Genomic DNA, 230686 nt, shown 5'->3' on the forward strand with positions numbered 1-230686 from the left:
GAGATACAAATTGGTATAATTTAGAAAAACAATATGTTGAGCTTAAAAACGTTAGTGATCCATCGGATGTTGTTTTGTTTCCAAAAGAATTGGTATTATTTAAATCAAATTATGATTTGCATGAAAAAAATCAACTACATTGGTCTAGTTCTGAAGGATACTCTCATGATATCAATAAAATAACAGCTTTAAATAAAGGTAAATCTGAAATTATTGAACATCACACAAAAATGTTTTGGTGGTTTGGACGGTCTAAAATTATTGAAAAAATACGAGTGAAATCTAGTGTGTTTGATAAATTAAAAAAACAAAAAATTATAAAATCAGTTCGTGTTTTTGAAATACTGGAATCAAATCAATTTTCATATTCAACAATTATGGCGGTCTTGGAGACAACTACTTTTCCTTTTTTATCTGTCGGATTTGGCACCAATACTGATGAAAAAAATGCGATGAACCATGCTCTTTTAGAAGCTATTCACACTTTTCGCGGTGAAAATTGGTATAATTTATCGCAAGTAATGATACCTCATGGATTTAGTAAAGATTTTTGGAACCGAGTTGACAATAGTTTGCTGAATGTCCGAATTAATTCTGAGGAAATAAAGAGTAACAGTTTACAACCAACGTTTTACTATCTCACAGTTGGCAACAGTCCAAAAGGATTTACAACTCGAGTTTACTCTCCTGAGTTACAGCCTCTGATTTCAAATCAATTTGTTCCATTTTACTTTCCAGAGTTGTGTACAACCAAAAACGTTGCGTTGCGTGAAAAGTATAGGGGAACTCCTTTTATATGAATAAAAATTTTATTAAAATAATTTTAAATGACGGTGTTGTAACTGTCGCTACACAAACTTTTAATTTATTTTTAATTTGGTATTTTGCGGTAAAATTGCATCGACAAGATATGGTCGCCTTACTTGGCATGTTGCAAATTATCGAGATAGGTGGTGGACCTATTGGTGGAGCTGTTGCTGATATGGTGAACCCAGCTAAAATTTTGAAATGGGTATCTTTAATTCGTATATGTGTGACTGGCATTTTGCTTTTCTCACTGTTTCAAACGCGTATTAACGGTATAATATTGCTATTACTCATTTTTTCAACTTTAAATTCGCTAATTTCAGTTTTTTATTCATCAGCAGTAGAGGTATCAACATATAAATTTGCTAAAAATGAAAGTGAAAGAGTAAAAAACAACGCAGGATTTTCTGCTGTTTCGGGAATTTCTAGCATTCTGTCAGGATCGTTATTGGCAGTTATGATAACTTATTTAGATTTAAAATCATCAACTATATTAATTATATTTTTAATAATTTTATCTGCAATTGGAATTTTAAATATTTCAACTGCAAAAAATGTAATTCCTGATGTGATAAATGATAGTGATGTAAATTTTAAGTTTAACGAAGCAGTTAGCAGTACTTTCAAAGGACTAAGGAATATATTGCATGAGCCTATAATTCAAACGGTTATTCCATATGCATTGATAATGAATTTTTTGTATTGGACTTTTTGGTATATTCAGCCATTATACTTAAATTACAAAATACCAAATATCAAGTATGCTTTTTCCCTTCAACAAATTGTCATTTCCGTTGCTAGTGTTATAGCCACACTTGTTATTCAACGTAAGCATACTTTGGTCATGAATTACAAAGGTCACTATCGTTTGTTACTACTGATTCAGAGTGGAGCTTTATTTTTATTGTCATTGTTATATGCATTCATTAATAGTGAGAAAATATTGATTACTGGATTGATTTGTTTTTGGGCTTTGTACAGCTTGTTTAACAGTTTCACTGGCATTATTCTTATCACACTACTACAAGAAAAAATTGATAACAAAATTCTAGGAACTACTCTGGGGACAATATTTACCTTACTGATGGTGACTGCACCTCTAGCAGCAATTGTTTCAAAAACAGTGCCAATCAAATCGATTAGTTTAATTATATTAACGGGACTAATGGTTGTTAGTTTGTTGTACGCTCTAACTGACAAAAGATTCTTGGAGGTTTTACATGGTGATTGACGTAAAAAATATCTCATTTCAATTCGATCAAGGTAATATTGTATTTGACAATATAAACTTCAGGCTTTCAGAAGGTCATATCGGCATTGTTGGTGATAATGGAGTCGGTAAAACAACATTAATAAATTTAATTAGTGGTAGATTATTACCCCAAAAAGGAACGATATCATTAGAGGGCAAAGTAAAAATAGTTTCGCAATTTAATGATTGGGAAGATTACCATAGTCCTGGTGAGTTACAACTGCAACGATTAAAAGATGCTGTATTTTCTAATCCTGATATTTTATTGCTAGATGAACCAACTTCAAATTTAGATAAGAATGGCATTAAGGTGTTATCTGGATTGATTAGGCATTTTTCTGGTATAGTACTCTTGATTAGTCATGATTTCGACTTTCTAGACTCTACTACTGATAACATCTTATTGATTGAAAACCGTCGGGCTGAACTATATGAGCAAAAATTTGAGGATTTTCAGCTAGAGTACGAAAAGAAACGACATAAAGAATTTCAGATGTATGAAGTACAAAAAAAGCAAAAAAATCAACAACGGAAATCAGTTCAGCGACTCCAGGAAAAGTCTCAACGATCCAAAAAAGTAAGAGGCATATCAAATTCAGACAAAAAAGCTAAAGGTCTGGCTGGTAAATATGACAAAGTTCAGAATCGACTAGCGACTTCAGCAAAAAATATGAGACAAGCGCTCAATGATAATCATTATGATTCGAAGCCATTTACCAAAATAGGATTAAAGATACTAAATTATTATCAAAATTCCGGAAAAATATCGATGCAGTTGTCGTTTAGCAATGTCAAGGTTAATGAAAACTATTTAGTAAATTCACCATTTAAAATCAATATTAAATCTGGACATGTTTTATCTTTGCTTGGTGATAACGGCGTAGGAAAAACATCGCTACTTGATAAATTATTTCAAAAATTAGATGAAAAAAATGTACACGTGAACTATTTCCATCAAAATATAAATCAAGATTGGTGTTCGTCAATTCCTTTAATAACACAACTTATGAATAAATCAGGGATTCGCGAGGAAATTATTTTAGAAGTTGCTGGGGCTCTGGGAGTTAATCGAGAAATGTTAACTCGAAGTCCAAATAAATTAAGTGGAGGACAGTTGCTAAAAGTACAACTAATATTGTGCTTAATTTCAGCGTTTGACGTGCTAATATTAGATGAACCAACCAACTATCTTGACTATGATGGCGTAGTGGCCTTGACAACATATATTAATGACAGCAAAGCGGCGTTGGTAATTGTATCGCACGATAAACGATTTATTGAGAATGTGACAACAGATGTTGTTGTTATTGAAAACAAGAAAGTAGTGGATTATTTGACGTTACAAGATTACTTTAACTCATAGTAACTTTTATTAAAAAATTTGGATATAAAGGGATCAAGATATAGATCTGTATTTTTATCTATCTGATAATTGATGATGTGTGTCTCTTAGATAGTAAATGAAACGTTAATAGACTAATTTCTGTTGCATAAATTGGATTAAACAAACAATTTTTTAATGTATTGAACAGTCCTAGCAGAAATATTGAAAGCTTCTGATGTGGCTCTTACCGTGTGAGTTTGAGAATATTCGAAAATGGCTGTGTTATGGCTATCCTTTTTTCTTTGGGGTCGCCCTTCTTTATAGTAGCGATTATGTTGACTTTAAAAAAATTAAAACTTAATTTTACTAACAACTATTAGTAAATCATCTTTCGTAACGTTATCACTAAGTTGCATTTCAATTTGCTTTGATAAATAAGTCATCATAGTATAAGAGCAGTACCAGAAGCTCATTTACTAGTATATACATCATTATAGTCTGTGCCCCAAATTTCCATAGATTTTATGACGGGTTGAAGAGTTTTACCGAATTTAGATATTGAATACTCTGTTTTCACTGGTATTGTAGCGTATATTTTCTTGTTAATAATATTATCTTCTTCTAATTCAGCAAGTTGACGAGCCAACATTCTCTTAGTAACATAAGGTAATTTTGCTTGTAGTTCCGAAAATCTTAACACATCAAATTCAAATAAATGATATAAAATAACACTTTTCCACTTTCCGGAAATCACTTGCAATGTATTTTGAATCGGGCAACCCACATCACAATTATATAGTTCTTTCATATCTCTCCCCATGTATTACTAATTATTTTAATCTTACAATTAAATTTACCATTTTATGACATGTTTGTTAAGAGGGTGAATTTAATGTCACCTGGTGTTTTTTTTTTCACTGAGTGCCATTAAATTCACGTCTTAACATTTTTTTTTATAGTTTAACATAGAATTCATGAGTGACGAAAGGAAAAATAATGAATTCTATTAAAGCAGTTGGATTTGATCAGCATTTATCAATCGACAATCCTGACAGTTTTCAGGATATAAATATCAATGTACCAGAGGCTTATGGCCATGATTTATTGGTTCGTGTAGACGGCGTATCTGTTAATCCTGTTGATACTTTTGTCAGAAAAAGTGGCCGTAAAAACCGCTTAAATAAGCCGAAAGTTATTGGTTGGGACGCTGTAGGGATTGTCACTAGTATAGGTGATGAAGTTACTCTATTTAACAAAGGAGATAGAGTTTGGTATGCTGGTGATTTTACACGGTCAGGTAGCAATGCTCAACTACAACTAGTAGACGAACGAATTGTTGGTTTATCACCAAATAATTTAACTGATGATCAGGCAGCTGCTATTCCCCTAGTGGGGTTAACTGCTTATGAATCGCTATTCGAAAAGCTAGGGATTAATTGGACTGGAAACGAGAATAAAACAGTATTAATCATTAATGGTGCTGGGGGGGGTTGGTTCCATAGCCATTCAATTAGCAAAATTAGCTGGTTTAACAGTCATTGCAACAGCATCCCGTGATAAATCTATATCATGGGCTAAAAAAATGGGTGCTGATCAAGTGGTTAATCATCATCAAGATTTGGTCGCGCAGGTTCGACATCTCAACAAAAAATACGTGGACTATATCTTAAACTTAAATAATTTAGACGCTCATTGGAATGAAATTGCTGAATTAATTAAACCAGATGGTCAAATTGTTGCTACCACTGAAAATCATCGTTTAATTGATTTACAAAAATTAACGAAAAAGCGGGCAACATTTGCTTGGGAATGGATGTATAGTAAATCATATTTTAAGACAGTAACAATGACATCACAAAATCAAATTTTGAATCATCTTGCTAAATTGTATATGGAGAATGCCTTGTTACCAATTAATACTATCAACTATTCAATGATTAGTGCGTCTAATATGCGCAAAGCACATGCTGACGTTGAAACAGGATCAATGATTGGTAAAGTAGTTTTAACTGGTTGGGAAAAATAAAAAAATGTTCATTTAATTGAACAAAATAGAGGAATTTAATATTATGAAAAATGAAGATATTGTATTTAATAATTTAGCTAAAGTTCCATATTTAACGGTTTCAGTTAGTGGTTTAACAAATGATGGCTTTTTCCAAAAAAAGAATTATTCTGGAATGTTTGGTATCGAGGGTGGTCAAGATGTTTCACCAGAGGTTAGTTGGAATGACGTTCCTTCAGGTACAAAAAGCTTTGTAGTGACTATGTACGATCCTGACGCACCCACTGAATCAGGATTTTGGCATTGGTCAATTAAAGATATACCAGCAGATATTACAACATTATCTGAAAATGCAGGAGATATTAACAGTGGTAGTTTGCCAGAAAAGGCAGTTGCTATGCCAATGGACGCTAGAATGAATCGATATGTAGGTGCTGCACCTGCTAAAGGAGATCAACCACACCCTTATCACATAGTGGTTACTGCGTTAGACGTTGATGTTCTTGACGTTTCTCCTGATAGTACGCCTGCCTTTATGAATTTCAATATGATTGGTCATGAACTGGCACGGGGTTCAAAAATTGTTTACGCTCAATTATAGAAAAAGAAAAAGGGAGTTATCTTATGACCAATACATATTAGAAACTTCATTCACGCAACATGATTTTATCGGAAGTCTTGATATTAAAACAAATCTTGTAAAAAATTAATGAATTATATACGTATTTTAAAAAACAAAGTATTTAGACAACTGTTTACTTCAATTATATTAACCAATTTAGCAAATAGTATATCGAGTATTTCGTTAATATGGATTGCCTATAATAAATTTAACTCTCCAGTGGTTATTGCAATAGTATTAGGGGCATTGCAACTACCTAATATTATTTTAGGCCCATTTTTAGGAGGATTACTTGATAAATTCAATAAGATAAAGTTAATGACTTTTGCTAACATAGTTAATGCTTCTGTGTTCTTATTTTTAATATTCAATCCACTAGCAAGTCGTATCGACATTTCCGTGTTTATTTTATTGCTTGTATTGAGCGGATCAATGAAACCATTATTGGTCGGTGGAGACTCTATGGTTATTCAAGATATATTTGAATCTAATGGTGAAAGAATGATTGCTAATGCACTAGTGATTATGAGCTTTGATACGACGTATATATTTGGTTCACTATTATCCGGGTTAATCTTAGCATTGGGGTATGGCGTTAAAGTATATGCATTAGTGGCTATTTTATATATATTTATTGCAGTAATATTTTTTAGAATTAATATTATATTTACTCCCAAACATATTAGTTACGACAAAAATAAAGATGTTTCTTATGTAAATAATACAAAGTCAGCATTTAAAACTATTTTTAAAAATAAACAACTCATCGCCGTTTTATCAATGGATTTTTTCTGGAATATGCTACTATGGGCAGGATTAACTGTTCTTCTACCTGTTCTGGTGAAAACTGTTTTAAATTCAGGGTCAGAACAATACGGACTATTGGAATCCATGACCTCAATCGGTATTATAATTGGATCATTTTTTGTCGGTAAGATAAAATTAAAAGAGGATTGGTTAATAAAGAGTGTAGTCATCACTATTGGTATTCACGGATTATTATTCTCATTCATCGGTTTAATTAAAAATATATGGCTAATTTGTATACTATTAATACTAATTGGCTTTATTGTATCACCCGCTTTAATATATAAAACAACCTTTTATCAAAAAGCATTTGATGAAGAATCAAAGGGCGCCTTATTCACAATTGCAGGCAGTATGACTTCTTCAAGTTATCCACTTGGAATAATGGTAACAAGTATACTAGCGACATTTAGAAATGGCATTGCAATACCCTACGTATTTTTATTTTACGGATTAATAATTGTTATTCTTTCAATTATAGTATATCGAAATGTTTTATTAAAAAGTAAGTAAAAAGGATCAAAATTATAAAATTTTGGTCCTTTTTATATTTGGTAGATTGCAAAAATCATCCGAACACCACATGTTGCTGAAAGACTTTTAACTGTGTTGCGATCATTTAAATAATCTTCAAAAAAGTTTACATGTTTCATGCTAATCATTTACAAGCACTTGGTATAGTTGACGTGTTAACAAAATAAAGTGTCATCGATGCGGAACGAAAGAGGCTAGTAGGGTATGTCAATCGAATTGCAACATTTGAAAAAGACGTATGAAAATGGAGAAGAGGTACTAACAGATATTAATACGACAATTGCAGATGGGCAATTTTATATATTAGTGGGTGCATCTGGATCCGGTAAAAGCACGATTTTAAATGCAATTGCAGGGTTCATTCCGATAGATGAGGGAGTAATCACGATTAATGGGAAGGATGTTACTAGACTTCCCCCAAAAGATAGAAACTTATCGATGGTCTTTCAAAATTATGCATTAATGCCTAATCTAACAGTATCTGAAAATATAGTGTTTGGTTTAACAGCACGACATACAGCTAAAACATTGAGACAAAAAAAGTTACAGGAAGTGCTGAGCTTAGTGCATTTAGAGACATACAAGAATAAAAAACCAGGGAATCTATCCGGTGGTCAAAGACAGCGGGTATCCTTAGCCCGAGCGCTTGTATCTGATGCCAAAATTATACTGATGGATGAACCATTATCTAATTTAGATGCAAAATTACGTGCAGAAATGCGTAAAGAAATTCGATTGTTACAACAACAACTTGGTATCACGGTGATTTATGTGACACACGATCAAACCGAAGCGATGACAATGGGTGATCAAGTTATGCTACTTAATAAAGGCAAAATTGAACAGATAGGCTCACCACTTGAACTTTACAATGTGCCCGCCAATACGTTTGTAGCTGATTTCTTTGGTTCACCAGCAATTAATTTAATTGATGTCAACATTGAAAATGATATATTAAAAATGAAAAATGGTGTCACTATACCGTTCAATTGGGAGCATATTAATGGACCATTTAAACTAGGGGTACGCCCAGAAAATATTGTAATGACACAGTCTGGGGGAATGACAGGAACTATCGTTCATATTGAACCTTTAGGAGACGGAACAAACTTAGAAATTAACCTTGGTCTAGAAACTGCCTTTAGAGTTAAAGTGAGTGAACAAATTAATTTGGTTATTGGTGATACGATTAATTTTGATATTTTATTGGATAAAGTACTACTATTCACACAAGATGGGCAGTTAATCAAAGTAGGACAGTCTGAGCTAGTAGCTGTTGGCGGGTAATTGGATTGAAAAAAATGACAAAAACGAGATCGGTGCAAACATCTCATCAAAACTTATTAGCATTATTGTTACTATTGCCATCGCTTATTATTTTAGGTATCTTTATTTTCTATCCAATGATAAAAACATTTTATTTAAGCACACAATTGACAAATCTCGTAGGAAATCCGATTAAATTTATTGGTCTAAAAAATTTTGTTAATCTGATACAATCAGATAGTTTTAGTACATCATTTACAATTACTTTGATTTTTGTTTTGTTTTCTACGATACTCACATTATTTATTTCATATATCATGGCCATTGTGGCAAGCCAAAAAATGAGGGGCATTGCAATTTTTAGAACAATGTTTTCGTCAACAATGGGTGTATCGGTTACGGTGGCTTCCATTTTATGGTTGTTCATGTTTAATCCACAAATTGGTTTATTCAGTAAGATACTGACAACACTGCACTTGCCCCAAATCAATTGGTTATCTGATCCGACTTGGTCACTTGTAGCAATTATTGGCACAACAGTCTGGATGAACCTTGGTTTTGCATTTTTAGTACTTTTAGGTGCCATTCAAGCAATTCCACAAGATTTGTACCAAGTTGCAGATTTAGATGGTGCGTCATGGTGGTTGAGATTACGAAAAATAACGATGCCTGCTACGCGGTCAACTATTTTTTTCGTCACTGTTGTGACCTTGATTAATGCTTTTCAGACGTTTGGCCAAGTTGATATACTGACTTCAGGTGGCCCAGATTATCATACGAACCTACTCGTGTATGCTATTTATCAAGATGCGTTTGTTAATCACAGTGTTGGTCGTGCCAGTGCGCAATCAGTTATTTTGACGCTAATTATCATGTTGTTCACGATTATTCAATTTTATGTGAAAAACAAGAGAGAAGGTCGCAATGCAAAGTAGTCGTCTTCAAAAAAATGGCCGTTTTATAGTATTGTTGCTATTCGCAATACTATTGTTATTACCTTTATTTTTAGGTATATCATTGAGTTTGTCATCTAGCCAATCCATTGCGCAAGGCAATCTATTACCACGACACTTAGAATTTAGCAATTATATCAAGGTTTTTACCAACACGCCAATGGCTAGCTTTTTGCTGCATAGTCTGATTGTGTCAGGCATGGTGATGGTTGGTCAAATAGTACTATCTATCATGGCTGCTTATGCGTTTGTATTTTTGAATTTTAGATTTAAGAAGACGTTATTTATTTTATTTTTAAGCACGATGATGCTGCCGTTTGAAGCACAAATCATTCCTAATTTTGCAACCATGCGTGACTTAAATTTACTAAATACCTATGCTTCGATAGGCTTACCATTTTTGGCTTCAGCATTTGGTACTTTCATGATGAAAACAAGTTTTGAACAAGTACCTATTGAACTTAAACATTTAAGTGACATTGAAGGGTTGAATCACTGGCAATTTGCGACTCGCGTAGTCATTCCTTATACGAAGGTAAACATTATTACATTTGCTTTATACAGTTTTTTAACTAACTGGAATATGTATTTATGGCCACTCATTGCAACAACTAATAACAACGTCAGGACTGTACAAATTGGTTTGAGACAACTGCGATCACAAGATACTGCGAGTAACTGGGGATTAATTATGGCTGCTACGATAGTATCAGTTATACCAACCTTATTAATTATTTTCTTAGGCCAAAAATACTTTAAAAAAGGCTTAACAAACGGTGTTATTAAATAAATGATGACATATTATATAAATGGGAGAATATCACATGTTTAAAAATACAACAAAGTACATTGCACTTGCAACAATTGGTTTGGGTGCAGTGTTACCATTAACGCAAGTGCATGCTGCCGATAATCAACGTCAAAATATTGTGTTTTGGCATTCTATGACAGGTCAAAACGCACAAGCCATTGATCGTGTTGTCAACGATTATAATGCCTCACAAACGAAGTATAAAGTGATACCTGAGTTTCAGGGACAATATGTTGAAGCGCTACCAAAATTTCTTTCTGTAGGTGGTACGAGTAAAGCACCTGATTTATTTCAATCAAACGAGATTTCGACAAAACAATTATCAACATCGGGTATGATTCAACCGATGCAAACACTTATAAAGAAATATAAATTTAATACTAAGAATCTACGTAAGAACATTTTAAATTATTATACAATTAATGGCAAGTTGTATTCTATGCCATTTAACTCTAGTGCACCGGTTCTCTATTATAATAAAGATGCCTTTAAAGACGCGGGCATTGATGACTTACCCACAAGTCCAACATATGAACAAGTCACTGCGGCTGCCAAAAAATTAAAGGAAAAAAGTGGTCGTGCGAAACTGTCTATTTTGCCTTATGGATGGACCTTTGAAGAATTACTAGCCAATCAGAATCAGACTTTGGTCAATCATGGTAATGGTCGTAAAAAAACAGCGACTAAAGCCACTTTTGATAACAAAGCTGGTAAGAACATTTTAAATTGGCTTAAAACTAATGCTGACGCAGGGACATTGGTTGATTATGGAACAGGCGCTAATGCGGGAGACACAGAATTATCGGCCTTCACATCTAATCAAATTGACATGTTTATAAATTCATCGGCTTCATTAGGTAACATTAAAAAGGATGCTAAATTTAATGTTGGGGTGACTTACTTGCCTCGTCCCCAAGATGTAAAAGCTAACGGTGTTGTGATTGGTGGTGCAAGTATTTGGCTCTCTAAGGGAAAATCTACTAAAGCACAAAAGGGTTCGTTTGACTTTCTAAAATTTGCAACATCGGCCAAAGAACAAGCACAGTGGTCAATTGACACAGGTTACTTTGCTATTAATAATAAGTCTTATGATACTAAAATTTTGAAAGATGCTTTCAAAAATACGCCTATTCTTGCAGCGCCAGTAGAGCAACTTAAGGCTACGACAATTAATGCTGCTAGTGCTGGTGCATTAATTACATCAATGCCTAAAGAACGTATAAACACGCAAAATGCAATGGAAAATGTTATCAACGGCAAAAATGTTGATTCCGAACTCAGCAAAGCCGTTAAGCAAACAACTGCTGACATTAAAGATGCTAATGAGCAGTCCGGGGAATAATAAAAAATGACGACAACTATTTTTGGCCACCGTGGCATTCCTGTCAAATTCGTCGAAAATTCAAAGACCGGATTTGAGTATTTAGCGCAAAATGGTGAAGCTGTTGAGTTCGATGTTCATTTAACTAAAGATAATGTACCTGTTATCATGCATGATGAGAAGTTAGATCGCACGACTAGTAGCAATGGTTACATTAAAAATTTTAATATCAGAGACTTAAAAAACGTGCATCTCATTAATGATATTAACAGACAGCAGCAACCGGTCAGTCAATATGAGAGAATTCCGACCCTAGAAGAAGTTTTGGAAATATTTAATCATACCAATATTTTTCTAAATGTTGAATTGAAAACAGATTATTTATCATATCCTGGTATAGAAAAAATTGTATTAAAATTACTTGAAAAATATGACTTAAAGCCACAAGTTGTGTTATCGTCATTTAATATATTCACATTACAACGCTTATATCAATTAGATCACACACAAAATTTGGCATTTTTGAGTAGTAACAAAATTAGTAAACCACATCAATTTATGACGGATAATCATCTAAAAGCCCTACATTTGGATCGTAAGGCTGTATCAGAAGCACCTATTCTGCAACGTATTTGGACGGTTAATTCTGAAAATGATATGAATAAGGCATTCAAACAACAACTAGGTGGTCTATTTACAGATGATTTTGAGAAGGCTAAGCAGTTGAGAGATGGTGTAGAGTAACCATAATGAAAAAAATTAATTTGTTTTTTATTCGACATGGTGAAACATATTTTAATACTTGTCGCAAGATCCAAGGTTGGTCAGATTCATTACTAACAGAAAAAGGAGAGTTAGAAGCAACACATACTGGCCAGTGGATTGCTGACAATGTGCAGTTAGATCGTGTTTATTCGAGCGACCTAGGTCGTACAAAAGCAACAACGCGATTGATTTTATTAGAAAATAAGCAACAAAAATCGCTGCCCATAACCTATTCAGCGCAATTTCGTGAAGCGTTTTTCGGTTCTTTCGAAGGGGATAGATTAAATCAATTGGCAGGTTTGTTATGTATATCGGTATCTGCTGAAAATGATAGTGAGCTTGCGTTAGTCGTTAACGAAGATGACATGATGAACCAAGTCAAAAAATCTGATCCGACACATGATGCTGAAGATGCAACTGCTTTTTGGCGTCGCGTCAGGAAAGGATTAGCAGATATTTGGGATAATTCTAATGATGGGGATAACATTTTAGTTGTCACACATGGTGCATTGATTCGAAAACTAGCATCGCGAACCGAAAACCGTTATCATGAAAATCCTGATAACGGGTCGATATCATTATTTGAAATGACAGATGAGTTAGATTTGACCTTACAAAAGTATAACCAATGTGTATGACACCGGCTGATTATCGGTACGTTTGATATTTTGGCAGTATGATGTAATGATTATGGCGTGGATAAACTAAGGCAGCAGAAAACACAATAGTCAAGGGTGGAAAATAAACCTTTGAAGGACTATTGTGTTTTTTCTGACTGTTTTTATCAACGCCATTACAGGATACTTTGCCAGTAATTGTGTATTTTTGGCCTAATAGTAGGACAAAAATGACTCAGTTTTAGGATTGATTTAAAGTGTTTTGCGTGCGTCAAGTAGTTTAGTGGCTAGTTGTACGAGATTAGTAACGTCGTCATCGCTGTAGTCACTTAAAATACGCTCTTCCTGTATTCTAATTGTTTGATGTAATGTAAGGTGCAACATACCTAGTTCATAACCAATTTTAGTGAGACGCAAGAAAATTTCTTTTTTGTTATCAATTGGATGGTATTTTTCAATCAATGTTTGTGCCGTTAAACGGTTAACATAACGTGAAAGCATACCTTGCGATAGCGGTGACATACTTTGTAATTTTTTAAACGGTGTCGCTGTATCATTGTATGTTAATTCGCTTAAAATTTGTAGCTCTGAATGTGTGACATGTTTTTGGTTTTGAATAAATTGCCGTGTTGTTTGCGAAGGAGCATGTTTAATAAACCATTCGCGTTCGAAATCACCGTTTTCACGTGTTTTTCTAAGTTGTTGCTTTAGTTGTTCAATTTGCTTGTATTTTTCCATTTTTAATTACCTGTAATAAATATTGACTTTTTAACTTTAAGGACTTATACTGATTTTACATTACGAGTAAACAAAAAACAACTAAAGGAGTAATATAATGAAAGCAGCTGTTGTAAGAGATTTCGGTTTAGCACCACAATATGAAAATAACTATCCTAATCCACTGCCAAAAGTAGATGAGGCATTAATCCATGTGACAGCATCGGCGTTGTCCAATCGTGCACGAAGTGATGCTAATGGTTCACATTATGCATCAACAGGCAAATTACCTATGGTACCAGGTGTCGATGGTGTAGGTTTATTGCCTAATGGCAACAAAGTATTTTTTGTGAGCAATGGGAGTTTTGCGGAGCAAGTAGTGGTTGAAAAAGGCCACTGGGTAGCTATGCCAAATGACTTAAAAGATGAAAAAATTGCAGGTATGATGAATCCAGCGTTATCATCTTGGGTGGCATTGAAATATCGTGCAGATTTTAAAGAAGGTCAAAAAGTACTGATATTAGGTGCTACAGGTAGTGCTGGATCCATGGCAGTACAAATTGCTAAACGCTTAGGTGCTTCAAGTATCATTGCAGTTGGTCGTAATTCAAAGCAACTAACTGAATTGCGACATCTAGGTGCAACGCAAACAATTGTCTTGGGCGCTGATGTTAAGGCATACCAAAAAGAACTTGCACAGGCAGGGAAAGATGTTGATATTATTTTAGATTACTTATGGGGTGATGTGACAGCAAATGCGATGCAAGCAATTATCCCAAATCGTTTGCATGATGAACAAGATCTTAAATGGATTGAAATTGGTAGCTCTGCGGGCCAAACAGCACCTATTATTGGTGCCGCTTTTCGTGCTGTTAGGCTACAATTGATAGGTTCCGGACAAGGGTCGGTTGGTGTGCATGCAATTCTTCAGTCGTTTGAAGAAATTTTAAAAGCAGAAAAGAACAGGCCATTTGTATTTAATGTGCAAGTGGTTCCACTATCACAAGTTGAAAGTATATGGCACCAAAAAAGTGGGAATCGTTTGGTATTTTCACCAGATATGTGAGAAACAGACTTCAATGTGATAGTGTGTGTGATCTAGATTTGCCTTTTGTATCGTTCAATCAATTCCAAAAAAGTGCCATTCAGCAGAGAATTCTCATATAATATTTTTTAAAAAAGAAAATCTGATAAAATAACTCGAAATGTTAATTTATAATATAGTTGTTACAAAATCTCCCCCTGATTTTGTGCTCTGTACTTACAGTTAAAAGGCATAACCTTTCTCAAAGGATTATGCCTTTTTCATATGCTATAAAATGAATTAATGATATCCATTTTATAAATCACAATGGTGGTGGCTATTACTTGCTGTTATCACACTAGTCATTAGTATAGGCACTTAAGCTTTTTTAATTACCCTAACGTATGATGTGATATCACAAGAAAAGGGTAGGAAAAATGAAAAAAATAGTAACAGGATTACTAACATTAGGAATTGTTGGCGGATTGACAGTTAATACCGCTAGTGCAGCGGTATTAGGAGATGATTATCCGATAACCTTGAAAAAATCAGCTCCAGATTCCATGGTTGATAATTGGACAATGTACAATCGTGAATGTGTTTCTTTTGTGGCATGGCGGTTGCATGCACAAAACCATTTTGAATTACCAGTTGGGTTTGGCTCTGCTTGGCAGTGGGGTTCACAGGCAAAGTCAAGAGGTTACCGTGTTGATAATACACCAAGTGTCGGAAGTGTGGCATGGTTTGGTGCAGGTCATGTGGCTTGGGTTGCTGAAGTATCAGGTGATAACGTCGTAATTGAAGAATATAATTACAACTATAATCATAATTATTATCGACGTACTGTTAATACGCGTGATGTTTCCGGCTTTATTCATTTTAAGGATGTAGGTACCAAAGCAACTACTGCTAATACCACACCAAAGCAAGCATCACCAAACAAAAGGATTGCTATTGGGAGTAATGTTCGATTTTCTGGGGTTTACCAAGTAAACGTTGTGAATGTAGCTAAAAATAGTGTTGCGAGTGATAAACTATCAGGGGGTAAACCGACCACGTTGAATTTGATTGATGCCGTACCATTGGATGAAACAAATGCTAATGGCATCAAAGCAGGCAATCAAGTACTATCGGTGGGAGACTATTTTAAAGTAAATGGGACATATCGTGTACTAGCGATTGACAAGGCATCTAACGGTATGAAAGTGAAAATTGGTGCCTATGAAACTTGGTTAGATATCAATCAAGCAACAGTCGTTTAAAGTTTATGAACGACATAACAGTGCATATAAAAACGAGACCTATTGTCTCGTTTTTTGTTTTGTGCTTAAATATATTGGGTCAAATCTTGATCACTAGTTAAAGTTCGGACTTGCCCATTATATGTAATTTTTAGCGTATTTTCAGTGGGGTTCATTAGGGTTTGAAAACCGAGTTTGTGGGCTTGAACATAAGATTGTTGTAGTTGTTTTGGGATGTCTGGTAAATTTTGCGACCAAGTACTTTGACGACGCTGTGCTGAAATTTTAGCGCCCTGTTGTAATCCAAAAATCATTAGCGATTCGTTTTTAATGCTTTCACTTAGTTGTGCACCAATGGTTAGTTTTGGTTGCCGTACAGCAGAACGTGCAAAGGAGAGCGCTGATTGGAATTCATTTTTTTGTGAAATAGGTGCAGATTGTACAATTCTCTCTAATCGTAAAAATAAATCATTCGCGTATGCGATTGCAGTGTCTGATAGTTGCTCAGTTGGATGTTGTAATGCTACCACGTGATTACGTGTGCGTGCGTTGTCTAGTGTGCTTTTCCCCCATGTTGCTGGATTAATAATGGCATCTATAATGAGTAGATGTAAGAAGCTTAGCGCATTTTGAGAGATACCATTTTGTGTGAAGGGGTCAATGTCAAACATCCTAAATTCCATATATTCTGCACCATTGATCATAAGATCATTCATATTCCCAGGTGCTTTCAAACGCACGGCGCCATAAAATTCACTTTTGTCGTAAAAATCGCCATTAGCAATATGTTGCTGGATTTGATGAACATGTGTTTGAAAATCAGTGTAATCAACTGCTATTTCCGGGCGGTTAGCAAAACCAAAGTCACTTGCGCGCCAAGAACGTACAGGTTGAAGGGCATGACGACTAGTTGGTACATTATCGGCAGGGTTTTCACTAACTGGCGACGCACCAAATAAATAAGTCAGTATCCAGCGATAACCAACCACTTGTTGTGCTATTTGGAATAAAAGCTGATTTTTAGCAAATGAGTGAGAAGTGATATTATTGCGTTGACGATACCAAGCCATCACATCATCAGCAGGTGAGAAATTAACATGGACCCCGGCCATAATATGTTGGAAACTACCATAGCGATCTAGTAGCTGATCTCGATATTCTTGATACCAAGGACGATCAAAATGCGTGTTTAAAAAATGAATATCGTCGGTAGTTAAATGCGGAGGCATTGATAATGGCCATATTATTTCGTCATCAGCTAATTCCTCATTAAGCATGAGCTGTAACTCATGTAAGTGAGCAAGTGCTTTAGACGAAGACGATTTCGGCGCGGTGACAACTTCTTCTAAACTTTCAGAAAAATCGGTTTGAAAGTATGGTTGAATACGCCTATCGCCAAGAGTGCGGGGATGGGGATGACGAGATAATGTTTTGCTACTCGTCTGAACACGGTGTTCTTCAATTTCAATACCAAAACGCCCAGCATATAACGCATTGTTTAAGTTTTCTGTTGCTGTTTTTTTTTGTAGGTGTGACATGTACTTCCCTCACAGAGTTATATTTGTTATAGTTTACCTTATTTTTTAATATAATGGGTGGAATATGTTTCATAAAAGTTTATAAATAATCACGTAATTATATGGTTTAATAGTTGCTTTAATGCCTTCTTTACTTTAGTATTATTAAATATGTTAAACGTTACGCTAAAAAATTCGCCCTAGTCGATTGGATTAGAACGAATTTTTTCGTAAATAACAATGGGGGGTAATCGTGTTTCGATTTTTAAATATTTTTAACGTTATAACGTGGCCGATATTTGAAAGTATTGTGATGCTCATTTGGTTCAGTACCTTATTAGGCCATCATCATTTTTCAAAAAGAACTGTCGTGATAACTAGTATTATGTTGTACGTGATTAATATGATTGGCAATGGTTTTGAATCACCTTTATTGCGTGCCAGTTTGGCTTCAACAGTATCCATAATCTTGCTATTTTACATTGGTTGGCGACAAAATATCATTCGTAGTAAATGTATTTTGCTACTCTACGCATCTGTCAGTTCATTGTTAGCTTATTGGGTTGTAAATTTTGAAATGACGATGACATCTTTGGTAAGTGTACCAGTTTTTGTTCAAGCTAGTTTAGATTTTTTAGCTAATATTCTGGCGGTGATTTTTGCGTTGGTATTTAGGCAATTGAAATATGAATGGTTAACTGAAAATTTCTTAAAAAAACATGTTGTCCAACTACAAGTACTTTTGATGAGCAGTCTATTTTTGAGAATTATGAATGATTTTTTAGCCTATTTTTTTGCTGTAGAACAATTTACAGGTTCAATTTGGTGGGATTTTTTCTTATTAAGTATTATATTGGCGATAATTTTTGTGCCAGTAATTAGTAATCAACATGAATTATTATTAGATAAAATTAATCAACATGATGCCGAAATGGCGGCCAGTCAAAATTATACACAGCAACTTGAAACGAAATATTCGGAATTTCGATTTTTTAAACATGATTATAAAAATATATTAGCAAGTCTTGAGTATGGTATTCAGTCCGAAAATATGAGTGATATCAGAAGTACATATTATTCAGTCATTAAAAAAAGTAATGATACATTGCCCGATCCGAAAATATTAAATTTAAAGTACATAGCAGATCTGAATTTAAAAAGTCTTATCTTAGTTAAACATCAAATTGCTTTTGAGAAATCAGTTTCATTTAACGTTGAAATTAACGAATTTTTTGATGTCATAGCAATTGAAAATGATGTTAGTTTTTACCGTGTTATTGGCATTTTACTAGATAATGCCATTGAATCAGCAGAAAAAACAGTTAAAAAAACCGTAACGATGTTACTAATGAATTGTAAAGAAATAGTGATTGTCAATAGTTGCACGCAATGTACAGATCTAACAAAAACAGCGCAATTTGGTTATTCATCTAAAAAAAATCACAGTGGTTTTGGCTTATATTTTGTTCAGCAGTACATTAATCAACATGACAATATCGAGTTGACAACGATTGCTGAACAGCATCACTTTATTCAAAAAATGATGTTTACGGTGAGCTAATGAATTACTATTTATTAGAAGATAACTTGGTACAACAACGACGCATTCAACAGATCATCGAAAATTGCCAAGTATTTGATCAACCAACTTCATTGTTAGAGGCATTAAAAGCAGATAAATTAGCTAAAGTTATTTTGTTAGATCTAGAAATTCGTACGGTTGACAATGTTGGGCTAAATGTGGCAAAAATGATTAGACAATTTGATACAATGTCGCAGATAATTATTGTCACAACACACTCGGAAATGCTCGAGCAGGGGCTTAAATATCATATTAGTATGATAGACTTCATTGATAAAGCGCAATCTGAAACTTTATTCACTAAGCGATTACTATCTGCTGTGACAGAAGCAGAACAGCAAATACGACAGCAAAGTGGGACGCAATCAGAATTCATAACACTACCAAATGGTAAAAAATCTGAAAGTATTAATTTAAATGATATTATTTATATGACCTCTAGTCAGTCACAAAGTCATCGATTGACGGTTTGTTGTGAACAAAAAAATATACAGGTTCGAACGACGGTTAAATCACTACCAAAGCTGCATCAAAATTTCATGCAAATTCATGCGGCATATGTGGTCAATAAATCTAAAGTTGTAGCTTTTGATGCCCACACGAATACTGTTCAATTAAATAACGGCGTTTTATTACCTTGTGCTAGAAAATATTTAAAATCTATGCGGCAGTTGTTTTAAATATAATACATTAAGTTTTTGAAAATGTCGTTGAAAACCCTTATAATGAATACTAGTTTAAAGATAGAATAGAGGCGTTTTTTGGTGCGCGCTTTGGAGAAAAAATATATGCAAGTTGCAATTATTGGTGCTGGTCCGCGGGGACTTGCTGTTGCTGAACGTCTAATTAATTTAGCGGACGACGATACACAAATTGACGTTCAAATCTATGATCCATACGCTATCGGTGGCCGGGTGTGGGATCCAGCCATCTCGCAAAACGAACAATTTCTAATGAATACAGTCATTGATCAAATTACATTATTCAATGATGAGTCGATTGAAAATGGTGGCACACCTTATCCTGGACCAACGATGATCCAATGGTTAAAGCAAGAGGCGTCAGCGTTTTTAGCCAGTCATTCCGAGTTTACTGAACATTATTCAATTGAAGCATCACGATTAACCAAACCGGATGATTTTTCATCGCGTGGGATGATGGGTGTTTATGCAGCGTGGTTTTTTGAGTGGTTGACACGTCGTGTACGGCCAAATCAAACACTTAATTTCACTAAGCAAAGTGTGATTAATGTCGTTAAAATTGGCACAATGTTTCAATTAGAATTAGCTGATGGAGCTCAAATATTAGCTGATCATGTTGTCATGGCGCTTGGTCATTCTGATGATCATCTGACTGAAGAAGAAACGGCGTTTAAAGCATTTGCGGCACAACACCATTTGAAGTATGTTACACCTACTCATCCATCTGAAGCTGATTTGTCTGATTTTCATGAAAATGATACTGTAATTATGCGCGGTTTGGGATTGAGCTTTTTTGATTACGTTGCAGCATTATCTCTTGGAAAAGGCGGTAAGTTCACGCGAGATGGTACAGGAGAATTAGTTTATGAACCGTCAGGTCATGAACCACATGTGATAGCTGGTTCACGTGGTGGCTTTCCATTACATGCGCGAGGCGTGAACGAAAAACTATCAGGTGAACTTTATCAACCAGTATTCTTCACATTGTCGGCCTTAAACGCCTTGCGGTATGCAGGGAATGGGCACATTTCCTATAACAGTTTTGAAAACTTGATTGTCAAAGAATTAACATATAAATACTGGCTAAATCGGCTTGACTCAAAGGATACTCAGTTAACACACAAGCAAATTGAAGATTTTAAAAAAGCTTTATTAACAGGGAAGCATTTAAACGAGACAGCGAAACAATTTGGTTTGACGCATGTACCAGAATTTGATATTGAATTGATACGCAATCCGGCGCGTGATTTGCCTGAGAAGGTGGATTATGCAGCATGGTTCTTAGACTATTTATTAGCAGACATTAAGGATGCCAGATTAGGTAACAAGAACGCACCATATGCAGGTACATTTGATATTATGCGAGATATTCGTGATTTGGTACGTGATGTGATTGCACAGAATTATTTTTCAGCAGACGATTATGAAAAATTTATGACACGTTTTAAGCCGTTAGATATACTTGTGTCAGTTGGGCCGCCTTTAGAACGAGTAGAACAATTAAAAGCGCTCATTAAGGCCGGTATTTTTGAAGTGACTGCTGCAAATATTAAGGTGACAACAGTAGCCGGTAAATTTGAGGCACATGATATTCGGGGACAAAGGTTTCAGGGAAATGCACTGATTGAAGCGCGGTTAGGGTCAACAGATATGGCCATATCTAGAAACCCACTCGTTACGAATTTAAAGAATAGTGGCATGTTTGTGCAACCTTTGCGCACACGAGATGATGGATCAACTTACAAATTAGGGGCAATTAATGTCGATCCGAAAACTTTTGAAGTAATTGACGCATCCGGCGTGATTATTCCTCATTTATATGTCTACGGCATACCATTAGAGGGTTTGAAGTGGTTTGGAACAGTTATTCCAAGACCTGGAGTTAACACAGTTATTCTACGTGAAGGGGCTTGGATAGCAAAGCGCATTTTAGAACAAACATAGTTGTTAGTTCTCATGGTAAACTATAATGAGATTCAAGTTTACTGTATTAATTCAGAATAACAAATAAATGAAGGCATACTGAAAAATTAATGGCAAACATTCAGCTTATTGCAACGGACTTAGATGGCACGTTTTTATCAGATGATAAATCCTTTGATAAAGCGCTATTTCGTGTTGTGTTAGATAAACTTAAAAATAAAAATATCCAGTTGGCTATTGCAACGGGTGTTCATCAAGAACGAATTAATGTATTGTTAGCAGATTTTTTAGATGAAGGCATGGCCTATGTGACTAATAATGGCGCACGGGTTACTAATGCTGATGGGCAATTGATTTATGAACGCACAATGGCTTTGCCAATATTACTGCGTGTACAACAACTATTAATTGATTTTCCTGTTAAACCCAGTCGTGGATTAGTTTATTCAACAGATGACACAGCATATATACCGAGTGAGTATGCTCATATAACGTTACAAACACACCGTCGATATTTTAAAAAAGTGATCATATTTGATGATGTATCAGAAATTAAAGCGCCAATTTTAAAAGTCACGATGAACTGGCAAAATTTTGATGAAACACAATTTTATGATGTTGCGCGGCAAGCTCTTGGTGATTCTGTTCACATTACAGAAACTGGTACAGGGGCAATTGACATTGTAGCAGCAGGTGTTAATAAAGCAATTGGATTAAAAATGTTAGCTGATAATTTAGGAATTAGCATGGCTAATATTGCGGCTTTTGGTGATGGTGAAAATGATTTAGAAATGTTAATGGCTGTGGGTCAGCCATTTATTATGCCAGATGCTAGTATTACTGGGCCATTTAATCCTGTCAGTGCTGATAATAATCATGCGGGTGTTTTAAAAACAATATTAGATATGATCTAAAATTAAAAAATCGTAGAACGCAATGACTCATAAGTTTTGGGCAAGGTATCCTACGATTTTTTAATTTTGATTGATAAATGTTAATTTTTGAATGTGTATCGCATCGTTATTATAATCTTTTGGTCCATGAACACCATAAGGCAACCACTGTGTTTTAATATGATTGCCAACAATGGTTCGATAAGTTGCCGCCAGTTGTACACTTTGAAGATAAGGAACTACGGGATCTTTTTTTCCGGCAATAAGCATCAATGGTGGCATATTTTTTGTAAAATAAGTTGCTGGGTTAGACTGTGTGACTAAATTAGGAACGCATCTTGGTGCATGATCATGTAACATAATCCCTTCAAACGATTGTGCGGTACCTGTTTCAGAAAATTGCGGTTTGATACCTAGTGCTTCAAACTGGGTCTGGAATTGATCAACTTGATATGGACCATACATAGCGATGACACGATTTACTTTGGGAAATTTGTGGTTGATCGTTGCTTTGGAGGGCCTACCTAATGTATATTGTGCGGAAAAAGTTGCTGCTGCTAAGACTGCTAATTGCGCGCCACTGGATTCCCCGATGAGTGTGACATGAGACATATCGAGCTGGTATTTTGCTGAATTTATTGATAAATACTCTAAAGCTGATCGAATATCACTGACTTGATTTGGGAATTGGCTCTTGAATTGTGTGTTAAGGCAATAGTCAACACTTATAACAGCAAAACCATTTGCTAAAAAGCGTAGGCTTGAATTTAACTTAAAGGAGGATTTTTTACCGCGCAACAAACCACCACCGTATATATCTAAAATAATTGGGAAAGGCCCTTTCCCTGCTGGTAAGTATATATCTAGGCGTAATTGTGGTTGAGAAGTGTAGGCAACATCAAGAAATAGTTTATTTGCAAACGCTGGTATTGTGGCAGGCACAAAAGTGTCTACCTTATCCTTGAATAACATGATTAGTGCCTCCAAATAGCATATTGTTAAATCCATTATACAAAAAATGATGATAAATATAAATGTAAATTAATAATTATCATGATGTAGTTGAAACCGCTTACATTTTGTTGTATACTAAACTCATAAAGGATTGTTACCGTGCGAACGGGCAAAACCTGACAATAATTTGTTACAAGCTTTTGCGGCTTTGTACAATTTTTGTCGGGTTTTTGTTTTATAACGGTATCTAAAAATCGGGAGGTTCAGGAGGCGATGCATGTAAAAAAAACATTTAATAATAACGTTCTGCTGGCAGACAATAACGGTCATGAAGTTGTTTTAATTGGCAAAGGGATAGGTTTTCAGAAAAAAGTTGGGCAGGTTATAGATGAATCAGCGGTTGACAAAATGTATACGCCGACAGAGGATCGTTGGTTAACTTTATTCGATGAATTGATTAACGATATTTCGCCGAAATATTTTGAAATTGCATCTCAAATTATAAAAGTGGCTGAAAAAAAACTGAATACAAAATTTAATGCTTACTTATTAATTGCCATTACGGATCATATTCATTTTGCTGTTCAGAGAACCAGGGATAAAATCGTTATCCGTAATGAACTATTATGGGAAATTCAGCATTTTTATCCAACAGAATATGCAGTTGGTCAAGAGGCACTGCAGATGATTGATAAATTGTTTGGTGTACAATTAGCAGATGATGAAGCGGGATTTATTGCACTAAAATTTGTCGAAAATCGTACATCTTCGCAGTATCATACAGATAAAGGTGCGCAAATGACAAAATTGCTAAGTGACATTATCACGATTGTACAGTATCAGTTGCAAACGCACCTTGATGAAAATTCAATGAGTTATCAGCGATTTCTTGTACATTTACGATTCTTTGTTGAGCGTATTACGGGTAGTAAAAAAGTGAACATGTCAGAAGAGACGGATGATGTCTTATATGCACATGTGTTTAAAAAATATCCGCAAGCATTTAATTGTACGCAAAAAATAACCCAGTTTGTCAAAAGTACGCTAAATAAAAATATTTCTTTGAACGAACAAGTTTATGTCACTATTCATATTCAAAGAATTATAAATGAAATGAGTCAACAAAGTTGACGGGATTGTAACTATTTAATTAGGCAAAACCCAAGTTTATGATAACAAGCGCTTTTTAGCGTCTGCTATCATGAACTTGGGTTTTCTTATTCAGAGAAGGAGATAAGATGGATTATAAAGCATTGGCTGAAAATATCTTAAATGATGTTGGTGGCAAAGATAATATTGACACAGCCTGGCACTGTGCAACACGTTTACGGTTTAAGTTGAAGAACGAAAAATTAGCTGACACACAAAAAATTGAAAATTTAGATGGTGTCGTCACGGTTGTGAAGTCTGCAGGTCAATATCAAGTCGTCATTGGTAATGCTGTTGCCAAAGTATTCGATCCTTTGGCAGAAATGGCTGATTTAGAAAACACGGATAGTCAGAATGATGATAAAAAAATTGAAACGAAAGATAATCTGTTAAATCGTTTCATTAGCTTTATATCTAGCGTTTTTACACCTTTCTTGGGTGCCATGGCTGGAGCTGGTATTTTGAAAGGCCTTTTGGCATTATTTGTCGCACTAGGTTGGTTAACAACAAAAAGTGGTGCTTATCAAATTTGGTATGCGGCGGGCGACGGTTTCTTCTATTTCCTACCAATATTATTAGCCTTTACGGCAGCTAAAAAATTAAAAGTCAATCAATTCGTTGCAGTAGCATTGGCTACCACATTGGTTTATCCGACTTTGGTTGCCATTACTGCTAGCTCACAAACAATGAATTTCTTTAACATACCAGTAGTGCCTACAACGTACACATCAAGTGTTGTGCCAATATTATTGGCAGTGTGGGTTATGTCTGTTATTGAACCAATACTAGATAAAATATTTCCTGAGTCTATTCGAAATATTTTCACACCATTATTCTTATTGATCATAATGGCACCATTGACACTCATTGTTGTCGGACCGCTTGGCGCAAGTATTGGTGCAATTCTATCCTCTGGTGTATCAGCCATTTATAATTTTGCACCCGCCCTTGCTGGTGCATTACTAGGCGCATTCTGGCAAGTGTTTGTTATATTTGGTGTTCACTGGACGTTTGTACCAGTTATGATGAATAATATCAGTCGCTTAGGATACGATCCACTTTTGCCAATTTTAAGTGTCGCAGTTATTTCGCAAGCTGGCGCAGCATTAGGTGTATTTTTGAAGTCAAAAGATACGAAAATGAAATCATTAGCCGGATCTTCGGTCGCAACGGCCTTGTTAGGAATTACGGAACCCACCATTTACGGTGTGACTTTGAAACTCAAACGACCATTTATTCTTGCTTCAATTGCCGGTGCTATTGGTGGCGCTATCGCTGGTGGTGGTCAAGCACATGCCAGTTCATTTACTTTACCTAGCCTTTTGGCTTTGCCAACGTATTTGGGTAAAGGTTTCATAAGCGTTATTATTGGGTTAGTAGTTGCCTTTGTTCTTGGGACAGTACTGACATATCTTTTTGGCTTTAGCAAGTTGGAAAATAACAATACAACTACTGCTGAGCCAGTTCAAAAAGATGGCGTACAACAACTCATTACACCAGTAACTGGTACAATTATTCCATTGAAAAATGTTAAGGATGAGGTGTTTGCCTCTGAAGCTATGGGACAAGGTGTTGCCATTGTGCCCAATGACAACACGATTAAGTCACCAGTTGCAGGGACAGTGAGTGCAGTATATCCAACTGGGCATGCAATTGGGATTATTTCACAACTTGGTGCTGAGGTGTTGATCCATATTGGTATCGACACAGTTGAATTAAACGGTCAGTTTTTCAAAACATTGGTTCAACAAAATCAAAAAGTTTCAGTTGGTGATTCACTCGTAGAATTTGATCGTGAAGCAATTAGTGAGGCAGGATTTGATACAACGGTGATGTTAATTATTACGAACACGCCCAATTATAATGTCGTTGTAACCGAAAACACACTAGCAACGGCAGATGAACAGATTTTAACACTGACAAGTCGGCAGGAAGAAAATGTACCAGTATATAAAGGAGAAGTACAACATGTATAAAAAAACATATCCAAAGACGTTTCCCAAAGGATTTTTGTGGGGCGGTGCCACGGCAGCAAATCAAGTTGAAGGGGCTTGGAACATTGACGGTAAAGGGATGAGTACAGCTGAAGTTGTCCAAAAAGCTGATGATCGGCGACAAATGTCTATGAGCGATGTCACACAAGAAACCTTACAAGTTGCTTTGGCTGACACGACAGTTGAACGCTATCCTAAACGCCGAGGCATTGATTTTTATCACCATTATAAAGAAGATATTGCACTTTTTGCTGAAATGGGATTTAAGGTTTATCGATTTTCCATTGCTTGGGCAAGAATTTTTCCAAAGGGTGAAGATCAAGTGCCTAACGAAGCAGGGTTAGTATTTTATGATCATGTTTTGGCAGAATTAGCAAAATATGATATCAAACCATTAGTAACCCTGTCTCATTATGAAATGCCAATTGCACTGACGCAAAAATATAATGGTTGGGCTGGTCGTGAAACGATTACTGCATTCAATCGCTTCACGGAAACGGTGTTTAATCGCTACAAAAAGCAAGTGCCATATTGGCTAACTTTTAATGAAATTAACACGGGTACATGGGGATTTCATGAAACTGGTGCCATTGATAAAGGACTTTCTAAAAAGGAACAATTACAAATTCGTTATCAAGCGCTACATCATCAGTTTGTAGCCAGTGCAATTGCGACCAAACAATTGCATGAAATTGATTCAACAGCTAAGATAGGATCGATGTTAGCCCGTATGCAGACGTATCCGGCAACACCCAACCCGAAAGATGTTCGTGCGGCACAATTGGTAGATGAAAAGAATTTATTCTTTACCGATGTGCAAGCACGTGGCGAGTATCCTGAATATATGAACCGATTCTTTTATGAAAATGATATTGTTATTCAAATGGCAGAAAATGATCAAGCTATTTTACTTGCAAATCCAGTTGATTTTATCAGTTTTAGTTATTATATGACCAACGTGACTGCGCACGATCAAGTTGGAGATGGCGCCGGAAACATGGCTGTTGGCGGGCGTAATCCTTATTTAAAGGAATCGGATTGGGGATGGCAAATTGATCCTGTTGGTTTACGTATTAGTTTGAATACGATGTGGGATCGTTACCGTAAGCCACTATTTATTGTCGAAAATGGTTTAGGTGCTCTTGACAAGTTAGAAAATGGTCAAGTACACGATCAATATCGCATTGATTATTTACGGCAGCATATTGAACAAATGAAGGAATCAATTAAAGATGGTGTTGATCTTCTAGGATATACAATGTGGGGACCAATTGATTTGATTAGTTTTTCAACATCAGAAATGTCTAAGCGTTATGGGTTTATCTATGTGGATCAAGATGATAATGGTGAAGGCACTCTCAAAAGGATTAAAAAAGATTCATTTGAGTGGTATAAGCAAGTCATTAAAACAAATGGGGAACAATTATAAGTGATATCGCTTGGTGATGTAAGCGTTTGCAATGATAAAAGAAATAGGATACAATATAGGTGTAGATTAGGCGAAACGCTAAAAATATTTAAGCTTGTTTAAGCCATCTTCACTGGCGAGTGAATTAAGTTTTGCTCAATCCAAAATAGTTTACTCTTAATAGTATTAGAAAATGTTGTGTGCGGCCGAGAGCGTGTACAATATTTGATAACACTTAAAACAGTGTGTTGCAGGATTATTCCGGTAGCCATTGATACAGAGTAGGCTATTTTTTATGATGAGGAATAATAGTGAATTAATAGCAATTTTATCGTACAAAAAAAATCCCTGCAAAGGATTCTTTTTTTGTACTATACATTTGTTAAATGACCATTTTTATCTTTAGCAATCAAATAATAGACAGTAGCAGCAATTGCCCAAGCCCATACAATATGTCCAAAGAATTCTGAGAAATGTTCTGAAAAAGGTTGATTCCAAGGTGCAGGCACTGTACCAAACGCGGGCATCAAGATAACATGCCAAACAATCCAAAGGACAATACCATAAGCAGCACCTTGCCACAAACTAATTTTTGACCAATATTGTGAAATAAATACATATAATATTGAGAATGCAATGGCAAATGAAAAATGAAGAATCAATGTAAACCAGAATACTTTTTGATCCTGTGAATAGTATACAAACGAATGCACAAGCTTATCTGAAAAGCCAAGCTGTTCTGCCATATGTTGTGGTGGATTAGTCATATTACGAGCAATGGTACGAGGAGGTAACAGTGCCTCCCAACCAATCTTAACCATACCTGAAATCATACCAGCTATGAAGCCAAACCAAATACTCTTGACAATAATTTCTTTCAAACCAGCTTGTGGTTTTTGTAATGTAAACATAATCTCTCCCTTTCAAACTAAACAATAATACGTAATATGTTTTTTATTACAAATAGTAAGTTTAAACGTTTGTATGTGAATTGTCAAACAAATTTTTATTTTTTATAATAAATTAATACTATTTGCTAAGTTATGAAGTAATCACAATGTCGTATAAATTGTTTATAGTTGACATGTTGAAAAATATAACGTATATTAAAGCTAATTAATCAGCAGGAGTTTGTTATGGCACCCAAATATACGACATTTCATCTTAATTGCTGCAGTACAACACGTTTTCGATGTTGTACTGCTTGTTAAGCATGAACTTTTTGGGTGAGTTATGACCAAAATGGACAAATTGCTATCAAGGTAGTCCAATGATAGAAGGCGTGGAAATTCAGTCGAATTTTCACGCCTTTTTGTCTACATTTTTCAGAAAGATAAAAGGAAAATAGTATGTTAATTAAGAATATATCCGAATTAATTGGTCAAACGCCATTAATTGATTTACAACTCGATATTCCAAATCATAGCCGCATTTTCGCAAAGTTAGAGATGTTTAATCCAGGTGGCAGTATCAAGGATCGTTTAGGTCAATTTTTGATTAGCGATGGCATTGCACGTCAAGTCATTAACCAAGATACTGTGATTATTGAACCAACAGCGGGGAATACAGGAATTGGTTTGGCTTTGGCTGCACAACAACATCATTTGCGTACAATTTTGGTCGTCCCTGAAAAATTTAGCTACGAAAAGCAACAGTTGATGCAGGCATTGGGAGCTGAAATTGTGAATACACCTTCGAGTGCAGGTATTAAAGGTGCAATTGAAAAGGCCAAAACCTTAGCCACAGATATTGATAATAGTTATATACCAATGCAATTTGCCAATCCGGCTAACCCAAAAACATATTATCAAACATTAGCACCAGAATTAATTGTCGATTTAAATGGTGAAAAGATTACAGCATTTGTTGCCGGTGCTGGCAGTGGTGGCGCCTTTTCCGGTGTTGCGCAATACCTCAATGAATATGATAGCACCATACAAAATGTTGTTGTTGAACCAGAAGGATCGATTTTAAACGGTGGCCCTGCCCATGCACATCGCACAGAAGGTATTGGTGTTGAATTCATTCCGCCATTTTTCAAAAATGTCCGTATTGATCAGACACTAACAGTTAGTGATGCAGATGCTTTCCAACAAGTCCGTGATGTCGCGGCACATTTGGGATTATTTATTGGTAGTTCAAGTGGGGCTGCTTTAGCTGCTAGCTTGAAATTGGCTGAAACATTACCAGCTCAGAGTACGATTGTTACTATTTTTTCAGATAGTAGTGAACGCTATATGAGTGATAAAATTTATGAAAAATGAGGGAGATAAAATGAAATTTAATACACAATTGATCCATGGCGGGATTAGCTTTGATCAAACAACTGGTGACGTATCCGTGCCGATTCACATGGCATCTACGTTTAAACAAAATAAAATTGGTGAATCAAAATATGAGTATTCACGTTCGGGAAATCCCACACGAGAGGCAGTAGAGAAATTAATTGCTGATCTTGAAAGTGGTGTGGCCGGCTTTGCTTTTGCATCTGGGTCAGCAGCGATAAGCACAATTTTTACTCTGTTTTCCTCAGGTGATCATATTATTGTCGGTAACGACGTATATGGTGGTACATTTCGGTTGATTGATAGTGTACTTAAGCGACAAGGATTAACATTTACAATCATTGATACACGCGATTTGAACGCTGTAGAAAATGCCATTCAAAATAATACCAAAGCAATTTATTTTGAAACACCAACAAATCCGCTATTACGCATTACTGATGTACAAGCAATTTCTAATATTGCCCAAAAACATCAATTATTAAGCATTGTTGACAACACTTTTGCCTCACCATACATTCAAAAGCCAATCGTTTTGGGTGCTGATATTGTGGTGCACAGTGCTTCAAAATATTTGGGTGGACATAGTGATCTGATTGCAGGATTAGTGATTACTAAGGCCGTAGCATTGGGCGAAAAAATAGGCTATTTACAAAATGCTATTGGAGCCATTTTAGCACCACAAGAGAGTTGGTTATTACAACGAGGTATCAAGACATTAGCACTACGTATGCAACGACATCAGAGTAATGCACAAACTATTTTTGAATATCTTGATGCGCATCCGCAAGTGGCTCGTGTTTATTTTCCAGGTGATCCTAATAATTCTGATTACGCATTGGCTAAAAAGCAAATGAATGGTTTCGGTGCGATGATTTCGTTTGAGTTACAGGCTGGTTTAAATCCTGAGGTGTTTGTTGAAAATCTAGAAATTATCACGTTAGCAGAGAGTTTAGGTGCACTTGAAAGTTTGATCGAAGTACCAGCAAAAATGACACACGGTGCAATTCCAAGGAATATTCGTTTGGCTAACGGCATTCAAGATGAATTGATTCGCTTGTCAGTCGGTGTCGAAGACATTAATGATTTGATTGCTGATCTTGAACAAAGTTTTGATCAGTTAAAAGGTTAAATTGGCGGATATATGTTTGCAACTGCTAAGGCTATTCTTAAACAAGATCCGGCTGCTCATAGTTTAATGATGGTCATTTTAACTTATCCTGGATTGCATGCATTAGGGTACCATCGCTTGTCACATTGGCTTCATGTGCACAAGCACTATTTATTAGGCGCTATCATAGCGCGTTTTGCAGCTAAACGAACTGGTGTGGTAATTGCCCCTGGTGCACAAATTGGGCAACGTGTTTTCATTGATCATGGTATTGGTGTTGTTATTGGCGAAACCGCGATTATTGAAGATGACGTGACCATTTTACATGGTGTGACTGTTGGCGCACGCAACATCACTAATGGCCGGCGACACCCACATATTGAACATCACAGTTTTATCGGGGCACATGCACAAATATTGGGTCCAATAACGATTGCAAGCTATAGTAAAGTTGGTGCCAATGCAGTAGTCTTAAATGATGTGCCTGACCATGCGACAGTTGTGGGGAATCCCGCGCGAATTGTAAATTTTAAACTGAAAGCAAGTATATAATGATATTAGTTTAAAACAATTTGGCCTCATGTGTTTGCATGATATATTTTTATTTAACTTGTATTTAATATTGCCCCAGTATGATAGTTATATTGATAAGATTACTTAACTTATTAATATAACGAAACCGCGATGGATAATACAAATTTTTCATTTCATTCTCTCCCAATCTCTCTTCTCATTCTTAAAAATATTTTCTCCCCTCCGTGTTATCTAGTTAATATGGGGTTTCGTGTTGTCAATAATTAAAAACATGCTTACCAATGATATTGGTAAGCATGTTTTTAATTATTGACATTTAGTTTAATGCAGAGAATAGTTGATTGCGTAATCTTCCATTTAAAATTGGATAAATAATTAAAACAACTATCATCGTTGTCACACAATTAACGATTGTAGGTACAAGTGCCGACAAAGTTGCAACGATTGCCGGTTGCAGCGTCAAACCTCGGATTAAGCTCATTATAAAATTATGCAATGTCGTTGTGACAAATTTGGCTATAATAGCTGCCAGTATAATCAGTATTAACTTAAATGATTGTGGTTTGGCGCGATAGTTTAGTAGCTGAATAACAAGCGTTGCCAAGCCACCAACGACAAATACTTCAAAAAAGTAATATGGTGCGTCTAAGACATAATTATGAGTAACATCAAAAAGTGCCAAACCCATACCACCGGCAATTGCACCGCGTTTATAACCTAATAAAAGAACAGAAATTAGTGCAGCTGCGTTACCAAGATGCACAAATGGTTTCCCAATCAGAGCAGGCATAGGAACTTGTATACTTGTTGCTATGAAAGTGATAGCAGTAAAAAAAGCAACAAAAACAATGGTATTAATAGTTTGTTGGTTTCGCATATTTTTTCCAATCTTAGCAGGTGCAGTCAATTTGTGATCTTAATGACCATATCTTACCATATATTATAGCGAACATAACTATGCTTGTGATGATTCAAAAAATAATTAAATTAACTCATTAGAAATAGTCACCTTGACAAGATTAAGTGTACCGCGTAACATAGTACACGTGATACACGCAGTATAATCAACAAGTGTGTCTTGGGGAATAATGAAACACAGTTAATAATATAGGTTGGCTGACGAACCGAACTTATGTTAAAAAATAAAAAGGAAGTACATAAATGGCACAAATTCAGCGGAATCAGCCATTATATGAACAACTCATGTGGCGTATCAAAGCGCAAGTTGCTTCAGGCGTGCTGATAATTGGGGAAAAATTACCTTCGGTAAGAGAGATGGCTTTAATTGAGGGATTAAATCCAAATACTGTCGCTAAAGCCTATCGTGCTTTGGAAAATCAAAATGTTATCGAGACGGTAACTGGGAGAGGGACATTTATCCGTGCAAATGATGAATTTACCGCAGATGAACAAATGATCGCAAGCCTGCAAGAACAACTTGGGGAAGTTGTCATTGAAGCAAAACGCGCATCAATTTCGGTTCAAGAATTACACCAATGGCTTGATAGCTGTTATAGCGGTAAACTAGATTCACCAAGGAGGATGCATGACATTAGTCATTGAGAATATTTCTAAAAAAATTCAGGATAAGCAAGTATTAGAAAACGTTTGTTTTGAATTACATCAAGGCGAAATAGTTGGATTAGTAGGGCGAAATGGTGCTGGTAAAACGACACTATTTGGTACAATTGCTGGTGAGCTACTACCTGATTTTGGGCATATTGGGTTGGATGATCTAGATTATAATAAAACGACACGCTTGCATGACCAACTGTGTTATGTTGATATGCCTGAAAATTGGTTGCACTATTACTCGCCTAAAAAAATCAAAACTATCTTTAAATTAGCATACGAAAACTTCGATGAATCTTGGTATGATGCTGAAATTAAACGATTTGGTTTGAACAACAGTAAGCGTATTCGAACATACTCAAAGGGCATGCGTGCTTTGTTTGCTATTATTGTCAGTTTTGCTAGTCGTGCACAATATGTACTGCTTGACGAACCGCTTGATGGATTAGATGTTTTAATTCGTGATCAAGTGAAACAATTAATTGTCAACCAAGTAACACAACATAATACGACCATTTTAATTGCTTCGCATAATTTAATCGAGTTAGATACGTTAGTTGACCGTATTTTATTGTTGAAAAATCAAACGATTGATCGTACCTTTGCTATTGAAGACAATAAAAACATTAAAAAATATCAACTGGCCTTTACTGGGGAAGAATTGCCACGATTCTTACGTGAGAGTGGTACAATTATTGCGCAAACTGGTCACATTGTGACAATTGTGTTTAATGATTTTTCAGAAGAACTAGGTATTAAATTAGCTGGGCCAGAATTTAAGTTTGTGGAAGAATTACAGATTAGTAGTGAGGACGTGTTCCGGGCAAGTTTTGCCGAAGAAGCCTTTTCGTGGCAACAAGAATTAGAGGTAGACGCGTGAGACAAGCACTTAAGTTATATACGACGATTAGAAAAAACCAATTTATAATGGCAGCAGTCATTGGCATGATTTTAATTATCTTATCAGTGGGGTCGTTTATGTTGATTCCAGGCATGCCTAATCAAGATATTGTAGATGCTTTGGGCCCAGAATTGATAGTTATCTGGTTAATCATTGCTATAATCGTATTTTTAAATGATCAATCACGTCGATTGGATACTTGGCTATACACACAAAATATCTCACGTGGCCAATTATTTGTAACACGTGTGATCCTATTAGTTGTGTTACCAATTATGGTGGCAAATGTAGTTGATATAGGTTTAACTGCTGCCTTACAACCACATACCTTATTAGATGCTTTAAATGTCGACATCACAGTATCTGCTAACATTTTTTTTATGTCTAGTTTATTTGTGATTATTGCTACAATTATTGGTCCGAACTGGCTGAAAGCGGCGGGGACAATTTTCACACTGGGGTTGCTCGCTCTTGCTGGACCTACGATTAAATTGTTTTTCAAGAGCATAAGTAGTAGCATGACTTCTCATTTTGAAGGAGTCATTCAACCAATCATTACGATGGTAGTTGCATTGTTTATATTTGCTGTAGGTCATTATCTAGCGCAAAATATTAGTGATGATACAGTTGACGAGGCAGTACGAGTTCATTATCTTAAATGGCCAATTGTTATTTTTGTGTTTATTGCAACGCTAATGAAAACAATGTCTAGCCCTGGTCGAAGTAGCTTCGACGGTTTCCTATTAGGGCTTGTCTTACCTATTATTTTGGCAATTGTGACATTTATATTTGTATTTAAACCAACCTTTAAAGTGACGTGGGATAAATAATTTGTTTAACAAGTCACAACGCTATGATGCGGTGTGACGAATAGAAACTATATGGGGGAATAAAAATGGCTTTATTAGAAGTAAAAAATATTGATAAAAATTTTGGTAAAAAGAAGGCAATGACAAATGTCAGTTTCAATGTTGAGGCAGGACATATTGTTGGACTTATCGGTCCAAATGGTGCTGGTAAATCAACAACCATGCGTGCTATTACTGGTTTGATGAGTTATTCAAGTGGTACAATTTTGTTTGATGACAAGCCGATTACTTTCAGTGATCATCAAGCACTTGATAAAGTTGGCAATTTGATTGAATATCCTGCTATTTATCCTAATATGACTGCATTAGAACACTTAAATTTGTATGCAATGGATACACAAGATTCAGCTGATTTTAAAGATTTGATGCATAAAACACAAATTGATGGTGATAATTTTGGCAAAAGAAAAGCTAAAAATTTTTCACTAGGGATGAAGCAGCGTCTGGGAATTGCTATTGCTTTAATTCGTAATCCGAAGTTAGTTATCTTGGATGAACCAATGAACGGGTTAGATCCACAATCGGTCCATGATTTACGTGAATTAATTCGTGATTTAGCAGATCAAGGGGTTGCATTCTTGATTTCAAGTCATTTATTAGATGAATTACAAAAATTAGTTGATGATGTGGTTATTATTAACCATGGCAAAATCATTGAAACAGCGACCATGACAGAATTTTTCAGTCATGATAAGGTGCGTTGGGTAATGGATACGTCTGATAACGATGCAACAGTTCAATTAGCACAAGACAATAAATGGACAGTAACAGTTGACGAGGGTCATGTGCAAATTTCAGGGGCGGATAATTTGCAAAATGTTATTACGGCAATGAATCACGCTGACATACAAATTCAAACGTTGAATACAGTAACTGGTAATCTGGAAAAATCATTACTTGATATGTTAGCCAATGATGATAAGGGGGAATAATAGATGTTAACTTTAATGAAGCAAGAGTATTATAAAACTTTCAAGCAAAATCGTTTGTACATTTGGCTAGGGTTAAGTGTAATTTTCCCACTAGCGATTATGGGTATTTTTAAATCTCAGCGCGGTGCTGGATCGATAACTGATCTAGGACATGCAACATTTTATGTTTATCTAGTCGGTATTATTATTACGGCACTAAGCGTATCACAAGAATTTAGTTTTGGAACAATTCGGCCTTTGTTATCACGTCGGTTTAGTCGTGGCATGATATTTACGAGCAAGTTGCTCCTGAATCTTAGCATTTATATAACACTGTTTATTGGTGCATTCATTGGCACGATGATTGGACAATTGATTTTTGCACCTAAGTTTGATTTCTCAGAGCGCGTCAGTTACGCAGGGAATGGTTGGCAGACAATGGGAATCACAGTTATAGACACATTGTTCCAAATGATTTTCGTAGCTGCGCTTGTATTATTAATTACAAATCTAGTTAAAAGTTCTGGTGCGGCCATTGGTTTAGGTGTTGTTATGATTGTTGGTACACCAATTTTAAGTAGTATTTCAATGCTGTTAATTAATATGGCTCCGATATTAAAGTGGAATCCGTTTAACATATTTATTGGTATGGCTGCGTACGGACAAGCAAGTCCTAGTATGATTAAAAGTATGGTGCATATGTCACAAGGTACAGTGGTGATTGCTTATCTTGTTTACATCTTGGCTATGTATGTGATTGCTTATTTAATTTTCAAGAAACGTTCAGTTTAACTGTATTAAAAAAGCGATTGTTTCACGTGAAACAATCGCTTTTTTGTGCTCAGAATGATACTTGATCAGCATTGGTATGCAATTCACCAACAGCTTGTAACTTATCTAGAGATGCAATATCGTCGCCTGTTAATACGAAATCGAACACATCTGCGTTAGCTTTAATATATGATTCATGAGTTGATTTAGGCAAGGGCAAAAATCCTTTATCTAATGACCATCGAATTAAAATTTGAGGGATAGATTTGTTGTATTTTTCCGCTAAAGAACTGACCTGTGGCAGGTCGATTAGCTTTCCAGTACCTAATGGTGAGTAAGCCTCATTTAGAATGTTGTGTGCATTATTGTAAGCAACAAGTTCTACTTGTTGATCAGAAGGATTAAGGAAGTTTTGATTAACCATAGGGGCTATGGTTTGTGTCTTAGTTAATGCCTCTAGATGATGAATTTGGAAATTAGAAACACCAATGGCTTTAGTTTTACCAGCTGTATAGGCATCTTCGAAAGCATGCCAGGTTTCAGCATTGGCAGACTGCCAAGCGTTTTCACCCTTAATTTGCACACCTGCGGGATTAGGCCAATGAATTAAATATAAGTCCAAGTAATCAAGGCCTAATTTATCGAGTGATACGTCCAGTGCGTTTGTTACTGTTTCATAGGTTCGTGCATCATTCCAAAGTTTAGATGTCACAAACAAGGATTCTCGTGGTATACCTGAATCTTTGATCGCCCGGCCAACTGATGCTTCATTGCCATAAATTGCGGCTGTATCAATGTGTCGATAGCCAGCATCGAGCGCCCATTTGACTGATTGGTAAGCAATATCACCATCGGCGGATTGCCAAGTACCAAAACCAAGGACGGGTATTTTAGTACCGTTTGCTAGTGTGTAAGTGTCCGTAAGAGACATGAATATTACCTCCATCATAAATTACTAATCGATTGTCTTTTTAGGTATCAGAAAAGTCTGATACTTTTCAAGAGTAGTATAGCATATTTAAAATGATTAATGGTGTGGTAAGATTATTGTGTTATTTTTTGAATTTGTTTCAACTCTGCAACTTTCCAGCTGACATAATGTTCATTACGTGGAATGGTTTCAGTAACATTAATAACAGGTACGTTATTGTCCTTTGCAAGATTAACAATAGTTGAAACAGTTGAACTTGTCGTTTGCTTATTATTTACTAAAAAGGCAATTTTGTGGTTTGTAATCGCTGCACGGAGGTTTGTTAGTGTCGCAGGTGAAGGATCGTTGCCTTCTTCAATGGCTTCAGAAAAGTCAGTGTCCATTACTTTGTATCCTAAAGCTGTTAACATATATTCAAAGACAGGTTCAGTTTGGGCGACAGATTGGTTATTAGCATGTTTTTTCAGTTGACTAACTAAATCTGTCACGGGTTTCAAACTGGTGATATATTTTTGAGCATTAGCTTGATACTCTTTTTTATGTGAGGGATCTTGCTTTGATAATTTATCAGCTAAATATTGTGCTGTTTTTATCATTGTTTCTGGATTGTTCCAAAGATGGGGATTAACACCTGACTTTTCTTTTAAAACATTTTCACCAATGCGGATTAGCTGTGTATGTTTAGACGTTTGGGCCAACTTGTCAAGCCAGGAATCGTATCCCAAACCGTTAGCAAGCGCGATGTCAGCACCACTCACTTTTTTAGCTACTGCTGTGGTTGGTTCGTAATCTTCAGGTGATACATTAGGATTGTTAATAATTGCCGTGGCAGTGCCATGATTACCAACAACTGTTTGGGCAAGTTCAGCATAGAAATCAGTTGATGCAACAATATTAATTTTGGCTGTATTTTGTTTTGGTGAATTGCCTTTAAATGCGGCAAAACCTACGATGACAATGATGATAACTGCCATAATGGCGATTATTTTTTTCATGAGTGATTATCCTTTAAATGATTAATGTGTTTAAGAAATGTCATAATTGTTGCTTGTTGTTCGGATGTGAAATCTGAAACGGTCGCACTAATATCGTGATGCAAGTTCTGATGTAATTGCTCATGCTGCAAAGCAAGTTTAACACCTTCAGGGGTTAAAGAATAATGGATACTACGTTTATCGGTGGCATCTTTGCTTGATGTTACGTAGCCATGCGTGGTCAAATTCTTAATGGCCTTGGTAATTGCTGGTTTTGTGAGCTTCATTGTGTCAGCAAGCACGGTATTGGTGGCGCTTTGTGATTGTAATAGCATCAGTAAATGTGCTTGTGTGGCATTAATTTGCTGTGTTGTAGCTGTGCGAATAACCTCAGAATTTGCCGCGTACGTTTGGACAAATGTGTTGAGTTCTTGAATAATATTGTCGGATTCTGACATGGGTAACCTCGATAGTTTACTAGTTAATTAACCAGTAAACTATAACAAAAATAGGAATCGTTTGTCAAGTTGAATGTTAAAAAACAATCTGACAATTTTGTCAGATTATATCACGAGGTGTAAGTGAACACGGCATCAAATTGTTAGATAATGAGTATATGAATTGGAGGAAGTATGATGCTATTAGAAGTTAATCATCTTGAAAAAATATTTAAAACGCGGTTTTCAAAAGAAACAACGGCGGCATTGCGCGACATTGATTTTAGTGTTGAGAAAGGTGAGTATATTGCTATTATGGGTGAGTCAGGCAGTGGTAAAACAACACTCCTCAATATTTTAGCGACACTAGAACACCCAACAAATGGTACGGTAGCATTGAATGGTAACAACATTACAAATATTAAAGCCAATGATTTAGCCAAATTTCGTCGTGAACATCTGGGATTTGTATTTCAGGACTTTAATTTGTTAGATACATTAAATGTGCGAGATAACATTTACTTGCCACTCGTGTTAAACCGAAAGCCAGTACAAATGATGAAAGAACGTATTGGTACATTAGCACCGTTGCTTAACATTTCAGAATTATTAAATAAGCAACCTTTTGAATTATCTGGTGGACAAAAACAACGTGTGGCTATTGCGAGAGCTTTGATGACGCAACCTGACTTGATTTTAGGGGATGAACCAACCGCGGCATTAGACTCCAAAAATTCAGATCGCTTGTTAAATTTATTTGAACAGATCAACGATGAAGGCCAAACTATTTTAATGGTGACACATTCAAGTGTTGTTGCCAGTCACGCTAAACGTGTGTTGTTTATTAAAGATGGTATGATTTATCACCAATTATACCGTGCTGAGCGTAGTACATCAGATTTTAACAAGGAAATTAACTTAGCCATGGGCAGTGTTTTAGGAGGTAATTGATATGTTTTATCTGAAATTAGCGCAACGTAATATTCGAAAATCATTCAAAAATTTTGCACCATTTTTACTGGCAACAATGATGATGTTTGTTTTGAATTTTATTTTAGCATCAATTGCTCTTTCACCACAGTTAGATAAGTTAGGGATTAAGTCAGTATCTGTCGTTCTAATTATTGGTCAAATCATACTCATTCCTTTTTCAATTGGTATTGAAATTTATGCTTACCGTTTTTTGTTAAAGAAAAGATCACGAGAGTTTGGCTTGTATGATATTTTGGGGCTTGGTAAAGCTCAAATTATAGTTGTTGCATTACTTGAACTGTTATTCTTGTTGCTAGCAACAGTAACACTTGGTACAATTTCCGGCGTTATTTTATCAAAGTTTTTATTTTTAGTTTTTATCGCTTTAATTGGTGGTAATTATTTCAATTTAACGTTTTCGACATTAAGTTTTACTATACCAATCATAGTTGCTTTAGTTGCTTTTATCTTGTTAGCGGTTATTGGTACTTGGACGATTCATCATCATTCTAGTTTGTCGTTACTGCATTCGGAAAGTCAAGGTGAACGTGAACCAAAATCACGAGGATTCTTAGCATTTTTAGGCGTTTTATTATTAGTTGTTGGTTACTATATGGCAATAACAGTTAAGATAGGACCAATGATTGTGACTACATTTGCTGTCGCGGTTTTATTCGTTATTGTTGGGACTTATCTGTTTTATGTGGCGTTTACCATTTGGTATTTAAAACGCCAAAAGCGTGGTCGACGTTACTATCAACCAGAAAAATTTATAACAACAAATGCCTTACTGTATCGCATGAAACAAAATGCAATCGGATTGGGAAACATTACGATCTTAGTTACAATGGCAATTGTAACGTTAGTGACAACGGTTATGTTACAAACTGGATTAAAGCAAAACATGATGGTAAACATGCCATTTACGACTGAGCTTAGCGCTATGAATACAGGAGATACTCATGTTGGCAATGTGTCGGAGGAACAATTTAAAAGTATTTTGTCCCAGACTGAAAAAAGTCACAAGTTAGTTTGAAAAACGGTGTTCAATATGTTGATTATGGCACATCAATGATGATATTACCCAGCGGTAAACATGTCACTATTAATCATTTGACAGATAATTATAATAAGGCTGGAATAGCAGTGGTACAGGTTGTTTCTCGTGATACATTAATTAAGTTGGGCAACAAACTACCAAAATTAGCACCAAATGATGTATTAATTCATAATTATTCTGGTCATTTTAATGCAGAGACAATCAATTGGTTTGGTCAATTATTGCGCGTTAAAGGGCAAACAACAGACGTCAAAAACTACCCAACGCAAAGTAGTATCGGGAACAGTATGATGATTGTGGCCCAAAATGATGCACAAGCCGAGCGGTTATATCAGCGTATTAAGTTTGATGCGAATAGTTACACGATTCCACGACGTACCTTAATAATCAATTTGAGCAAAAGAGACAGCAAGCAGGTTGCTAAGGCATTTAAAGCAGAAGGTAAAAGTAACGTATCGCCAATATCAACATTTGCCGTTGATCGATTTGCGCGATTGCATGAGGCACAGGCGTATACAGGTGGTTTCTTATTTATCGGTTTCACACTGGGACTCACATTTATAATCGGTGCGGCGCTAATCATTTATTATAAACAAATTGCTGAAGGTGAACAGGATAAGGAAGCGTTCCGTATACTACAGGAAGTCGGTTTATCTAAAAAAGAAGTATCGCAAACAATTAATAGTCAAATCCGTTTGTTATTTTTCATGCCAATTGTGGTGGCTATCGTTCACTTTGCAGGTGCTTATATGATGGTTTCTAAAATTATTAATGCCTTTGGTATTACGAATAAAACATTGATGCTATCTGTTAGTGGTGGCGTTATTCTATTGATTGCAGTATTGTACTATATTATTTATAAAATGACTTCACGTAGTTATGTTAACATCGTGCAACGTCACGTATAATAAAGTTATGCAAAAAATATTTATTGTCGAAGATGATACAAGTATCGTAGACAGCTTAAAAAAAGTATTATCATCAGAATTCAGCGTTGTTTCAACGCTGAATTTTCGTGCTGTCGTTCAAGAAATTACTGAAGTGCATGCAGACCTTGTACTGATGGACATTACCTTACCTTACTTCAATGGTTTTTATTGGACAACAGAGCTACGTAAAATTAGCAAAGTACCAATTATTTTTATTTCAAGCGCTAATGATGAGATGAACCAAGTCATGGCACTGAGCATGGGGGCTGATGATTTTGTTGCTAAACCATTTAATTTGATGGTCTTGAGAGCAAAAGTGCAAGCATTGTTACGACGTAGCTATAATTTCAGTGCATCTGAATTAACGTTTGAGGAATACCAGTTGGTAGATAATCAATTAATAGGTAACGCAGGAAAAGTTGAGTTAACCAGTACAGAAACTAAAATATTACAAATACTATTTGAATATGGCACAACTGTCGTGCCAAAAGACCTTTTGTTGACTAAATTGTGGGAAAATAACGATTTTATTGACGCGAATACCCTACATGTTAACATGACGCGATTGAGAAAAAAAGTAGGCATAATTAATTTTGATAAAATTCACACAGTACGAGGTGTTGGTTATGTTTTGGGATAAGTATTTAAAGCGGCGAGCTGGTTTGTTTTTGACGATTATTATCGGTTTCACTTTATTTTTATTGACTTTTTCTCTGTGGCAGTTACCGATGATTCCATTGCTTAATGCGAGTTTATTATTTTTATTAATATTTAGTGTTTACACGATAATTGACTATCAAAAATTTTATAAATATCAGCAACAATTATCCAATTTAAAGATAGATAATGCGCAGTTAACAGCAAAACTATCAGCGCAATTACAGCGTGATAAAGATTTTATGGATATCATGCGTGTATGGACCCATCAAATGAAAGTGCCATTGGCTAGTATAGATTTGGTTGCGCAGACACAATTACCAGAACTTCAAAAACAAACATTTGCGCTCGAAAATTATTTGACTATTTTACTCGAGTATCTTCGTGTTCAAAATACTGCTACCGACTTTCGTTTTGATGTTGTGAATGTGCGCGAGTTAGTTAATACGATTATTAAGAAATATGCACCCCAATTTATTCATAAAGAATTGCAGGTAACAATTGTTGGTGAAGCGAGTATTAAAACAGATCCTAAATGGTTAACTGTAGCTATTGAACAAATTATTAATAACGCCGTGAAATATACAGAAATAGGTGGTGTGACGATTCACATAACAGACCAACAATTAATGATTGTGGATAGTGGTATAGGAATTTTGGCATCAGATTTACCGCGTTTATTTTCACATGGTTTTACTGGATACAATGGTCGTTTAGATAAGAAATCAAGTGGATTAGGGTTGTATTTAACAAAGTTAGTTTTGGACAAATTATCATTTGATATTTTAATAACATCCGAAATAGGGACTGGTACCACGGTAATAATTCATTTTTAAATCTTTAATAGGCAGGCTGTAATCATATGATTATTGTGTTATGATTATAAAAATGATGTTTTTATAATCGTTGATTTACAAATTGAATATATTGGGGAGAATGATATGAACGAGATAAAAGCATTATGCAAAGTCTATCTAGTCAACACGTTGAGTAATAAATTTGTTTTTTTATTTAATTTAGTATTACCAACTATCTATTTTTTATATAAAAACATCAAATATTTGTCTCAGCCAAAGGTAGCGTTTTCTCATCAAACCATGATGGTAATTAGTTATTTTTGGGCTTACATTATTATGGTCACATTATTAAATAATGTCATTGTTGCAATTATTTCACAACGGGAAAATGGCTTTTATAAACAGCTATTTTTTATAGTGGGTTCAAAGTGGAAAATATTAATAGCTAATTTTTTGGTACAATTAGTCATTTTAAATGGTGAACTGTTAATATTTAATTTGGTGGTCATTGGTGTTACTCATAATGTACATATCAGTTTGCTAATTGCAGGAATGATTGCGACCCTATCGGTTGCGGTACCGGTTACTTTTATTAGCAGTTTACTATTTCTTTTGAAAGTTAAAATTGAATCGATTAACGTTTTAGTATCGATTTTATTATTTGTTTTATTCATAACAATGAATTTACCTAAAAGTTATGCGATGGGGGATTTATTGACCTTGCTGAATCCAATAACTTATATTGTTGACACATCGTATCAATTATTATCGTTCTTTTTCAATCACGTGATTCAAGGTGCAGTGACAGCCAGATTGGGAATTGTGACCATAATTTACTTAGTAATTGGTTGGTTTGCTATTTCAAAATTAACTGTCCATTCAATTGTTGATCGTGTTTAATTGCGAGGGTTAGAGGATGCAAATAAAAAAATATTCTTTATGTTATGGTGACCGTGTTTTAGCACAAGATTTTGAGGTGGATTTTTTTAATCATGTGGTTAATGTACTCACGGGTGCCAATGGTGCGGGGAAAACGACTTTATTAGATTTCATTGCAGGCGTGGGTCCTAAACAGGCCAAAGGACAAAAAATAAACGTTCCAAAGCAGCAAAATATTGCCTATCAGTTACAGCATATTCACTTTTTTCCGACACTGAGCGTCGGCCAAACGATAAATATGTACCGCCAAATTGGCAATCGTAGCCTAGAAAAGAGTGGATCAACTTTCCAAACGATTAAACGACAAGCTTTAGACAAGATATGGTCCGTTAAAATGGGACAATTATCTGGTGGTGAAAGGCAGATGGTGCTGACTTACGGACAATGTCTGTTGGAAAAAGAACTGTATATTTTTGATGAACCAACCAGTGGGGTTGATGTTACAAATTCAAAAGTGATTCTAAAAATGATTGCATCTTTGGTTCAAGAGCGTGAAAAATTGGTCATCATGACGTCACATAATATAGAACAACTGGCTGATTTACCGGTTAAAATGATTAATATAGGCTAGACACAACATATCTTAGGGTGCGTTATTATGATTTATTAAAAAAGCATGTTTTAAAATTGTTTACGGGTAACAAAGAATTAGGTGGACTGTCTCTTAATTGTCATATATAATCAAATTTAGGAGAATGTTAATGCAGTATATTCGCTTAAAGATTAAAGATTCTGTTGAATTTCTATGGCATAGTAAAAGTTATCTAAAGAGCGTGTTTGCTATACACGCTTTGTTTATTTTTATATTGTTACCAATATTGGGGGAATCGAGTCAATTTATTTTAAAGATAAGTCAGATTAACTACTTATCGTTAAATAATTTAGGCACAATGATGCGGCAACAACCCCTCGTATTTCTGGCTTTGATTAGTATTGTTATTTTATCCATTTTATTATCATTTTTTGAATTTGCTTTTTTGTTGATCAGTGTTTACTTTATTCAAACTAGACAACCTGTTAGCGTGCGTCAACTATTAGTGATTACCTTGAGACAACTTCGAAAAGTTGGCATCAGTACTGGTTTGTTTTTCTTGTTTTATCTTGTACTCATATTACCGTTAGGTGGGGTGAGTTATAGTTCGAATCTGCTATCAAAAGTAAAAATCCCGGCATTCCTTATGGATTACATTTTTGATCATCGCTTCATTGTTGTTGGCGCGTTTATTTTAGTATACATTTTACTAACTTATATTGGTGTACGACTAATATTCGTATTACCAAACCTTATATTAAATGATTTGTCGATAGGCGAGGCAATTAAAAGTAGTTTGACGATCACACGTAGAAAATTTGTGACGATACTTCTGAAATTGGCAGCTATTGGGTTTGGGATGCTCCTATTTTCTTCAGTAAGTATTGCTGGCTTAATTGGTATTCAAAAACTAGTGGAACAATATAGTCATTCATATACGGTAGTTAGTGCTGCAGTTATTATGACGCTATTACAAATCATAATTTTGATTAACATAGCAATAACAACTGTGGGGATGTTTCTTGTTATTATTGATTTCATGTCAAAGAACAATGTTTTGTCCGCTATCAAAAAACCTGATAGTTTGTTCAGTAGTGCGTACCGCAAAAATTTTGCAAACCGTTTAAGTGCACCACTTTATATTGTTTTGGGTATCATGAGTGCAGTGATTGTCGGTGGCTATAACTTTGATTATTTGAAATCAGTTGATATTTCTAAGCCAATAAGTGTGTCACATCGAGGTGTTTCTGAGAAAAATGGCGTCCAAAACAGCATTTCTGCAATGAATAGGACGGCACAATATCATCCCGATTACGTGGAGATGGATGTTCAATTAACCAAGGACAATCAGTTTGTCGTTTTCCATGATTTTAATTTAAAACAATTAACTAGTGTGAATAATACACCAGAGAATATGAACTTAAACGCGTTAACCAAACTTAAGGTGCATGAAAATAATCAGGTACAACCCATTGAGTCATTCGATGATTACTTAAAAGCTGCAAAAGCAATCCATCAAAAGCTCTTAATTGAGTTGAAAACGCCAAATAAAGATAATACGCAACTAGTTGCAAGATTCATGCGGAAATATCAAAAAGATATTCAAGAAAATGATTATATGATTCAGTCATTAAATTTTGAGTTAATAGAAGATGTTAAAAAAATTGCACCAACTGTTAAGGCAGGGTATATTTTACCGTTCAACCTCATTGGTCCGCCAATTTCACATTCGGATTTTTATACGGTCGAATTTAGTACTGTGAACAAGCATTTTATTCAAACAGCGCACAATGAAAGAAAAAAAGTATTTGTTTGGACACCAAATGATAAAAAATCAATTTTACGTATGATGTATTTTGGTGCAGACGGCGTTATAACTGACAATATGCCGGCTGTGGGGCGAGCAATGACAGATGCTAACCATATCACATATTCTGATAAGTTACTTTATTATGTTGCAGGTTTAGGATGAAGCCGTATAGATAAGTTGGGCATGAATAGACGATTTTAGTTTCTGAAGCTGCGAGTTCTTTAGAATTTACATTATAATATAGTTGTCAAAGGGGTTGATTCCATATTTCAAAGGAATCAACCCCTTTTTCACATCGTATATATTATTTTTTTACAATATAATTTGAAATATTAAAAACAAATGATATAATTTTATAATATAAGAAAAGAAGGTTATAAAATGGATGGTAAATTATTAGAGGCTGAGAATGTATCTGTCGATTTTAGAATAGATGGACAATATCAGACAGCGATTCATAAAATAAACATTTCAATTAAACACGGTGAAGTTGTAGCTTTAGTTGGAGAATCTGGTTCTGGTAAATCAACGTTTGCAATGAGCGTGATGGGATTACATAATTCAGATCAAACGCGAGTAACCGGATCCATTAAGTTGAACGATAATGAGTTGATTGGTTTGAGTGAAAGGCAATTTGATGCATATCGTGGTGTCTCTGTGGGCATGATTTTTCAAGATCCATTATCTAGTTTAAATCCTTTGATGAAAATTGGGGATCAAATAGCTGAAGCCATTACTGTTCATGATAAACAGTCAAAAAAGGTGAAACAACGTGTACAAAAATTAATTTCAGATGTTGGTATTGTTGATGTCCAGCGTGTTTCCCAACAATATCCACATGAGCTTTCAGGCGGTATGCGACAACGTGTTATGATTGCAATTGCGTTAGCTAATGAACCAGATTTGATTATTGCTGATGAACCAACAACCGCCTTGGATGCGACAATTCAAGCGCAAATATTAGATCTAATCAAAGAGATTCAACAAAAAAAGAACGCAGGAATCTTATTAATTACACATGATTTAGGGGTTGTTGCTGAAATGGCTGATACGGTTACCGTCATGTATGCGGGGCAAATTGTTGAGCAGGCTCGCGTGGCAGATCTTTTCAATCATCCAAAACATCCGTACACGCGGTCCTTATTGCGTGCAGATCCATCAGAAGTGAATTCTGGGGACGAATTATATGCTATTCCTGGTACCGTTCCAGCTTTAAAAGATATGGATCATAGTAAAGACTTGTTTTTGAAGCGTATACCTTGGTTAGACAAAGCGGAAGTCGAGGCAACTGTTGATGAAAAATTACAAAAAGTCAGCGATGAACATTATGTACGTGGCAATGCGTGGCAAAATTTTGAATTTTTGGAAGATCTTTAAGAAGAGGGTGCGGCAATGAGTGAGTTAGTCCGAATAGAAAATTTAAAAGTGTATTATCCAATACGAACAGGTTTTTTTAACCGTGTAACAGACAATATCAAAGCAGTAGATAATATTTCATTCACAATTGAATCAGGTCAGACTTATGGTCTTGTTGGTGAATCTGGTTCTGGTAAAACAACTATTGGAAAATCGCTAGTTGGACTTGAAGACCCTACTAGTGGAAAAATTTTATTCGAAGGTCATGAAGTGACAACGAATAGACAAAAAAAGGCTATAAATTATAACAAAGACGTACAGATGGTTTTCCAAGATAGTCAGTCAAGTTTGAATCCAAGAAAAACAATTGGTGAAATCATTGCTGAACCACTTAAAAATTTTGGCGTGCCCAATGTTATTGGCGCAGGCTATGATGGGGAAAGGTCATTTGATCAAACAAAAATTAATGAACGTGTTTTAGCGCTATTAAAAATTGTTGGGTTACCTGCTCAGACAGTAGCACAATATCCATTTCAGTTTTCGGGTGGGCAGCGACAACGTATAGGCGTTGCTCGTGCATTGGCAACAAATCCGCGGTTAATTGTTGCTGATGAACCTGTATCAGCATTAGATTTATCAGTTCAAGCACAAGTATTGAATTTTATGAAAAAAATCCAACGAGAATATGGCATTAGTTTCTTATTTATTTCTCATGATTTAGGTGTGGTGAAGTACATGACTGATAACATTGCAATTATGCATAATGGTCGTTTTGTCGAAATGGGCACGACAAATGACATTTTTAATGATGCGCAGCATATTTATACCAAACGATTATTATCTGCGATACCAAGTTTAGATGTCAGTAAACGTGACGAAAAGCGAGCTTATCGTAAACGAATTGAGTCTGAATTTACACAAAATAAAGGTGCTTATTACCAACAAGATGGTCTGAGAGATCGTGCATATGATTTAGAACCGATTACAAAAACTCACTACGTGGCACTTAAGAAAGAGGGAGCATAATTATGTGGCGAACAATTTTAAGGCGTGTGTTAATTATGATTCCACAGTTAATTTTGGTTTCTATTTTAATTTTTATGTTAGCGCAATTAATGCCTGGGGATCCATTTTATGGGAGCTTAAATCCCAATTCTGATCCCGCAACAATTGCAAGAATGCGTCACGCTGCTGGTCTGGATTTGCCATGGTATCAGCAATATGTTAAATGGGTTGGTAATGTACTACATGGGGATTTAGGCACTTCATATGTTGTTAATAAAGGTTGGACGGTGACACGTATTATTGGTCAACGCATATGGCCAACTCTGTCAATGGGAATCATTGCAGCCGTGTTAACTTATGTTTTGTCAATTTCGCAAGCGTTATTAGCTGCACGTAATGAAAATAAAATCATCGATCGTATTCTAATTGTATGGAACACGATGACATCGGCTGTCCCATCGTTTGTTTTTTATTTTGTTATGATGGTTTTGTTTGTTTACATTATTCCAATATTTCCAAGTTCTGGGACAGGTATTGACGATACACAAAGTTTTACCACGAATTTTTTTAGTAATTTAAGATATGCCTTTTTGCCAGCTTTGACGATTGCGTTGTTTAGTACAAATAGCATTTTCCAATATTTACGTTCAAATTTATTGGATCAACAAGCGCAAGATTATGTGCGAACAGCGCGTGCTAAGGGTGTCCAAATAAAAGACGTCTTTAGAAAACACATCTTACGAAACGCTTTTTTGCCAATTGCTTCAGCCATTGGATACTCAATAACTGGTATTTTAGGTGGCGCAATTTTTGCTGAAACTGTTTTTGGTTATCCTGGATTAGGTGCATTGTTTGTTCAAGCGTTGAGTGGTCGTGATTATACTGTCATTACAGCGTTAATGTTACTTCAAGGTGTATTAGCATTATTAGGTGGCCTATTGTCGGATATTATCTCAGCGTGGGTTGATCCTCGCGTTCGAGTGAAGTAGGGGGACATGGACATGGAAATTAAGAAACAGCGATTTGGATCGAAATTTATTAAAAATTTTTGGCGTGAACTAGAGAAAGATAATTTAGCCTTATTAGCCACAATACTATTGATTGTGCTTTTTCTGTTTATTATTATTGGTCAAATTTTTGTACCAACTGATATTGGCACGATGAGTAATATTTTAAGTGCTAACTTACCACCATTAACTAATGGTCATATTCTTGGGACTACGAATTCGGGCGCTGACTTTGTTTTGACGTTGATTGCTTCAGCTAGCAATTCACTCATTATCGGCTTTGGCGTAGCAATCCTGATTACAATTATTTCAGTTACTTTTGGTATGATTATTGGATATTTTGGTGGTTGGATTGATTGGATTGCTATGCGGCTGATTGATTTTTGGTTGGTCATGCCGCTACTGATGATTTTGGCTATTATTTTTTCTACGGCAAAGGGCTTGTCAATTTGGAGTTTGATTTTAATTCTAGCGGTACTGAGTTGGCCACCAAATGTACGATTAATTCGTACGTTAACGTTATCTGAGGTCAATAGAGATTATGTTCAGGCAGCTAAAATTTCTGGCACACCTTGGTATAAAATTCTATTTACTGGTATTTTCCCAAATATCTCATCAACAGTTATTTCTGATTTTGCGTTAACCTTGGCAGGTTCAATTGGTATTGAGACTAGTTTGACGTATTTAGGATTTGGATTGAAGCACGGCACAAGTTCATTGGGTACAATGTTAACAGTTTTGAGTGGTAGTTCGGCATCATCAGTTTATACACAATGGTGGTTATGGATTCCGGTCACATTAGTATTAATTATTTTGACTTTTGGTATTGTAGTTCTTGGACAAGTTGCTCGTCGCGCAATAGATCAGAGACAATCTGTGTCTTGAATTTAAAACATTAGATTAAGATTAAAATTTAATGTTGACAAATAATTTTATAATGATATATTTATAATAGTTTATTTTTGAGAACTAGATTGATTGTATGTTTAATTTCATGATATATGAGGAGGCGTTTTTACATGGTTAGTACGGGAAAGAAAATAGGCTTTGGTGTTGGTGGCCTAGTCATAGTCGCTGGAGCTACTTGGGCATTAGTTGCGACAACATCAAATCACACATCAACAACTAAAGCAGTTGATGTTGGATCGTTTAAAGGAGACTATAAAAACTCAAAATCAGCTATCAAAAATGGTAGTTTAACGGTTAGTTATCCTGGTAATGCATCTGATCCCGTGTCTTTTGCTGGTTATTCGGAATTGGCACAGTGGTCAGCTGCACAAGAGCAACTTGATCCTGCAGGGAAAAACACGCTTTTCTATGTTGATAAAGATGGTAAGCTGACAAACGATGGTCCAGCTAAAGTTACAGTTGATAAAGATGCAAAAACGGTGACAATTAAACTTCGTGATGATTTAAAATGGTCAGATGGTAAAGACGTTACAGCACAAGACGTATTGTTTTCATTGCAGACACTGGCAACAAATAAAGTCGCTTCTGGTAATTTTACACAAGCTTATACAGCTATTAAAGGTTTAAGTGATTATCAAAATGGTAAGGCAAAAGACATTTCTGGTGTGAAGTTGGACGATGGTAAAGCGGGTAAGCAATTAACTGTCTCATATACAACGCTACCAGCCGCAGTCGATTGGGGTGATGGGGTACCTGCTTATGCCTTACCATATCATGATTTGAAAGATGTCAAGTCTAAGGACTTGGCTACTTCTGAAAAAGTGACAAAGAATCCACTATCCTTTGGACCATTCAAAGTGGCATCAGTCTCGTCAGATTCAACAGTTAAATATGTTAAAAATTCTGACTATTGGGGTAAGAAACCTAAACTAAATACGATAACGTATTATGTGAACCAAGATCAAACAAAGCTTGAGAACGACTTATCAAAGCAGAAATTCGATATTGTGACAAAAGCGCCGGCTTCCCTTTGGAAAGATGGGACTAATAATCCTGTATTATCGAAATACAATAATGATAAAGGTTACGCGTCAACAGGATATTATGATAGCGGTTATTGGGAACTTTACTTTAATTTGGGACATCTTAACTCAAAAACTAGTGAAAACGTACAGGATCGCCAAACACCTTTGCAAGATGTTAATGTTCGTAAAGCCGTTGGTTATGCAGAGAATGTTGGAGATGTGGTTAAAAAATATGGGAATGGTTTGAGTGTAACCGCTGATACTCTCGTTTCAAAGAATGAATCTAAAAAGATGTTCTATAATAACAATGTTCAAGGATATCAGCAAAAATCATCTGGTGATATCAAGAAAGCTGGTGGCTTACTTGAAAAATCAGGTTATAAAAAAGATTCAGCTGGGTATTATGCTAAAGATGGTAAGCGCCTAAGTCTAGTTTACTTAGCACGTTCAGGGAACACAACATCTGAAGCCTCAACTAAAGCTTACATCGAAGCATGGAAAAAAGCAGGTATTGAAGTTAAATTGTACCAAGATAAATTGGTAGATCCCTCTACTTGGCAATCAATTGTAGTAGATGGCAATAATAACAATTGGGATATTACTGATGGTGGTTGGTCAGAGGGAACTGTGCCAACATTTGATCAGTTATGGAGCAAGTCTGCACCTTATAACTTCGGTCATGTTGTTTCAAAGGAGTTAACTCAGAATTTATCTGATACACAAACAGCCACATCAGAGGCAAGTCTTGTTAAGAATATCAAGCAATTCCAGAAGTTAGTTGTTGACGAACAGGCTTACACGATTCCAACAACTACTAATATTAAGGTACAATTAGTGAATGGACGCGTTACTGGATGGACAACTAACTTTGCAGCGCAACAAAATGACTTATACGCGCAGTTGGGTGTATCACAAAGTAAGCCTGTTACATCAGGGAACCCACGTAAGTAAATAATATGCTCATCGTGCAATTGGCGTATTGATACAATAATAACTATCCTCCCAGATAAAGAAACTTGTATGAGACGGCCATTGCACAAAAAACGCTTAAAGAGTTGTTCAACTCTTTAAGCGTTTTTCTTATCTGATTAATGATGAAATTAACCCTTAAATACCCAAGTATCACCGTTATCGGCTAGCAACTTATCAGATGCTTCTGGTCCCATTGAACCTGACTTATACGTTTCAAGAGGTGCTTTGTCAGCAGTATAAACTGCTGAAATAGCATCAACGAATTTCCAGGCAATAGCTACGCCATTCCAGTCGGCAAAGTTTGATCCATCACCATTCATTGTGTCATGAATCATACGTTCATATGGTTCAGGTGTATTTTGCTTATCTTCATCTGAGATTGTCCAACCAAGATCAATTGTACGTGTGTTGAATGAATCTTCAACAGACTTTGAATTAATCTTAAATTCTATGCCACCCTTAGGATCAATTAGAATTGACAAAACAGATTCTTGCGCTTCTTGTGCTGTACCAAAGTCAAATGTTCCAGCTTTGAAGACGATATCAACACGTGTTTGTTTAGCAGCCAAACGCTTACCTGAACGAACATAGAAAGGTACACCTTCCCAACGAGGTAGGTCAAATTGTAATTCGCCGGCAATAAACGTGTTGTTCTTTGAATCAGCAGGGACATCAAGTTCTTCAAGATATGGTTTGAAATCAGATGAATCACCGGCACCGTATTGTGCGCGAACGAAGTATTTGTTAACTTCTTCTTCATCATAAATTTTCAAGGCATTGAAAGCAGCATTTTTAGCAGCGCGAATGTCCTTGTCATTAAATGAATCAGGCTTCTCCATAGCTAACCAACCAACAATTTGCATAGTATGGTTTTGAATCATGTCTAGCAATGCACCAGTAGTATCGTAGTAACCAGCGCGTTCTTCAACACCCAAAACTTCGGCTAGTGTCACTTGCACATTTTTAATATAGTCTTTGTTCCAAGCAGCATCAAAGATTGGGTTACCAAAACGTAACGCAGCAATGTTTTGTACCATTTCTTTACCGAGATAGTGGTCGATACGGAATAGCTGGTCGTCTGAAAAAGCATTTTCTAAATCATTTTGCAATTCTTCGGCTGTGGTATATGATGTACCAAAGGGCTTTTCAATCATCAAACGATTGTAACCTGTTGGTGCCAACAATGCTTCAGACTTCAAGTATTTGGCAATTGTGCCAAAGAAGCGAGGGGCAACTGACATGTAGAAAATACGGTTGCCATCAATATCAAATTTAGTAGCAGCTTCTTCAATGGCTTCTTTTAAGATAGCATATGAAGCAGCATCTGTGACATCATGTGCACGGTATGAGAAATGGGCAATAAATGCCTCGGCTTGATCTTGATCTTCTGTAAAGTCCGCAATAGACTCGCGAACTAGTTGTTTAAATTCTTCGTCTGTTAGGTCTTGACGTGCCGTGCCAACAATGGCAAAGTGTTCTTGTAGGTAACCTTTCTTATAAAGGTTGAAAACTGATGGGTAAAGTTTGCGCTTTGCCAAATCACCAGTACCGCCAAAAAATGTTACCAATGTCTTGATTTCTGAAACCATAATGTTCCCCTTAATATTAGAATTGAATTCAACTATTATTATAACGCAAAATTGGTTAGAAAGTACGCGTTTTCACAATCATATCAATCGCTTAGCGAGGAAAAAATGTTAATTAACGATTTTAACCCAAAACAACAACAAATTTTACGACAATTAGACATTGGTCAGTATGCTGGTCAAACGCTGATTGCTCACGCACCAACTAAAAAAGATAGTAAAAATTATTATGTGATTCATGTTGACTTAAAAACCAATCATTGGCGTTACCAACCTGATGAGCCAATTAAACCAGTTGAAGTAGCCGAATTGTTAAAAGCAGGTGGTTTAAGGACGACAACTGTCCGGCATCAATATGTTTTGAATTCTGCTGTCTTTAGCAAGCCAATAAGGCGCTTGTTTAAAAAACTTTTAGTAGATAAAAACATTTGAGAAAATAATTTTTGAATCGTATTATTTTTTAAAACCAGCTTAAAATGACGTATTTTAAGCTGGTTTTTGTGCTACAATAAACCTACTAATTGGAGGATTTATGCAAACTAATTTAGCTGATAAACCACGACAGCTCAATGAAAAATGGCTACTTTTGGGAACTTTGCTATCCAGCACGGGGAATTCTATGATTTGGCCTGTTATGACCCTATATATCACAGGTGTGTTAAATCAGAGTTTTACAACGGCTGGTGTTGTCTTGATGATTGGCGCAATGGTAAGTTTATTTGGCTCATTTGTTGGCGGTAAATTATTTGATCATTGGCGACCATATGTCGCCATGGTTATGACAAGTATTATTATTTTAGCAGCTGTAGCAAGCCTTATTTTCTTTAATAAATGGCCAGTATTTGCTATTTTAATCTGGATAGCGAACTTTGGCATGGGTGTTGAGCAGACATTAGTGAACTCATTTGCAACAACTGTACCTGGTCAAAAAACGCGTGTTATATTTAATAATATGTACATCGTTTTAAATATTGGTGTTGTGTTGGGAACATTGGCTGTTGGTTATTTGTTCGATTATGGGTTTAGCTTGTTGATGATGATTTCGACTGCCATTTATTTTGGATTAACGTTGATTATTATTACTAAATTTAATGTGTCGTTGGATACTGATAATTTAATCGATGTGAGAGCTAATGATAAAGAAGAACAGTTTAACAAGCCAGAAGTGACAAGAAAAAAATTCAAATTAACGCCGGTTCTAATTGCTATTGGGGCACTTTTATTTATTACTTATCTGTCTTATATGCTCTGGGAAACAGTGATGGCACCGCATATGAAAACATTGGGGATGCCAACGCGTAACTATGCCGACTTGTGGATGATTAATGGGATCACAATTATTGTATTGCAGAAATTTGTCTCTAATTGGGCCAATAAGCATCCGTATCATGTGTCCGTTATTTTAGGCAGTGTCATTTTCGCTTTAAGTTTCTTTTTTTTGATTTTTGTGAATACATTTTGGCAAATTGTACTAGTTTTTGAACTACTAACGCTTGGTGAAATGCTACAAAGTCCGCAAGTACCAGCATGGGTTGCTCAAATTACCCCTAAAGAAGTTGCTGGACAAGCGCAAGGATTTGTCTCAATGATGATTAGTTCAGGTCGTGTTGTTGGCCCAATATATTCAGGTGTTATGATGGATCATGGATGGACAAACATGTTATTTTTATCTGTATTTATTGTTATGATAATAATCACTGGTTTACTAGCGTTGACAATGTCACGACGTATTGACAAAAATCCAGTGGCATAGTAGACTAAAGCTACTTGAAATTAGCAATTATTGAGTAGAATAAACATTCGGCGTTAAGAGAAGCAGTGGTTGGTGAAAACTGCACAGGTGTTGATATTCGAAATACAGCTATCGATTTAAGCATGGCAGCACCATGTTATCAAATGTCAAAGTGATGTGCTTTTTAGCGCGTAAGCTGGGTGGTACCACGGATTTTTAAATGTCAATTCGTCCCTGTTGTCAATGTGACAGCAGGGACTTTTTTATTGTTGTTATAAAAAATTGGCAGGAGAACTAGGATGAACAATAAATTAAGCACAGGAACTTCAGTGTTACTAGTAGTGGCTACGATCACTATTTTGGCAATCGGTGTAATTGGTTTTGGTCTAGCACCAATTGCGCCCATTTTACTCGCGATTGGTATGATTATGATTGTTGCACGTTTTAGTGGTGTTTCTTGGCAAGATAGCCAAAAAGCACTAATTAAAGGTGTTGAATCAGGTTTGACACCTTTATTTTTATTTTTATTAATTGGGTCACTCATTGCATTGTGGTTAGCTACTGGTGTGATTCCAACGATGATTTGGGTTGGTTTTAAAGTATTAACGCCTGCTTTTTTCTTGCCAACAGCCTTCGTAACAACGTCAATTATTGGTACGCTAATCGGTAGTGCATTTACAACGATTTCGACAGTTGGCGTTGCGCTGATGGGCGTTGGAACGTTAATGGGTATCAACCCTGCTTTGGTTGCTGGTATTATTTTATCAGGTGCAATTTTTGGCGATAAAAATTCGCCATTATCAGATTCAACTAATCTAGCAAGTGCTATTTCTGAAACTGATTTATTTGCACATATTAAAAATCTGATGTGGACTACTGTACCAGCTTGGATTTTGACATTTATCGTGACAATTTTATTGGGCTTTGGTCATCATGTTGACGCAGCAGCCACACATCAAATTACGGCTTTGTTACCGCAGTTGGAACCAACATGGTGGACAATTGTACCACTTGGTCTATTAGTTGTGACAGCATGGTTTAAAATGCCTGCTATTCCGGCACTTATGATCAATGTATTAGTATCAAGTGTCATGTTCTTAACGCAACATGCTATTACAACTTGGGCGAAACTATTAGTTGATGGCTTTCAGACGACAAGTACGAATCCAACACTGATGGCATTACTTAATCGCGGAGGGATGTCTGCGATGATGACAACTATTATGATGGTTATGTTAGCGTTAGCTTTAGGTGGTTTACTCAGTGGCTTAGGTATTTTAAACCGCGTCATGGCACCAATTGTTAGCCATTTACGAACCCAGCGTTCGATTGTTTTGGCAACGTTAGTAACTGGAATTGGTGCTAATTTTTTGGTTGGTGAACAGTATTTGGCAACAATTTTACCAGGTCAGTTGTTTAAAGAAAGTTTTAAAAAAGCTAAATTGTCACCATTAGCACTTGGTCGAACGATTGAAGATTCAGGCACAGTGATCAATTATTTGGTGCCTTGGGGTGTGGCAGGTAGTTTTGCTGCGCAAACATTAGGCGTGCCAGTCCTTGAATTTGCACCATTTACGTTGTTTGCTTTATTGTCACCAATCATGTCATTTTTGTCAGCAATGACAGGTATTGGTTTGAAACAAGATAACCCTGACGTGTAAACTGAGTAGTGATATAATATTTTAGAAATAGATACTAGGTTTTACGTAGACATCTGATATGGAGCAAAAATGTTAATTAGAGATATGGTGCGGGCAAAACCGGTTAGTTGGTTATTGTTTATTATTGGATCAGATATTATGATGACTTATGGCTTACTACTTTATCACGGTGTGTCGCATTTTTCTCCCGCGCGTGATTATTTATCGATCGTGAAGTTTGTGTCGTTTGACTTGATTAGTTTTGTATTCATCATGTTATTTTTTGATTGGGTACATGTTAAATTCCTAAGTGACGGTCCAGAAAACGTGATTGATAAAATATTACGAATTGGGGGGAACACAATGGCGGCCTATTTCGGTTGGTTCACACTTGGTTTTATTATTTTACAGATGACAACTAATTTTCAGCGACAACAATTCTGGTTGTTAACTATTGTCACGGGCATTGTTGCCATCTTGAATTGGTTACTACGTCATAAGTCACCAATTAAATTCCAGCTCAATCCCTTAATAAAATAATCGTTACTATATCAAAAATCGATGGTCGAAACTGTACCATCGATTTTTGAACGTCATGACTCATGATATAATAGAAAGTATGCAGAATTTGACACCTCAAACAATTTTAAAAGAAAAATTTGGCTATGATAATTTTCGTACAGGACAATTAGATGTGATTGAAAAAGTGTTAGCGCATAAGCATGCGTTAGCTATTATGCCAACTGGTGGTGGTAAATCGATTACCTATCAACTACCAGCTATGTTATTTGATGGCATTACGCTAGTGATTTCGCCACTTATATCGTTGATGAAAGATCAAGTCGATGGGCTTGATGCGATGGGAATTGATGCAACGTTTCTTAATTCAACATTGAGTGGCCAAGTACAAGCACAGCGTATGTCGGATTTACGATCAGGCTATTATAAAATGCTATATGTATCGCCCGAACGTCTAGAGATTTCAAGTTTTTTTGATTTTATACAACAATTACCCATTGAATTGGTGGCTATTGATGAGGCGCATGTCATGTCACAGTGGGGACATGATTTTCGTCCAAGTTATCTTAATATTTTACCTTTGCTGGCTAAAATCCCTGGAAATCCTGCCGTTTTAGGATTAACAGCAACAGCTACTGATCGTGTACGTCAAAACTTACAGCAACTACTTGGTGTGTCAGATGAAGACACGATTTTAACTGGTTTTGCGCGTGATAATTTGGCGCTGAAAATTGCCCACAATGTTGATAAGCGACAGTATGTGCAAGAGTATTTACGTGAGAATAAGGACCAAAGTGGGATTATTTATGCAGCCACACGTAAACAAGTTGATGAATTATATGAATTTTTAAATAAAAAAGGTGTTAAAGCAGGCCATTATCATGCTGGTTTGCCTGAACGTGAACGACAAACGATGCAAGAAGCTTTTTTGTTTGATGAAGTACAAGTTATGGTAGCCACGAATGCTTTTGGAATGGGGATTAACAAACCTAATGTGCGGTTTGTTATTCACTACTCAGTACCGGGAAACATTGAGGCGTATTATCAAGAGATTGGTCGAGCTGGCCGTGACGGCTTGCCGGCAGAAGCAGTATTATTATATGCACCACAAGATATTCATTTACAAGAGTTTTTTGTACAAAAGTCAGAAGGTACAGAAGAACATAAGCAAAATGAATATAACAAAATTCGCGAGATGAACGCATTTGCAAATACGCAAAGTTGTTTGCCACGTTACTTACTAGGTTATTTTGGTGAAATTGTTGATCATGATTGTGGCCATTGTTCAAATTGTTTAGATGCTCGTGAAATGGTTGACGTTACTACTGATTCACAACGTGTTTTGGCCAATGTTGTGCGTATGAACCAAAGCTTTGGGAAGACAATGGTCGCTAAGGTTTTGAAAGGTTCACAAGATGCAACTGTGAAGAAGTATGACTATTTGATGAAGTTACCCACATACGGTTTGATGAAAGATCGGACACTTAAAGATTTAAGTAGTTTTATTGATTACTTAACGGCGGATGGCTACCTCAGAATTGAAGGGGGCGAGTTTCCAGTATTAAAAGTTACTGAGACTGGTGCACGGGTTCTAAAAGGAAAATTAGTTGTGGAAAAACGCGTCAACCGACGTGTGATTGCGCAACAAAAAGTCACATCAGCAGCTAAAGGGCTTAAATTGTCCGAGAGTGATAATAAATTATTTGCTGAATTAAAATCTAAGCGCTTAGATTTAGCGCGCGAAGCAGGTATTCCGCCATTCTTGATTTTCTCAGATAAAACATTAATGAATATGGCTATTCTACGCCCACAAACTGATGAAGAATTCTTAGCAATATCAGGTGTTGGTGAGAAAAAATTCGATATTTATCATAAAGATTTCGCTAGTGTCATTGTTAATCAACATTAATTAGTGAGATATGTTAAAAGATAGCGTAAGCTATCTTTTTTGTAGTCCATAAATATTATGATAGCCAATGATTAAAAAACGTAGCTAGCAAATTTGTATGTGAAAAATATGGTGATAGTAACGTTTTCATTTTAATAAATAAAAATAGTTAAAAAAATATACATGAGTTGGTTGCTCGAACAAACTAACTGTGATATAGTAGTCTTTGTAAAAAGAAATGTTACCGCTTTCAATGCGTTGGAAGACGTTCCAGTGACTTGCAAAGTGGCAACAAGTAAACCTAATGATCTGTTAAAACCAGAAGGAGAATAATTATGGACGTAAGAGTTCAGAAGAATGATGAGTTTGCTAAGCTCTCAACATGGGATCGTGTGAGTTATGGCCTCGGCGATTTTGCTCAAAACTTAGTATTTGGAACTGTTGGTGGATTTTTGCTATTCTATCTAACAAATATTAATGGTATTTCAGCTGGTGTTGGGGCAACAATATTTCTTGTTGTACGTTGGATTAATGTTATCTGGGACCCATGGGTTGGAACAGTTGTTGATAAAGCTAAAATCACAAAAAATGGCAAATATCGGCCATTCTTGATTAATTTTGGGATTCCATTGGTCATTTTAGCAGCATTGTTGTTTTTACCAGTAGCTAAAGTACTTGGCGCTGGTACACTTGCAACAACGATTTATGCGACTGTATCCTACATGGCAACAGCTTTAGTTTATTCATTTGTCAATATTCCTTATGGTTCATTAAATGCTTCATTGACCCGTGATGAAACAGAAATTGGCAAGTTAACGTCAACACGAATGATGCTTGCAAACATTGGTAACTTGTTGGTATATACACTATTCCCATTATTTGTACAATTAGCCTCTCCAAACGCTAAGTTAACTGACACAGGTTTGTTTGGTTTGAAACTGAAATTAGGTAATTATGCAGCCCCATCAGCTGCCGGTGCGTGGTTTAAAGTTTATGGCGTGTACATGATATTAGGCGCAGTATTGCTGTTTTTGACATATCGTAATACCAAAGAGCGCGTACTTGCTTCAGAAGAGGCAACAGACCAAGTAAAATATACGGATTTGTTTGCTGAATTAAAGCGGAATAAAGCCTTACAAATTCTCGGATTGTTCTTTTTAGTAGGTTTTACACTTATGTTCTTTGGTAATACAGTGTGGCCATACTTTATGCAATATAACTTTGGTGTTGAAGGTGGAAAATCAGCCTTGATGGCATCCATTGGTTTGATCGGTTCAATTCCTGGTATTTTCTTGGTCGTCATTTGGCCAAGATTACGTGCAACTTTAGGTAAAAAAGGTTTCTTCTACACATTCCTCGGCATTTTTGTTGTTGGTCAATTGTTGCTTTTGGCTTGGTCAAAGAATCCATCAGCTGATTGGCTTGGCTTTACTGGACGCTTCTTACAACAATGGGGATTAACTTCGGCTACAGGATTTATGTGGGCATTAGTACCTGAAGTTGTATCAAATGGTGAGTATATTTCAGGCAAGCGTGTGGCGGGTATTATCAATGCGATTATGGGTCTTTTCTTCAAAATTGGCTTGGCTTTAGGTGGTATCATTCCTGGTTATTTATTACAATTCATGAATTTTAAGTCTGGTGCATTGACACAATCTGCATCTGCACAAACAGGTATTGAGTGGTCAATGATTTGGTTGCCAATGATTATGGCATTCTTAGCAATGTTTGTTATTAGTCGCTATCCTTTGTCTGATGCATACGTTGATAAAATGAATCACACGTTAAAAGAAAAAAATAGTTAATTTTGCATAAATTTAAATTGATAGGAGAAAAATAATGCAAATTCAAAACCCTGTATTACCTGGTTTCAATTCAGATCCCTCAATCATCCGTGTTGAGGACACGTATTATATTGCGACATCAACATTTGAATGGTTTCCTGGTGTGCGTATCCATGCGTCAAAAGATTTGGTTCATTGGAATCTTGTTAAAAATGTGTTGGATACCACGGCAATGCTTGATATGAAAGGTAATCCATCATCTGGTGGTATTTGGGCGCCGGATCTATCATATGCTGATGGTAAATTCTGGCTAATTTTCACAGATGTTAAGATTACTGATGGTAACTTCAAAGATATGAAGAACTACTTGACGACTGCTGAAACAATCGAAGGCCCTTGGTCGGAGCCTGTATTTGTAAACGGTGTTGGTTTTGATGCGTCATTGTTCCACGATGAAGATGGGCGTAAGTATCTCGTGCAACAAACTTGGGATCACCGTGAATATCATCACCCATTTGATGGCATTACTTTGACAGAATTTGACACCAATACCATGAAGTTGAAGCCTGAAACTGCCCGCACAATTTTTTCAGGTACGGCTGTAAAGTTAGTTGAAGGGCCACACCTATACAAAATTAACGGCGAATATTTCTTGTTTGCGGCTGAAGGTGGTACAATATTTACTCACCAAGAGGTGGTGGCGCGCTCAAAGTCATTGAATAGCATGTCATTTGTCGTTGAACCTGACGGTCCATTTATCACAAATTTTGACACACCAAACTCATACCTGCAAAAGCAAGGACACGGTGCTTTGGTTTCAACACCGGGTGGCGAATGGTACTATGCTTCATTAACAGCTCGGCCATGGAACCACGATAATGAAAGTGCGACTGATCCACGTGGTTGGTCAACTTTGGGTCGTGAAACATCAATCCAAAAAGTTGAATGGGATGATGCTGGTTGGCCACGCGTTGTTGGCGGCCATGGCGGACAAACATTCGTCGAAGCACCTCAGGATGCCATTTTAACAGATGCGCCTGTTGACCACTCACAACACGATGAATTTAACGATACCATATTAGACATTAACTGGAATACATTACGTGTACCATTTACTGAAAAGATGGGTTCAACTGGTACTGGCAAACTGACTTTAGTTGGTCAAGGGTCATTATCAAACACATTTGATTTGTCATTGATCGCCCGTCGTTGGCAAGCATTCTACTTCGATGCTGAGACAAAGGTTAAGTTCAACCCTTATTCATACCAATCAATGGCTGGTCTAACAAATTATTACAACCACTCACACTGGTCATGGATTTTCATCACAAAGAATGATGATGGTCAAAACGTTATTGAAGTGGGTGAAAATAAGGGTGGTTTGCGGAATGGTTCTTATACATCATATTTGCGTGACAATGCGCCTGTGATTCCAGAAGGCATCGAATATGTTTACTTCAAATCAGAAAATCGTAAGGAATCATACACCTATTACTACTCATTTGACAGTGAAAACTGGCTTTCAACTGGTGTGACATTAGATGCTGCAATTTTGTCAGATGACTATGTTGTTCGCGAATATGGTGGCTTCTTCACTGGTGCCTATGTTGGTTTGGCAGCGGTTGACTATTCAGGTTATGATTCAACAGCTGAATTTGATTACTTCGATTATAAGGAATTGGGTGATCATAAAGACATTAATGGGACAATATCATGGCAGAAATCAGAATCACGTTTTTACTAAATCAATAGAAAATAATAAGCGAGTCTTTGATTAGGACTCGTTTATTATGTTAATAACGAGATAAAGAGACACATCTTGAAATCAATCGTTATAGCATTTTATCAATAGGCTAGATAAACCCGATTAATATCCTAAAAAATCAGCATAGAACGCGTTTAAACGTGTTCTATGCTGATTTTTGGCATTAACATGTGAAAAATTTAATCGCTAACTTGAAGGATACGGTTAGTTCGCGTACAATAGAAATAATGTCGAACAAAAATTGACTTGTTGTTCTGACAGTTAAGTCAATGACGCTAGACATGCCAAATAATAGGTGGCAGTGGTTTTAGAACTACAAAATTTACCAAACAGTGACATTATACCTGATTTTTTGGATGTGACACTAAAAGCCAACAAGACACGTCAGAAAGTTATTACCTATCAATATCATCAGTCATTCAAATTGGAGCGTCGATAAAAAGAAAAAATGAATAAATCAGATCAAATCACAATGAGAGACCATAATCAGCGGTTAGTGTTACAAGCGCTATTTAACGCGAAAGAAACATCGCGAGCGAAGTTAGCTGTTGATTTAAATCTACATAAATCTACTATTAGTTCAATTTACCGTGACTTAGATAAATTAGAATTTATTGAAGATTTGGGTGAAGGCGTGACCACAGAAACTGGCGGCCGTAAAGCTAAAATGATTCGTTTTAACCGTAATTATGGTTACGTCATGAGTTTTGATATGGGACGGCATCATTTGCGAGTGGCATTAGTACGCTTGAGCGGTGAGGTCATACTTGAAAGTTCGGAAGCTGTTGATGACATGTCTGTTGCAGATGTTATTGCATTAATGGGTCAACATATTAAAGACAATAAGCACAAAAAACATGGGACAAAAGAAGGTCTCATGGGTATTGCTGTTGGTATTCATGGCGTTGTGGATAACAATCACGTTGTCTACTCACCATTTTTTGATTATAGCCAAGTTGATGTGGCTGAAAAGCTTGAAGAATTGAGTGGCGTACATGTGATGTTGGAAAACGAAGCCAATTCGGCTGCTGTGTATATTCGAGACTATCACGATTACTTAAGCACTGATCAATATGATAGTTTAGTTGCCTTAAATATCCATTATGGTATAGGTGCTGGAATTATTATTCAGGGCCAACTTTATCGTGGCATGCAAGGGCGTGCTGGCGAAGTTGGCCGAAGTATTGTAGCCATGGCAGATCAAGAGCCTGTTCGTGTTGAAGATTTATATTCTGAGGATGCAATGCTTGAACGACTAGCGGCACTAACTGGTCAACCAGTTGCCAATCGTGACGCGTTTGTAACATTTGCGAATCAAAAAAGCGCAGTTGTCACGCAATTATTAGATGACTGGGTGATGGGAGTTGCGCAAGTGGCCTATAATATCATCCAAACAGCAGCACCACAAGTACTTTTTATTCATTCGCGCTTTATAGCTGAAATGCCAGAATTATTGGGCCGCGTTGTGGTAGCATATCAACAAATGAATCCAACAAATGAGAGCGAAATTTTATTTGCTAATCGTTCGGTTTATGAAGCAACATTACTTGGTGGCGCTGCCAGCGTTACACGTCGCATTCTTGATTTAGACAATTTAGATTTGAAATTCACACACTAAAAAGAATCCATTATGAAGTGAACCCAATAACTTGGACAGAATAAAAAATCTGTTCAGAAAGTTATTGGGTTCACTTCAATTAGGGTTCTTTTTTAGTGTCATGGTTTTATCACGATTTAAAATGATACATTTTTGTTCAAAAGGGGTTGCACTATTTAATGAAACCGTATACAATAATAAATGTAAGTTGGTTGTTCAAACCAACCAACACAAATAAAACGTAAGTAGGACGCAAAAGTCCAGAAGGAGTATCTAACATGTCTGAATTATTCTCATTTCCAAAAGTGGCATTCGTAGGGAATCAATCCTTGCAAGCTGGTGATGGGTATCATTACTATAATGCTGATGAAGTTGTTGCAGGCAAGAAAATGAGCGAATGGCTCAAGTTCTCAGTGGCTTATTGGCATACAATGGATCAACGTTTGACGGATCCATTTGGTGAAGGAACAGCTACGCGTCCATGGGATATAGAAGGCGATCCTAACACAATGGCAGCAGCTTTGGCCAAGGTAGATTACTTATTTGAATTTTTGGACAAAACAGGTGTTGAATACTTCGCTTTCCACGATCGTGATTTGGCACCAGAAGGCAAGACATTAGCCGAAACAAATGCTAACTTAGATCAAGTCATTGATAAAATTGAACAAAAGATGCAAGAAACTGGTAAGAAGTTGTTGTGGAATACTTCATCATTGTTCACCAACAGACGTTTCTTAGCTGGTGGCGCAACGACACCATTTGCGGAAGTTTTTGCTTATGTTGCAGGCCAAATCAAGCACTCACTTGACATTGCTAAGCGTTTGGGTTCAGAATCATATGTGTTCTGGGGTGGACGTGAAGGATATGACTTCTTGGTAAACACAGATACAAAACGTGAACTAGATCACATTGCGGCCTTCTTTAAATTAGCGAAAAATTATGCTGATGAAATTGGTTACACGGGTCAATTCTTGATTGAACCAAAGCCAAAGGAACCAACACAACATCAGTATGACTTTGATGCACAAACAACCATTGCTTTCTTGAAGACATATAGTTTGGAAGACACATTCAAGTTGAACTTGGAAGGTAACCATGCCTATTTGGGTGGTCACACATATGAACATGAGGTGCGTTTCGCTCGCGAAGCTGGTTTGTTGGGATCATTGGATGCTAACATGGGTGACAAGTTGACGGGTTGGGATATTGATGAATTCCCTAATGACGTCTACGAAGCAACTTTGGTCATGTACGAATTTTTGAAAAATGGTGGTTTACCAACTGGTGGCTTGAACTTTGATTCAAAGCCACGCCGTCAAAGTTTCGAATTTGAAGATTTGTTCTATGCTCACATTGCTGGAATGGACACTTATGCTGCTGGTTTGAAGGTAGCAAGTAAGTTGATTGAAGATCAAGTGATTGAAAATATCTTGAAGAATCGTTACGCATCATTTGATTCAGGTATCGGTGCTGATTTTGAAGCTGGCAAAGTGACTTTGAAAGACTTAGCTGCTTATGCAGAAAATAAGACAGATGATGAAATTAACGCCACCTTACAGTCAGGACGTCAAGAGCAAATTAAGTCAACTCTGAATAATTATATTTTCTCAGTGCTAGGCCGCTAATATTTCAATGCTAATAGTCATCAACCAATCCTCTGAAACTTAATATCATATATCATTTAATCTATGCCGTGTTTTACCCCTCCCTCTAAAAATGACACGGCAAAAAGGGCCGCTACAATTGATGTGCCGGCCCTTTGTACATAGCACACTCGCAACATCTGCCATGTGTGCAAATATTTTATCAAACCACATTGGAGAAAAAGCATGACACAAGTTGTATTGGGTGTCGATTTAGGCACATCATCTGTTAAAGTTTCTGCTGTTGATCGTCAGGGACAAATTGTTGCACAACAAAGTTTCGACTATCCATTGACGCAACCACATCCTGGTTGGTCAGAACAAAACCCTGAAGATTGGGTGAATGGGACAACTGTTGCAATTGTTAACTTAATTTTGAAAGATGGCTTAAATCCTGCAGACATCGCTGGCATATCGTATTCTGGTCAAATGCATGGTTTAGTGTTATTGGATGATAACAATCAAGTATTGCGCCCAGCAATTTTGTGGAATGATACGCGAACGACATCACAGACACAAGAAATCGCTGAAAAAATGTCAGAAGAGTTTGTGGCAATTACGCGAAATCTTGCATTGGAAGGCTTCACCTTACCTAAAATTCTGTGGGTGAAAGAAAATGAACCAGAAATTTTCAAGCAAGCCAAAATGTTCTTGTTGCCAAAGGATTATTTGCGCTACCGAATGACAGGCAATTTAGCCATGGATTATTCAGACGCGGCAGGCACTGTGGCATTGGATGTGGTACATAAAGTTTGGTCAAAAGCAGTGCAAAAAACTTTTGATTTACCTGCATCATTTTTCCCAGAATTAATCGAATCAACTGATTTTGCAGGGTATATTTCAGAGTCGTATGCAACATTTTCCGGGTTGCACACATCAACAAAAGTCTTTGGAGGTGCTGCAGATAACGCAGCGGGTGCTGTGGGTGCTGGTCTGCTCAACGCTAATATGGTGATGTCTTCAATTGGAACATCGGGTGTTGTAGCCAAATTTGAAGATCGTGCGGACGTTGACTACAAGGGTGATATTCATTTTTTTAATCATGCGATACCGAATAAATTTTATTCAATGGGCGTCACTTTAGCTGCTGGGGACGCCAATGCTTGGTTTAAGTCAGTCTTTGGAGAAGATATACCTTTTGGAGATTGGGTAAACGAAGCTGCGCAGTCGTTAGTCGGCGCCAATGGTTTGATTTTCACACCATATATTTCTGGTGAACGCACACCTTATCCAGATGCGGATATTCGCGCTAGTTTTACTGGAATTGATCGGACACATCAGCGCGCTGACTTTATTCGCGCCGTTTTGGAAGGTATTATTTTTAGTTTTAAGGATATTATGATGATTTATGATCGTGAAGGCGCTAATTTTGACACAGTCGTGGCCATCGGTGGTGGAGCTAAAAGTTCGCTTTGGTTGCAAATTCAAGCAGATATTTTTAATAAAAAAGTGACCACTTTGGTTAACGAACAAGGTCCAGGGCTTGGTGCGGCGATGTTAGCTGCCACTGGGTTGGGTTGGTATGACAGTGTTCAAGATGCAGCAAATAAAATTATTAAATTTGGTACAACCTATTATCCTAATCCTGAAGCAGTTGCTAATTATGATCAAGTTTATGCGATCTATCAAACTATTTATGCAGCAACTAAAGAAATTTCACATGAATTGTTGACCTATCGCCGGCAATTAAAACATTAATCGCATTAACGCGCCAATCTTTTGCTTTGTACGAACCAAACACACGAAAATGCTTGCTACTATTGTTTATAGCTGGTATAATAATATCTGTTATGGAGAAGTACTCAAGTGGCTGAAGAGGCGCCCTTGCTAAGGGTGTAGACGTGTTAAAGCGTGCGAGGGTTCGAATCCCTTCTTCTCCACTAAGCATTTCATGGCGTTGCATAAGGTTGCAAAAACCTTGATGTAGCGCTTTTTTTGTTCGAAAACGTTGCACTGTATTTCATAGCATTTCACAAAAAATGGGAAACTTTTAGGGAAACATTTTAAATACGTAAGTAAGCTGTTTTTGATTTGCACAAAAGGGAAACATTAAGCACGTCAACAAGAATGTGGTACATAATCAAGATATATACGAATTAAAATGGATGTGGCAGATTGTAAAATTCAACGGCACATCTTGCACAAAAAAACTGTAGAGACTTTAATGTTAATAGTCATAGTTAGTAGTTTAGTTGTTATTACAAAGTTTTCTGATTCATATATTGATGTCAGGCTTAGGTACCAATGTGGCAAATGCAGTTGGTACTGGTATGATTACCAGAAGTGAGATAGGTCTTGCTATTATTAAATAGGTATATATTCCCATATTCTTGAAAAAATGACCATGTGCTTGTTAATTAATTTGTAATCAGTTAATATTACGTCAAGCTAATAATTTTTAGATAAAATTTTGAAAGGAACGATTATGAAAATTTATTTTTTGTGTACAGGCAACTCGTGTCGCAGTCAGATTGCTGAAGGATTTGCCAAAGACATAATGCCTGATGATTGGATAATCAAAAGCGCGGGTACTGAACAGCATGGATTAAACCCGCTAGCTGTCGATACAATGGATGAAATTGGTATTGATATATCCAATCATACATCTGATTTAATTGATGAAAATTTTTTATTTAGTTGTGATTATGCTATCACACTTTGTGGTGACGCTAATGATAAATGTCCAGTTACTCCAGCCAGTATTACTAGATTGCATTGGCCATTGGTTGATCCAGCTGGCATTATTGGCACAAAAGAGGTTGTGAAAAATCAATTTAGAAAAACACGCGATCAGATTAAGTCTTTAGTATATGAATTAAAGAGTGACATCGTATGATAGTTAGTAAGCAATCCAATAATAAGCTATGGATTGCTTTTACTTTATCCACAATTAGAGGTGAACTATCACTTTTTTTAATTATAAAAATAAGAGCAATAATCCAATCAATACAAAAATAGATAAAAATAAAATATTCAGAAATGTAAATATTTTAAAAAATGTAAAATTTGTGTGATTTTGAGAATATGCAGAATACTGTCTTAGGGCTAACAAATTTGCGAGAGAAGCTATTAATGTCCCAAGCCCACCAACAGATACGCCTAAAAATAAGGGATAGACGTTATCAGTAAACTTAGATAGTAATACGGCAGTAGGAACGTTACTTATGAATTGACTCGTTATACATGCTGAAATAAAAGTTGCTATTGAATTTTGAGTGGTAATGGTAGCTAAGTGATGAACCAAAGCGATTTTGCTAACAGCCCCAACAATTATAAAAAAATTAACGAATGTTAGTATAATTGCATAATCAACGTGTAAAAATACTTTTTTACTTAAGAATAGCCCGCTTAAGATACTTATTATTAATGAAAATAATATAGGAATAACTGACAATACACCTAGTAAAACAACTAGACTTGAAACAATCAATAGGGTAGTTTTTTTTCGATCTATGACTTGATTATTGTCGAAATTTGTAGTCACTTCTTCATTATCTATAAATAAACAACTTATAAAAAGCGCCACGAGAGCTATTGAACCGATAATAAGTGACATGCCTAAAAATTGAGAAATACTGAGTTTATAAAATGAAACGATATAAATATTTTGAGGATTACCAAAAGGTGTGATAGAACTACCAAGATTTGCGTATATCGCTAATAAGCTGATAGTAGCTATACTAGGTAAATTGATATATTTTTTAATATTAAAAAATATAGGAACGAGAGTTAAAATAGCGACGTCATTTGTAAATAGCATTGATCCGACAAACGAACATAATAATAGTACTAAAAATACACTACGAGAAGAATGGCATTTTGAAACAATATAATTGGCGATATGTTTTAGAATGCCTAAATCTTGATAAATTGCCACTATAATTAGTAAGGAAGCTAACGAATAGATTGTTTTGAAATCAATATCTGTTATCCTGACATTACCAGCCACTAAGGAAATAATAGATAAAATGAAAGTTACTAAAAATGTTTTGTCGACCAGAATTTTTTTTATTAAGTTTGGCATATGATTTATATACTTTCTATAGCACTATATATTTGAAGCGCCTATTTATTTTTTAAGTCTAGCTTTTTGATCAATCTATTATAGCTCCAAAAATTAGTATAACAAAAACGATTAAGGACATATAGGTGTTTTGCATCATATCAAGAAATGATACAAAATAAATTTTACTTAAAGATGGGTACAATCTCATCTAGTAATGGTAAACTAAGAAATAATAGTCTAAAGGAGAGAAACCATGATGGATAAAGATACCTTTTCTGATTTTGAACGTGAGGCAATGAGAGAGCGAGCAGAGGAACTTAGAAAAACCAAAAACACAGAAGCTGACGTGCTAGACAAAATTTCAGAGATGACAGATAGTGAAGCACAAATTGCCATTGAGATTCATCATCTTGTTAAAAAAATAGCATCAGAATTAAAACCAAAAACTTGGTATTCAATGCCAGCTTATGCTAACAGAAATGGTAAAGTTGTTCTATTTTTCCAACCTGCGACCAAATTCAAAGCAAGATATTCAACTTTAGGGTTCAATGATGCTGCAACATTGGATGAAGGAGATTTTTGGCCAGTAACCTTTGCAATAAAGCAAATCACACCGACTATTCGTCAGCAGATTAGTCTTTTAATTGAGAAAAGTATTCAAAAATAAAAGTACCTTCTATTTGATATGGGATAATAAATAATGGTATGATTGTTACAGTTAAATAAATTACGGTTGGGCGAGAGCTTCAAGAAATTAATTGGTCGGGGAACCAATGTGTTTTTGAAGCTTTTTCTGTTGAGGAGATAAACTATGTCATATATAATTATTGCATTATTGATTGTTGTTACTATTATTTTTGGAAAAATAGCACCAAAACTTGGATTTTCAGAGGTTGTGGGACAACTTCTATCAGGTATAATACTCGGATCTAGTGTATTAAACATTGTGCATCCGACTAGTTTGATTCATTTATTATCAGAGATTGGTATTTTTATACTTATGTTAAATTCCGGTATGGAATCTGATATTAAAGAGATGAGAAAATATATAAAAGCATCTACGTTAATTGCAATTATGGGCGTTATTGTGCCTGCCGTATCATTTCCAATTGCTTTCATGTTACTAGGTTATACACTAAAAGTGTCATTATTTGCTGGTGTTGTCTTTTCAGCCACATCTATATCCATTACTTTGGCTGTATTAGCAGAACAAAAGAAATTAGCAACGCCTATGGGTGCTATCATTTTATCTGCGGCCGTGCTTGATGATATTATCGCATTAATTGCAGTGACACTATTTTCTGTATTTATTGGTGGTGGCGCGCTAGGTGTTGGTAGTCTGTTACCTTTAATTGCTTTTGCAATGGGCATTTTGTTAAGAAAAGTATCATTTTCTGAGCAACTAGCACAAGGACTTAACTGGATGGGCAGTTGGTTGTTTTATCCTATCTTTTTTGGATCCATTGGTTTAGGCATAGCACTTCAAGATCTGAATAATAAGTTATTGCCAATTATGCTATTTAGCATTTTAGCCATCATTACTAAGTTTTTCGGATCACTCATTGGTGCAAAGTTATCAGGCTTAAATAAAACTGTTGCTCAAGCAATTGGTGCTGGCATGATTTCAAGAGGTGAAATGGCGTTAGTGATCACACAAATCGGAATTTCCTCTCATCTTATAGGTGATGCGGCATCAGCGGAGTTTATTGTTGCTATCATTATTTCAACTATTGTTGCGCCGATATTGATGAAACCTCTATTTAGTAAAGTGAATTAAATAGATGATTTTCAGATTAAAAACCGGTTGTTTGGACAGCTTAATTTGTCCGAACAACCGGTTTTTTAATCATTAGCGTTTGGCGGATAGAAATAAGGAATTATCAATAGCCGTTAACATTGTTTGTAACTCTTGGGGATTAAAAACATTACGTATAACAATGCATTTCTTGTTTGGCACAATAATATCAAAAGTATCTGTCAAAATAATATCCGCTGTATTGATATTATCTACTGTCTTGACTGCGAGTGGCGTATAAATAGTTTTAAGTTTAGTTTTTAGAAATTCTCGGACACTATAATCAGCAAAATGCATGTAGATAGTGACTTGCTGTTGTTTGTATGTTTGAGTAGAGAAGAAAAACAAATTGGAAAAATAATCTATAGCAAAATCTTGAGGTAAGTCACGGCAAGGATTGTTATGACCTATTGTTGGTAAAGTAGTGGTCAAAAAAGATCTGATGTCATGCATGGCGGCGGTGTTTATTGTGCGCTTGTCATTTAAAAATGTGGCATCAGATTTTAAAATTTCAATAATATTAAGGTGAATGTGAAAAGCTAACACGTAAAAAATCAAACAAAAATATTTTACTTTGGCTAGGTCATCAGAGGCTAAATCTAAATTGAATCTTTCTTGCCACTTAGCCGTTAGTTTGTTGACAAAGATATCAGCGCTTAAGTGAGAATGCGAAATAATGGTACCTAAAGAAATTGCATGGTTTTCTTCAATGAGATTAGGTAATAGTAAATGAGCAAAAAAATTCAAGTAAAAAAATTCTACTTTGATAATATTATTATCTGTCATTTTTTTTTGAAAAAATAAGCTTTTAAAAGTATTGTAATCAGAGACAACGAATTTTTGTAGCAATGTTTGAACGTATTCGGACATTGGTTCTGCAAAATAACTTTTAGATAGCCTGATTTTCATGACGGCAAGTAATAAAGTGATTTCTTCTGCGAATGATGGCGCAAGTTTGTTATTAGGACTTAATAGATTAAAGTCGGAAATTGTTTCAGCACGAGAAATTGTTGGGAAAGGCCAGTTTGTGCGTGGAAAACAATATTTGACGAACGAGAATATAAAAACTCTAATGTTGATTTCATTGCCAGTAAATACTGGGACTGTATGTTGATCAATTGTAATAACAATATTGAATTGATCTAAAATACTATTGAGTTGTTTTAACACCCTATAGCAATGAGAAGTACTGATAGCAAGTTTATCGCACAGATTGTTGAATGGCAAATGTCGATGTGTAATGATTTCAGAACAGATTTGAAAAGTCAATGAATCGTTGAGGTAATGAAATTCAAGCTGTTGATATAGATGTATATCATCAATATTAACCGTGTAGTTATGTTTATTAGAAGTATCCACTAATTTTTGGTGTGCTATGGTCTGAACTGTTTTGTTAATATCTTCAATATCATGCGTGAGTTGAACTTCTGTTATATCAAATTCTTTTACTAAATAAGGAAACCCATTAGTCGTATTGGTGAAAAGTGACTGTAAAATAGCCAGCTGACGCTGTTTCTTTTTTGATAGAAAGTTAATTAACATGTAAACCTCCAAAATTTTTTTAAAATGAAAATAATCTTAATATTATCTGTGTTATGAAAAAAATCAAGAAACCATGAGACATATTTTTTCTATTAAGATAATTCAGGGGAATTAGTAATAAAAAATACACTTCAGGTGCAAAGTTGTAGTTCAAAGCATTTAATAAACATACACCCCTATGATAACTTGCACAGCGAATTATGTTATTGCTTTTTTAAGGCACGATGGCATTTTTTTGAGAAGTGCTAAAACATTAACCATTTAGAGGGTTATCATGTATTATCTATTTTTTAAAAAAATCCGATAATCTAACTGTTAGTTTTAACTTATAATACTATAAGTAGTTTAACTAATCAATCCTAGAATCAACCAAACTATGGGTTTGAGAGTAATTTAAATTGCTTACGAACTTAAAATCGTAACACATTAACTGAAGGAGTTAATCATCATGAAACCATCTACCATCATTAAGTTTGTCACTGCGGCGGCCGGTACATTTGCCATTGCCGGGGTCGCTTCTGTATCAGCTGATACGATTACAGTTAAAGCGGGAGACACACTTAATACGATTGCCGCAGCAAATAGCACAACAGTTGCTGAGTTAGCCAAAGCAAACAATATTCAAAATACGAATCTAATTTTTGTTGGGCAACAATTAGTGACCTCTGGTTCAACTAATCCGAACCAAACAGATACTACTGGTACGTACACGGTTGAAGCAGGTGATACTTTGTATCGTATTGCTGCAGCACATGATATATCAGTTACTGATTTAGCCAATGCTAATAACATAAAAAATGTGAATTATATTGCGGTTGGTCAAGTATTAACATTAGTAGCATCTGATAACAACAGTAATAATGATGACAACAACACTCCCAATCAAAATACTTCTAATTGGCATGATTTAGCCATGAGTTTAGTGGGAACACCCTACGTTTGGGGTGGTAAAACACCTGCTGGATTCGATTGTTCAGGATTTGTTGCCTATGTATTAAATAATTCTGGTCGCACATCAAATTTCCCCAGCTACACTGTTTACCAAGAGGCACTTGTACAACAGAAATCAGTATCAGCGGCGCAAGCTGGTGATTTGCTGTTTTGGGGTGGTCACGGAGAAACATATCATGTTGGTATTTATTTAGGGAATAATCAATTTATTGCCGCACCACAACCAGGAGATGTGGTGCGTGTGCAAACATTGTATTCTGGATGGATGCCTAGTTTTGCGGGATCTGTTGATTAATTGAATGGTTTATAAGTGTTACGAAATGGGATTGTTTTGTTAGCCACCAGTATTATACTGGTGTCAGTCATGTGACACAAGAGAATACGACCGATTCAGACCTTTTATCAGGACAACGCGTGTTGCAGCGATTATTATATAATTTAGCATATCGTAATTAATATGTATTTTAGAAAGTTCACTTCAAGTGGGCTTTTTATATTGCATTTTTAATAGAAATTGGGCTATATAACAAAAATATGGTAAACTAAAAGGAATGATTGATACCTTATTCACATGATAGGTATGGTAGTCCTTCACTGATCACTATCTAAAATTTGAATAAGGTTACAATTATGAGGGGCGTGCGGACAGCACGCCAGAATAACTGGGGGAAATTAAATATGAAGGTTAGTAGTAGGATAATAAGTATCAGGTACTTTTTTGGGAGAGTACAAACAAATGGGGCTTTTTTAAAAACAATGGGTGTCATATTTTTAGCAACATTTATGATTAATTTTAATCATATAACAGCGCATGCCGATACAATATCACAACCACCTTTAAACGTTAAAGATGGTGTGTTATATGGTTTTTCAGATGATCAAACACAACATATAGGTGCGACTGTTGTCGTTCCAAACAATGTGACAAGCATTGCAAATACAGCTTTTTATAATCAAGGTATTGGCCGAGTTGATTTTAGTGCGGCGACTAAATTAAAATCTATTGGTGATTTTGCTTTTGCTAAAAACCATTTAAGCACCGTTAATTATCCTAATCTTAACGATAATAATTTAGGGTGGTATATATTTTACGATAATGATATTAATGTGGTGACATTTGCTGACGGCGTGACCCATATTAATGATGGTGCTTTTGCTAAAAATCCTAATCTAACAGCAGTTAACCTACCATCAACCATCACGGCAATAGGCGATTGGTCTTTTGCTGGTGATCGTTTAAGTACAATTGACTTAACAACGATTAAGCATACTAATGATTTAAATGTTGGATCGGGTGCATTTTATGGTAATCAAGCATCACGTGTTGCCGTGTTACCAAATAACGAATTGAATAACAGTGGCAATCGTCCGATTCGTTGGTATGGCTATGAAACATTTGGTCAAAATACTGGTCAAGCCAACCGCATCGCCAGTCAATATGCCTTAAAGCACCAGAACTATAGTACTGGAACAACCGGTAACATCAATACAGCAGATAGTTTTACCTATGATTCTCAGAATTTATCAACGATTACAGGTGTCAAATCAGGGATTACAACACTTGGTAAAACTATTGTTATACCAGATAATGTCACGAAAATTGCCGACAATGCATTTAAATCATTAGGTATCGTAGCAGTTGATTTTTCAAAAGCAGTGGGGCTCAAGCAAATTGGGAATTTTGCGTTCTATGATAATCAAATTTCAAATACATTAACACTTCCTAATTGTTTAAACACTGATATATCAAGTATTGGCTGGTATGCTTTTGCTTCAAACAATATTTCAAAGATAAATTGGCCGAATAATGGTATAACAGCGTTAAACGATTTTGCTTTTTCTAGTAATCAGCTAACAGACATTAATTTACCAAATACTTTACAGTCAATTGGGGATGGCACCTTTTTAGATAATCATATTAAAGACGTGGAACTCCCATCCAGTTTGCAACGCGTAGGTTCTGGTTGTTTTGCCAGTAATTCATTTGATCAGCAAAGATCGATCGTATTAACTAATGCTGTTAATCAAATGGATTCAGAAAAGAATTTGTCTGCTGTTTTGTATCCTTTTGGTGTCACGATAGCTCAGTCAAATAGTCAAATCAAGAATCGATTTATGGAAATGCCAAACGGTGAATGGCAGTACTTGGACAGTAGTGGTCTACCTTTAACAGGTCAACAGATCATTGATGGTCATAAGTATTACTTTAATACAGATGGGACACAAGTTAAAGGTTATTCAGTCACTTTTAAGGATGGCAGTGTGCATCAGTTTGATATCAACAGTGGTGATGAATTAAACTAAAACACCGTAGCCATTGTGTTGAGGGAAAAAGGAGGCCAATAAGGTGAGATATTATCTCACCTTATTGGCCTCCTTTTCTTTGTTTAAAATAATTAATTAAATAGGAAATGAATTAAAATAACTGCTAGAATGACCTGCACAGCACCAGTCACTAATCCGTAAGTTAAGAATTTGCCACCAGATTTTTTAATTGTGGCAAATTTAAGATTTAAACCAATTCCTGCCAAGTTAACGACACCAGTAAAACTAGAAATTGTTTTTGCACTATTATTAATGAGGTGAGGTAACGAAATGAAGCTGTTCACGCAGAGTAAGATAACAAAGGCAATAATGAACCAAGGAATCTTAACGCCCTTACTAGGGGTTGTAATTTGATTATTCGTATCGTCTTTTTGAGCCATCTTTGCAAATATTAACACAACGACAGTAAGTAAAATGATGCGTAACATTTTAAATAAAGTAGCATAAGTGACAACGGTTGGATTAATTAAAGCAGCAGTACCAACAACTTGGCCAACTGACTGTACGACACCACCAACTAATGCACCGAGCAACAAATTATTGTTACCAACTAAGTAAGGGCCAATGACAGGTATAACAAGAAGTAGTACCACACCAGTTAGACTAACAGTTGCCACAGTAGTTCGGCGTTGATCATCAGTTGCGCCAATTGCAGGTGACACGGATGCAATAGCACTTGACCCACAAACAGCGTTACCAGCACCCATTAACATGGCAGACTGTTTTGATACCTTAAATATACGGCCACCCAACCAGAGAACAATAACAATTGTTAGGGTCATTTGAATTAAGATAAATAATAGACCATTAATACCCAATTTTTCTATGGTTCGTAATGTAACTGTTAGACCCATCAAGGCAATGCCAATTTCGATGGGAAACTTTTCGGCCCATTTTATTCCTGGTGCCCATGTTGCACCGGCTAGAACGGTGTTTCCAAGTAATATGCCGAGTAACATGGCAATGGCTTCAGCACCTAAAAACGGTAACCATATCGCTAAAACTTTAGCAATGATTGATAAAATGACGGTAGCAATGATACCGTTTAACATGTTAGCTTTTATTCTCACAACTATTCTCCTAAACTACCCAATATGTTTTTTGTTAATTCTCATGCTACGCGTTTATTTGCTATTTGTAAAATAAATGTTTATAATATATTCAATTAATAAACGTAATGGATAGGGCGATGATGCTTAAACTAATAAAAACATTTATTGCTGTCTATGAAACAAGATCTTTTTCAAAAGCAGCAGATCAACTTTTTATCTCGCAACCAACAGTTAGCGTGCATATTAAGCAACTAGAAGAACAATTAAATGTTAAATTATTTGACCGTAATGGGCGTATGTTTTTATCACCAACATTAAATGCGCGTCGGTTTTATCAACATGCGACGCAATTACTCGATGACTGGCAAGAGGCAACAGCGAGTTTAGATTTGACAACAGAAAATACGCGTACAAGCATTAGTATTGGTGCTTCACAAACGACGGCAACTGTTTTGTTGCCAAAAATCATAGCACAATTATCAAAATCAACGCTTAATAGTATGAATTTAAAAGTCGAAATGCATAATTCTGAAGAAATTTTGGCTGGGGTATTGAATAAGCAATTCGATTTAGGTTTCATTGAAAAGCCTATCACGAATGATTTTATTGTACGCCACACGTTGGCTAAAGATCAGTTGGTATTAGCAGGAAATCTTGCCTCCGATATGTGGCTGGTGAGAGAAAAAGGATCAGGTGTTTATCATTATATGCAACAATATTTCAAACAACAAAATATTGTACCAGAACATTTTTTAACTATTACGAATAATGATATTATTGTCAAAATGCTGTCAGAAAATATTGGTAAATCGATCGTTAGTAGTCAGACACTGCCAAAAAATATGTCCTTTATAAAATTGCCAGATAGTTTTAATCGTGATTTTTATTTAATTAATCATCAACATAACAATCGTCCTGAGATTCAGGATTTTATTGTGATGGTAGAAAAAATCGCTAAAACCTTATTGTGAGGGCTGTTCACTGATACCAAAATTAATGATGATGACAGCAATAAGCAATAGTGCAACAAACAGGCTAAAGATAAAGGCAATACCTGTTTTCATATCTAACAACCAACCAACCAGAAAAGGCCCGATGGTAGCACCAAATCTACCAATAGATTGAGCTGTTCCCATAGCTGTACCACGAATATTTGTTTGAAATAAACTGGGGGTAAGAGCAATCAAAATTCCCCATGCACCAAGATCAAAGAAAGATAGAAAGGCTCCAGAGAGCAAGACCATTGGTAAACTAGTTGACAGAATGAAAACTAAACTTGAGGCAATGGTACCCAGAAGATAGGTGATTAATAATTTTTTGGGATTAATCTTTGATAAAAGATGAGCTGCTAAATAGTAACCAGGTAATTGCGCGATACTCATGATCAAGGTATAGCCTATTGAGTTGACAATTGGAAAACCACGTAAAACTAACACGCTGGGAAGCCAAAGAAATATGCCATAATAGGTTAGCATGACAATCAACCAAACAATACTGATCATGATGAATGGTCGTTTGTTTTTAGGGAATAGTAGTTCTTGAAATGGCTGTGTTGTGGGCTTGTTTTTGACTGAGGGATCTGGTGGTAAATGTTTTCTTAACACGAGTGCATAGCTAGCAAAAATGACAGTTAGCATGACAGCGATACGCCAACCAAAATGGGGAATGACAAAAAACGCGATTAATGATGCTAGAATCCAACCATAAGCCCAAAAACTGTCACTCAACACTAACATTTGTGAACGCTTTTTACCGGTATAGCGGTCGGCAATAATGGTTGCTGCAACAGGTAATTCGCCGCCAAGACCAATGCCTGTGATAAAACGAATGATTATAAACCAAGTGACATTTGGGGCAAAAACAAGTGCTAAATTACTGAGCGAAAATAATATGAGCGTCCCTATTAATACTTTTTTACGGCCAAACACATCGGAAAGTCTACCACACAAGAGGGCACCGACCATCATACCAGCAGAAGTAATAGCCGCAACAACACCTAATTGGGTTGCATTGAGTGCCCACTCTGTTTTTAATAAGGGCATAATAAACGATAATAGTGCCACATCGAGGGCATCAATCATCCAAGCTGTACCAATAATTAATAAGAAACGTTTAGAGTTATCCATCATAAATTCTCCTAATGTTAATAAAAGTTTTTTTAACTTTTATTTATTAAAGAGAATTGTACATGAAATCTAATTAATAAGCAACCGATATTGTTTTGCAGGACGTCCAGGTTTATTCTGAATGCTTGCACCAAGAGGTTGTAACAGGTCTTGGTGGTTTCGTAAGAAATTTGAGTTGTCAGGTTCAGTTTTTCCAAAAACGCCAAATACATGACGGGCCATTTTTAAAGTGAAAGATGGTCCGAGAATTAAGAGAATAGTCGGTTGATAATTCAATTTGTTCATAATTCTTTTGGTGGCAACAGTTAAAATCCAATTGTGATCAAAAGCTAAATGTTTGTCAGCCATTTGATTTTTGTGATTAATGTAATCGTCATCGGCTAACGTCGTAAAAACAAAATCAAGGTTTTTGAAACGAAAAAGACCTGATTTTTGTTTTTGAAGTGTGAACCATTGTGCGTCTGTTGCACCAGGACCGGGGTTCAGCAACGGTTGCTGTGGCAAAAAGGTCATATAACTTAAAGATAGCGCACGTTCTTCTGGTGAACGTGATGGATCTGTAAAAGTTGCTAACTGTTCGGCATGAACATCTGGTAAGTCTAGACCGAGTTTTTCTTTAACTAGTCGCAAAGTCGCGTCATGAGCACTTTCATTGATGCGTAGCCAAGTTTCAGGCAAAGCCCAAAAATCTTTAAAAGGGCTGTCAGAACGTTTAATTAACAAAAGTTTAATATCATGTGTTTGAGCATCAAAACTCCAAATGACATTGGTAATTGTGATGAGAGGTTTTTCTAATAAATTGTGTGTCATGTTTATCCGCCTTGAAACGTCATTATTGATCGTCTTATATGTCATTATTTTAACATGTTTACTATTTTTGTATTGTTCGGATAGAAAGATGCTACAATGGGTGAGTCAATATGACAAATAAAAAAAGGGGTAGATATCTGCGCGTTAAGTGTGAGGGAGACGGAATGTGAGCCTTCAACGAAATAAAAAATATCATGTGGGAAAACCACGTTTTAGTTTTTTGTGCGATGCAGATATCACATTCACCAATATATGTTTTGCGGTGAGCGCTCCACTCGGAGGTTCAGAACTATGGCAGTTCAAAACACAACGCCTGTTAAAGGCACTTGGTCACTACCCAAATTAGACGTGAGTCAATTTGTGGTACTGGCTTTACTGGTAGGACTTGATATAGTCTTAGGCAAATTAACTGTTGGTACAAACGTTCTCAAAATTAGTTTTGTGTTTGTGGCAATGTCGTTAATTGCTAAATGGTATGGTCCAGTATGGACCATGATGATTGCAACTATCTTAGATGTTGTTGGTGCAACAATTATTAATCCAAGCGGTACATTTTTTCTGGGATTTACATTATCAGCGATTACTGCTGGGCTAATATATGCCTTGTTTTATTACAATCAAGTGCATGTCAGTTGGCTTAGAATTTTAGGGGCAGTTGGCTTAGTAACGTTTGTTGTTAATGCTGGTATGAATACATTATGGTTGTTCATCATGTACTCTCAAGTGCATACATGGGATTCGTTTGTCACGTTACTCATACCACGCTTGATTAAGTCGATTATGATGTATCCGATACAAGTTATTGTGACATATGCTTTTTTGAATAATGCTGCGGTCAAGCAGGCAACGAAAAAAATTTTTAATAAGTAATGCTTAAACAGCCTCGGCTGTTTTTTATTGCCATTAAAAGGAGATAATGGTAAACTTGAAAAAATAATAATAGGGGATGTTTTTATGACAGCTTGGGGCGCATTAACAGATTTTTTTAAACAATATAAGCGATTTATTGGCACAAGCTCAAGAAGTGCATTTAACTGGATGACTTGGTTTTGGAGTATTATCTACTGGATAATTGCCATATTGATAGTTTGTGTTGCTGGTCTAGGTGCTTTTTTTGGTAAGCATGGGGCGTCTATGACTGATGAAACACCATTGTTTGGGACAATAATGTTAGTTGCTGTTATTTCTGTCATATTATCAATCATTATTATTGTCCCTAATTTAGCTTTATATGCTCGACGGTTACATGACATGGGTCATTCAGGTTGGTGGCAGCTTATAGTAATTATTGTTAATACTATACTGATAGGTGGTGCTGTGTTTTTCGGCATAAATGAGAATATACTGTATGGCATTCAAACTGTCATTAGTTTAGGATTCAATCTCTGGTTATCATTTGGTCAAACAAAATTCAATAATAAATACAGTTAAAAAGTGCTGATAATTCTTAACATAGGATTATCAGCACTTTTTAATTACCTCTCACATCGCCATGGACAAGATGCTTGAAAATATGTTTATCTGACCAAGCAATATTTCGGCCTTGAAAGAAAAAGGACAAGACTGTACCAATACCTAATGCGACAAATTGATGGCTAAAAATAAAAGCAAATATCGACAGACCAATTGCAGCAGCAAAGTTACTCATTTGTGCTGTTGAGGCATTGCCATGAAAATAGTCGAAACGTAAAATATTTGTGAGATCATCTAAGGGGTGTAAAATCCAATTGACACGTTGGTAAATAGAAATTGCGACACCAATAGTCCAGATACCAAAGAAATCAATCGGTATACGTAACCACCAAGCAAGTGAGTGGATACCAATACTGACAAAATAATTAGCGAAAAAACTCACCAAGAAGCTAAAGGACAGACCAAAAATAATGTTGCCAATGAGACGGGGCCAGTTGAAGTTCATGGCAAGAAACATATTTAAAAAGGCTACTGTGATGGCGACTACTGCTAAAAAAATGCCAATTGGTAAACCGCTAGCATTGGATAAATTTGCAGCGCTAGCTGTCCATGGAGCTGAACCCATACTAGATGCCACACTTAAACCATTACCAAATGAATTAACAATGAGTGAAATAACGAAAAAACTAATTTTTTGTTTTAAACCAAGTTGATAAAATTGACCATCGATGTAGTACATGCAATTCTCCCAAGAACCATAATATTGTTATTATAACAAGACCAGCTCGTGATAACCATTTTTTATAAAATTGATTAAATTAATTAGTTTACTTATTCACAAACTAGGTGTATATTATGAACTATAAACTATGAAGGCAGATAACTAAGAAAGGAATTTAATCATGAGTAAAGTAGCATTAGTAACAGGCGCAGGTCAGGGAATTGGCGAGGCAATTGCACATCGTTTAGTGAAAGACGGATTCCAAGTGTCCCTAATTGGCCGACATTTGGAAAAAGTGCAAAGAGTAGCAAATGACATTAACGCCAATGGTGGAGAAGCCATTGCGATTCGTGCTGATGTTGCTAAACGTGATGAGGTTTTTGAAGCAGTCAAAGCCACAAAAGAAGCCTTTGGTGATCTGAATGTTATTGTTAACAATGCCGGAGTTGCACCAACGACACCAATAATGGCTGTTACAGAAGATGACATGAATTGGACATGGGGTATTAATGTTAATGGTGTTGTGTGGGGAACTCAGGCCGCAACAGAAGCGTTTAAGGAATTGGGGCATGGCGGTAAAATCATTAATGCTACGTCACAAGCTGGTGTTGAGGGTAATGAAAACTTAACCGTATACGGGTCGACAAAATTTGCTATTCGCGGTATCACACAAACAACAGCCAAGGAATTAGCACAATTTGGAATTACAGTTAATGCGTTTGCACCAGGGATTGTTAAAACGCCTATGATGTGGGATATAGCACACGAAGTCGGTCAAAATGCTGGAAAAGATGATGAATGGGGCATGGCGCAATTCTCAGATGGCATTGCTCTAGGCCGTTTGAGTGAACCTGAAGAAATTGCTAGTGTTGTTAGTTTCTTATCTAGTGATGATTCAAATTATGTGACAGGTCAAACAATTATTGTTGATGGTGGCATGGTTTTCCATTGATTACTTGACTAACATACTATATTTATGTTGTAATAAAGAGAATTATTTTCATTAGCGTCATAATCGGGATGAACATTAATGTTCGTTCCGTTTTTTTAATTAGAAAAGCATTTAAAGGGCATATGGCAGAACGTTATTTAAAATCCGAGAAAATAAAATACCTGTTTTGGGGCGTCATTACGACACTGGTTTATTTTTTGGTGCGATTTTTAACAATGGCGCTATTAAATCAGGCAATGTTGCCTGTATTGATTGCACAAGTTGTGACGGTTTTGTTTGCTTTCGTGGTGAATAAGTTTTTTGTGTTTGCGGATAATCAAAGTCGGCATGTTGTCGTGCAGTTGATAAGATTTAGCGTTGGTAGGTTATTTGTTGCCGGAATTGATTTTTTATTAACATATATTATGATTGAACGCTATAGTGACCTATTTATTCGTTTGTTACGACTGAAGACAATTAATTTTCAAACGTTTCCCTTTGAATTATCTTGGTCGTGGCTACACGGGTGGGTGTATGATAGTATATCATTCAATGCTGTCATTGCAGTTTTTGTAATCCAAGTGATTGCAATTGTGGTTAATTATTTCATTTCTAAATTTATGATTTTTGACTGATCTCTAGACTTGAATTAAAAACATAGCAAAGTAGTCTAAGCACTTCAAGTTATTATAACGTCAAAAAAACGCCCAATAGGTTTATCTAACCTATTGGGCGTTTTTTTGACGTTATTTTAATGTATGTTCATTCAAAATTCTATAAGCCATTGCTTCACTGAGAATGATGTCAGTAATTAATTGGCCACGGAGTGCACCAATGACAGCTTGGTATTTTGATTTACCACGAACTAAACAAATTCGTTTTGGAACTTGTAATATTTGTGAAACGGGCAGTCCAACAATTTTATCATCACCTTGATTTAAAAAGCGGCCATTAATATCATATGGCCGGCCAAAGATCATGCCTACCACGCTTTTAACGTTTATTGAAGGGAAAATACCATTTAAATTATTGTGCCAAATTGGAATCGAGTCTAGCGATCGAATTGTTCCTACGCCTGTAATAAGAAAATCCATATGACTTGCCAGCGCTAAGGTATTTTGTAGAGATGGTTCAGAGTATAAGCCACCACGCACAATATCATTAAGAATGTAAAGTGGAGCCGGTAACGTTAAAAATTCACCAGAAACTTTTTTTGCAGCGCGTTCTACCATCCGTATTGATCCAGCGGTAGAATTATATTTCATATTTTCACCTAAAAATTGTGTAAATTTAACACGTTCTAGTGGCGTACTTTTCAAGCTGTCTATCATACTATATATTGTTTCGCCCCATGTGAGACCAACAACTTTATTATTAGTTTGCAATAATTCACCAACGAATTCAGCAGCAAAATTGGATAAATGAGTTGATGTGGTGATGTTGTTAATGTCGTCTTGCACCACATAAAAATTAACATTAGAAAACTTATCTTGTAATATATGTTCTAGCTGTGAATTACGGTGAGAGTTTTCGGTAATTTCAATCTTGACAATACCATTTTTAACAGCTTCATTGAGATATTTATTGATTAAATAACGACTAATATTATATTTTTTTGAGATATCCCCGAACGGTAATTTGTTGAGGTAATAATCTTGAGAAATTTGAGAAAGTAATGCACGATCGGTCATGAGATCCTCCACATAAATATATTTTACTAGTATTTCATTAATTAAACAATCGTTTAATTAATTGAATGAATTTTAAAAATACGAATTTAAAAAAATCAACTTATTTTAAATATTTAAAAAATTAAACGTTTTATGGTTTTTATTTCAAAATTTAAGACAAAAAGTATTGACTTGGTTTTAAGCAATTACTAGAATGAGACTTGTTAACAACTGTACATGAGTACATGCAAACTTGACCTAAATTAGAAAAGAGGGACATTTTGGTAGATATGAAAGAAGTGCTGTCAATTCATGAGGCACATACTGGGGTTTTGGATATAGAGTCGCAATTTGACATTAAAACACCATCAGCACTGAGTGAGGCATACACGCCAGGAGTTGCAGGGTTAGCAAAATTAATTGCTAACGATGAATCGAAAAAAAACATTTATACCATGAGTGGCAAATTAATTCCAGTGATCACCGATGGTTCAGCTGTATTAGGATTAGGCAATATTGGTCCTGCGGCTGGTTTACCAATTGTTGAAGGGAAGGCGCTTATTTATAAAAACTTTGCTAATGTGAATGCTTTGCCAATGGCGTTAAATCAAGTAAGTGTTGATGAATTTGTCAATGCAATAAAAGCAATGGCCCCCTCATTTGCTGGTATTCATTTAGAAGATATTGGTGCGCCACGCGTATTTGAAATTGAACGACGCTTGAGTGAGGAACTCGATATTCCTGTCTATCATGATGATCAGACAGGTACGGCAATTGTCGTTCTTGCAGGCCTTATTAATGCTGCAAAAGTTGTTGGAAAAAATTTACAACAATTAAAAGTATTAGTTAATGGTATTGGTGCGGCAGGTGTCGCAACAACTAAAATTTTATTGGCAGTTGGTTTAAAAAACATCACATTAGTTGATATTGATGGTGTTGTGCGATCAGATAATCAGAAATATAACAGTTATCAACGTGAATTGACGACTCAAGTAAATCAAAGCGTTGGGGCAACTCTCGATGAAGTTATTGTAAATCAAGATGTTTTTGTTGGTTTGTCAGATGCAAATGTGCTAACTGATAGTCAAGTGAGACGTATGGCCAAGAAGCCAATTATCTTTGCATTAGCTAATCCTGTGCCGGAAATATCACCAGAAGAAGCGATAAATGCCGGCGCAGCGGTTGTGGCAACGGGATCATCGCAATGGCCTAACCAAGTGAATAACGTTTTGGTATTTCCTGGATTATTTAAAGGGTTACTATCAAGTGGTCTGAAGCATGTTGATATGCCATTACAGATACGTGTGGCACATGCACTGGCTGATATGATTGAAAATCCTGATGCCACACACGTTGTTCCTGGTGTTTTTGGTAAAGGCAATGTGCATGCAGTGGAACAATCAATTTTAGATTATGCAAAACAATTAAGTGGAAATTAAGTTCATGACAAGCACAGTTCAAGACATTTATATGTCAAATGCCACTCAAAAAAAGAATTGGCAAGCATTTCTGATTAAACTTGGTATTACCCAATTTGATGATCAAGAGTTAGATGTGATTGAGCAAACAATAGGTATTTATGATGGCGATCAACTAGTTGCAACGGGATCCATCGCAGGAAACATTATAAAATATGTCGGCACTTGCGTCATTGGCGAAATGATCAAGGGCGCAAGGTTTAATCAATTGATGACAGTTTTAGAAAATCGCATGGCTTTGTTAGGACGATTTCATCAATTTGTATATACAAAACCATTATATGTACAAAGTTTTGAACATATTGGCTTTAAATTGCTAGCTAATTCAAATGAAGGTGCTCTTCTTGAGAAGGGGGCACCGGATGTCCAAGATTTTTTAAATACTATTCCAAAAGCACCACAAGGTGTTCAAAAAATAGGGAGTGTTGTTGTTAATGCGAATCCATTTACGATAGGGCACCGATACTTAATTGAAAAAGCAGCAAGTGAAAATAATTTAGTATATGTATTTGTTGTTAACCAAGATGTTTCTTTATTCCATACAGATGAACGTTTTGAATTAGTCAAGCAGGGGGTCAAAGATTTAAAAAATGTTGTTGTTGTTGCAGGTGGTGACTATATCATTAGTTATTTAACTTTTCCGTCGTATTTTATAACCAATACACAACAAGTTATTGATTACCAAACAACAATAGATGCGCGTATTTTTAAGAACATTATTGCCCTATCATTGTCAATTCAAACGAGATATGTCGGTAGTGAACCGCTATCTTATACAACTTCTTTATATAATCAAACATTAGTACGTGAATTAAAACCAGAGATAAACGTAATAATCGTACCCAGAATAGCACAATATAATCAAACAGAAATAATATCAGCTCGTAAAGTTCGGCAAGCGATTGCGGATGATGATTTTGAAACGTGGTCTGAGATAGTGCCTGAGACCACAAAAAAATTTATTAGCCAACATTTAGCTGAACTGCAAATGCGCATTAGAAAGGGACAAAAGATTAATGGAAATTAAGAAAACCGCAATAGCGGGAACATTGGAGTCATCTGATGTTCAAATTATGTTAACTCCGGGAACGGATGGCATTGTATTTGACCTCGTATCAGATGTTGCTAAACAATTTGATGAGGCAATTAAGGAAACGATTAATCAAGTTCTGTCAGAGTATGACGTTCAAAACGCCATTGTAAAAGTGGTAGATAAAGGCGCCTTGGATATGGTTATTAAAGCGCGAACTGTTGCAGTAGTACAACGAGCTCTCGATATTATAGATGAACCTAAGTGGGAGGTGCTGTAATGGCTATAGAAGAAAAATTACGTCGTACCATGATGTTTGTGCCAGGAAATAATCCAGCAATGGTTAAAGACGCAGGTATTTTTGGGGCTGATTCTATTATGTTTGATCTTGAAGATGCTGTATCGCTTTCAGAAAAAGATGCTGCGCGATACTTGGTATATGAGGCGTTGAAAACAGTTGATTATGGTCGCTCCGAACTAGTTGTGCGCATTAATGGGCTGGATACACCCTTCTATCGTAATGATATTAAGGCGATGGTTAAGGCGGGAATTGATGTGATTCGTTTGCCTAAAGTTGAAACGGCAGATATGATACGAGATCTTGAAGGCCTAGTAGCTGAAGCTGAAATAGAATTCGGACGTGAGATTGGGACAACACATTTAATGGCTGCGATTGAGTCTGCACGTGGCGTTGTCAACGCCAATGAAATTGCACGATCTTCCGAACGAATGATTGGTATTGCGTTATCAGCTGAAGATTATACAACAGATATGAAAACACATCGTTATCCTGATGGACAAGAGTTATTGTATGCACGAAATGTTATTTTACATGCAGCTAGAGCTGCTGGTATTGCTGCCTTTGATACTGTATTCACTGATTTGAACGATGAAGCAGGATTTAAACGTGAAACTGAGTTAATCCATCAACTTGGTTTTGATGGTAAGTCATTAATTAATCCGCGACAAATTGACATGGTTAATCAGGTATATCAGCCATTGAAAAAAGAAATTATAGTTGCTCAAAATGTCATCGCTGCTATTGAGAACGCCAAACAAAAAGGCTCGGGTGTTATTTCTATGAATGGACAAATGGTTGACAGACCAGTCGTATTACGTGCTGAACGTGTCATGCGTTTAGCTAAAGCTAATAATTTAGTTGATGAGGAGGGAAACTACATTGAAAAATAAAGTAGAACGTGATATACCTGACGATATTTTAAAACAATCAGACAGTCAAATATTTAGGGGCGTTGATTATGGTCAGCCAACAATTCAACGCGTTGCGCCTAAAGTCAAGGCAACAACTGGTCAGAATAAAATTTTAGACTCAGTAGATGAAGTTGTCACACAAACTGTTAGAGATGGTATGACAATTTCGTTTCATCATCATTTTCGTGAAGGAGACTATGTCTTTAACAAAATCATGCGCAGTATTATCGATCATGGTTATAAAAATCTGACGTTGGCGCCATCATCTTTGACAAATGTGATGAATGATATTGTTGTTGAAGCCATTCAAAAGGGTGTCGTAACTGATATTACCTCCTCAGGTATGCGTGGTAGTTTAGGTGATGCTGTGTCACATGGTATTTTGAAAAATCCTGTTATATTCAGATCTCATGGTAACCGTGCTCGTGCCATAGAGAGTGGTGATATCAAAATTGACGTTGCCTTTCTGGGTGTACCAAACACTGACGATATGGGAAACGCCAATGGTATGAATGGTGTAGCAGCTTTTGGTTCATTAGGGTATGCGCTAATTGATGCTCAATATGCGCATACGTTGGTTTTGATTACAGATAATATTAAGCCGTATCCTAATACACCAGCTTCTATTAAGCAAACTCAAGTTGATTATATTGTTCAAGTAGATGAAGTTGGGAACCCAGATAAAATTGGCTCAGGTGCAACACGATTTACTAAAGATCCTAAGGAACTTAAAATTGCTAAAACGGTTAACGATGTCATTGTTAATTCCGAGTACTTTAAAAATGGCTTTTCATTTCAAACGGGTTCAGGTGGTGCGGCGCTGGCTGTTACAAGGTTTTTACGTACAGCAATGATTGAAAAAAATATTAAGGCAGCTTTTGCATTGGGTGGTATTACTAAACCAACGGTTGATTTGTTAAATGAAGGACTAGTTGCCAAAGTAATGGATGTTCAAGATTTTGACAAAGGTGCGGCTGAATCAATGAAGGATAATCCATACCAACAAGAAATTGATGCTTCTTGGTATGCTGATCCAGCTAATAAAGGCGCTATGGTTGACAAATTAGATGTTGCCATTTTATCTGCTTTAGAAATTGACACGAAGTTTAACGTTAACGTCATGTCCGGATCAGATGGCATTATTCGTGGTGCTATTGGCGGTCATCAAGATGCGGCAATGGCTAAATTAACCATCATTTCAGCGCCACTTGTTCGAGGACGCATTGCAACAATTGTGCCTGAAGTTACCACAGTTATCACACCAGGTGACTCAATAGATGTGATTGTGACAGAAGTTGGGATCGCTATTAATCCAAAACGACAAGACTTAATGGCTCAATTAAAGAATGTCCCTGGGCTACCTCTTTACACAATTGAAGCATTGCAAGAAAAAGCGGCAAAAATTGTTGGGACACCAAAACCATTGCAGTTTACAGATCGTGTTGTTGCAGTTGCTGAATACCGAGATGGGACATTAATTGACGTGATTAAACAAGTGAAATAATGAGTTTAAACAACGAACCTGAAGGTTCGTGTACATAGATTTAAGAATGGAAAGAGGCAACTGAATGAACGTCTTTGAAAATGGCCGATCAATTGACTTGATGTCTGTATTAGACAATAAGGAATGGCGTAGTCATTACCAAGAAAGATTAAAAATAAAGTATCCAACAGCAATTATTGTCAGCATTAAGTTAAATATACCCGGACCAATTAAAAGTAGTCCACTACTTAAGGATAGCTATAATTTTGGTTTGCGCGACATCAAGCAATATTTAAAGCAATTTAAAATTGTTTACGAACGATTTTTTATTGAAAATACAACTGGTCCTGAAGGCTTTTTGGCCGTTTTAGGAGATTTGAAAGCAGTTAAATTGGCGACGATTTCATTTGAAGAAACAAGCCCCATTGGTCGCTTGTTTGACATAGATATTATGGCTGAACAAAATGAGCAGCAATTGTCGCGGCGTAGTTTAGGGTATCGGGCCCGTACTTGCTTCATTTGCGATAAAGACGCGAAAACATGTATTAAACAAGGGGTTCATACGCTTGAATCTGGTTATGACGCAATTAATAAAATTTGTACGATATATATGAAAAAACAGATAACAATTTCAAAACAATCACAAGATCAAATTGTACGTGCCGCCATGACAGCATTATTGTATGAAGTATCACTAAATCCAAAACCAGGGTTGGTAGATCCTGTGAGTAATGGCGCACATAGTGATATGACAGTTTTCACATTTATCGATAGCAGTCTGTCATTACAACAATACTTTAACGAAGCTTATGCCATATCACATGATTTTTCAGGAGATGATTTGACAGTAATGTTTGAAACATTAAGGCAATTGGGCGTAAGAGCTGAAGCAAAAATGTGTGGTGCAACACATGGCGTTAATACGCATAAAGGGGCAATATTTTCGTTAGGCATTTTAATTTCTGCAATTGCTTATGGTACAAAAATTGGTGGTGTCACTGTAAATGATTTGCAAAAAATTATAACCAAAATGACAGTTAACTTGGTACAGCATGACTTTAAAAATCTATATAAAAAGAAACAAAAATTAACTGCTGGTGAACAGCAATATCAACAATACCGATTGCCAGGAATTCGTGGCGAGGCTGCAGCGGGTTTTCCCATAGTTATGGATATGGCGTTGCCGTTCTTATTAAAATCTGTAGGATCAACGAGTCAGCGTCTATTAGATACATTGATGAAAATTGCGAGTTCTATTGTTGATACTAACTTAATTAAGCGTGCAGGTAGTCCTGATATTTTAACAGAACTCAAGCAATGGTCAGCGACGTATTTTGAATTAGGTGGCAGTCAAACATCTGCGGGGATAACTTATTTAAAAAAATTAGATGTTGAATTTGTGCAACGTCATTTAAGTATAGGTGGCACCGCGGATAATTTAATTTCAACGGTTTTCCTTGCAAGGTTGGTTGGTGGTATATGACGAGTTTTATAACAAGTGACAAAGTTAAGCTGTCTTATACAGATCAAGGCGATGGTCAAGCGGTAATTTTGTTAACTGGATATGCTGGTGTGAAAGAAGAGTGGTATTATCAATCAGCCTGTTTACTCGAACTTGGTTTTCGGGTGATTGCCTTGGATTGGCGCTGTCATGGTGCCTCGACACATACGGCAAAAAATTTAAAAATTATGCGATTGGCTGCAGATTTACATGAGTTAATTTTAAATTTGAAGTTGAGAGGTGTTAGATTGATAGGACATTCCATGGGTGGCAGTGTGATATGGGCCTATACAGTACTCTTTGGTTATCAAAACATTGATTGCATCATCATAATAGATGAATCGCCAAAATTGTTTAACGATGAGGGATGGTCGGGTGGTTTAGTTAATTTAAAATGGGACAATCTTTTGATGATTTCTGAGCAAATACCTTTCTTAAAAATGAATAAACAACCAATAGATAATGAGTTACGAGTAATACTAAATGGCGTTAAAAAATTAAATCCTTTTGATTTTGATTTAGGTCATGAATTGCTGATTGACCATTTATTGCAAGATTGGTGTCAAGTAGTTAGAGACATTAAAGTACCACAGTTATTTGTTAAAGGCGCATGTACATCAATATGGGGAAAGGGTTATCTTGATTATTGTGAACAATTAAACAATGAGTTCACAACATTGGTAACGCTTAATAATGTCGGACATATGCCACAGGTAGAAGACTATAAATCCTTTAATAGTAATATTATAAGCTTTATAAAGGGATAGAGAAATAAAAAATAACTAAGAAGGTGATTACTATAAAGTGATGATTATGTCTATTTTTACAACATTTTGTGAATTTTATAACTAATGGATGATGGAGAATTTAAATAATGCTAGATAATAATGATAGTAAAAATACGATGCATAACTGGCGCAGCCGACTTGCTAAAATGGATGCAATTCAAATAAGTGGTATTGGCTTGGTTGCTTATATTTTAATGGCAATTTTGCTGGTAGTAGCGATACAGACACACACCTTACCGAATACAATGATCGGTGCTATTTTAGTTTTAGTTTTGATGGGACATATTTTTTATTACTTAGGGGCGCATCTACCTATTTTTAAGTCGTATCTAGGTGGCGGATCCGTGTTTACTATTTTGGCGACAGCTATATTGGTCACAACAGGTATTATGCCACAATCAGTTGTTCATACTGCCTCAGGATTTATTAACGGTATGGATTTCCTGGGATTATATATTGTATCCTTAATTGGCTCATCAATTTTTAAGATGAATCGTAAAATGTTGTTAAGTGCGGCTATAAGATTCTTACCTGTTGCATTTATCTCAATGGCAATCACATTTTTTGGTGTTGGCTTAATGGGAATGCTAATTGGTGAGGGGTTTGCTCACGCAGTGTTGTACATCAGTTTACCAATTATGGCAGGTGGCGTTGGTGCTGGTATCGTCCCTTTGTCAGGCATATATGCGCATGCGTTTGGACGTCCAGCTGCAGCAATATTATCTCAGTTATTTCCAGCAGTTATTTTTGGTAATTTATTGGCTATTATTAGTGCCGGTTTGGTTTCTAAAATATTTATGACGAGTAAATACAATGGACACGGAGAGTTGTTACATAGTAAAAATAGCAGTGAAAAAGTTGCAAAGGAATTGAAGCCAGACTATATTCAGATGGGTGTGGGTCTTGTCATTTCGGTATCATTCTTTGTATTTGGCACAATGTTGAGTGCCCTTTTCCCAAATATTAACGCTTATGCTTTTATTATTTTAACAATTGTATTAATTAAGGCACTCGGGTTGTTACCCGTTTATTATGAAGAATCAGTGATTATGTTCGGACAACTGGTCGTAAAGAATATGACACATGCTTTACTTGCCGGTGTTGGATTATCATTGTTGAATATTAAGTTATTATTGAGTGCACTATCTTGGCAGTTTGTTGTTTTGTGTGTAACTAGTATCATCATTATATCATTAGCAAGTGCTTTCTTAGGAAAGATGTTTGGACTTTATCCAGTTGAATCAGTTATCACAGCAGGATTGGCTAATAATAGCATGGGAGGAACTGGAAACGTTGCAGTTTTGGCCGCATCAAATCGTATGCATTTGATTGCTTTTGCACAGATGGGAAATCGAATTGGTGGTGCACTCGTTTTGGTTATTGCAGGAATTTTAGTATCATTTATGAGATGAAATATAGTCATATCTGACAGATAAGTTATTTATAACTTATCTTTTTTCTGTAATGGTGTATTATAAATTTAGGGAATAAGATGTATTTCATAGATATATTGTAAATTAATACACAATCTATAAAAATAATAGAAAGCGCTTACAAATCCTATTATAACAGTAGATTAAAAACTTTTATAAAAATACTTGCTTTTTATAAACGGGTGTTATATACTTATATTGTTAAGTAATGAGCAAACAATAAAAGGAGCACATCATTATGGCAGATACAATTGTAAAAAAGCCCGTAAAAAAGGTTTTGACACCTGAAGAAAAAGCAGAACTACAAATACAAGCTGAAGCAATGACAGCAGCATTAGTTGAAAAATCAAAAATAGCATTAGCAACGTTTTCGACCTATACACAGAAACAAGTCGATAAAATCGTAGCAGCGATGGCATTAGCAGGTTCAGAAAATTCTTTAGTATTAGCTCATGCAGCCTATGATGAAACTGGTCGAGGTGTTGTTGAAGATAAAGATACAAAAAATCGTTTTGCATCAGAATCTGTTTATAACGCAATCAAGTTTGATAAGACAGTTGGTGTCATCAGCGAAGATAAAATTCAAGGGAAAGTTGAATTGGCTGCACCGTTAGGCGTCTTGGCTGGTATCGTGCCCACAACTAACCCAACATCGACAACGATTTTCAAGTCAATGCTAACAGCTAAGACACGAAACACAATCATCTTTGCATTTCATCCACAAGCACAAAAATCATCGGCACTTGCTGCCAAAATTGTTTATGATGCAGCTGTTAAAGCTGGTGCACCTGAAAACTTTATTCAGTGGATTGAAAAGCCATCACTTTATGGTACTAGTGCGTTAATTCAAAATCATAGCATAGCATCTATTCTAGCTACTGGTGGGCCTGCAATGGTTAATGCAGCCTTGAAGTCGGGAAATCCTTCGATGGGTGTTGGTGCTGGAAACGGGGCTATTTACCTAGATGCAACAGTTGATACTGATCGTGCGGTATCTGATTTGTTATTGTCAAAGCGTTTTGATAATGGTATGATCTGTGCTACTGAGAATTCAGCAGTCATTCAAGCCCCAATTTATGATGAAGTGCTTCAAAAGATGCAGGATCAAGGTGCTTATTTAGTACCTAAAAAAGACTACAAAAAAATTGCTGATTATGTGTTTAAGCCAAATGCCGAAGGCTTTGGCATTGCTGGTCCAGTTGCTGGTATGTCAGGCCGTTGGATTGCTGAACAAGCTGGTGTGAAAATTCCTGAAGGCAAAGATGTCTTACTGTTTGAATTGGATCAAAAGAATATTGGTGAAGCTTTGTCTTCAGAAAAGTTGTCACCGTTACTTTCAATTTATAAGGTTGAAAAGCGCGAAGAAGCTATTAAAACAGTACAATCATTGCTGAACTATCAAGGTGCCGGACACAATGCTGCTATTCAAATTGGTTCACAAGATGATCCATTTATTAAAGAATATGCGGATGCAATTGGTGCATCACGTATCTTGGTTAACCAACCGGATTCAATCGGTGGTGTTGGCGATATCTATACAGATGCTATGCGGCCATCATTGACGCTTGGTACCGGATCATGGGGGAAGAATTCATTGTCTCACAACTTATCAACATATGACTTGCTTAATATTAAAACAGTGGCTCGCAGACGTAACCGACCACAGTGGATTCGTTTACCTAAAGAAGTCTACTATGAAGCAAATGCAATCACTTACCTGCAAGAATTGCCATCAATTAAGCGAGCATTCATTGTTGCTGATCCTGGTATGGTTCAGTTCGGATTTGTTGGTAAAGTATTGAGCCAACTTGAATTACGTCAAGAACAGGTAGAAACAAACATTTATGGTTCAGTTAAACCTGACCCAACCTTATCACAAGCCGTTGATATTGCCCGCCAAATGGCTGCATTTAAGCCAGATACTGTCATTTTACTTGGTGGTGGTTCAGCGCTTGATGCAGGAAAAATTGCGCGCTTCTTGTACGAATATTCAACACGTCACGAAGGCATTTTAGAAGACGAAGACGGTATCAAAGAGTTGTTCATGGAATTGCAACAAAAATTCATGGATATTCGTAAGCGTATCGTTAAGTTCTATCATGCGCGTTTGACGCAAATGGTTGCTATTCCAACAACATCTGGTACTGGTTCAGAAGTGACACCATTCGCGGTAATAACTGATGATCAAACACATGTTAAGTACCCATTGGCTGATTATGAATTGACACCCGAGGTGGCGATTGTCGATCCAGAGTTTGTTATGACCGTGCCAAAGCGCACAGTAGCATTCTCAGGCTTAGATGCTTTGTCACATGCATTTGAATCATATGTGTCAGTTATGGCATCAGAATTTACACGCCCTTGGGCTTTACAAGCTATCAAGTTGATTTTTGACAATTTGACAACATCGTACCAATACGATCCAAAAAATCCGACAAAAGAAGGCCAAAATGCACGCACAAAGATGCACTATGCCTCAACTTTAGCTGGTATGTCGTTTGCCAATGCGTTCTTAGGAATTAACCATTCGCTAGCCCACAAAACTGGTGGTGAATTCGGTTTGCCTCATGGCTTGGCAATTGCAATTGCAATGCCTCATGTGATCAAATTTAATGCGGTGACTGGTAACGTTAAGCGTACCCCTTATCCACGCTATGAAACTTACACAGCGCAAAAAGATTATGCAGATATTGCCCGTTACCTTGGATTAAAGGGTAATACGGATGCTGAGATGGTTGATGCTTTGATTGCTGCTGTAAAAACGTTAGCTAAGTCGGTTGAAGTTGACCAAACTTTGACAGGCAATGGCGTTAAGAAAGCGGATTTAGAAAGCAACATTGATCAGTTGACAGACCTTGTTTACAATGATCAGTGCACACCAGGTAATCCACGCCAACCTAGTTTAGAAGAAATCAAACAATTGTTGAGAGATCAACTTTAATTAATAAGAGAAAACATCAAATAATAATAGATTGATGTTTTTTTGTTTGCAAAATACCTTAACCGTGTATATAATATATCCATAGACATTTAAAGTACACGAAAAAGAAGGTTTGGCACATGAAGTTTTGGAAAAGCGCAGAATGGCAACGCATTGGTAAATTACGTGGTTTAAAATTACTATTGATAGGCATTACTTTAATTCCAAGTATTTATGCGGTGATATTTTTGTCATCTCTGTGGGATGCTTATGGGAATGTTAGTCATTTACCTGTAGCTGTGGTTAATCAGGATAAAGCAGCTAAGATTAACGGCAAGACTCAGCATCTGGGATCTGATTTATCAGATAAATTAATAAAAGATCAACCTTTAAAAATAAGTGAAGTATCATATAAAAAAGCTCAAGATGGTTTAAAGCAAGGTAAATATTATATGACGATCACTATTCCAAGTGACTTTACAAGTAATGCCGGCACACTACTAAGTGGCAAACCAAATGCTTCTAAAATAACCATTGCACATAATGCAGGACAAAGTTTTATTGCTGAAAAAATGACGAGTTCAGCAGCAGCTAAAATTCAAACGAGTGTCACAAAATCGTTACAAAAAGTTTATAACGAAACAATTTTGTCAGCTACAAAATCGTCACAAAAAGGCTTGCAAGCAGGTGCTAATGGTGCAAATCAATTAAATAACGGCTTAGGTCAACTTGCCGATGGCACAAAAAAATTAAATGATGGTGCATCGTCATTAACATCTGGTTCATCAACATTGGCAGGTGGTTTGAATCAGTATACGAATGGTGTATCGCAAGCTAACAATGGATCCAATCAACTTACTAGTGGTGCTAATTCTGCTGCTAATGGGGCTAACCAATTGGCTTCTGGAACATCTCAGTTAGCAAAAAACGCACCACAACTAGAAGCCGGGAGTCAACAACTGGCAACTGGGGCACAAGAATTATCAAAAAAGTTGCAAGAAGTTAGTGATAGTATTACAAAGGGGCAACAAGATAAACAAACGGTTGACAAATTAAACCAACTAGAAAATCTAATGACAGAGCTCACGACGGCAGTGAATAAAATTCAAATTCCTAATAGTACTATTGATACTGATGCGATGACACAAGCTGGTACCGATTTACAATCTGGTGTTCAAGGTGCAGGAATTGATGCACAAAAAATAAATGATTTAGCTAAAAATCCTAAATTTCAAGCCTTTATGGCAACTAATCCAGATATTGCCCAGCAGTTTGGGCAAACAGCTAGCGATTTAAAAGGCAATCTTGAAAAAAGTGGTCAAGCGGCCACGACATTGCAGGGACAATTGGGACAAATAAGAGATTTGTTGCCACAATTAACACGACTGCAATCGGTGTTGCCGAATCTCAAAGCAGGTTTAGCGGCTGCACAGACAGGCAACAAGCAAGCGATTGATCAATTAAATGGCAGTTTGACTCAGATTAGTCAGTTACTTGCACAACAATTCGTACCAGCTGCCAATCAACTTGCCTCAGGTGCAGCCACTTTAAATGCTGGTCAAAAACAAGTAACAGTTGCATCGTCACAACTTAATAACGGTGCCAGTCAATTAGCTAGTGGCAATTCACAACTAGCGATTGGTGCCAATCAATTAAATAACGGACTGGGTCAATTGCATAACAAAAGCGGTGCATTAAATAGTGGCGCTAGCCAGTTGAATAGCGGGGCTCAACAGTTAACAACGGGTACGTCACAGGCCATGTCGGCATTAGGTCAAGCACAAAATGGCGCACAGACATTGGCATCTAAAATGGCTGATGGTGCTGTTAAACTTGAAGCAGTACATGGTAATAAAGATAATGTTAATGCATTAACAAATCCTGTTAAAAGCGCACAAACGAATTTATCAACGGTACAAAATAATGGGACAGGTATGGCACCTTACATGATGTCTGTTGGTCTGTTCGTTGGTATGATTACACTAAGCACAATCTACGACTTTATGACTGTAGCCAAGAAACCACGTAGTGGTATCGCATGGTGGGCAGATAAACAAACTGTTAACTTTCCAGTGTGGATAGGTCAAGCGCTCGTGATGACAACGTTGTTAGTGTTAATAGACGGCCTAAATGCAGCGCGACCTGTGATGGTCTTTGTTGTAGCCTTGGTAGCAGCATTCTCATTTAATCAATTAGTGTTGTTTTTCAATGTGTTATTTGGCAAACTTGGATCAGGTATTATGCTAGTTCTGATGGTACTTCAATTGAGTGCTAGTGCTGGATCGTATCCGATAGAACTATCAAATGAATTCTTTAGAACAATACATCCATGGGTACCAATGACATATTCAGTTCATGCATTTCGTGAAACAATTTCTATTGGTGGCAGTGTTGCCAACGACTTAACTATTTTATTAATCATTGGTCTTGTATCAATGGTGTTAACTTGGGGTGTTTATCATTGGAAATTACGCCATAATCAAATGATTTGGTCGGCCTAGGATAATTAGATTGCAATGTTTGGAGGAAATTATGAAAATGTCACATGCAGTGGAACAAAGCTTAGTCGTCTTAGTGATGCTAGCTTTGCAAAAAGATGACTTACCGGTTAAAAGTTATTTATTGAGCGATCGACTAGAAGTTTCTGAATCATATTTAAAAAAGACGATGCGAAAGCTAGTTGTAGCTGGTATTGTTCAGGCAATTGCTAGCAAAGAAGGCGGATTCAGATTGGCACGACCAATTTCTAAAATTACATTGTTGGATGTTTATCAAGCAATTGAGGGCATAGGTAGTTTCATTCATTCAACACAACTCGCTGACCGAATTTTTTTAAGCCAACAATCAAACAAGCGTATAGAAGATGTGCAACAAGCGCTAGAAGTTGCTACAAACGATGTGTTGACAGTTTTTAACGAGGCGGAGCAGGATTTTAAAAATAGACTACAAAATTATACAATTGCTAAACTTTTAGGACATATTAATGTTGATGGTTTTGATAAAATTGATTGGCGACAAGTTCACTTCACTGTTAATTAACGACTGTATGGTCGTTTTTTTTATTTGGTAGCAAATTTTTAGAGTGTTAGATTGACAGTTATAATGACATGATCATTTTTCAGCATAATAGTTTACAAAGTGTGTCGTATACGATATACTTTTGGTATAGAAAAATGTCAGGAGCTAACATGGTGCAAGAAGAACTACTATATGATGAGTTGTGTTTATCAGTTTATAACACAAATCGTTATTTCCACCGATTGTATGATCGCGTTTTGGATCAATATGACTTGTCGTATTTACAATATATGAGCTTACTGATTATTCACCAGCGCGACGCATTAAAAATGATGGATATTGGTACGGTATTAGAACTATCAAGTAATACACTCACTCCGGTTATTGATAAGCTTGTCCAAAAAGGTTGGGTTTTAAAAGTTCAAAGTGTAACGGATAAACGCGTCAAAGTTTTGGCAATGGCCGATGATAAACAACAATTATTTCAAAAAATTCTTGGAGAAATTGATGACATACGCGATGCGTTACTGCAACGTAGTGGTCGGCCGTTAGCTGACGTGCTCCGAGAAAACCAAGCGCTCAACCACGTTTTAGAAAGTATGTTAGCAGAAAAGGAAGAAAAATAGATGATGTATGATGTAATTTTTATTGGTAGTGGACATGCTGCTTGGCATGGTGCGCAGACACTGGCACGTGCTGGTAAAAAAGTGGCACTCGTTGAAGAAAATAAAGTTGCTGGTACATGCACAAATTTTGGTTGCAATGCCAAAATTTTGCTTGATGGGCCAGCTGAAATGATTCATCACTTGAATCATTATCATGGTATTGGAATTAACGAGACACCAGATATTGTTTGGCCAGAATTGATGGCATACAAGCATGAAGTCATTGATCCATTATCAGACGGATTAGCACACATGTTGTCAGTGGATGGGATCGATATTATTTCCGGTCATGCAAAATTTGTCGATGCCAATACTGTGAAAGTTACTGGCGAATCATATACAGCTGAGCAATTTGTTATTGCAACTGGGCAACGTCCGGCTAAGCTACCAATTACTGGTGCTGAATTAACACATGACAGCACGGATTTCTTAGACTTGCCCGACATGCCAAAATCAATGGTGTTCATTGGTGCGGGTTACATTGCCATGGAATTTGCGTCAATTGCGCATGCTGCTGGTAGCAAAGTGACGTTGATTGAATATGGGAACCGCGCATTAAATGGTTTTGATGCTGATTATGCGCAGACCGTCGTGGCTGACATGACTGAGAAGGGTATCACTTTTGCCTTTAATCATGCGGTATCTGAGGTATCACAACTTGAAAACGGACAGTATCTTGTGACAACAGCACAAGGCGACACCTACCAAGTTGATTATGTGATGGATACGACCGGTCGCGTGGCGAACATATCAGATCTTGGTTTGAATGAAATTGGTGTTGATTCTGATCGTCAAGGTGTCTTAGTTGATAACCACTTACAAACAACCGTAGCTAATATTTATGCGAGTGGCGACGTGATTTCCAAGTCAATTGCACGTTTAACACCGACAGCAACTTTTGAATCACATTATATTGCGCGGGTCTTGCTGGGAGATCAGACGCCAATTACTTATCCGGTTGTCCCAACAGTTGCCTTCACATTACCACGTGTGGCACAGGTCGGCGTGACAACTGCTGAAGCGGACAAACGACCAGATTTAACAATTATTGAAATTCCTTATGGTCAAATGATGCGTTTTCAGACACTAAATGATGTGCACGCAGCGATAAAAATTGTCATAAACCAAGACAAACAATTAGTTGGGGCGGCGTTAATAGGTGATTTTGCACCTGAAGTCATCAATGCATTGGTTCCAGTGATTAACAAACAATATACGAGTGACGACATCAAATCTCAAGTTTTTGCTTTTCCAACGCACACAGGAGTTGTGTTGCCGATGATTGCAAATTATTTATCTTAAACGTGAGGAAAAACGCATATGAAAGCAGCAGTGATTCATCAATATGGTGATAGTAGCCAGTTAGAAGTCAGTGATATAGCAGTTCCAGCAATTAAGGCAGATGAAGTCTTAGTTGAAAACATGGCAACTAGTATTAATCCAATCGACTATAAAGCGCGCCAAGGGTTGTTACAAGGTATGTTTCAATGGCAATTTCCAGTTGTGTTAGGCTGGGATATTGCCGGTAGAATTATTGCAGTTGGTGATGATGTCCATGATTTTCATGTTGGGGATGCCATTTTTGCACGACCTGATATTGACCCGATAGGAAAAAATGGCACGTATGCCGAATATACTGCGGTTAAGGCAGATAAGTTAGCGCGTAAACCGGACAATATTAGTTTTGAAGCAGCTGCAGCTGTCCCATTGGCTGGTTTAACAGCATTACAAATATTACGTCAATTACAAGTTAAGGCTGGTCAAAAAGTTCTCATCCAAGCTGGTGCAGGCGGTGTGGGTATTTATGCCATTCAACTCGCTAAAAAGCTAGGTGCGTATGTTGCCACGACAGCAAGCCAAAGCAATCGTGATTTTGTCACTAGTTTAGGTGCTGATCGTGTGATTGACTACCATCAAGGAACTATAGCAGAGGTATTATCAGATTATGATGCCGTATTTGATATGGTTGGTGATATTGATAATGGCATTGCTATTTTGAAACCCGGCGGTCATTTTGTGACAATTTCAGCAACACTTACTGAGGCCCAAAAGCAAACCGCTAATAAGACAGTTTCAGAAGGTTGGCTTGAGACAAACGGCCAGGATTTAGCTATCTTAGCTGATGCGATTACTGATGGCACTTTAGAAATTGTGGTGGATTCAGTATACCCACTGACAACAGACGGAATACGAGCAGCACATGAACGTAGCGAAACACATCATGCGCGTGGTAAAATTGTTGTTAAGGTTAAAGTAACTGAACTAGAGGGAGAATAAATGTTTGCATATATTATTACAGGATTGGTCGCAATAGAGGCAATTGTTATTATGGTTGTTGAAATGTTTGGTTCATCAAAACAACAAGCGGAAGCTTTTGAATTGGAAGAATCTTTTGTGAAAATACCAGAAGTGAAGTCATTATTGGGAAATCAAGGTGTCTATAATGGGCTGTTTGGTGCTTTGATTTTTGCCACAATGTTCCTATTAACTGGACCACAACAAATTTTGATGTTGCAATTAGAAATGCTATTTATTTTGATTGCAGCGATTTATGGTAGTTTAACTGCTGCTCGTAAAATTATTTTAGTTCAAGGTTTACCAGCTGCAATTGCTTTGCTTGTGTTGTACTTGAAGTAAAAGTTTAACTTTTTCAGAGGGATATGTGGAAAGAATAAAGTCAGTTAATGTTTTGATTAAAAATGTAGAATCTGCTGACTAGCTTAGTGAAAAATTATCTAGTATATATGATTATGGAACCTGTTGTGTTGTCACAAAATTTTTCATAGTTAAGAAATTATTAATATGCTATATAATGTTGAGAACTAAACGATGAGAATGCGATAGTTTGTTCGTTGTTTGTATTAATTTAATACAAATAACGATTTTTTAATTCAATCAATAGTATCTAATTTGTATGTCATTTACGAAAGGAGAATAAGGACAAAGAACTAAATTTTAAATAGGAAAATGATATTGTCTTCTTGGTATTTGCTGTGTTTTTTGGGCAAAAATTTAATATTTTTAGGGTATTTGGACAACGGCTATAGTATTCTTTTTGTTTAGCACGATAGCAACTTATTAAATGATTTTTGGTTATGATTTAGTTAAAAAGTGACAAAATACATAGTTTTAAGTGGTTGAACCGTATTTTTAATTAGAACTATTCATTCTACGATACTGGAACATATTAATAGTAGTATATCAAATAAGTTTTTTCGTTAGCATTGCTGGAATATGATAATGCACTTTATTAGCTGTCCTAACATTTATCATTAGTATTGTTAGAAGAATTGAGAAATTGTTTTTTAGACAGCAGAATTATTGCTAAAATCATACCCACAATCTGTTATTTTTGGTGTTGTAATAACGTAGATTAGCTTATTTTTACTTGTATTAACATCATTATTGTTGTTTTAATTCATCTGGAAATGGCGTGATAGTGCTCATGCAAATCACAAATTATTACTTAGGCGATACATTCTTAACTATAGTGTGTATTATAAGTTTTTGAACTATGATTATTAGATTAATAGCGTTGTGCGCATAAAATATTCATTTTATTGTTTATGGTTTCAAATTTTAATTTAGATGCAATTCTTAGCCGAAGGTTACCAATTTTAATGATTTTATATACAATACGTATACTATTCAATAATATACGTATTGTATATGTGTTTACTCATGGTATTAAAACATATTACGATTATTTTAGATGGTATAAAATCTCTGCTAATTCACATTTACGATAGTGAAAATATGGGGTATATTTTATATAGGATTAGAAGGCACAGACTGATAGTACATATTAATAGTGAAAAATTAAAATATGAATTTTTTTTTCACCTTTATGGTGCCTAACTAGTAAGTTAAGTTAGTTTATAAACTAAAAATTTATTATGAATATGGCAAAAAAGTGGTGAACACAATAATAATGTTGAAAATGGGAATAATATTTCAGTAATGTGGGGTTATTGATGTTAAAATATAAAAAGTACAATATCACAATAATTTTAAATTTAGGTTTAGATAAATGTAAATAGGAGAGAAATGATGAAAGAAAATATTTCACGAAAAAAGTTATATAAGTCCGGTAAGGTGTGGGTGACAGCTGCCACTGTATCTGCGATAATAGGCATGGTAGGTGGGGCAACGACTAAAGTTAGTGCTGATACAGTTGCTGCAAAAGTGGATAATAACGTAAAAATTGTTACGAAAATGGAACCGATTACAAAAAATTCTGTAAAAGCAGGAGAAACAGACAAAGCAGTTGCTGACACAACAAAAGCAGGAGAAACAGACAAAGCAGTTGCTGACACAACAAAAGCAGGAGAAACAGACAAAGCAGTTGCTGATACAACAAAAGCAGGAGAAACAGACAAAGCAGTTGCTGACACAACAAAAGCAGGAGAAACAGACAAAGCAGTTGCTGACACAACAAAAGCAGGAGAAACAGACAAAGCAGTTGTTAATACAACAAAGGCAGCAGAAACAGACAAAATAGCAGATGAATTAAATATAAAATCTCAGAAATCTAAGTTGACTGATCTGGGAAACAAATTATTATTAGATGCAGCAATTGATAATCAAACACTTCAAAATTTAACCGACCAACAAATAACTGCTTTAAACGCTGCCGCTCTTAAATATTATGATAATCCCAATAAAAAAGCTGACATAAATGCCATCACATATAAACATTTTGATGATTTAATTAATCAGCTCAATGAGCAGCCAGTGTCATTGGCAGTGCCCAAATTTAATTCTGGAAATATAAAAAATTTACCTGCAGTTACTACAAAAAGTGCACAAACGGGAGAAGTAGCGAATCTTGATATTTGGGATTCATGGATGGTTCAGGATGCTAAAACTCAACGAGTGGCTGAGATTAAAGGTTCTCAAGTGATGTTTGCATTAGCAGGATTACCAAGCAATCCAAGTGATACTCATTTATACATGTTATCTGCACCATATAAAGCGACTGCGCTAAGTGATTGGAAAATGATAGGCCCTGTATTTGGTTATGAAGCAGTGCCTTGGAATCAAGAATGGTCGGGATCTGCGACGTTAAATGATAATGAAAGTATTCAGTTATTTTATACACGTGTGCAATGGAATAATGATCTCAGGCAAAACATGCAAAAGCTTCATACGGTGAACATTATTGTGAAGGAAGATAAGAATAAGACTTTATATATTGAAGGTATTAAAAATGATCATTTGATTTTTGAAGGTGATGGGACCAATTATCAACAAATAGAACAAACATTTAATGTTGATAGAGACAATTTCACATTACGCGATCCACATGTCATTGAAGGTGATGGGACACGATACTTAGCATTTGAAAGCAACACGGGTACTGATAAAAATTCAGGTTATGATAACATAACAGATTTATCTAATTATGGTGGATCATTAAACTATAATGTTATCAAGTTACTAGAGGTATCAGGTAACGAGGAGACGTCTAGAGTTGCTTCATTGGCTAATGGAGCCTTGGGATTAGTAAGGTTGACAAATGTACAAGATAACCCAACAGTGGATCATGTATATAGTCCTCTGATAACTAGTAATATAGTTACTGATGAAATTGAACGTGCAAATATAGTTCCGATGAATGGCAAATATTATTTATTTACAGATACAAGAGTATCAAAATCTAGTTTAGAATCTAGTGGAAGAAGAACTAATGTCTCTGATATTGCCATGTTAGGTTATGTCAGCGATACAATATTTGGATCGTATAAGCCTCTGAATGGTAACGGCGCTGTATTATTAGGAAATACTGATTATGGAGATAGAACCGACACATATTCTTATTACGCTGTTCCAGTAAATGGCTATAGCGATCGTTTATTGGTTACTAGTTATATGTCAAATAGAAATTATGCAGCTGGTAAAAATTTAAATGCAACTACAGCACCATCATTCATTATTAAAATTAATGACAACGATACAACATCGGTAGAACAGACTATAACCACGCAAAATGATTGGGTTGATCCATATAATGCGATAGACTCAGCCATGTATGGATTTCCAGGACAAAATGTTAATTTTAAGAAATATATAAATAGTTCATTTAGAAAAGATGGTATGTATTTAAATGCACCTTATGGGGCTAACGTAACAAATGAACAAGGCTATAATTTAAATCCAATTAACGTGGGAAATACTACGCAATATAATGGTGAAAATGTAATAATTACAAAGCAATATGTAACCAGTGACACTGTAACATGGTATCTTACAAGTTTAAATAATCAATCTGTTTGGATTGACAGTCGAGCATTTACATCAGTGCCTTTGAAAGTAACAGATATGATGAGCTTTGTTACCTATGATGGTCGTAAAGACGGTATGTACATTAATGCACCATATGGTATGGAAAATGCCCAATATGTTGGTCAGATTAATAATTATAATGGTACAGCTTTTGTAATTAAGGCACAGTACAATACACGAGGCGTGACTTGGAATTTACTGCAAGTTAACGGGCAAGAAGTATGGATAGATAATCGGTCATTTGCAACAAACTTTACACGTGAAGTCAATAATAGAATGTTTGTCAACAGTGCAAACAGAACAGATGGTTTGTATATTAACGGTACTTATGGTCAGGGTAACGCGCTTTGGGTTGGCAACACTAAAAAGTATAATAGTCAGATTGCCACAGTTACTAAGCAGTATTATGATGATAAAGGTATTGTCTGGAATCAGGTTATGCTTGGTGGGCAAACAGTGTGGGTGGATAATCGTGCTTTTACACAACTCCAAACACAAGATATTAAGCAACAGCTATATATTAATAGTAATCAGCGTACGGACAGTTTGTATGCAAACATGCCATACCGTGGTGATGGTTCACGTTGGGTAGATCGCACAACATCATTTAATGGGCAACGTGTTGATGCAATTAAGCAGGGGAAAGATGCCTATGGTGTGACTTGGAATTTGATCAAGTTGAATGGTCAAGAACTGTGGGTTGATAAGAATGCGCTCACTACAACATATACGCAAAACTTAAATATGAATATGTATGTTAATAGTTCACAAAGAACAGACGGTCTCTATATTTCAGCACCTTATGGTGTTAAAAATGCTAAATGGATTGGTAATACAAAGTCGGTTAACGGACAATATGTTAAAATATCACAACAATATGCCAATGAATTTGGGATTACTTTCTATTTAGTTAATTTACATGGACAAAATACTTGGATTGATAATCGTGCATTTAGTGCAACCTTTGATCAAATTGTAGCGCTAAACGCTACAATTAATACACGCCAACGAGCAGACGGAATGTATTTGAATTCATCATATGGGGAAACAAATTCAAAATATACTGGGAATGTAAGCCAGTATAATAATCAAAAGGTTACTGTAACTAAAGAACATTCAGATACTAAAGGAGTTGTCTGGTATCTTGCTAATGTTAATAATCAGCAAGTATGGATTGATAAACGTTCGTTTTCTCCAATTGTAACAAGGTCAGTTGCATACAGTGCAACGATTACATTACGTGCAAGTTCAGATGGCATGTATTTGAATGCGCCATATGGGGAAACAAATTCGAAATTTTTCGATAAAACCAGTAACAATAGATATAAGAATACTAAAGTTCAAGTAACAGAAGAATACACAAATTTAAAGGGTGTAGTATGGAATTTGATCAAGTTAAATGGGAATGACGGACAACAAGTATGGATTGACCAACGTGCTTTGAAAGTTTAACTTTCCAAAAAATAACCAAATTATTTTGATTATAGGGCGTAGCTTAGTAAGTGGTTGTTAACAATGATTCTCAAACATTGTTAACAACCACTTTTTATCGCCAACGATAACAATTAAATTATAATTAAAAAAAGATCGAATTAAAATCATCCTTGCGGTAGAATATAATGGTTGGTAAATTGAAAAAATAGGTGTTTAAATATGGCGTTTAACCAGTACAAAGAAAATATAGTTTTAGCAGTGTCAACCGTAGTGCTAGGCGTGATTGTCGGATTGAGTTCCCTATTATTATCCCTCTTTTTAGAAGTTATTGAGCATTTCTTTTTACATTATGAAGAAACGGCAAAATTTCCGGCACCAGTCGGTGCAACACCAATTGATCGGCTACTTTCTGTTGCTGTTGGTGGTGTGATTGCGGCTGTAATTTGGTGGTTTTTACGCACCAAAACAACGCCGACTATCAGCATTAAAAGGGCATTAGCTGGTGAACGCATGCCTTTTTGGCAAACAGTGGTTCATGTTGTGACACAAATATTTTACGTTGGCACTGGTGGATCTGTTGGGCGTGAATTAGCACCACGAGAAGCTGGGGCGCTTTTGGCGCAAAAATGGGAAGATTTATGCGACAGATACCATGTCCCTAAGTTAACAGCAGAAGATAAACGCTTATTGATTACAGCAGCTGCTGGCGCCGGCTTTGCCGGGATTTATATTGCGCCAATTACTGGGATGTTTTTTTCGGTTGAAGTATTATTTAAAAAATTAACTCTGCGAACAGTTGGCGTTAGTTTAACGATGTCAATAATTGCCATGTTTGTTGGATCGTTAGTTAAAGGCTTCAAGCCGTACTATATACTTACAGATGTTAAGTTTTCATTGGTGAGTTTTGTGTTTGTGCTGATTTTAGCACCATTAAGTGGTTTAGCAGGTAGTTGGTTTAGAAAGTTTTTTCAATGGGCCGAAAAACATCAAACAAAAGATAATCACATTCTATGGCAATTGCCAGTGGCAGCTATCTTAACTGGTATTGTGGCATACTTTTTTCCTGAAATTATGGGGAATGGCCGTTCATTAGCACAACTCGCCATTAATAGTCATCAATTAACGATGTTGGTTATTCTAGTCGTAGGGGCTTTATTAAAAGTCGTTGTGACGGTCTTAACCATTCGTGCAGGCGCTTCAGGTGGCACATTGACGCCTTCTATTGCTGTTGGTGGGGCATTAGGTGCTGTGTTAAGTCTTATCTTAGCTATTTGGATTCCAGGTATGTCAATTGGACAAGGCGCTATTTTAGGGGCAGGCACACTATTAGCAGCATCTCAGCAAGCACCTTTTATGGCAATGTTCATGTTGATTGAAATATGTCATTTAGAGTCGTCTGCTTTACTACCAATGGGATTTGGGATTTTAATAGCGACTGCTGTTTCAAAAAAAATATTGTCTGATTAGACAATATTTTTGTCGAACATAAATGGTTGCTTAATGATGCAATCTGATGAAAGTTGGTATGATAGGTTTTTGGTGAATGGAAATTTGTTATTAGCAATCTATCCGTGCGCAATTAAGGATTGCTAATTGCGGTTTTTAGTCGTTTAATTGCTATACTTTATGTCCCTCATGCAGCATAATTAGGGGAGTTAAATAACTAGAAATGAGGATTGATGTGATGGCTAATGTATTACCGAATCAGCTCAAAAAGTATCGCTCTGATTTAAACATGTCACAAGAGGATGTAGCTGATAAATTGTTTGTTTCACGACAAGCTGTATCACGCTGGGAATCTGGAGACGCGACACCAGACTTAACAAACCTAATTAAATTAACCGAAATATTTAAGTGCTCCCTTGATAGTTTGGTACTAGGAATTGAAGAGACACCTTCTAAGTCGGGAACGCCTGAAATTGACAGTAGTGAGTTTACATTTGACCCACGTCGTGGGGAGTATGTTCGCCGTCGTAAAAATATGAATTTTTGGGATTTTGCAGCCAGCTATTGGTGGCTTATTTTCCCTGTCGGCGGCTTTTTAAGCTGGATTATCCCGGAGATCGTTGGTGTTTTTAGATAATTAGTACTCAAAAGGGCCAAACATTTTTGTTTGGCCCTTTTAAATTTATTTATTTGCTTCTAATATAATGGTATTGCCCTCTGAATCGTTTATTTGGAAAGCAATTTTATTCCCAAAGCGTTCCTCGGGATTGCCAACAATAGTAATAAAGTTATTACGTAGGTGCTTGAGCAACTCTTCTTGATGATCTCTTACCAGTATTTCAAGTGTATCCGTGGGCTTACCATTAACAAAAGTAATGTCCTCACCATCTAACACCAAATGTCGACCACTTTCATGACCTGATTGGGGCAAATCAAAAACATCACGCCAAAAACGATAGGCACGATTGATGTCAGTTGCTGGAATTATTTTAATATTAAGTTTGCGTGGTTTCATAATACTATAAGTATAGCTGAATTTAGTCAATTTTCAACATATTTATTGATAATAAGATTTTCAGCCACATATCAATCTAAAATATGTTACACTTATAGCTATGGCATTATTAGAAATCAGTGGGCTTTCAATGGCCTACGCAGAAAAAACTTTATATGAAGACGCAGCATTCGAATTACAACAAGGCGAACACATGGGAATTGTCGGCCAAAACGGTGCAGGTAAGTCAACGCTTATCAAGATCGTTACGGGTCAGGAATTACCTTTGTCTGGTAAAATTGAGTGGCAAAAAGGCCTTAAAATTGGCTATTTGGACCAGTATGCAGAGATTCCAGATGGCATGAATTTGATTGCCTTTTTGCATACTGCCTATCAAGACCTATATGATAAACAAGATCGTATAACAGATCTTTATAATGAATACGCGGAATCAATGAACGATAAATTGTTGGAACGCGCTGGACGTATGCAAGAGGAACTTGATGCGGCCGGATTTTATGATGTTGACACAAAAATTGAACGTGTGATTTCTGGACTTGGTTTAGAAGCTATTGGACGTGATCGTGAGTTGGATCAAATGTCTGGTGGACAACGCGCTAAAGTCATTTTAGCAAAGCTATTGCTTGAAAATGATGATGTCATTATTTTAGATGAACCAACCAACTATTTGGATGTGGCACATATTGAATGGCTAGAGGATTTTTTGCAAAATTATGAAGGGTCAGCCATGATTATTTCTCATGATTTTGACTTTTTAGATAAAGTAACTAATGCCATCATTGATCTATCATTTGGAAAAATTACTAAGTTCCGTGGCTCATTCAAAAAAGCTATGCGACAAAAAGATGAACGTTCAGAGCAACAGTTACGTCAATATGAAAAGCAGCAAGGTGAGATTGAAAAAGCGCAAAAGTTTATTGCCAAAAACAAAGCACGTGCTTCAACATCTAAACAAGCCAAATCACGTGAAAAAATGTTGGCGCGCATGGATAAAGTTGATCCGCCATCTGAAGCACTTCAAGCAAAGTTCAATTTCCCCTATGTGAATTCACAGTCTGCTAATGCTTTGGCGGTAAACAATTTATCAGTGGGATATGTTACACCAGTTTTGGAGCCAGTCACATTTTCAATTACGACAGGACAAAAGCTTGTCTTTAAAGGATTTAATGGTGCTGGTAAATCAACATTGATTAAATCTATTCTAGGTGTTATTCCAGCACTTCATGGTGAAGCTGAGTTTTCTCCGTCTGCCGTTGTCAATTATTTTGACCAAGATTTAGAATGGGATGACGATACCAAAACGCCGCTAAGAGAGATGCAAGATCGGTTCCCAAAGTTAGAGCCCAAAGCATTACGGACACGTTTAGCGGCAGCTGGTATTAACGCTGAAAATGCACAGAAACAAATGCAATTGCTTTCTGGTGGTGAACAAACTAAGGTTAAATTGGCGATTATGGAAATGAAGCCAAGTAATTTTCTGATTTTAGACGAACCAACTAACCATTTGGATGAAGGTACAAAAAATGCCCTTCGTTCAGCAATCGATAAGTTTCCAGGGAATGTCATTATTGTTTCCCACGAAGTTAGCTTTACTAAGGGTCTTGGCGACCGTGAGCTAAACGTCGCTGCTTTGTCATTTAAGAAAGAATCAGAATAAGGGTTGCTAAAAACGCTTTCGAGCGTTTTTTTATATGGGTTGACATTTAGAGTATAGTAAACCATAATTATATAATAAGTTTACTTTGAAATGACCTTTTTGAATATTATAAAAATGACCTGAGGAAAAAATATGAAAACAGATGAACGTATACTACATTTTTTTGCTGAACATGAAGGGGAATATTTAAGTGGGGAAACATTAGCTAAAAATTTAGATATTAGCCGTGCAGCCGTATGGAAAGTCATTAAAAAATTAACAGAACAAGGACACACAATCGATAGTCAGCACCATGTTGGGTATCGCTATCAAAGTGGAAAAGTTTTGAGTGTACCTATGATTAGACAATTGGCGCACAGTGACTGGCAGATAAAACTGTTTGATGTCATTGATTCGACAAATACTTATGCAAAAGAAGCATTAACACGCGGTGATATAACAAAACCGACAATGATTATTGCTAATCAACAAATTGGTGGCCGTGGCCGTTTAGGCCGTACTTTTGTATCACCAGCTGATACGGGTTTGTATATCTCATTTGCTTTACCGCTACCTGTTGGAACATCGGTAGTACCTGGATTACTAACAACTGGCACAGCCGTGGCGGTTTCGCGGGCTATAAAGAAAACGATTGGTATTGAATTAGACTTTAAATGGGTTAATGACTTATTATTCAAAAACCGCAAAGTCGGTGGCATTTTAACTGAAGCGGTGATGGATTTTGAAAGTCAACAAGTGTCAGCAATTGTTGTAGGTATTGGTTTGAACTTACAACAGCCTCAAAATTTGGATGCCACGTTAACAAATAAAGTGGGTGGTATGGTTGAACACCTCACTGTATCACGTAATGTGATTGTTGCTACGTTGTTTGATGAATTTGTTAAATTGTATGCTGAATACACCGATGGCTCATTTTTAAAGGCTTATCGTCAACGAAACATTGTCATAAATCAGACCGTCACAGTGAAATATGGGAAAGAACTCGTAACTGGTATAGCAAAAGCGATTGATGAACAAGGGCAATTGCTTGTAGATACGGGTGATGTTATCAGAACGATTAATTCTGGGGAAGTATTGAAAGTACAATTGCCAAATAATAGTTATCACGGTTAATTGTCAACGGGTAAAAATTGGAGAAAAAATGAATTCAAATACACAACGTATTGTCATCACAGCAGTACTAACAGCATTATTAATTGCTGTTGGACCATTAGCAGTTAATATTGGACCAATTCCAATGACCTTACAAACACTCATTATTGCCTTAGTAGCTTCGGTGTCATCAACGCGTGTGAGTTTAACAGCTATTGGATTGTATCTATTACTGGGTGCTTTTGGCTTACCAGTATTTGCTGGTTTCAAAGGTGGTTTTGTGCTATTAGCCGGACCAACCGCTGGTTATTTATGGTCATTTCTGCTGTTCGCACCAATTATTGGTCTATCTTTTAAAAGATGGAACAATGTTTGGGGATTGATTGTGACAAATATTTTAGCTTCAGTGGTTAACTTAACGATTGGGACAATTTGGCTAATCATTAGTATGCAATTACCAGTTGAAGCAGGTATTGCTGCTGGGATCACACCGTTTATTCTATCGAGCACTTTGAAAATTACTGTTGTTGTGATTGTTGCTTTGGCAATTAGACAAGTACAGGCACGGACAGCACTAGCGTTTTAAAAATGATCATTTGATATCGACGGAGCAACGTTGTTGTTCTCATTTTGAGAAAGTTATACTAAAGATATCTAAAGTCATCGGCTGGTCAGTGACCCTGGCTCACGGAACTGTGGGTTGTTTGGCATCTGATCATTTATTAGGTCCGATCAATGCGATACTATGTGTTGCTGGTGGTATGGGGATGAGCATGTTGATAGGGAATCAACATTGGACGTGATTTTTTGGTATACTAATAAAAAAATGAGGTTGAAGTATGTTACGTTCTGTTTTGATTTTCCCACAGTTGAATGACATGTTTACTATTAATCGGATACGTCAACGTTATGATGATTTATACGAACATATTGCGCCACATATATCACTTGTTTTTCCATTTGATAATGAGTTGACAGATGAAACAATCATTCAAGTCGTTGCTGATATCATTAAAAAACAGCAACAATTTAAATTGCGACTAACAGCGACAATCACAGAAGTAGCCATCGAACACATATTAGAAAACAGTGATTCAGCTGTCTTTACCACTATTTGTTTAGGTGAAAGAGATGAAAATTAGAATTATTGGGCCAGTGGGCAGTGGGAAAACAACTTTTGCACATAAAATAGCCAGGATTAAGCCTTATCCAGTGACATCATTAGATGATTTAAACTGGGTACGACAAGCAACAGGAGACAGACATCGCACGCCATCCGAAAGACAAGCCTTATTACAAGTGATTATCCAGCAAAATGACTGGATAATTGAGGGAGCACAGTTCCGTGAAGGACAAGATTGTTTTGCGTTGGCTGATGTGATTTATGTTTTGGACCTGCCTTATTACAAAAATGTATATTATATCTTGAAAAGGTGGTTCAACAATCGCTTACACGGTGGGTCAAAACAGTACCGAAACTTATGGTTATTTTTAAAATGGCAAAATAAATGGCGTACAAATAATCGTGATGACGTATATCGGCTATTAAAACCTTATCATAAAAAAGTAATAATTATACGAAAAAACAAAGTTTGACAAAATAGAAAAATTAGAATAAAATAAAAACAATGAGAAAATCATAGAGGTTGCTGTAACCATGAGTCACTCGCGGAGTATTGATAGATACTGTGAAACGAGTTAAAGGGGTTGTGGCCGAAGCACTGATACTGTCATGTCAGTAAGCTGGGGCATTAGTTAATAGCTAATGGACTGTCGCAATTGCGGGGTGCTATGACAGAAACGATTGTTTTATTGCGATCCGTAACTGCCACACTTGGCAGAGGCGGATTTTTATTTTAGATGAAAAGAGTACAAACATGGTAGAAGCAATTACGCGACCAACGCAAATAGAAATTTCTAAAAAAGCTTTAAAGCATAATGTCGCTGTTGTCAAACAAACATCTGGCGCCGACAAAATATTTTTGGCTGTTAAATCAAACGCATATGGTTTGGGTTTGGTGCCAACATCTAAGGCAGCTGTTGCAGGTGGCGTTTATGGCTTGGCTGTGGCCGTCATTGATGAGGCGTTAGCACTGCGACATGAACGTATTACTGAACCAATTTTAGTATTGGGTATTTCACAAGCAAAATATGCTGAACTGATGGCAGTACAACACATTATGGCAACCGTTGTATCATTATCATGGTTAAAAGAAGCGGCGCAATCTCTTACTGGTGAACAACGCCTACAAGTCTCGTTAGGTGTTGACACAGGCATGGGGCGAATCGGATTTCGTACTCGAGAGTCTTTGGCGCAAGCTATTACTTACTTGCAGGCACACAAGGATATTTTTGATTATGTTGGCTTAGCAACACACTTTGCTGAATCAGATTCAGTGCAGACGGACTACTTTTATATGCAACTTAAACGGTGGCACGATATAACAGATGGTTTACCAGAACCTAAATACTATCATGTGGCTAATTCAGGTGCAGCAATGTATCACGCCGATGAAGTGCCCCATGAGGTGATCCGTGTTGGGACTGTGTTATATGGCGTTGAACCTTCTCGTGGTGAGTTGGCAGATGGCAAAAATTTGCAACCTGTCATGTCATTACGTAGTGAGATGAATTTTGTCAAACAATTACCAGCTGGAGAAGGCATTAGTTATTCACATAAATATACAACGAGCAGTGATGAGTGGATAGGAACAGTACCCATTGGATACGGTGATGGTTGGCTACGTAAGATGTCTGGCTTTAGCGTCATTGTTGACGGACAATATGCACCAATAGTTGGTCAAGTTGCAATGGATCAATTGATGATTAAGTTGCCACATGAGTATCCTGTTGGGACAAAAGTGACACTCATAGGTAAGGATGGCGATCTTGAGAATACGCTCGAGGATGTTGCACAACACGCTAATTTAGCACCATGGGAGATTATGACGGGAATGCAAGATCGGGTACATCGTATCCTTGTTGATTAATATAATTAGCTAACTCAAGGGAATATTGAAAAATTGAGGAGAGAAAATAAACATGACAGAACGTACATATAACATTGCAATACTTGGCGCAACCGGAGCAGTTGGTACAAGATTAATGTCCCAACTAGAAGAATCAACGATACCAGTTAATAGTTTGAAATTACTTGCTTCATCACGTTCAGCTGGTAAAAAACTCACTTTCAAAGGACAAGAATTAACTGTCGAAGAAGCGACAGCAGACAGTTTTAGTGGCGTTGATTTGGTATTGGCCTCTGGAGGTGGTTCTGTATCGCAGCGTTTTGCACCGGAAGCAGTTAAACGTGGTGCTGTTGTGGTGGATAATTCAAGTTATTGGCGTATGAACGATAATGTCCCGCTTGTCGTGCCTGAAGTTAACGAAGCAGATTTACAAGGTCATAATGGTATTATTGCTAACCCGAATTGTTCAACGACTCAAATGGTCGTAGCTTTGGAGCCGATACGTCGCGCTTTTGGGTTACGTCGCGTCATTGTGTCGACCTATCAGGCAGCATCTGGGGCCGGTCAAACAGCATGGGATGAGCTAGTAGCCCAGACAGAAGCTCATAATGCTGGTGAGAAAATGGTTGCTAATATTTTGCCTGTCAAGGGATCCGATAAACATTACCCATTAGCTTATAATTTGTTACCACAAATTGATGTGTTTGAAGATGATGGCTATACACATGAAGAATGGAAAATGATTCATGAAACAAAGAAAATTATGTTCGGAGACAAAAATTCTAAGTCAGTTAAAGTAACAGGTACAGCAGTTCGAGTACCTGTTCCAGTAGGACATGGTGAAACAGTTTATTTTGAAACAGAGTCAAACACTGGTGCTACGTCTGCTGGCATTCAACAAGCATTAAGTCAAGCACCCGGCGTTATTTTAGAAGATAATCCTAAAAAACAGCTGTATCCACAACCAATTAATGCTGAGGGAAAACGAGAAACTTTTGTTGGTCGTGTCCGTCCAGATTTAGAAAACGATGATTCTTTTCATATGTGGGTGGTATCTGATAATTTATTAAAAGGTGCTGCTTGGAATACAGTTCAAATCGCTGAACGGCTCGTCGAGTTGGATCTAGTTCGTGTGCCAGTAGGTGCTGCAGGTAAATTTGAAGCCTAACAGCATGTTACAATAAGCTTATGGAAATCTTTTTATTTTTAACGATAATTGTATTAGGAATTTTGCTGTACTACCAAGTGCAACAAAATCCTGCGACGATGAGAATTGGTACGCTTGGTGTTTTCATTGTCATTGGTGTCGTTATTTTTATGTACCATTTTTTAAATGTCACACCAAAAGTTTTAAAATTGACTGTTCATATTGGTTATAGTATGGCTGTTTTTTTTGGTATTTTGTTGTTATTAAGTATGGTACGGCATAGTTGGAAAAAGTCACATCAGTGGGGATTACCGCTGTTAGTTGGTGTTTATCTGATGTGTCTATTATTGTTTAGTCAGTGGTCATTATGGTGGTTGAGCGCACCATGGTTGATGTTATATTTTGTATGGCAATTTTGTCGATTTATAGTGAGCAGCGTAATCTACGGTTATCAAAGCAAAGCACCAACTCGCGGGCCATTGGTAGTGCTTGGTGGCGGCTTGGCAGAAGGATATAGAGTCGGGAACATAGTCGATAAACGTATTCAAGCAGCAGTAACAGACGCCAATAAAATGTCGGAATATCCGATGATTGTTTTTTCTGGTGGACAGGGAGAAGATCAGTTAATTAGTGAAGCTGAAGCGATGCGCGACTGGTCTGTATCACGTTATGATGTACCATTTGAAAAAACACAACTAGAAAAACGTTCACGAAATACCTATCAAAATTTAAAATATACGTCACAATTGCTTTCTCAGCAACCATTTACATTTTATACAAGTGGTTATCATGTTTTTAGGGGTGTTTTGCTAGCTAAAAAACAAAATATTGATGCGCAAGGACGTGGGGGATTTGTGCCCTTATTTTATCGTATACCGGCTTTTTTTAGAGAATTTGCTGGTGTAATGAGTATGAATATAAGACGTCAAATATTGTGGGCGTTAGTTTGGGGTATCATTGCATTTGTGATTAATCAAATAATGACATACTAATTGTATGTTACATTTTTTATCTTGCTTTGAGAGATATTTGAGTTTTGATGCGCATTATTTTGTTATAAATTTTAAATATAAAATTGGAGATGTGTATGAATATTTTTGGAAAATTAATGTGGTTTTTCCGTCAAAATAAGCGACTTTACATTGTAGGACTGTTTTTTTTGTTTTTGACGGAAATTTCTCAAATGGTGTCACCAGCCTTAATTGGCCGTTTTACAGATCAAGTTGTATCACGGACGCTAACAGTAGAAAACTTAGTGTTTTATGCTGGTGGCATTTTTTTATTTGCGCTATTGATGTATGTTTTTAGATATGCTTGGATTACACATATCTTTCAAGGATCTGCTTTACTTGAAAAAACATTGCGTCAGCAATTGTTTGATCATTATATGAAGATGGATACCACTTTTTATCAACGACATCGAACAGGCGACTTGATGGCACATGCTACAAATGATTTGTCAGCTATACAACGCGTTGCATCTGGTGGCATTTTAATGTTAGTTGATTCAGTTGTTGTGATAATTTTTACCGTCATTTCAATGGTGATTGTTGTTGATTGGCGATTGACCCTAATAGGTGTCTTACCTTTACCACTTTTAGTTTTAGGTGTGCGATATTTGTCACCAAAAATGCGTCAGGCATTTACATCAGCACAAGAAGCTTTTTCACGTTTATCAAACAAGTCTCAAGAATCAATTGCTGGTGTTAAAGCTATTAAAACTTTAGGACAAGAAATGGCCGATGTTGCCGTTTTTGAATCTCAAGTTAAAGATACAATTCAAATCAATAAAAGGGTGGCATTAATCGATTCATTATTTGGACCAATGGCTACCGTTATAATGACAATTAGCTTTGTTATTATGATGACATACGGTGGGTCGCTTGTCCTTAACGATCAAATTACAATTGGTCAGCTGGTATCATTTTCGACATACTTGGGTTTGCTCGTTTGGCCAATGTTTGGATTAGGTCAACTGTTCAATGTTTTGGAACGTGGCAACGCATCATATATACGTGTGCAAAATATTTTGTCAGAAAAATCAGCCATTATTGAAGATGAAGAAGGTGTTGTTGAACAGGCTAAAGGTGATTTAAATATTAATATTAATCAGTTTACTTATCCAGATGGGGATCCTACAAAGCCTGCGTTACATAATGTTGAAATCACGGTTAAGGCAGGGGAGACACTGGGCATTGTTGGTCGTGTTGGTGCTGGTAAAACAACTTTAATTAAGCTACTATTACGTCAATTTGATGGCTACACAGGTGATATTCGAGTTGGTGATGTGAATATTAAAGCGTATACATTTAACGCTTATTTAAAATCAATTGGCTACGTAGCACAAGAGAACTTTTTGTTCTCAACAACGGTTCGAGATAATATTCGATTTTCTGATATTAATAAAAATCAACGTGATGTGATGTTAGCTGCTAAAAAAGCTGATTTTAATGAAGATGTCTGGTCATTGCCAGATGGATATGATACTGAAGTTGGTGAGCAGGGAGTTAGCCTGTCTGGTGGTCAAAAACAGCGATTAGCTATTGCTCGCGCATTGATTACTGATCCAGAAATATTGATTTTGGATGATGCACTTTCAGCTGTTGATGCATTGACAGAAAAACATATTTTGGGGACTTTAAAGTCTGAACGTCGCGAAAAAACAACTATTATTGCTGCGCATCGTATTAGCTCGGTCATGAACGCAGATGAAATTATTGTGTTTGACCATGGTGAAATTAAGGAACGTGGAACGCATGCGTCTTTAATTGCGCGAAATGGTTGGTATGCAGAAATGTATCACCAACAGCAATTAGCGACGGAACTTGAAGATAAATTAAGTGGAAAGGGGGTCAGCGATGTCTGAAAAAAATAGTTCTGTGTGGGCAAAAAGTATCCCAATTAAAGAACAGATAAGAGTTATTGTGACATTGGTTAGAATGGCTAAACCCTTTCGAAAAATGTTTTTTGGCGCATTAGCCATTGGCGCTGCATTTGCCCTACTGCAAGCAGCAGCACCTCGTATTATTGCTTATTATATGACGACGTATTTGCAACAGCGTGACAACGTTACTTTACAAGTTATGATTAGTTTCGCGGTTTTAGTAGCAGTCGTTCGAGTCAGTCAAGCTGTGACAGATGCATTAAACGCCTATTATTTTACAGTAGCTGCTGAATATGCGCTAGAAGATATACGAGTGCAAGTATTTCGTAAGCTACATACTTTAGGTATGAGATTTTTTGATCAAGTACCAGCTGGTTCGTTAGTCACTCGTGTTAACAATGATACAGCTTCGCTTGCTGATTTTTGGCGTTTTTTCATGCAATTAACATTTGTTATTATGAGCATGATTGGTGCCTACATTGGTATGTTGACAGTGAGTGTAAAAGCCACTTTGCTAATGCTTATTGTTGTACCGTTTATTGTCGGATCAGTGATTTTATATCAACGTTTTTCATCTAGCTTGTTTCGACATATGCGTGAACGTCTATCACATTTAAATGCTAAAATTGCTGAAAGCATCACAGGTATTGATGTGATTCAGGAATTTTATCAAGAAGATCGTTTTAAAAAATCATTTGCTAAAGTCAATGGTGAATATTTTAATGCGCGTTTTCGTATGGTAAAAGCAGATGCTTTGCTACTGGAGCCAATGGTCGATATGTTACTGGGTGCAGCTATGGTGCTTGTATTTTGGTACTTTGGTACGCTGTCCATGTCAACTGCTGTCTCTGCGGGTGTCATTTATGCTTTTACAACGTATTTAAACAACATATTTAGTCCGTTAGAAAGCGTTATGAACTTGTTTAGCCCGTTTCAAGAAGGGCTTGTGTCAGGTTATCGCATTTTAGGTATTTTAGCTGATGATACTTATGCGCCAGCACAAAATGTGGCTGCCAAGCAAGATATTACAGCAGGAAAAATTGCGTTCCAACACGTTGATTTTAGTTATGATGGGCAACATCAAATATTAAAAGATCTCAATTTTATAGCTAACCCGGGTGATACGGTGGCACTTGTTGGTCACACTGGATCTGGCAAATCTTCAACAATCAATGCACTGATGAGATTCTATGAGTTTCAATCTGGAAATATTTTAATTGATGATCATGATATTCGAGACATTGCTTTAAAAAATATTCGTCAAAAAATGGGATTGGTTTTGCAAGATCCGTTCATGTTTTTTGGTGATATTTCATCTAATATTCGTATGTATGATGATACGATTACAGATGAACAAGTTAAGGCAGCTGCTGAGTTTGTTGGGGCTGATAAGTTTATATCTGCATTACCAGGTAATTATCATGCAAAAGTGCAAGAAGGCGGATCGGGATTTTCTGCTGGGGAAAAACAATTAATTAGTTTTGCACGGGCAATTGTTAGAGATCCCAAAATTTTAATATTGGATGAAGCAACAGCAAATGTTGATACTGAGACGGAGGCTTTGATTCAAAAATCACTATTAAAAATGCGTCAAAATCGTACGACTATTGCTATCGCACATCGTTTATCAACAATTAAAGATGCTGACTTGATTTTAGTGTTAGATAAAGGTGAAGTTGTTGAACATGGGACACATGAAGAATTATTGCAATTACAGGGGCAATATTATGACTTATATCGCTTACAAGGTATAAATAATGATAGTAACTGAAAATAAAGTAATGTGTGTAAAATGTTAAATAGTTCACATTTATATGTTATGTTTTCTGCCATGAACATGGTGACAAAGAGTTAAAACAGGTACAATAGAAATAGAACATAATTAGGTGAACAGACTTAAAATACGAAAAAGTACTTTAATTGTCATCTTTTTACAGTTAATATATGTGTGCGGTATGCTGAATACGCATGAATAAGGAGAGATTTACGTATGTCAATGATTGAGTTTAAAAATGTAGAAAAGTACTATGGTAACTTCCACGCACTAAAAAACGTTAATTTGACAATTGATGAAGGTGAAACAGTTGTTTTGATTGGCCCTTCTGGGTCAGGAAAGTCAACATTGATTCGTACTGTTAATGGTTTGGAAGAAATCGAAGAAGGACAGTTATTAGTTAACGGATTTGACCTACACGACCCAAAGACAGATATGAATCGTATTCGTAAAAATGTTGGTATGGTGTTTCAACACTTCAATTTGTATGATAATAAAACAACCTTAGAAAATGTGATGTTAGCACCACGTTTGGTTTTGAAGCGGGATGAAGCTGAAAATAAGAAATTAGCGATGGAATTATTGGAAAAAGTTGGTTTGGCTGATAAAGCAGCTAACATGCCATCAGAACTATCTGGTGGTCAAAAACAACGCGCAGCAATTGCGCGTTCATTAGCTATGCAACCTAAAGCATTGTTATTTGACGAGCCAACCTCCGCTTTAGATCCTGAAATGGTTGGGGATGTATTAGATGTTATGCGAGACATTGCTAAAGATTCGTCAATGACCATGCTTGTTGTCACACACGAAATGAGTTTTGCAAAGGCCGTTGCAGATCGTGTTATTTTTATGGCTGAGGGTGAAATTTTAGAAGACAGCACAACGAAGGAATTCTTTGAAAAACCCAAGGAAGTTCGTGCACAAAAGTTTTTGAGTCAGGTTGAACATCACTAAAATAGGGAGGAATTGCGTTTACTGAGACTCATGGCTTGATGGGGTATACAATCAAGCCATGAGCTAGATGTGTGACGTATATATATTATGGAAAAAGCTAAAAAGCGACAGTTTGGCATTATAGCCACAATTGTCTTAGTTGCCGTTATTGTCCTTGGTTTAATGTGGGCAACAGCAACAGCCAATAGAAATGCAGAACATCAAGATACGCTCGCTCGTGTGGAAAAATTAGGTCGAATTGTGTGGGGTGTGAAAGCTGATACGCGTTTATTTGGACTGATGGATACAAAAACGGGTATATCTCAAGGATTTGATATTGACATTGCTAGAGCATTGACAGTTCAAATTTCAAAGCAAACTGGCGTACCAATGTCTGCTGAGTTCGTGCCGGTTTCAACAGCATCAAAGATGCAACTGTTGAAAAACACAAATATTGATGGTTCTGTATCAACAATGACAATTACGCCAGAACGTGAAAAGATTATTGACTTTACAAATCAGTATTTTGATGCTGGCCAGTCAATCTTAGTTAAAAAAGATTCTGGCATTAATTCAATAAAAGATATGAACAGTTCTAAATATACGATCATTGTAGTTGTGGGGACAACAGCAGCCACTGAAACCGCAAAATTTGCACCAAAAGCAAAACTATTAGCTGTTCAGGACTATGCGACAGGGATGCAAGCTCTAAAAAGTGGTCAAGGGCAAGCAATGTCAACGGATAATGCCATTTTGTATGGCTTTGCCACGGAAAATCCTGATTATCATATTGCTGGTGGGACATTCACACATGGCCCTTATGGTATTGCTTTTGATAATAATCAAAAGCCAATGATTAAAGAAACAAATGCAGCCTTGGCTACGATTAAACAAAATGGTATTTATAATCAGCTTATTAAGAAGTGGTTTAGTAACGTTCCAGGTCTTGACTGGCACAGTTTGGAGGCGAAATAATGGCATTATTACAAAATAATTTCCCAACATTCTTGCAAGGATTTGGTTATACATTACTATCTAGTATCATTGCATTGATTGGATCAATGATTCTTGGCACAGGGTTTGCAATTATGCAGATTGTTCCACAAAAATGGGCGCAAGTAATAGGAAATGTTTATGTCCAGGTCTTTCGAAATATTCCCTTGTTAATTATTACCTTTTTCTTTTTTCTAGTCGTTTCAAAGTATGTTAAGATGAGTGGCTTCACATCTGGAACGGTTGCTTTAATGTTGTACACGTCAGCATTTATTGCCGAAACAGTTAGAGCGGGTATTTTATCAGTGAATGGTGGGCAAATGGAGGGTGCACGCGCTAATGGATTGTCGTTTGCGCAAGCGATGCAATACATTATATTGCCTCAAGCATTTCGAATTGCTTTACCTTCATTAGGGAACCAATTCATTAATTTGGTAAAAAATTCATCTATCCTAGCGTTTGTTGGTGGATTAGACTTGATGTATCAAGGAAATATGGTTGCAGCAAACACATTTGATACGTTCAGTACGTATATTATTGTGGCAATCTTCTACTTAATTCTCACATTACCGTTAAGCTACTATATACAACACCTTGAGCGTAAGCTTAAGCGCGCATTGTAAGGAGGAATTATGGTTACATTAGGAATATTTAGCGCCTTCACACCACAAAACGTCCTTTATCTGTTGGGTGGTTTGGGTATTACTGTGGGTGTATCAGTTATATCAGTAATTTTGAGTTTGATTTTTGGTTCTATTGTCGGCATTATTCAATTTGAACGTTTGCCTTATTTTTCTAAATTCGTTGGTACAATTAACAATATCATTCGCAATTTACCATTGTTATTAATTATATTTTTTGTTTATTTTGCGCTACCAAAAATTGGCATTCACTTACCAATCTTTTGGGCCACAGTTATTGCAATGAGTACATTTGAGTCAGCCATGCTAGCAGAAATTGTGCGTGGCGGTCTAGAATCAGTTGATAATGGTCAATTTGAAGGTGCACGTGCCAATGGATTGAGTAATATGCAAACAATGATTTATATTGTTCTGCCACAAGCCTACAAAAAAATGATACCACCAATTATTTCTCAATTAATTTCATTGGTGAAAGATACCAGCTTGGCATTGGGAATTGTGTTATCTGAAATGACTTATCGTGGTCAAATTGTTTATGCGCAAAATTCAACATATATTGTCCCTGTACTAATTGCAATTACGTTGGTTTATTTCTTGCTAAACTATGGCTTGTCATTATTAGCAAAATGGGCTGATCATAAATTGGCTTAGATACAAGAAGACTACTAAGATTAGTTATCGCTCTCTGTTAACTATATAATTAATCTATTTTAAAATAATGTTGTGAAATATAACTATTAAATATTAGTTGTATATGAGAATATTAAGTGATATACTAATTTCATTAATGTGTATTTAAAAAATAACTGACATATCTCGGGAGGATATTAGCATGGACACATGGAAAAAAGTGGCTATCGGCGCAGCAGCTGTTGTGGTTGTTGGTGGCGGTACACGCGCAGCAGGTCTCTGGGGCGGAAGCTCATCAGAAAATAGTAAGAATTTGTCATTTCAGTTGCCAACACCTATTCAAACGTTGGATATTTCTAAGAATACGGATACGTATTCTGGAACAATCATTGGTAATTCAGGCGCAAACTTGATGCGTGTTGATTCTAAAGGTAAAGCACAGTTAGAGTTAGCTAAGTCAGTGAAAGTCTCTGATGATGGTTTGAAATATACAGTTGTTTTGAAAAATGGTTTAAAGTGGTCTGACGGGTCAAAGTTAACAGCACAGGATTTCGTTTATTCATGGCAACGAATTGTTGATCCTAAGACAGCTTCTCAATATGCCTATCTTGCGTCAGGTGTAAAAAATGCTGACAAAATTGCAGCAGGCAAAGCCGATGTTGACACACTTGGTGTAACAGCTAAGGGCAACACAATTACCTTTGACTTAGAACGACCATTGCCACAATTTGAATATCTATTAACATTCTCTAACTTTATGCCACAAAAACAAAATTTTGTGACTAAAGAAGGTAAAAAATATGCAACAACTGCAGCAACATCACTTTATTCAGGCCCTTATAAAGTTGAAGGCTGGAATGGGACTAACAATAGTTTTAAGTTAATTAAGAATGATAACTATTGGGATGCCAAAAATATTAAGACAAAACAAATTGATGTGCAAGTCGTTCAAAAGCCGGAAACAGCAGTTCAGCTTTATAAGCAGGGTAAGATTGATCGTGTACTTATCTCTAACACACCTGAACTATACAAAGCTAACAAGAATGATAAAAATGTATCAAAGGCACCAGAAGCAACCACAGCTTACTTGCAATATAATCAAACAGGTAAGAACAAATTCTTAGCCAATGCTAAGATTCGTGAAGCTTTAAACTTAGCAACTAATCGTAAAGAATTAACAGATCAAGTGACTGCAGGAATCTCAACGCCAGCAACTGGTTTGGCACCAGAAGGTTTGGCTAAGACAGATTCTGGTGAAGATTTAGCTAAGTTTGTTGCGCCTGGTTATAAGTTTGACCCTAAGAAGGCCGCTACTTTGTTCCAAGAGGGATTGAAAGAAGTTGGCGAGAGTCAGGCAACATTTACTGTTACCTCAGATGCAGACTCACCAGCAGCTAAGACAACTTTGGATTATTTACAAGGATCATGGGAAAAGGCTTTGCCAGGTTTGAAGATCAACCAAAAGTTCGTACCATTTTCACAACGTATTAAAGATTCACAAACACAAAACTTTGACATTGTTGTGTCATTGTGGGGTGGCGATTACCCAGAGGGATCAACATACTACGATATCTTTAAAACAGGTGCCTCAAATAATAATGGCCAGTTCAAGAATGAAGTTTATGACGCTGCAGTTAATAAGGCTGAATCAACTGATGCATTGAAGGCATCAGCTCGTGATAACGACTATAAAATGGCTGAGGAAGCCTTGTTAAAGGATAGCAACTTCAACCCATTATATTTCCGTGCAGGTTATGCATTACAAAATCCTAAGGTGACCGGTATTGTTCTTAATTCAACTGGATTGAATCAAGATTGGAAATTAGCAGTTAAGAAATAAATATTGTGTAGTAACAAATCAGTTTGAATGAGTAGATTAAGAATTGACGTTAGTTGATTCTTATTTTATTTAAAAGTGATCTCACAAGATATAATGATTGATTATTAGTTGTATATGAGAATATTAAATGATATAGTATTATTTATTAATGTGTATTTAAAAAATGACTGACATATGTTGAGAGGATATTAGTATGGATACATGGAAAAAAGTGGCTATCGGCGCAGTCGCTGTTGTTGTTGTTGTCGGTGGTGGTACACGTGCTGCAGGTCTCTGGGGTGGTAAAAAAGCCGCTGAAAAAGGGACATTAAATTATTCACTACCAACAGATATTCAAACGTTAGATATTTCAAAAAATACAGATCAGTATTCTAACCAGATTATTGGTAATTCAGGATCTAACTTGTTGCGAGTTGATGCGAAAGGCAAGGCGATCCCTGATTTAGCTAAATCTATTAAAGTGTCAAGTGATGGGCTAACGTATACTGCTCAATTACGTAGTGGTTTAAAATGGTCTGATGGCTCAAAGTTAACAGCACAGGATTTTGTTTATTCATGGCAACGAATTGTCGACCCTAAGACAGCTTCACAATATGCTTATCTTGCATCAGGTGTTAAAAACGCAGATGAAATTGTAGCAGGTAAAGAAAAAGTAAGTCAATTGGGTGTTACCTCTAAAGGAAACACAGTGACCTTTAATTTAGCACATCCAATGCCACATTTTGAGTACTTATTGACTTTTTCAAATTTCATGCCTCAAAAGGAATCGTTTGTTGCTAAGCAAGGTAAGTCCTATGGCACAACATCCGAAAAACAATTGTATTCAGGCCCTTATACTTTTAAGGGTTGGAATGGTACTAATGGTAAATTCGAACTTGTAAAGAACAAAAACTATTGGGATGCTAAAAATGTTAAAACACAAACATTAACATATCAAGTTGTCAAAAAGCCTGAAACGGCAGTGGAACTTTATAAACAAGGTAAATTAGATGAAGCGCCCTTAACGACAACAGATCTTTATAGTGCCAATAAGGGCAGTAAAGACAGTGTTAAGGTACCAGAAGCACGAACGGATTATATTGAGTACAACCAAACAGGAACAAATAAATTTTTGGCAAATACTAAAATTCGAGAGGCTTTGAATTTGGCTACAAACCGTGATGAACTTGTTAAAGAAGTCACTGGCGGTGTATCTACAGCTGGGACAGCGTTGGTACCAACAGGATTAGCTAAGACAGCAAGTGGTGAAGACTTAGCTAAGTATGTTGCACCTGGATATACGTATGATAAAAATAAAGCAGCCAAATTATTTGCTGAAGGATTGAAAGAAATTGGCGAAACAAAAGCAACTTTGACAATCGAAGCAGCTTCGGATCAACCGGCTAACAAAGTCGTTGTTGACTATTTGCAAGGTTCTTGGCAGAAAGCTTTGCCAGGTTTGACAATCAATCAAAAATTTGTACCATTTAAGCAACGATTACAAGATGCTCAGACTCAAAACTTTGAGATATTGTTAACTGCATGGGGTGGTGATTATCCTGAAGGTTCAACTTTCTATGATTTGTTTAAAAATAATGGTTCTTACAATGATGGCAAGTTTATAAATGACGCATACACTGATGCCGTTAATAAGGCTGAAACAAAAGATGCATTAGACCAGTCGAGTCGTGATATGGATTATAAAAATGCAGAAGCAGCTTTGTTTAAAAATGCGAATTATAGTCCATTGATGTTCAGGGCACATTACGCTTTGCAGAATCCTGATGTCAAAGGCGTTGTGGCAAACACAACAGGTTTGCTTCAAGACTTCAAGTACGCATATCGCAAGTAATGATAGATCGTAAGAAAATATTTAATTTCAAATAAGAATTCGTTCTTATTTGTTTAGGAAGATGATATTATGTGGAAATATATTTTAAAACGACTGCTGTTACTTATCTTTACGCTTTTCTTAGTGGTTACTGCGACATTCTTCTTGATGCAAATCATGCCTGGAACGCCGTTTACTAACCCTAAATTAACACCGGAAGCAATAGCACAGTTGAAATCAACGTACGGTTTAGATTTACCGCTTTGGCAACAATACTTGAATTACTTAATTGGTGCGGCTCATGGTAATTTTGGCATATCATTCCAATATCAAAATCAGCCAGTTAGCATGTTAATTGGTCAGCGTTTGCCTATCTCAGCGCAGTTGGGTGCACAAGCATTGGTAGTTGGCGTTATTGCAGGACTATTTATGGGTGCTGCATCTGCACGTAATAAAAACAATAAAATTGATGGTACATTAGGTATTATCTCAACACTTGGGATCTCAATACCAAGCTTTATCTTAGGCATTATTTTGGTTTATTTGTTTGGATTTAAATGGCCACTCTTCCCAGTTTCAGGATGGGGTGATTCATTTTCACAAACTGTTTTACCAACGCTTGCTTTAGCTATGAGTCCAGCAGCTATTACGACACGGTTTGTTCGTTCAGAAATGATTGAATCGTTAAGTTCAGATTATGTACAGTTGGCTAAAGCTAAAGGATTGAGTGCTAAAGAGGTAGTTAACCAACATGCTTATCGTAATTCTATGATTCCAGTTTTGACACTGATTGGGCCAATGGCTGCAGGTTTATTGACGGGATCAACATTAATCGAGCAAATTTTCTCAATACCTGGTATTGGTCAACAATTTGTTTTGTCAATTCCTTCAAAGGATTTTCCAGTTATTATGGGAACTACGATCGTCTATTCAGCTATGTTGATGGTTATGATTTTGATCACGGATATTTTGACAGCAATTATTGATCCGCGTGTTCGTTTGCAATAAGGAGGCTTATGATGGCAGCAAATACTGAAGATTTTGTCATCGTTGGCGCACAAAATTCTAAAGCCAACGAACATATCTCAAAGCCGGCCTTGTCATTTTGGCAAGATGCCTGGCGTCGACTCAAGCTTAATAAGCTTGCGGTTATCTCATTGTGGTTCTTAATATTTATTTTGGCTTTTGCGGTCTTATCAAATATATTTGTACCACAAAAAAATGCTAACGCATTCAATTCTGATAAAGTTGGCGTATATAAGAACTTACCGCCTAATTCTGGCTTACCAATTCCTGGTTGGAATGGGAAAATAAAGGCACCTGGCGATACAACAGCGACTAATGTATATGAATCGCAAGGTGTGCCTGAAAATAAAAAGTTTATTTTGGGAACGGACAATATCGGTCGTTCAGTCGCCAAGCGTGTGACAGTTGGTTTACGTATTTCATTATTGGTTGCGATTGTTGCAACTTTGATTGATTTACTTATTGGTGTCGCCTATGGTGTATTTTCCGGATGGAAGGGCGGTTGGATTGATAATGTGATGCAACGTATTATTGAAATATTATCATCCATTCCGAATTTGATTATTGTCACTATGCTTGGTCTACTACTTGGTGGCGGTGTGTTGTCAATTATCTTAGCTATTGCTATGACAGGTTGGCTTGGCATGGCACGTCAGGTACGTAATATGACGTTAACACTGAAAGAACGTGATTATGTTTTGGCAGCAAAATCGTTAGGTGAAAGCTCACTTAAGATTGCAATCAAACATTTAATTCCAAATATGGCTGGTACGATTATTGTTCAAATTATGATGACAGTACCAAATGCAATTATGTTTGAAGCAGTATTGTCAGCAATTAACTTGGGGGTCAAACCACCAACTGCGTCTTTGGGATCATTGATTTCTGATGCACAAGCTATGTTGCAGTTCTATCCTTATCAAATATTAATTCCATCAGCAGTGTTGGTCTTAGTATCATTAGCTTTCATTCTTTTAGGTGATGGCTTACGTGATGCTTTTGATCCACGTGCGAGTGAAGACTAAGAGGTGTGCAGATTATGAGTAATCCAATTTTAAAAGTTGAAAATTTGCACGTAAACTTCAACACGTATGCAGGAACTGTGCAAGCAATTCGAGACGTGTCTTTTGATCTCAACAAAGGCGAGACTTTGGCCATTGTTGGTGAATCTGGTTCTGGTAAGTCGGTCACGACAAAAACATTGATGGGCTTAAATGCAAAAAACGCTTTAATTCCAGATAATTCACGATTAATATTTAAAGATCGTAACTTACTTGATTTGAAGGAAGAAGAATGGCAGTCTGTTCGTGGTAACGAAATTGCTATGATTTTCCAAGATCCCATGACTAGCCTAGATCCAACGATGAGGATTGGCATGCAAATTGCTGAACCTTTGATGAAACATCGCAAAATGAAAAAAGTAGCAGCTTTGGCACGTGCATTAGAGTTAATGAAAGGCGTTGGCATTCCCAATGCTGAAGAACATATTAATGATTATCCACACCAATGGTCTGGTGGTATGCGACAGCGTGCGGTGATTGCCATTGCCTTAGCAGTAGATCCTGAGATATTGATTGCTGATGAACCAACAACCGCATTGGATGTGACCATCCAAGCACAAATTTTGAAATTAATGAAAGAATTACAAAAAGATACTGGCAGCTCAATTATTTTTATTACACATGATTTGGGTGTTGTTGCTGGTATGGCTAACCGTGTTGCAGTTATGTATGCTGGTAAAATTGTTGAGTATGGTACAGTTGACGAAATTTTCTTTAACCCACAGCATCCTTACACTTGGGGGTTGTTAAATTCAATGCCAACAACAGATACTAAAGTGGGTTCTTTGGTAGCGATTCCTGGCACGCCACCAGATTTGTTAGAACCACCAACTGGCGATGCCTTTGCCTCACGTAATGAATATGCTTTAGCTATTGATTTAAAGGAAGAGCCCCCATTCTTTCGGGTGAGTGATACACATTATGCAGCAACCTGGTTGCTTGATGAGCGTGCTCCCAAAGTGACGCCGCCTGAACAAATTCAAAAGCGTTGGGAAAGATGGCGAGAAATTCAAGGACAGGAGGCTCAATCATGACGGAAGAGACACCGAAGAAGTTAGTTGAGCTTAAAGATTTGCAACTTTATTTTAATAAAGGGAAGGCTAATGAAGTTCGCGCCATTGACCATGTCACTTTTGATATTTACGAAGGTGAAATATTTGGTTTAGTTGGCGAATCAGGTTCTGGTAAGACAACAATTGGTCGGACAATTTTAAAATTGCATGAACCAACTGCTGGTAAAATACTGTTTAATGGTGAAGATGTCACTCACTTGAAAGGCAAAGCATTATTAGAATTTCGTAAAAATGCGCAAATGATTTTTCAAGATCCACAAGCAAGTTTAAATGGACGTATGAAAGTACGTGACATCATTGCTGAAGGTATTGATATCAATAAACTGGCTAAAGATAGAACAGATCGCGATAATAAAGTACAACAATTATTAAAATTGGTTGGCTTAAATGAAGACCATGCAACGCGTTATCCACATGAATTTTCAGGGGGTCAAAGGCAACGAATCGGGATTGCACGGGCATTAGCAGTCGATCCTCAATTCATTATAGCTGATGAACCCATTTCAGCGCTGGATGTTTCTATCCAAGCTCAAGTTGTTAATTTAATGAAAGAGTTACAGAAGAGACATTCATTAACTTATCTCTTCATTGCCCATGATTTATCAATGGTAAAGTATATTTCTGATCGTATTGGCGTTATGCATTGGGGTAAATTATTAGAGATTGGAACGGCTGACGCTGTATACAATCATCCACTGCATCCGTATACTAAGAGTTTATTATCAGCGATTCCTGTACCAGATCCAGAAGTCGAGAGTCTCAGGCAACACGTTGAGTATGATACAACAGTTGAAACAGATGGTAAAGAACGGCATATGATTGAAGCAAATCCAGGCCATTTTGTTTTGGCAACAGATGAAGAAGTTGCTTTATATAAATTACAACAAAATAAATAAATCATTAAAAGCTGTCATGAATTTTTACATCTATGACAGCTTTTATATTGCACAACATCATGAAATTAAAATGAAAAATGTGTATAATTAGTGTGAGTTATTAATGAGAAAGTAGGGTAATATGGTACGATTACAAGATGATTTTTTCGAAGCAATTAATGGTGATTGGGAGAAGACAGCAGTTATTCCTAATGATAAACCACGAACAGGTGGTTTTAGCGACTTGTCTGATGAAATTGAACAATGGTTGATGACAACGACAGCAAAATGGCAAAATGGTGATATGATACCAGAATCGCCGATTTTGAAAAATTTTGTTGCGTATCATCGTTTAACTATTGATACCAAGACACGGGATGAATTAGGGACATCACCTGTGCAACCATTGATTAAAAAGTATCAAAGCTATACCTCGTTTGCGGATTTTGCAAGTCATATTGTTGAACTAGAAAAGTCAGGGTTTCCTAATGCCTTACCGTTAGGTGTTGAACCGGATTTCAAAGATGCGCAAACAAATGTTTTATGGGCTGGGGCTTTAAGCATTCTTTTGCCAGATACAACCTACTATGAAAAGGATCATGCACAAGGCAAAATATTGTTGGCTAAGTTTCGTGAGGAACAAGAAAGTCTGTTACCACATTTTGGTTTCTCAAAATCTGAAACAACTGAATTAATTGATCAGTATCTAGCACTTGATGCACGTGCTGCCAATGTGGTGTTGAGCCAAGAAGAAAATCATGAGTACGCTAAGTTATACCATCCATATGACTGGCAGCAATTTACCAATTTGGCACCAGAATTACCACTCAATGATATTCTAACTGAACTAATTGGACAAAAACCAGATAAAATTATTGTACCAGAAGAACGTTTTTGGGCTGCAGCTGATCAATTTTATTCAGAAAAAGCTTGGCCATTATTGAAGGCGTATCTCATTGTAACGGTCGCTAATCAATTTACCAGTTATTTATCTGACGAATTGCGTGTGCTAGGTGGTCAATATCAACGTGAATTGACCGGATTGCCAGAAGCCATGGCTTCTCAAAAGGCGGCTGTATATCTGGCCGCACAGCCATTTAACCAAGCAATTGGCGTTTATTATGCACAAGATAATTTTTCACCAGCAGCTAAAATAGATGTTGAACATAAAGTGGCAACAATGATTGATGTTTTCAAACAACGTTTGCAATCTAATCAGTGGCTGGATGATGCAACACGTCAAAAAGCCATTATCAAACTTAATACAATCGTACCTCACATTGGCTATCCAGAGAAACTGCCAGAGCGTTTGTACAAAAAAATAGTGCACCCTGGCATGACTTTATTTGACACAGCGACACAATTTAGACAAATTGAAATTGCACATACATGGGCACAGTGGCATCAACCAGTTGACCGTAGCGAATGGCATATGCCAGCACATTTAGTCAATGCGTATTATGATCCACAACAAAATCAAATTGTTTTTCCAGCGGCTATTTTACAAGCACCATTTTACAGTTTGAAACAATCATCATCAGCTAACTATGGTGGTATCGGCGCGGTGATTGCACATGAAATTTCTCATGCATTTGATACGAACGGGGCATCATTTGATGAATATGGTAGTTTAAATAATTGGTGGACAACGGCTGATTTTTCAGCGTTTAAATTGCGTACAGATAAAATCGTCAAACAATTCGATGGTCTAGATTCATATGGTGCCAAAGTGAATGGCAAGCTAACTGTATCTGAAAATGTTGCGGATTTGGGTGGCTTAGCTGCAGCATTAGCAGCTGCTAAATTAGATTCAGATTTCTCGGCAACAGCCTTTTTTGAGAGTTGGGCAACAATTTGGCGTATGAAAGCACGTCCAGAATATATGCGTTTATTGGCTGCGTCTGACCCCCATGGGCCAGCAGCACTACGTGTTAATGTACAAGTGAAAAATTTTGATGAATTCTTTGATGCATTTGATGTGAGACCTGATGACAAAATGTGGCTAGCTTCAAATGATCGCGTGCAGATTTGGTAAGGCCATTTGCTATAGGTCATATAATTTTGAATGATTTTGTCCATAAAAATCAGTAGATTCATTGTTATAGTCCTATATCGTGTATAATAGTAGTTTATTATACTTTTTAGGGGAAAAAGAATGCGTTGGATAAAAAAAATAACTTGGTGGCAATTACTGCTTATATTCTTAATTTTGGCCATTGCAAGCATGGGACCACAAATTGTTAAACAGACAATGTATATGAATTCATGGGATGTGCCTTTTCACTTATCTCGGATGTATGAATTAACGAAGGGGTTCGAGAACGGAAAATGGCTACCTGACATTTCAGCATACACCTTTGGTCAAAATGGTTATGGCGTGAATTTATTTTATGGCTATTCCTTCACATATCTCGTAGCATTGATTTATTTTTGGACACATCAGGCGATAACCGCTGTACTTGCTGGGTATATCATATTATTAACTACTGCTATGGGGTTAAACTATTATGCTGGGTCATTATTTTTCACGGGTGGTCGTTCAAAGTTAAAGTCTTTTGCTTTTAGTACATTATATGTACTAGCACCTGTCACATTTGGTCAAATAAAGGTACGAGGATTGCCTGGCGAACTTATTGGTATTTTACTATTTCCAGCTGTATTAGCTGCCTTTTACGCCATCATGTTTACGGCGCGGAAAAGTTGGGTTTTTGCCAGTATCGTAAGTACAATAACCGTGACTAATCATGTGTTGTCTGCACTTTTACTTCTCATTGTGCTGACAATAATGTTTATTGTATTTTTGTATAAAAAACAAGCGACAACAGGGAAATTATGGCAGTTAGTTAAAGCTGGTATACTAACACTGTTACTGTCTGCTTTTTATGTTATGCCGTTTATTCAACAGATTTTATCAGACAAAATTGCCGGCGCGAACGTTTTTTTTCAGGCAACCAGTGTTTGGGATTCGATTTCATCGTCAATTAGTAATCAAGCAACGTTAAATTGGACCGCAATACCTGTTGGTGTTTTTGTATTCGTGATGAGCATTGTGGTTGTATTAGGGTTATTATACACGCGATCATTTTCTAATCACGTTCAGATAATTGGTGGTTGGTTAGCAATTAGCCTGATTGCAATTTTTTACACACCAATAGAAATTTTAACTAAAACACCATTGCATGTCTTTCAAATGATGGGACGTTTTTATCCAATTATTATGTTGTTAGGACTGTTGTTTGTTATTGAGGGACTGGAAAAATTTAGTGAGATAGGCCTATTAAAACAGAAAACTGTTGGTTGGTTATTTGTGACAGGGATTGTATTGGCGATATTTAGCGCTTGGAAAATGCAAGTAACAACTTATTATAATGGCGGTTCAGCAAATATTGCTAATTATCAAGTTGGCAAAAAGCAATTACCAAAAACAGTTTCTAATGCTGATTTTGACTACCAAATTCAGCATTATTATCAATTGCCTTTGGGTAGTAAAGATTATTTAGGGCAAGGACGTGTTAAATTTGTCAACAATTATCAAGTAGGAAGTTGGGGAGATAATAGAGATGCCAAACGCATTTACATTGACGGGAAACTAAGTTCTTTGCAATTGACACATAAGGGCTATGTCTTTACAGTGGCGAATGTGCCGACATCAGCTAAGCAAGTGCTGTTACCGATGACAAATTATAAGGGTTGGCAAGTTATTGGGGCTAATAATAAAATATTGCCTATAACAACGATTAAAGGCAAAATGGCAGTTGATCCGAAAGGAAACCGTACACTTCACCTCACATATCATAAAACATTGCTCCATCGTGTCGCTATTATGGTATCCGCAATCAGTGTTGTTGTATTGTTAGTTGTCGGATTGATGACATACTTTAAAAGACGTTAACAAAAAAATTTAGACCGTTTTAAAAAGTACTGCATTTAATGAGATACTTAAACAAAATAAATGTTCAATGCGCTGTGTTTATTTTGTTGTATCAATCTTGTGGTGCTTTTTTATGTTTTTTATAGTCTTTTTGTCGATGTAATCTGATAGAATGAATATAAAATTTCGAAAATGCTTGCTAACTCTTGAGAAATTTGGTATTATTATATAGTTGTTTGAGATATGGGAGTGTAGCGAAGTCTGGCTAAACGCGACGGACTGTAACTCCGTTCCTTCGGGTTCGTAGGTTCGAATCCTACCGCTCCCATAGCCGATTTAATAGTTAACGGCTAAAAAGATTAACTATTGCCCCTTCGCCAAGTGGTAAGGCAGTGGTTTTTGGTACCGCTATGCGCTGGTTCGAATCCAGCAGGGGCAATATAAATTAAAAAGAAATCCAATTTGGATTTCTTTTTTTGTATGATATATTTGTGATCAAAAGATTGCTCTGAAAAGAGATGACATAAGCGTTTGACATGCTTAGTCTAAGCATCTTATTGACAAAAATTAATCCGACGCCGCAAATGCTTTCCGAACATAAAGTGGTAAATTTTCATACACAAGTTTATAGGAATGCGTAATCATTTTTTCAATTTCTTGATCTGATAATTCTGATGTTGAGAGTTTTATTGTGTTCCAATGTTTTTTATTTGCATAATAACCTGCAGTAATATCAGAATATATCTCACGAAGCGCAACATTAGACTCTGGATCACCTTTTAGTGTAATAATCGATGTTTCAGATGCAGTAGGAGACAGCAATCCAAACATTTTCCCAGATAGATCAAAATAAATTATTTTCCAATCATCACGAAAATATGCTTTGGCATGGGCTAAACTATTTCCAAAGTCTTGAAAGTGTTTTATCCGTTTAGTGACTGTTTGATTAACCATAAGTGAGTGTCCTTTGACCGCTAGTTTATGTTTATTATATCAAATTAAAAAATGAATAAATGTTGAAAATTTAAAATCTAGGCCAGCAAAAATAGTGTCATTTATCATCACCATTCAGTTTTATAGTTCTGAGTATGCTACTAATAAAAGTAGGTAAATCATAATAGAAAAAGTGTTCAAAAATAATAAAATTGTTAATTAATTTGACCAGAATCATAAGGTATTATAACAAGTTTTAGAATGCGATAAAACATTTTGGCAATGGATGAATCTCAAAAATGATCAATTTAATTAAAAGTGCTAAAAAAATTTGACATAATAATGTTTTTCTATTAGAATCAATATATATCATATAAAAAATAGAAGAAAATAAAATGAAAATAACAATAAAAAAATCAAATAATTTTGCCATCGTTAACCTACTGCTCATCTGTTGATTAGTAGGCTAATTTTTGTGACTGTCTACTAAAATTTTTCAATTTAGTGGACAGTTGGTAATGTAGTTAAAAAGTGCAGACCAACTGTGAAAACAGTTGGTCTGCACTTTTTAAATAGAAAAATATAAGCTATTAAAGAGGTCAAAATGATTAATGTAGAAAAATTTATTCATACACGCAAACGTTTGAAAATGTCACAAATGTCACTTTGCATCAATATTTGCACGCAGGCTACTTTGTCTAAATTTGAAAAACATAGACAAGTGCCAGCGGTTGATATTATGATCTTACTATGTGAACGCTTAGGATTAACGCTCAACGATATTTTTCCAATTCATGTGACACTAAAAACAACATCTAATGAACAGGTTCTAGCACTTGCCATGAAAGCGCTGTTTTATCAAAATCTAGTAAAATATCATCAGCTGATGACACAAGTTGACATCGATAACCTACTGGATTCAGAGCAAAGCACTTATCAATTGTTACAATATTTTTCATTAGTTTTTTTTCAGAAAAATGATGTAAAAGCAACAAAATTACTCAAAAAAATTGATGTTTCACAATTTAGTCAACTACAACAATTATTATTTTATGCGATAACTATCCATTATTATTACCAACAAGGCTTTTTTAATGAAGCAGAAAAAATATTTGATGATGTCTGGCGGCATCAGAAAAACCTAATGGTAGCAGATAGATCGGGTTTTCAAGCAGCAATAATCTATTTATTAGCACAGTATCAAATGTCGCTTAAAAACTATAAATATGCTATGATGTTGGCAACTTATGGAATTAATTTCACAAATGATAGTGATAGCACTTATTTTTTAGAAAATTTATTTTGGTTACTGATAGAAGCTGGCGACATATGGCATAATCAACATTTTATTGTCAATGAAATGATTAATAATGTCCGTATGATTGCAAAATTTCATAAAAATGAAAGTATGCTGAATAAAATTAATCAGCGAAAAAAGGATATATAATATGACAACATTAAAAGTAGATAATTTACATGTTTCGGTGGCAGGTAAAGAAATTTTAAAAGGCCTTGATTTAATTGTTAATACAGGTGAAATACATGCAATTATGGGTCCCAATGGTACCGGAAAATCAACGTTATCGCAAACAATTATGGGACATCCCGCATACCAAGTGACCCAAGGCAATATTTACATTGACGGTCAAAATTTAGCTGAAATGTCAGTTGACGCACGCGCACGCGCGGGATTATTTTTGGCTATGCAGTACCCCTCAGAAATTCAAGGTGTCACTAATACTGAATTTATGCGTGCGGCAATTAATGCGCGACGCCCTGAAGATGATCAAATTAGTGTGATGTCATTTATTGAAAAGCTAGATGAAAAACGTGAATTTTTGGCTATGACTGAAGAAATGGCGGAACGTTATCTAAATGAGGGATTTTCTGGTGGCGAAAAAAAGCGAAATGAAATTTTACAGATGATGATGATTCAACCACAAATTGCTATTTTGGATGAAATTGATTCTGGATTAGATATTGATGCCTTAAAAGTTGTTTCACGTGGTGTTAATAGTATGCGTTCTAATGAATTCGGGGCACTGATGATTACACACTATCAACGTTTGCTTGACTACATTGTACCTGATTTTGTTCATGTGATGATGGACGGTAAAATTGTAAAAACAGGCGATGCCAACTTAGCCAAAAAATTGGAGGCTGAGGGGTACGCAGGATTGCGAGATGAACTTGGTTTGGATGTTCACCTGACAGACGAAGAAACAAATTCGTATTTTGTGGAGGGTTAATATGGTTGATAATATTGCAATAGCATCTCTACCATTGCCAGAGTTCGCTAAAGTTCGATATAGTGGTTGGCAACTTGATGAGCTGACACCGGCTACAGAAAATACTAAAACAACTTACTTTCTGAAGAATACTATCAGTGGCATCGAAGTGAGTGGGCAATCCACTACGTATCAACATTTGTCGGAAAATATGATAGCACAAGGTGTCATTGTAATGGGCATGAAACAAGCACAGATGGTGTATGGGCCCTTAGTTAATAAACTCATTGGAAGTGTTATTTCAAAACGCGCTGATCGTTTATCTGCTCAAAACTATGAACAATTTAATACTGGTATATTTGTATATATTCCAGACCAAGTAAAATTTGATGATGTTTTGCATCTCGCATTGAATCATTTGGCTATGTCAGGTCAAGATTTTGTGGCTCGAATTTTTGTTTGTGTTGGCGCGCATGCGAAAGTTACTATTCTGCAAGAAATGCATACGATTGGTTCTGAAAAAACAAAGGCCTCTGTGGTAATAGAAGTACTGGCTAATGTTGGTGCACAAGTGACTTACGCTAATATTGATTCTTTAGGGGAACAGACAACTGCATTCATTAACCGAGAGGTTCTAGTTAAAGACCATGCTACTGTTGATTGGCAAAATGCGGAATTTAATGATGGCAATGTCGTGATGCGAGTAGCTAGTCAACTAAATGGTGAAGGCGCCACATCGCATGCTAATGTCATTGGATTAACGATAAAAAAACAAACGCAAGGCCTAGTTACAACTGTTCTAAATAAAGGCCGACATACTGTTGGCCATATTTTTCAACGTGGTGTAATTTTAAATCGCTCAACATTGGTGTTTAATGGTATTGGTCAAATAATTAAAGGCGCCAAGGGATCAGATGCGCAACAAGAATCACGCGTATTGATGTTATCTCGTCGAGCGAGAGGGGATGCTAATCCGTTATTGCTTATTGATGAAAATGATGTCACAGCAGGGCATGCTGCTTCTGTGGGCCGTGTGGATGACGAGCAAATGTATTATTTAATGAGTCGTGGCATTAGTGAACGCGTGGCTCGTAAGTTAGTTATTCGTGGCTTTATGGGAGAGGTTTTAATGAAAATGCCGACTCGGGCAGCCCAACAAAAAGTGATGTCAGAAATAGAAAGAAAGTTACAATATGAAGACGATTAGATCTGATTTTCCGATTTTAAATCAAAAAATTAATGGTCAACAAATGATTTATTTGGATAGTGCAGCGACGTCACAAAAACCACAAGTTATGATGGATGCCTTGGTTGATTATTATCAAAATAATAATTCTAATGTGCATCGTGGTATTTACGAACTCTCACAACGTGCAACTGAGCAATATGAACAAGTTCGTGATAAAGTACAAATGTTTATTCATGCAAAAAAAAGAACTGAAATTTTATTTACGCGCGGGACAACTGAATCATTGAATTGGTTGGCAAGCACATATGGTGTTGATCAACTCAAACCAGGTGATGAAATCCTGTTATCATATATGGAACACCATTCAAATATCGTACCATGGCAACAACTAGCACAACGTGTTGGAGCTAGGTTGAAATACATTACCCTCAATAATGATGGCACGTTAAATTTAACTGATGCTAAACAAAAAATGACTAACAAAACTAAAATAGTTACCCTGACACATGTTTCTAATGTTTTAGGTGTTGTTAATCCTATTAAATTGCTCGCCCAAATGGCTCATGAACATGGCGCTATTATGATTGTAGATGGTGCACAATCAGTGCCCCATATGGCAGTCGATGTACAAGATATGGCTGTTGATTTTTTGGTTTTTTCAGGACATAAAATGTTGGGGCCAACAGGCATTGGTGTCTTATACGGTAAAAGTGAACTACTAGAAAAAATGACCCCAGCACAATATGGTGGTGAAATGATTGAACGCGTAAATTTACAGGAAGCCACGTTTCAACCAATACCTTGGCGTTTTGAAGCGGGGACACCAAATATTGCCGGTGCTATTGGACTAGGTGCAGCTATTGATTATTTAACTCATATTGGTATGGCTGACGTGACAAAACATGAACATGAATTAGTAGGTTATGCACTATCACAACTGACTAAGATGCCGAGAATTACAATTTATGGGCCACAAAATAGCGAGCATCATACAGGTGTGATTGCGTTTAATATGGCTGGCGTGCACGCTCATGATTTAGCAACAGCGCTGGATCAATTAGGCATAGAAGTACGAGCAGGGCATCATTGTGCGCAGCCTCTTATGAATTACTTAGGTGTTGCAGCAACAGTGCGTGTGAGTTTCTATCTGTACAATACGCGTGAAGAAATTGACCGATTGATAGATGCGCTTAAAAAAATTAAGGAGTATTTTAACCGTGAGTTTGCACAATTTAGATAATTTATATCGCCAAACAATCATGTCATATGCGCAGTATCCGCATCATTTTCGACCAATGTTGGGACAAGAAACGTATCATATACAAAAATATAATCCAACTTGTGGCGATATAATTGATTTGGCGTTTGATATTGTCGATGATAAAGTAACTGATATTCATTTTTATGGTGATGGTTGTGTGATATCGAAAGCATCAGCATCTATGATGAGTGATTTGGTATCTGGGAAAACGCGCGCACAAGCCACATTTTTAGTGACAGAATTTTCTAAAATGATGCGTGGTGAGGCAGCCGATGTTAAGTCTCTTGGTGAACCGCAAATTTTAGCTGGTGTGACAAAGTTTCCAGCGCGTATCAAATGTGCAACACTAGCATGGCATGCTTTAGATGAATTATTAGTCATAAAAGATGACAGGAGGTGCGATGATGGAAATAGATAGACAAGAAGCGATTGATAAAACGCGTGCAGCGATTGCAGTTGATAAAGCTAAAGCGTTAGGTTTTCAAGATGATTATAAGGCAGTATTTTCGACAGGTAAAGGATTAGACGAGGGCATTATTCGTCAAATATCTGCTAAGAAAAACGAGCCAGAATGGATGCTAAATTATCGGTTACAAGCGTATCAAACATATCTTAATATGCCAATGCATAGTTGGGGACCAGATTTGAGTGACATTCGGTTTGAAGATATTTATTATTATAATAAACCAACAAACGATAAGTATCGTGATTGGAATGATGTGCCAATTGAACTAAAAGAAACATTTGAAAGATTAGGTGTACCCGAAGCAGAACGAAAATGGTTGGCTGGATCTTCCGCACAGTATGAATCAGAAGTGGTGTATCATCGTATGAAAGATGAATTTGCTAAAACAGGGATTATTTTTACTGATACAGATACGGCAGTGCAAGAGTATCCAGAATTGATGAAAGAATATTTTGGCTCTTTGGTGAAACCAACCAATAATAAACTAGCTGCTTTAAATGCAGCGGTTTGGTCTGGTGGCACATTTATTTATGTTCCAAAGGGCGTGCACGTTAATACGCCGATTCAATCCTATTTTCGAATAAATACAGAAAATGAAGGACAATTTGAACGCACGCTGATTATTGTTGATGAGGGTGCACATGTTGACTATGTTGAAGGTTGCTCAGCACCAATGTATTCTGGAGATGCTTTACATGCTGCCGTTGTTGAAGTTATTGTCAAAAAAGATGGTTATTGCCGGTACACAACGATCCAAAATTGGTCAAATAATGTGTATTCGTTGGAAACAAAGCGTGCATCTGCTCATGAAAATGCGACCATGGAGTGGGTCGATGGTAATTTCGGATCGAAAACGACGATGAAATATCCATCAGTTTATTTGAATGGTGAGGGCGCAAAGGGCACTATGTTGTCAATTGCGGTTGCTGGAGAAGGTGTTAATTTGGATTCTGGTGCACAAATGATCCATAATGCTAAAAATACGTCATCATCTATCATTTCAAAATCAATTGCCCACGATGGTGGGAAAACAGATTATCGTGGGACGGTCAAGTTTGGCCGTGAATCTGATGGGTCATTTGCCCATGTCGAATGTGACACAATTCTGGTTGATGATCAATCATCAGCAGACACAATTCCCTACAACACAATTTTAAACGGCAATGTATCAATGGAACACGAAGCAAAAGTTTCACGTGTTTCTGAAGAACAACTATATTATTTGATGACACGTGGTATTTCTGCAGAAAAAGCCACAGAAATGATTATCATGGGATTTATTGAACCTTTCACAAAAGAATTACCAATGGAATATGCCGTGGAATTAAATCGCTTAATGAAATTTGAAATGATTGGATCGGTGGGGTAAATATGCCAGAAAAAATAGAGAATGACATTATGGCTATTTTAGAGACAGTGATTGATCCAGAATTAAGAATTGATATTGTTAATCTAGGATTAATTAACTGTGTTGATATCAATGATACTGGTGATGTGATAATAAATATGACACTGACTACAATGGGTTGTCCGTTAAGTAGTGTGCTAGAAGAAATGATTGATGCAGCATTAACTATCTTACCAGAAGTTAAAACAACCAAAGTAGTGCTCACATGGGAACCGGCTTGGAAAATTGATAGAATGTCTAGATACGCCAAAATGGCATTAGGGTTATAAAAGTATCTTAATTATATAAAATAGGAATAAAAATAAACTTTTGTTTGACGCTGAACTTGTCATTAGTTATGATTATCATATTAAATCAAAAGGAAATCTTTCACATGAGAAATCAGGCTTCAGTACAAATGAATAAAACAAATTCAGCCCTTCTCCTCAACTTGCTCAGACAAACCCTAGCAAGTTGAGCTTTTAAGCTGGCTGTTAGGTATTTACCTAATGGCTAGTGAATTAAAGGATGTGCATGCATAATCCCGGACTAGTCAATCTGACTAGTCCGGGATTTTTAATTTCAGGAGGAAATTATGACAAATAAAGTAACTTTTTATGATACAACAATGCGTGATGGTGAACAAACGATTGGCGTCAACTTTTCAGTTGAAGAAAAAATTGCTATAGCAAAGGGTTTGGATGACTATGGCGTATCAGCAATTGAAGCGGGATTTCCTGCAGCTTCTCAGAAAGATTTTGAAGCAGTGAAAAGTATTGCAGAAGTTGTGAACAAAGCAAAAGTTGTAGGTTTGGCACGATTGGTTAGAAATGACATTAATGCGGTAATTGAAGCAACAAAGGGTGCAAAACATCCAATGATTCATGTGTTTATTGCTACATCACCGATTCATCGTGAATTCAAGCTGCATTTGACCAAAGAAGAAATTTTAGACAAAATCAAAGCAGATGTCGCTTTTACTAAGCAATATATTCAAGACATTGTGTTCTCACCTGAGGATGCGACACGCACTGAACCTGATTTTTTGGTCGCAAGTGTGCAAACAGCTATTGATGCTGGTGCAACAATGATTAATATTCCAGACACTGTTGGTTATGATACGCCAGAAGAATACGGTGAAGTTTTTGAAAATTTGCGTCGAAATATTGTTGGTTTTGACACTGTTGGTTGGTCAACACATACGCATAACGATTTGGGAATGGCTACGGCAAATGCCTTGGCAGGCATTGCGCATGGTGCAACGGAAATTCAAGGCACAATTAACGGAATCGGCGAACGTGCTGGTAACGTTGACATGATTGAAGCAGCAGCGGCTATATATGTTCGTCATGAGAAATTCAATGTTGAAACAGATATTGTCTTGTCACATTCAAAGGCCATTTCCGATATTGTTGCACGCGCAACACAGATGCCAGTTGCCAGTAATAAACCAATTATGGGACGAAATGCGTTTGCTCATGAATCTGGTATTCATCAAGATGGGTACTTAAAAAATCCAGAAACATATGAAATTTTGAAGCCGGGAATGGTTGGTGCAACGGCATCCCTGCCTTTGGGTAAACTATCAGGCTCACATGCAGTTATGTCAAAACTAAATAGTCTAGGATATGATGTGACACGTGATGATATGAAAAATATTTTTCCGATTTTTAAATCAGTTGCAGAAGAGTCGAATTTGGTTACGAATGAACAATTAAAAATCATTATGCAAGTTGTTGAAGAAAAAGAAATGGTGAGTTATCAATGATGACATCAGTAAAAAAAATAGTTGTATTAAGAGGCGACTATATCGGTCCTGAAATCATGACGGCCGGTTTAGCAGTCTTAGAGGCAGCGACAAGGAATGAAGCATTTGCATATAAACTCATAGACGCACCTTTTGGTGGGGATGGTATTGATCGTGCGGGAGATCCATTACCACAGTCAACTATTAATATTGCAAAACAAGCTGATGCGGTGTTACTTAGTGCTATTGGTGGACCTAAATGGGATAACATGTCACGTCGTCCGGAACAGGGACTACTAGAAATCAGATCACAACTTAATTTATTTGCTAATATACGACCAACAAAAGTGACATCAGCACAAATTGATCGGTCACCATTAAAACCAGAATATGTTAAAAATACGGATTTTGTAATTGTTCGTGAATTGACTTCAGGCGCCTATTTTGGAAAACCACGCAAGCTTGAAGAACATCAAGCTATTGATACGATTTATTACAATGAAGAAGAAGTGACGCGAATTATGCATCAAGGCTTTAAAATGGCTCAAAAGCGGAAGAAACATGTCACCATTGTGGACAAATCAAACGTATTAGCTACGTCAAAATTCTGGCGAAAAATTGCAAATGAAGTGGGCAAAAATTATCCAGATGTTGCAATTGATTACTATTATGTTGACGCAATGACAATGGCTATTATGTCAAAACCTGCAATATTCGATGTTGTGATTATGCCTAATTTGTTTGGGGATATTTTAAGTGATGAAGCAGCACAAATCACAGGTTCAATCGGTCAAATACCTTCTATGTCAATTGGCGAAAACGGTCCTAATTTGTATGAACCAATTCATGGCTCAGCACCAGACATTGCGGGTCAAGGCATAGCGAATCCAATTTCAATGGTAAATACAATAGCTATGATGTTGACAGAAAGTTTTGATGAAAAAAGCATTGCAGATAAAATGACTGCAGCAGTGAATTATATTATTGAAAATCACTATGTAACACCAGATATGGGTGGCGTGATGACGACCAATGAAGTCACACAAAAAATGGTTGATTACATAAAAAAACATGAACTGGCGGCCACAAAATGAGCAAAACGTTATTTGATAAAATTTGGGAAAAACATGTCATTACAGGGGAGATTGGTGAAGCGCAACTGATATATGTGGATTTACATTTAATACATGAGGTCACCTCACCTCAGCCTTTTGATGGATTAAGAAATACGAATCGCCGTGTGAGACGACCAGATCTGACTTTTGCAACGATGGATCATAACGTCTCAACGAAAGATATATTTAATGTACAAGATCACATGTCACGATTACAGATGGATACGTTAGTTAAAAATACAAAAGAATTTGGTGTGCCATTGGCATCAATTGGGGATGATAAGCAGGGGATTGTCCATGTTGTGGGACCAGAAAGAGGGCTGACACAACCTGCTAAATTGATTGTTTGTGGTGATTCACATACGGCAACTCATGGTGCGTTTGGCGCAATTGCCTTTGGCATTGGTACTTCTGAAGTTGAACATGTATTAGCAACTCAAACGATTTGGCAAGTTAAACCAAAGACAATGGGAATCAAAGTCACTGGAAAATTGCTCAAAAATACTTATGCAAAAGACATTATTATGGGTATCATTGCTAAATATGGGGTGTCATTTGGGGTCGGTTATGCGATTGAATTTTACGGAGAAACTGTTGAGAACCTTTCAATGGAGGCCCGTATGACGATGTGTAATATGTCAATTGAAGCTGGTTCAAGAACTGGTATGGTGCAACCAGATCAAACGACATTTGATTACATTGAAGGCCGTGAACAAGCACCAAAAGACTTTGAAGCTGCTAAAAATTATTGGTTACAATTCTACACAGATGATGAAAGTGATTTTGATGAGACGCTAACTTTTGACGTATCAAATTTGAAACCGATGGTAACATGGGGAACAAATCCAGGCATGGCAACACCTGTTGATCAATCGTTACCAGCAATCAAAGATGATAATGATGCCAATGCCAATGCCTATGAATATATTGGATTGCATCCCCATATGAAGGCAACTGACATTAATTTGGATTACATCTTCATCGGTTCCTGTACGAATAGTCGTTACGAAGATCTAGAAATTGCTGCAAACATGATGAAAGGGCATCACTTAGCGCCTAATGTTACCGCTTGGATAGTGCCCGGCAGTCGGGCAATTCGAAATCGAGCAATTAAATCGGGAATTGCCAAAATATTTGAAGACGCAGGGTGTGAGTGGCGTGAACCAGGATGTTCAGCATGCTTAGCTATGAATCCAGATAAAATTCCAGCGGGAAAGCATGTTGCTTCAACATCAAACAGGAATTTCATTGGCCGGCAAGGTGCAGGGTCCAGAACACACTTAGCCTCTCCAGCTATGGTTGCTGCAGCAGGCATAGCTGGCTATTTCGTTGATATTACAGTAGATGAATTTGTATAGGGGAATAATAGTATGGAAGCTTTTGTAAGAGAGACAGGTCGGGCGGTTGTTATTCCAAATGATAACATCAATACTGACATTATCTTGCCTAAACAATTTTTAAAAAATATTTTAAAAACAGGATTTGGGAAAGATTTATTTTACGATTGGCGTTACAATGCCGACGGTTCGTTGAATGAAGCATTTGAACTGAATAAGCCAGAGCATAAGTGTGCCTCAATTCTAGTTACAGGAAATGATTTTGGATCCGGATCATCACGAGAACATGCGGTATGGGCGTTGACAGATTATGGTTTTAGAGCAGTAATTGGCGGCGGATTTTCAGATATCTTTTACATGAATGCAACCAAAAACGGCTTGTTACCAATTGTTTTACCAGAAGAAAATCGTCGAATATTACGTAGCATTCAGGCCGATGAATATATTCAAATTGATTTGCCTAAGCAAACTGTAACTTATAACGATGATATTTTCCATTTTAATATCAATTCACAATGGAAAGAAAAATTTATTAATGGTGAAGATGATATTGATAATACGATGAAGTATGAAAAATTAATTACTGCCTTTGAAAAGCAACGGTCAATTTTTTTATAGGTAGTAGTTAATGAAACAAGCAATGAGTATGTACTAACGTATAAATATAACTAAAGAAAAAGCAAAATTTAAAAAGGATGGTATTTTACAATGACAGAAGCAACAACGACAAAGATTCACTGGAATGGCGGCATTCAAAGCGAGGCCATTAGCATTTTGAAAGAAGACGGCGGCATGATTGTTAGCCCAACTAAAGTTGGTTATATTATCATGACTTCAGATGACAAAGGTTTGGAACGTAAATTTGCAGCTAAAAATCGTAAACGCAACAAGCCCGGTGTGGTGTTATGTGGTTCAATAGAACAAGTAAAAGAATTAGCTCAGATGACACCGGAAATTGAACAGATGTATCAGAAACATTGGGATGAGGATATCTTGTTAGGTTGCATCTTGCCATGGAAAGAAGAGGCTAAAAGTAAGCTACCAAATGATGGGACAAAAGATTTAATGATGGATAAACGCGAAACCAGTTGCTTTGTTATCAAATTTGGCACACCAAGTGAAAACATTGCCAAAGAAATGTGGGGAAAATATGGCAAGTTCTCATTTGCTAGTTCGGCTAATCCTTCTGGTAAGGGAAATCGAGGTGTGGTTGCTGGTATTGGTGATCAAATTGAAAATGCTGCTGATCTAATCATTGAAGCAAATGACTACGTAGCATCAATTCAATCTGATAAGAATTCGGATACACGCTATGATCAAGGCGTGATGGTGTCAATGGTTGATGAATCAGGTCAGCTCATTCCAGAACAGAATGGTATTGTTGGTGTGCAACCAGCACCAATCTTGATTCGAAAGGGATTAGATGTTGATAAAATCATGAAAATCATGAGTGACATTTTCCCATCATGGGACTATCGACACGGATTTTACTACTGATTCAAAAGTTAAAATTCTCTCGTAAGACTGATATAGTCAACAGTAACAATCAGTTCAATTATTAAAGCTTGGAAAATTTTTTTGACGATATTTTATGATCTAAAAAAGATGTAAAAGGACATTTTTTGTACGTTAAGGACATGTTTTGTTCAAAAAATGTCTATCACGTCACGAACATGATAATCTACTATTAGACAATACGAGGAGAAAATTTATGATGTTGATGACAAAAAAACACGCGACAATTCAGGCCGATGCTTTACGCTATGGGAGCGTTATTCTGATTTTTTTAATAGCTGGCATACTTTTATTGCTGACTCGTGCAGCACAGTATCCTGAAATGATTGCGATGGCTTATTTGTCGTTTACAATGGGTTTACATCATGCGTTTGACGTTGATCATATTGCAGCTATTGATAATATGACACGTAAAATGCTTAATGATGGTAAAAATACAAGGGGTGTGGGTTTCAGTTTTTCATTTGGACATTCAATGGTTGTGGTGTTAATGGCCTTGTTAACGGTAGTATTTGTTGAATGGGCTAAGGATACTATGCCCGTTTTTGAGCAAATCGGTGGGGCCATCGGTACGTTGATTGCAGGAATTATGTTACTCATATTGGCTAGTGTTAATAGTGTTATTTTACATGATATCTGGTTGAAATTTAAGCAGATGAGCCATCAACATCCCGAACACATTGAAATTGATAAACAGATAGTGACATCTAAAATCTATCGCTTATTTTTAAAATTATTAGGAATGATTAAACATAATTGGCAAGTAGCTTTTGTTGGCTTTTTATTTGGCTTGGGATTTGATACGGCAACACAAATTGCAGTGTTGGCAACATCGGCTACCGCAGCAAATGCAGGTGTACCGTGGTATGCAACAATGGCTTTTCCGTTGTTATTTACTGCTGGTATGTGTTTAATGGATACGGTAGACGGCTTTTTTATGAGTACCACCTATAATTGGGTATTTTCATCACCCTATCGTAAAGTTTATTATAATTTAACGATTACCGGCATTTCTATATTAGCAGCTGGCTTTATTGGCTTTATTGATTTGGTGCAGTCATTTAGCGCTATGTTTGATTGGCACAATGTATTGACACACTGGGTAGCAGCTTTAGACTTTAATAAAATGGGGTTAATCTTGGTCATGATGTTTGTAGTGACTTGGATAATTGCTATCACATTTTGGCACATTTTTAAATTAGCTGATAAAGAGGATGTGGGCATCATAACTGAAAATCGGGGCAAATAATGACGCGAAGTATTGTTAGCAATTAATTGGCATGAGCGCGCATAAAATTTTTGAATGTTAGAAGCACGGATAGGCGATTTGATGTCGTAAACTATATTTTGTATGAATACATGAGAATATGTTAAGATGAAAGTGTCTTGAAAAATATACAAAATAAATGATGGGTTTTGTGCGGATAATTGTTAGAAATGACAGTTCTGCACGAATAATGTTACTATGGCAAATAAATATGAAATTATTAAAAAAAGTATTCTAGATAAAATATTGCGTGGTACGTATCAAAAAGATCAACAATTGCCTACTGAAAGTGACATGATGTCTGACTTTTCAGTAAGTCGATATACAGTGCGCCGTGCTATTTCTGACTTGGAAAATGAAAAATTTGTTTACCGGGTACAAGGTGGCGGCTCTTTTGTAGCCGATTGGTCGGTTACAAAAAAATTTGAAGATGCGCCAAAAGTCATTGGTATTTTATCTACACATGTGGCATCATATATTTTCCCAGCTATTATTGATGGTGCAGATCAAGTTTTATCTGAAAATGGATTTTCTCTCGTTTTAGCTAATACACATAACGATCCCGTGCGAGAACGTACAGCACTCACAAATCTTATGGGTCAAAATTTAGGTGGATTAATCATAGAGCCAACTCAAAGTGCATTAGACACAACTAATATTGATCTGTATCAAAAACTTGACCAAATGAATATTCCGATGGTATTTATCAACGCGGCCTATAACAATTTTGAGGGGACCAAACTAGTTAGTGATGACAAGTTAGCTTTTGACCGCGCGACAAATTATCTGATTAAAAGAGGACATAAAAAAATTGTCGGTGTTTTTCAGGTTTCTGATAGTCAAGGTGTTCATCGTATGGCGGGTTATCTAAAAGCCTATCAAGATCATCCCAATATTTTACCGTACTGTACCCCAATTATGTACAAGTCTGATGAAGTAAACGATGCTTTACGTGCTATTAGTGAGTTATTAGCAAAGAAACCTGAGCAAAGACCAACCGCAATTATTGCTTACAATGATCAATTAGCGATAAGAACAATTGATTTAATACATGATGTTGGGTTAAAAGTGCCAGAAGATATATCTGTGATAGGCTTTGATGATTTCCAATTGTCACAGTATCTGTCTCCAAGACTTACGACCATGACGCATGCAAAGGAAGATATGGGGAAAGATGCGGCCCAATTGTTGTTGCAAAAAATAAAACATCATAAAACTAATTCTGTCGTGTACAGCTCTAAATTAATAGAACGAGAGTCTGTAAGAGATATAGGCTAATTTTTTGACAGATGAAGTAATTTTAAAACGGTTACGATGACTATACGAAGTCTTATTCATAAATAATGATGCGGGAGGTTGGCATGATGTCTGAATTCAACAATGGCTTAAGTTGTTTAGTTGATGGTGCGAGTAAAAGTATTACAGAAGGTGTTTTATTACAGGAACTGGATTTAGATTTGCAAAATACCATTTATCATGATTATCCTAATAGCACAGAGAATGATTTTATTTGTTTAGATCATTTGCTTAAATATCGTTTAGCTAAGATTGATAAAATGATAGTACTGAAGCATAGAGAAAGTATGCATGTTAATAACAGGTTAACGCATATATTAACAGATAAAAATTTCAAAATTGTCAATGTCAATAAGCATCAAAAGGAATCCTACACTTTTGGCCAAAAAGTTGCGGATAAAGTTGCACATTTTGGTGGTAGCTGGCGGTTTATCATTATATCTATTTGTGCAATGGTTGTGTGGATTACCATTAATGTTTTTCATTTGTTTAACATGCATTTTGATTCGTATCCATTTATATTATTAAACCTGTTTTTGAGTATGGTTGCTGCGCTACAAGCACCATTAATATTGATGAGTCAAAATAGATCATCAGATTATGATCGTTTGCATGCGGATAATGATTTTCATATTAATTTAAAAACAGAAGAAGAGATGCGCGTTTTGCATGCAAAAATTGATCGTATTATCCAAAAGGATAATCCTGATTTATTTGAAGTTCAAAAATTGCAAACAAAAATGCTAGGTGAATTACAGCAACAAATGAGTGCGTTGGCGCGGAAAAATAAGTGATATACACCGCTAAATAAAAAAACAGTTGTGTTTAGGTCTATTCCTAAATACAACTGTTTTTTTGATAGCGTTATTAGTATGTTGCTTTTCCTATGCTACCAAATATGGACATACGCTCAGTTAATGATTTTTCTATCGCTACGACACCAGGGGCCAGAAATTTTCGAGGATCGTAATTTTTTCCTTGCAAGTCCTGCCCTGATAAAACAAAGTCGCGCACTGCCTGATGAAATGCTAATTGTGCCTCAGTGTTAACGTTAATCTTAGCGACACCTAAAGCAATAGCTTTCAGAATTTGGTCATCAGGTACACCGGAACCACCATGTAAAACAATAGGGACATTGTATCCCGCAACATCGTTAACAGCAGCTGTTAATTTTTGCAAATGGCCAAGGTTTAGGCCTTGCCAATTATCTGGATAGGCACCATGGATGTTGCCAATACCAGCGGCTAAAAAGTCGATTTTAGTGTTCACCATAGCAATTGCGTCGGCAATTGGTGCAATTTCACCGTTACCGATAATACCGTCTTCTTCACCACCAATGCTACCAATTTCTGCTTCGACTGAGATACCTTTTTCATGCGCAATTTGCACAATTTCACGCGTTCGAGCTAAATTTTCGTTTAGTGGTAAATGAGAGCCATCAAACATAATGGATGTGAATCCAGCGTCAATGGCTGCTAGAGATGCATCATAGTCACCGTGATCGAGGTGAATAGCAATTGGAACTGATACATCGAGTGCGTCGTCTAGATCTTGAATTAAATGAGCCACTGTTTTGTAACCACCCATATACTTAATGGCGCCCATAGAAGCTGCTACAAATGTCGGCGCTTTTTGAGTGGCAGCCATATGCAAAATAGCTTTAGTCCATTCCAGATTGTTAGTGTTAAAGGCGCCTACTGCGTAATGGTTAGTCCGCGCCTGTTGAATAATTTCTTTTCCTGAAACGATTGTCATTTAGTGATACCATCCTTTTTTGTTAGTTTAATGCTTTAATCAAAAAGACACCAGATGACTATACCAATTTTAAATTGACAGTTTTTTAGTAGTTAGTTCATGCTGATAGCTTCATATAGAAGGTTATAGGAACAAAGCACATTAATATCTTACCTATATATAGAAGATATAGGCATAATAATAGTGATGACTAAGTAGCGCAATCTCTATGTAAGCGTTTACTTTTTGAGTATACGTGAAATTATACAACTTTAAAATTTAAAAAGCAACATCTTTTATAATGTGTACCAATTAAAGTGTTTTACTATAATCACGAGAAGATAATTGCATAGGAAGATTAAATTTAATTCATCAGATAAAATAAAATATATTTGACTTATACGTATAAATATTGTAAACTTTGTTTGTAAGCGTTTACAACGAACTTATTAATTCTAGATAAATGTAATTTTGCTGTACATGATTATAAATAATCCAGTAAAAAGAGGAATTTAAAGTGGCTGATATAAAAGATTATAAGTTTTGGTTTGTGACAGGATCTCAATTTTTGTACGGACCAGAGGTATTGACACAAGTCGAAGAAGACTCAAAAAAACTGATTAACAAATTAAATGAATCAGGTAAATTACCTTATCCGATTGAATTTAAGACGGTCGGTGTCACTGCTGAAAACATTACAAAAACAATGATGGAAGCAAACTATGATGATTCTGTGGCCGGTATTATTACTTGGGCGCACACATTTTCGCCAGCAAAAAATTGGATTCGTGGTACGCAACTATTAAATAAACCCCTTATGCATTTAGCAACACAAATGTTGAATACGATTCCTTATGACACAATTGACTTTGATTATATGAATTTAAACCAATCTGCTCATGGCGATCGTGAATATGCATTTATTAATGCCCGCTTACGTTTGAACAACAAAATTATTTTTGGGCACTGGGCCGATGATGATATTCAAACGCAAATTGGTAAATGGATGGATGTCGCTGTTGCCTACAATGAGAGTTTTAAAATTAAAATCGTTACATTTGCGGATAAAATGCGTAACGTGGCGGTGACAGATGGTGATAAAATTGAAGCACAAATCAAGTTGGGCTGGACAGTAGATTATTGGGGTGTAGGTGACTTAGTTGCTTATGTCAATGCCGTCAATGATGATGATATTGATCAGCTATATGAAGACTTACAATCGAAATATGATTTTATTGAAGGAAAAAATACGCCTGAAAAATTTGAGCACAATGTTAAATATCAGTTACGTGAATATATTGCGCTTAAAAAGTTTATGACTGACAAAGGTTATTCAGGATTTACGACTAACTTTGAAGACTTGGTTGGCTTGGAACAATTGCCTGGTTTGGCTGTTCAACTGTTGATGGCTGATGGTTATGGATTTGCCGGTGAGGGTGATTGGAAAACAGCAGCCCTAACACGTTTGCTAAAAATTGTTTCTCATAACCAGGCAACAGCCTTTATGGAAGACTACACACTAGATCTGCGTAAGGGGCATGAAGCAATTTTGGGATCACATATGTTAGAGGTTGATCCAACAATTGCCTCAGATAAGCCACGTATTGAAGTGCATCCACTAGATATTGGTGGTAAAGAAGATCCTGCACGTTTGGTATTTACTGGACGCCCAGGTGATGCGATTGATGTCACGTTAGCTGACTTTGGCGATGAATTTAAATTGATTAGTTATGAAGTTACCGGTAATAAACCTGAATCTGAAACTCCATTTTTGCCTGTTGCTAAGCAACTTTGGACACCAAAATCAGGGCTTAAAGCTGGTGCAGAAGGCTGGTTAACAGTTGGTGGTGGCCATCATACAACGTTGAGTTTTGCAGTGGATACTGAACAATTGACTGATTTAGCGAAGTTATTTGATCTGACATTCGTAGATATTAAGTAATGGTGTAAACATGGAAAATAGAGCTACAAAAAAAATAGGAAGTGCTTTCATTTATTTCTTCGGTGCTTTTGGTGGCATTTTATTTGGTTATGACATCGGCGTTATGACAGGTGCTTTGCCGTTTTTACAAAGAGATTGGCATTTAACTGATGCTGGTACAATTGGTTGGATAACATCAACACTCATGTTAGGAGCAATTGTTGGTGGCGCATTGGCAGGTCAATTATCTGATAAATTAGGCCGTCGTCGCATGATTCTTGCATCATCATTTGTATTTGCCATTGGTGCCATAATGGCAGGATTTTCGCCAAATAATGGTGTTGCTTGGTTGTTGTGTGCACGTGTGTTACTTGGTTTGGCAGTAGGAGCCGCTTCGGCTTTAGTACCATCCTATATGTCTGAAATGGCTCCTGCTAAAACGCGTGGTCGCTTATCAGGATTAAACCAGCTGATGATTGTGTCTGGTATGCTTTTATCCTATATTGTTGACTATTTATTGCAAGGATTACCTCACACAATTGCGTGGCGCCTAATGTTAGGGTTAGCAGCAGTGCCCGCCATTATACTCTTCTTTGGTGTTTTACGGTTACCTGAATCACCTCGATTTTTGGTCAAAACTAATAAATTAAAAGAAGCACGTCAAGTTTTAACTTATATTCGTCCAGATAGAGAAGTTGATCCAGAATTAAAGGATATTCAAAAAACTGTCGCGCTTGAAGCAGGTGCTCAAAAAAATATTACCTTGGGAACGTTGTTTTCAAGTAAGTATCGTTATCTTGTAACAGCTGGGATTGGTGTAGCAGCTTTTCAACAGTTTATGGGAGCAAACGCTATCTTCTACTATATTCCTTTGATTGTTGAAAGAGCCAGTGGACAAGCGGCTTCTAGCGCACTATTGTGGCCTATTATTCAAGGTGTCATTCTTGTTCTTGGTGCACTACTTTACATTGTCATCGCGGATAGATTCAAGCGTCGTACATTGCTGATGCTTGGGGGAACAATTATGGCATTGTCCTTCTTGATGCCTGCTGCGTTAAATGCACTTCTTGGTGCAGATAAGTTTCCACCTATGTTGATAGTTGTGTTCTTATCTATATTTGTGGCGTTTTATTCATTTACTTGGGCACCACTTACTTGGGTATTAGTAGGAGAAGTATTTCCGTTAGCTATTCGCGGACGTGCTAGTGGTTTAGCGTCATCATTTAACTGGCTTGGATCATTTGCTGTAGGTCTTTTGTTTCCAATTATGACTGCGGCAATGCCACAAGCATCAGTATTTGCAATTTTTGGTGTTATCTCAATCATTGCCGTGCTCTTTATTAAATTTGCCGTACCAGAAACCTACGGTAAAACACTTGAAGAAATTGAGGCACAAGGGACAAACCATTAAAGCACGATAAAATTCAAATGGTTTATCTGAATCAAAACAAAAACGCTAGTCAGATGAACACGAACTGATTAGCGTTTTTCACTTAGGAGAATGTTTATGATGACACATGAAGAAACAATGCAAGCAATTAAAGCAGGCAACATTGCCTTGGGCGTGGAATTTGGATCGACCACGGTTAAAGCTGTATTAACAACAGAAGACTTTAAAACAATTGCTTCAGGTAGTTACGAATGGGACAATAATTTTCAAGATGGGCTTTGGACTTATGCGGTTGCTGACATTTGGCTAGGTCTACAGACGGCATATGCCAATTTACAAAAGCAAATTCATGATAACTACAGCGTGGCAATAACCAGCATTAAAACAATGGGATTTTCTGCTATGATGCATGGTTATTTGGCATTTGACAAAAATAATCAATTATTAGTACCTTTTCGGACTTGGCGTAACGCCATTACGGGTGAATCTGCTTCAGAATTAACCAAATTATTTAATTTTAATATTCCGCAACGTTGGAGTGTTGCACATCTTTATCAAGCCATTTTAAATCAAGAAACACATGTTAAAAATATTGATTTTTTGACCACATTAGCTGGGTACGTACATTGGCAGTTAACAGATGAGAAGGTAATTGGTATTGGTGATGCATCTGGTATGTTTCCGATTGATGAAAAAACGGGAGCTTATAATCAGTTAATGCTGGATCAATTTAATTCACTTAAATCAGTTCAACAATACAATTGGCAAATAGACAATATTTTACCAAAACCATTAAAAGCTGGTGGCAATGCAGGTCACCTGACAGAAAAAGGCGCAAAGCTATTAGATCCAACGGGTCACTTAACAGCTGGGGCAATTATTGCGCCTCCTGAAGGGGATGCCGGGACTGGTATGGTAGCCACCAACAGTGTCAAAAAGAGGACAGGTAATATTTCGGTTGGCACTTCAATTTTTTCAATGATTGTTTTGGAAAAAAATCTTGAACATGTTTACAGTAATATTGACATTGTCACAACACCCACCGGATTACCTGTAGCAATGGTACATGCTAACAATTCTGCATCCGATTTAAATGCATGGTCGAAACTTTTTGCGCAATTTGCAAAGTTAATTGGTTGTGACATTTCAACAAGTCAACTCTATCAAACATTGTTTGATGCTGCATTAAATGATGCTGAACCGGATGCAGGTGGACTTTCTGGCTATGGGTATTATTCAGGAGAAAATATTACTGCCATTCCTGAGGGGAGACCATTACTTGTTAGGCAACCTGACTCTAATTTCACAATTGGTAATTTGATGCGTATGCATTTGTTTACAGCTTTTGGTGCAATTAAGATTGGTATGCGTATATTAGAAGATGAACAAGTACTGACTGATAATATTGTGGCACAAGGTGGCGTATTTAAAACACCCATTGTTGCTCAAAAGTTGTTATCTGCAGCCTTAAATACCGACATTACTGTGATGAAAACTGCAGGTGAAGGTGGCCCTTGGGGCATGGCAATTTTGTCACTATATGTTGCAAATAAACGTACTGATGAAACATTAGATGACTTTTTAAGTCAAGTTGTTTTCGCTAATGAAAAATCTGAAACTTTATCACCAGATCCAATTGATGTTGCTGGATTTGAGTCATTTATGACACGATATGTTGCTGGATTAGATATTGAATTGGCGGCTATTAAAACATTGCCATCACAAAAAAGAAAGGAATAAATGTTATGCTAGAAAATTTAAAGAAAATAGTTTATGAAGCTAATATGGCCTTGCCAGCCAATAATTTGGTGACACTCACATGGGGCAATGTCTCACAAATTGACCGTGAGAAGGGTTTGTTTGTCATCAAGCCAAGTGGTGTAGATTATAAAACGCTCCGGCCTGAAGATATGGTTGTGGTTGATTTAGATGGTCACGTTGTTGAAGGTGATATGAATCCGTCAAGTGATACGCCAACGCACGCTTTTTTGTATCGACACTGGCATGATTTAGGTGGCATTGTGCATACACATTCAAAATGGGCAGTAGCATTTGCACAAGCGGGTATTCCAGTTCCAGCCGCAGGTACCACACATGCTGACACGTTTTATGGCGATGTACCGGTAGCCGATCGATTGACACAGGCTGAAGTTACGGATGACTATGAATTGAATACAGGAAAATCAATCGTTCGGGTATTTGAACGAGAAAACCTAGATCCAATGGCAATTCCAGGCGTGTTAACTAATGATCATGGTCCCTTCACATGGGGAAAAGATGCCATGGATGCTGTACACAATGCGATTGTTTTAGATGTTGTAGCAGACATGGATTATCACACGATGCAACTTAATCCAGCACAAGATATTCATGTGCCACAGTATTTATTAGACAAACATTATTATCGTAAACATGGTGTTAATGCTTATTATGGGCAGAGTAAAGACTAAAATTAAAAATATTTGAGTCAGTTATTTTGTAAATTGATTATGATATATGTTTTCATTTAAAAACCAACATACCTTCTTTGAAGTGAAGATATGTTGGTTTTTTGTGAAAAATGATGAAAGACAGTTCTATGGTTTGTGACGAGATCCTTTACTGTGTTGGTGCATGTAAAACTAACCCGTGTTCAGGTGTTCTTGCGTTAATGACGATATCTTCAATTTTGAATATATGAGTCAATTGATCAGGTGTAAAGCATGATTTTTTCTCGGCAAGTTGACGCAATGACTTACCTGTTCTGATAGATTCTTTGGCCAACTTTGCGGCCTCTTGATAACCGATAATTGGGGTCATGGCAGTAGCGAAGCTAACAGATAAATCAATATCCTGTGCAAGTCGTGATTTGTTACTTGTGATGCCATCAATTGCGTTTAGTCGTAAGGTAGTCATTGCTGATGTCAGATGCTCAATACCTGCAAATAACGAGCGGAATATAATTGGTTCAAAAGCGTTGAGTTCTAATTGTCCAGCTTCTGCAGCTGCGGTAATTGTTGCGTCAAAGCCAAACATTTCAAAAGCGACTTGGTTCACAACTTCTGGAATGACTGGGTTAACTTTGCCAGGCATAATTGATGAGCCAGCTTGTTTTGCCGGTAAATTGATTTCAAGAAGGCCAGATCGCGGTCCGGAGCTTAGTAAACGTAGGTCATTGGAAATTTTTGAAAGACTCATGGCTAGTGTTTTTAAAGTACCAGATAAAGCGACCAAGCCATCAAGATTTTGTGTGGCATCAAACAGATCGTGAGCTTGTGTTAATGGTAATTTGGTGATACCTGCAAGGTTTGGCACAATATGCACTTGATAATGGTAGCTCACATTAATGCCTGAACCGATTGCTGAACCACCTAAGTTCAACATGTAAAGTGCGTCGCGTGCGGTCTTGATACGTAAATCATCTCGTAGTAACGGTTTTAACCAAGCGTGAAAACTGTTACCTAAAGTCATTGGGACGGCATCTTGCAATTGTGTACGACCCATTTTATAGGTCGTTGAGAATTCATCAGCCTTGTTGCCTAAAGCATCAATTAAATTTTGTAGTTCCAAAAGCAGTGGATCGAGTAAACGTAATAAAGCTATTTTTCCAGCACTAGGATAGGTATCATTGGTACTTTGAGCCATGTTAACATCGTCATTTGGATTAATATAAGCATAATCACCGCGCGCACGACCAGTTTGTTCCAAGGCGACATTAGCAATGACTTCATTAACATTCATGTTAGCTGATGTACCGGCGCCACCTTGAATATCACTGATTGGAAACATCGATAAATCAATTGGATTATTGAGGAGTGTTTTAGTGGCACTGACGATATGTTTGGCTACAGACCGGTCAAGATTACCAGAGGTAGCATTAGTTTTTGCAGCCGCTTGCTTTATTTCTAAAAAAGCACGAATCAATTCAGGATGTGTTGGTTGTGAAGAGATGGGAAAATTATGTAATGCACGTTGTGTATGAATACCATAATAAGCTGTCTTTGGGATGTTGAGTTGGCCGAGTGAATCAGATTCAGTGCGCATGAGGATCTCCTTAGTAAATTCCTATAGGACTATTTTATCTCTTTTATCAACTATACCAATTAAATATGTCACCTATATTGACATGCGTTTTTTCTTTGTGAATAAAGCGTTTAAACAATAAATTTATGCATGTATGAGTTAAAACCAAATTAAAACAGCACATGCATGATGTGCTGTTTACTATTATTTTACTGACACAACTTTGGCTGTATGGTCGTCTTCGCCAATAACAACACGATTGACAACATCTGTAAACAATCCGTGTTCGACAACACCAACCATTCTAATTAGCTCATCGCCAAGTTCGCGAGGATTTTCAATGATTGGTAGGTGCAAATCGATTAAAAAGTTTGCTGAGTCGGTGCGTACAGGATTACCATTTTGATCTAATCGCCATGACGGATGAAATCCGTCAGCTTGAAAACGTTTAAATAATTGATTTGATCCGTAGGGAATAACTTCCACTGGTAAATATTGATTTAATTTTGAGACGCGTTTTGTTGCATCGACGACCCAAATATTTTCACGTGAATTGAAAGCCACAATCTTTTCCCAAAGCAAAGCAGCACCGCCGCCTTTAATCGCTGAAAAATCATCCGCAATTTGATCAGCACCATCAATGGTGAGGTCAATTTTGTCAACATCATCAACATTATACATGGGGATACCTAATTGGGCAGCATGGCGGCGTGTTCTTTCAGAAGTTGCTACGCCAACAATCTTTAAGTTTTCCTGGGCTACACGCTCTCCGAGAGAATCAATGACGTGGGCTATTGTTGACCCAGATCCGATACCTACAACCATATCATTTTGAACAAACTCAGTGGCACGGCGACCAGCAATAATTTTTTGTAAATCTGTACTCATGGTTTATACTCAATTTTCTGATATTTAGCTGGATTATTTGCAAAAGCTTTTTGGACGTAAGGACAAACGGCTTTAATTGATATGTGTTTATCATGTGCTTCAGCAACTACGGTATCAAGTAATTTTGCGGCAATACCTTGCCCACGTAAAGAAGGGTCAACGTTTGTGGCATTAATAGCATATGTTTGCCCATTATTGATGGTTGTGTAAGTGATTTCAGCCACTGTTTTGTCATTTTGTTGTAAAAAATAACGTCCAGGTTCATGTTGAAAGTCCATAATTTTTCTCCATTCTGTTTTCAATGCGTAAGATAGCAAGGTAGTTGTTTCTTTAATTATACCGCATGACTTGGGGCAATTGTGTTGTTAATTTCCAATGTATGAATTTTGAAGTAGCGCATTTTAAAAACAGGGATTATGTATGAATTCATGTCAGCTAAATGGTGTCTTAAAGATCATTATCACGATTGAATCAATGATATCTAGTCCTAGTACAGCTATTGATGTATCAGTTAGCTACTTTGAGTGAAAACACTTAACATAACAAAAATTATCTATTATTTGATGAATTAGGGATCTTAGCGTATGCTAGTGCCAAACCATAAATGATGCCTTCAATAAATGTAATGAAGAAGCTGACTGGCCAGTTGGTTATGTAGCTGAGATAGAGACCCATCCATGTCCCAAATAAAGCAAATACGAACGACAAAAGCATCATGCTATGAACCGAATGAGCTAAGTATTTAGCGGAGGATGCAGGAATAGTCAATAAAGAAAAAATAAGTAAAGAGCCAACAATTTGTGCAGTCACGCTGACGGTACAAGCGACTAAAATTAAAAAAAGAGATGAGATCCAAGCAGTATTTTTTGCATTATATTGAGCACCGATGGTATCAAAAGAAATATATTTAAGTTTTCGAAACATGATGCCCGTAATACATAAAATAGTTGCAATTAAAAGGAGTAATTCAGTCACATTTGCGCGGCTTATTCCCACAATACTACCAAATAAAATATTGGTTGCATAGCTTGACTGCTTGTTTGATAGTGACAAGAAAAGGACGCCAAGACCTATAAAAATAGCCGAAAAAACACTCACTGATGATTCTCGTTGGTTCATATTTCGACCCGTCAATGATACAAAAATTGAGCTAGTAATTGTAAATAATAACATGCCAGTTATTGGTGAAATACCTGCAAATATCGCGAAACTGGCGCCTGAAAAACTTATTTCAGAAAGTGTATGTGTATAAAATGCAGTTTTTCGAGCAACTACAAATACGCCCATGATTGCGCAGATAATAGAAATAAAAAAACTGGCAATAAACGCATATTGCATAAATGAATAGGTAAACATACTGATCTTTCCTCTCTGCTACCGTAGTTTAGTCATGACACCATGACGATTGCTGATATGTAACTCAACGTCACCAAATAACTTAACTAGTTCGGGATCGTGAGTGATAAATATGACGGCAATATTCTCCTGATTAATAATCGTCTTGACTAAATGTAATAAATTGATTCTTGATTCACGATCTAAGTTGGATGTGCTTTCATCTAATATGAGTAGTTTTGGGTGAGCTATAAGTGCCTGAGCCAAGTAAGCACGTTGCTTTTCGCCGCCAGAAGCTTCCCCAAGTGGTCGATTTTTGATGGCAGTCAGATTGACTAAAGATAGAATTTTGCTTAATTTTTCTTTTTCAAGAGCGGTTAACCAAGGGCGCCACTGTTTGATCAAATTCAGTGTGACAAAATTTTGAATACTCAATGGATAGTCATCATCAATATTTCTAAACTGTGGGATGACTTGAATCGCTTCAAAAGATGTATTGAAATTAATGTGTGATTGGTGTTCTTGTGTAGATTTAGCAGCTTTTAACAGATGATTTATTAAAGTTGTTTTACCAACCCCGTTGTCACCGGTGATACACAGTAGTGTATTGGTATAAATAGTAAAAGAAAGCCTCTCAATTAGTGGCTTTCCCGCAACTTGAATATTTAATTCTGCTACTTCTAAAATTTTACTTAACATAGTATCACTTTTCTGTTTGTTGGATTTTTTCTAATTGATTGTACTGTGAAATCATCCATTGCTCGTATGTTTTACCTTTGGGCATTGTTTCAGTTACTTTCAAGACAGGAACTGAATATTTGTTTGCTAGTGTCACTAATTCAGTCACAGTTTTGTCTGTCGCTTGTGTGTTTTGTACGAAAAACGATATTTTTTTACTTTTAATATCATCTTGCATAGTTTTGATATCTTTTGGTGAGGGATCAGTACCATCTTCGACGGATTTTGCGAAATGCGTGTTATTTTCCGTATAACCAAGTTCCTCTAAAGCGTAATCAAATACAGGTTCACTAACATCTACAGTTTTATTGTCTGAATTTTTCTTTAAAGCGGTGATTTTAGTTTGAATAGGTTGTAATTGTGCAATGTACTTTTCAGCATTCGCTTTGAACTCTGATTTGTGCTTTGGATCTATTTTGGAAAATTTAGTTGCTAAGTAATTTACAAGTTTCGGCATTGTTTGACTTTGATACCACAAATGAGGGTTATCGCCGTCCTTTTTACCTAAGACATCTTCGCCAACTCGAACTGATTTCACATTAGCGTTTTTGGCTAACTTAGTCATCCAAGAATCATAGCCAATGCCGTTATAAACGACTAAATTGGCATTGGCTACCTCTTTGGCTATTTTGGCACTTGGTTCATAGTCATGTGGATCAATGTTTGGGTTTGTGATAACGGATTGTACGCTACCGTAATTTCCCAAAACTTTTTGAGCAGCTTCACCGTAAAAATCAACAGACGACACAACCTTGATGCCCTTATCACTGTTTGCACTGCTTGTTTGACTATGATGCGTGCCAATAAATATAAGGACAATTGCTGCTAATATAACAATGACTATAGTGCCTATTGTATAACGACGTTTCATGTTTTTTATTCCCATCTTTCTTCATTGAACTTAAGCGTTTTTAACAATCAAATAACTTAGGGACCTATAATGTTGTGTTTATTTTCTATGTTCATGTTTTTACTCCTTCTTGTTTGATGAGCCAGTCGTCGTTTTCTGGAACAAACTAATACTTATTATAGTAATCATTATCATTAATGTCAACAATGAGTAGCGATTACTTTTAATGAGTTATCAAACTTAAAATTATTAAATATATTAGAAATGACTAGTTTAAAATATGTTTATTCAAAATCATCTTAAAAATAATCGTATTTTACCGTATAATAGTAAAGAAACATCAACTAATAATGGAGGAAACGTATGGCGTGTGTAACTATATAGTTACATCGTTGTACTTTAATAATATGCGTGGATTTGAAATTGTTTCAACGAAAGCCAATGATGGCCTTAATTTACCAAAACGCAGCACACAAGCGGCAGCTGGATATGACTTCGAAGCTTCAGAAGATATTATCATTCCTAGTGCTTTAAGTAATCAATTTTTTAAGGGATTGAGCATTTTGTCATTAGGCAAATTAAAGGGTGTGCGTGATAATGCAGATCTCCAAAATATACTAAAGCCAATTTTAATACCTACTGGTATCAAGGCTTACATGGCCGATGGTGAGTATTTGCAACTTGTTTCGCGTTCAAGTGGGCCAATTAAAAAACGTATTATGATGCCCAATGGTGTCGGCATTGTGGATGCAGATTATTATAATAATTCTTCAAATGAAGGCGAGATTTTCTTCCAATTCATTAATTTTGGCATTAATGATGTTAAAATAAAAAAAGGCGAACGGATTGGACAAGGGATTTTCTTACCATATTTATTGGCAGATGGGGATGATAAAGTCGCCAAGGCTTCACGTCAAGGTGGTTTTGGGTCGACTGGACAAAACTAATCAGTTACCAGCATACCGTATTGTTATCGCAAACGGCGTTAGAAAAACTATCAACTTAAACAACGCAGTTAGTTAATATGGACAAAGGAGAATAACCATCGCCAAAGTAAAAACACAATTTATTTGTTCCAACTGTGGCTTCACATCAGCGCGTTATCTCGGGCGGTGTTCAAACTGCGGTGAATGGGGCACGCTTGTTGAAGAAAAAATTGCGCCTGAAGTAAATGATCGTAAAAGTCGTGTGAGTCTTGATGGACGTGCGGCAAAAGTAGAAAAAATTAATGAAATTACTTCTGAAGAGACACCACGTGTGGCAACTAATTTAAAAGAGCTCAATCGTGTATTAGGTGGCGGTGTTGTTCCTGGGTCAATGGTATTAATTGGTGGTGATCCGGGTATTGGAAAATCAACACTTTTGTTGCAAGTTTCTGGACAATTGGCACATGAGGGACGTGTTTTGTACGTTACCGGTGAAGAATCTGCGACACAAGTCAAGTTACGTGCCGATCGTTTGGGTGTTGGCAATGATGAATTTTATTTGTATCCAGAAACTGATATGACAGCCATTAAAAAACAAATTGATGAATTACAACCGGATTTTGTGGTGATTGATTCCGTTCAAACCATGCAAGAACCAGATGTGACATCAGCAATAGGATCAGTATCACAAATTCGAGAGGTCACTGCTGATCTCTTACAAATTGCCAAAACAAATAATATATCTATCTTCATTGTTGGTCATGTTACCAAAGATGGCGCGATTGCAGGGCCTAAAATTTTGGAACATATGGTCGATACAGTACTTTATTTTGAAGGTGATAGTAATTATAAATATCGTATCCTACGTGCGGTAAAAAATCGATTCGGTGCAACCAATGAGTTGGGTATTTTTGAAATGCGTGATGGTGGTTTAATTGAAGTGGCTAATCCTTCGGAAATCTTCTTAGAAGAGCGTTTAACTGGAGCAACAGGTTCAGCAATTGTTGTCGCACTTGAAGGATCGAGACCAATCTTGGTGGAATTGCAAGCTTTGGTCACACCAACAGTGTTTGGCAATGCACAACGGACCGCCTCAGGATTAGATCGAAGCCGTGTGTCATTGATTATGGCAGTGTTAGAAAAACGAGCCAACCTGTTGTTACAGAATCAGGATGCTTATTTGAAAGCAGCAGGCGGTGTCAAGTTGGATGAACCAGCGATTGATTTGGCTATTGCAGTAGCGATAGCTAGCTCATACCACGATAAAGAATCTCGGCCGAGTGATGTTTTTGTCGGTGAAATAGGGCTAACGGGCGAAGTGCGTAGTGTTGCTGATATTGAAGGACGATTAAAAGAAGCGCGTAAACTTGGCTTTAAACGGGCAATTGTTCCTAAGAACAATTTGAATGGTATCGTGTTTCCAGATGGTATACAAGTTATTGGTGTAACGACATTGAGTGAGGCTTTAAAATTAGCTTTGGATTAAATTCAAATTAGTGAGGGAAATGAGTAGCTGAGAATTTTTGGTGGCGCCTATTATATTAATTAACGAAACAAAGAAATGTGACTGACCATCTGGTTACTAAACCAACTACTTAGAAATTATTTCAACAAAAATAATTATCAAACAAAAAAGCTAACTACCGCTGTTTATTCGATAATTAGCTTTTTAAGTGTCAATTATGTCGCATTTAATTTTTTTCTGGTGTTTCTTTGTAACTTAGGCAGGCTTAATGATGGCAGATTTGTTTTTCTGACAGGCGACAATAATCAGATGAAGTGCTACTGCAACAAGTCCAATTGTCAAAAGTTTCAGCAATAATATTTGCGTATGATTACCACCATAGAGAATGTTAAAATCAGATTGAATCGTGTAGAAACTAGGCGAGATATAGCTCATTATTTTAAAGAATTTCGGTAGCAAGCACTGTGGAATCATTCCAGCGCCTGAAATAACTTGTACAAGCATGAATGGCATATTGATCATGATGCCGAGCTGACCTAAAATCAAGGAAAAAATTAAGTTAATGTTTAATGCGCTAAATAGTTCAATGCTATGTGTTAGCCAAAGTTGCCAGTAAATGTTAGTATTGAAATTCAACATATATTTACTTAAACCAATGATTACTAGTGGGGCAAATACTGATAGTACCCCGATTGTTATTTCAGTATATAGATAGGCACGCCAGCGACCAATTAAGGGTGAAAATGATTTATAACTTGTCACTATTAACATTGCAGCGATCATTGAGCCAATATAAAATGATAATGTTAGAAAAAAGGGTGCCATACTGTGATGCATACCTGAGGGTACTTGATTGACTTTAATAATATGATAGTCATATGTCTTAGCAATGTTCTGATATGTTTTTTTAATTTGCTGTGTTGCATCATTTTTTGTCGTAGTGGCTTGTTTTAAAATGATGTCTCGTTGCTTAGGATTAGCTGCGATAGCTGTTGTGACCTGTTTTTGTAATTGGTTAAGTTCAGCTATTGTTAAAATACTTTGACCTTGCTTTAACAAGACGCTTTTTTGAATTTGGCTACCCAGAGCCTTGGATGCACTTTCCATGGTTGTTGTAACAGTAGTTGGATTAGAGTAATTAATGTAGAACTTAAGGGTAGCAGTACTGCTATGGGTGATATCTTTAATGTCGTCATTGAAATTTTTTGGGACATTAATAATTAAATAAACTTTACGATCTTGTAGCTGATTTTTTGCTTCAGTAAATGTAAGATTTGTTTTAATATGTTTGAATGGTAACTTATTTTTGAGCTGATTTGCTAAGGGGCGACTTGCATTATCTTGATTGACGATAGCGACGGGTAGCTGGTTAATTTTGCTCGGAATAGCTTTATACCCAGAAAAATAAACACCGACCATGAGTAGGCCATAGAACAATATAATAATGAGTGACCCGACGACACCCTTACTCTGTAAAAATTTTTTAAAATACATGGTGTGTCTCCTTTTGTTTTATGAACATAGCTTAGCATAACTATTAAATGCATGCAAGTGGTTGCATGCATTTAATAGTTGGTGATGTGCACCTGCTATCGGAACAATATTATGTTAATATAGCTAGAAAGAGGTGTCGATATGTCCAAGGAAAATGAAGATTCGAACTATGAACTAATTTTAAATGCTTTTATTTCTCTGCTTATTCGTGTTGGTTATCAGGCGACAACAATTAATAAAATAGCTGAAACAGCTAATGTTAATCCAAGTACCGTTTTTAGAAAATTCAAAGATAAAGAGGGTCTGTTGAATGTAGTGATTGATCGGCACTTACAAGATTTATCAACTATTTTTGATGATTTTACTGCCACGGGGAATATTGAAAATGATTTGGTAACCATGTCAAAAATATATCAAGAGTTTCAAATCAGTCACCAACAAATTGTCGTTGTTGGTTTTCAAGAATCATTTAAAAGACCAGATATTGCAAAAGCTGTGGAAGATATACCAATTAAGTTTAGAGCTATTTTGTTGGCCTATTTTGATGACATGAAGCGTCAAGAAAAAATAGCATCAACAATTGATACAGACTCTGCCACAATGAATTTTGTGCTATTAAATTTTGGTTATTTTATATCAACTATCCGGTTTAACAATCCAAAGTTAGTGGTGACATCTAATGACTTTTATAATAAACAAATTCGGTTTTTTGCTAAAAGTTTGCAATAGCATTGTTTCAACTGTGTGTATTGGAAATTAGACTAATGAATGTTGTATACTAGTACCTAGACGAAACATGACAAAACAACATTTAGGAGAACGACATAACATGACTGAAGAAATTCGTGTGCGCTATGCACCATCACCAACGGGCCACTTACATATTGGTAATGCGCGTACAGCAATTTTTAATTGGCTTTTTGCGCGCCATTATAATGGCAAGTTTATTATCCGTATTGAAGATACCGATACAGCGCGTAATATTGCGGACGGTGAAAAATCGCAATTAGATAATTTAGCTTGGCTTGGGTTAGATTGGGATGAATCGCCAGAAAATCCTGGTGAGTATGGCCCTTATCGTCAATCAGAACGTAATGAACAAGGCTTATACCAACCATTTATTGACGAATTATTGGCTAAGGGACTGGCTTATAAGTCATATAAAACAACGGAAACAATTGCAGCTGAGCGTGAAGCACAACAAGCAGCGAAGCAAGCACCGCATTATGTTTACGAGTATGAAGGGCTAACGTCTGAAGAACGTGAAGCCAAATATGCTGAATTTGAAGCGCAGGGATTGAAAGCTGTCGTTCGTTTCCGTGTCCCTGAAGAAAAAGTTTACGCATGGGATGATATTGTTAAAGGTCATATTGAAATTGGCGCCAAAGAAGTTGGTGGTGATTGGGTTATTCAAAAAACTGATGGCATGCCAACTTACAATTTTGCAGTGGTTGTGGATGATCATTTGATGAAGATCTCTCACGTATTACGTGGCGATGATCATGTATCAAACACACCAAAACAAATTATGATTTTTGAAGCCTTAGGTTGGAATGTGCCAAAGTTTGGTCATATGGCATTGATTATTAACGGTGAAACAGGTAAAAAGTTATCAAAGCGTGATGAGAATCTGTTGCAATTCGTAGAACAATATCACGAATTGGGTTATCAACCACAAGCAATGGTCAACTTTATTGGTTTACTTGGTTGGTCGCCAAAGGGTGAAGACGAGATTTTTTCACTTGAATCATTTAAACAAATGTTTGACGAAACACGTTTGTCAAAGGCTAATGCTAAATTTGACCAAAAGAAGTTGGAATGGATTAACAACCAGTGGATGCGTCGTGATTTAGATCAAGTGATGCCACAATTAATTCAAGAATTAGTCAACGCTAATTTAGTTTCCGAGGCTGACGCAGAAACCAAAAAAGATTGGCTTGCTGAGGTCATCAAAGTAGCTGGTGTGGAAGGCATTTCTTACACACGCGAAGTTGTTGCGTTAGTGCGTCAACCATTCTTTGAATTAGGAGACATGACTGATGAGATGGTTGATTACTTGACGTCAGATGATGGCCGCAAAGTATTTTCTGCCTGGGAATCAGCTTATACAGCGTTACCGGAATCAGCAACTGCAGAAGATTATATGAATACTATTCGTTCGATTCAAAATACACTTGAAATCAAGGGCCGGAATTTATGGAACCCAATTCGTATTGCGACAACGCATGAAATTCAAGGTCCTAACCTACCAGAAATGTTAGTTGTTATGGATAAGAAAACAATTTTAAGTACAATGGCTGATATTAAAGCGACATATTTGAATTAAGTAGTGACACAATTAAGTACTATCTCATGATCGTTTATATTAGACGCTAATGGAGATGGTACTTTTTATGTTAAGCAAAGTTTACGACATGACTAGTAGTTTGCAATATAATAAGGTTATAAATCTAAAAATGATGTAGAAAGCGTGATAAAATGTATGCCATTGAAATGATTGATTATGGGGATGTTGATGTATTGGTTGCAACGAAAACAGCTGTGCAGCCGATTATCAAACCAACTCAAGTTTTAGTTAAACAGCACGCAACAGCAATTGATCCTTATGATGTGAAATTTAGACAAGGATTAATGGGTCAAGAAAAGACAGTACCTTTAATTCCAGGGTCATCTGTGGCTGGTGAAATAATTGCACTAGGCGAAGAAGTCACTGGTTTTACTATTGGAGATCGAGTAGCTGCTTCACCACATTTGAATAGTTATGCTGAATTTGTCGCTTTAGGTCGCAAAACTGTGGCTAAAATACCAGATAATGTGAGTTATGCACAGGCAGCAGCTTTAGCATTGGGTGCACAAACAGGTTATCAAATAATCACTGAAGACTTGAATGTCCAGGCAGACGAGTCTGTATTAATATTAGGGGGTGCTGGTTCAGTTGGTTTGACTGCGTTACAAATGGCTAAATTACGTGGGGTAAATGAGATTTTCACGACAGCGGTTGGTGAAGGTATCAGCTTCCTAAAACAATTTGATTCGAATTTACATGTGATTGATGCACGTGCAGATCAATTGGTTAAAATAATACCAGAAGGTGTTGATGTCATTTTGGATACAATAGGTCATGATACGCTTAAACAGGCGTTGTCTGTATTAAAGCCAACAGGCCGTTTAGTGTCACTTGTTGGAGATGATAGTGATGTACGCGTTACACATGGTTACTTAAAATCAAATGGGGAACAATTAAGAGATCTCCTTCAGTTGGTATCAGAGGATAAGATCAAGGTAATTATTTCAGACATTAAGCCGTTTAATGTTGAAAATTTGAAGACATTTCAAACTCTAAAACATGTAATAGGCAAATTAGTGTTAACTTTTGAATAATGTGTTGGTAGTACGTGATGTGTCACGTACTTTTATTTTGTCAGTGAAAGTGAATCAAATCACTTTCGCTGACAAAATAAATAATAAAAAGAGCTGTAATCTTTACAAATAATAAAAAAGCGCGTACAATTAATTTGTAAATTAGTTCACATGGAAAAAGGGGTATTATTATGAAAGCAGCAGTTGTACGTGAAACACCAAATGGATACGTTGATTTAATTGATGATTGGACACCAAGGCCATTAACATTTGGTGAAGCTTTAGTAGATATGGAATATGTTGGTTTGTGCCACACAGACTTGCATGTTGCCGGTGCTGATTTTGGCAATCCAAATGAAATAGGTCAACGAAATGGTCAGTTCCGTCGTGTTATTGGTCATGAAGGTGTTGGACGTGTATCAAAGCTTGCGGAAGGTGCGGGCGATTACTTGAAAATTGGTGATCGTGTGTCAGTTGCTTGGTTCTATGACGCTTGTGGTGTATGCGATTATTGTGTTTCAGGGAATGAAACATTTTGCCGTAAAGTCCGTAACTCAGGTTATACAGTTGATGGTGCAATGTCACAACAGACTGTTGTCAATGCAAAGTATGCTGTTAAAGTACCAGAAGGATTAGATCCAGTTGAAGCCACATCAATTACGTGTGCAGGTGTGACTATGTATAAGTCACTTAAAGTTGGTGAAACAAAGCCTGGACAATGGGTTTCCGTTCATGGTGCTGGTGGTTTAGGCAATCTAGCTGTGCAGTATGCTCATAATGTTTTCGGTGCACATGTTGCTGTTATTGATGGCAATGATGACAAGCTTGCTGCTGCCAAGGCAAACGGTGCTGAGGTTTTGATTAATCGTAAGAAAGTAGCCGATGTTGCTGCTGAAGTGCAAAAGGCAACAGGTGGTGTTCATAACGCACAAGTAACGGCCGTTAATGCAGCAGCATTTGACCAAGCTGTCAGCTCATTACGCCCAATGGGTAAATTGGTCGCAGTTGCCTTACCACAAGGTGATATGGCTCTAAACATTGCAAAAACTGTATTAGATGGTATCGAAGTCCGTGGTTCATTGGTTGGTACACGTGCAGATTTGAAGGAAGCCTTTCAATTTGGTGCCGAAGGTAAAGTTAAGCCCATTGTAGAAAAAGTTAACTTTAACGATATGAACGAAGTAATTGATGAGATGAAAGCCGGAAGTATTACAGGTCGTAAAGTATTTGATTTAACAGCACTATAATGTTAATGAATGTTCAGAGCGGTAGTTGTTCTGGACGTTTTTTGTTAGATAAATAATAGTAAAACTAGTTGTGGTCATAGCGGTTAGGTCGTGCTTGTGTTAAAATTGGGTAACAGATGTATTGGAGGAAATGTATAAAAGATTGTTGACATATTAGTTAACAGCAGGTATACACTGACAGATCATGCCATATTTTACACAACAACTTTTTAATGGACAACGCGATCGCATTTTACGTGTTGTTGATGAGGCTAACGAAGGACAGGAAACGGCTGGATTCATTCATATTTTTGATGAGCGGCGTGTATTCGATTTTGATTATGCATTAGAATTGACTGATGGTAACATCACACAGGAAGCTTTCGATGAAGAAGGCGAAGCTAACAATACATTTAGTGTCAATTTTATGCCTTTGACTCAGAGTGATCAGGAAGAGGTTCCTAATGAAGTTTTTGAAGCATGGTCAGCATTAATTGGCCGCGATTATGCTTTGATGCCTCATGTACATATTAATATGTACCAGCAACCTTTGAAGCAAGAAATTGAACAGATTGATAAAGACTCATTTGAAGAACGTTTGCTAGAACTAGTCACGCGTATTTTAGGATCTTCAGTGGTTGGCTTTGAAGAAAAGGCTTTGACGTTATTTCCAAGCTATCTTGTTCAGGAACAACAAGAAATTCAAACGCAACAAGGACCTTCAACACAAATTATCTTACCAGACTGATAAAAATAATAAATAAATTGACAAAAATTAAGAATTGACTTAAACTTATCATATCTTAATAAATCAATGAAGCGAAGAGTAGGCATTACGTGTCAAAGAAGCGAGTCGGAATAGTGAGAGCCGATATGTCATAAAATGTTGAATATGAGCGTGGAGATGACAAGTAGTGTCAGCTATTTGTCCGGTTAGTACCGTTATCACTATAAGGATTATTAACCAAAGCTTAGGTAGTTAATAGTTAAATTTGGGTGGTACCACGTTTATTGCGTCCCAGTTAATCATTATGATTAACTGGGACTTTTTTATTAACTTAAAATTGGAAACAATTATGCCCATGATTGTTAAAGATATGTTGGTAAAATAAAGAATCATGATGAATAACCATCTCGCGTTACAAGTTGATCATGTTTTGATGTTTAACCAAATTAGATAGTGTTGTTAACCAAAGAAAGCTTAATTTAGCTTTAGAAAAAGGAGTACAATAAATGAATACTAAGAAAAAATCTGAGGGCTTTTCAGTCCGTTCCGTTGTGGCAACAGGTATTGGGGCAGCAGTCTTCTTTGTGCTAATGAAATTTATTGCCATTCCAACAGGTGTACCAAACACCACTATTAATGTGGCAGAAGGTTGGTTGGCTTTAATTGCTGGCTTGTTTGGTCCAGTAGTTGGTTTGTTAGTTGGCTTTATTGGTCATACACTAAATGATGCTGTCACTTATGGATCACCTTGGTGGTCTTGGGTAATTGCTGATGGTATTTTTGGCTTTTTACTTGGTCTCGGGAAAAAATATTTAGCCTTGGAATATGGTAACTTATCAAACAAAAAATTAATACAATTTAATATTTGGCAAGTAGTTTCGAATATTATTGCGTGGTTCATTATCGCACCAATCGGTGATATTTTGATTTACAAAGAGGCTGCGCAAAAAGTCTTTCTACAAGGCGCTGTTACAGCAGTAGTGAATTCATTGTCTGTTGCGATTATCGGATCATTGCTTTTGGTGGCCTATGTTAAATCACGACCAAAGAAAAATAGTTTACGAAACGAATAATGATTACTAAGCAAGCAAATGCTTGCGTACATAAATAAATTCAAGGGAATATTATGCCAGCACCAATAATTGATTTTCAACATGTTACATTTAAATATCATGCACAGGCTGAACCAACACTTCACGATGTGAGTTTCCAAATTTATCCAGGAGAAAAAGTACTCATTGCTGGCGCATCTGGTTCTGGAAAAACGACGCTTCTTCGTTTGCTTAATGGGCTCATTCCACAGGCTTATGCTGGTGATATTACGGGTAAGTTAACGTTAAATGGTGAAAATATTATTGAACAAACGCTCTTTGATTTGTCTTTGCAAGCGGGGACAGTATTGCAAGATTCCGATGCTCAGTTTGTCGGGTTGACAGTGGCAGAAGATATTGCTTTTGCGCTTGAAAACGACAATCAGCCCGTGTCTCATATTAAGGCAGAGGTGAGTAAGTGGGCCAATCGATTTGGTTTGGGAGAACGTTTAGGTTTAGCACCGCAAGCACTTTCCGGTGGTCAAAAGCAACGCACAGCGATGGCGGGTGTTTTGGTTGATGATGGTAAATTGTTGTTGTTTGATGAACCCTTGGCAAGTTTAGATCCAGCTGCTGGTGTGGTCGCAATGGAAATGATTGACAAGTTACAAACGGAGCGTGAGTTAACCGTTGTCATCATAGAACATCGCATTGAAGAAGTACTTAGCGCACATGTTGATCGTGTGATTGTTATGGCAGATGGTCGAATTGTAGCCAATGGCACCCCGACAGAAATGATTCAATCGGGTATCTTGCCAGAAAATGGCTTAGATGAGCCTTTATATGTTAAATTATTGCGTCGTGCAAATGTTGACGTTGCGTCCCTAGCAAATGTGGCAGATGTTCAGCGGGTCGTTGTAGATGAAAATAAGTTGGCTATTGAGAAACTGAAGATACCGGTAAAAAAAGGATTACATCACACGCCAAAGTTAGTGATTAAAAATATCGATTTCAGTTATGATAAAAATCAGCAGTTATTTAAACAATTTAACACGGTTATTCATCAAGGTGAAGTTTTGGGTATTGTTGGTAAAAATGGGTCAGGAAAAACAACATTATCGCATTTATTGACAGGATTTTTGATGCCTGATGCAGGTGATATTTTATTAGATGGCGAATCAGTCTTACAACAATCAATTAAAGAACGTGCAGATAATATCGGCTACGTACTTCAGAATCCAAACCATATGATAACTAAGGCAACTGTTTTTGAGGAAGTAGCTAGTGGATTAATATTACGCCATGTACCAACTGACGATGTCGAAGCACGTACACGTGCTGTTCTAAAATTAATTGACCTTGATAATATGCGGCATTGGCCAATATCGGCGCTTAGTTTTGGTCAAAAAAAGCGTCTAACAATTGCTGCTGTGTTAGTATTAGCACCTCAAATTTTAATTTTAGATGAACCAACTGCTGGACAAGATGCGACACATACAGGAGATCTATTAAATTTCTTAGCGACAATTAATCAGCAAGAAAAAACAACGATTGTCATCATTACACACGACATGCATTTATTAGCTAATTTTGTAGAACGTGCCTTGGTAGTTGTTGATGGTCAGTTGTTGGCAGATACGACACCTGCTGAGCTACTAGCAAATGAAAAGTTAGTAACGGCAGCTAGCTTGCGCACAACAAGTATTTATCAATTAGCGAATCGGTTGGGTATTTCAAATCCCGAAGAGTTAAATGCGGCGATTGTCCATGGACAAGTGTAGTTTGAATATTTTGGAAGGAAAAACGTGCTGACTAATGTGTGTGAATATTTTATTGACACAAAAATGATATTTTTTTGGCATAATGACTATGAATAATTTATTTGGATACAAAGAACGGGATACTTGGCTTAATCACACAACTGGTACAGCAAAACTAGTTGGTTTTTTGGCAATAAGTACAATGGGCATGATTTCTTATGATACACGTTTCCTGTTAGCACTAGGCATTTTAGCGATTATTTTAATGAAAATGGCGCAAATAAAATATCATGAATATGCACTTATGTTGAAATTGGTACTTTTCTTTGCAGTGATCAACTTAGTGATGGTGACTGTGCTTGCGCCACAATATGGCGCGCAGTTGTATGGCACGCATCATGCTTTGTTTGGTAGTGGTTATTGGACAATTACAGAAGAGCAAGTGTTTTATGAATTTAACTTGTTGTTAAAGTATTTATTCTCACTGCCGTTGGCAATTATTTTGCTGTTCACGACCAATCCAAGTGAGTTTGCTGCAGGTTTGAATAAAATTGGTGTACCTTATAAAATAGCCTATTCTTTTGCCATTACCTTGCGCTATATTCCTGATGTTCAAAGTGACTATCACACAATTAGCTTGGCGCAACAAGCACGTGGGTATGAAATATCTAAAAAAGAGTCACTATTAGCAAGATCAAAGGGTGCTGTACAAATTATTATACCTTTGATATTTACAAGTTTGGATCGCATTGAAACAATTAGTCAGGCCATGGAACTACGGCGTTTTGGTAGAGGGAAAAAACGATCTTGGTACCAAGAACAAGCCTTTTCAAAACGTGATATGCTAGTTTTTATTGGTTCAATTGTCGTTATTGTTACTGGTATAGGACTTTTAATCAGCAATGGTGGTCGTTTATATAATCCATTTCAGAATAGGTAAGATTGGTTAATTATATGCAAAAAACAGCACGGGAGTGGCAAGAAGAAGCAAAAAAGTACCAACCATCATTGCAACAAGATTTGTTGCAATTTTTGGCGATTCCGTCAGTTTTAGATACAACAACAGCGACGTTTCAACAGCCATTTGGAATTGGTATCGAGACTGCGCTGCAATTTTTGTTCGATTTAGCGACTCGTGACGGTTTTACAGTAACCCGTGTGGCTGATAACATGGTCGTTGTCGTTGATTATGGACCAAATGATGCGGATGAGACGGTTGGCGTTTTGTCACATGTGGACGTTGTCCCAGGTAACGCGTCTGCTTGGCGAATGACCCTACCGTTTAGTCCCAAAATTGTTGGTAATCGTCTTTATGGACGCGGCACACATGATATGAAAGCTGACTTAATTGCCAGTTATTATGCTTTACTACAATTAAAGAACAATGGTTTTTTACCAAAACGCAGTATCCGTTTGATATTTGGTAGTGATGAAGAATCTGATTGGCGTGATATGAAGACGTATTTGGCACAAGTTGGGGAACCAACGTTGGGATTCTCGCCAGACGGGGCATTTCCAGTAGTACCAGGGGAAAAAGGTGTCCAAACAATTACAATTAAATTTCAGGGGGAGACACGCCTCGATTCTGACTGGCAGTTACTTAAGTTTGAGGCTGGTGAACGAGATAATGTTGTGCCTGGTGTCGCAAAAGCGATAGTTAGTTTGCCAAATAATTTTGACATCAATCAATTTTTAGCCATCTATGAACAGTATCTAACACAAACACCTTTAATCACCGGTATTGGTCAGTACGATGATGGCCACATTTTATTGACTTTGTATGGGAAAGCAGTACACGGGGCCTATCCAGAGGATGGGTTAAACGCAGGAACGTATTTGGCACATTTTTTGAACCGATTTGCATTTGAAGGACAAGCACACGCTTTTTTAGAATTTTTGGGTGATGATAATCATCAGAATGTGTTTGGTGAAAAAGTGGGTCTTGTATTTCATGATGCTATTATGGGCGATCTCACGATGAATATCGGTAAAATGACTTATCGACAAGCACAACCTAGTCAGATACGAATTCAATTTCGTTTTCCAATTGGTATAACTGAAACAGCGATTTTAACACAAGTTCAGCGACATATTGGTGATCTCAATGCTAAAATTTTCAAGGAAACGCAATTTGGTAATCAACCACATATGGTTAATCTTGATGATCCGATTGTACAAACGCTAGAATCAGTTTATGCGCAGCACACAAACACGGCAAAAACTTATAAAATATCAAATGGTGGTTCGTATGCACGCCTGTTAAAACGTGGTGTTGCATTCGGGGGGCAATTTCCAAATGTGGAAGTGATGAGCCATCAACCAGATGAGTATGTATTGTTAGAAAATATACCCAGAGCGCAAGCTATATTTGCTCAGGCATTATATGAATTGTCAAAATAAGTGAGATTTTTTGGAATAAAATCAACGCTACAGCAATTAGGGAGAAAAAATGCAGTTACCAGAATTTAGAAAAGCGTTAGAACAAGCATTATCCACACAAATTGTTGATAATGTCTTAATGAAAGCCTACGTTTTTCAAGAAACAAAAAACAATGCGCGCAAAGAACGGGCACAATACGGCACTGTGAAATTGGAACGTAATGCCGATGCCATGTGGGAAAATATTGTAGCCAATTTGCTTGTCAGTATGCAGGGCAAAAAAGATGAGGCTATTTTAAAGCAATTAGAAGATTCTGATTTCATTGATACGATTACGGATATGCTAGAAGAAGTTGAATTTAACAATGAATCATAAGCGCTAAGAAGTTTTTTCACGTATCATTTGTTGACCAGATGGAAAATTCTGCGAAACACTTGAAATGTTAGGTCGTTTTGTAGTATCATTAATAATTGTGAGTATACAAAAGTATATCCACTCCTTGCAGCCAAGGCTGCCGGAGACCAAAAGGAGGAAATAAAACATGGCTACATCATACGAAATGACTTATATCGTTCGTCCTGACTTAGAATCAGATGCAAAGAAAGCGCTTGTTGAGCGTTTTGACAGCATCTTGACTGATAACGGTGCAACAATTACAAAGTCAGCTGACTGGGCAACTCGTCGATTTGCATATGAAATTGCTGGATACCGCGAAGGCGTTTACCACATTATCAATTTCACTGCAGAAGACGATGCTGCTATCAACGAATTTGATCGTTTGGCTAAGATTTCGCAAGATATCTTACGTCACATGATTATTAAGCGCGACGCAGAATAATTCTGAAATTCCACTGGTGAAGGAGCTTTTATTATGATTAATCGAGTAGTATTGATTGGGCGATTGACCCGTGATGTGGAATTACGCTATACCCAATCGGGTACGGCTGTCGGTACGTTTAGTTTGGCGGTTAACCGCCAGTTTACTAATCAAGCTGGTGAACGTGAAGCTGACTTTATTAATGCCGTTATTTGGCGTAAAGCAGCTGAAAATTTTGCAAACTTTACTGGAAAAGGCGCTTTAGTTGCCGTTGAAGGTCGTTTGCAGACAAGAAATTATGAAAACAACCAAGGACAACGTGTTTACGTTACTGAAGTTGTTGTTGATAATTTTTCATTACTTGAATCACGTGCTGAAAGTGATAAGCGACGTGCCCAAAATGGCACGTCGGAACCATCTAATAATGGTGGTGGCTTCAGTGCACCAAGTGATAACTCATTTAGTGGTGTTGATCCATTTGCTAGTGCGAACCAAAATTCAAACACGCAATCAACTGCAACGAATGAAGCAGCTAACCCATTTGCGGCTAGTGGCAAAACAGAAATTGATATATCAGATGATGATCTACCATTTTAAAAATATAAATAAAACGATATGAAAGGAGCTTTTAATCATGCCAGAACAAAACTCTCGTCCACAAAACTCAGAACGTCCACAACGCTCACGTCGCCCACAAGGCGGTCCACGTCGTCGTCGTAAGGTTGACTTCATTGCAGCTAACCATATTGAGCATATTGACTATAAAAACACAGAATTGTTGGAACGCTTTATCTCAGAACGTGGTAAGATTTTGCCACGCCGTGTTACAGGCACTTCAGCAAAAAATCAACGTAAAGTTACGATCGCTATCAAGCGTGCTCGTATTATGGCTTTATTGCCATTCGTTACAGAAGATTAATATTATTGTCTTCAAAAACTCAGGTAACTACCTGAGTTTTTTGTTTATTTAGAAAAACTTCAATTGTGGTAAAATAGAACGTATGATACATTGTTAAGTGGCGACACTAAAATGTTAATGATATATAAAGACACTGAGGTTACTTGTGAAAAAACTATTTAATTTTAAAACATTACCTATTTTTTTTCAAAATTCAAAATTAGGCACGGTGACATTATTGTTACTTTTCGTGAGTGTCATGAGTGGTATTTTTGCATTGATGAATAATTTGGTATTTGGTTTAATTTGGGTTATTGTTGTTGTTGTTGGTCTGGTTTATTCGACACAAGCGTTAAAAGAAGTTAATGAAAACGCACAGGAATATCTTTCTGGTTTGGGTTATCGTATTTCTCGTAGTGAACAGGAAGCATTGATTCGTATGCCTATAGGTATTATTTTACTAAATGATACTGAAAAAATTGATTGGATCAATCCTTATATGCAAGCATATCTGGATAAGCGTGATGTTTTAGGTATGACTCTTGCTGACTTGGATCAAAGTTTAGCTACTGATGTTAAAAACTATTCGGATGCGAAAGAAACGAATACAATTACATGGCAAAATAAACAATTTTCACTTTATGTACAGCAGAATTTACGTGTTATTTACATGATGGACATTAGTGAATATGCTGCTATTGCAACTGAATATGAAGATCATCAATTGTTTAGTGGTTTAATTTCAGTGGATAATTATGAAGAAGTTACTGAAGGTATGGGTGAATCGGAAACGTCAACATTACGTACTTATGTCACTGGTGCTTTGGGTGATTGGGCAGCAAAACATCATATTTATTTACGACGTTTGAATACGCTCCATTATGTCATGTTTGGTTATCAAACATCATTGTCGGCCGCTGAAAAAGATAAATTTTCAATTTTGAAGGCCATTCGTGAAGCAACAGCGCAACAGAATTCCCCCGTAACATTGTCCATGGGAATTGCTTATGGGGAGCAAGACATCATTAGTCTAGCTAAAATGGCGCAAACTAATTTAGATCTGGCCTTAGGACGTGGTGGTGATCAAGTCGTTGTCAATTCCAATCAGACAGCTGCACGTTTTTACGGTGGCGCAACGAACCCAATGGAAAAGCGGACACGGGTGCGGGCAAGGATGATTTCTCAAACCGTTGCTGAGTTAATGGAACAATCTGATAATGTTATGATTGTTGGACATGCAACACCAGATTTGGATGCTATTGGTGCAGGCCTTGGTATTTGGCGTATGGCACAAACTAAAAATAAAGCTGCATTTTTAATTATCGACGAAAAAACAGTTTATAGTGATATCACATCACTTTTGGCAGAAATTCGTAAAAATCCGCCAGATATTGTAGCACCAGGATCAAACATTAATGATTCCATTGTTGACGAGTCGCGTGCCTTAAAGTTGGTAAGAGACAATACGTTACTAATTTTGGTTGATCATGCAAGCGCAGCTATTACAAGTGCACCACATTTGTTGGAAAAAATGGCGAATCGGGTTGTTGCTATTGATCATCATCGTTTGGCTGAAAAGGGATTGGCTGAAAAACCTTTGTTAAGTTATGTTGAACCGTATGCTTCGTCAACATCTGAATTAGTTGTTGAAATGTTACAATATCAAGATCAAAGTCATGCGCCCATAACTAAATTAGAGGCTACTGCGATGCTTGGTGGTATTCAAATTGATACAAAAAACTTCACCTTGCGAACAGGGACGAGAACATTTGATGCTGCGAGCTACTTACGTGCGAATGGTGCAGATAGTAATTTGATTCAATCCTTTATGAAGGAAAAGTTTACAGACTTTAAGGCAAGAACTCACCTCATTAATTTAGCAGTGATCCATACAGGTAGTGCTATTGTGACAGGTGAAAATAATATGACTTATTCTGGTCTGATTACAGCGCAAGCTGCTGATGAACTTTTGCAAATAAGTGGTGTGGAAGCGTCATATGTCATTACAAAACGTGTAGATGGTCGAGTAGGTATTTCGGCACGTTCCACAGGTCAACACAATGTGCAACGTGTTATGGAATCTATGGGTGGTGGTGGACACTTGTCTAACGCCGCGACACAAATTTCAGACATGACTACAGAAGAAGTAACAGAACAATTGCAGCATATTTTAACAGAAAATATTGAGGAACAATAGTTTATTTAATAGGTTAAGTTTGCAAATGTATTGATGTTGACTGAAATAAATTTGGAGGATAAGTATATGAAAGTTGTATTTTTAGAAGATGTTAAGGGCCGTGGTAAGAAAGGCGAAATTAAAGAAGTACCTGATGGTTACGCGAATAATTTTTTGATTAAAAATAAAAAAGCGGAACCGGCTACGGGAAAGAATTTAGGCGCTGTGAAAGGGCGCCAAAAAGCCGAAGATAAAGCTGCAGCAGAATCACTAGCTGAGGCACAAACACTAAAATCAAAAATTGAAGATGAAAAGTTTGTTGTTGAATTAAAAGGTAAATCAGGCACTGATGGCCGTTTATTTGGTGCAGTATCAACAAAACAAATTGTGACAGCATTGGCAGATCAAAAACAGCTCAAAGTAGATAAGCGAAAACTAGTATTAAATCAACCTATTCACTCGCTAGGATATACAGATGTACCGCTAAAATTGCACCGTGAAGTGACAGCAAACTTACGTGTTCACGTCAGTGAGGGGTAAATATGGACAATCCGGGCTCATACGAATATAGGCAAGTACCACAAGATGTTGATGCGGAACGTGCGGTGCTCGGTGCTATTTTTTTCGATGTTAAGTCAGACAATGCCATGGTTGAGGCGAACGCAATTATAGAATCGGATGATTTTTATAGACAAGCGAACCAAACCATTTTTAAAGCTATGCAACAATTAATTGATGAACAGCGGCCAATTGATATGTTGACATTGCAAGACAAGTTAAATAGCATGCAACAACTTGATAATGTTGGTGGCATGGCGTATTTAGCAGAAATATCTGAATCATCTGCTTCTTCTGCCAACCTTAAACATTATGCTAACATTGTGCGTGAAAAAGCGATCTTGCGTCGTATGATTGATACATTAACAAGAAGTATGTCATTAGCATACGATGCGTCAGAACCAAGTGAAGATATTTTAGATGCACTTAATCGTAACTTAGACGGCCTAGCTGAAAATCGTGGGGATGACGATTTTCAAAAAATCAAAGATGTTTTGCAAGAATTTCAAGCTAATTTAGATAATGCCGTTGAAAATGATAACGATGTGGTTGGATTAGCAACGGGTTATCCAGAACTTGATAAACTAACACATGGCTTTAGAGAAGATCAGATGGTTGTGCTTGGCGCTCGGCCTGCTGTTGGTAAAACGGCATTTGTTTTGAATATTGCAAAAAATGTTGCTAAATCTGAACAAGTACCGGTAGTCGTGTTTAGTTTAGAAATGGGCGCTGTAGACTTGGTGACGCGTTTAGTAGCTGCGGAAGGTGCCATTGATTCTAACCATTTAACAACAGGTAAAATGACACAAGAAGATTGGCAATCATTGACGTTGGCAATGCAATCTTTAGCTAATATGCAAATTTATCTTGACGATACACCGGGTATTAAAATTAATCAAATTAGTGCCAAATTACGTAAATTGGAAAAAGATATCGTTAATGATATGACATCAGATCAACGCGTTAATAATCCACATCCAATAGGCATGGTTATTATTGATTATCTTGGTTTGATTGAATCTAATAACAAAGAAAGTCGGCAACAGGCCGTTTCGGAAGTTTCACGATCAATTAAAAAGCTTGCAAAAGAATTACATACACCTATTTTGGCTTTAGCACAGTTGAGTCGTGGCGTTGAACAGCGAACCGATAAACGACCAGTGTTGTCTGATTTACGTGAGTCTGGTTCAATTGAACAAGATGCTGATATCGTTGCCTTCTTATATCGAGATGATTATTATCGTAATGAGGGTGGCGAAGATGAAGGTAACAGTGATCCGAGAGATGAAGAAGAAGCTGTACCCATTGAAATAATTTTAGAAAAAAACCGTGCGGGAGCACGTGGTACAGCAACGTTAATGTTTAATAAACCAACATTTAAATTTAGTCCAATGGCACCATTGTTTCGAGATGATCCTAATGCTGGACCTAATGGCAGTACTGGCTGGTAATAAAAAAAGTGAGATATTTTCTCACTTTTTTTGTATCGTAGTCAATAGTATATTAAAAAAGAATAGGTATATTTTTGATTGCAAATTCAATTGCTGAAACTATAATAATGCTGATGAGATAGAAAGGCACACCGTACCAAAAATTGAGCCAGTCAGCTTTAGAAAGATTGAATCCTAAAATAAAACTGGGTAGAAAAAACATGATACCAAAAATGGACCAAAATGAGTCATAAGTCAATTGAGTTAGAATGAAAAAAATAATGGTCAAAACAAATATAGGTGCTAAACCTATAAAAACGTTACCTAAACGTTGATAAAAGCTTTGAGTATTATAGGTATGGTTAACATAACCCAAGACACCATCATCAGTTATTTGCCATAATTTAAAGTGAGTAATTTTATGGTGAAAAATCAGGGCAACGAGTAAATGACTTAATTCATGAATAACGACGCCCCAAAAGCCAATAATTGCAACCAACTTATAAGAGGTGTGACGTATTGCTAAATTTGTGAAGAATGAAGATACTAGACTCATCAGGTAGGCGCTCATAACAGGGACAATAAACCACCAGATGATATGAGAAATTAAAATATTAATCATGTTCTAATAAGTCTACAAAAGGTGCATTGATTAATTCTGCAATGTCATTTGGGTTAATTTTATCTGAACGATCGAGTTCACCGCCACTAACTAAAAAGTACTCAGCGTTCTTAGCCGTGGTGTCAATATAGATCGGAAAGTGCTTATTCTGCCAGATACCTATTGGATTGTTAGCACCATGAACATAACCAGTTGTTTTTTGTAGATCTTTAAGTGATAACATGGTTACTTTTTTATTACCAGATACTGCGGCTAGTTTTTTCATTGATAAATGTTTTGTAATTGGCAAAACTGCTATTAGCGGACCAGTTCTATCACCTGAAGCGGCCAAAGTTTTGTAAATATCATCGTGTTTGACATTGTAAGTGTTGAGTATTGTGTCGCGTTCTTTTTCAGACTTATCCAAAATATTGAGTGTTAATGGTTCATAAGTCACGCCATGTTTATCCATTATTTGTTCGGGAAGTGTTTTTTTTATTTTTTTCTTTGCCATAATAATGCTATTTTACCATAAATTGGCACCACCAATATAATTACTGGTCAGACCAGTATATGGTATACTATTTTACATGATGTCAGAAGCAATTTATGTAACCGTGCAAGCGGATTTAAAACAAAAAATTTACCAAGGTGAATTTCCAAATCTAAAATTACCAGATGAACGTTCATTGGCTGAGCAATATGGTGTATCGCGCTCATCCATTAAGCGTGCGCTGAATGTTTTGGTACAACAAGGGGTTATTTTTAAAAAACGTGGCAGTGGCACATTTGTCAATCCACTTTATTTGAAGAATAATGCTATTTTTCAACATGAAGGTTCAAATCTCGGAGTAACGGATTCTTTTCGTGTGGATGGACAAGCACCAAGTATTGAATTGCTCGACTTTCAAGTTGTAGCCGCGACACCGGAGCAACAACAAGCATTATTTTTAAATGATGGCGATTTTGTTTATGAAATCAAGCGATTACGTCGATTAGCAGGTGAACCATTTATGATTGAACGTGGTTATGTACCAATTGCCGTTGTGCCAGGTTTGAATAGAGAAATTGTTTCAGGATCAGTGTATGAGTACATTGAAAAAACTAAACATCGCACAGTAACAAAATCATTCATGACAATTATGGCTGAACCATCAACCTCGGAAGATCGAGAACTACTGGAACTTAAAGTGAATGAACCGGTAGGGATTATGGAAGGCATTTTCTTCATGGATGATGGCACGCCCTTAGAGTTTTCTACTATGCGTTTGCATTATAAATATTTACGCTATAATGCGTTTGTTAGCCTTGATGCTGAATAAAAATTATAACCTGCAAGAGTTAATCTTTTAAGGCGTGGCGAGAGCCATGTCTTTTTTATGTGTTAGATTTTTGATCTCATTTTTTGGAGTCACTAGGACTAGGACAAACTTGGATATTTTTTAATAGTATAAATAATAAGATTACGTTATAATTGGACCGCACCAATATTTATATATAACCAACCAAAAATAAAACAAGCCGCAACCAATACAAGCTTTTTACTTGAACAAAAAATGATAATCAGTTATACTTGAAGAGTAAATGACGGAGAAAAGTTCGCGGTTTACGATTCTCTCAAAAAATAAGGAGTATTAAATCTCATGGTAGATTTTAATTCAAAAGAGTACTTAGGACTCGTTGATAAGTGGTGGCGTGCTACCAACTATTTGTCAGCAGGGATGATCTTCTTGAAGAGCAACCCTTTGTTCTCAGTTACTAACACACCAATTGAAGCAGAAGACGTTAAAGTTAAGCCAATTGGTCACTGGGGAACAATTTCAGGACAAACATTCTTGTATGCTCATGCAAATCGTTTGATCAACAAGTATGATTTGAACATGTTCTATATTGGTGGTCCAGGTCATGGTGGCCAAGTGATGGTTACTAACGCCTATTTGGACGGTGAATATACTGAAGATTACCCTGAAATCACACAAGATTTAGAAGGTATGAGTCGCTTGTTCAAACGTTTCTCATTCCCTGGTGGAATCGGATCGCACATGACAGCTCAAACACCTGGTTCATTGCACGAAGGTGGCGAATTAGGTTATTCATTATCACACGCATTCGGTGCAGTTTTGGATAATCCAAAACAAATCGCATTTGCTGTTGTTGGTGATGGAGAAGCTGAAACTGGTCCATCAATGACTTCATGGCACTCAACAAAGTTCTTATCAGCTAAGAACGATGGTGCTGTATTGCCAATTTTGGATTTGAACGGATTTAAAATATCAAACCCTACTATTTTTTCACGTATGAGTCATGAAGAAATTACAAAGTTCTTTGAAGGCTTAGGATATTCACCACGCTTCATTGAAAATGATGATATTCATGATTATGCAGCATATCACGAATTAGCTGCTAATGTCTTTGACCAAGCTATTGAAGATATACAAGCTATCCAAAAAGATGCGCGTGAAAATGGTAAGTATGAAGATGGTACAATCCCAGCATGGCCTGTAATTATTGCACGCTTGCCAAAGGGTTGGGGTGGACCAACGCATGATCAAAAGGGTAACCCAATTGAAAATTCATTCCGTGCACATCAAGTACCATTGAGTTTGGAACAAAATGACTTGTCAACATTGAAGCAATTCGAAGACTGGATGAACTCATATAAGCCTGAAGAGTTGTTCAATGCTGATGGTTCACTAAAGGATGAGTTGAAGGCTATCGCGCCTAAGGGCGACAAGCGTATGTCTGCTAACCCTATCGCTAATGGTGGCCGTGCACGCGGTGCTAAGGCACAAGATTTGACTTTGCCTGACTGGCGTCAATTCACCAACGAAATTACTAACGAAAACCGTGGACATGAGTTTGCAGCAGTGACTCAAAACATGGATATGACAACACTTTCAAACTATTTGGAAGAAGTTATGAAGTTAAATCCAACTTCATTCCGTGTCTTTGGTCCTGATGAAACAATGTCAAACCGTTTGTGGAGCCTCTTTAACACAACTAACCGTCAATGGATGGAAGAAGTTAAGGAACCAAACGATCAATATGTTGGTCCTGAAGGTCGTATTATTGATTCGCAATTGTCAGAACACCAAGCAGAAGGTTGGTTAGAAGGTTATACACTAACTGGTCGTGTTGGTATCTTTGCTTCATACGAATCATTCTTGCGTGTTGTGGACACTATGATTACACAACACTTCAAGTGGTTGCGTCACGCGTCAGAACAATCATGGCGTAATGATTATCCATCATTGAACTTGATTGCAACATCAACTGCATTCCAACAAGATCATAATGGTTATACACACCAAGATCCAGGTATGTTAACACATTTGGCTGAAAAGAAGTCTAACTTCATTCGCGAATACTTGCCAGCCGATGGTAACTCATTGTTGGCTGTTCAAGATCGTGCGTTCTCAGAACGTCATAAAGTTAACTTGATCATTGCTTCAAAGCAACCACGTCAACAATGGTTTACTGCTGATGAAGCTGATGTATTGGCCAACGAAGGTTTGAAGATCATTGATTGGGCTTCTACTGCACCTTCTGGTGATGTTGATATTACATTTGCATCTGCTGGTACAGAACCAACAATCGAAACATTAGCTGCTTTGTGGTTGATTAACCAAGCTTTCCCAGAAGTTAAGTTCCGCTATGTTAACGTTGTTGAATTGCTACGTTTGCAAAAGAAGTCAGAACCTAACATGAACGATGAGCGTGAATTGTCAGCTGAAGAGTTCAACAAGTACTTCCAAGCTGATAAGCCAGTTATCTTTGGCTTCCATGCTTATGAAAACTTAGTAGAATCATTCTTCTTCGAACGTAAGTTCAAGGGTGATGTTTATGTTCATGGTTATCGTGAAGACGGTGATATCACGACAACTTATGACATGCGTGTGTATTCACAATTGGATCGTTTCCATCAAGCTAAAGAAGCTGCCGAAATTTTGTCAGCTAACGGTGCGATTAATCAAGCAGCCGCTGATACTTTCATTGCTAAGATGGATGAAACATTGGCAAAGCACTTCGAAGTTACTCGTAACGAAGGTCGCGATATTGCAGAATTTACTGATTGGAACTGGTCAGCTTTGAAGTAATTTAATGCTAATTAGTTATTAATCATTGTATGAATTCATGTATTAGTAAATAAAGCGGACTAAGCATTTGCTTAGTTCGCTTTTTATGTCCTTAAGCTTAATACTGTGAAAGGAGTAAGAAATTTGCTGAATAAGGATAAGCGGGCCGATAAATTAGGAGAATTATGGGATATTTATGACGAAAAAAATGAATTAACAGGCCGTACACATCATCGAGGAGAAAAATTAAACGTTGGTGATTATCATCTAGTAGTTAATGCTTTAATCTTTAATATACAAGGAAATGTATTGCTACAACAGCGCTCGTTTCAAAAAATAACTGATCCAGGTATGTGGACAATAGCAACGGGAGGATCGGCATTAACCGGTGAAACAAGTGAATCGGCAGTGATTCGTGAGTTACATGAAGAATTAAACCTAATTGTGACGAAGAACCAACTTCAATTTTTAAAGAAGTGTCGGTATGTTGTATGTATTGATGAATCTTTAGATAATATGACACGTCAAATATCTGAAGTAGAAGCGATAAAATGGGCAACACTATCTGAAGTCTTTCAAATAAGTCGTAGTAATGATTTTAATGATGATCATATCCTTATTCAAGCAAAAACAAAATTGCTTGATACTGACAACGGCCAGTTTTATACTTGATATTTTAAAACATGTATAAATATTATGTTTTGAAATCGTGTTCTTTGTTATAATATAATTATGTTCTGTAATAAGTTAGATGTCATAGGTAATTAATTTTGTAGTGAAGGGAAATATAATTGTCCATCAAGTTTATTTTTTAAAATAAACACAAATGACATTATAAAAGATACGTTAAATTATGTCGAAAATTAAAATTGTTTCTATTGATATTGATGGTACATTGCTCAATGATCAACGAGAAATAACATCAGAAGTAAAATCGAGTATCCAACAAGCCTTAGCAAATGATGTTAAAATAGTTATTACAACAGGTCGACCCTTACCAGGTGTTCGTGACATTTTATCAGAATTAGGTATTGAAGGTAATAACCAATATGTCATTACTTATAATGGCGGGCTTGTGCAAACAGCAAGCGGTGAAAAAACTTTGTTTCGTCAGCCTTTATCAGTAAAGGAATTTCAAAAGATTAACGCATTTATGTTGATTCAAAACACTTATGTGCAAGTTGAAACACAAGATGCAGCTTATACGACGAATCACAGAATTCATCATTGGGCCAGCTTTGAAAATAGTTTGGTGAATTTACCACTATTTGTTTTAGACACTGAATCGGCTTTAGAGAAAGTTGAATTCATTAAAGCTATTGCCAATGCTGAAAGTGATGAACTAGATACAATTCAAGCTATAGTACCTGCTGATATAGCCGATAATGTTAACGTTATTCGTTCTACGGCTAATAATTTAGAGTTTATTGACCGCCATGCATCCAAAGGTCATGCGTTACTAGCATTGGCTGAGAAATTAGGTATTGAACAAGCTGAGACAATGGCCATTGGTGATCAGGCTAATGATTATTCGATGATTGAGCAAGCTGGCATTGGTGTAGCCATGGGCAATGCCATTGCAGATATCAAACATATTGCAAATGCGCAAACAGCAACAAATAATGAATCAGGTGTCGCACAAGCAATTGAGAAATTTGTCTTAAGCAAGTAAATAAATAGTTTATTTACTATGAATAATGATGTTATTAAAAAATGCGGAGGTCGCAAAATGAATGTATTATTATCTGGAGAAGTGACAGAATTAGTTGGTGAACCATTAAAAATTGGTGACACATTGCCACACTTTAAGTTAGAAGATGAAAATGGTGATAAGGTTAAGACGGCTGATTTAGTTGGGAAGTTAACTTTAATCTCTGTTGTACCTGATTTAAATACAGGCACTTGTTCATTACAAACACGTCACTTTAATCAAGCCGTTGGTCAATTTCAAGATGTGCAATTCTTAACAGTTTCAACAAATTCGGTTTCAGAGCAACGTGACTGGTGTGCAGCGGAAGGGGTACACAATTTGCGTATGTTGTCAGATGAGCAAGAGTCATTTGGCTATGCCACAAAGCTCTACATTCCTTCTCAAGGTTTTGACACACGTTCAGTTTATATTATAGATGCGCAAGGTGTTGTGCGGTATGCACAAATTGTACCAGAAGTGTCAGAGGAACCAGATTATGATGACGCATTAAAAGCGTTGCAAACACTCTCAGCTTAAGTGCTTATTGGTTATTTGAAATTTCAAAAAAATATGAATGCTTTTAAAATGAACTTGGATGAACATAAAATGCTTGGAGCCAGACATGCCAGAACCTAAATTGAAACTTTTTTCTTTAAGCTCAAATGAGCCACTTGCAAAAAAAATTGCTGAATCAGTTGGCGTACCATTGAGTGAGATATCTGTGAAGCGATTTGCGGATGGTGAAGTACAGATTAACATTGAAGAAAGCATTCGTGGTGATAATGTTTTCGTTATTCAATCGACTTCTGCGCCAGTTAATGATAATCTGATGGAACTGTTGATTATGATTGATGCTTTACGTCGTGCGTCTGCTAATCAAATTAATGTTGTGTTGCCATATTACGGTTATGCGCGTCAAGATCGCAAGGCGCGTTCACGCGAGCCAATTACTGCAAAGCTTGTAGCGAATATGTTAGAACGTGCAGGGACAACGCGAGTCTTAGCTTTAGATTTACATGCTGCACAAATACAAGGATTCTTTGATATTCCAATGGATCATTTGCAGGCAGCGCCGTTGTTAGCTGATTATTTAATTGAATCAGGTATTGCTGATAAACAAAATGCTGTAATTGTTTCTCCTGATCATGGTGGTATGACGCGTGCACGTAATCTGAACAATATGCTAGCGTTGGAATCTCCAGTTGCTGTTATTGATAAGCGCCGTCCAAAGCCCAATGTAGCTGAAATTGGTAGTATTGTTGGTGATGTACAGGGTAAAACAGCAATTATGATTGATGACATGATTGATACAGCCGGTACAATTACGCAAGGGGCACAATTAATTATGGCACATGGTGCTAAAGAAGTTTATGTCGTTGCTTCACATGCCGTCTTTTCTGGGCCAGCTATTGAGCGTCTACAAAATTCTGTTTTCACAAAAGTTATTTTAACTGATTCTATTGATTTGCCAGATGAGAAAAAGTTTGACAAATTAGAGATTGTATCCGTTGGTGAGTTGATTGGCGAAGCGATTCGTCGCGTGAATAATAATGAAGCAATTTCATCATTATTTAAAAATCGTTTTCATCGTCGATCACATTAATCATGAATGTGTTAGTAAGTTAATAAGGTTTCATATAAAACTGATTAAATTCAGTTTTTTTGTGTTAAATATTACAGAATGGTAAAAAAATGATATACTTAGAGATAGACAAACTAGTAGAAACATATGAGGAGAACGTCCATGAGTAAAATTTTGGTTGTGGATGATGAGAAACCAATCTCAGATATCATTAAATTTAATTTAACCAAAGAAGGATACGAAGTGGTAACAGCAGCTGATGGTCAGGAAGCGTTGACAGTGTTCAATGAAGAAAAGCCTGACCTTGTTTTGCTTGACCAAATGTTGCCTGAGATTGATGGTGTTGAAGTGTTGCGCCAAATTCGTTCAAAATCAGAAACACCTGTTATTATGGTAACAGCTAAAGATTCTGAAATTGACAAAGTACTAGGTTTAGAAATGGGTGCTGACGACTATGTCACAAAACCATTCTCAAATCGTGAATTAGTTGCACGTGTCAAAGCTAATTTACGTAGCCGTAAAGCGGTTGCACAACATATTGATGAGTCTGTTGTGAATACCGACGACATCGAGCTAGGCGATTTGACAATACATCCGCAAGCATATATGGTGTCAAAGGCTGGACAAGATATTGAATTAACACATCGAGAATTCGAACTGCTTTATTATTTAGCACAACACATTAGTCAAGTGATGACACGTGAACATTTGTTGCAACAAGTTTGGGGCTATGACTATTTTGGAGATGTCCGAACGGTAGATGTTACTGTGCGTCGCTTGCGTGAAAAAATTGAAGATAATCCAAGTCATCCTAATTGGTTGGCAACGCGTCGTGGGGTAGGATATTATTTGCGTCCTGACGCAGAGTAAGTAAATGTCTTCATTACCGGTAAAGCAAACATTTTTTACTTATTAGTACAACAAAGATACTTTCTCTGTTATACGCCAAGGAGACAGACGCTAGGCGTCAGCAATTATGAACATTAAGACTAACTTTTTTAAATCTATACGTTTTCGCATCACACTTGTTTTTGTGTTGTTAATGATTATCGCACTCGAACTGTTGGGTGCGTTTTTTGTACGTCAAATAGAACAACAAAATTTAGCGACTTTTCAACAACAAATGACCTTACCAAAATATGTGACAGATCAAATTACGACTGCATTGAGAAATAGGGACGTTGATGCTGGGAACCATGCAATTCAAGATGTGTTAATTGGGTTAAATAACACTAACCTTCAAGAAGCACAGGTAATCGATAAAACAGGTACAATTCGTGGTACTTTATCAGTTTCTGGACAACAAACAATCGGTCAAAAAACAACTGATTTGAATGCCCAAAGAGCTGTTGCGGGAGAACAATCTTTTTTAACATCACGCACAATCAGTGAAGGTGGTGAGCGAAAAGAACTCATGACGACAACTCTTGGCGTCACAACAGGGCGTGTGCGAGATATAATTGGCGTCGTTGTTGTTAAAGCTAGCTTGTTACCTGTATATCGCAACGTTAACAGTGTGATGCGCCTATTTGTCATTGCTAGCTTAGTAGCTTTATTTGTCAGTATCGCATTAGCATTATTTCTTGCGCGTACATTAACACGGCCAATTGCCCAAATTGATGAACAAACGACTAAAATTGCTGGTGGCGATTATTCAATGGTTAATCATATCTATGGCTCTGATGAATTAGGACACTTAGCACAATCGGTAAACGAATTATCAACACGTGTTGAAGAATCAACAGAAACAGTCAACGCTGAGCGAAACCGATTAGATTCTGTTTTGACTCATATGGCCGATGGTGTTTTAGCGGCTAATCGTCGTGGTGAAATTACCATTATCAATCAAGCGGCAGCAAACTTTGTTGGTGTTGATCGTGAAGCAGCTATTGGCCAAAATGTGATTGATTTGTTACGTTTACAAGGCAAACGAACATTACGTGATATGTTAGAAAATCTTGATGATTTTCGAGTTGATTTATCAGATGATAGTACTGATATTTTATTGCAAGCTTATGTATCGCTAATTAAGCGACAATCAGGATTTATTTCTGGTTTGGTAGTGGTCTTACATAATATTACTGAACAGCAACGCATTGATTCTGAACGGCGCATGTTTGTGTCAAATGTATCACATGAATTAAGAACACCATTAACTTCAGTGCGATCGTATGTCGATGCTTTAGCAGAGGGCGCAATTGACGATCCTGAAATGGCGCAAAATTTTTTGGGTGTTGTGCAAGATGAAACTCAGCGTATGATTCGTATGATTAATGACTTGTTAGCCTTATCAAGGCTGGATCAAGGAACGATGGATGTCAGACTTGAAGTCGTTAATTTGAATAGTTTGTTTAATTTTGTGTTAAACCGCTTTGACATGATTATTGAAAGTGATGCTAAAAATACTGATACGCCAAATAAAAATTATAATATACAACGCGAATTTACAAATGAGGATGTGTGGGTCGAAGTCGACCCAGATAAGTTTACGCAGGTTCTTGATAATATTATGAATAATGCTGTCAAGTATTCACCTGATGGTGGCACAATTACAGCACGTTTAATAAAAACTAAAACACGGGCTATTTTAAGCATTTCCGACCAAGGATTAGGTATTCCACGTAAAGATTTAGATAGTATATTTAATCGTTTCTTCCGTGTGGATAAATCACGGTCACGTGCACAAGGTGGTACGGGCTTAGGATTAGCAATTTCTAAAGAAGTTGTCGAACGCTTTAATGGTCGTATTTGGGTCGACTCTGTTGAAAATAGGGGCTCAACTTTTTATATTTCACTTGCCTATGTAGATGATGATGTCATTGAGGAGGGCGATTGGGATGCGGAATAAACAAAAGTTTTTACAAAACGTGTTATTGAATGGGTTACTCGTTCTATCGCTAGTTATCTCGGTTGTTTTAACAGCATTTATTTTCAGTTCATTTGGTAAAAATGAAGCACCTGACCAGTCAACGGCGCAACAACCAGAAAAACAACTGCTTGAAATATTTCGTCCGACGCAATATATTGTTAACCAAACTGATGGCTCGCAACAGTTGGTTATGAATGCAACTGATGCTAAATTAAAAAAAATGCGTCATGCGTTGACAGACGCGCAATTAACAGACGCTCAGACAAAAACTGTTAATATTGCTGGAATAAAAAAAGTTTTAGCGACAAAAAAAGCGCAAATTTTTCATTATTCCGATGTCGTACCAATTTCCTACTTTAATATACGTTACGATCAGCGTGTTTCAACTCGAAAAAATCTTAATTTTGACTATTTTGTATTGGCATTAGATCGTTCAAATAATGGTTATTTTGTGAATACTAAAACAAATCAAATAACAACTGTAAAAGTTAACAAATTAAATCATCATGATGCTTGGCAACTAGCACAACAGTTACCTAAAAGTCTGAATATTAATTTTCAAAATTATCATAATCGTGTAGGACTTAATTATCTTCAAAAAATTAAATTGCCAGTATATTCTTACTTAGTTAATAATCGTGATCCTAAAACGTATGTTTCTGCTCTTCTAGGAACAATTAATCAACTTAATGTCACACAGGACGGTGATAAAACAGTTTACTCAAACAAACTCAATAATCAAACAATAGTTTATGATCCAAACTGGGCAACAGTGACATTTGAAGATCATAATAAAAAAAATAAATTACCTGAATTTTATGTGGATCGTTTAAATACAGGACTCTCTCAAATTAATTTATTGCAGTCAGACTTTACTGACACACGCTTTTATGAAAGTCAGCAAAATGGTCAAAAAATTACTTTTCGAACATATGTTGAAGGCTTTCCAGTTTATTTTCAGTCTGAAATTGGCGCTATTCATATGACAATGGATAAACACGGAAATTTGACTAGTACGTACTCCCTTAATGAAATTGGCGTACCTGTACCAAATAATCAACCTGATGTGGTTCTGCCATCAACAAGAGAGATTATTAAGCAGTTGTCTGATGCTGGCGTACAGGAGAAAGACTACAATTTCATTGCTCCGGGATATCAGTGGTTGCTTGATCAAGGTAGTCAAGCGGCTGTAAATATGGAACCAACGTGGATGATTGAAACAGCCAGTGGCTGGCAAAGTGTGTCATCGTTTTTAAAAACACGTTAAACTAGGATTATTGATAAAATCAAGGAGTAAGATATGCAATTTAAACGAATTAAAATATTAATGTTAATTTTGTTTTTTTTGTTAGATATATTTTTGCTCAATTGGTGGCGTTCTGGAGAGGTATCACAAGAACGTGTAACAGATGCTAATACAGATATCATTTCAGAAATGAAAAAGCAAAAAATTAAATTACCTAAATTTGGCACTTCTCTGCATTACAGTAGCTATGTTGCTGCGCAATATGGTGACAGACGTGAGATGTCTTTGCCTGCTGGCCTAGATGTTTCTACTGGGGCAAAAACAAACACCGTGTTTGCCAAATTTAAGCGAGATTTATTCAAAAAAAATGGCACGGGTTCAGACGAATCAGTTCTGTCCACATACAGTGCTGGTTATCAATTTAATCCAGTATTGACGGCGAATAAAACGAACCGCGATCGTGTTTATTCACAACGTGTTGAGGGACTACCGGTTATTGCTGACAGTGGCATTATGACTTTTCAGTACAATAAAAGCGGTAAACCTGTAGGCTTTACCAAACGACAATTAGTTAACATTGAACGACTTCGGGATGATCGTGCAACAATCACAGAAGAAGAGGCTATTATTTCATTATATCGGTACAATGAGATTGATAGTGGTGATAGTTTGTCTAAAGGTTATCTGTCTTATGATAGAACCTTGACGGTTAATGGATACGATATTTTTTTACCAGTATGGGCATTTGAAGCATATAGTGGTAATGAAAAATACGTTTTGAAAATTAATGCCTTTACTGGTGATAATTTATCGGAATAATTTAATCTAGTATTAATTTTTAACATGTAGAATAAACATAATTCAATTAATGGGTGGCTAAAATGGCGCAACAATCTGTAACAAAAATTATATTAACAGGTGCAATCGCTGGTATTATTGGTGGTGGTGCAATTTTATATGGGCAGCGTGGCGTTGAAAATCTACAAGCTACGACGCAAAAAGTTAATACCAAAGCTACAAAAACAACGACCATATCTCAAAATGCAACCGCAACATCAGCTTACGGTAAAATTTCAGATGCCGTTGTTTCGGTATTGAATTTTTCAAAATCAGGTATTAATAGTTATCAAGAATCATCTGAAGGATCAGGTGTTATCTATAAAAAAGCTGGGGATGCTGCTTATGTGGTAACAAATAACCATGTTATTCATGGTGCGGCCCAGATTCAGGTTATGCTGCACGATGGAAAAAAGGTGACGGCAACACTGGTAGGTAAGGATGCTATGACTGATTTAGCTGTACTGAAAATAGATCCTAGTGTTGTGACAACGACAGCAGATTTTGGCGATTCTAGTAAAATCCAAGTTGGTCAAAAGGTATTGGCAATTGGATCACCATTAGGATCTGAGTATGCTTCTTCAGTGACTGAAGGCATTATATCCGCTAAGAAACGATTAGTAGCATCCACCTCTGAGAATGGCCAAAATTATGGCGGTTCGACAGTCATTCAAACAGATGCGGCAATTAATCCAGGTAACTCAGGGGGACCCTTAGTTAACTTCCAAGGGCAGGTAGTCGGTATTAATTCGATGAAGCTTTCATCGTCAGCATCTGGTACCAGTGTTGAGGGAATGGGCTTTGCAATTCCTTCTGATCAAGTCGTTGATGTTGTGAATAAACTTGTTAGAGACGGCAAAATAACACGTCCTGCCATTGGTATTGGCCTTGTCGAACTATCTGCAGTTACAGTCGATGATCAAAAGACGCTCTTGAAAATTCCAACGTCTGTTAATGGTGGGGTTGTTGTGATGAGCACAACTCAAAATGGGCCGGCAGATAAAGCTGGTTTGAAAAAATATGATGTGATCACTGCAATTGATGGCAAAGAAGTGACAGGTCAAGCAGATTTGCGTGAAGAATTGTATAAACATAATTTAAATGATACTGTGACAATTACTTATTATCATCAAGAAGATAAGAAAACGGTTAAAGTAAAGTTAACGCAAAAATTAGAAAGCTAACGCCTGGTGTTAGCTTTTTCTTTACCATTTGTTGACAAAAGTATAGAAATAAGCGTTTTCATAAAATGTTGAAAACTAACTGAAAATGTTGATAAAATTTTACAAGAGTCAATGAAATGTGGATAAAGGGAATTATATTGTGGACAAATAGATTAAAAATATAAAAAACTATTAAATAGTACTATTTAACTGAAAAAATCGATATTTTTTTAATGAAAAGTCGATAATTACGCTATTGTACGTATTTAGTTATAAAAATGACGACAAAACACATTGATAATGTTCGAATTAAGTGAAATACTAACGTTTATATTTAAAATAACATGAATTGTCAAGGGAACATATGTGCTTATCCACAGTTGTGGATAAAAAAGTGGAAAACTGTGGATAAGTCATAATGAGATAGACATTTCTGACATAAATAGCCTCAAACGGCGTTGCAAAAGTTATCCACAATTTATGTTAATATCGTTTAAAATTGTGGATAAAAAACCATACGAACATTTTAATGGTTGATATAATAAGGATATGATACTTTTATTGGTTGCTTGTTCGTGTGGATAATTGTGGAAAACTTTTAAATACAAATGTTTGCATGATACATCATAATGTTAAGAAAGTTTAAAAATAGAGGATAATATGAACATTAAATTGATCACAGTTGGTAAATTAAAAGAAAAATATCTTAAGGATGGCATTGCAGAATATACAAAGCGGTTATCACGTTTTGCTAAAATGGAAATCATTGAATTAATTGATGAAAAAACACCTGAAAAGGCTAGTATTGCACAAAATAATCAAATTATAGCCAAAGAAGGGGGGCGCATTGCTGAAAAAATTGGGCCACGTGATTTTGTTATTGTATTAGCAATTGAAGGCAAGCAATTAGCTTCAGAAGCGTTTTCTAAAAAACTTGCTGATGTAACAGTTTCTGGATATTCGGACATCACTTTTGTTATTGGTGGTTCATTAGGGATTGATCCATTAATTAAACAACGCGCTAATATGAAAATGAGTTTTGGTTTGCTAACCTTGCCTCATCAACTTATGCGGCTTGTTTTGATCGAACAAATTTACCGTGCTTTTATGATTCAACAGGGATCACCTTATCACAAATAAAAATTTGCGATTAATGTGATAAATAAAGCGCGAATAATATAGCAAATAAACAATAGTTGACATATAATATAGTAAATCATAATTATCTATAAAGGGTGTGTTGACATGAATGAATTTCCACAAGTTTTGACGATTGCTGGGTCTGATTCAGATGGATCGGCGGGTATGCAAGCTGATTTACATACATTTTTTATTCGAAAAACATATGGCATGAGCGTGTTGGTTGCTGCAGTGGCAGGCAATTCATTTGGCATTCATGCTGCTGAAACATTACCGTTGCCTTTTATTGAAAAACAATTTGAAGTTTTAGCTGATGATTTTCAAATACGAGCAAGTAAAACAGGTATGCTTTCAGATGCGAATTTAATTGCAACAGTTGTTACTGCCTATAAAACTTATAATTTTGGGCCATTGGTTGTTGATCCTGTGATCACAACGAAACATGGTGCGCAGCTTTTAGCTGATAGTGCTTTTCAGGCATTGAAAACCCAGCTATTACCATTGGCTGAAGTGGCTACACCTAATTTTTTTGAAGCACAATTACTTACCGGACGAACTATTAATTCAGAGGCTGAGCAACGTGAAGCCGCACGTGATATTCAAAAATTTGGCGTGAAAAATGTCGTCATTAAAGGTTGGCATAATCAAGAAAATCAATCTGAGGTTGCCGATTATGTATTATTAGCAAATGGTAGCGATTTTTGGTTACGTCATAGCTATTTTGATACAACACATATTAATGGGACAGGTGACACCTTGAGTGCTACAATTGCTGCAGAAATAGCTAAAGGCACAGATGTAGCAACAGCTATTAAAATAGGGCATGATGTGACAACAGCAGCCATTGAACATGAAATTGCTGTTGGGCATCAGTTTGGGCCAATTAATCATTGGGCTGCAGCAGATATTTAAATTAAATATAGAAAAGCGATGGTAGTAAATTAGATATATCTAATTTACTACCATCGCTTTTCTTGAGTTTAATGCATGCAATGAGAGCTGTTTTTTATATAAAGTCTCTTGGTGCCTTGTTTTTAAAGAGTAGGGTGAGTGCAGCACCAACAAGCATTAATGCTGCAGCGGTTAGGAATGTTATTTTTATACCATGCAACTGAATAAGTACATCGAGTGTGCTGGCATGTGTTTTACCATAGCTAAGAGATGATCTTGTCATGATAGTAACTAGTGCTGCTGTACCAAATGATGCTGCAATTTGACGGACTGTCGTGAACATTGCCGATCCATCAGGCATTAGTGCCAAAGGTAAGGCATTAAATGCTTCAGTCTGAATAGGCATGAGCACTAAGACTAAGCCAAGTTGACGGATAAATTGACCAATAACTGCAAACCATAATGGGGTGGTTAGTGTCAGTGAGGCCAAAACAATTGTGCCAGCGGCTGTAATTAAGATACCGATTAATGTGAGATATTTGACGCCATATTGGTCATATAAACGACCACTCCATGGCGATAAAAACGCAGTAACTAAGGCACCAGGAAATAGTACAAGCCCTGATATAAACGCTGACGCGCCACGAATGGTCTGCATATAAAGTGGTAACATAAGAGCGCCACCATACATAGCAATCATTAGGACAATGTTAATTAACATGGCGATGACAAACTCACGTTGTTTTAAAACCGCCATGTTAAGTAATGGTGTTTTTGTTGAAAACTGTCGCCAAATAAATAAAGCAGTCACAATTAATCCAATAACAATAAAGCCCCAGACGGTAAATTCAGACCATGGTGTTGCGCCAGCATTTGAGAAACCATAAAGTAACGAACCAAGGCCAATACTCGACAATACGACCCCAATAAAGTCAAATTTAAGCATCTTTTGTTCGCCAATATTTTGTAATAAGAAGTAAGCAAGTATAAAGTCGGCAATAATTAAGGGTGCTACGATGAAAAATAGAAATCGCCAAGATAGGTTTGTCACAATAAAACCGGATAATGTTGGGCCAAGTGTAGGGGCAAAGTTTAGCGCTAAGCCAATTAACCCCATTGCGCCACCACGTTTATCAGGTGCAAAGAGATTCATTACAATGACGTTCATTAGTGGGCCAAAAACGCCAGCACCCATCGCTTGAATCATTCTTCCAGTAATTAAAACGGTGAAATTTGGCGCGAATCCGGCTATAAGTGTACCAATTGCGAATAAGCCAACAGCCGTAAGATAAAGTCTACGTGTGGTTAGACGTTGAATTAAGAATGCAGTCAGAGGAACCATGACACCGTTAACTAACATGTAACCGTTTGTGATCCATTGTCCTAATCCTGGACCAATATTAAATTCATGCATAATATTAGGTAAGGCAACATTCATTAGTGTTTGATTTAAAAAACCTAGAAATGTGCCGATGACAAGGATGATAAGAACTGATTTTTGCTTTTTTGATATATTCAAGTGCTACCCAACCTTTCTTTTTAAATAATTATAACATGTGTTTAATGATAATATAATGATAAAGATGTAAACAAAAAACCAGTAAAAATACTGGTTTTTGTTATGTCAAATTAAATTACTTTGTTACAGGCAATTCTTCTGACTTACCTTTTGCCCATTGTTGCAATTTTGCAATAGCAGTTTGGCGTTGTTTCTTAGCTGAGTTGTGTCCGACCTTGCGAGCACGGGCGAATGAATTAAGCGGCTTCTTTAATGCCATGATGGGTACTCCTTTTTCAAATGTTTTTACATACAAGATCTTATTATACGTTAGATGGGTTTAAAAATCAATCTTTTAAACAAATAAGTGTTTCTAAAATATCATAAAATTAAGGTACAATAGATATATGGAAATATGGTCTGAACAAACAATTAAAGATTTTCGTCGTACATTACTTGATTGGTACAATCAAGAGGGGCGTGCAAATTTACCCTGGCGTGTCAATCATGAACCTTATCGCGTGCTTGTATCTGAAATTATGTTGCAGCAAACACAAGTGGATACGGTTTTACCATACTATGAGCGATTTATGTCTGATTTGCCAACCGTCCAGGATTTAGCCTACGCACCCGAAGCGCAAGTGTTAAAACTATGGGAGGGACTCGGGTATTATTCGCGCGCGCGTAATTTGCAAAAAGCAGCCAAGTTCATTGTAGAAGAGTTACATGGCCATTGGCCTGAGAGTTCAGATGATTTGCAGGAACTACCGGGTGTGGGTCCTTATACGTCAGCGGCTATTGCATCTATTAGTTTTGATGAGGTCGTGCCAGCTGTTGATGGTAATGCTTATCGCGTATTTAGTCGATTACTTAAAATTGATGCTGATATTGCGAATACAAAATCACGTCATATTTTTTATGATGCTATTTTACCGATTGTTGACCCGGTACATCCTGGAGATTTTAATCAAGCGATTATGGATCTTGGATCAAGTTATATGACTGCTAAAAATCCAGATAGTTCCCACTCACCAGTTCGATCGTTTAATGCGGCTTTTCGTGACAATGTGGAGGCTAACTTTCCTGTTAAAACTAAAAAACAGAAACCAATAAAACAGCAATATATTGCAATTATTTCTGAAAAAAATGGTCAATTATTATTTGAACAAAGACCAGACACTGGTTTACTTGCTGGTTTTTGGACGTTCCCATTAATGCCAATTAATAGTATTGATGATATTGAAGGGCAACAACTCAATATTAAACCAATTATTCATGTATTTACACATCGTCGTTGGGAAATATGGTTGGTGAAACAAAAGGTTGATCACATGCCAAATCAAAAATATCTATCACCAAATGATTGGCAAACACTATCTTTGCCTACTGTACAACATAAACTACTTAAAGCACTGGAGGATTTAAAATAATGTTTCCTAATATGAAATTAAAAAAACTATTTTTTTGGACACTAGAGTTACTGGCAGGAGCTGTATTAATTCTAATTGTATCTGGGTTTGATTTTTTGATGCGACCTATTTCAGTTTTTATTTCAACAGTGTTTGTGCCACTACTTGTGGCAGGTTTTCTTTATTATGTATTAAAACCCATTTTAAAATTGGTAACAAAAATAAAAATTTTTGGGAAATCAATACCTCACCAATTTGCGGTCATTATCACTTTTGTTTTATTTTTGGCTGTTATTGCTACAGCGTTAATTGTTCTTGTGCCAACTTTGATTCGTGAAATAACGAATTTGATCACCGCAATGCCAAGTTTCGCACAAGATATGCAACGATTTGCAACAGAAACTATCAATAGTCGCTGGTTTGAAAATTTACATTTATCTGTTAATGCGGACCAAATTAGGTCTGCTGTGGGTCAGTATGCCGCATCATTTTTAAACATTACAGCAGGAACTTTGGGAACGGTTGTCTCTACAGTCACATCTGTTACGATTAATCTTGTTACCATTCCAGTTGTGTTATTTTACATGTTAAGTGATGGTGATCGTTTGGTACCTGCCATCAAAAAAGCTTTTCCAGATCGGCACGCGCAGAAAATTTCTGAATTAACTACAAAAATGGATAACACCATAGAAAAGTATATTTCGGGACAGGCCATTGAAATGTTGTTTGTTGGTGTCACAATGGCTATTGGTTATTTGATTATTGGACAACCTTATGCTTGGTTACTTGCTGTTGTGGCTGGTATAACAAATATTGTCCCATATATTGGCCCTTGGATTGGTGTAATACCAGCTTTAATTGTCGCCAGTACGCAATCTTGGAAACAGATGATTTTTGTCTTTATAGTAATGACAGTTGTGCAACAACTTGATGGAAATTTTATTTATCCTAATGTTATTGGTAAATCATTAGCGATTCATCCGTTGACCATTATGCTACTATTAATGGTAGCTGGTAACTTATGGGGTATTGTTGGTATGATCGTGATCGTACCCGTATACGCGGTTCTACGAGTGATTATTTCTTTTGTACTGGAGCTTTTTGCGTTGACAAAAAGTCAAGATATATTGCGAGAATAATGAGTTTTATTTTTTTATTTAATAAAAATTTTCTTGAAATGATTAATTAGTATTCCTGTGAGCGTGTATAATATTGTAAAAAATATAAATTGAGCACGCAACAAACGTTGATGTGTAAAGCTATGGTGTTTAATGTATTATGTCAATTCAAAAGTAATATGAAATTAGGTGTTGACGTATGAGCGTTTTTCAAGTAAACTAATATAGTTGCGTAATCAACAATGCGGGTGTGGCGGAACTGGCAGACGCGCTGGATTTAGGTTCCAGTGCCGCAAGGCGTGCAGGTTCGATTCCTGTCACCCGTATAAGAGAATTAGTATTCTCTGGGGTATCTAGTATGATTTAGGCATACTTGAGTACTTGGAGTTGCCGACTTAGCTCAGTTGGTAGAGCATCTCACTAGTAATGAGGGGGTCAACGGTTCGAATCCGCTAGTCGGCATTATAGCAAAGCAGTGATATGAAAGTATATCACTGCTTTTTTGTTGTGCCTTAATAACTTAACTAATTGGCTTTACAAACTAGTTGTTATCATTTATACTACTAGTATGTTTAATAGACTAGTAGAAGGGAAAGAATATGAAACCAAACATTTCAAGTCAGATGCTCAAGGGTATTTTACAAGGTGTGATGCTCATGATTTTGGTTAAGAAACCAGATTATGGTTATGGTATTAGTAAACAGATTAATCAATATGGTTTAGATGATATTCCTAAAGGAACGATTTATCCGTTACTGACTATGATGGAAAAGCGTGGTTTGGTTGAAGGGAAAATTCAACCATCTGCGGCAGGACCAGATCGAAAATATTATTTTATTACGTCAGATGGCATAGTAGCTAAGCAGCAATTTATTAAAGAGTGGCAATTTTTAGAAAGTGCAGTGAATCAACTAATAGATGAAGGAACAAATGATGAAAACAAAAGAAATGATTGAAATGAATAATGAGTTACGAAAAAATTTGAACGACGAGAATAAAATATTTTATGAAAATTTATTATTGTATCTCAGAATAGAGGGATTTTCTCGAGATGAAAATAAAATAGAAACACATTTATTAATGATATTACAAGATATTTTAGAAGCACAAAATGATGGCATCACAGCAGAAACGTATTTTGGAAAAAATCCAAAAACGATTGCTGATGAATTACTGGCTGAAATGCCACGCAGTCCCTTGGAAGTCATTAAGACAGGTTTATATGCTGTGATGGGCTATATGGGCGTTAGCTTTTTGCCAGATTTGATGACGGCTGGCAAACCTGTTGATATTGGTGCCCTAGGGTTATCTGGTTTGTATCTATTTGGTATCGTATTAATTTTGTTTAAATACATTGGTCGAACAATTTATAATGTGAATATCATGATACAAAACAAAATTTTAAAATTTTTGGCTGCTTTCGTAGCGGTAAGTATTGGTATAGCACCTGTGACCTTAATTGAAATTCTTGTAAAAACACCAGTTCGCTTTCAGCTGGATGGTTGGTTTGGTATTATTGTGATTATACTTGGTTTACTGATTGGTGCATTTTTCTTTATACGTCAAAAAGATAAGACTTTCGGTTGGCCGTTTGTCATATACTTATGTGGTGCTGGGGTATTAGGTATTATGACACGTTTACCAAAAATAGGCCATTTCTTGATGGCTACACAAAATGGACGGTATATCGTTGTTGGCATTATCATTGTTTTGTTAATGGTCTTTTGGCTGTGGAATGTTATTATAGCCAAAAAATTAAAAAAACTTGATGAAAGCAAATAAAATAGGTAGCAATAGTTTATACTATTGCTACCTGTTTTTTTATTAATCTCGGCGTGTTAATTTCACAACGCCTTCCCAACGTGCAGTTTGTGGGAACATATCAATGCTTTGAATGTAATCGACTTTATAGGCTTTTGTTAAATCAACTAAATCACGAGCCAATGTTGATGCGTTACATGAGATGTAAACGAATTTTTCAGGTTTTGTACGCAAAATTTCACGACGTAAAGCAGTATCTAGTCCAGTTCGTGGTGGGTCGACGACCAATGCGTCTGCTAACCAGCCTTCTGACTGCCATTTTGGAAATAGCTCTTCTGCTGTTCCTACTTCGTACTGAGCGTTTTCAATGTGGTTTATTTTGGCATTAATGTTAGCATCATCAACTGCTTCAGGGATAATTTCCATACCGCGAACTTCGCCAACTTTATCAGCTAAACTTAAACCAATTGTACCAACACCAGCATAGGCATCGACTAGTTTATCAGCGTGTGTTAAGTCAAGCGCTAATAGTGCTTCCTTATAAACTACTGCCATTTGTGTATAATTGAGTTGCATGAAGGCGCGAGGAGAGAGTTGGAAAGTTTTTCCCATAACTGTTTCTTCAATGTAGTCTTTACCCCATAATTTGATTGTTTCATCACCCCAGACAAGACTTGTGCGACCAGGATTGAAATTTTGGAAAATACCTGTAACTTCTGGTAAGGCTTGATTAATAGCCGTAATCAACGCTGTATCTCCAGGGAACCCATCGGTATTGGTCACAAAAGTTAATTGTACTTCACCAGTTGTATGTGATACACGAACGACAATGGTTTTAACTGTGCCATGATTTTTATCTTCATTGTAGATTGAAACTGACAGCTTATCAAGTAATTCACGAATCGTTCGTAAAACTTTCATTGTAATAGGGTCTTGTGTATGGACAACAGGCAAATCGACAAGATCGTGACTACCACGTTTGTACATACCGATACTGAGCTTTTTACCTATTTTACGAACTGGAAATTGTGCTTTGTTACGGTATTCGTATGGGTTTTCCATGCCAATTGTGTCGCGCAAATCATAATCGGACCAACCGCGTGGTTGAAATTTTTCTAATGACTGTACAAGGACGTCTTTTTTAAATGCTAATTGTGCGGGATAAGTCATGTGCTCGAGTTCAAAGCCACCAACTTCAGTAGCAAATTCATCCATGGGTTTAACACGGTTTGGTGATTTTTCACGAATTTTTAACACGCGAGCCGCAATATATTTAGGTTCAACTTCAGTGACTCTAACAACAGCCACTTCATCTGGTAAAGCACCGGGAACGAAAACAATTTTACGTTTAAAGTAACCAATTCCTTCACCATTGATACCTAGGCGTTTGATTGTTAGTGGGAAGTTTTGATCGACATGTACATCCACACCATCGAAATGGGTATCTTGTCTTTGACCTGACTTGCGTGGATCAAATTTTTTGCCGTAAAAGGGCTTTTTACCACTTGAATTACTGTTTTTTTGTGCGTAGGCACGTTTTTTTGGTGAATTTTCTGTCATGATGTTTATGTTTTAGCTTGTCGCTAGACATTTTGTATTGAATAAGCGCTAAAACATTTCCTTTCTGCATTGCAATGCCATGGTAACTTTGCTATCCATCAAGTATAACAGCTAATCTTATATAAAACAGGTGATAAATTTATTTATAACACACTTGTGTTATATCACTCATGTGTTATAATTAAATTGTAAAGGAGATGTGGAAAAATGATAAGAAGCAACAACTTTATTAACCGCAATCACGATCGTGTACGCGGACAAACTTTAAATTGGAGTGATGATTATGAGATTTGATATTAAGGCGTATTTGGATGATAATTCACTCACGATTTATCGAGTAGCGAAAGATTCTGGATATGGTTATACAACAATCCATAAATCATTTAACAAAACGCAATCAGATGCAACTAGTTTGAATATGAGAGACCTTGATGCGCTTGCTAAAGCGCAACATCAAGCAATGTGGGAAGTGCTAAGAGATCTTGAGAAATTATATTTTAATTCAGACGAGCGTTGATGTAGCTTCTACTAGTAAGCATCTGATATAAATGAATAAAAAGGGGAATTTTAAATGGCTAATGACAATTTTTTAAATGATCCATTCGGATCAGATATGAACAATATTTTTAACAATATGATGGGTAACATGAACGGTTATAATTCTGAAAACCGGCGTTATCTTATCAATGGACAAGAAGTGACACCTGAGCAATTTGCACAATACCGTCAAAGCGGACAGTTGCCACAGGGTCAACAGGCGATAATTAATGGGGATAGTACTGGTCGACAGGGAGCTCAGTCACAAGGACAACCTCAGCCGGAAGGTATATTAGCTAAGTTGGGCCGTAATTTGACGCAAGAAGCACGTGATGGTTTGCTTGATCCAGTGATCGGGCGTAACAAGGAAATTCAAGAGACTGCAGAAATTTTGGGCCGTCGTACGAAGAATAATCCAGTGTTAGTTGGCGATGCGGGTGTTGGTAAAACAGCTGTCGTTGAAGGTCTGGCGCAAGCAATTGTGACAGGGGATGTACCTGCCGCCATCAAAGATAAAGAAATTTATTCGATTGATATCTCAAGTTTAGAGGCAGGGACACAATTCCGTGGTGCCTTTGAAGAAAATATTCAAAATTTGATGAAAGAGGTTAAGTCAGCAGGAAATGTGATCTTATTCTTTGATGAAATTCATCAAATTTTAGGTGCTGGTTCTACTGGTGGTGAAGATGGTGGCAAAGGTTTGGCTGATATTATCAAACCAGCCTTGAGTCGAGGTGAAATTTCCGTCATTGGTGCGACAACGCAAGATGAATATCGTAACACTATTATGAAAAATGCTGCTTTGGCACGCCGATTTAATGAAGTGACTGTTAATGCCCCATCTGCCAAAGATACACTGCAAATTTTAAAGGGTATTGCTGCATTGTATGAAACGCATCATCATGTTTCCTTACCAGAAGATGTGTTGAAGGCTGCTGTTGATTACGCGGTACAATATATTCCACAACGGTCATTGCCCGATAAGGCCATAGATTTGTTGGATATGACAGCAGCTCATTTGAGTGCTAAAAACCCAGTAACAGACAAAGTCAGTTTAGAAAAACAATTGCATGACACTAAGGCAAAGCAGGAAAAAGCTGTTGCAGACGAAGATTTTGAGGCAGCATTAAAACATAAGAATACAATTGCTGAGTTGGAAAAGAAAATTGCTGGGGCAGATGAAGCAACAAAAGTTGTTGCAACTGCTAATGATGTGGCAGAGTCTGTTGAACGTTTGACAGGTATTCCAGTCGCACAAATGGGTGCTTCTGATATTGAACGTTTGAAGACAATTGGTGATCGCCTGGCTGGTAAAGTTATCGGACAAGAAGACGCAGTCAATATGGTTGCACGTGCTATTCGTCGTAATCGTGCGGGATTTGACGAAGGCAATCGACCAATTGGTAGTTTCTTATTTGTTGGTCCAACAGGTGTTGGAAAGACAGAGTTAGCTAAGCAACTAGCGTTAGATATGTTTGGTAGTAAAGATAACATTGTACGATTAGATATGTCAGAGTATTCAGACTTGACAGCAGTTTCAAAGTTAATTGGTACTACTGCTGGTTATGTTGGGTATGATGATAATAGCAACACGTTGACAGAAAAAGTTCGTCGTAATCCTTATTCCATTGTCTTACTTGATGAAATTGAAAAGGCAAATCCGCAAATCTTAACATTATTACTACAAGTAATGGATGATGGTCGGCTCACTGATGGTCAAGGTAATGTTGTTAACTTCAAAAATACAGTGATTATTGCAACTTCAAATGCCGGCTTTTCAGATAAAAGTGATGGGGAGCTTATGTCGCGTTTGGCACCATACTTCCGTCCGGAATTCTTAAACCGTTTTAACGGCGTGATTGAATTTTCAACTTTGAGTAAAGATGATCTTAAGCAAATTGTTGATTTAATGCTAGCTGATGTGAATCAGACATTAGCTAAGAAAGAGTTAACTTTGCAGGTTTCTGACGATGTCAAGAATCATTTAATTGAAGATGGTTATGACGAAGCGATGGGTGCACGACCACTCCGTCGGGTGATTGAACAACAAATTCGTGATCAAGTCACTGACTTTTATCTTGATAATCCTGGCGAGAAAAAACTTAGTGCAGATTTAGTTGATGGTCAAGTTGTCATTTCGGCTATTATTCAAAAATAATATTGTGTCAAAAAGATCGGTTAGTAGAGATTACTAGCCGTTTTTTAGTGGCTAACTCGTTTTATTTTTAAGTAGCGCTTTAATAGCGATTAAATCCAAAAAATCTTGTCTAGACTAGTAAGTCTATGCTACGGTACCAGCAGCTTAACTTGTCTATACATTTGGGTTAAAATATGAATTTAATTATTGTAAGCGCTTACAAATAATGTTATATTTAATTTGTAAGTAGCGATAGAGGAGAATTTGTGATGAATAAATATCAGATCATCCATGATGAATTGCTAAAAAAAATTAATGATGGGAAATATCCGGAAGATGCAAAATTACCCAGTGATTTTGCCCTAATGAATCGCTATCATGTTGCTCGCGAGACGTCGCGAAAGGCTGTTGCGATGTTAGTTGATGAAGGATATGTCATGCGAATTAAGGGACGTGGGACATTTGTTATTAATCAAAATCGTTATTCGTTTCCGATTTCGCATGTTGAAAGTTATCGTGAATTAGCGGCACGTCTAAATCTCAATGAGCGAACACAACTGGATGCTATTTCAGACAAAGATGTCCCATTAGTTTTTGATTATGGTGAGCAAGTCCCCTTACCGGCAACAGAAATCGTACGTATTCGATATTTGGATAATGAACCTGTTATCATTGACCGGGATTATGTTTTAAAAGATGTGGTCCCAGAAATTAAAAGTTTGTCGGCGTCACTATCATTATTTGAATTATTTGAGCAAAAGTTAGGCTTAGTAATTAGTTATGCAAAAAAGACAATTACAATTGAAACCGCCAATACATTAGACAGGCAGTTAATGTCATTGACGGAACCAATGTCAATTGTCGTGATTCGTTCAGAAACCTTTCTTAATGATGGCAGAATTATCTCATTTACTGAATCCCGTCATCGTGGTGATCGCTTCAAGAGCGTTGAATTTTCTAGACGCCATTGAAATGATGTTAGGAATAGTTACACATAGGAGAAAAGAAATGACAAATACAAAAATTTTGGCGCCGCTTGCCGGCAAACTCATCCCATTAATAGAAGTCGATGATCCAATTTTTAGCAAGAAGACGATGGGTGAGGGATTTGGGCTGATACCAGCAGGTCATGATATTGTTGCACCAGTAAGTGGTGAAGTTATTGCCCTACAAGGACATGCGTTTGGTGTGCATACTTCAGATGGCCTAGATATATTGACACACATTGGTCTTGAAACCGTCAGTCTTGATGGCAAACCATTTTCATGGACGATTAAAAAGGGTGATCATGTAAATGCTGGTGATGAAGTTGGATCTGTTGGTTTAGCCCAAATTACGGCAGCTAATCTATCTACAACAACGATGGTGGTCGTGACGAACACAGCTGAGCGGGTAGATAGTTTGAAAGTTATTGACTATAAAACGGTGACAGCTGGTGAAGTGGTTGCTGATGTAGCTATTAAACAAGAAATAACAGAGACAGCTAAAATGAGTCGTTCAGTAAAAGGATCTGGTAATCAGTATGAAGGACTGGCAGCTGACATTATTGCTGGTGTTGGTGGTGCACAAAATGTGGATAAAGTGATTCACTGTATTACGCGATTGCGTTTTTATTTGAAAGATCACAACATTGCTGATAATCAGGCCATTGAAAGTTTAGATGGTATAGCAGGTGTGAATTACGCTGATTCATTAGGACAGTATCAAGTTGTCATTGGTCCAGCGGTTACCGATGTCTATGATGAAGTGATTACACAATTAGGCGATAGTGTAGTTGACAGTGATGCAACAGATCAAGCAGTGGCTGAAACAAAAGGCAGTAATGGTTCTAAAAATCCAATTGTGCACGCATTTCAGGCGATAATTGGCACTATTACTGGTTCAATGATGCCAATCATTGGGCTACTTGCTGCTGGTGGTATGTTAAATGGTTTCTTGAGTTTAGTGTCGAATCAAGCATCATTTTCGGCTATCTATTTTATTGATCCATCCTCAAGTACGTTTACGATCCTACAATCTATGGCGATGGCACCGTTTTATTTTCTACCAATTCTAGTTGGCTTTTCAGCTGCCCAACAACTGAAAAGTGATCCATTTGTTGTTGCAGTTATTGGTGCATTTCTTGTTAAACCAGAATTTATCAACTTAACAAATGCGCATGTTGTCAATAATGCGATTGTTCAACCTGGTAAAATTATGGGTACGTTATTTGGTGTTAGTTTGAATTCGAGTTTTTTCGGATTGCCAATTAACATTCCGAGTTATGCCTATTCAATTTTCCCAATTATATTTGCTGCATGGCTAGCACGACCAGTTGGAAACTGGCTTAAAAAGAAGTTACCATTGGTATTACGTTCAATTTTCCAGCCATTATTAACATTAGTTGTTGTGGCTTCTGTGGTACTAATTCTTGTTGGTCCCGCAATCACGTTAACATCGCAAGGCATTTCTACAGTAATTAACTGGTTACTACATTTGAACTATCCATTGTCTGGTTTAATTATTGGTGGCTTGTATCAGGCACTTGTTATATTTGGATTACATTGGATGGTGGTACCGTTGATTGCCAATGAAATTGCACAAACAGGACATTCGACATTGAATGCCATTGTGAACTTTACAATGATTGCTCAAGGTGCTGGTGCACTGGCTGTGTGGGCAAAAACGAAAATTCCTTCCCTTAAAGGACTTGCCGGTGCTGGCTTCCTGTCAGCAATGGCTGGCATTACCGAACCTGCTATGTATGGTATTAATTTAAAGTATGGTCGTGTATTCTGGATGGCCAATATTGGTGGTGCCGTTGGTGGCTTTATTGCAGGATTGTTTAACTTAAATATGTATGGTTTCACCGGTTCGTTAATTGGTTTCCCATCGTTTGCTGTACCAAAAGGTCAGGTGGGCGCTGGTAATAATATGTTGATTTTCTGGATTGCTTCGGCCGCAACAATTATTGTTTCGTTTGCAATGGTTTACTTCTTCGGATTTAAAGATTCTGACGCAAGTGAAATAAAAACAGTTGAGAAGAAAAACGCCTTTAAAGATGCTGTTGGTAAGTAATAAGTTGACAATTTAAGGAGGAAACATGGCAGAAAATACTTGGTCATTAACTTATGATGATATTGTAGATGGTGTGAAAAATTATGGTCGTGAAAGCTTACTAAGCCTTGGAAATGGTTTTCTTGGTTGGCGTGGGGCACTTGTTACAAATACTTATGATGATGATTTTTATCCCGGATTATACGTAGCAGGTGTTTTTAATCAAACATCAACACCGGTTGCCGGACGCGATGTCATTAATGAAGATTTAGTTAATTTACCGAATGTTCAACTGATGACTGTGTCAATTGCTGGACAACCCTTAGTGATTAATAATGATACGATGACCAACTTGACACGACGACTTGATTTTAAAACAGGGGAATTAATTGATCGTTATCGTGTTTTGGTAGATGATAACCGAGAACATTTTGTTGATATTGAAACTATCAAAATTGTTGATCCTATAAATTGGCATTGTTTAGCTTTAAAATTCAAAGTCACACCTAGTTATGATGTTGATTTGACGGTTGAGGCCAAAATTGATGGTAGCGTTGAAAATAAAAACGTTGCGCGTTACCGAGATTTTGATTCGAAAGAATTTGTGATTCAATCAATAACTGACACAACGATGACAACTTGTACACGAACAACTCATGTGACAGTGGCTTTGGCATCGCAATCAAGTGGCGAAAATGTGCAATCAAAAACAACTCAAATAACAGGTGACAGTATCATTGATCAATATGCTGCTCATGGGCGTACTGGGCAAGCAGTGGTTATCACGCGCGTGATGGCGCTAGCAAGTGATTTGGAAACGAAAACAGATCCTACAGTGTTCGTTCAAAATGCAGTTGATCAAACAACATTTTCAGAAATTCAACAAAACAGTCATGATTATTGGGATGAATTATGGCAGACAAAAGATGTTCAAATTACTGGCGATGATGCCATGCAAAAATTAATCAGAATGGGTATCTTTCATTTAAACCAAATGGGAAATCATCATGCCAATCCGAATTTAGACGTGTCTGTTGGTTCTCGTGGATTAACTGGTGAAGGTTATCGTGGTCATATTTTCTGGGATGAACTATTTGCTTTACCCTATTATTCAGCAAATGAACCGACTGTGGCACGATCAATTTTGAAATATCGTACGAACCGTTTGTCAGTGGCTGAAAAAAATGCCCTGTCTGAAAATGAAACTGGTGCGATGTATCCTTGGCAATCAGGCATGTATGGGGATGAGCAAAGCCAGTTGATTCATTTAAATACAGTTGATAATACTTGGATTCCCGATAATTCTCGTCTGCAACGGCATGTGTCTTTGGCGATAGCCTACAACATGTGGGTGTACCAGAAAATGACAGGCAAATTAGATCATCTGAATGATAATGGGTTAGAAATGCTCATGCAAATTGCCCGTTTTTGGATTAACAAGGCACAATCCACAGGTGATAGATTTATTATTGCTGGTGTGATGGGACCAAATGAGTTTCACGAAGAAATTCCTGGAGCGCATAAGGGTGGCCTACTTAATAATGCCTATACAAATATTATGCTAGTGTGGTTATTGAACTATTTGCATGAATTATCACAAAATCCGGCTATCAATTTTAGTCAAGTGGCAAAACAGGTTGGCTATACTGATGTCGAACAAGAAAAAGCAGAAATGATCCGACATCTCTTGAAGTTATCAATTAATAGTGATGGCATTGTTGAACAATATGAAGGATTTTTCCAGTTGAAACAGTTAGATTTTCCTGCTTATCAAGCTAAATACGGTGATATCCATCGTATTGATCGACTTTTAAAATCTGAAGGAAAAGCACCAGACGATTACCAAGTTATTAAACAAGCTGATTTCTTGATGTTAATTTATAATCTGGGTGCTGCGCATACACATGAGTTAATTACGCAATTAGGTTATCAATTACCAGATGATTGGTTAGCTAAAAATACAGCCTATTATTTAAAACGAACAACACATGGTTCAACAACATCACGACCTGTATTTGCGGGTATTTATGTTGAACTTGCACGACATGGTAATACAACGCTTGAAGCACAAGCTTATGATTTTTTAACTGATGCAATTGGTTCAGATTATTATGATATACAAGGTGGTACAACAGCTGAGGGAGTCCACATGGGCGTGATGGGTGAAACATTAGCTGTCATTCAAAATGACTATGCAGGTGTGGACATGCTACATGATATGTTTGTATTAAATCCACGTTTGCCAAAACAATGGTCGAAATTATGTTTCACGCAATTTTATCAAGGCGTGCAATTAGACATTGAGATAACAACTAAAGAGGTAAAAATTACCAGCAATCGCGATATCAGTATTATGGTAGTTGATCAAATAGTTGCGCTTATTGCACAGAAAGAGAGAAAGGTAGTTTACAATGGTTGAATTTTCAGACATTAAGGGTTTTACTTTTGATTTAGATGGTGTCATTACTGACACGGCTAAGTTCCATGAGCAGGCATGGCATGATTTAGCTCTGCAAATAGGTGTTAATTGGTCTGATGAATTAGGAAATCAATTAAAAGGTATTAGCCGCATGGATTCTTTAAATATGATCTTGTCAGCTGCAGGACAGCAAGACAAGTATAGTGATGAAGAAAAAGAAGCTTTTACGATACAAAAAAATACCCACTATGTTGAACTCATTCAAGGTATTACACCAAAAGATATTTTACCAGGCATGACTGCATTTTTATCAGAAATTAAGTCTGGTGGCTACGTTGCTAGTATTGCAAGTGCTTCTAAAAATGCGCCTAAAATTCTTGAAAAATTGGGGATTATTGATGATTTTGTTGGAATCGTTGACCCAGCAACATTATCACATGGTAAACCTGATCCTGAAATATTTACTAAAGCCGGCGACATTTTAAAATTAAAGCCAAGTCAAATTATAGGGTTGGAGGATGCTAGTGCGGGGGTAGAAGCCATTACAGCTGCTGGTCAGACAGCATTAGGTATAGGTTTAGCGGCTAAATCTGCATCACCAAAATTATGGGTAGCTAGTACAGCAGACATTTCTTTGGCAAATATTGCTGCTGGCATGCAAAATTCAAATTAATTTATAAATACAATGTCATTCTTAGAAAATAAATAACACAAAAAAACTAAACGTTAGTATATGACGTTTAGTTTTTTTGTGTTATTTTTTGAGAAATAAACAATACGTTAAAAAGGGCAATGGGAATTACATGTACGGTTAAAATTAAAAAGTTGTAGTGACATAAGTTACATAAGTTACTTTACTTTCTTTTTGTTAACTAATTCACATAATGAAGTTATTATAGTTATTGAAAAGTACAATAAATTTATTGGAGGTTTTAAAAATGGACTTTTTCAATGCATTGGAGAGGACGTTCACTAATGCTAGTATTGTGAGCGCCATCACATCTACAGTATTTATCATTTTAATTGGCTATGCTATGCGGAAGCGAGAAGTCTTTACAGATATGTTTGCTAAAACGTTGACGAAAGTTGTATTAAGCGTTGCATTACCTGCATTGGCGTTTACATCCTTCATGCAACCAATTGATCCTAAAACGCTGAGTCAAAGTACTAATGTTTTAATCTGGGGAATTGTTATGTATGTTGTGTTAATTTTTGTAATGAACCCATTTTTTGCAATGTACAAGACACAGGGTGATAGACAAATGACTCTAAAAGTATTATCTATTTTTGGATCAACAACTTTTTTCGGATTGCCTATCGTTGGCGCTGTATGGGGAGCTAAAGGAATTCTATATGGTTCAATATTTAACATTGGATATCGTATTTTTCTTTATTCATATGCTTATATTAAGATGTCCGGACTAAAAATGGAGACAGCAAATATTAAAAAAATGTTTCTTAATCCTATAGTGATCGCAACCTTTGCTGGTCTTATATTGTGGTTAGTGCAAGGTTTTATGCCAACTATTACGGTAACTGATTTAACTGGTAAAATGCAAAATGTTGCTTTTTATAGAATTGATTTAACAGCATTGTGGTTAATGAAGCCGTTAACTTATCTATCTGGTTTGGCTTCACCATTAGCTTGGCTGGCAATCGGATCAACATTAGGATCAATTTCATTTACAAAGGCTTTTTCAGATAAGACATCTTGGTATTACACATTTATTAAAATTGTTGTGGTGCCTATCATTAATATTATTTTACTTATGATTCTATCAATGACGCACATTTTGCCAGTTGATCAAACAGCGCTGTCCGTTATTGTGATTATGATGGCAACACCACCAGCTACAGTCGCAGTTTCTTATGCCATTAGTTTTGATCGAGAAGCATTACTTGCATCAAACACATCTTTGTTGGCAACCTTGGGCGCTGTTGTAATGACACCAATTTGGATTGTTGTGCTGAATATTATTGCGCATATTGGATTGTTTAATTAGTTAAAAGGAGATAAATATGTTTAGAATAACAGCCTATGGTGTTCGAAAAAACGAAATTGATTATTTTAAAAAATTAAATATCTTTGACTATGAATTAAACTTAGTTACTGATAATTTAAAAAAATCAAATATTATTACTGCAAAAGGTTCTGATGGCGTCTTACTGCGTGCCAATAATGACGGTTCTGAACCAATATTACGGCAGTTACGTGCTTGGGGCATTAAGTACGTGTTTACACGAACGGTTGGTTATGATCATATTGACTTAAAAGCAGCACAAACATTAGGAATTACTGTAGCACGCGTTCCTTCATATTCACCATATGCGGTAGCAGATTTGGCAATGAATTTGGGGATTACACTTGTGAGACGTACTGCTATTGCAACTTCACGTGCAGCAGTAGCAGATTTTAAAGTTGAGCCTGATTTGTTTGGTCGAGAAATTCATGATTTAACAGTCGGCATCATAGGAACTGGTCGTATTGGATTAGCTGAGGCGAAACTATATAAAGGTATGGGTGCTAAAATTATAGGATATGACATTTATGAATCGGATACTGCTAAATCAATATTGAAATTTGTTTCACAAGAAGAATTATTATCTATGTCAGATGTGGTTAGTTTACATGTGCCACATTTTCCGGGAAAGAATGATCATTTCTTTGATACTAAGTTAATTAACCAAATGAAACGAGGTGCTATTTTAATTAATACATCTCGCGCAGAAATAACAGATCAATTAGCAATTATAACTGCAATAAAAACTGGTCAACTTGGTGGATTTGGTGCTGATGTTATTTTGCATGAAAAAGAGATATTTGGTCAGCAGTTTGATGATAGTCATCTTTTAAATGACAAGGAAGTGACATCATTAATTGATCTATATCCTAAAGTGCTATTAACGCCACATATTGGATCATATACTGAAGAAGCATTGACTGATATGATAAACACTAGTTATCAAAATTTTAATGACATGCTAGTCAAAGGGTCAACAACTAATGATGTCGTCACAACACTATAACTAATGAGTGTACAAAAGATTCAGGAACGTCTGAATCTTTTTTGTGATATATTCAAGATGATGTATAAACGTGGGGAGTTTGGTGTGAAACAAATCAAAAATATACCATTATATGTAATAATTATCGGGATTGTTGTTATGGCAACGGTAATTTCGTTAGGAACAACAGGTATATTATTACAACAAGTTATTGAAAAAAATGAGCGAGAAAACATTAATTTACGGTTAAAAAGTACTGCTCAAATAGCCGCTTCAGATCCGATAATTATTCGTGGTTTGTCATTGAATGCTTCTAAAAGCGACAAAAGTTCTGTACAAATATATGCGCAACGATTGGCAAACACAGCTAATATTGATTTTGTCGTTGTAGTCAACGATGACTTGTATCGGTTGTCTCATCCAAATGACAAGCAAATTGGCAAAAAATTTAGTTCGCCACAGGATGCACGTCAAACATTACAAGGAAAAGCACATTTTTCGACTAAAGTTGGTGTGCTGGGATTGGGTTATCGTTATTTCGATCCTGTATATGATGCAAATCATGATATTATTGGTCTTGTTAGTGTGGGTTTGACAGAAGATACTATTGCACGATCTATAAAAACGGCAAGGCGTCCAATATTTGTTGGATTAACTGTAGGGTTGTTAATTGGTATCGTAGGGGCAATTTTTTTGGCTAAATGGATAAAAAAAATACTATTAGATATGGAACCATATGTTATTGCAAAAAAATTAGTTGAAAAAAATACGATTGAAAATAGCATGATGGAGGGCTTACTGGCGATAGATGATCAACAAACTATTATTGCAAAAAATATGGCAGCCGATCAATTATTACCAGGGATAGGAAATATTGGTGATCATTTACCAGTTGAGATTTTTCAAACATTTTTTGTGGTGCCAGAAAAAAATAGTGACACTCACCCTAACCGTGTATTATTTAAAACACGTGCATATCTATACTCTGTGGCACAATTGGTTAGCCCAGCAGTCGGATCACTTTTATTATTTCGTGATATTACAGATTTTAAAGAAATTGTGGCGGAATTAGATGGTACAAAACAGTACGCACAGGCACTAAGAGCGCAGACACATGAATTTATGAATAAATTACAAGCTATTACAGGTCTGATTGAATTAAAAAAATATGATGAAGTGAACAAATTGATACCACAATTAACGAGTGATTATCAACAGAATATAGGGTATATTATGGCGCGTGTTAAAATGCCTGTTATTGCCGGTTTTTTAATTGGCAAAGTAAATTACGCACATGAACATGAAATTATCTTAAATATAGGTGAATCGTCTTGTTTACCTAAGCTGGATATTTTGAGAAGAGAAGTAACAAATATTATTAAGATATTAGGGAATATTATTGATAATGCAGTTGACGCATTATCTGATAGTGATATTGCTCAGAAAAAAATCGATTTATTGTTACGATATGATGATGAGGGAGAGACGCTTGTTATTACTATTGAGGATAACGGTGCTGGTATAGCATCTGATCAATTTTCAAACATTTTAACTATTGGTTTTTCTACTAAAGGTCATGGACGAGGGTTTGGGTTAACTACTGTTAATGCAATTATTACGGATCATCAGGGCGTTTTTGATATTCAATCAACATTGAACATTGGAACTAAAGTTTATATTGAATATCCACTAAGAAGTAGGAGGTCTATGTAAATGTCGTATAGTGTTTTAATAGTTGAAGATGATCCTATGGTAGCAGATATTATTAGTCAATTTTTAAATCGATTATCTGATGTTTTATTTGAACCGATAATAGTTGTAGGATGTATAGAAGATGCTCAGGTAAAAATGAATATGGTAATAATCGATTTATTACTGGTAGACGTATATTTACCTGATGGTAAGGGAACAGACTTTTTAACTGAACAACGAAAAAAGCATAACTCAGTGGCTACGATTATGATTACAGCTGCAGATGACCGGGAAACTGTTAGACAGGCAATGATCAATGGCGTTGTAGATTATTTGATTAAGCCATTTCAAATGGAGCGGTTTAATCAAGCAATTCAAAAATTTCTGATGTTAGAAGATATGGCTTTGGGGAAAGAAAAATTATCACAACAAGATATTAATGAGTACTTCCAGGGGGAGTCACGATTAGAACACTTGGATATGAGATTACCAAAAGGTATTTCTGACGCGACACTTAAATTAATTATTACGACAATTTATACCCTTTCTGATGCTTTTTCTAATCGTATGCTATCACAAAGCGTTGCCTTATCACGAGTAACAACTAAAAAATATTTAGATTATTTGGTAGAGAATGATTTGCTGCAAGTAAAAATAACGTATCTTGAAGTGGGTAGACCATTAACGCAGTATACGGTAAATAATTTAAAAAGTGACAAATTACATCATTTAATGCAATGATTTATTTGGATTTTGTATAAAAATGACGCATGATGACATGATATAATAAGAACATTAAATTTAGAGGGTAAACTATTAATGATTATTCAACATGCCATTTTGCATATTCTTGACACAAACACTGGTAACTTGATCGCTTCTCAAGGTGAAATGCCAGTAACTGACATAGGGGTACATGATTATATTGAAAAGCTTGTTAATAAAATATATGCTGGTGATGTTAAGACGGGCACAATAACTGGAAATGATTATTTACAAACCATATTGGCAGAGAAAGATTTTCCAAAAATGACCACGGAATTAGCGATGAAGTTATTTGAAGTGGTGACAGGTAGTGACAATATTCAAGCAGGAGATTTACTAAGTTTTCAGGCAACGACTGATGATGGCCCAATTTTTGGTATGATAAAATTAAATTTTTCTCCGCGGTATGCACATGCGGTTGCGTATGTTTCGGAAAAAATGGTCAATAACTTGGTATTGAATCAAGCTGTTTTACCTGCGGCAACACAAACCGTAGATGAAGCTATTTTAATTAATATGACGACGAGTAAGTATCATTTAATTGAAAAAAAGCATCTTATTGATGGCCATCGGGTGGCATACTTTTCAGAGAAGTTTTTGGACATTATACCGGATGTTTCAATTAAAGAAAATTTGCAAACTATTAAACGAACAATCAAAAATGTTGCTGAAAAGTATGATGATTTGCCAGAGCATGAAGCATTTGCTACAACGCAGACAGCAATTTATGAAGCGCTAGAATCGGGTAGCATTAACACTGAGATGATTGCTGAAAAGGTTTTTTATGATAATGAGTCAGCAAAATCACTATATAGAGAACAAATTTCAAAAAAAATTGCGGATAAAGAGATACCTGTAGAGAACACACAAAAATATGAGAAAAAATATCGTGTTCAAAAATTCAAGTTAGATTCAGGTATTGAAATTTCTATTCCGATGGCTATTTATCAAGATAAAACTAAAGTTGAGTTTGTCAACCAGCCGAATGGGACGACATCGTTAATCATAAAAGATATTGAAACGGTATTGAATAAGTTTACGATTTAATCGTTTAATTGATATAATTAAAGATAATAACATGATGAAAGGAATATATCGAGAATATGCCATATAAAGATTCTTATGTTGCTAAAATACGTAAAATTATTGGCCATGATTTTGAACTCGTTATGCCAACAACTGATGTTGTGATTGAAAATAAAAAAGGCGAGTTATTGATGATATATAATCGTGATTTTGCCGGATGGGCTTTTCCAGGTGGGTATATTGAACCTGAGATGTCATGGCAAGAAAATGCAGCGCGTGAGGTGCTGGAAGAAGCTGGTATACACGCTGATCCTGATAAACTTAAGTTAATGGGGGCAATATCTGGTCGCAATTTTGTTGCGCGTTATCCAAATGGTGACACTGCTAAACTGTATACGAATGTTTTTCTACTAAATGACTGGCTTTCTGAAGACAATAACGTGGATGAAACAGAAATAGATGCTAAAAAATGGGTTTCACCGCAAACAATTGATCATATGCATCTCACTTTTTCTGGTCAAGCAGTTTATCGTATATATCGCCAGTATAAAAAAACAAATAGTGTGCAGGTATTGACGCTAAATAGTGAGTTACAAAGATTTATAGATGCTCAAAATGGTGAAATAGTTGGTGTTAGCAGTTATGAAGATGCAGTAATTGAACTTGAAAATGGTCAGAAAAAAACACATTGGATGTGGTTTGTTGTGCCACAACTCAGTGGTTTGGGACGTAGCGAACGGGCAATTTATTATGGCATTCATGATCAAAAAGAGGCATATGCATATTTGAATGATGCAATATTAAAAAAACGTTTAGAAAAAATTATTACTATAACACTTACCTTAGAAACAAACGATCCGGTATTGGTATTTGGCGCAGTTGATGCTGAAAAATTCCAAGCGAGTTTGACGTTGTTTAGTCAAATTAGCAGTTCAATGCTTTATAAACAGGCGTTAGATAAATATTTTAATGGTCAAAAACATGTCAAAACGCTAGCATTATTGCAGTAAAAAGAGCATGCCACAATATGGCATGCTCTTTTTACTACGCACCAGTATAATCAGGTGCTAGTTTATTTACAGGTGGTGTGAACTTACGCATAGATTCAGCAAGATGTACAAAGTTTGTCACCAAATGATGGTTTGGTGCTTGGGTCCCATTTTCATCTGCCAGATTAGCAATCCAACCATTGATATAATCAACTTCTGTGGGCCGACCCTTAACAAAATCTTGATACATGGAAGGAAAGTGAAGGGGGTTTGATACATTTGATACATAATCAACTTGATCAACCATATCATCACGTGTTTCAATCAATTCAATACCAGCAGCTTCAGCAGCATCATAAGCTTCATTAATAAGGGGACGTGCAATGCCTTCTAAAAAGCCATCATAAGCCATGAGCTGCCCCATACGTGATTGGAACATGGTGGCAATAGAATTTTCAACGGCATTGAAGAAAACTTTAGTCAATAAAGTCCCCATGAAATTTTCTGTATAAGATGGATTTAAATGGGCAGCTTTAAAGTCAGTTTGTAGTGCAGTCATTGTTTCTGAGGGTTTCTCAGTAAGATTAGCATAGACAGACGAACCAGCTCCCTCATCACCCATAAAATCAACGTCGCCAAAATCATTTAGTATTGTAGCAATCATGGCTGTGCCACCAATAATGTGGTCATCATCAAAATATTTCTGTAATTTCTCGATGTGACCCATCCCATTCATTGCTCCTAGGGCGGTTTGACCAGACTTGAATTTTGTTGCTAAACGATCTAAAGTATCTTGTAATTGCATTTGTTTCATAAAGAATATCCAAACATCTGGCGTACCTTCATATGATTCTGGTGAGAAAATGTTAATTTTTATTTCATGGCGTTCTTTGTGATCACGCGATTTCCATACTTTATTACCTTGAGCAATTATTTTATCAAGGCTAGCCTGTGTTGGTTCAATAAAATCTACTTGAACATCTGCATTTTCTTGAAGTAATATACCATATCGCAACCCCATAGCACCCGCGCCAACTACTGCATATTTCATATATTAAATTCTCCTTTTTGGTTATTAATGGTATAATTCTAATCTTTTACACATCATAAGTCAACCTGAATCTAATTTTTTTAACTAGGAAGTTATTCTGATATATCGTATAATATATTTTATAAGTTGCAAGTAAAGGAAGTTTGATATGTCTAAAGAAATTTATTTAACAGGTGACCGCCCAACAGGTAAGTTACATATTGGTCATTATATTGGATCATTAAAAAATCGTGTACAAATGCAAAATTCAGGTCAATTCGATCCATTTGTGATGATTGCGGATACGCAGGCTTTTACAGATAATGCGCGAAACCCAGAAAAAATTCATCAAGCGTTAACCGAAGTTGCTTTAGATTATTTGGCTGTTGGCATCGATCCGAAAAAAACAACCATATTTGTTCAATCGCAAATTAAAGGTTTGTTTGAATTGACAGAGTATTTTATGAATTTAGTTTCTGTTGCTAGATTACAGCGGAATCCAACGGTAAAATCTGAAATTTCACAAAAAGGGTTTGGGGAAGGCATTCCAGCAGGATTTTTAACTTATCCTGTGTCACAGGCAGCTGACATTGCTATTTTCCGTGCAACTAAAGTGCCGGTTGGAGATGATCAAGAACCAATGCTGGAACAGACACGTGAGTTAGTACGTTCGTTTAATCATGCGTACCATTCTGATGTTTTGGTTGAACCTGTTGGTGTGTTTCCACCTAAAGGTCAGGGACGTTTACCAGGTATTGACGGCAATGCAAAAATGTCTAAATCATTAGGAAATGGTATTTATATTTCAGATGATACGGATACAATGGCAAAAAAAGTGAAAGCTATGTATACAGATCCACTGCATATTAACATTTCCGATCCAGGGCATGTTGAAGGTAATATTGTTTTTACTTATTTAGACATCTTTGACACTGATAAGCAACATGTGCAGGATTTAAAAGATCAGTACACAGCTGGCGGTTTAGGGGACATGAAACTTAAAAAGTATCTCATTGAAGTTATGGAAGCTGAAATGGCACCAATTAGAGTTCGTCGTCAAGAGTATGCGCAAGATATACCTGCTGTTTTGCGTATGTTACAAGAGGGTTCTAACCGTGCTAATGTTATTGCAGAAGAAACGATGAAAGATGTTCGCCATGCAATGGGGATAGACTATTTTGGATAGTAATTAATTAAAAAACTAGCACGCAACTGAATTGCCGTTGCATGCTAGTTTTTTAATTGATTCATGATTATTATTTTGTGCGAAATCGTATACCTGTGTCACTTGTCACTAGTACTTGTTGCAGTACTGTTGTCTCCAACTGGACGTAAAGATGTGGCAGTTGTTGATAATCCAGCAGGTATCTCCCCACCATATGGTAGGCCAGTTTGTTCATATTTTAAGCCCAAAGCTTCACGTATTAAGTTAGTTGCACGTTGTTTTTCTTTTTGAGGGATAACTTCATAAGACACGTTATTGCCTTCAGAATCAGGGTAACTTGTGCTTACACCCTGCATATGTTCAGTAATAATATCATTTTTAGCATCGATGTACTTGCTAGCCATTGTTGTCATATCACCAAAAGTTAAATCTGTGCGAACGTTGCTTGAAATAGTGGACATAAATTCTTTGTTTAACAACGTTGAGACATTGGCAGATTTTTTTATTAAACCTTCTAAGACGATACGTTGACGTTTTTGACGGCCATAGTCGCCCTCAGGATCATCATAACGCATGCGAGAGAAAGCTAACGCAGCGTCACCGTTCATCTTTGTTTTTGACTTAGACCAAGTTTTACCATTATCATCAGAATGTTCATATTTGTCACTGTTCTTATGGAATCTGTAAAGATTAGGACCATAATCGTGGGCAGTTTCTTGACTATACGTGAAATCGAGTGGTGAATCAACTGAAATACCACCAACCTGATTTACCATGTTGGCTAAGCCGCCCATGTTGACCAAAGCATAAAAATCAATTGGAATGTTTAGAAATGCTTCTACGGTTTTAATTGATGTTGCTGTTGAGCCATAGGCATAAGCTGCGTTAAGTTTTTGAGGAAATGTATCTTCATATCCGACAATAGAAACCATTGCGTCACGAGGTAATGAAACCATGGTTGTCTGTTTTGTTTTTGGGTTGATCAAGAGCAACATCATCGAATCCGTACGGCCACGATATGTGCGTCCTAGTTCACCAGTGTCTGTACCATACAATAAGATTGAAATAGGACGGCCACTTTTAATAACATTAGAGACATTACGAGATTTAGTTAAACCAGCGCCAGCATAAGATTTGTCAACAACACCTTTTGTGCTACTGATTGTTCGCCATATAAAGAAGCTAACAACGATTAATAGTATTGCCATTAAAAAAAGAATACTATTACGCAATTTGTGACTGGGACTTTGATGACGATTTAAACGTGAGTTTGGTTTAGGTTCCATGATGGAAGCTCTCCTGATAGTTAGTATTGCGCAATTAGTGCATGATAATTAAAAATCACATATTTTCATGATACTAGGCAGAGATAAAGACAATATTAAATTATAACAAAAATTAACAATTTAAAAGACAACATTGTATATAATGGTACAATTATCGTGGTAAATAAACAAGAGAGTTAATAGAATGTTAATACAGCCTGATAAACTAAGAAAATTACTAATACTTGTCTTTAGTGCATTGTTTCTATTTTTGGCAATTCAAATCAGATTTGATATGTTATTTATGCATGTTATTGATAATGGGGCATCTTTGGTCATCCAAAATTTAATCCCACATGGCGTACAAAATTGGATAAATTTTGGTGGCTTATTTGCTC

General features: G+C 36.6%; 204 protein-coding genes, 5 tRNA genes, 2 pseudogenes and 2 riboswitches (2 of these 213 running past the window's edge). Of the genes and pseudogenes, 176 read left to right on the forward strand and 35 right to left on the reverse strand.

The window, feature by feature from the left end:
- The 3 genes in view from LEGAS_RS00635 to LEGAS_RS00645 are tightly spaced (each overlapping or abutting the next) and all read left to right on the forward strand, a layout consistent with a single transcriptional unit that may run on beyond the window.
- Positions 1-800, forward strand: partial view of a YcaO-like family protein gene (locus LEGAS_RS00635; protein ID WP_013231125.1) — the 3' portion only. 232 nt of this gene lie to the left of the window's left edge; the window shows 800 of its 1032 coding nt (coding positions 233-1032); its start codon lies off the left edge, out of view; it ends in the stop codon at positions 798-800.
- Complete coding sequence (locus tag LEGAS_RS00640; protein WP_010391166.1) at positions 797-2038, forward strand: MFS transporter; 1242 nt, start codon at positions 797-799, stop codon at positions 2036-2038. The genes LEGAS_RS00635 and LEGAS_RS00640 overlap by 4 nt, the downstream gene beginning before the upstream one ends.
- Positions 2028-3422, forward strand: a complete 1395-nt coding sequence (locus tag LEGAS_RS00645; protein WP_010391164.1) for an ATP-binding cassette domain-containing protein — start codon at positions 2028-2030, stop codon at positions 3420-3422. Before LEGAS_RS00640 ends, LEGAS_RS00645 begins: the two co-directional genes overlap by 11 nt.
- Positions 3423-3559: 137 nt before the next feature.
- On the opposite strand, the pseudogene LEGAS_RS10155 reads toward LEGAS_RS00645, so the two are convergent.
- Together LEGAS_RS10155 and LEGAS_RS00650 are read right to left on the reverse strand one after the other, a co-directional pair.
- Positions 3560-3721, reverse strand: a pseudogene (locus tag LEGAS_RS10155) (recombinase family protein); the annotation flags it as partial.
- Between the two features lie 131 nt (positions 3722-3852).
- A complete protein-coding gene (locus LEGAS_RS00650) occupies positions 3853-4191 on the reverse strand; it encodes a winged helix-turn-helix transcriptional regulator (protein WP_010391162.1) in 339 nt (112 codons plus the stop codon).
- A gap of 188 nt (positions 4192-4379) precedes the next feature.
- Here LEGAS_RS00650 and LEGAS_RS00655 point away from each other — a divergent pair.
- From LEGAS_RS00655 to LEGAS_RS00695, 9 genes and pseudogenes are all read left to right on the forward strand, one after another.
- Positions 4380-5409 (forward strand): annotated as a pseudogene (locus tag LEGAS_RS00655) (zinc-binding alcohol dehydrogenase family protein).
- 43 nt (positions 5410-5452) lie between these two features.
- On the forward strand, positions 5453-5989 hold the full coding sequence (locus tag LEGAS_RS00660) for a YbhB/YbcL family Raf kinase inhibitor-like protein (protein ID WP_013231126.1): 537 nt from the start codon (positions 5453-5455) through the stop codon (positions 5987-5989).
- 108 nt (positions 5990-6097) lie between these two features.
- The gene (locus LEGAS_RS00665) at positions 6098-7330 is read left to right on the forward strand and encodes an MFS transporter (RefSeq protein WP_010391153.1); all 1233 of its coding nucleotides are present in this window, start codon (positions 6098-6100) and stop codon (positions 7328-7330) included.
- Positions 7331-7555: 225 nt separating this feature from the next.
- On the forward strand, positions 7556-8638 hold the full coding sequence (locus tag LEGAS_RS00670; protein ID WP_013231127.1) for an ABC transporter ATP-binding protein: 1083 nt from the start codon (positions 7556-7558) through the stop codon (positions 8636-8638).
- A 14-nt stretch (positions 8639-8652) separates the two neighbouring features.
- Positions 8653-9552 carry a carbohydrate ABC transporter permease gene (locus LEGAS_RS00675; RefSeq protein WP_029510889.1) on the forward strand — a complete coding sequence of 300 codons (900 nt, stop codon included), beginning with the start codon at positions 8653-8655 and terminating at the stop codon, positions 9550-9552.
- Positions 9542-10360 (forward strand): carbohydrate ABC transporter permease, encoded by an 819-nt coding sequence (locus LEGAS_RS00680; RefSeq protein WP_010391150.1) that lies wholly within the window; start codon positions 9542-9544, stop codon positions 10358-10360. The genes LEGAS_RS00675 and LEGAS_RS00680 overlap by 11 nt, the downstream gene beginning before the upstream one ends.
- Before the next feature lie 34 nt (positions 10361-10394).
- A complete protein-coding gene (locus tag LEGAS_RS00685) occupies positions 10395-11723 on the forward strand; it encodes an ABC transporter substrate-binding protein (RefSeq protein WP_013231128.1) in 1329 nt (442 codons plus the stop codon).
- Positions 11724-11729: 6 nt separating this feature from the next.
- Positions 11730-12446 (forward strand): glycerophosphodiester phosphodiesterase family protein, encoded by a 717-nt coding sequence (locus LEGAS_RS00690; protein ID WP_010391148.1) that lies wholly within the window; start codon positions 11730-11732, stop codon positions 12444-12446.
- Between the two features lie 5 nt (positions 12447-12451).
- Positions 12452-13105 carry a histidine phosphatase family protein gene (locus LEGAS_RS00695; protein WP_013231129.1) on the forward strand — a complete coding sequence of 218 codons (654 nt, stop codon included), beginning with the start codon at positions 12452-12454 and terminating at the stop codon, positions 13103-13105.
- 231 nt (positions 13106-13336) lie between these two features.
- Here LEGAS_RS00695 and LEGAS_RS00700 read toward each other — a convergent pair whose 3' ends face one another.
- Positions 13337-13822 carry a helix-turn-helix domain-containing protein gene (locus LEGAS_RS00700; RefSeq protein WP_013231130.1) on the reverse strand — a complete coding sequence of 162 codons (486 nt, stop codon included), beginning with the start codon at positions 13820-13822 and terminating at the stop codon, positions 13337-13339.
- A gap of 97 nt (positions 13823-13919) precedes the next feature.
- Between LEGAS_RS00700 and LEGAS_RS00705 the strand changes: the two genes are divergently transcribed.
- Both LEGAS_RS00705 and LEGAS_RS00710 read left to right on the forward strand, forming a co-directional pair.
- Positions 13920-14867 (forward strand): quinone oxidoreductase family protein, encoded by a 948-nt coding sequence (locus tag LEGAS_RS00705; protein WP_010391139.1) that lies wholly within the window; start codon positions 13920-13922, stop codon positions 14865-14867.
- A gap of 395 nt (positions 14868-15262) precedes the next feature.
- Positions 15263-16087 carry a CHAP domain-containing protein gene (locus LEGAS_RS00710; RefSeq protein WP_013231131.1) on the forward strand — a complete coding sequence of 275 codons (825 nt, stop codon included), beginning with the start codon at positions 15263-15265 and terminating at the stop codon, positions 16085-16087.
- A gap of 65 nt (positions 16088-16152) precedes the next feature.
- Here the strand turns inward: LEGAS_RS00710 and LEGAS_RS00715 are convergent, their stop codons facing one another.
- Positions 16153-17604, reverse strand: a complete 1452-nt coding sequence (locus LEGAS_RS00715) for a glutamate--cysteine ligase (RefSeq protein ID WP_013231132.1) — start codon at positions 17602-17604, stop codon at positions 16153-16155.
- A 232-nt stretch (positions 17605-17836) separates the two neighbouring features.
- Between LEGAS_RS00715 and LEGAS_RS00720 the strand changes: the two genes are divergently transcribed.
- The 4 genes from LEGAS_RS00720 to LEGAS_RS00735 all read left to right on the forward strand — a co-directional run bounded on the left by LEGAS_RS00720 (position 17837) and on the right by LEGAS_RS00735 (position 22703).
- Entirely contained in the window at positions 17837-19144 is a 1308-nt protein-coding gene (locus tag LEGAS_RS00720) for a GHKL domain-containing protein (RefSeq protein WP_013231133.1), read from the forward strand.
- Entirely contained in the window at positions 19144-19845 is a 702-nt protein-coding gene (locus tag LEGAS_RS00725; RefSeq protein ID WP_013231134.1) for a LytR/AlgR family response regulator transcription factor, read from the forward strand. Before LEGAS_RS00720 ends, LEGAS_RS00725 begins: the two co-directional genes overlap by 1 nt.
- 108 nt (positions 19846-19953) lie before the next feature.
- A complete protein-coding gene (locus LEGAS_RS00730) occupies positions 19954-21810 on the forward strand; it encodes an FAD/NAD(P)-binding protein (protein WP_010391133.1) in 1857 nt (618 codons plus the stop codon).
- An 89-nt stretch (positions 21811-21899) separates the two neighbouring features.
- On the forward strand, positions 21900-22703 hold the full coding sequence (locus LEGAS_RS00735; protein ID WP_010391131.1) for an HAD hydrolase family protein: 804 nt from the start codon (positions 21900-21902) through the stop codon (positions 22701-22703).
- Between the two features lie 60 nt (positions 22704-22763).
- On the opposite strand, the gene LEGAS_RS00740 is transcribed toward LEGAS_RS00735, so the two are convergent.
- On the reverse strand, positions 22764-23654 hold the full coding sequence (locus tag LEGAS_RS00740; RefSeq protein ID WP_013231135.1) for an alpha/beta hydrolase: 891 nt from the start codon (positions 23652-23654) through the stop codon (positions 22764-22766).
- A gap of 255 nt (positions 23655-23909) precedes the next feature.
- Between LEGAS_RS00740 and licT the strand changes: the two genes are divergently transcribed.
- From licT to LEGAS_RS00755, 3 genes are all read left to right on the forward strand, one after another.
- Complete coding sequence (gene licT / locus LEGAS_RS00745) at positions 23910-24767, forward strand: BglG family transcription antiterminator LicT (protein ID WP_013231136.1); 858 nt, start codon at positions 23910-23912, stop codon at positions 24765-24767.
- A gap of 107 nt (positions 24768-24874) precedes the next feature.
- Positions 24875-26761 carry a beta-glucoside-specific PTS transporter subunit IIABC gene (locus LEGAS_RS00750; RefSeq protein WP_010391123.1) on the forward strand — a complete coding sequence of 629 codons (1887 nt, stop codon included), beginning with the start codon at positions 24875-24877 and terminating at the stop codon, positions 26759-26761.
- Positions 26754-28208, forward strand: coding sequence for a glycoside hydrolase family 1 protein (locus LEGAS_RS00755; protein ID WP_010391122.1), 1455 nt, complete (start codon positions 26754-26756; stop codon positions 28206-28208). The genes LEGAS_RS00750 and LEGAS_RS00755 overlap by 8 nt, the downstream gene beginning before the upstream one ends.
- A 350-nt stretch (positions 28209-28558) precedes the next feature.
- On the opposite strand, the gene LEGAS_RS00760 is transcribed toward LEGAS_RS00755, so the two are convergent.
- Positions 28559-29098, reverse strand: a complete 540-nt coding sequence (locus LEGAS_RS00760; protein WP_010391120.1) for a YagU family protein — start codon at positions 29096-29098, stop codon at positions 28559-28561.
- A gap of 438 nt (positions 29099-29536) precedes the next feature.
- Between LEGAS_RS00760 and LEGAS_RS00765 the strand changes: the two genes are divergently transcribed.
- The 3 genes from LEGAS_RS00765 to epsC are packed head-to-tail and all read left to right on the forward strand — an operon-like array spanning position 29537 to position 32135.
- Positions 29537-30451: a PLP-dependent cysteine synthase family protein gene (locus LEGAS_RS00765; RefSeq protein WP_010391118.1), complete on the forward strand. Its 915-nt coding sequence runs from the start codon at positions 29537-29539 to the stop codon at positions 30449-30451.
- A gap of 10 nt (positions 30452-30461) precedes the next feature.
- The gene (locus LEGAS_RS00770) at positions 30462-31604 is read left to right on the forward strand and encodes a trans-sulfuration enzyme family protein (RefSeq protein ID WP_010391116.1); all 1143 of its coding nucleotides are present in this window, start codon (positions 30462-30464) and stop codon (positions 31602-31604) included.
- A gap of 12 nt (positions 31605-31616) precedes the next feature.
- Entirely contained in the window at positions 31617-32135 is a 519-nt protein-coding gene (gene epsC, locus LEGAS_RS00775) for a serine O-acetyltransferase EpsC (protein ID WP_010391114.1), read from the forward strand.
- A gap of 298 nt (positions 32136-32433) precedes the next feature.
- Here the strand turns inward: epsC and LEGAS_RS00780 are convergent, their stop codons facing one another.
- Positions 32434-32994, reverse strand: coding sequence for an ECF transporter S component (locus LEGAS_RS00780; protein ID WP_013231137.1), 561 nt, complete (start codon positions 32992-32994; stop codon positions 32434-32436).
- Between the two features lie 284 nt (positions 32995-33278).
- Between LEGAS_RS00780 and LEGAS_RS00785 the strand changes: the two genes are divergently transcribed.
- From LEGAS_RS00785 to LEGAS_RS00805, 5 genes are all read left to right on the forward strand, one after another.
- Positions 33279-33680, forward strand: a complete 402-nt coding sequence (locus LEGAS_RS00785; protein ID WP_010384027.1) for a GntR family transcriptional regulator — start codon at positions 33279-33281, stop codon at positions 33678-33680.
- Positions 33664-34569 carry an ATP-binding cassette domain-containing protein gene (locus LEGAS_RS00790; RefSeq protein WP_010384026.1) on the forward strand — a complete coding sequence of 302 codons (906 nt, stop codon included), beginning with the start codon at positions 33664-33666 and terminating at the stop codon, positions 34567-34569. Before LEGAS_RS00785 ends, LEGAS_RS00790 begins: the two co-directional genes overlap by 17 nt.
- Positions 34539-35420, forward strand: coding sequence for a permease (locus tag LEGAS_RS00795; protein ID WP_224131372.1), 882 nt, complete (start codon positions 34539-34541; stop codon positions 35418-35420). The genes LEGAS_RS00790 and LEGAS_RS00795 overlap by 31 nt, the downstream gene beginning before the upstream one ends.
- A 65-nt stretch (positions 35421-35485) precedes the next feature.
- Positions 35486-36391, forward strand: coding sequence for an ABC transporter ATP-binding protein (locus tag LEGAS_RS00800; protein ID WP_010384021.1), 906 nt, complete (start codon positions 35486-35488; stop codon positions 36389-36391).
- 3 nt (positions 36392-36394) lie between these two features.
- Positions 36395-37162: an ABC transporter permease gene (locus LEGAS_RS00805; protein WP_010384019.1), complete on the forward strand. Its 768-nt coding sequence runs from the start codon at positions 36395-36397 to the stop codon at positions 37160-37162.
- A gap of 49 nt (positions 37163-37211) precedes the next feature.
- Here LEGAS_RS00805 and LEGAS_RS00810 read toward each other — a convergent pair whose 3' ends face one another.
- From LEGAS_RS00810 to LEGAS_RS00820, 3 genes are all read right to left on the reverse strand, one after another.
- Positions 37212-38072, reverse strand: a complete 861-nt coding sequence (locus LEGAS_RS00810; RefSeq protein WP_010384018.1) for an aldo/keto reductase — start codon at positions 38070-38072, stop codon at positions 37212-37214.
- 113 nt (positions 38073-38185) lie between these two features.
- A complete protein-coding gene (locus LEGAS_RS00815) occupies positions 38186-39067 on the reverse strand; it encodes a metal ABC transporter solute-binding protein (protein WP_013231138.1) in 882 nt (293 codons plus the stop codon).
- The gene (locus LEGAS_RS00820) at positions 39064-39504 is read right to left on the reverse strand and encodes a MarR family winged helix-turn-helix transcriptional regulator (protein WP_010384013.1); all 441 of its coding nucleotides are present in this window, start codon (positions 39502-39504) and stop codon (positions 39064-39066) included. Before LEGAS_RS00820 ends, LEGAS_RS00815 begins: the two co-directional genes overlap by 4 nt.
- A 177-nt stretch (positions 39505-39681) precedes the next feature.
- Between LEGAS_RS00820 and LEGAS_RS00825 the strand changes: the two genes are divergently transcribed.
- The 13 genes from LEGAS_RS00825 to LEGAS_RS00880 all read left to right on the forward strand — a co-directional run bounded on the left by LEGAS_RS00825 (position 39682) and on the right by LEGAS_RS00880 (position 53432).
- Positions 39682-40434: an ABC transporter ATP-binding protein gene (locus tag LEGAS_RS00825; protein ID WP_041771650.1), complete on the forward strand. Its 753-nt coding sequence runs from the start codon at positions 39682-39684 to the stop codon at positions 40432-40434.
- 1 nt (position 40435) lies between these two features.
- Positions 40436-41491 (forward strand): FtsX-like permease family protein, encoded by a 1056-nt coding sequence (locus LEGAS_RS10160; RefSeq protein WP_010384010.1) that lies wholly within the window; start codon positions 40436-40438, stop codon positions 41489-41491.
- Positions 41488-42423, forward strand: coding sequence for an FtsX-like permease family protein (locus LEGAS_RS10165; protein WP_010384008.1), 936 nt, complete (start codon positions 41488-41490; stop codon positions 42421-42423). The genes LEGAS_RS10160 and LEGAS_RS10165 overlap by 4 nt, the downstream gene beginning before the upstream one ends.
- A 7-nt stretch (positions 42424-42430) precedes the next feature.
- Positions 42431-43084 (forward strand): response regulator transcription factor, encoded by a 654-nt coding sequence (locus LEGAS_RS00835; protein ID WP_010384006.1) that lies wholly within the window; start codon positions 42431-42433, stop codon positions 43082-43084.
- Positions 43071-43937: a sensor histidine kinase gene (locus LEGAS_RS00840; protein WP_010384003.1), complete on the forward strand. Its 867-nt coding sequence runs from the start codon at positions 43071-43073 to the stop codon at positions 43935-43937. Before LEGAS_RS00835 ends, LEGAS_RS00840 begins: the two co-directional genes overlap by 14 nt.
- 105 nt (positions 43938-44042) lie before the next feature.
- The gene (locus LEGAS_RS00845; protein ID WP_013231140.1) at positions 44043-44798 is read left to right on the forward strand and encodes a hypothetical protein; all 756 of its coding nucleotides are present in this window, start codon (positions 44043-44045) and stop codon (positions 44796-44798) included.
- Between the two features lie 16 nt (positions 44799-44814).
- A complete protein-coding gene (locus LEGAS_RS00850) occupies positions 44815-45408 on the forward strand; it encodes an ATP-binding cassette domain-containing protein (protein WP_013231141.1) in 594 nt (197 codons plus the stop codon).
- A 130-nt stretch (positions 45409-45538) separates the two neighbouring features.
- A complete protein-coding gene (locus tag LEGAS_RS00855) occupies positions 45539-47341 on the forward strand; it encodes a glycerophosphoryl diester phosphodiesterase membrane domain-containing protein (RefSeq protein ID WP_013231142.1) in 1803 nt (600 codons plus the stop codon).
- Between the two features lie 219 nt (positions 47342-47560).
- Positions 47561-48556 (forward strand): ABC transporter ATP-binding protein, encoded by a 996-nt coding sequence (locus tag LEGAS_RS00860; RefSeq protein WP_010383996.1) that lies wholly within the window; start codon positions 47561-47563, stop codon positions 48554-48556.
- Between the two features lie 15 nt (positions 48557-48571).
- Positions 48572-49561, forward strand: a complete 990-nt coding sequence (locus LEGAS_RS00865; RefSeq protein WP_013231143.1) for an ATP-binding cassette domain-containing protein — start codon at positions 48572-48574, stop codon at positions 49559-49561.
- Between the two features lie 2 nt (positions 49562-49563).
- The gene (locus tag LEGAS_RS00870; protein ID WP_013231144.1) at positions 49564-50529 is read left to right on the forward strand and encodes an ABC transporter permease; all 966 of its coding nucleotides are present in this window, start codon (positions 49564-49566) and stop codon (positions 50527-50529) included.
- 12 nt (positions 50530-50541) lie between these two features.
- The gene (locus LEGAS_RS00875; RefSeq protein ID WP_010015246.1) at positions 50542-51432 is read left to right on the forward strand and encodes an ABC transporter permease; all 891 of its coding nucleotides are present in this window, start codon (positions 50542-50544) and stop codon (positions 51430-51432) included.
- 134 nt (positions 51433-51566) lie between these two features.
- The gene (locus LEGAS_RS00880; protein ID WP_010383991.1) at positions 51567-53432 is read left to right on the forward strand and encodes an ABC transporter substrate-binding protein; all 1866 of its coding nucleotides are present in this window, start codon (positions 51567-51569) and stop codon (positions 53430-53432) included.
- A 149-nt stretch (positions 53433-53581) separates the two neighbouring features.
- On the opposite strand, the gene zwf is transcribed toward LEGAS_RS00880, so the two are convergent.
- Complete coding sequence (gene zwf, locus LEGAS_RS00885; protein ID WP_010383989.1) at positions 53582-55042, reverse strand: glucose-6-phosphate dehydrogenase; 1461 nt, start codon at positions 55040-55042, stop codon at positions 53582-53584.
- 105 nt (positions 55043-55147) lie between these two features.
- On the opposite strand from zwf, the gene LEGAS_RS00890 reads away from it, so the two are divergent.
- The 13 genes from LEGAS_RS00890 to arsC all read left to right on the forward strand — a co-directional run bounded on the left by LEGAS_RS00890 (position 55148) and on the right by arsC (position 70443).
- A complete protein-coding gene (locus LEGAS_RS00890) occupies positions 55148-55471 on the forward strand; it encodes a hypothetical protein (RefSeq protein WP_013231145.1) in 324 nt (107 codons plus the stop codon).
- Between the two features lie 100 nt (positions 55472-55571).
- Complete coding sequence (locus LEGAS_RS00895; RefSeq protein WP_013231146.1) at positions 55572-56792, forward strand: MDR family MFS transporter; 1221 nt, start codon at positions 55572-55574, stop codon at positions 56790-56792.
- Positions 56793-57070: 278 nt separating this feature from the next.
- Entirely contained in the window at positions 57071-58432 is a 1362-nt protein-coding gene (locus LEGAS_RS00900) for a Na+/H+ antiporter NhaC family protein (RefSeq protein ID WP_010383985.1), read from the forward strand.
- 69 nt (positions 58433-58501) lie between these two features.
- Complete coding sequence (locus tag LEGAS_RS00905) at positions 58502-58951, forward strand: hypothetical protein (protein ID WP_013231147.1); 450 nt, start codon at positions 58502-58504, stop codon at positions 58949-58951.
- Positions 58952-59030: 79 nt separating this feature from the next.
- The gene (gene recQ / locus LEGAS_RS00910; protein ID WP_013231148.1) at positions 59031-60839 is read left to right on the forward strand and encodes a DNA helicase RecQ; all 1809 of its coding nucleotides are present in this window, start codon (positions 59031-59033) and stop codon (positions 60837-60839) included.
- 314 nt (positions 60840-61153) lie between these two features.
- The gene (locus LEGAS_RS00915) at positions 61154-62623 is read left to right on the forward strand and encodes an MFS transporter (protein WP_013231149.1); all 1470 of its coding nucleotides are present in this window, start codon (positions 61154-61156) and stop codon (positions 62621-62623) included.
- A gap of 34 nt (positions 62624-62657) precedes the next feature.
- Positions 62658-64346 (forward strand): glycoside hydrolase family 43 protein, encoded by a 1689-nt coding sequence (locus tag LEGAS_RS00920; protein ID WP_010383978.1) that lies wholly within the window; start codon positions 62658-62660, stop codon positions 64344-64346.
- 322 nt (positions 64347-64668) lie between these two features.
- Complete coding sequence (locus LEGAS_RS10010; protein ID WP_013231150.1) at positions 64669-64806, forward strand: hypothetical protein; 138 nt, start codon at positions 64669-64671, stop codon at positions 64804-64806.
- Positions 64807-64815: 9 nt separating this feature from the next.
- On the forward strand, positions 64816-65985 hold the full coding sequence (locus tag LEGAS_RS00925) for an ROK family protein (RefSeq protein ID WP_010383973.1): 1170 nt from the start codon (positions 64816-64818) through the stop codon (positions 65983-65985).
- A gap of 257 nt (positions 65986-66242) precedes the next feature.
- Entirely contained in the window at positions 66243-67589 is a 1347-nt protein-coding gene (gene xylA / locus LEGAS_RS00930) for a xylose isomerase (RefSeq protein WP_010383970.1), read from the forward strand.
- 204 nt (positions 67590-67793) lie between these two features.
- Complete coding sequence (xylB, locus tag LEGAS_RS00935) at positions 67794-69305, forward strand: xylulokinase (RefSeq protein ID WP_010383968.1); 1512 nt, start codon at positions 67794-67796, stop codon at positions 69303-69305.
- A 94-nt stretch (positions 69306-69399) separates the two neighbouring features.
- A tRNA-Ser gene (locus LEGAS_RS00940) sits at positions 69400-69487 on the forward strand.
- Between the two features lie 545 nt (positions 69488-70032).
- Positions 70033-70443, forward strand: a complete 411-nt coding sequence (gene arsC / locus LEGAS_RS00945; RefSeq protein WP_013231151.1) for an arsenate reductase (thioredoxin) — start codon at positions 70033-70035, stop codon at positions 70441-70443.
- Between the two features lie 81 nt (positions 70444-70524).
- On the opposite strand, the gene LEGAS_RS00950 is transcribed toward arsC, so the two are convergent.
- Positions 70525-71631 (reverse strand): SLC13 family permease, encoded by a 1107-nt coding sequence (locus LEGAS_RS00950; RefSeq protein WP_013231152.1) that lies wholly within the window; start codon positions 71629-71631, stop codon positions 70525-70527.
- A 235-nt stretch (positions 71632-71866) separates the two neighbouring features.
- Here LEGAS_RS00950 and LEGAS_RS00955 point away from each other — a divergent pair, with 235 nt between their 5' ends.
- Together LEGAS_RS00955 and LEGAS_RS00960 are read left to right on the forward strand one after the other, a co-directional pair.
- Positions 71867-72280: a hypothetical protein gene (locus tag LEGAS_RS00955; RefSeq protein ID WP_010383959.1), complete on the forward strand. Its 414-nt coding sequence runs from the start codon at positions 71867-71869 to the stop codon at positions 72278-72280.
- Positions 72281-72424: 144 nt separating this feature from the next.
- Positions 72425-73390 (forward strand): cation:proton antiporter, encoded by a 966-nt coding sequence (locus LEGAS_RS00960; protein ID WP_010383957.1) that lies wholly within the window; start codon positions 72425-72427, stop codon positions 73388-73390.
- Between the two features lie 72 nt (positions 73391-73462).
- On the opposite strand, the gene LEGAS_RS00965 is transcribed toward LEGAS_RS00960, so the two are convergent.
- Positions 73463-74950: a helix-turn-helix domain-containing protein gene (locus tag LEGAS_RS00965; protein WP_013231153.1), complete on the reverse strand. Its 1488-nt coding sequence runs from the start codon at positions 74948-74950 to the stop codon at positions 73463-73465.
- A 448-nt stretch (positions 74951-75398) separates the two neighbouring features.
- Between LEGAS_RS00965 and LEGAS_RS00970 the strand changes: the two genes are divergently transcribed.
- Positions 75399-76196 (forward strand): C40 family peptidase, encoded by a 798-nt coding sequence (locus LEGAS_RS00970; RefSeq protein ID WP_013231154.1) that lies wholly within the window; start codon positions 75399-75401, stop codon positions 76194-76196.
- Positions 76197-76579: 383 nt separating this feature from the next.
- Positions 76580-78205, forward strand: a complete 1626-nt coding sequence (locus LEGAS_RS00975; RefSeq protein ID WP_029510761.1) for a leucine-rich repeat protein — start codon at positions 76580-76582, stop codon at positions 78203-78205.
- 92 nt (positions 78206-78297) lie between these two features.
- On the opposite strand, the gene LEGAS_RS00980 is transcribed toward LEGAS_RS00975, so the two are convergent.
- Entirely contained in the window at positions 78298-79296 is a 999-nt protein-coding gene (locus LEGAS_RS00980) for a YeiH family protein (RefSeq protein ID WP_013231156.1), read from the reverse strand.
- A 122-nt stretch (positions 79297-79418) separates the two neighbouring features.
- Here LEGAS_RS00980 and LEGAS_RS00985 point away from each other — a divergent pair, with 122 nt between their 5' ends.
- Positions 79419-80249 (forward strand): LysR family transcriptional regulator, encoded by an 831-nt coding sequence (locus tag LEGAS_RS00985; RefSeq protein WP_010383944.1) that lies wholly within the window; start codon positions 79419-79421, stop codon positions 80247-80249.
- On the opposite strand, the gene LEGAS_RS00990 is transcribed toward LEGAS_RS00985, so the two are convergent.
- Positions 80241-81404, reverse strand: coding sequence for an MFS transporter (locus tag LEGAS_RS00990; protein ID WP_010383942.1), 1164 nt, complete (start codon positions 81402-81404; stop codon positions 80241-80243). The two genes, LEGAS_RS00985 and LEGAS_RS00990, sit on opposite strands and share 9 nt — an antisense overlap.
- Before the next feature lie 69 nt (positions 81405-81473).
- Positions 81474-82214: an NUDIX domain-containing protein gene (locus LEGAS_RS00995; protein ID WP_010383940.1), complete on the reverse strand. Its 741-nt coding sequence runs from the start codon at positions 82212-82214 to the stop codon at positions 81474-81476.
- 123 nt (positions 82215-82337) lie between these two features.
- Positions 82338-82464, forward strand: a riboswitch (THF riboswitch).
- Between the two features lie 41 nt (positions 82465-82505).
- On the opposite strand from LEGAS_RS00995, the gene LEGAS_RS01000 reads away from it, so the two are divergent.
- Both LEGAS_RS01000 and LEGAS_RS01005 read left to right on the forward strand, forming a co-directional pair.
- Complete coding sequence (locus LEGAS_RS01000; RefSeq protein ID WP_013231159.1) at positions 82506-83084, forward strand: folate family ECF transporter S component; 579 nt, start codon at positions 82506-82508, stop codon at positions 83082-83084.
- A gap of 84 nt (positions 83085-83168) precedes the next feature.
- Positions 83169-83645 carry a DUF805 domain-containing protein gene (locus LEGAS_RS01005; RefSeq protein ID WP_013231160.1) on the forward strand — a complete coding sequence of 159 codons (477 nt, stop codon included), beginning with the start codon at positions 83169-83171 and terminating at the stop codon, positions 83643-83645.
- Positions 83646-83685: 40 nt separating this feature from the next.
- On the opposite strand, the gene LEGAS_RS01010 is transcribed toward LEGAS_RS01005, so the two are convergent.
- Complete coding sequence (locus LEGAS_RS01010) at positions 83686-84366, reverse strand: DUF6198 family protein (protein WP_010383937.1); 681 nt, start codon at positions 84364-84366, stop codon at positions 83686-83688.
- A 163-nt stretch (positions 84367-84529) separates the two neighbouring features.
- On the opposite strand from LEGAS_RS01010, the gene LEGAS_RS01015 reads away from it, so the two are divergent.
- Complete coding sequence (locus LEGAS_RS01015; protein ID WP_010383934.1) at positions 84530-85300, forward strand: (S)-acetoin forming diacetyl reductase; 771 nt, start codon at positions 84530-84532, stop codon at positions 85298-85300.
- A gap of 122 nt (positions 85301-85422) precedes the next feature.
- Positions 85423-85914 carry a GtrA family protein gene (locus tag LEGAS_RS01020; RefSeq protein WP_010383932.1) on the forward strand — a complete coding sequence of 164 codons (492 nt, stop codon included), beginning with the start codon at positions 85423-85425 and terminating at the stop codon, positions 85912-85914.
- A gap of 111 nt (positions 85915-86025) precedes the next feature.
- On the opposite strand, the gene LEGAS_RS01025 is transcribed toward LEGAS_RS01020, so the two are convergent.
- On the reverse strand, positions 86026-86970 hold the full coding sequence (locus LEGAS_RS01025; RefSeq protein ID WP_013231161.1) for a sugar-binding transcriptional regulator: 945 nt from the start codon (positions 86968-86970) through the stop codon (positions 86026-86028).
- A gap of 260 nt (positions 86971-87230) precedes the next feature.
- Between LEGAS_RS01025 and LEGAS_RS01030 the strand changes: the two genes are divergently transcribed.
- The 18 genes from LEGAS_RS01030 (at position 87231) to LEGAS_RS01115 (ending at position 112279) form a co-directional block, all read left to right on the forward strand.
- Positions 87231-88388 carry an NAD(P)-dependent malic enzyme gene (locus LEGAS_RS01030; protein WP_013231162.1) on the forward strand — a complete coding sequence of 386 codons (1158 nt, stop codon included), beginning with the start codon at positions 87231-87233 and terminating at the stop codon, positions 88386-88388.
- Positions 88389-88392: 4 nt separating this feature from the next.
- Positions 88393-89454: a [citrate (pro-3S)-lyase] ligase gene (gene citC / locus LEGAS_RS01035; RefSeq protein ID WP_013231163.1), complete on the forward strand. Its 1062-nt coding sequence runs from the start codon at positions 88393-88395 to the stop codon at positions 89452-89454.
- Positions 89444-89737, forward strand: a complete 294-nt coding sequence (gene citD / locus LEGAS_RS01040; RefSeq protein ID WP_010389616.1) for a citrate lyase acyl carrier protein — start codon at positions 89444-89446, stop codon at positions 89735-89737. The genes citC and citD overlap by 11 nt, the downstream gene beginning before the upstream one ends.
- Positions 89737-90648, forward strand: coding sequence for a citrate (pro-3S)-lyase subunit beta (gene citE / locus LEGAS_RS01045; RefSeq protein ID WP_010389614.1), 912 nt, complete (start codon positions 89737-89739; stop codon positions 90646-90648). Before citD ends, citE begins: the two co-directional genes overlap by 1 nt.
- Complete coding sequence (gene citF, locus LEGAS_RS01050) at positions 90638-92173, forward strand: citrate lyase subunit alpha (protein ID WP_013231164.1); 1536 nt, start codon at positions 90638-90640, stop codon at positions 92171-92173. The genes citE and citF overlap by 11 nt, the downstream gene beginning before the upstream one ends.
- A 64-nt stretch (positions 92174-92237) precedes the next feature.
- Complete coding sequence (citG, locus tag LEGAS_RS01055; RefSeq protein ID WP_010387450.1) at positions 92238-93635, forward strand: triphosphoribosyl-dephospho-CoA synthase CitG; 1398 nt, start codon at positions 92238-92240, stop codon at positions 93633-93635.
- Positions 93632-94420 carry an alpha/beta fold hydrolase gene (locus LEGAS_RS01060; RefSeq protein ID WP_013231165.1) on the forward strand — a complete coding sequence of 263 codons (789 nt, stop codon included), beginning with the start codon at positions 93632-93634 and terminating at the stop codon, positions 94418-94420. The genes citG and LEGAS_RS01060 overlap by 4 nt, the downstream gene beginning before the upstream one ends.
- 107 nt (positions 94421-94527) lie before the next feature.
- A complete protein-coding gene (locus LEGAS_RS01065; protein ID WP_013231166.1) occupies positions 94528-95853 on the forward strand; it encodes a 2-hydroxycarboxylate transporter family protein in 1326 nt (441 codons plus the stop codon).
- A 259-nt stretch (positions 95854-96112) separates the two neighbouring features.
- Positions 96113-98815: a bifunctional acetaldehyde-CoA/alcohol dehydrogenase gene (gene adhE, locus LEGAS_RS01070; protein WP_010387449.1), complete on the forward strand. Its 2703-nt coding sequence runs from the start codon at positions 96113-96115 to the stop codon at positions 98813-98815.
- A 119-nt stretch (positions 98816-98934) separates the two neighbouring features.
- Positions 98935-101295, forward strand: coding sequence for a YhgE/Pip domain-containing protein (locus LEGAS_RS01075; protein ID WP_010387446.1), 2361 nt, complete (start codon positions 98935-98937; stop codon positions 101293-101295).
- Between the two features lie 31 nt (positions 101296-101326).
- On the forward strand, positions 101327-101833 hold the full coding sequence (locus LEGAS_RS01080; protein WP_010387444.1) for an RrF2 family transcriptional regulator: 507 nt from the start codon (positions 101327-101329) through the stop codon (positions 101831-101833).
- Positions 101834-101982: 149 nt separating this feature from the next.
- A complete protein-coding gene (locus LEGAS_RS01085; RefSeq protein ID WP_010387443.1) occupies positions 101983-102438 on the forward strand; it encodes a MarR family transcriptional regulator in 456 nt (151 codons plus the stop codon).
- Positions 102439-103779 (forward strand): dihydrolipoyl dehydrogenase family protein, encoded by a 1341-nt coding sequence (locus LEGAS_RS01090; RefSeq protein ID WP_013231167.1) that lies wholly within the window; start codon positions 102439-102441, stop codon positions 103777-103779. It begins immediately after the preceding gene.
- An 18-nt stretch (positions 103780-103797) separates the two neighbouring features.
- Positions 103798-104754, forward strand: coding sequence for an NADP-dependent oxidoreductase (locus LEGAS_RS01095; protein ID WP_010387441.1), 957 nt, complete (start codon positions 103798-103800; stop codon positions 104752-104754).
- Positions 104755-105114, forward strand: a complete 360-nt coding sequence (locus LEGAS_RS01100; protein ID WP_010387440.1) for a DUF1304 domain-containing protein — start codon at positions 104755-104757, stop codon at positions 105112-105114.
- A gap of 1410 nt (positions 105115-106524) precedes the next feature.
- Positions 106525-110214, forward strand: a complete 3690-nt coding sequence (locus tag LEGAS_RS01105) for a glycoside hydrolase family 68 protein (RefSeq protein ID WP_242821465.1) — start codon at positions 106525-106527, stop codon at positions 110212-110214.
- Positions 110215-110415: 201 nt separating this feature from the next.
- Positions 110416-111663, forward strand: coding sequence for a chloride channel protein (locus LEGAS_RS01110; protein ID WP_013231169.1), 1248 nt, complete (start codon positions 110416-110418; stop codon positions 111661-111663).
- Positions 111664-111880: 217 nt separating this feature from the next.
- The gene (locus LEGAS_RS01115) at positions 111881-112279 is read left to right on the forward strand and encodes a helix-turn-helix transcriptional regulator (RefSeq protein ID WP_013231170.1); all 399 of its coding nucleotides are present in this window, start codon (positions 111881-111883) and stop codon (positions 112277-112279) included.
- Positions 112280-112324: 45 nt separating this feature from the next.
- Here the strand turns inward: LEGAS_RS01115 and LEGAS_RS01120 are convergent, their stop codons facing one another.
- On the reverse strand, positions 112325-112657 hold the full coding sequence (locus tag LEGAS_RS01120; protein WP_010389779.1) for a VOC family protein: 333 nt from the start codon (positions 112655-112657) through the stop codon (positions 112325-112327).
- 100 nt (positions 112658-112757) lie between these two features.
- Between LEGAS_RS01120 and LEGAS_RS01125 the strand changes: the two genes are divergently transcribed.
- From LEGAS_RS01125 to LEGAS_RS01240, 24 genes are all read left to right on the forward strand, one after another.
- Complete coding sequence (locus LEGAS_RS01125; RefSeq protein ID WP_013231171.1) at positions 112758-114314, forward strand: ABC-F family ATP-binding cassette domain-containing protein; 1557 nt, start codon at positions 112758-112760, stop codon at positions 114312-114314.
- A gap of 132 nt (positions 114315-114446) precedes the next feature.
- Complete coding sequence (locus tag LEGAS_RS01130) at positions 114447-115427, forward strand: biotin--[acetyl-CoA-carboxylase] ligase (RefSeq protein ID WP_010389776.1); 981 nt, start codon at positions 114447-114449, stop codon at positions 115425-115427.
- Between the two features lie 28 nt (positions 115428-115455).
- Positions 115456-115992 (forward strand): biotin transporter BioY, encoded by a 537-nt coding sequence (locus LEGAS_RS01135; protein ID WP_010389774.1) that lies wholly within the window; start codon positions 115456-115458, stop codon positions 115990-115992.
- A 253-nt stretch (positions 115993-116245) separates the two neighbouring features.
- Positions 116246-116548: a 2'-5' RNA ligase family protein gene (locus tag LEGAS_RS01140; protein ID WP_010389772.1), complete on the forward strand. Its 303-nt coding sequence runs from the start codon at positions 116246-116248 to the stop codon at positions 116546-116548.
- Positions 116538-117002, forward strand: a complete 465-nt coding sequence (locus LEGAS_RS01145) for a P-loop NTPase family protein (protein ID WP_013231172.1) — start codon at positions 116538-116540, stop codon at positions 117000-117002. The genes LEGAS_RS01140 and LEGAS_RS01145 overlap by 11 nt, the downstream gene beginning before the upstream one ends.
- Positions 117003-117038: 36 nt before the next feature.
- A riboswitch (Lysine riboswitch) is annotated at positions 117039-117206 on the forward strand.
- A 77-nt stretch (positions 117207-117283) separates the two neighbouring features.
- Positions 117284-118396 carry an alanine racemase gene (alr, locus tag LEGAS_RS01150; RefSeq protein WP_010389768.1) on the forward strand — a complete coding sequence of 371 codons (1113 nt, stop codon included), beginning with the start codon at positions 117284-117286 and terminating at the stop codon, positions 118394-118396.
- Positions 118397-118448: 52 nt separating this feature from the next.
- Positions 118449-119543 (forward strand): aspartate-semialdehyde dehydrogenase, encoded by a 1095-nt coding sequence (locus LEGAS_RS01155; RefSeq protein ID WP_010389765.1) that lies wholly within the window; start codon positions 118449-118451, stop codon positions 119541-119543.
- Between the two features lie 20 nt (positions 119544-119563).
- Positions 119564-120514, forward strand: coding sequence for a YdcF family protein (locus LEGAS_RS01160; protein WP_013231173.1), 951 nt, complete (start codon positions 119564-119566; stop codon positions 120512-120514).
- Between the two features lie 95 nt (positions 120515-120609).
- Complete coding sequence (locus LEGAS_RS01165; protein WP_013231174.1) at positions 120610-122388, forward strand: ABC transporter ATP-binding protein; 1779 nt, start codon at positions 120610-120612, stop codon at positions 122386-122388.
- Complete coding sequence (locus LEGAS_RS01170) at positions 122381-124177, forward strand: ABC transporter ATP-binding protein (RefSeq protein ID WP_013231175.1); 1797 nt, start codon at positions 122381-122383, stop codon at positions 124175-124177. Before LEGAS_RS01165 ends, LEGAS_RS01170 begins: the two co-directional genes overlap by 8 nt.
- Before the next feature lie 219 nt (positions 124178-124396).
- Positions 124397-125134: an amino acid ABC transporter ATP-binding protein gene (locus tag LEGAS_RS01175; RefSeq protein ID WP_013231176.1), complete on the forward strand. Its 738-nt coding sequence runs from the start codon at positions 124397-124399 to the stop codon at positions 125132-125134.
- 87 nt (positions 125135-125221) lie between these two features.
- Positions 125222-126088 (forward strand): transporter substrate-binding domain-containing protein, encoded by an 867-nt coding sequence (locus LEGAS_RS01180; protein WP_010390561.1) that lies wholly within the window; start codon positions 125222-125224, stop codon positions 126086-126088.
- A complete protein-coding gene (locus LEGAS_RS01185; RefSeq protein ID WP_010390559.1) occupies positions 126088-126729 on the forward strand; it encodes an amino acid ABC transporter permease in 642 nt (213 codons plus the stop codon). Before LEGAS_RS01180 ends, LEGAS_RS01185 begins: the two co-directional genes overlap by 1 nt.
- Positions 126730-126738: 9 nt before the next feature.
- Positions 126739-127398, forward strand: coding sequence for an amino acid ABC transporter permease (locus LEGAS_RS01190; protein ID WP_010390557.1), 660 nt, complete (start codon positions 126739-126741; stop codon positions 127396-127398).
- Between the two features lie 181 nt (positions 127399-127579).
- On the forward strand, positions 127580-129217 hold the full coding sequence (locus LEGAS_RS01195) for a peptide ABC transporter substrate-binding protein (RefSeq protein WP_013231177.1): 1638 nt from the start codon (positions 127580-127582) through the stop codon (positions 129215-129217).
- A gap of 193 nt (positions 129218-129410) precedes the next feature.
- Complete coding sequence (locus tag LEGAS_RS01200; RefSeq protein WP_010391002.1) at positions 129411-131048, forward strand: peptide ABC transporter substrate-binding protein; 1638 nt, start codon at positions 129411-129413, stop codon at positions 131046-131048.
- Between the two features lie 69 nt (positions 131049-131117).
- Complete coding sequence (locus LEGAS_RS01205) at positions 131118-132035, forward strand: ABC transporter permease (protein WP_010390999.1); 918 nt, start codon at positions 131118-131120, stop codon at positions 132033-132035.
- A gap of 11 nt (positions 132036-132046) precedes the next feature.
- Positions 132047-133078, forward strand: a complete 1032-nt coding sequence (locus LEGAS_RS01210; protein ID WP_010016045.1) for an ABC transporter permease — start codon at positions 132047-132049, stop codon at positions 133076-133078.
- A gap of 14 nt (positions 133079-133092) precedes the next feature.
- Complete coding sequence (locus tag LEGAS_RS01215; protein ID WP_010390997.1) at positions 133093-134148, forward strand: ABC transporter ATP-binding protein; 1056 nt, start codon at positions 133093-133095, stop codon at positions 134146-134148.
- Complete coding sequence (locus LEGAS_RS01220; protein WP_010390994.1) at positions 134145-135083, forward strand: ABC transporter ATP-binding protein; 939 nt, start codon at positions 134145-134147, stop codon at positions 135081-135083. The genes LEGAS_RS01215 and LEGAS_RS01220 overlap by 4 nt, the downstream gene beginning before the upstream one ends.
- Positions 135084-135204: 121 nt before the next feature.
- Positions 135205-137097, forward strand: coding sequence for a M13-type metalloendopeptidase (locus tag LEGAS_RS01225; protein ID WP_010390992.1), 1893 nt, complete (start codon positions 135205-135207; stop codon positions 137095-137097).
- A gap of 120 nt (positions 137098-137217) precedes the next feature.
- Complete coding sequence (locus LEGAS_RS01230) at positions 137218-138954, forward strand: glycosyltransferase family protein (protein ID WP_013231178.1); 1737 nt, start codon at positions 137218-137220, stop codon at positions 138952-138954.
- 224 nt (positions 138955-139178) lie between these two features.
- Positions 139179-139261, forward strand: a tRNA-Tyr gene (locus tag LEGAS_RS01235).
- Between the two features lie 39 nt (positions 139262-139300).
- A tRNA-Gln gene (locus tag LEGAS_RS01240) sits at positions 139301-139372 on the forward strand.
- Between the two features lie 128 nt (positions 139373-139500).
- On the opposite strand, the gene LEGAS_RS01245 is transcribed toward LEGAS_RS01240, so the two are convergent.
- Positions 139501-139887, reverse strand: a complete 387-nt coding sequence (locus tag LEGAS_RS01245) for an MmcQ/YjbR family DNA-binding protein (RefSeq protein WP_010390248.1) — start codon at positions 139885-139887, stop codon at positions 139501-139503.
- A 583-nt stretch (positions 139888-140470) separates the two neighbouring features.
- On the opposite strand from LEGAS_RS01245, the gene LEGAS_RS01250 reads away from it, so the two are divergent.
- The 15 genes from LEGAS_RS01250 (at position 140471) to LEGAS_RS01320 (ending at position 155468) form a co-directional block, all read left to right on the forward strand.
- Positions 140471-141313: a helix-turn-helix domain-containing protein gene (locus LEGAS_RS01250; RefSeq protein ID WP_013231179.1), complete on the forward strand. Its 843-nt coding sequence runs from the start codon at positions 140471-140473 to the stop codon at positions 141311-141313.
- Between the two features lies 1 nt (position 141314).
- Complete coding sequence (gene sufC, locus LEGAS_RS01255; RefSeq protein WP_010390246.1) at positions 141315-142115, forward strand: Fe-S cluster assembly ATPase SufC; 801 nt, start codon at positions 141315-141317, stop codon at positions 142113-142115.
- A gap of 1 nt (position 142116) precedes the next feature.
- Complete coding sequence (gene sufD / locus LEGAS_RS01260; protein WP_013231180.1) at positions 142117-143301, forward strand: Fe-S cluster assembly protein SufD; 1185 nt, start codon at positions 142117-142119, stop codon at positions 143299-143301.
- The gene (locus LEGAS_RS01265; RefSeq protein WP_013231181.1) at positions 143288-144523 is read left to right on the forward strand and encodes a cysteine desulfurase; all 1236 of its coding nucleotides are present in this window, start codon (positions 143288-143290) and stop codon (positions 144521-144523) included. Before sufD ends, LEGAS_RS01265 begins: the two co-directional genes overlap by 14 nt.
- A complete protein-coding gene (sufU, locus tag LEGAS_RS01270; protein WP_013231182.1) occupies positions 144501-144962 on the forward strand; it encodes a Fe-S cluster assembly sulfur transfer protein SufU in 462 nt (153 codons plus the stop codon). Before LEGAS_RS01265 ends, sufU begins: the two co-directional genes overlap by 23 nt.
- Complete coding sequence (gene sufB, locus LEGAS_RS01275; RefSeq protein WP_010384256.1) at positions 144949-146379, forward strand: Fe-S cluster assembly protein SufB; 1431 nt, start codon at positions 144949-144951, stop codon at positions 146377-146379. The genes sufU and sufB overlap by 14 nt, the downstream gene beginning before the upstream one ends.
- A 2-nt stretch (positions 146380-146381) precedes the next feature.
- On the forward strand, positions 146382-146687 hold the full coding sequence (locus LEGAS_RS01280) for a metal-sulfur cluster assembly factor (protein ID WP_010384254.1): 306 nt from the start codon (positions 146382-146384) through the stop codon (positions 146685-146687).
- 305 nt (positions 146688-146992) lie between these two features.
- Positions 146993-148165 (forward strand): 2-isopropylmalate synthase, encoded by a 1173-nt coding sequence (locus LEGAS_RS01285; RefSeq protein WP_010386019.1) that lies wholly within the window; start codon positions 146993-146995, stop codon positions 148163-148165.
- Positions 148165-149238, forward strand: coding sequence for a 3-isopropylmalate dehydrogenase (leuB, locus tag LEGAS_RS01290; RefSeq protein ID WP_041771809.1), 1074 nt, complete (start codon positions 148165-148167; stop codon positions 149236-149238). Before LEGAS_RS01285 ends, leuB begins: the two co-directional genes overlap by 1 nt.
- Positions 149235-150617, forward strand: a complete 1383-nt coding sequence (gene leuC / locus LEGAS_RS01295) for a 3-isopropylmalate dehydratase large subunit (RefSeq protein ID WP_013231184.1) — start codon at positions 149235-149237, stop codon at positions 150615-150617. The genes leuB and leuC overlap by 4 nt, the downstream gene beginning before the upstream one ends.
- A gap of 12 nt (positions 150618-150629) precedes the next feature.
- Positions 150630-151214, forward strand: coding sequence for a 3-isopropylmalate dehydratase small subunit (gene leuD / locus LEGAS_RS01300; RefSeq protein ID WP_010386013.1), 585 nt, complete (start codon positions 150630-150632; stop codon positions 151212-151214).
- Between the two features lie 90 nt (positions 151215-151304).
- Entirely contained in the window at positions 151305-152093 is a 789-nt protein-coding gene (locus LEGAS_RS01305) for an L-threonylcarbamoyladenylate synthase (protein WP_010386011.1), read from the forward strand.
- A 214-nt stretch (positions 152094-152307) separates the two neighbouring features.
- The gene (locus LEGAS_RS01310; protein ID WP_010382988.1) at positions 152308-153360 is read left to right on the forward strand and encodes a HoxN/HupN/NixA family nickel/cobalt transporter; all 1053 of its coding nucleotides are present in this window, start codon (positions 152308-152310) and stop codon (positions 153358-153360) included.
- Positions 153361-153576: 216 nt separating this feature from the next.
- A complete protein-coding gene (locus LEGAS_RS01315; protein ID WP_013231185.1) occupies positions 153577-154656 on the forward strand; it encodes a GntR family transcriptional regulator in 1080 nt (359 codons plus the stop codon).
- 86 nt (positions 154657-154742) lie between these two features.
- Complete coding sequence (locus LEGAS_RS01320; RefSeq protein WP_041771660.1) at positions 154743-155468, forward strand: DUF1003 domain-containing protein; 726 nt, start codon at positions 154743-154745, stop codon at positions 155466-155468.
- Positions 155469-155541: 73 nt separating this feature from the next.
- Here the strand turns inward: LEGAS_RS01320 and fba are convergent, their stop codons facing one another.
- Positions 155542-156429 carry a class II fructose-1,6-bisphosphate aldolase gene (gene fba, locus LEGAS_RS01325; protein WP_010382984.1) on the reverse strand — a complete coding sequence of 296 codons (888 nt, stop codon included), beginning with the start codon at positions 156427-156429 and terminating at the stop codon, positions 155542-155544.
- 496 nt (positions 156430-156925) lie between these two features.
- Between fba and araA the strand changes: the two genes are divergently transcribed.
- The 4 genes from araA (at position 156926) to LEGAS_RS01345 (ending at position 162169) form a co-directional block, all read left to right on the forward strand.
- Complete coding sequence (gene araA / locus LEGAS_RS01330; protein ID WP_010382982.1) at positions 156926-158350, forward strand: L-arabinose isomerase; 1425 nt, start codon at positions 156926-156928, stop codon at positions 158348-158350.
- Positions 158351-158360: 10 nt separating this feature from the next.
- The gene (locus LEGAS_RS01335; RefSeq protein WP_013231187.1) at positions 158361-159740 is read left to right on the forward strand and encodes a sugar porter family MFS transporter; all 1380 of its coding nucleotides are present in this window, start codon (positions 158361-158363) and stop codon (positions 159738-159740) included.
- 96 nt (positions 159741-159836) lie between these two features.
- Positions 159837-161459, forward strand: coding sequence for a xylulokinase (locus LEGAS_RS01340; protein ID WP_013231188.1), 1623 nt, complete (start codon positions 159837-159839; stop codon positions 161457-161459).
- A gap of 5 nt (positions 161460-161464) precedes the next feature.
- Complete coding sequence (locus LEGAS_RS01345; RefSeq protein WP_010382977.1) at positions 161465-162169, forward strand: L-ribulose-5-phosphate 4-epimerase; 705 nt, start codon at positions 161465-161467, stop codon at positions 162167-162169.
- Positions 162170-162317: 148 nt separating this feature from the next.
- Here the strand turns inward: LEGAS_RS01345 and LEGAS_RS01350 are convergent, their stop codons facing one another.
- The 6 genes from LEGAS_RS01350 to LEGAS_RS01375 all read right to left on the reverse strand — a co-directional run bounded on the left by LEGAS_RS01350 (position 162318) and on the right by LEGAS_RS01375 (position 167553).
- A complete protein-coding gene (locus LEGAS_RS01350; protein ID WP_013231189.1) occupies positions 162318-163742 on the reverse strand; it encodes an aspartate ammonia-lyase in 1425 nt (474 codons plus the stop codon).
- Between the two features lie 183 nt (positions 163743-163925).
- Positions 163926-164609 (reverse strand): ribose-5-phosphate isomerase RpiA, encoded by a 684-nt coding sequence (gene rpiA / locus LEGAS_RS01355; protein WP_010382975.1) that lies wholly within the window; start codon positions 164607-164609, stop codon positions 163926-163928.
- Positions 164606-164926 carry a GNAT family N-acetyltransferase gene (locus LEGAS_RS01360; RefSeq protein ID WP_224127397.1) on the reverse strand — a complete coding sequence of 107 codons (321 nt, stop codon included), beginning with the start codon at positions 164924-164926 and terminating at the stop codon, positions 164606-164608. The genes rpiA and LEGAS_RS01360 overlap by 4 nt, the downstream gene beginning before the upstream one ends.
- 232 nt (positions 164927-165158) lie before the next feature.
- Positions 165159-165965 (reverse strand): metal ABC transporter permease, encoded by an 807-nt coding sequence (locus tag LEGAS_RS01365; RefSeq protein WP_010382971.1) that lies wholly within the window; start codon positions 165963-165965, stop codon positions 165159-165161.
- 18 nt (positions 165966-165983) lie between these two features.
- Entirely contained in the window at positions 165984-166643 is a 660-nt protein-coding gene (locus LEGAS_RS01370) for an ATP-binding cassette domain-containing protein (protein WP_010382969.1), read from the reverse strand.
- A gap of 4 nt (positions 166644-166647) precedes the next feature.
- On the reverse strand, positions 166648-167553 hold the full coding sequence (locus tag LEGAS_RS01375) for a metal ABC transporter solute-binding protein (RefSeq protein WP_081457736.1): 906 nt from the start codon (positions 167551-167553) through the stop codon (positions 166648-166650).
- A 386-nt stretch (positions 167554-167939) separates the two neighbouring features.
- Here LEGAS_RS01375 and LEGAS_RS01380 point away from each other — a divergent pair, with 386 nt between their 5' ends.
- Positions 167940-168479, forward strand: a complete 540-nt coding sequence (locus tag LEGAS_RS01380) for a dCTP deaminase/dUTPase family protein (protein ID WP_013231191.1) — start codon at positions 167940-167942, stop codon at positions 168477-168479.
- Between the two features lie 97 nt (positions 168480-168576).
- Positions 168577-169944 carry a DNA repair protein RadA gene (gene radA / locus LEGAS_RS01385; protein ID WP_081457737.1) on the forward strand — a complete coding sequence of 456 codons (1368 nt, stop codon included), beginning with the start codon at positions 168577-168579 and terminating at the stop codon, positions 169942-169944.
- A 234-nt stretch (positions 169945-170178) separates the two neighbouring features.
- Here the strand turns inward: radA and LEGAS_RS01390 are convergent, their stop codons facing one another.
- A complete protein-coding gene (locus tag LEGAS_RS01390; protein ID WP_013231193.1) occupies positions 170179-171417 on the reverse strand; it encodes a YhgE/Pip domain-containing protein in 1239 nt (412 codons plus the stop codon).
- A gap of 141 nt (positions 171418-171558) precedes the next feature.
- Here LEGAS_RS01390 and LEGAS_RS01395 point away from each other — a divergent pair, with 141 nt between their 5' ends.
- From LEGAS_RS01395 to dnaB, 16 genes are all read left to right on the forward strand, one after another.
- Positions 171559-172146 (forward strand): TetR/AcrR family transcriptional regulator, encoded by a 588-nt coding sequence (locus LEGAS_RS01395; RefSeq protein WP_010382965.1) that lies wholly within the window; start codon positions 171559-171561, stop codon positions 172144-172146.
- Between the two features lie 100 nt (positions 172147-172246).
- Positions 172247-173743 (forward strand): glutamate--tRNA ligase, encoded by a 1497-nt coding sequence (gene gltX, locus LEGAS_RS01400; protein WP_010382963.1) that lies wholly within the window; start codon positions 172247-172249, stop codon positions 173741-173743.
- A 152-nt stretch (positions 173744-173895) separates the two neighbouring features.
- Positions 173896-174798, forward strand: a complete 903-nt coding sequence (locus tag LEGAS_RS01405; protein ID WP_010382962.1) for an NADP-dependent oxidoreductase — start codon at positions 173896-173898, stop codon at positions 174796-174798.
- A 170-nt stretch (positions 174799-174968) separates the two neighbouring features.
- A complete protein-coding gene (gene adhP / locus LEGAS_RS01410) occupies positions 174969-176024 on the forward strand; it encodes an alcohol dehydrogenase AdhP (RefSeq protein WP_010382959.1) in 1056 nt (351 codons plus the stop codon).
- A 184-nt stretch (positions 176025-176208) separates the two neighbouring features.
- Positions 176209-176751 carry a hypothetical protein gene (locus tag LEGAS_RS01415; protein WP_010382957.1) on the forward strand — a complete coding sequence of 181 codons (543 nt, stop codon included), beginning with the start codon at positions 176209-176211 and terminating at the stop codon, positions 176749-176751.
- A gap of 485 nt (positions 176752-177236) precedes the next feature.
- Positions 177237-177803 carry an ECF-type riboflavin transporter substrate-binding protein gene (locus LEGAS_RS01420; protein WP_010382956.1) on the forward strand — a complete coding sequence of 189 codons (567 nt, stop codon included), beginning with the start codon at positions 177237-177239 and terminating at the stop codon, positions 177801-177803.
- Positions 177804-177856: 53 nt separating this feature from the next.
- On the forward strand, positions 177857-179542 hold the full coding sequence (locus LEGAS_RS01425; protein ID WP_013231195.1) for an ABC transporter ATP-binding protein: 1686 nt from the start codon (positions 177857-177859) through the stop codon (positions 179540-179542).
- A gap of 88 nt (positions 179543-179630) precedes the next feature.
- Entirely contained in the window at positions 179631-180461 is an 831-nt protein-coding gene (locus LEGAS_RS01430) for an energy-coupling factor transporter transmembrane component T family protein (protein ID WP_010382954.1), read from the forward strand.
- Between the two features lie 14 nt (positions 180462-180475).
- Complete coding sequence (pepV, locus tag LEGAS_RS01435; RefSeq protein WP_010382952.1) at positions 180476-181921, forward strand: dipeptidase PepV; 1446 nt, start codon at positions 180476-180478, stop codon at positions 181919-181921.
- 49 nt (positions 181922-181970) lie between these two features.
- Positions 181971-182276, forward strand: a complete 306-nt coding sequence (locus LEGAS_RS01440) for a hypothetical protein (protein WP_010382950.1) — start codon at positions 181971-181973, stop codon at positions 182274-182276.
- A gap of 166 nt (positions 182277-182442) precedes the next feature.
- Positions 182443-182739: a 30S ribosomal protein S6 gene (gene rpsF / locus LEGAS_RS01445; RefSeq protein ID WP_010382948.1), complete on the forward strand. Its 297-nt coding sequence runs from the start codon at positions 182443-182445 to the stop codon at positions 182737-182739.
- 33 nt (positions 182740-182772) lie between these two features.
- A complete protein-coding gene (gene ssb / locus LEGAS_RS01450; RefSeq protein ID WP_010382946.1) occupies positions 182773-183315 on the forward strand; it encodes a single-stranded DNA-binding protein in 543 nt (180 codons plus the stop codon).
- 37 nt (positions 183316-183352) lie between these two features.
- Positions 183353-183637: a 30S ribosomal protein S18 gene (gene rpsR, locus LEGAS_RS01455; RefSeq protein WP_010382944.1), complete on the forward strand. Its 285-nt coding sequence runs from the start codon at positions 183353-183355 to the stop codon at positions 183635-183637.
- 145 nt (positions 183638-183782) lie between these two features.
- Entirely contained in the window at positions 183783-185813 is a 2031-nt protein-coding gene (locus LEGAS_RS01460; RefSeq protein WP_010382942.1) for a DHH family phosphoesterase, read from the forward strand.
- Between the two features lie 66 nt (positions 185814-185879).
- The gene (gene rplI / locus LEGAS_RS01465; protein ID WP_013231197.1) at positions 185880-186332 is read left to right on the forward strand and encodes a 50S ribosomal protein L9; all 453 of its coding nucleotides are present in this window, start codon (positions 185880-185882) and stop codon (positions 186330-186332) included.
- Between the two features lie 2 nt (positions 186333-186334).
- The gene (gene dnaB, locus LEGAS_RS01470) at positions 186335-187801 is read left to right on the forward strand and encodes a replicative DNA helicase (RefSeq protein WP_013231198.1); all 1467 of its coding nucleotides are present in this window, start codon (positions 186335-186337) and stop codon (positions 187799-187801) included.
- 52 nt (positions 187802-187853) lie between these two features.
- Here dnaB and LEGAS_RS01475 read toward each other — a convergent pair whose 3' ends face one another.
- Both LEGAS_RS01475 and LEGAS_RS01480 read right to left on the reverse strand, forming a co-directional pair.
- Positions 187854-188402: a metalloprotease family protein gene (locus LEGAS_RS01475; RefSeq protein ID WP_010382936.1), complete on the reverse strand. Its 549-nt coding sequence runs from the start codon at positions 188400-188402 to the stop codon at positions 187854-187856.
- Positions 188395-188895, reverse strand: coding sequence for an aminoacyl-tRNA deacylase (locus LEGAS_RS01480; RefSeq protein ID WP_013231199.1), 501 nt, complete (start codon positions 188893-188895; stop codon positions 188395-188397). The genes LEGAS_RS01475 and LEGAS_RS01480 overlap by 8 nt, the downstream gene beginning before the upstream one ends.
- Positions 188896-188974: 79 nt before the next feature.
- On the opposite strand from LEGAS_RS01480, the gene LEGAS_RS01485 reads away from it, so the two are divergent.
- The 13 genes from LEGAS_RS01485 to thiD all read left to right on the forward strand — a co-directional run bounded on the left by LEGAS_RS01485 (position 188975) and on the right by thiD (position 203896).
- On the forward strand, positions 188975-189703 hold the full coding sequence (locus LEGAS_RS01485) for a GntR family transcriptional regulator (protein ID WP_013231200.1): 729 nt from the start codon (positions 188975-188977) through the stop codon (positions 189701-189703).
- 321 nt (positions 189704-190024) lie between these two features.
- The gene (locus LEGAS_RS01490) at positions 190025-192478 is read left to right on the forward strand and encodes a phosphoketolase family protein (RefSeq protein WP_013231201.1); all 2454 of its coding nucleotides are present in this window, start codon (positions 190025-190027) and stop codon (positions 192476-192478) included.
- 123 nt (positions 192479-192601) lie between these two features.
- Complete coding sequence (locus LEGAS_RS01495) at positions 192602-193129, forward strand: NUDIX hydrolase (RefSeq protein WP_010390090.1); 528 nt, start codon at positions 192602-192604, stop codon at positions 193127-193129.
- A 181-nt stretch (positions 193130-193310) separates the two neighbouring features.
- Positions 193311-194129, forward strand: a complete 819-nt coding sequence (locus LEGAS_RS01500; protein WP_010390089.1) for a Cof-type HAD-IIB family hydrolase — start codon at positions 193311-193313, stop codon at positions 194127-194129.
- Between the two features lie 57 nt (positions 194130-194186).
- Positions 194187-194684: a thiol peroxidase gene (gene tpx / locus LEGAS_RS01505; RefSeq protein ID WP_010390087.1), complete on the forward strand. Its 498-nt coding sequence runs from the start codon at positions 194187-194189 to the stop codon at positions 194682-194684.
- Between the two features lie 85 nt (positions 194685-194769).
- Entirely contained in the window at positions 194770-195750 is a 981-nt protein-coding gene (locus tag LEGAS_RS01510; protein WP_013231202.1) for a ribose-phosphate diphosphokinase, read from the forward strand.
- Positions 195751-195891: 141 nt separating this feature from the next.
- A complete protein-coding gene (yycF, locus tag LEGAS_RS01515) occupies positions 195892-196599 on the forward strand; it encodes a response regulator YycF (protein WP_010015944.1) in 708 nt (235 codons plus the stop codon).
- A 106-nt stretch (positions 196600-196705) separates the two neighbouring features.
- On the forward strand, positions 196706-198577 hold the full coding sequence (gene walK, locus LEGAS_RS01520; RefSeq protein WP_010390083.1) for a cell wall metabolism sensor histidine kinase WalK: 1872 nt from the start codon (positions 196706-196708) through the stop codon (positions 198575-198577).
- Complete coding sequence (gene yycH / locus LEGAS_RS01525; RefSeq protein WP_013231203.1) at positions 198567-199865, forward strand: two-component system activity regulator YycH; 1299 nt, start codon at positions 198567-198569, stop codon at positions 199863-199865. The genes walK and yycH overlap by 11 nt, the downstream gene beginning before the upstream one ends.
- 33 nt (positions 199866-199898) lie before the next feature.
- Positions 199899-200663: a two-component system regulatory protein YycI gene (gene yycI, locus LEGAS_RS01530; protein ID WP_013231204.1), complete on the forward strand. Its 765-nt coding sequence runs from the start codon at positions 199899-199901 to the stop codon at positions 200661-200663.
- A 62-nt stretch (positions 200664-200725) separates the two neighbouring features.
- A complete protein-coding gene (locus LEGAS_RS01535) occupies positions 200726-201865 on the forward strand; it encodes a S1C family serine protease (RefSeq protein ID WP_010390074.1) in 1140 nt (379 codons plus the stop codon).
- Between the two features lie 639 nt (positions 201866-202504).
- Positions 202505-202984, forward strand: coding sequence for a 23S rRNA (pseudouridine(1915)-N(3))-methyltransferase RlmH (gene rlmH / locus LEGAS_RS01540; RefSeq protein ID WP_013231205.1), 480 nt, complete (start codon positions 202505-202507; stop codon positions 202982-202984).
- A gap of 105 nt (positions 202985-203089) precedes the next feature.
- On the forward strand, positions 203090-203896 hold the full coding sequence (gene thiD, locus LEGAS_RS01545) for a bifunctional hydroxymethylpyrimidine kinase/phosphomethylpyrimidine kinase (RefSeq protein ID WP_010390500.1): 807 nt from the start codon (positions 203090-203092) through the stop codon (positions 203894-203896).
- Between the two features lie 94 nt (positions 203897-203990).
- On the opposite strand, the gene LEGAS_RS01550 is transcribed toward thiD, so the two are convergent.
- Entirely contained in the window at positions 203991-205394 is a 1404-nt protein-coding gene (locus LEGAS_RS01550) for an MDR family MFS transporter (RefSeq protein ID WP_013231206.1), read from the reverse strand.
- Positions 205395-205509: 115 nt separating this feature from the next.
- On the reverse strand, positions 205510-205653 hold the full coding sequence (locus LEGAS_RS10015) for a hypothetical protein (protein ID WP_010015935.1): 144 nt from the start codon (positions 205651-205653) through the stop codon (positions 205510-205512).
- A 127-nt stretch (positions 205654-205780) separates the two neighbouring features.
- On the opposite strand from LEGAS_RS10015, the gene mutY reads away from it, so the two are divergent.
- The 6 genes from mutY to LEGAS_RS01580 all read left to right on the forward strand — a co-directional run bounded on the left by mutY (position 205781) and on the right by LEGAS_RS01580 (position 209682).
- Positions 205781-206803 carry an A/G-specific adenine glycosylase gene (gene mutY / locus LEGAS_RS01555; protein ID WP_010387378.1) on the forward strand — a complete coding sequence of 341 codons (1023 nt, stop codon included), beginning with the start codon at positions 205781-205783 and terminating at the stop codon, positions 206801-206803.
- Entirely contained in the window at positions 206803-207921 is a 1119-nt protein-coding gene (locus tag LEGAS_RS01560; protein ID WP_013231207.1) for an AI-2E family transporter, read from the forward strand. The genes mutY and LEGAS_RS01560 overlap by 1 nt, the downstream gene beginning before the upstream one ends.
- 223 nt (positions 207922-208144) lie before the next feature.
- Positions 208145-208226 (forward strand) — tRNA-Leu (locus LEGAS_RS01565).
- A 63-nt stretch (positions 208227-208289) separates the two neighbouring features.
- Positions 208290-208362, forward strand: a tRNA-Thr gene (locus tag LEGAS_RS01570).
- Between the two features lie 137 nt (positions 208363-208499).
- Positions 208500-208856, forward strand: coding sequence for a PadR family transcriptional regulator (locus LEGAS_RS01575; protein WP_010387374.1), 357 nt, complete (start codon positions 208500-208502; stop codon positions 208854-208856).
- On the forward strand, positions 208831-209682 hold the full coding sequence (locus tag LEGAS_RS01580) for a DUF1129 domain-containing protein (protein ID WP_224131359.1): 852 nt from the start codon (positions 208831-208833) through the stop codon (positions 209680-209682). Before LEGAS_RS01575 ends, LEGAS_RS01580 begins: the two co-directional genes overlap by 26 nt.
- A gap of 42 nt (positions 209683-209724) precedes the next feature.
- On the opposite strand, the gene rlmD is transcribed toward LEGAS_RS01580, so the two are convergent.
- Positions 209725-211221 carry a 23S rRNA (uracil(1939)-C(5))-methyltransferase RlmD gene (rlmD, locus tag LEGAS_RS01585; RefSeq protein WP_013231209.1) on the reverse strand — a complete coding sequence of 499 codons (1497 nt, stop codon included), beginning with the start codon at positions 211219-211221 and terminating at the stop codon, positions 209725-209727.
- Between the two features lie 283 nt (positions 211222-211504).
- Between rlmD and LEGAS_RS01590 the strand changes: the two genes are divergently transcribed.
- The 12 genes from LEGAS_RS01590 to LEGAS_RS01645 all read left to right on the forward strand — a co-directional run bounded on the left by LEGAS_RS01590 (position 211505) and on the right by LEGAS_RS01645 (position 226849).
- Positions 211505-211738 (forward strand): hypothetical protein, encoded by a 234-nt coding sequence (locus tag LEGAS_RS01590; protein ID WP_010387370.1) that lies wholly within the window; start codon positions 211505-211507, stop codon positions 211736-211738.
- A 54-nt stretch (positions 211739-211792) separates the two neighbouring features.
- On the forward strand, positions 211793-213916 hold the full coding sequence (locus tag LEGAS_RS01595; protein ID WP_010387368.1) for an AAA family ATPase: 2124 nt from the start codon (positions 211793-211795) through the stop codon (positions 213914-213916).
- A gap of 248 nt (positions 213917-214164) precedes the next feature.
- Entirely contained in the window at positions 214165-214866 is a 702-nt protein-coding gene (gene treR / locus LEGAS_RS01600) for a trehalose operon repressor (protein WP_010387366.1), read from the forward strand.
- Between the two features lie 37 nt (positions 214867-214903).
- Positions 214904-216952 (forward strand): PTS sugar transporter subunit IIABC, encoded by a 2049-nt coding sequence (locus tag LEGAS_RS01605; RefSeq protein WP_010387363.1) that lies wholly within the window; start codon positions 214904-214906, stop codon positions 216950-216952.
- Positions 216953-216977: 25 nt separating this feature from the next.
- Complete coding sequence (locus LEGAS_RS01610) at positions 216978-219350, forward strand: glycosyl hydrolase family 65 domain-containing protein (RefSeq protein WP_010387362.1); 2373 nt, start codon at positions 216978-216980, stop codon at positions 219348-219350.
- Positions 219343-220023, forward strand: coding sequence for a beta-phosphoglucomutase (gene pgmB / locus LEGAS_RS01615; RefSeq protein WP_013231210.1), 681 nt, complete (start codon positions 219343-219345; stop codon positions 220021-220023). Before LEGAS_RS01610 ends, pgmB begins: the two co-directional genes overlap by 8 nt.
- A gap of 265 nt (positions 220024-220288) precedes the next feature.
- Positions 220289-221353, forward strand: coding sequence for an AEC family transporter (locus LEGAS_RS01620; RefSeq protein WP_013231211.1), 1065 nt, complete (start codon positions 220289-220291; stop codon positions 221351-221353).
- Between the two features lie 16 nt (positions 221354-221369).
- Entirely contained in the window at positions 221370-222377 is a 1008-nt protein-coding gene (locus LEGAS_RS01625) for a 2-hydroxyacid dehydrogenase (RefSeq protein ID WP_013231212.1), read from the forward strand.
- Between the two features lie 84 nt (positions 222378-222461).
- Positions 222462-224069, forward strand: coding sequence for an ATP-binding protein (locus LEGAS_RS01630; RefSeq protein WP_224133228.1), 1608 nt, complete (start codon positions 222462-222464; stop codon positions 224067-224069).
- Positions 224070-224789, forward strand: coding sequence for a response regulator (locus LEGAS_RS01635; RefSeq protein WP_010386767.1), 720 nt, complete (start codon positions 224070-224072; stop codon positions 224787-224789).
- Positions 224790-224867: 78 nt separating this feature from the next.
- Positions 224868-225860 (forward strand): nucleoid-associated protein, encoded by a 993-nt coding sequence (locus LEGAS_RS01640; protein ID WP_013231214.1) that lies wholly within the window; start codon positions 224868-224870, stop codon positions 225858-225860.
- Between the two features lie 56 nt (positions 225861-225916).
- Entirely contained in the window at positions 225917-226849 is a 933-nt protein-coding gene (locus LEGAS_RS01645; protein ID WP_013231215.1) for a DUF1810 family protein, read from the forward strand.
- A gap of 34 nt (positions 226850-226883) precedes the next feature.
- Here LEGAS_RS01645 and LEGAS_RS01650 read toward each other — a convergent pair whose 3' ends face one another.
- Positions 226884-227879 (reverse strand): ketopantoate reductase family protein, encoded by a 996-nt coding sequence (locus LEGAS_RS01650; protein WP_010389628.1) that lies wholly within the window; start codon positions 227877-227879, stop codon positions 226884-226886.
- A 148-nt stretch (positions 227880-228027) separates the two neighbouring features.
- On the opposite strand from LEGAS_RS01650, the gene trpS reads away from it, so the two are divergent.
- Positions 228028-229044, forward strand: coding sequence for a tryptophan--tRNA ligase (gene trpS, locus LEGAS_RS01655; RefSeq protein WP_013231216.1), 1017 nt, complete (start codon positions 228028-228030; stop codon positions 229042-229044).
- Positions 229045-229142: 98 nt separating this feature from the next.
- Here the strand turns inward: trpS and LEGAS_RS01660 are convergent, their stop codons facing one another.
- A complete protein-coding gene (locus LEGAS_RS01660) occupies positions 229143-230309 on the reverse strand; it encodes an LCP family protein (RefSeq protein ID WP_013231217.1) in 1167 nt (388 codons plus the stop codon).
- A gap of 184 nt (positions 230310-230493) precedes the next feature.
- On the opposite strand from LEGAS_RS01660, the gene LEGAS_RS01665 reads away from it, so the two are divergent.
- On the forward strand, positions 230494-230686 hold the 5' portion of the coding sequence (locus LEGAS_RS01665; RefSeq protein ID WP_013231218.1) for a hypothetical protein. Its footprint extends 464 nt past the window's final position; the window shows 193 of its 657 coding nt (coding positions 1-193); its start codon is at positions 230494-230496; its stop codon lies beyond the right edge, outside the window.

Origin of the sequence: Leuconostoc gasicomitatum LMG 18811 (genome assembly GCF_000196855.1) — a bacterium.
Classification (GTDB): domain Bacteria; phylum Bacillota; class Bacilli; order Lactobacillales; family Lactobacillaceae; genus Leuconostoc; species Leuconostoc gasicomitatum.

Coding starts and splice junctions, on each gene's coding strand:
- LEGAS_RS01000 (WP_013231159.1), top strand. CDS start 82,506: ATGGCAGTTCAAAACACAACGCCTGTTAAAGGCACTTGGTCACTACCC.
- LEGAS_RS01305 (WP_010386011.1), top strand. CDS start 151,305: ATGACAGAAGCAACAACGACAAAGATTCACTGGAATGGCGGCATTCAA.
- LEGAS_RS01320 (WP_041771660.1), top strand. CDS start 154,743: ATGTCTGAATTCAACAATGGCTTAAGTTGTTTAGTTGATGGTGCGAGT.
- LEGAS_RS00705 (WP_010391139.1), top strand. CDS start 13,920: ATGAAAGCAGCTGTTGTAAGAGATTTCGGTTTAGCACCACAATATGAA.
- LEGAS_RS00835 (WP_010384006.1), top strand. CDS start 42,431: ATGCAAAAAATATTTATTGTCGAAGATGATACAAGTATCGTAGACAGC.
- LEGAS_RS01090 (WP_013231167.1), top strand. CDS start 102,439: ATGATGTATGATGTAATTTTTATTGGTAGTGGACATGCTGCTTGGCAT.
- LEGAS_RS01500 (WP_010390089.1), top strand. CDS start 193,311: ATGTCGAAAATTAAAATTGTTTCTATTGATATTGATGGTACATTGCTC.
- LEGAS_RS00735 (WP_010391131.1), top strand. CDS start 21,900: ATGGCAAACATTCAGCTTATTGCAACGGACTTAGATGGCACGTTTTTA.
- ssb (WP_010382946.1), top strand. CDS start 182,773: ATGATTAATCGAGTAGTATTGATTGGGCGATTGACCCGTGATGTGGAA.
- LEGAS_RS00760 (WP_010391120.1), bottom strand. CDS start 29,098: ATGTTTACATTACAAAAACCACAAGCTGGTTTGAAAGAAATTATTGTC.
- LEGAS_RS01215 (WP_010390997.1), top strand. CDS start 133,093: ATGAGTAATCCAATTTTAAAAGTTGAAAATTTGCACGTAAACTTCAAC.
- epsC (WP_010391114.1), top strand. CDS start 31,617: ATGTTTGCAACTGCTAAGGCTATTCTTAAACAAGATCCGGCTGCTCAT.
- LEGAS_RS01015 (WP_010383934.1), top strand. CDS start 84,530: ATGAGTAAAGTAGCATTAGTAACAGGCGCAGGTCAGGGAATTGGCGAG.
- LEGAS_RS01160 (WP_013231173.1), top strand. CDS start 119,564: ATGGAAATCTTTTTATTTTTAACGATAATTGTATTAGGAATTTTGCTG.
- rpiA (WP_010382975.1), bottom strand. CDS start 164,609: ATGAGTACAGATTTACAAAAAATTATTGCTGGTCGCCGTGCCACTGAG.
- LEGAS_RS10160 (WP_010384010.1), top strand. CDS start 40,436: ATGTTTTATCTGAAATTAGCGCAACGTAATATTCGAAAATCATTCAAA.
- LEGAS_RS01350 (WP_013231189.1), bottom strand. CDS start 163,742: ATGCGCACTGAATCTGATTCACTCGGCCAACTCAACATCCCAAAGACA.
- LEGAS_RS00845 (WP_013231140.1), top strand. CDS start 44,043: ATGAACGAGATAAAAGCATTATGCAAAGTCTATCTAGTCAACACGTTG.
- LEGAS_RS00790 (WP_010384026.1), top strand. CDS start 33,664: ATGACATTAGTCATTGAGAATATTTCTAAAAAAATTCAGGATAAGCAA.
- LEGAS_RS01480 (WP_013231199.1), bottom strand. CDS start 188,895: ATGGCAAAGAAAAAAATAAAAAAAACACTTCCCGAACAAATAATGGAT.
- LEGAS_RS01310 (WP_010382988.1), top strand. CDS start 152,308: ATGATGTTGATGACAAAAAAACACGCGACAATTCAGGCCGATGCTTTA.
- citE (WP_010389614.1), top strand. CDS start 89,737: ATGGCTATAGAAGAAAAATTACGTCGTACCATGATGTTTGTGCCAGGA.
- LEGAS_RS01265 (WP_013231181.1), top strand. CDS start 143,288: ATGAAGACGATTAGATCTGATTTTCCGATTTTAAATCAAAAAATTAAT.
- rlmD (WP_013231209.1), bottom strand. CDS start 211,221: ATGACAGAAAATTCACCAAAAAAACGTGCCTACGCACAAAAAAACAGT.
- licT (WP_013231136.1), top strand. CDS start 23,910: ATGCATGTAAAAAAAACATTTAATAATAACGTTCTGCTGGCAGACAAT.
- LEGAS_RS01425 (WP_013231195.1), top strand. CDS start 177,857: ATGCCAGCACCAATAATTGATTTTCAACATGTTACATTTAAATATCAT.
- xylA (WP_010383970.1), top strand. CDS start 66,243: ATGTCTGAATTATTCTCATTTCCAAAAGTGGCATTCGTAGGGAATCAA.
- rpsR (WP_010382944.1), top strand. CDS start 183,353: ATGCCAGAACAAAACTCTCGTCCACAAAACTCAGAACGTCCACAACGC.
- LEGAS_RS01165 (WP_013231174.1), top strand. CDS start 120,610: ATGAATATTTTTGGAAAATTAATGTGGTTTTTCCGTCAAAATAAGCGA.
- LEGAS_RS10015 (WP_010015935.1), bottom strand. CDS start 205,653: ATGGCATTAAAGAAGCCGCTTAATTCATTCGCCCGTGCTCGCAAGGTC.
- leuD (WP_010386013.1), top strand. CDS start 150,630: ATGGAAGCTTTTGTAAGAGAGACAGGTCGGGCGGTTGTTATTCCAAAT.
- LEGAS_RS01125 (WP_013231171.1), top strand. CDS start 112,758: ATGGCATTATTAGAAATCAGTGGGCTTTCAATGGCCTACGCAGAAAAA.
- LEGAS_RS00780 (WP_013231137.1), bottom strand. CDS start 32,994: ATGCGAAACCAACAAACTATTAATACCATTGTTTTTGTTGCTTTTTTT.
- adhE (WP_010387449.1), top strand. CDS start 96,113: ATGGCAGATACAATTGTAAAAAAGCCCGTAAAAAAGGTTTTGACACCT.
- LEGAS_RS00965 (WP_013231153.1), bottom strand. CDS start 74,950: ATGTTAATTAACTTTCTATCAAAAAAGAAACAGCGTCAGCTGGCTATT.
- LEGAS_RS00645 (WP_010391164.1), top strand. CDS start 2,028: ATGGTGATTGACGTAAAAAATATCTCATTTCAATTCGATCAAGGTAAT.
- sufC (WP_010390246.1), top strand. CDS start 141,315: ATGACAACATTAAAAGTAGATAATTTACATGTTTCGGTGGCAGGTAAA.
- LEGAS_RS01560 (WP_013231207.1), top strand. CDS start 206,803: ATGTTTCCTAATATGAAATTAAAAAAACTATTTTTTTGGACACTAGAG.
- LEGAS_RS00685 (WP_013231128.1), top strand. CDS start 10,395: ATGTTTAAAAATACAACAAAGTACATTGCACTTGCAACAATTGGTTTG.
- mutY (WP_010387378.1), top strand. CDS start 205,781: ATGGAAATATGGTCTGAACAAACAATTAAAGATTTTCGTCGTACATTA.
- LEGAS_RS01025 (WP_013231161.1), bottom strand. CDS start 86,970: ATGACCGATCGTGCATTACTTTCTCAAATTTCTCAAGATTATTACCTC.
- LEGAS_RS01075 (WP_010387446.1), top strand. CDS start 98,935: ATGAAGTTTTGGAAAAGCGCAGAATGGCAACGCATTGGTAAATTACGT.
- LEGAS_RS00950 (WP_013231152.1), bottom strand. CDS start 71,631: ATGCCAAACTTAATAAAAAAAATTCTGGTCGACAAAACATTTTTAGTA.
- LEGAS_RS01580 (WP_224131359.1), top strand. CDS start 208,831: ATGATGAAAACAAAAGAAATGATTGAAATGAATAATGAGTTACGAAAA.
- LEGAS_RS01635 (WP_010386767.1), top strand. CDS start 224,070: ATGTCGTATAGTGTTTTAATAGTTGAAGATGATCCTATGGTAGCAGAT.
- LEGAS_RS00990 (WP_010383942.1), bottom strand. CDS start 81,404: ATGGATAACTCTAAACGTTTCTTATTAATTATTGGTACAGCTTGGATG.
- LEGAS_RS00905 (WP_013231147.1), top strand. CDS start 58,502: ATGTTAATTAGAGATATGGTGCGGGCAAAACCGGTTAGTTGGTTATTG.
- LEGAS_RS01175 (WP_013231176.1), top strand. CDS start 124,397: ATGTCAATGATTGAGTTTAAAAATGTAGAAAAGTACTATGGTAACTTC.
- LEGAS_RS01110 (WP_013231169.1), top strand. CDS start 110,416: ATGGCGTTTAACCAGTACAAAGAAAATATAGTTTTAGCAGTGTCAACC.
- LEGAS_RS00825 (WP_041771650.1), top strand. CDS start 39,682: ATGCTATTAGAAGTTAATCATCTTGAAAAAATATTTAAAACGCGGTTT.
- LEGAS_RS01245 (WP_010390248.1), bottom strand. CDS start 139,887: ATGGTTAATCAAACAGTCACTAAACGGATAAAACACTTTCAAGACTTT.
- LEGAS_RS01200 (WP_010391002.1), top strand. CDS start 129,411: ATGGATACATGGAAAAAAGTGGCTATCGGCGCAGTCGCTGTTGTTGTT.
- LEGAS_RS01650 (WP_010389628.1), bottom strand. CDS start 227,879: ATGAAATATGCAGTAGTTGGCGCGGGTGCTATGGGGTTGCGATATGGT.
- yycI (WP_013231204.1), top strand. CDS start 199,899: ATGCAATTTAAACGAATTAAAATATTAATGTTAATTTTGTTTTTTTTG.
- adhP (WP_010382959.1), top strand. CDS start 174,969: ATGAAAGCAGCAGTTGTACGTGAAACACCAAATGGATACGTTGATTTA.
- LEGAS_RS00890 (WP_013231145.1), top strand. CDS start 55,148: ATGTTAATTAACGATTTTAACCCAAAACAACAACAAATTTTACGACAA.
- alr (WP_010389768.1), top strand. CDS start 117,284: ATGGTAGAAGCAATTACGCGACCAACGCAAATAGAAATTTCTAAAAAA.
- LEGAS_RS01605 (WP_010387363.1), top strand. CDS start 214,904: ATGACAAATACAAAAATTTTGGCGCCGCTTGCCGGCAAACTCATCCCA.
- LEGAS_RS00650 (WP_010391162.1), bottom strand. CDS start 4,191: ATGAAAGAACTATATAATTGTGATGTGGGTTGCCCGATTCAAAATACA.
- LEGAS_RS00725 (WP_013231134.1), top strand. CDS start 19,144: ATGAATTACTATTTATTAGAAGATAACTTGGTACAACAACGACGCATT.
- LEGAS_RS00850 (WP_013231141.1), top strand. CDS start 44,815: ATGCAAATAAAAAAATATTCTTTATGTTATGGTGACCGTGTTTTAGCA.
- leuB (WP_041771809.1), top strand. CDS start 148,165: ATGACATCAGTAAAAAAAATAGTTGTATTAAGAGGCGACTATATCGGT.
- sufD (WP_013231180.1), top strand. CDS start 142,117: ATGGTTGATAATATTGCAATAGCATCTCTACCATTGCCAGAGTTCGCT.
- LEGAS_RS01660 (WP_013231217.1), bottom strand. CDS start 230,309: ATGGAACCTAAACCAAACTCACGTTTAAATCGTCATCAAAGTCCCAGT.
- yycF (WP_010015944.1), top strand. CDS start 195,892: ATGAGTAAAATTTTGGTTGTGGATGATGAGAAACCAATCTCAGATATC.
- LEGAS_RS01390 (WP_013231193.1), bottom strand. CDS start 171,417: ATGTATTTTAAAAAATTTTTACAGAGTAAGGGTGTCGTCGGGTCACTC.
- LEGAS_RS00955 (WP_010383959.1), top strand. CDS start 71,867: ATGATGGATAAAGATACCTTTTCTGATTTTGAACGTGAGGCAATGAGA.
- LEGAS_RS00870 (WP_013231144.1), top strand. CDS start 49,564: ATGTGGCGAACAATTTTAAGGCGTGTGTTAATTATGATTCCACAGTTA.
- LEGAS_RS00860 (WP_010383996.1), top strand. CDS start 47,561: ATGGATGGTAAATTATTAGAGGCTGAGAATGTATCTGTCGATTTTAGA.
- recQ (WP_013231148.1), top strand. CDS start 59,031: ATGCAGAATTTGACACCTCAAACAATTTTAAAAGAAAAATTTGGCTAT.
- LEGAS_RS01205 (WP_010390999.1), top strand. CDS start 131,118: ATGTGGAAATATATTTTAAAACGACTGCTGTTACTTATCTTTACGCTT.
- LEGAS_RS01155 (WP_010389765.1), top strand. CDS start 118,449: ATGACAGAACGTACATATAACATTGCAATACTTGGCGCAACCGGAGCA.
- LEGAS_RS01490 (WP_013231201.1), top strand. CDS start 190,025: ATGGTAGATTTTAATTCAAAAGAGTACTTAGGACTCGTTGATAAGTGG.
- LEGAS_RS01510 (WP_013231202.1), top strand. CDS start 194,770: ATGCCAGAACCTAAATTGAAACTTTTTTCTTTAAGCTCAAATGAGCCA.
- citD (WP_010389616.1), top strand. CDS start 89,444: ATGGAAATTAAGAAAACCGCAATAGCGGGAACATTGGAGTCATCTGAT.
- LEGAS_RS01610 (WP_010387362.1), top strand. CDS start 216,978: ATGGCAGAAAATACTTGGTCATTAACTTATGATGATATTGTAGATGGT.
- LEGAS_RS00730 (WP_010391133.1), top strand. CDS start 19,954: ATGCAAGTTGCAATTATTGGTGCTGGTCCGCGGGGACTTGCTGTTGCT.
- LEGAS_RS01440 (WP_010382950.1), top strand. CDS start 181,971: ATGCAGTTACCAGAATTTAGAAAAGCGTTAGAACAAGCATTATCCACA.
- LEGAS_RS01370 (WP_010382969.1), bottom strand. CDS start 166,643: ATGTTAAGTAAAATTTTAGAAGTAGCAGAATTAAATATTCAAGTTGCG.
- LEGAS_RS01485 (WP_013231200.1), top strand. CDS start 188,975: ATGTCAGAAGCAATTTATGTAACCGTGCAAGCGGATTTAAAACAAAAA.
- LEGAS_RS00755 (WP_010391122.1), top strand. CDS start 26,754: ATGTATAAAAAAACATATCCAAAGACGTTTCCCAAAGGATTTTTGTGG.
- LEGAS_RS00800 (WP_010384021.1), top strand. CDS start 35,486: ATGGCTTTATTAGAAGTAAAAAATATTGATAAAAATTTTGGTAAAAAG.
- LEGAS_RS00975 (WP_029510761.1), top strand. CDS start 76,580: ATGAAGGTTAGTAGTAGGATAATAAGTATCAGGTACTTTTTTGGGAGA.
- LEGAS_RS00750 (WP_010391123.1), top strand. CDS start 24,875: ATGGATTATAAAGCATTGGCTGAAAATATCTTAAATGATGTTGGTGGC.
- LEGAS_RS01365 (WP_010382971.1), bottom strand. CDS start 165,965: ATGTTTACCTATTCATTTATGCAATATGCGTTTATTGCCAGTTTTTTT.
- LEGAS_RS01375 (WP_081457736.1), bottom strand. CDS start 167,553: ATGAAACGTCGTTATACAATAGGCACTATAGTCATTGTTATATTAGCA.
- citC (WP_013231163.1), top strand. CDS start 88,393: ATGACAAGCACAGTTCAAGACATTTATATGTCAAATGCCACTCAAAAA.
- LEGAS_RS01595 (WP_010387368.1), top strand. CDS start 211,793: ATGGCTAATGACAATTTTTTAAATGATCCATTCGGATCAGATATGAAC.
- LEGAS_RS00985 (WP_010383944.1), top strand. CDS start 79,419: ATGCTTAAACTAATAAAAACATTTATTGCTGTCTATGAAACAAGATCT.
- LEGAS_RS00875 (WP_010015246.1), top strand. CDS start 50,542: ATGGAAATTAAGAAACAGCGATTTGGATCGAAATTTATTAAAAATTTT.
- LEGAS_RS00785 (WP_010384027.1), top strand. CDS start 33,279: ATGGCACAAATTCAGCGGAATCAGCCATTATATGAACAACTCATGTGG.
- LEGAS_RS01345 (WP_010382977.1), top strand. CDS start 161,465: ATGCTAGAAAATTTAAAGAAAATAGTTTATGAAGCTAATATGGCCTTG.
- LEGAS_RS01475 (WP_010382936.1), bottom strand. CDS start 188,402: ATGATTAATATTTTAATTTCTCATATCATCTGGTGGTTTATTGTCCCT.
- LEGAS_RS00710 (WP_013231131.1), top strand. CDS start 15,263: ATGAAAAAAATAGTAACAGGATTACTAACATTAGGAATTGTTGGCGGA.
- LEGAS_RS00640 (WP_010391166.1), top strand. CDS start 797: ATGAATAAAAATTTTATTAAAATAATTTTAAATGACGGTGTTGTAACT.
- LEGAS_RS01145 (WP_013231172.1), top strand. CDS start 116,538: ATGAAAATTAGAATTATTGGGCCAGTGGGCAGTGGGAAAACAACTTTT.
- LEGAS_RS01340 (WP_013231188.1), top strand. CDS start 159,837: ATGATGACACATGAAGAAACAATGCAAGCAATTAAAGCAGGCAACATT.
- LEGAS_RS00880 (WP_010383991.1), top strand. CDS start 51,567: ATGGTTAGTACGGGAAAGAAAATAGGCTTTGGTGTTGGTGGCCTAGTC.
- walK (WP_010390083.1), top strand. CDS start 196,706: ATGAACATTAAGACTAACTTTTTTAAATCTATACGTTTTCGCATCACA.
- arsC (WP_013231151.1), top strand. CDS start 70,033: ATGAAAATTTATTTTTTGTGTACAGGCAACTCGTGTCGCAGTCAGATT.
- LEGAS_RS01335 (WP_013231187.1), top strand. CDS start 158,361: ATGGAAAATAGAGCTACAAAAAAAATAGGAAGTGCTTTCATTTATTTC.
- LEGAS_RS00915 (WP_013231149.1), top strand. CDS start 61,154: ATGGACGTAAGAGTTCAGAAGAATGATGAGTTTGCTAAGCTCTCAACA.
- LEGAS_RS01315 (WP_013231185.1), top strand. CDS start 153,577: ATGGCAAATAAATATGAAATTATTAAAAAAAGTATTCTAGATAAAATA.
- trpS (WP_013231216.1), top strand. CDS start 228,028: ATGTCTAAAGAAATTTATTTAACAGGTGACCGCCCAACAGGTAAGTTA.
- LEGAS_RS00805 (WP_010384019.1), top strand. CDS start 36,395: ATGTTAACTTTAATGAAGCAAGAGTATTATAAAACTTTCAAGCAAAAT.
- LEGAS_RS01380 (WP_013231191.1), top strand. CDS start 167,940: ATGCGTGGATTTGAAATTGTTTCAACGAAAGCCAATGATGGCCTTAAT.
- treR (WP_010387366.1), top strand. CDS start 214,165: ATGAATAAATATCAGATCATCCATGATGAATTGCTAAAAAAAATTAAT.
- LEGAS_RS01420 (WP_010382956.1), top strand. CDS start 177,237: ATGAATACTAAGAAAAAATCTGAGGGCTTTTCAGTCCGTTCCGTTGTG.
- LEGAS_RS00970 (WP_013231154.1), top strand. CDS start 75,399: ATGAAACCATCTACCATCATTAAGTTTGTCACTGCGGCGGCCGGTACA.
- LEGAS_RS01135 (WP_010389774.1), top strand. CDS start 115,456: ATGAATTCAAATACACAACGTATTGTCATCACAGCAGTACTAACAGCA.
- LEGAS_RS00895 (WP_013231146.1), top strand. CDS start 55,572: ATGCAAACTAATTTAGCTGATAAACCACGACAGCTCAATGAAAAATGG.
- LEGAS_RS01590 (WP_010387370.1), top strand. CDS start 211,505: ATGAGATTTGATATTAAGGCGTATTTGGATGATAATTCACTCACGATT.
- LEGAS_RS00765 (WP_010391118.1), top strand. CDS start 29,537: ATGTTAATTAAGAATATATCCGAATTAATTGGTCAAACGCCATTAATT.
- LEGAS_RS01120 (WP_010389779.1), bottom strand. CDS start 112,657: ATGAAACCACGCAAACTTAATATTAAAATAATTCCAGCAACTGACATC.
- LEGAS_RS01115 (WP_013231170.1), top strand. CDS start 111,881: ATGGCTAATGTATTACCGAATCAGCTCAAAAAGTATCGCTCTGATTTA.
- LEGAS_RS01405 (WP_010382962.1), top strand. CDS start 173,896: ATGTATGCCATTGAAATGATTGATTATGGGGATGTTGATGTATTGGTT.
- LEGAS_RS01645 (WP_013231215.1), top strand. CDS start 225,917: ATGCCATATAAAGATTCTTATGTTGCTAAAATACGTAAAATTATTGGC.
- dnaB (WP_013231198.1), top strand. CDS start 186,335: ATGGACAATCCGGGCTCATACGAATATAGGCAAGTACCACAAGATGTT.
- LEGAS_RS01065 (WP_013231166.1), top strand. CDS start 94,528: ATGCTAGATAATAATGATAGTAAAAATACGATGCATAACTGGCGCAGC.
- LEGAS_RS01010 (WP_010383937.1), bottom strand. CDS start 84,366: ATGTACTACATCGATGGTCAATTTTATCAACTTGGTTTAAAACAAAAA.
- xylB (WP_010383968.1), top strand. CDS start 67,794: ATGACACAAGTTGTATTGGGTGTCGATTTAGGCACATCATCTGTTAAA.
- LEGAS_RS00900 (WP_010383985.1), top strand. CDS start 57,071: ATGAACAATAAATTAAGCACAGGAACTTCAGTGTTACTAGTAGTGGCT.
- LEGAS_RS01210 (WP_010016045.1), top strand. CDS start 132,047: ATGGCAGCAAATACTGAAGATTTTGTCATCGTTGGCGCACAAAATTCT.
- rlmH (WP_013231205.1), top strand. CDS start 202,505: ATGAACATTAAATTGATCACAGTTGGTAAATTAAAAGAAAAATATCTT.
- LEGAS_RS01060 (WP_013231165.1), top strand. CDS start 93,632: ATGACGAGTTTTATAACAAGTGACAAAGTTAAGCTGTCTTATACAGAT.
- LEGAS_RS00925 (WP_010383973.1), top strand. CDS start 64,816: ATGAATAAATCAGATCAAATCACAATGAGAGACCATAATCAGCGGTTA.
- yycH (WP_013231203.1), top strand. CDS start 198,567: ATGCGGAATAAACAAAAGTTTTTACAAAACGTGTTATTGAATGGGTTA.
- LEGAS_RS01285 (WP_010386019.1), top strand. CDS start 146,993: ATGACAAATAAAGTAACTTTTTATGATACAACAATGCGTGATGGTGAA.
- LEGAS_RS01575 (WP_010387374.1), top strand. CDS start 208,500: ATGAAACCAAACATTTCAAGTCAGATGCTCAAGGGTATTTTACAAGGT.
- LEGAS_RS01105 (WP_242821465.1), top strand. CDS start 106,525: ATGATGAAAGAAAATATTTCACGAAAAAAGTTATATAAGTCCGGTAAG.
- LEGAS_RS00820 (WP_010384013.1), bottom strand. CDS start 39,504: ATGTCAGAATCCGACAATATTATTCAAGAACTCAACACATTTGTCCAA.
- LEGAS_RS00810 (WP_010384018.1), bottom strand. CDS start 38,072: ATGTCTCTTACGGACACTTACACACTAGCAAACGGTACTAAAATACCC.
- LEGAS_RS01415 (WP_010382957.1), top strand. CDS start 176,209: ATGCCATATTTTACACAACAACTTTTTAATGGACAACGCGATCGCATT.
- citG (WP_010387450.1), top strand. CDS start 92,238: ATGAACGTCTTTGAAAATGGCCGATCAATTGACTTGATGTCTGTATTA.
- zwf (WP_010383989.1), bottom strand. CDS start 55,042: ATGGTTTCAGAAATCAAGACATTGGTAACATTTTTTGGCGGTACTGGT.
- LEGAS_RS01020 (WP_010383932.1), top strand. CDS start 85,423: ATGGCAGAACGTTATTTAAAATCCGAGAAAATAAAATACCTGTTTTGG.
- LEGAS_RS00865 (WP_013231143.1), top strand. CDS start 48,572: ATGAGTGAGTTAGTCCGAATAGAAAATTTAAAAGTGTATTATCCAATA.
- LEGAS_RS01180 (WP_010390561.1), top strand. CDS start 125,222: ATGGAAAAAGCTAAAAAGCGACAGTTTGGCATTATAGCCACAATTGTC.
- LEGAS_RS01430 (WP_010382954.1), top strand. CDS start 179,631: ATGAATAATTTATTTGGATACAAAGAACGGGATACTTGGCTTAATCAC.
- LEGAS_RS01250 (WP_013231179.1), top strand. CDS start 140,471: ATGATTAATGTAGAAAAATTTATTCATACACGCAAACGTTTGAAAATG.
- LEGAS_RS01085 (WP_010387443.1), top strand. CDS start 101,983: ATGGTGCAAGAAGAACTACTATATGATGAGTTGTGTTTATCAGTTTAT.
- LEGAS_RS00840 (WP_010384003.1), top strand. CDS start 43,071: ATGTTTTGGGATAAGTATTTAAAGCGGCGAGCTGGTTTGTTTTTGACG.
- LEGAS_RS00700 (WP_013231130.1), bottom strand. CDS start 13,822: ATGGAAAAATACAAGCAAATTGAACAACTAAAGCAACAACTTAGAAAA.
- LEGAS_RS01170 (WP_013231175.1), top strand. CDS start 122,381: ATGTCTGAAAAAAATAGTTCTGTGTGGGCAAAAAGTATCCCAATTAAA.
- gltX (WP_010382963.1), top strand. CDS start 172,247: ATGACTGAAGAAATTCGTGTGCGCTATGCACCATCACCAACGGGCCAC.
- LEGAS_RS01220 (WP_010390994.1), top strand. CDS start 134,145: ATGACGGAAGAGACACCGAAGAAGTTAGTTGAGCTTAAAGATTTGCAA.
- LEGAS_RS00815 (WP_013231138.1), bottom strand. CDS start 39,067: ATGAAAAAAATAATCGCCATTATGGCAGTTATCATCATTGTCATCGTA.
- LEGAS_RS01225 (WP_010390992.1), top strand. CDS start 135,205: ATGGTACGATTACAAGATGATTTTTTCGAAGCAATTAATGGTGATTGG.
- LEGAS_RS01100 (WP_010387440.1), top strand. CDS start 104,755: ATGTTTGCATATATTATTACAGGATTGGTCGCAATAGAGGCAATTGTT.
- LEGAS_RS00695 (WP_013231129.1), top strand. CDS start 12,452: ATGAAAAAAATTAATTTGTTTTTTATTCGACATGGTGAAACATATTTT.
- LEGAS_RS00680 (WP_010391150.1), top strand. CDS start 9,542: ATGCAAAGTAGTCGTCTTCAAAAAAATGGCCGTTTTATAGTATTGTTG.
- sufB (WP_010384256.1), top strand. CDS start 144,949: ATGGAAATAGATAGACAAGAAGCGATTGATAAAACGCGTGCAGCGATT.
- LEGAS_RS01625 (WP_013231212.1), top strand. CDS start 221,370: ATGTTTAGAATAACAGCCTATGGTGTTCGAAAAAACGAAATTGATTAT.
- LEGAS_RS01230 (WP_013231178.1), top strand. CDS start 137,218: ATGCGTTGGATAAAAAAAATAACTTGGTGGCAATTACTGCTTATATTC.
- LEGAS_RS01195 (WP_013231177.1), top strand. CDS start 127,580: ATGGACACATGGAAAAAAGTGGCTATCGGCGCAGCAGCTGTTGTGGTT.
- tpx (WP_010390087.1), top strand. CDS start 194,187: ATGAATGTATTATTATCTGGAGAAGTGACAGAATTAGTTGGTGAACCA.
- LEGAS_RS01080 (WP_010387444.1), top strand. CDS start 101,327: ATGAAAATGTCACATGCAGTGGAACAAAGCTTAGTCGTCTTAGTGATG.
- LEGAS_RS00740 (WP_013231135.1), bottom strand. CDS start 23,654: ATGTTATTCAAGGATAAGGTAGACACTTTTGTGCCTGCCACAATACCA.
- LEGAS_RS01005 (WP_013231160.1), top strand. CDS start 83,169: ATGACAGCTTGGGGCGCATTAACAGATTTTTTTAAACAATATAAGCGA.
- fba (WP_010382984.1), bottom strand. CDS start 156,429: ATGACAATCGTTTCAGGAAAAGAAATTATTCAACAGGCGCGGACTAAC.
- LEGAS_RS00665 (WP_010391153.1), top strand. CDS start 6,098: ATGAATTATATACGTATTTTAAAAAACAAAGTATTTAGACAACTGTTT.
- LEGAS_RS01130 (WP_010389776.1), top strand. CDS start 114,447: ATGAAAACAGATGAACGTATACTACATTTTTTTGCTGAACATGAAGGG.
- LEGAS_RS01140 (WP_010389772.1), top strand. CDS start 116,246: ATGTTACGTTCTGTTTTGATTTTCCCACAGTTGAATGACATGTTTACT.
- LEGAS_RS01185 (WP_010390559.1), top strand. CDS start 126,088: ATGGCATTATTACAAAATAATTTCCCAACATTCTTGCAAGGATTTGGT.
- LEGAS_RS00920 (WP_010383978.1), top strand. CDS start 62,658: ATGCAAATTCAAAACCCTGTATTACCTGGTTTCAATTCAGATCCCTCA.
- LEGAS_RS00770 (WP_010391116.1), top strand. CDS start 30,462: ATGAAATTTAATACACAATTGATCCATGGCGGGATTAGCTTTGATCAA.
- LEGAS_RS01535 (WP_010390074.1), top strand. CDS start 200,726: ATGGCGCAACAATCTGTAACAAAAATTATATTAACAGGTGCAATCGCT.
- pepV (WP_010382952.1), top strand. CDS start 180,476: ATGCAAAAAACAGCACGGGAGTGGCAAGAAGAAGCAAAAAAGTACCAA.
- LEGAS_RS00675 (WP_029510889.1), top strand. CDS start 8,653: ATGACAAAAACGAGATCGGTGCAAACATCTCATCAAAACTTATTAGCA.
- LEGAS_RS00995 (WP_010383940.1), bottom strand. CDS start 82,214: ATGACACACAATTTATTAGAAAAACCTCTCATCACAATTACCAATGTC.
- LEGAS_RS00690 (WP_010391148.1), top strand. CDS start 11,730: ATGACGACAACTATTTTTGGCCACCGTGGCATTCCTGTCAAATTCGTC.
- rplI (WP_013231197.1), top strand. CDS start 185,880: ATGAAAGTTGTATTTTTAGAAGATGTTAAGGGCCGTGGTAAGAAAGGC.
- LEGAS_RS00715 (WP_013231132.1), bottom strand. CDS start 17,604: ATGTCACACCTACAAAAAAAAACAGCAACAGAAAACTTAAACAATGCG.
- LEGAS_RS00670 (WP_013231127.1), top strand. CDS start 7,556: ATGTCAATCGAATTGCAACATTTGAAAAAGACGTATGAAAATGGAGAA.
- LEGAS_RS01620 (WP_013231211.1), top strand. CDS start 220,289: ATGGACTTTTTCAATGCATTGGAGAGGACGTTCACTAATGCTAGTATT.
- LEGAS_RS01190 (WP_010390557.1), top strand. CDS start 126,739: ATGGTTACATTAGGAATATTTAGCGCCTTCACACCACAAAACGTCCTT.
- LEGAS_RS01095 (WP_010387441.1), top strand. CDS start 103,798: ATGAAAGCAGCAGTGATTCATCAATATGGTGATAGTAGCCAGTTAGAA.
- thiD (WP_010390500.1), top strand. CDS start 203,090: ATGAATGAATTTCCACAAGTTTTGACGATTGCTGGGTCTGATTCAGAT.
- LEGAS_RS01395 (WP_010382965.1), top strand. CDS start 171,559: ATGTCCAAGGAAAATGAAGATTCGAACTATGAACTAATTTTAAATGCT.
- rpsF (WP_010382948.1), top strand. CDS start 182,443: ATGGCTACATCATACGAAATGACTTATATCGTTCGTCCTGACTTAGAA.
- pgmB (WP_013231210.1), top strand. CDS start 219,343: ATGGTTGAATTTTCAGACATTAAGGGTTTTACTTTTGATTTAGATGGT.
- LEGAS_RS00960 (WP_010383957.1), top strand. CDS start 72,425: ATGTCATATATAATTATTGCATTATTGATTGTTGTTACTATTATTTTT.
- LEGAS_RS01280 (WP_010384254.1), top strand. CDS start 146,382: ATGCCAGAAAAAATAGAGAATGACATTATGGCTATTTTAGAGACAGTG.
- LEGAS_RS01640 (WP_013231214.1), top strand. CDS start 224,868: ATGATTATTCAACATGCCATTTTGCATATTCTTGACACAAACACTGGT.
- LEGAS_RS00855 (WP_013231142.1), top strand. CDS start 45,539: ATGCAGTATATTCGCTTAAAGATTAAAGATTCTGTTGAATTTCTATGG.
- leuC (WP_013231184.1), top strand. CDS start 149,235: ATGAGCAAAACGTTATTTGATAAAATTTGGGAAAAACATGTCATTACA.
- LEGAS_RS00660 (WP_013231126.1), top strand. CDS start 5,453: ATGAAAAATGAAGATATTGTATTTAATAATTTAGCTAAAGTTCCATAT.